This is a genomic window from Aeromicrobium jepli, from assembly GCF_047246605.1.
Lineage (GTDB): Bacteria > Actinomycetota > Actinomycetes > Propionibacteriales > Nocardioidaceae > Aeromicrobium.
On the sequence record NZ_JBFOKO010000004.1, the window covers coordinates 55,672 to 280,875 of the forward strand.

Annotated in this window: 223 protein-coding genes, 4 tRNA genes, 3 pseudogenes and 1 riboswitch (2 of these 231 cut by a window edge); of the genes and pseudogenes, 92 read left to right on the top strand and 138 right to left on the bottom strand. The window is 71.4% G+C overall.

Translation table 11 applies throughout. The features are described from left to right. The 16 genes from AB3M81_RS09440 to nagA form a co-directional block, all read right to left on the bottom strand. Positions 1-535: the beginning of an ABC transporter ATP-binding protein gene (locus AB3M81_RS09440; protein ID WP_412903653.1), read on the bottom strand. Its footprint begins 1,199 nt before the window's first position; only the first 535 of its 1,734 coding nucleotides appear in the window; it begins with the start codon at positions 533-535; its stop codon lies off the left edge, out of view. A gap of 4 nt (positions 536-539) precedes the next feature. Further along, positions 540-1,874 carry a GntP family permease gene (locus tag AB3M81_RS09445; protein WP_412903654.1) on the bottom strand — a complete coding sequence of 445 codons (1,335 nt, stop codon included), beginning with the start codon at positions 1,872-1,874 and terminating at the stop codon, positions 540-542. Continuing rightward, positions 1,871-2,380 carry a gluconokinase gene (locus tag AB3M81_RS09450; RefSeq protein WP_412903655.1) on the bottom strand — a complete coding sequence of 170 codons (510 nt, stop codon included), beginning with the start codon at positions 2,378-2,380 and terminating at the stop codon, positions 1,871-1,873. Before AB3M81_RS09450 ends, AB3M81_RS09445 begins: the two co-directional genes overlap by 4 nt. A 37-nt stretch (positions 2,381-2,417) precedes the next feature. Then, the gene (gene ffh, locus AB3M81_RS09455) at positions 2,418-4,001 is read right to left on the bottom strand and encodes a signal recognition particle protein (RefSeq protein WP_412903656.1); all 1,584 of its coding nucleotides are present in this window, start codon (positions 3,999-4,001) and stop codon (positions 2,418-2,420) included. 25 nt (positions 4,002-4,026) lie between these two features. After that, positions 4,027-6,267: a [protein-PII] uridylyltransferase gene (locus tag AB3M81_RS09460; RefSeq protein ID WP_412903657.1), complete on the bottom strand. Its 2,241-nt coding sequence runs from the start codon at positions 6,265-6,267 to the stop codon at positions 4,027-4,029. A 14-nt stretch (positions 6,268-6,281) separates the two neighbouring features. Then, positions 6,282-6,620, bottom strand: a complete 339-nt coding sequence (locus AB3M81_RS09465; protein ID WP_412903658.1) for a P-II family nitrogen regulator — start codon at positions 6,618-6,620, stop codon at positions 6,282-6,284. Positions 6,621-6,638: 18 nt separating this feature from the next. Continuing rightward, complete coding sequence (locus AB3M81_RS09470) at positions 6,639-7,898, bottom strand: ammonium transporter (protein WP_412903659.1); 1,260 nt, start codon at positions 7,896-7,898, stop codon at positions 6,639-6,641. 57 nt (positions 7,899-7,955) lie between these two features. Beyond that, on the bottom strand, positions 7,956-9,131 hold the full coding sequence (ftsY, locus tag AB3M81_RS09475) for a signal recognition particle-docking protein FtsY (RefSeq protein ID WP_412903660.1): 1,176 nt from the start codon (positions 9,129-9,131) through the stop codon (positions 7,956-7,958). A 9-nt stretch (positions 9,132-9,140) separates the two neighbouring features. Continuing rightward, positions 9,141-10,748: a thiol reductant ABC exporter subunit CydC gene (cydC, locus tag AB3M81_RS09480; RefSeq protein ID WP_412903661.1), complete on the bottom strand. Its 1,608-nt coding sequence runs from the start codon at positions 10,746-10,748 to the stop codon at positions 9,141-9,143. Then, on the bottom strand, positions 10,745-12,340 hold the full coding sequence (gene cydD, locus AB3M81_RS09485; RefSeq protein WP_412903662.1) for a thiol reductant ABC exporter subunit CydD: 1,596 nt from the start codon (positions 12,338-12,340) through the stop codon (positions 10,745-10,747). Before cydD ends, cydC begins: the two co-directional genes overlap by 4 nt. A gap of 8 nt (positions 12,341-12,348) precedes the next feature. Continuing rightward, the gene (gene cydB / locus AB3M81_RS09490) at positions 12,349-13,353 is read right to left on the bottom strand and encodes a cytochrome d ubiquinol oxidase subunit II (protein WP_412903663.1); all 1,005 of its coding nucleotides are present in this window, start codon (positions 13,351-13,353) and stop codon (positions 12,349-12,351) included. An 11-nt stretch (positions 13,354-13,364) separates the two neighbouring features. Continuing rightward, positions 13,365-14,795, bottom strand: coding sequence for a cytochrome ubiquinol oxidase subunit I (locus tag AB3M81_RS09495; RefSeq protein ID WP_412903664.1), 1,431 nt, complete (start codon positions 14,793-14,795; stop codon positions 13,365-13,367). Positions 14,796-14,876: 81 nt separating this feature from the next. Then, positions 14,877-15,311 (bottom strand): acyl-CoA thioesterase, encoded by a 435-nt coding sequence (locus tag AB3M81_RS09500; protein WP_412903665.1) that lies wholly within the window; start codon positions 15,309-15,311, stop codon positions 14,877-14,879. After that, positions 15,308-18,862 carry a chromosome segregation protein SMC gene (smc, locus tag AB3M81_RS09505; protein WP_412903666.1) on the bottom strand — a complete coding sequence of 1,185 codons (3,555 nt, stop codon included), beginning with the start codon at positions 18,860-18,862 and terminating at the stop codon, positions 15,308-15,310. The genes AB3M81_RS09500 and smc overlap by 4 nt, the downstream gene beginning before the upstream one ends. Positions 18,863-18,913: 51 nt before the next feature. Further along, positions 18,914-19,120: a hypothetical protein gene (locus tag AB3M81_RS09510; RefSeq protein ID WP_412903667.1), complete on the bottom strand. Its 207-nt coding sequence runs from the start codon at positions 19,118-19,120 to the stop codon at positions 18,914-18,916. A gap of 79 nt (positions 19,121-19,199) precedes the next feature. Continuing rightward, positions 19,200-20,348, bottom strand: coding sequence for an N-acetylglucosamine-6-phosphate deacetylase (gene nagA / locus AB3M81_RS09515; protein ID WP_412903668.1), 1,149 nt, complete (start codon positions 20,346-20,348; stop codon positions 19,200-19,202). A gap of 42 nt (positions 20,349-20,390) precedes the next feature. Between nagA and AB3M81_RS09520 the strand changes: the two genes are divergently transcribed. Beyond that, on the top strand, positions 20,391-20,897 hold the full coding sequence (locus AB3M81_RS09520) for a PH domain-containing protein (protein ID WP_412903669.1): 507 nt from the start codon (positions 20,391-20,393) through the stop codon (positions 20,895-20,897). Further along, a complete protein-coding gene (locus AB3M81_RS09525) occupies positions 20,881-22,179 on the top strand; it encodes a PH domain-containing protein (RefSeq protein ID WP_412903670.1) in 1,299 nt (432 codons plus the stop codon). The genes AB3M81_RS09520 and AB3M81_RS09525 overlap by 17 nt, the downstream gene beginning before the upstream one ends. Here the strand turns inward: AB3M81_RS09525 and dusB are convergent. From dusB to AB3M81_RS09540, 3 genes are read right to left on the bottom strand one after another with little or no spacing between them, the layout of a single operon-like run. Further along, positions 22,166-23,302 (bottom strand): tRNA dihydrouridine synthase DusB, encoded by a 1,137-nt coding sequence (gene dusB, locus AB3M81_RS09530; RefSeq protein ID WP_412903671.1) that lies wholly within the window; start codon positions 23,300-23,302, stop codon positions 22,166-22,168. The two genes, AB3M81_RS09525 and dusB, sit on opposite strands and share 14 nt — an antisense overlap. After that, on the bottom strand, positions 23,290-23,847 hold the full coding sequence (locus AB3M81_RS09535; RefSeq protein WP_412903672.1) for a hypothetical protein: 558 nt from the start codon (positions 23,845-23,847) through the stop codon (positions 23,290-23,292). Before AB3M81_RS09535 ends, dusB begins: the two co-directional genes overlap by 13 nt. Continuing rightward, positions 23,847-25,232, bottom strand: a complete 1,386-nt coding sequence (locus tag AB3M81_RS09540) for a glycine--tRNA ligase (RefSeq protein WP_412903673.1) — start codon at positions 25,230-25,232, stop codon at positions 23,847-23,849. Before AB3M81_RS09540 ends, AB3M81_RS09535 begins: the two co-directional genes overlap by 1 nt. Before the next feature lie 190 nt (positions 25,233-25,422). Here AB3M81_RS09540 and AB3M81_RS09545 point away from each other — a divergent pair, with 190 nt between their 5' ends. The 14 genes and pseudogenes from AB3M81_RS09545 to AB3M81_RS09610 all read left to right on the top strand — a co-directional run. Beyond that, positions 25,423-26,520: an ROK family transcriptional regulator gene (locus AB3M81_RS09545; RefSeq protein WP_412903674.1), complete on the top strand. Its 1,098-nt coding sequence runs from the start codon at positions 25,423-25,425 to the stop codon at positions 26,518-26,520. 48 nt (positions 26,521-26,568) lie between these two features. Beyond that, positions 26,569-27,819: an extracellular solute-binding protein gene (locus AB3M81_RS09550; RefSeq protein ID WP_412903675.1), complete on the top strand. Its 1,251-nt coding sequence runs from the start codon at positions 26,569-26,571 to the stop codon at positions 27,817-27,819. 86 nt (positions 27,820-27,905) lie between these two features. Further along, complete coding sequence (locus tag AB3M81_RS09555) at positions 27,906-28,805, top strand: carbohydrate ABC transporter permease (protein WP_412903676.1); 900 nt, start codon at positions 27,906-27,908, stop codon at positions 28,803-28,805. Continuing rightward, positions 28,802-29,629 (top strand): carbohydrate ABC transporter permease, encoded by an 828-nt coding sequence (locus AB3M81_RS09560; protein ID WP_412903677.1) that lies wholly within the window; start codon positions 28,802-28,804, stop codon positions 29,627-29,629. The genes AB3M81_RS09555 and AB3M81_RS09560 overlap by 4 nt, the downstream gene beginning before the upstream one ends. Continuing rightward, positions 29,626-31,071: a glycoside hydrolase family 3 N-terminal domain-containing protein gene (locus AB3M81_RS09565; RefSeq protein WP_412903678.1), complete on the top strand. Its 1,446-nt coding sequence runs from the start codon at positions 29,626-29,628 to the stop codon at positions 31,069-31,071. The genes AB3M81_RS09560 and AB3M81_RS09565 overlap by 4 nt, the downstream gene beginning before the upstream one ends. Beyond that, positions 31,068-31,991, top strand: coding sequence for an ROK family protein (locus tag AB3M81_RS09570; protein ID WP_412903679.1), 924 nt, complete (start codon positions 31,068-31,070; stop codon positions 31,989-31,991). Before AB3M81_RS09565 ends, AB3M81_RS09570 begins: the two co-directional genes overlap by 4 nt. Next, positions 31,991-32,749 carry a glucosamine-6-phosphate deaminase gene (gene nagB / locus AB3M81_RS09575; RefSeq protein ID WP_412903680.1) on the top strand — a complete coding sequence of 253 codons (759 nt, stop codon included), beginning with the start codon at positions 31,991-31,993 and terminating at the stop codon, positions 32,747-32,749. Before AB3M81_RS09570 ends, nagB begins: the two co-directional genes overlap by 1 nt. 28 nt (positions 32,750-32,777) lie before the next feature. Then, the gene (locus AB3M81_RS09580) at positions 32,778-33,842 is read left to right on the top strand and encodes an ABC transporter ATP-binding protein (RefSeq protein WP_412903681.1); all 1,065 of its coding nucleotides are present in this window, start codon (positions 32,778-32,780) and stop codon (positions 33,840-33,842) included. Positions 33,843-33,880: 38 nt separating this feature from the next. Beyond that, positions 33,881-34,828, top strand: coding sequence for a metal ABC transporter solute-binding protein, Zn/Mn family (locus AB3M81_RS09585; RefSeq protein ID WP_412903682.1), 948 nt, complete (start codon positions 33,881-33,883; stop codon positions 34,826-34,828). Continuing rightward, complete coding sequence (locus AB3M81_RS09590) at positions 34,825-35,610, top strand: metal ABC transporter ATP-binding protein (protein ID WP_412903683.1); 786 nt, start codon at positions 34,825-34,827, stop codon at positions 35,608-35,610. The genes AB3M81_RS09585 and AB3M81_RS09590 overlap by 4 nt, the downstream gene beginning before the upstream one ends. Beyond that, a complete protein-coding gene (locus AB3M81_RS09595) occupies positions 35,607-36,437 on the top strand; it encodes a metal ABC transporter permease (protein ID WP_412903684.1) in 831 nt (276 codons plus the stop codon). Before AB3M81_RS09590 ends, AB3M81_RS09595 begins: the two co-directional genes overlap by 4 nt. Further along, positions 36,430-36,819 carry a Fur family transcriptional regulator gene (locus AB3M81_RS09600; protein WP_412903685.1) on the top strand — a complete coding sequence of 130 codons (390 nt, stop codon included), beginning with the start codon at positions 36,430-36,432 and terminating at the stop codon, positions 36,817-36,819. Before AB3M81_RS09595 ends, AB3M81_RS09600 begins: the two co-directional genes overlap by 8 nt. Continuing rightward, positions 36,807-37,670: a 3-methyladenine DNA glycosylase gene (locus AB3M81_RS09605; RefSeq protein WP_412903686.1), complete on the top strand. Its 864-nt coding sequence runs from the start codon at positions 36,807-36,809 to the stop codon at positions 37,668-37,670. Before AB3M81_RS09600 ends, AB3M81_RS09605 begins: the two co-directional genes overlap by 13 nt. 270 nt (positions 37,671-37,940) lie before the next feature. Then, positions 37,941-38,285: pseudogene (locus tag AB3M81_RS09610) on the top strand (GNAT family N-acetyltransferase); the annotation flags it as partial. 386 nt (positions 38,286-38,671) lie between these two features. Here AB3M81_RS09610 and AB3M81_RS09615 read toward each other — a convergent pair. Both AB3M81_RS09615 and AB3M81_RS09620 read right to left on the bottom strand, forming a co-directional pair. Continuing rightward, on the bottom strand, positions 38,672-38,812 hold the full coding sequence (locus AB3M81_RS09615; RefSeq protein ID WP_412903688.1) for a hypothetical protein: 141 nt from the start codon (positions 38,810-38,812) through the stop codon (positions 38,672-38,674). Between the two features lie 12 nt (positions 38,813-38,824). Further along, complete coding sequence (locus AB3M81_RS09620; RefSeq protein ID WP_412903689.1) at positions 38,825-39,349, bottom strand: hypothetical protein; 525 nt, start codon at positions 39,347-39,349, stop codon at positions 38,825-38,827. 50 nt (positions 39,350-39,399) lie between these two features. Here AB3M81_RS09620 and AB3M81_RS09625 point away from each other — a divergent pair, with 50 nt between their 5' ends. From AB3M81_RS09625 to AB3M81_RS09640, 4 genes are all read left to right on the top strand, one after another. Next, positions 39,400-40,965, top strand: coding sequence for a Fic family protein (locus tag AB3M81_RS09625; protein WP_412903690.1), 1,566 nt, complete (start codon positions 39,400-39,402; stop codon positions 40,963-40,965). A gap of 1,183 nt (positions 40,966-42,148) precedes the next feature. Continuing rightward, positions 42,149-42,724 (top strand): tyrosine-type recombinase/integrase, encoded by a 576-nt coding sequence (locus tag AB3M81_RS09630; protein ID WP_412903903.1) that lies wholly within the window; start codon positions 42,149-42,151, stop codon positions 42,722-42,724. 132 nt (positions 42,725-42,856) lie between these two features. After that, complete coding sequence (locus tag AB3M81_RS09635) at positions 42,857-44,362, top strand: immunoglobulin domain-containing protein (protein ID WP_412903691.1); 1,506 nt, start codon at positions 42,857-42,859, stop codon at positions 44,360-44,362. Between the two features lie 374 nt (positions 44,363-44,736). Further along, the gene (locus AB3M81_RS09640; protein ID WP_412903692.1) at positions 44,737-45,792 is read left to right on the top strand and encodes a hypothetical protein; all 1,056 of its coding nucleotides are present in this window, start codon (positions 44,737-44,739) and stop codon (positions 45,790-45,792) included. A 61-nt stretch (positions 45,793-45,853) separates the two neighbouring features. Here AB3M81_RS09640 and AB3M81_RS09645 read toward each other — a convergent pair whose 3' ends face one another. Both AB3M81_RS09645 and AB3M81_RS09650 read right to left on the bottom strand, forming a co-directional pair. Continuing rightward, the gene (locus AB3M81_RS09645; RefSeq protein WP_412903693.1) at positions 45,854-47,764 is read right to left on the bottom strand and encodes a DUF8600 domain-containing protein; all 1,911 of its coding nucleotides are present in this window, start codon (positions 47,762-47,764) and stop codon (positions 45,854-45,856) included. Between the two features lie 102 nt (positions 47,765-47,866). Continuing rightward, positions 47,867-48,505, bottom strand: a complete 639-nt coding sequence (locus AB3M81_RS09650; RefSeq protein ID WP_412903694.1) for an SHOCT domain-containing protein — start codon at positions 48,503-48,505, stop codon at positions 47,867-47,869. 668 nt (positions 48,506-49,173) lie between these two features. Here AB3M81_RS09650 and AB3M81_RS09655 point away from each other — a divergent pair. After that, complete coding sequence (locus AB3M81_RS09655) at positions 49,174-49,764, top strand: hypothetical protein (protein WP_412903695.1); 591 nt, start codon at positions 49,174-49,176, stop codon at positions 49,762-49,764. 115 nt (positions 49,765-49,879) lie between these two features. Here AB3M81_RS09655 and AB3M81_RS09660 read toward each other — a convergent pair whose 3' ends face one another. Together AB3M81_RS09660 and AB3M81_RS09665 are read right to left on the bottom strand one after the other, a co-directional pair. Next, the gene (locus tag AB3M81_RS09660; protein ID WP_412903696.1) at positions 49,880-50,815 is read right to left on the bottom strand and encodes a threonine/serine dehydratase; all 936 of its coding nucleotides are present in this window, start codon (positions 50,813-50,815) and stop codon (positions 49,880-49,882) included. Between the two features lie 23 nt (positions 50,816-50,838). Next, the gene (locus tag AB3M81_RS09665) at positions 50,839-51,666 is read right to left on the bottom strand and encodes a formate/nitrite transporter family protein (protein WP_412903697.1); all 828 of its coding nucleotides are present in this window, start codon (positions 51,664-51,666) and stop codon (positions 50,839-50,841) included. Positions 51,667-51,816: 150 nt separating this feature from the next. Between AB3M81_RS09665 and AB3M81_RS09670 the strand changes: the two genes are divergently transcribed. Further along, positions 51,817-52,725, top strand: a complete 909-nt coding sequence (locus AB3M81_RS09670; RefSeq protein ID WP_412903698.1) for a carbohydrate kinase family protein — start codon at positions 51,817-51,819, stop codon at positions 52,723-52,725. A gap of 24 nt (positions 52,726-52,749) precedes the next feature. Here the strand turns inward: AB3M81_RS09670 and AB3M81_RS09675 are convergent, their stop codons facing one another. Then, the gene (locus tag AB3M81_RS09675; RefSeq protein ID WP_412903699.1) at positions 52,750-53,694 is read right to left on the bottom strand and encodes a thermonuclease family protein; all 945 of its coding nucleotides are present in this window, start codon (positions 53,692-53,694) and stop codon (positions 52,750-52,752) included. A 122-nt stretch (positions 53,695-53,816) separates the two neighbouring features. On the opposite strand from AB3M81_RS09675, the gene AB3M81_RS09680 reads away from it, so the two are divergent. Further along, on the top strand, positions 53,817-55,187 hold the full coding sequence (locus tag AB3M81_RS09680; protein ID WP_412903700.1) for a pyridoxal phosphate-dependent decarboxylase family protein: 1,371 nt from the start codon (positions 53,817-53,819) through the stop codon (positions 55,185-55,187). A 3-nt stretch (positions 55,188-55,190) separates the two neighbouring features. Here the strand turns inward: AB3M81_RS09680 and AB3M81_RS09685 are convergent, their stop codons facing one another. The 3 genes from AB3M81_RS09685 to AB3M81_RS09695 form a co-directional block, all read right to left on the bottom strand. Continuing rightward, positions 55,191-56,000, bottom strand: a complete 810-nt coding sequence (locus AB3M81_RS09685) for a methyltransferase domain-containing protein (protein ID WP_412903701.1) — start codon at positions 55,998-56,000, stop codon at positions 55,191-55,193. Further along, positions 55,990-56,841, bottom strand: a complete 852-nt coding sequence (locus AB3M81_RS09690; RefSeq protein ID WP_412903702.1) for a class I SAM-dependent methyltransferase — start codon at positions 56,839-56,841, stop codon at positions 55,990-55,992. The genes AB3M81_RS09685 and AB3M81_RS09690 overlap by 11 nt, the downstream gene beginning before the upstream one ends. Positions 56,842-56,929: 88 nt before the next feature. Beyond that, positions 56,930-57,871: a coiled-coil domain-containing protein gene (locus AB3M81_RS09695; RefSeq protein WP_412903703.1), complete on the bottom strand. Its 942-nt coding sequence runs from the start codon at positions 57,869-57,871 to the stop codon at positions 56,930-56,932. A 63-nt stretch (positions 57,872-57,934) separates the two neighbouring features. On the opposite strand from AB3M81_RS09695, the gene AB3M81_RS09700 reads away from it, so the two are divergent. From AB3M81_RS09700 to AB3M81_RS09720, 5 genes are all read left to right on the top strand, one after another. Beyond that, the gene (locus AB3M81_RS09700; RefSeq protein WP_412903704.1) at positions 57,935-59,143 is read left to right on the top strand and encodes an HNH endonuclease; all 1,209 of its coding nucleotides are present in this window, start codon (positions 57,935-57,937) and stop codon (positions 59,141-59,143) included. A gap of 127 nt (positions 59,144-59,270) precedes the next feature. Further along, entirely contained in the window at positions 59,271-60,230 is a 960-nt protein-coding gene (locus AB3M81_RS09705; protein WP_412903705.1) for a siderophore ABC transporter substrate-binding protein, read from the top strand. A gap of 2 nt (positions 60,231-60,232) precedes the next feature. Beyond that, positions 60,233-61,192, top strand: a complete 960-nt coding sequence (locus AB3M81_RS09710) for an ABC transporter permease (protein WP_412903706.1) — start codon at positions 60,233-60,235, stop codon at positions 61,190-61,192. Next, positions 61,182-62,168 (top strand): iron chelate uptake ABC transporter family permease subunit, encoded by a 987-nt coding sequence (locus tag AB3M81_RS09715; RefSeq protein ID WP_412903707.1) that lies wholly within the window; start codon positions 61,182-61,184, stop codon positions 62,166-62,168. The genes AB3M81_RS09710 and AB3M81_RS09715 overlap by 11 nt, the downstream gene beginning before the upstream one ends. Then, complete coding sequence (locus AB3M81_RS09720; protein ID WP_412903708.1) at positions 62,165-62,950, top strand: iron ABC transporter ATP-binding protein; 786 nt, start codon at positions 62,165-62,167, stop codon at positions 62,948-62,950. The genes AB3M81_RS09715 and AB3M81_RS09720 overlap by 4 nt, the downstream gene beginning before the upstream one ends. 7 nt (positions 62,951-62,957) lie before the next feature. On the opposite strand, the gene cimA is transcribed toward AB3M81_RS09720, so the two are convergent. From cimA to infC, 9 genes are all read right to left on the bottom strand, one after another. Then, entirely contained in the window at positions 62,958-64,559 is a 1,602-nt protein-coding gene (cimA, locus tag AB3M81_RS09725) for a citramalate synthase (RefSeq protein ID WP_412903709.1), read from the bottom strand. Positions 64,560-64,711: 152 nt separating this feature from the next. Further along, entirely contained in the window at positions 64,712-66,148 is a 1,437-nt protein-coding gene (locus AB3M81_RS09730) for an aspartate ammonia-lyase (protein WP_412903710.1), read from the bottom strand. Positions 66,149-66,184: 36 nt separating this feature from the next. Continuing rightward, complete coding sequence (gene pheT / locus AB3M81_RS09735; protein ID WP_412903711.1) at positions 66,185-68,686, bottom strand: phenylalanine--tRNA ligase subunit beta; 2,502 nt, start codon at positions 68,684-68,686, stop codon at positions 66,185-66,187. A gap of 1 nt (position 68,687) precedes the next feature. After that, positions 68,688-69,791 carry a phenylalanine--tRNA ligase subunit alpha gene (gene pheS, locus AB3M81_RS09740; protein ID WP_412903712.1) on the bottom strand — a complete coding sequence of 368 codons (1,104 nt, stop codon included), beginning with the start codon at positions 69,789-69,791 and terminating at the stop codon, positions 68,688-68,690. Positions 69,792-69,812: 21 nt separating this feature from the next. Beyond that, positions 69,813-70,850, bottom strand: a complete 1,038-nt coding sequence (locus AB3M81_RS09745) for a sensor histidine kinase (RefSeq protein ID WP_412903713.1) — start codon at positions 70,848-70,850, stop codon at positions 69,813-69,815. A gap of 10 nt (positions 70,851-70,860) precedes the next feature. Further along, positions 70,861-71,610: a TrmH family RNA methyltransferase gene (locus AB3M81_RS09750; RefSeq protein ID WP_412903714.1), complete on the bottom strand. Its 750-nt coding sequence runs from the start codon at positions 71,608-71,610 to the stop codon at positions 70,861-70,863. Between the two features lie 59 nt (positions 71,611-71,669). Beyond that, positions 71,670-72,062: a 50S ribosomal protein L20 gene (gene rplT, locus AB3M81_RS09755; protein ID WP_412903715.1), complete on the bottom strand. Its 393-nt coding sequence runs from the start codon at positions 72,060-72,062 to the stop codon at positions 71,670-71,672. 42 nt (positions 72,063-72,104) lie between these two features. Continuing rightward, a complete protein-coding gene (gene rpmI / locus AB3M81_RS09760) occupies positions 72,105-72,299 on the bottom strand; it encodes a 50S ribosomal protein L35 (RefSeq protein WP_412903716.1) in 195 nt (64 codons plus the stop codon). 2 nt (positions 72,300-72,301) lie between these two features. Then, positions 72,302-73,168, bottom strand: coding sequence for a translation initiation factor IF-3 (infC, locus tag AB3M81_RS09765; protein ID WP_412903717.1), 867 nt, complete (start codon positions 73,166-73,168; stop codon positions 72,302-72,304). Between the two features lie 53 nt (positions 73,169-73,221). Between infC and AB3M81_RS09770 the strand changes: the two genes are divergently transcribed. Next, a complete protein-coding gene (locus AB3M81_RS09770) occupies positions 73,222-73,938 on the top strand; it encodes an AIM24 family protein (protein WP_412903718.1) in 717 nt (238 codons plus the stop codon). Between the two features lie 51 nt (positions 73,939-73,989). Next, positions 73,990-74,979 (top strand): GNAT family N-acetyltransferase, encoded by a 990-nt coding sequence (locus tag AB3M81_RS09775; protein ID WP_412903719.1) that lies wholly within the window; start codon positions 73,990-73,992, stop codon positions 74,977-74,979. A 1-nt stretch (position 74,980) separates the two neighbouring features. Here AB3M81_RS09775 and AB3M81_RS09780 read toward each other — a convergent pair whose 3' ends face one another. From AB3M81_RS09780 to AB3M81_RS09865, 18 genes are all read right to left on the bottom strand, one after another. After that, on the bottom strand, positions 74,981-75,457 hold the full coding sequence (locus tag AB3M81_RS09780) for an SseB family protein (protein WP_412903720.1): 477 nt from the start codon (positions 75,455-75,457) through the stop codon (positions 74,981-74,983). Next, the gene (locus AB3M81_RS09785; protein ID WP_412903721.1) at positions 75,454-75,867 is read right to left on the bottom strand and encodes a PH domain-containing protein; all 414 of its coding nucleotides are present in this window, start codon (positions 75,865-75,867) and stop codon (positions 75,454-75,456) included. The genes AB3M81_RS09780 and AB3M81_RS09785 overlap by 4 nt, the downstream gene beginning before the upstream one ends. 5 nt (positions 75,868-75,872) lie before the next feature. Continuing rightward, positions 75,873-76,718 (bottom strand): ATP phosphoribosyltransferase, encoded by an 846-nt coding sequence (gene hisG, locus AB3M81_RS09790; protein WP_412903722.1) that lies wholly within the window; start codon positions 76,716-76,718, stop codon positions 75,873-75,875. Positions 76,719-76,725: 7 nt separating this feature from the next. After that, complete coding sequence (locus AB3M81_RS09795; protein ID WP_412903723.1) at positions 76,726-76,989, bottom strand: phosphoribosyl-ATP diphosphatase; 264 nt, start codon at positions 76,987-76,989, stop codon at positions 76,726-76,728. Positions 76,990-76,999: 10 nt separating this feature from the next. Next, entirely contained in the window at positions 77,000-77,479 is a 480-nt protein-coding gene (gene ribH, locus AB3M81_RS09800; RefSeq protein ID WP_412903724.1) for a 6,7-dimethyl-8-ribityllumazine synthase, read from the bottom strand. A 1-nt stretch (position 77,480) separates the two neighbouring features. Then, positions 77,481-78,722, bottom strand: a complete 1,242-nt coding sequence (locus tag AB3M81_RS09805; RefSeq protein ID WP_412903725.1) for a bifunctional 3,4-dihydroxy-2-butanone-4-phosphate synthase/GTP cyclohydrolase II — start codon at positions 78,720-78,722, stop codon at positions 77,481-77,483. Then, positions 78,719-79,318, bottom strand: coding sequence for a riboflavin synthase (locus tag AB3M81_RS09810; protein ID WP_412903726.1), 600 nt, complete (start codon positions 79,316-79,318; stop codon positions 78,719-78,721). Before AB3M81_RS09810 ends, AB3M81_RS09805 begins: the two co-directional genes overlap by 4 nt. After that, positions 79,318-80,325, bottom strand: coding sequence for a bifunctional diaminohydroxyphosphoribosylaminopyrimidine deaminase/5-amino-6-(5-phosphoribosylamino)uracil reductase RibD (ribD, locus tag AB3M81_RS09815; protein ID WP_412903904.1), 1,008 nt, complete (start codon positions 80,323-80,325; stop codon positions 79,318-79,320). The genes AB3M81_RS09810 and ribD overlap by 1 nt, the downstream gene beginning before the upstream one ends. Before the next feature lie 87 nt (positions 80,326-80,412). Further along, positions 80,413-80,552: riboswitch (FMN riboswitch) on the bottom strand. A gap of 32 nt (positions 80,553-80,584) precedes the next feature. Then, entirely contained in the window at positions 80,585-81,241 is a 657-nt protein-coding gene (rpe, locus tag AB3M81_RS09820; protein ID WP_412903727.1) for a ribulose-phosphate 3-epimerase, read from the bottom strand. Positions 81,242-81,257: 16 nt separating this feature from the next. Next, positions 81,258-82,520 (bottom strand): RsmB/NOP family class I SAM-dependent RNA methyltransferase, encoded by a 1,263-nt coding sequence (locus AB3M81_RS09825; RefSeq protein WP_412903728.1) that lies wholly within the window; start codon positions 82,518-82,520, stop codon positions 81,258-81,260. Continuing rightward, entirely contained in the window at positions 82,517-83,440 is a 924-nt protein-coding gene (gene fmt / locus AB3M81_RS09830) for a methionyl-tRNA formyltransferase (RefSeq protein ID WP_412903729.1), read from the bottom strand. Before fmt ends, AB3M81_RS09825 begins: the two co-directional genes overlap by 4 nt. A 22-nt stretch (positions 83,441-83,462) precedes the next feature. Continuing rightward, the gene (locus tag AB3M81_RS09835) at positions 83,463-85,358 is read right to left on the bottom strand and encodes a primosomal protein N' family DNA-binding protein (RefSeq protein WP_412903730.1); all 1,896 of its coding nucleotides are present in this window, start codon (positions 85,356-85,358) and stop codon (positions 83,463-83,465) included. A 5-nt stretch (positions 85,359-85,363) separates the two neighbouring features. Then, positions 85,364-86,551, bottom strand: a complete 1,188-nt coding sequence (gene metK, locus AB3M81_RS09840; RefSeq protein ID WP_412903731.1) for a methionine adenosyltransferase — start codon at positions 86,549-86,551, stop codon at positions 85,364-85,366. 79 nt (positions 86,552-86,630) lie between these two features. After that, positions 86,631-87,833, bottom strand: a complete 1,203-nt coding sequence (gene coaBC / locus AB3M81_RS09845) for a bifunctional phosphopantothenoylcysteine decarboxylase/phosphopantothenate--cysteine ligase CoaBC (RefSeq protein WP_412903732.1) — start codon at positions 87,831-87,833, stop codon at positions 86,631-86,633. Positions 87,834-87,843: 10 nt separating this feature from the next. Beyond that, positions 87,844-88,134, bottom strand: a complete 291-nt coding sequence (gene rpoZ / locus AB3M81_RS09850; RefSeq protein WP_412903733.1) for a DNA-directed RNA polymerase subunit omega — start codon at positions 88,132-88,134, stop codon at positions 87,844-87,846. 25 nt (positions 88,135-88,159) lie between these two features. Further along, positions 88,160-88,741, bottom strand: a complete 582-nt coding sequence (gmk, locus tag AB3M81_RS09855) for a guanylate kinase (RefSeq protein ID WP_412903734.1) — start codon at positions 88,739-88,741, stop codon at positions 88,160-88,162. Continuing rightward, positions 88,734-89,054: an integration host factor, actinobacterial type gene (gene mihF / locus AB3M81_RS09860; protein WP_412903735.1), complete on the bottom strand. Its 321-nt coding sequence runs from the start codon at positions 89,052-89,054 to the stop codon at positions 88,734-88,736. The genes gmk and mihF overlap by 8 nt, the downstream gene beginning before the upstream one ends. Positions 89,055-89,065: 11 nt before the next feature. Next, positions 89,066-89,497, bottom strand: a complete 432-nt coding sequence (locus AB3M81_RS09865; RefSeq protein WP_412903736.1) for a hypothetical protein — start codon at positions 89,495-89,497, stop codon at positions 89,066-89,068. 103 nt (positions 89,498-89,600) lie between these two features. Here AB3M81_RS09865 and AB3M81_RS09870 point away from each other — a divergent pair, with 103 nt between their 5' ends. From AB3M81_RS09870 to AB3M81_RS09885, 4 genes are read left to right on the top strand one after another with little or no spacing between them, the layout of a single operon-like run. After that, entirely contained in the window at positions 89,601-90,197 is a 597-nt protein-coding gene (locus AB3M81_RS09870) for an RNA polymerase sigma factor (RefSeq protein WP_412903737.1), read from the top strand. Next, positions 90,194-90,637 carry a hypothetical protein gene (locus AB3M81_RS09875; RefSeq protein WP_412903738.1) on the top strand — a complete coding sequence of 148 codons (444 nt, stop codon included), beginning with the start codon at positions 90,194-90,196 and terminating at the stop codon, positions 90,635-90,637. Before AB3M81_RS09870 ends, AB3M81_RS09875 begins: the two co-directional genes overlap by 4 nt. Positions 90,638-90,644: 7 nt before the next feature. After that, the gene (locus tag AB3M81_RS09880; protein ID WP_412903739.1) at positions 90,645-92,282 is read left to right on the top strand and encodes a S8/S53 family peptidase; all 1,638 of its coding nucleotides are present in this window, start codon (positions 90,645-90,647) and stop codon (positions 92,280-92,282) included. Positions 92,283-92,289: 7 nt separating this feature from the next. Further along, positions 92,290-94,740, top strand: coding sequence for a CHAT domain-containing protein (locus AB3M81_RS09885; RefSeq protein ID WP_412903740.1), 2,451 nt, complete (start codon positions 92,290-92,292; stop codon positions 94,738-94,740). Between the two features lie 3 nt (positions 94,741-94,743). On the opposite strand, the gene pyrF is transcribed toward AB3M81_RS09885, so the two are convergent. The 6 genes and pseudogenes from pyrF to pyrR form a co-directional block, all read right to left on the bottom strand. Continuing rightward, on the bottom strand, positions 94,744-95,565 hold the full coding sequence (gene pyrF, locus AB3M81_RS09890; protein WP_412903741.1) for an orotidine-5'-phosphate decarboxylase: 822 nt from the start codon (positions 95,563-95,565) through the stop codon (positions 94,744-94,746). After that, complete coding sequence (gene carB, locus AB3M81_RS09895; protein WP_412903742.1) at positions 95,562-98,873, bottom strand: carbamoyl-phosphate synthase large subunit; 3,312 nt, start codon at positions 98,871-98,873, stop codon at positions 95,562-95,564. Before carB ends, pyrF begins: the two co-directional genes overlap by 4 nt. Continuing rightward, positions 98,857-99,987, bottom strand: coding sequence for a glutamine-hydrolyzing carbamoyl-phosphate synthase small subunit (gene carA / locus AB3M81_RS09900; protein ID WP_412903743.1), 1,131 nt, complete (start codon positions 99,985-99,987; stop codon positions 98,857-98,859). Before carA ends, carB begins: the two co-directional genes overlap by 17 nt. A gap of 37 nt (positions 99,988-100,024) precedes the next feature. Further along, positions 100,025-101,302 (bottom strand): dihydroorotase, encoded by a 1,278-nt coding sequence (locus AB3M81_RS09905; RefSeq protein ID WP_412903744.1) that lies wholly within the window; start codon positions 101,300-101,302, stop codon positions 100,025-100,027. Then, the gene (locus tag AB3M81_RS09910; protein WP_412903745.1) at positions 101,299-102,231 is read right to left on the bottom strand and encodes an aspartate carbamoyltransferase catalytic subunit; all 933 of its coding nucleotides are present in this window, start codon (positions 102,229-102,231) and stop codon (positions 101,299-101,301) included. Before AB3M81_RS09910 ends, AB3M81_RS09905 begins: the two co-directional genes overlap by 4 nt. Next, positions 102,228-102,791, bottom strand: a pseudogene (gene pyrR / locus AB3M81_RS09915) (bifunctional pyr operon transcriptional regulator/uracil phosphoribosyltransferase PyrR); the annotation flags it as partial. The pseudogene pyrR and the gene AB3M81_RS09910, both read right to left, overlap by 4 nt. 318 nt (positions 102,792-103,109) lie before the next feature. On the opposite strand from pyrR, the gene AB3M81_RS09920 reads away from it, so the two are divergent. Then, complete coding sequence (locus AB3M81_RS09920) at positions 103,110-106,418, top strand: NACHT domain-containing protein (RefSeq protein WP_412903746.1); 3,309 nt, start codon at positions 103,110-103,112, stop codon at positions 106,416-106,418. A gap of 268 nt (positions 106,419-106,686) precedes the next feature. On the opposite strand, the gene AB3M81_RS09925 is transcribed toward AB3M81_RS09920, so the two are convergent. From AB3M81_RS09925 to AB3M81_RS09945, 5 genes and pseudogenes are all read right to left on the bottom strand, one after another. Beyond that, a complete protein-coding gene (locus AB3M81_RS09925) occupies positions 106,687-107,100 on the bottom strand; it encodes a hypothetical protein (RefSeq protein WP_412903747.1) in 414 nt (137 codons plus the stop codon). A 16-nt stretch (positions 107,101-107,116) separates the two neighbouring features. Continuing rightward, positions 107,117-107,368, bottom strand: a pseudogene (locus AB3M81_RS09930) (SRPBCC domain-containing protein); the annotation flags it as partial. A 90-nt stretch (positions 107,369-107,458) separates the two neighbouring features. After that, positions 107,459-107,587 carry an SRPBCC family protein gene (locus AB3M81_RS09935; RefSeq protein WP_412903748.1) on the bottom strand — a complete coding sequence of 43 codons (129 nt, stop codon included), beginning with the start codon at positions 107,585-107,587 and terminating at the stop codon, positions 107,459-107,461. After that, on the bottom strand, positions 107,584-108,624 hold the full coding sequence (locus AB3M81_RS09940; protein WP_412903749.1) for an alcohol dehydrogenase catalytic domain-containing protein: 1,041 nt from the start codon (positions 108,622-108,624) through the stop codon (positions 107,584-107,586). Before AB3M81_RS09940 ends, AB3M81_RS09935 begins: the two co-directional genes overlap by 4 nt. 39 nt (positions 108,625-108,663) lie before the next feature. Continuing rightward, positions 108,664-109,518, bottom strand: coding sequence for an SDR family oxidoreductase (locus tag AB3M81_RS09945; protein ID WP_412903750.1), 855 nt, complete (start codon positions 109,516-109,518; stop codon positions 108,664-108,666). Positions 109,519-109,601: 83 nt separating this feature from the next. On the opposite strand from AB3M81_RS09945, the gene AB3M81_RS09950 reads away from it, so the two are divergent. Together AB3M81_RS09950 and AB3M81_RS09955 are read left to right on the top strand one after the other, a co-directional pair. Further along, complete coding sequence (locus tag AB3M81_RS09950; RefSeq protein WP_412903751.1) at positions 109,602-110,075, top strand: Rrf2 family transcriptional regulator; 474 nt, start codon at positions 109,602-109,604, stop codon at positions 110,073-110,075. Between the two features lie 9 nt (positions 110,076-110,084). Then, on the top strand, positions 110,085-110,789 hold the full coding sequence (locus AB3M81_RS09955; RefSeq protein WP_412903752.1) for an alpha/beta fold hydrolase: 705 nt from the start codon (positions 110,085-110,087) through the stop codon (positions 110,787-110,789). Here the strand turns inward: AB3M81_RS09955 and AB3M81_RS09960 are convergent. Further along, positions 110,773-111,252, bottom strand: coding sequence for a hypothetical protein (locus tag AB3M81_RS09960; RefSeq protein ID WP_412903753.1), 480 nt, complete (start codon positions 111,250-111,252; stop codon positions 110,773-110,775). The two genes, AB3M81_RS09955 and AB3M81_RS09960, sit on opposite strands and share 17 nt — an antisense overlap. 16 nt (positions 111,253-111,268) lie before the next feature. Beyond that, a complete protein-coding gene (locus AB3M81_RS09965) occupies positions 111,269-111,703 on the bottom strand; it encodes a hypothetical protein (protein WP_412903754.1) in 435 nt (144 codons plus the stop codon). 116 nt (positions 111,704-111,819) lie between these two features. Here AB3M81_RS09965 and AB3M81_RS09970 point away from each other — a divergent pair, with 116 nt between their 5' ends. The 3 genes from AB3M81_RS09970 (at position 111,820) to AB3M81_RS09980 (ending at position 115,743) form a co-directional block, all read left to right on the top strand. Then, complete coding sequence (locus tag AB3M81_RS09970) at positions 111,820-114,348, top strand: helix-turn-helix transcriptional regulator (protein WP_412903755.1); 2,529 nt, start codon at positions 111,820-111,822, stop codon at positions 114,346-114,348. 64 nt (positions 114,349-114,412) lie between these two features. Then, entirely contained in the window at positions 114,413-114,859 is a 447-nt protein-coding gene (locus AB3M81_RS09975; RefSeq protein WP_412903756.1) for a cupin domain-containing protein, read from the top strand. After that, a complete protein-coding gene (locus tag AB3M81_RS09980) occupies positions 114,859-115,743 on the top strand; it encodes an alpha/beta fold hydrolase (protein ID WP_412903757.1) in 885 nt (294 codons plus the stop codon). The genes AB3M81_RS09975 and AB3M81_RS09980 overlap by 1 nt, the downstream gene beginning before the upstream one ends. 2 nt (positions 115,744-115,745) lie before the next feature. Here the strand turns inward: AB3M81_RS09980 and AB3M81_RS09985 are convergent, their stop codons facing one another. Both AB3M81_RS09985 and AB3M81_RS09990 read right to left on the bottom strand, forming a co-directional pair. After that, positions 115,746-116,156 (bottom strand): DUF6069 family protein, encoded by a 411-nt coding sequence (locus tag AB3M81_RS09985; RefSeq protein WP_412903758.1) that lies wholly within the window; start codon positions 116,154-116,156, stop codon positions 115,746-115,748. Continuing rightward, entirely contained in the window at positions 116,153-117,139 is a 987-nt protein-coding gene (locus AB3M81_RS09990) for an RNA polymerase subunit sigma-70 (protein WP_412903759.1), read from the bottom strand. Before AB3M81_RS09990 ends, AB3M81_RS09985 begins: the two co-directional genes overlap by 4 nt. Before the next feature lie 109 nt (positions 117,140-117,248). Here AB3M81_RS09990 and AB3M81_RS09995 point away from each other — a divergent pair, with 109 nt between their 5' ends. Then, complete coding sequence (locus tag AB3M81_RS09995) at positions 117,249-118,370, top strand: hypothetical protein (RefSeq protein ID WP_412903760.1); 1,122 nt, start codon at positions 117,249-117,251, stop codon at positions 118,368-118,370. A gap of 82 nt (positions 118,371-118,452) precedes the next feature. Beyond that, entirely contained in the window at positions 118,453-119,154 is a 702-nt protein-coding gene (locus AB3M81_RS10000) for a GAF and ANTAR domain-containing protein (RefSeq protein WP_412903761.1), read from the top strand. A gap of 2 nt (positions 119,155-119,156) precedes the next feature. On the opposite strand, the gene AB3M81_RS10005 is transcribed toward AB3M81_RS10000, so the two are convergent. From AB3M81_RS10005 to AB3M81_RS10035, 7 genes are all read right to left on the bottom strand, one after another. Continuing rightward, positions 119,157-119,624, bottom strand: coding sequence for a GNAT family N-acetyltransferase (locus AB3M81_RS10005; protein ID WP_412903762.1), 468 nt, complete (start codon positions 119,622-119,624; stop codon positions 119,157-119,159). Beyond that, positions 119,621-120,511 (bottom strand): patatin-like phospholipase family protein, encoded by an 891-nt coding sequence (locus tag AB3M81_RS10010; RefSeq protein ID WP_412903763.1) that lies wholly within the window; start codon positions 120,509-120,511, stop codon positions 119,621-119,623. The genes AB3M81_RS10005 and AB3M81_RS10010 overlap by 4 nt, the downstream gene beginning before the upstream one ends. A 216-nt stretch (positions 120,512-120,727) precedes the next feature. Next, positions 120,728-123,160: an immune inhibitor A domain-containing protein gene (locus AB3M81_RS10015; RefSeq protein WP_412903764.1), complete on the bottom strand. Its 2,433-nt coding sequence runs from the start codon at positions 123,158-123,160 to the stop codon at positions 120,728-120,730. Positions 123,161-123,306: 146 nt separating this feature from the next. Next, positions 123,307-124,467 (bottom strand): SGNH/GDSL hydrolase family protein, encoded by a 1,161-nt coding sequence (locus tag AB3M81_RS10020; protein WP_412903765.1) that lies wholly within the window; start codon positions 124,465-124,467, stop codon positions 123,307-123,309. Further along, complete coding sequence (locus AB3M81_RS10025) at positions 124,464-125,051, bottom strand: TetR/AcrR family transcriptional regulator (RefSeq protein WP_412903766.1); 588 nt, start codon at positions 125,049-125,051, stop codon at positions 124,464-124,466. The genes AB3M81_RS10020 and AB3M81_RS10025 overlap by 4 nt, the downstream gene beginning before the upstream one ends. Positions 125,052-125,086: 35 nt before the next feature. After that, positions 125,087-125,398: a YciI family protein gene (locus AB3M81_RS10030; RefSeq protein WP_412903767.1), complete on the bottom strand. Its 312-nt coding sequence runs from the start codon at positions 125,396-125,398 to the stop codon at positions 125,087-125,089. Further along, complete coding sequence (locus tag AB3M81_RS10035) at positions 125,395-126,156, bottom strand: alpha/beta fold hydrolase (protein WP_412903768.1); 762 nt, start codon at positions 126,154-126,156, stop codon at positions 125,395-125,397. Before AB3M81_RS10035 ends, AB3M81_RS10030 begins: the two co-directional genes overlap by 4 nt. A gap of 133 nt (positions 126,157-126,289) precedes the next feature. On the opposite strand from AB3M81_RS10035, the gene AB3M81_RS10040 reads away from it, so the two are divergent. The 6 genes from AB3M81_RS10040 to AB3M81_RS10065 all read left to right on the top strand — a co-directional run bounded on the left by AB3M81_RS10040 (position 126,290) and on the right by AB3M81_RS10065 (position 131,820). Next, positions 126,290-127,069: a hypothetical protein gene (locus AB3M81_RS10040; protein WP_412903769.1), complete on the top strand. Its 780-nt coding sequence runs from the start codon at positions 126,290-126,292 to the stop codon at positions 127,067-127,069. Next, on the top strand, positions 126,984-127,655 hold the full coding sequence (locus tag AB3M81_RS10045) for a DUF222 domain-containing protein (protein WP_412903905.1): 672 nt from the start codon (positions 126,984-126,986) through the stop codon (positions 127,653-127,655). The genes AB3M81_RS10040 and AB3M81_RS10045 overlap by 86 nt, the downstream gene beginning before the upstream one ends. Positions 127,656-127,766: 111 nt before the next feature. Next, complete coding sequence (efeU, locus tag AB3M81_RS10050; RefSeq protein ID WP_412903770.1) at positions 127,767-128,636, top strand: iron uptake transporter permease EfeU; 870 nt, start codon at positions 127,767-127,769, stop codon at positions 128,634-128,636. After that, complete coding sequence (efeO, locus tag AB3M81_RS10055; protein WP_412903771.1) at positions 128,633-129,844, top strand: iron uptake system protein EfeO; 1,212 nt, start codon at positions 128,633-128,635, stop codon at positions 129,842-129,844. Before efeU ends, efeO begins: the two co-directional genes overlap by 4 nt. Continuing rightward, the gene (gene efeB, locus AB3M81_RS10060) at positions 129,841-131,091 is read left to right on the top strand and encodes an iron uptake transporter deferrochelatase/peroxidase subunit (RefSeq protein ID WP_412903772.1); all 1,251 of its coding nucleotides are present in this window, start codon (positions 129,841-129,843) and stop codon (positions 131,089-131,091) included. Before efeO ends, efeB begins: the two co-directional genes overlap by 4 nt. Before the next feature lie 27 nt (positions 131,092-131,118). Then, positions 131,119-131,820, top strand: a complete 702-nt coding sequence (locus tag AB3M81_RS10065) for a class F sortase (RefSeq protein WP_412903773.1) — start codon at positions 131,119-131,121, stop codon at positions 131,818-131,820. Here the strand turns inward: AB3M81_RS10065 and nusB are convergent. The 18 genes from nusB to AB3M81_RS10155 are packed head-to-tail and all read right to left on the bottom strand — an operon-like array spanning position 131,768 to position 148,811. After that, positions 131,768-132,178 (bottom strand): transcription antitermination factor NusB, encoded by a 411-nt coding sequence (gene nusB, locus AB3M81_RS10070; RefSeq protein WP_412903774.1) that lies wholly within the window; start codon positions 132,176-132,178, stop codon positions 131,768-131,770. The two genes, AB3M81_RS10065 and nusB, sit on opposite strands and share 53 nt — an antisense overlap. Then, complete coding sequence (efp, locus tag AB3M81_RS10075; protein WP_412903775.1) at positions 132,178-132,741, bottom strand: elongation factor P; 564 nt, start codon at positions 132,739-132,741, stop codon at positions 132,178-132,180. The genes nusB and efp overlap by 1 nt, the downstream gene beginning before the upstream one ends. After that, the gene (locus AB3M81_RS10080) at positions 132,741-133,808 is read right to left on the bottom strand and encodes a M24 family metallopeptidase (RefSeq protein ID WP_412903776.1); all 1,068 of its coding nucleotides are present in this window, start codon (positions 133,806-133,808) and stop codon (positions 132,741-132,743) included. Before AB3M81_RS10080 ends, efp begins: the two co-directional genes overlap by 1 nt. Next, complete coding sequence (gene aroB, locus AB3M81_RS10085; protein WP_412903777.1) at positions 133,801-134,883, bottom strand: 3-dehydroquinate synthase; 1,083 nt, start codon at positions 134,881-134,883, stop codon at positions 133,801-133,803. The genes AB3M81_RS10080 and aroB overlap by 8 nt, the downstream gene beginning before the upstream one ends. After that, on the bottom strand, positions 134,880-135,392 hold the full coding sequence (locus AB3M81_RS10090; RefSeq protein WP_412903778.1) for a shikimate kinase: 513 nt from the start codon (positions 135,390-135,392) through the stop codon (positions 134,880-134,882). The genes aroB and AB3M81_RS10090 overlap by 4 nt, the downstream gene beginning before the upstream one ends. Further along, entirely contained in the window at positions 135,389-136,567 is a 1,179-nt protein-coding gene (aroC, locus tag AB3M81_RS10095) for a chorismate synthase (protein ID WP_412903779.1), read from the bottom strand. The genes AB3M81_RS10090 and aroC overlap by 4 nt, the downstream gene beginning before the upstream one ends. A 13-nt stretch (positions 136,568-136,580) precedes the next feature. Beyond that, entirely contained in the window at positions 136,581-137,234 is a 654-nt protein-coding gene (locus tag AB3M81_RS10100) for a prepilin peptidase (protein WP_412903906.1), read from the bottom strand. Between the two features lie 19 nt (positions 137,235-137,253). Then, positions 137,254-138,057 carry a shikimate dehydrogenase gene (locus AB3M81_RS10105; RefSeq protein WP_412903780.1) on the bottom strand — a complete coding sequence of 268 codons (804 nt, stop codon included), beginning with the start codon at positions 138,055-138,057 and terminating at the stop codon, positions 137,254-137,256. 1 nt (position 138,058) lies between these two features. After that, on the bottom strand, positions 138,059-139,198 hold the full coding sequence (gene mltG, locus AB3M81_RS10110) for an endolytic transglycosylase MltG (RefSeq protein WP_412903781.1): 1,140 nt from the start codon (positions 139,196-139,198) through the stop codon (positions 138,059-138,061). Further along, the gene (gene ruvX, locus AB3M81_RS10115) at positions 139,195-139,671 is read right to left on the bottom strand and encodes a Holliday junction resolvase RuvX (protein ID WP_412903782.1); all 477 of its coding nucleotides are present in this window, start codon (positions 139,669-139,671) and stop codon (positions 139,195-139,197) included. The genes mltG and ruvX overlap by 4 nt, the downstream gene beginning before the upstream one ends. Beyond that, on the bottom strand, positions 139,668-142,325 hold the full coding sequence (gene alaS, locus AB3M81_RS10120) for an alanine--tRNA ligase (RefSeq protein WP_412903783.1): 2,658 nt from the start codon (positions 142,323-142,325) through the stop codon (positions 139,668-139,670). The genes ruvX and alaS overlap by 4 nt, the downstream gene beginning before the upstream one ends. Then, on the bottom strand, positions 142,325-142,597 hold the full coding sequence (locus AB3M81_RS10125) for a DUF6167 family protein (RefSeq protein ID WP_412903784.1): 273 nt from the start codon (positions 142,595-142,597) through the stop codon (positions 142,325-142,327). Before AB3M81_RS10125 ends, alaS begins: the two co-directional genes overlap by 1 nt. Then, positions 142,594-143,109, bottom strand: coding sequence for a hypothetical protein (locus AB3M81_RS10130; RefSeq protein ID WP_412903785.1), 516 nt, complete (start codon positions 143,107-143,109; stop codon positions 142,594-142,596). Before AB3M81_RS10130 ends, AB3M81_RS10125 begins: the two co-directional genes overlap by 4 nt. Before the next feature lie 10 nt (positions 143,110-143,119). Continuing rightward, on the bottom strand, positions 143,120-144,481 hold the full coding sequence (locus AB3M81_RS10135; protein WP_412903786.1) for a replication-associated recombination protein A: 1,362 nt from the start codon (positions 144,479-144,481) through the stop codon (positions 143,120-143,122). 22 nt (positions 144,482-144,503) lie between these two features. Further along, positions 144,504-145,043, bottom strand: a complete 540-nt coding sequence (locus AB3M81_RS10140) for a DinB family protein (RefSeq protein ID WP_412903787.1) — start codon at positions 145,041-145,043, stop codon at positions 144,504-144,506. After that, entirely contained in the window at positions 145,040-146,800 is a 1,761-nt protein-coding gene (gene aspS / locus AB3M81_RS10145) for an aspartate--tRNA ligase (RefSeq protein ID WP_412903788.1), read from the bottom strand. Before aspS ends, AB3M81_RS10140 begins: the two co-directional genes overlap by 4 nt. Further along, positions 146,797-148,119 (bottom strand): histidine--tRNA ligase, encoded by a 1,323-nt coding sequence (gene hisS, locus AB3M81_RS10150; RefSeq protein WP_412903789.1) that lies wholly within the window; start codon positions 148,117-148,119, stop codon positions 146,797-146,799. The genes aspS and hisS overlap by 4 nt, the downstream gene beginning before the upstream one ends. Beyond that, complete coding sequence (locus tag AB3M81_RS10155) at positions 148,116-148,811, bottom strand: MBL fold metallo-hydrolase (RefSeq protein ID WP_412903790.1); 696 nt, start codon at positions 148,809-148,811, stop codon at positions 148,116-148,118. The genes hisS and AB3M81_RS10155 overlap by 4 nt, the downstream gene beginning before the upstream one ends. Positions 148,812-148,867: 56 nt before the next feature. Here AB3M81_RS10155 and AB3M81_RS10160 point away from each other — a divergent pair, with 56 nt between their 5' ends. Continuing rightward, positions 148,868-150,091, top strand: coding sequence for a DUF349 domain-containing protein (locus tag AB3M81_RS10160; RefSeq protein WP_412903791.1), 1,224 nt, complete (start codon positions 148,868-148,870; stop codon positions 150,089-150,091). Positions 150,092-150,168: 77 nt separating this feature from the next. On the opposite strand, the gene AB3M81_RS10165 is transcribed toward AB3M81_RS10160, so the two are convergent. From AB3M81_RS10165 to thrS, 21 genes are all read right to left on the bottom strand, one after another. Further along, positions 150,169-150,462 carry a GIY-YIG nuclease family protein gene (locus AB3M81_RS10165; protein ID WP_412903792.1) on the bottom strand — a complete coding sequence of 98 codons (294 nt, stop codon included), beginning with the start codon at positions 150,460-150,462 and terminating at the stop codon, positions 150,169-150,171. 167 nt (positions 150,463-150,629) lie between these two features. Then, on the bottom strand, positions 150,630-152,822 hold the full coding sequence (locus AB3M81_RS10170; RefSeq protein WP_412903793.1) for a RelA/SpoT family protein: 2,193 nt from the start codon (positions 152,820-152,822) through the stop codon (positions 150,630-150,632). A gap of 129 nt (positions 152,823-152,951) precedes the next feature. After that, positions 152,952-153,482, bottom strand: a complete 531-nt coding sequence (locus AB3M81_RS10175) for an adenine phosphoribosyltransferase (protein ID WP_412903794.1) — start codon at positions 153,480-153,482, stop codon at positions 152,952-152,954. Continuing rightward, positions 153,479-153,766, bottom strand: coding sequence for a preprotein translocase subunit YajC (yajC, locus tag AB3M81_RS10180; protein WP_412903795.1), 288 nt, complete (start codon positions 153,764-153,766; stop codon positions 153,479-153,481). The genes AB3M81_RS10175 and yajC overlap by 4 nt, the downstream gene beginning before the upstream one ends. 10 nt (positions 153,767-153,776) lie before the next feature. After that, a complete protein-coding gene (ruvB, locus tag AB3M81_RS10185) occupies positions 153,777-154,829 on the bottom strand; it encodes a Holliday junction branch migration DNA helicase RuvB (protein WP_412903796.1) in 1,053 nt (350 codons plus the stop codon). A gap of 2 nt (positions 154,830-154,831) precedes the next feature. Then, positions 154,832-155,422 carry a Holliday junction branch migration protein RuvA gene (gene ruvA, locus AB3M81_RS10190; protein ID WP_412903797.1) on the bottom strand — a complete coding sequence of 197 codons (591 nt, stop codon included), beginning with the start codon at positions 155,420-155,422 and terminating at the stop codon, positions 154,832-154,834. Beyond that, positions 155,419-155,949: a crossover junction endodeoxyribonuclease RuvC gene (gene ruvC / locus AB3M81_RS10195; protein WP_412903798.1), complete on the bottom strand. Its 531-nt coding sequence runs from the start codon at positions 155,947-155,949 to the stop codon at positions 155,419-155,421. The genes ruvA and ruvC overlap by 4 nt, the downstream gene beginning before the upstream one ends. A 57-nt stretch (positions 155,950-156,006) precedes the next feature. After that, positions 156,007-156,399, bottom strand: a complete 393-nt coding sequence (locus tag AB3M81_RS10200) for a hypothetical protein (RefSeq protein ID WP_412903799.1) — start codon at positions 156,397-156,399, stop codon at positions 156,007-156,009. A 21-nt stretch (positions 156,400-156,420) separates the two neighbouring features. Beyond that, the gene (locus AB3M81_RS10205; RefSeq protein WP_412903800.1) at positions 156,421-157,179 is read right to left on the bottom strand and encodes a YebC/PmpR family DNA-binding transcriptional regulator; all 759 of its coding nucleotides are present in this window, start codon (positions 157,177-157,179) and stop codon (positions 156,421-156,423) included. A 45-nt stretch (positions 157,180-157,224) separates the two neighbouring features. Next, positions 157,225-157,818 (bottom strand): pyridoxal 5'-phosphate synthase glutaminase subunit PdxT, encoded by a 594-nt coding sequence (gene pdxT / locus AB3M81_RS10210; protein WP_412903801.1) that lies wholly within the window; start codon positions 157,816-157,818, stop codon positions 157,225-157,227. 28 nt (positions 157,819-157,846) lie between these two features. Beyond that, on the bottom strand, positions 157,847-159,292 hold the full coding sequence (locus AB3M81_RS10215; RefSeq protein WP_412903802.1) for a signal peptidase I: 1,446 nt from the start codon (positions 159,290-159,292) through the stop codon (positions 157,847-157,849). Next, entirely contained in the window at positions 159,289-159,969 is a 681-nt protein-coding gene (locus AB3M81_RS10220) for a SipW-dependent-type signal peptide-containing protein (RefSeq protein ID WP_412903803.1), read from the bottom strand. The genes AB3M81_RS10215 and AB3M81_RS10220 overlap by 4 nt, the downstream gene beginning before the upstream one ends. A gap of 57 nt (positions 159,970-160,026) precedes the next feature. Next, positions 160,027-161,037 carry a signal peptidase I gene (locus tag AB3M81_RS10225; protein ID WP_412903804.1) on the bottom strand — a complete coding sequence of 337 codons (1,011 nt, stop codon included), beginning with the start codon at positions 161,035-161,037 and terminating at the stop codon, positions 160,027-160,029. An 8-nt stretch (positions 161,038-161,045) separates the two neighbouring features. Next, positions 161,046-161,690 (bottom strand): SipW-dependent-type signal peptide-containing protein, encoded by a 645-nt coding sequence (locus AB3M81_RS10230; protein ID WP_412903805.1) that lies wholly within the window; start codon positions 161,688-161,690, stop codon positions 161,046-161,048. After that, the gene (locus AB3M81_RS10235) at positions 161,683-162,474 is read right to left on the bottom strand and encodes a hypothetical protein (RefSeq protein ID WP_412903806.1); all 792 of its coding nucleotides are present in this window, start codon (positions 162,472-162,474) and stop codon (positions 161,683-161,685) included. Before AB3M81_RS10235 ends, AB3M81_RS10230 begins: the two co-directional genes overlap by 8 nt. Further along, on the bottom strand, positions 162,471-163,046 hold the full coding sequence (locus tag AB3M81_RS10240; protein ID WP_412903807.1) for a signal peptidase I: 576 nt from the start codon (positions 163,044-163,046) through the stop codon (positions 162,471-162,473). Before AB3M81_RS10240 ends, AB3M81_RS10235 begins: the two co-directional genes overlap by 4 nt. A 44-nt stretch (positions 163,047-163,090) precedes the next feature. Further along, on the bottom strand, positions 163,091-163,612 hold the full coding sequence (locus tag AB3M81_RS10245) for an alternate-type signal peptide domain-containing protein (RefSeq protein WP_412903808.1): 522 nt from the start codon (positions 163,610-163,612) through the stop codon (positions 163,091-163,093). 227 nt (positions 163,613-163,839) lie between these two features. Then, complete coding sequence (gene pdxS, locus AB3M81_RS10250) at positions 163,840-164,751, bottom strand: pyridoxal 5'-phosphate synthase lyase subunit PdxS (RefSeq protein ID WP_412903809.1); 912 nt, start codon at positions 164,749-164,751, stop codon at positions 163,840-163,842. A 71-nt stretch (positions 164,752-164,822) separates the two neighbouring features. Continuing rightward, positions 164,823-165,428, bottom strand: coding sequence for a phosphatidylinositol phosphate synthase (gene pgsA, locus AB3M81_RS10255; protein WP_412903810.1), 606 nt, complete (start codon positions 165,426-165,428; stop codon positions 164,823-164,825). Next, positions 165,428-165,931 (bottom strand): HIT family protein, encoded by a 504-nt coding sequence (locus AB3M81_RS10260; protein WP_412903811.1) that lies wholly within the window; start codon positions 165,929-165,931, stop codon positions 165,428-165,430. Before AB3M81_RS10260 ends, pgsA begins: the two co-directional genes overlap by 1 nt. Further along, positions 165,931-167,901, bottom strand: a complete 1,971-nt coding sequence (thrS, locus tag AB3M81_RS10265) for a threonine--tRNA ligase (RefSeq protein ID WP_412903812.1) — start codon at positions 167,899-167,901, stop codon at positions 165,931-165,933. The genes AB3M81_RS10260 and thrS overlap by 1 nt, the downstream gene beginning before the upstream one ends. A 202-nt stretch (positions 167,902-168,103) precedes the next feature. On the opposite strand from thrS, the gene AB3M81_RS10270 reads away from it, so the two are divergent. Then, positions 168,104-168,790, top strand: a complete 687-nt coding sequence (locus AB3M81_RS10270) for a hypothetical protein (protein ID WP_412903813.1) — start codon at positions 168,104-168,106, stop codon at positions 168,788-168,790. Between the two features lie 21 nt (positions 168,791-168,811). Here AB3M81_RS10270 and AB3M81_RS10275 read toward each other — a convergent pair whose 3' ends face one another. The 4 genes from AB3M81_RS10275 to AB3M81_RS10290 are packed head-to-tail and all read right to left on the bottom strand — an operon-like array spanning position 168,812 to position 174,817. Next, positions 168,812-170,107: a PucR family transcriptional regulator gene (locus AB3M81_RS10275; RefSeq protein WP_412903814.1), complete on the bottom strand. Its 1,296-nt coding sequence runs from the start codon at positions 170,105-170,107 to the stop codon at positions 168,812-168,814. Then, positions 170,104-171,537, bottom strand: a complete 1,434-nt coding sequence (locus tag AB3M81_RS10280) for a phytoene desaturase family protein (protein ID WP_412903815.1) — start codon at positions 171,535-171,537, stop codon at positions 170,104-170,106. The genes AB3M81_RS10275 and AB3M81_RS10280 overlap by 4 nt, the downstream gene beginning before the upstream one ends. After that, positions 171,534-173,330: a DUF3556 domain-containing protein gene (locus AB3M81_RS10285; protein ID WP_412903816.1), complete on the bottom strand. Its 1,797-nt coding sequence runs from the start codon at positions 173,328-173,330 to the stop codon at positions 171,534-171,536. Before AB3M81_RS10285 ends, AB3M81_RS10280 begins: the two co-directional genes overlap by 4 nt. A gap of 23 nt (positions 173,331-173,353) precedes the next feature. Then, positions 173,354-174,817 (bottom strand): class I adenylate-forming enzyme family protein, encoded by a 1,464-nt coding sequence (locus tag AB3M81_RS10290; RefSeq protein ID WP_412903817.1) that lies wholly within the window; start codon positions 174,815-174,817, stop codon positions 173,354-173,356. 214 nt (positions 174,818-175,031) lie between these two features. On the opposite strand from AB3M81_RS10290, the gene AB3M81_RS10295 reads away from it, so the two are divergent. Genes AB3M81_RS10295 through AB3M81_RS10305 form a run of 3 tightly spaced genes read left to right on the top strand, consistent with a single transcriptional unit; the run spans position 175,032 to position 178,035 of the window. Beyond that, the gene (locus AB3M81_RS10295; RefSeq protein WP_412903818.1) at positions 175,032-175,808 is read left to right on the top strand and encodes an MBL fold metallo-hydrolase; all 777 of its coding nucleotides are present in this window, start codon (positions 175,032-175,034) and stop codon (positions 175,806-175,808) included. Continuing rightward, entirely contained in the window at positions 175,805-177,853 is a 2,049-nt protein-coding gene (locus AB3M81_RS10300; RefSeq protein ID WP_412903819.1) for an alkaline phosphatase family protein, read from the top strand. Before AB3M81_RS10295 ends, AB3M81_RS10300 begins: the two co-directional genes overlap by 4 nt. Further along, positions 177,850-178,035, top strand: a complete 186-nt coding sequence (locus tag AB3M81_RS10305; protein ID WP_412903820.1) for a hypothetical protein — start codon at positions 177,850-177,852, stop codon at positions 178,033-178,035. Before AB3M81_RS10300 ends, AB3M81_RS10305 begins: the two co-directional genes overlap by 4 nt. Here AB3M81_RS10305 and AB3M81_RS10310 read toward each other — a convergent pair. Then, on the bottom strand, positions 178,032-179,036 hold the full coding sequence (locus AB3M81_RS10310; RefSeq protein WP_412903821.1) for an asparaginase: 1,005 nt from the start codon (positions 179,034-179,036) through the stop codon (positions 178,032-178,034). The two genes, AB3M81_RS10305 and AB3M81_RS10310, sit on opposite strands and share 4 nt — an antisense overlap. Positions 179,037-179,086: 50 nt before the next feature. On the opposite strand from AB3M81_RS10310, the gene AB3M81_RS10315 reads away from it, so the two are divergent. The 5 genes from AB3M81_RS10315 to AB3M81_RS10335 all read left to right on the top strand — a co-directional run bounded on the left by AB3M81_RS10315 (position 179,087) and on the right by AB3M81_RS10335 (position 183,490). Further along, positions 179,087-179,545, top strand: coding sequence for an RrF2 family transcriptional regulator (locus tag AB3M81_RS10315; RefSeq protein WP_412903822.1), 459 nt, complete (start codon positions 179,087-179,089; stop codon positions 179,543-179,545). A gap of 97 nt (positions 179,546-179,642) precedes the next feature. After that, positions 179,643-180,809 (top strand): PP2C family protein-serine/threonine phosphatase, encoded by a 1,167-nt coding sequence (locus tag AB3M81_RS10320; RefSeq protein WP_412903823.1) that lies wholly within the window; start codon positions 179,643-179,645, stop codon positions 180,807-180,809. After that, complete coding sequence (locus tag AB3M81_RS10325) at positions 180,806-182,758, top strand: glycosyltransferase family 2 protein (protein WP_412903824.1); 1,953 nt, start codon at positions 180,806-180,808, stop codon at positions 182,756-182,758. Before AB3M81_RS10320 ends, AB3M81_RS10325 begins: the two co-directional genes overlap by 4 nt. Beyond that, a complete protein-coding gene (locus AB3M81_RS10330) occupies positions 182,755-183,090 on the top strand; it encodes an STAS domain-containing protein (RefSeq protein WP_412903825.1) in 336 nt (111 codons plus the stop codon). Before AB3M81_RS10325 ends, AB3M81_RS10330 begins: the two co-directional genes overlap by 4 nt. Continuing rightward, the gene (locus AB3M81_RS10335) at positions 183,080-183,490 is read left to right on the top strand and encodes an ATP-binding protein (protein WP_412903826.1); all 411 of its coding nucleotides are present in this window, start codon (positions 183,080-183,082) and stop codon (positions 183,488-183,490) included. The genes AB3M81_RS10330 and AB3M81_RS10335 overlap by 11 nt, the downstream gene beginning before the upstream one ends. Before the next feature lie 4 nt (positions 183,491-183,494). On the opposite strand, the gene AB3M81_RS10340 is transcribed toward AB3M81_RS10335, so the two are convergent. Both AB3M81_RS10340 and trpF read right to left on the bottom strand, forming a co-directional pair. Continuing rightward, entirely contained in the window at positions 183,495-184,265 is a 771-nt protein-coding gene (locus tag AB3M81_RS10340) for an alpha/beta fold hydrolase (protein ID WP_412903827.1), read from the bottom strand. A gap of 37 nt (positions 184,266-184,302) precedes the next feature. Further along, a complete protein-coding gene (trpF, locus tag AB3M81_RS10345) occupies positions 184,303-184,908 on the bottom strand; it encodes a phosphoribosylanthranilate isomerase (RefSeq protein WP_412903828.1) in 606 nt (201 codons plus the stop codon). A 98-nt stretch (positions 184,909-185,006) separates the two neighbouring features. Between trpF and AB3M81_RS10350 the strand changes: the two genes are divergently transcribed. Then, the gene (locus AB3M81_RS10350; RefSeq protein ID WP_412903829.1) at positions 185,007-185,753 is read left to right on the top strand and encodes a phosphatase PAP2 family protein; all 747 of its coding nucleotides are present in this window, start codon (positions 185,007-185,009) and stop codon (positions 185,751-185,753) included. Here the strand turns inward: AB3M81_RS10350 and AB3M81_RS10355 are convergent. Then, a complete protein-coding gene (locus AB3M81_RS10355) occupies positions 185,750-186,076 on the bottom strand; it encodes a GNAT family N-acetyltransferase (RefSeq protein WP_412903830.1) in 327 nt (108 codons plus the stop codon). The two genes, AB3M81_RS10350 and AB3M81_RS10355, sit on opposite strands and share 4 nt — an antisense overlap. Before the next feature lie 78 nt (positions 186,077-186,154). Between AB3M81_RS10355 and AB3M81_RS10360 the strand changes: the two genes are divergently transcribed. The 3 genes from AB3M81_RS10360 to AB3M81_RS10370 all read left to right on the top strand — a co-directional run bounded on the left by AB3M81_RS10360 (position 186,155) and on the right by AB3M81_RS10370 (position 189,373). Then, positions 186,155-187,180: a pirin family protein gene (locus AB3M81_RS10360; protein ID WP_412903831.1), complete on the top strand. Its 1,026-nt coding sequence runs from the start codon at positions 186,155-186,157 to the stop codon at positions 187,178-187,180. Between the two features lie 4 nt (positions 187,181-187,184). Then, complete coding sequence (locus tag AB3M81_RS10365) at positions 187,185-187,943, top strand: M15 family metallopeptidase (RefSeq protein ID WP_412903832.1); 759 nt, start codon at positions 187,185-187,187, stop codon at positions 187,941-187,943. 65 nt (positions 187,944-188,008) lie between these two features. Continuing rightward, positions 188,009-189,373: a serine/threonine protein kinase gene (locus AB3M81_RS10370; RefSeq protein WP_412903833.1), complete on the top strand. Its 1,365-nt coding sequence runs from the start codon at positions 188,009-188,011 to the stop codon at positions 189,371-189,373. A gap of 8 nt (positions 189,374-189,381) precedes the next feature. Here AB3M81_RS10370 and AB3M81_RS10375 read toward each other — a convergent pair whose 3' ends face one another. The 4 genes from AB3M81_RS10375 to AB3M81_RS10390 form a co-directional block, all read right to left on the bottom strand. Then, entirely contained in the window at positions 189,382-189,537 is a 156-nt protein-coding gene (locus tag AB3M81_RS10375; RefSeq protein WP_412903834.1) for a hypothetical protein, read from the bottom strand. 109 nt (positions 189,538-189,646) lie between these two features. Further along, positions 189,647-189,718, bottom strand: a tRNA-Val gene (locus tag AB3M81_RS10380). A gap of 106 nt (positions 189,719-189,824) precedes the next feature. Continuing rightward, positions 189,825-190,991, bottom strand: a complete 1,167-nt coding sequence (locus AB3M81_RS10385; RefSeq protein ID WP_412903835.1) for a DUF222 domain-containing protein — start codon at positions 190,989-190,991, stop codon at positions 189,825-189,827. 45 nt (positions 190,992-191,036) lie between these two features. Next, entirely contained in the window at positions 191,037-191,870 is an 834-nt protein-coding gene (locus AB3M81_RS10390) for an aminotransferase class IV (protein WP_412903836.1), read from the bottom strand. Positions 191,871-191,951: 81 nt separating this feature from the next. Here AB3M81_RS10390 and AB3M81_RS10395 point away from each other — a divergent pair. The 6 genes from AB3M81_RS10395 to AB3M81_RS10420 all read left to right on the top strand — a co-directional run bounded on the left by AB3M81_RS10395 (position 191,952) and on the right by AB3M81_RS10420 (position 194,127). Next, a tRNA-Gly gene (locus tag AB3M81_RS10395) sits at positions 191,952-192,023 on the top strand. 28 nt (positions 192,024-192,051) lie between these two features. Continuing rightward, positions 192,052-192,122: transfer RNA gene (locus tag AB3M81_RS10400), tRNA-Cys, on the top strand. Between the two features lie 22 nt (positions 192,123-192,144). After that, a tRNA-Val gene (locus tag AB3M81_RS10405) sits at positions 192,145-192,216 on the top strand. 90 nt (positions 192,217-192,306) lie between these two features. Then, on the top strand, positions 192,307-192,570 hold the full coding sequence (locus AB3M81_RS10410) for a GlsB/YeaQ/YmgE family stress response membrane protein (RefSeq protein ID WP_412903837.1): 264 nt from the start codon (positions 192,307-192,309) through the stop codon (positions 192,568-192,570). Between the two features lie 308 nt (positions 192,571-192,878). Beyond that, on the top strand, positions 192,879-193,631 hold the full coding sequence (locus AB3M81_RS10415) for an SGNH/GDSL hydrolase family protein (RefSeq protein WP_412903838.1): 753 nt from the start codon (positions 192,879-192,881) through the stop codon (positions 193,629-193,631). A 22-nt stretch (positions 193,632-193,653) separates the two neighbouring features. Beyond that, positions 193,654-194,127: a YbaK/EbsC family protein gene (locus AB3M81_RS10420; protein ID WP_412903839.1), complete on the top strand. Its 474-nt coding sequence runs from the start codon at positions 193,654-193,656 to the stop codon at positions 194,125-194,127. On the opposite strand, the gene AB3M81_RS10425 is transcribed toward AB3M81_RS10420, so the two are convergent. Beyond that, complete coding sequence (locus AB3M81_RS10425; RefSeq protein ID WP_412903840.1) at positions 194,128-195,036, bottom strand: hypothetical protein; 909 nt, start codon at positions 195,034-195,036, stop codon at positions 194,128-194,130. It abuts the gene before it with no gap. Continuing rightward, entirely contained in the window at positions 195,036-195,287 is a 252-nt protein-coding gene (locus AB3M81_RS10430) for a helix-turn-helix domain-containing protein (protein WP_412903841.1), read from the bottom strand. The genes AB3M81_RS10425 and AB3M81_RS10430 overlap by 1 nt, the downstream gene beginning before the upstream one ends. 92 nt (positions 195,288-195,379) lie before the next feature. On the opposite strand from AB3M81_RS10430, the gene AB3M81_RS10435 reads away from it, so the two are divergent. The 4 genes from AB3M81_RS10435 to AB3M81_RS10450 all read left to right on the top strand — a co-directional run bounded on the left by AB3M81_RS10435 (position 195,380) and on the right by AB3M81_RS10450 (position 199,942). Further along, the gene (locus AB3M81_RS10435) at positions 195,380-197,023 is read left to right on the top strand and encodes an acyl-CoA dehydrogenase family protein (protein WP_412903842.1); all 1,644 of its coding nucleotides are present in this window, start codon (positions 195,380-195,382) and stop codon (positions 197,021-197,023) included. Positions 197,024-197,322: 299 nt separating this feature from the next. Then, entirely contained in the window at positions 197,323-198,999 is a 1,677-nt protein-coding gene (locus AB3M81_RS10440; protein ID WP_412903843.1) for a nitrite/sulfite reductase, read from the top strand. Beyond that, entirely contained in the window at positions 198,996-199,184 is a 189-nt protein-coding gene (locus tag AB3M81_RS10445) for a hypothetical protein (RefSeq protein ID WP_412903844.1), read from the top strand. Before AB3M81_RS10440 ends, AB3M81_RS10445 begins: the two co-directional genes overlap by 4 nt. Next, positions 199,181-199,942: a sirohydrochlorin chelatase gene (locus tag AB3M81_RS10450; RefSeq protein ID WP_412903845.1), complete on the top strand. Its 762-nt coding sequence runs from the start codon at positions 199,181-199,183 to the stop codon at positions 199,940-199,942. The genes AB3M81_RS10445 and AB3M81_RS10450 overlap by 4 nt, the downstream gene beginning before the upstream one ends. 103 nt (positions 199,943-200,045) lie before the next feature. On the opposite strand, the gene AB3M81_RS10455 is transcribed toward AB3M81_RS10450, so the two are convergent. After that, a complete protein-coding gene (locus AB3M81_RS10455) occupies positions 200,046-200,882 on the bottom strand; it encodes a PPK2 family polyphosphate kinase (protein ID WP_412903846.1) in 837 nt (278 codons plus the stop codon). A 30-nt stretch (positions 200,883-200,912) separates the two neighbouring features. Here AB3M81_RS10455 and AB3M81_RS10460 point away from each other — a divergent pair, with 30 nt between their 5' ends. The 5 genes from AB3M81_RS10460 to AB3M81_RS10480 all read left to right on the top strand — a co-directional run bounded on the left by AB3M81_RS10460 (position 200,913) and on the right by AB3M81_RS10480 (position 203,984). After that, positions 200,913-201,611, top strand: coding sequence for a pyrimidine reductase family protein (locus AB3M81_RS10460; RefSeq protein ID WP_412903847.1), 699 nt, complete (start codon positions 200,913-200,915; stop codon positions 201,609-201,611). Positions 201,612-201,620: 9 nt separating this feature from the next. After that, positions 201,621-202,118, top strand: coding sequence for a hypothetical protein (locus tag AB3M81_RS10465; protein WP_412903848.1), 498 nt, complete (start codon positions 201,621-201,623; stop codon positions 202,116-202,118). Further along, a complete protein-coding gene (gene msrB / locus AB3M81_RS10470; RefSeq protein ID WP_412903849.1) occupies positions 202,115-202,537 on the top strand; it encodes a peptide-methionine (R)-S-oxide reductase MsrB in 423 nt (140 codons plus the stop codon). The genes AB3M81_RS10465 and msrB overlap by 4 nt, the downstream gene beginning before the upstream one ends. A 200-nt stretch (positions 202,538-202,737) precedes the next feature. Next, the gene (locus AB3M81_RS10475) at positions 202,738-203,274 is read left to right on the top strand and encodes a DUF6318 family protein (protein ID WP_412903850.1); all 537 of its coding nucleotides are present in this window, start codon (positions 202,738-202,740) and stop codon (positions 203,272-203,274) included. A gap of 365 nt (positions 203,275-203,639) precedes the next feature. After that, on the top strand, positions 203,640-203,984 hold the full coding sequence (locus AB3M81_RS10480) for a hypothetical protein (RefSeq protein WP_412903851.1): 345 nt from the start codon (positions 203,640-203,642) through the stop codon (positions 203,982-203,984). A gap of 116 nt (positions 203,985-204,100) precedes the next feature. Here AB3M81_RS10480 and hemQ read toward each other — a convergent pair whose 3' ends face one another. From hemQ to hemE, 3 genes are read right to left on the bottom strand one after another with little or no spacing between them, the layout of a single operon-like run. After that, a complete protein-coding gene (gene hemQ, locus AB3M81_RS10485) occupies positions 204,101-204,793 on the bottom strand; it encodes a hydrogen peroxide-dependent heme synthase (RefSeq protein ID WP_412903852.1) in 693 nt (230 codons plus the stop codon). A 10-nt stretch (positions 204,794-204,803) separates the two neighbouring features. Next, positions 204,804-206,138 (bottom strand): protoporphyrinogen oxidase, encoded by a 1,335-nt coding sequence (gene hemG / locus AB3M81_RS10490; protein WP_412903853.1) that lies wholly within the window; start codon positions 206,136-206,138, stop codon positions 204,804-204,806. 1 nt (position 206,139) lies between these two features. Beyond that, positions 206,140-207,204: a uroporphyrinogen decarboxylase gene (gene hemE / locus AB3M81_RS10495; protein ID WP_412903854.1), complete on the bottom strand. Its 1,065-nt coding sequence runs from the start codon at positions 207,202-207,204 to the stop codon at positions 206,140-206,142. Between the two features lie 67 nt (positions 207,205-207,271). Between hemE and AB3M81_RS10500 the strand changes: the two genes are divergently transcribed. The 3 genes from AB3M81_RS10500 to AB3M81_RS10510 are packed head-to-tail and all read left to right on the top strand — an operon-like array spanning position 207,272 to position 209,718. After that, positions 207,272-207,850 carry a DUF3000 domain-containing protein gene (locus AB3M81_RS10500; RefSeq protein ID WP_412903855.1) on the top strand — a complete coding sequence of 193 codons (579 nt, stop codon included), beginning with the start codon at positions 207,272-207,274 and terminating at the stop codon, positions 207,848-207,850. Continuing rightward, positions 207,847-209,070 (top strand): ribonuclease D, encoded by a 1,224-nt coding sequence (locus tag AB3M81_RS10505; protein WP_412903856.1) that lies wholly within the window; start codon positions 207,847-207,849, stop codon positions 209,068-209,070. The genes AB3M81_RS10500 and AB3M81_RS10505 overlap by 4 nt, the downstream gene beginning before the upstream one ends. 57 nt (positions 209,071-209,127) lie before the next feature. Then, positions 209,128-209,718, top strand: a complete 591-nt coding sequence (locus tag AB3M81_RS10510) for a hypothetical protein (protein ID WP_412903857.1) — start codon at positions 209,128-209,130, stop codon at positions 209,716-209,718. A gap of 115 nt (positions 209,719-209,833) precedes the next feature. Here AB3M81_RS10510 and AB3M81_RS10515 read toward each other — a convergent pair whose 3' ends face one another. Continuing rightward, complete coding sequence (locus AB3M81_RS10515) at positions 209,834-210,787, bottom strand: aldo/keto reductase (RefSeq protein WP_412903858.1); 954 nt, start codon at positions 210,785-210,787, stop codon at positions 209,834-209,836. 50 nt (positions 210,788-210,837) lie between these two features. Here AB3M81_RS10515 and AB3M81_RS10520 point away from each other — a divergent pair, with 50 nt between their 5' ends. The 7 genes from AB3M81_RS10520 to tgt all read left to right on the top strand — a co-directional run bounded on the left by AB3M81_RS10520 (position 210,838) and on the right by tgt (position 218,689). Beyond that, entirely contained in the window at positions 210,838-211,191 is a 354-nt protein-coding gene (locus AB3M81_RS10520) for a hypothetical protein (protein ID WP_412903859.1), read from the top strand. Between the two features lie 56 nt (positions 211,192-211,247). Further along, positions 211,248-213,614 (top strand): protein translocase subunit SecD, encoded by a 2,367-nt coding sequence (gene secD, locus AB3M81_RS10525; protein WP_412903860.1) that lies wholly within the window; start codon positions 211,248-211,250, stop codon positions 213,612-213,614. A 131-nt stretch (positions 213,615-213,745) separates the two neighbouring features. After that, positions 213,746-215,119 carry a cystathionine beta-synthase gene (locus AB3M81_RS10530; RefSeq protein WP_412903861.1) on the top strand — a complete coding sequence of 458 codons (1,374 nt, stop codon included), beginning with the start codon at positions 213,746-213,748 and terminating at the stop codon, positions 215,117-215,119. Further along, positions 215,116-216,267, top strand: coding sequence for a cystathionine gamma-synthase (locus AB3M81_RS10535; protein ID WP_412903862.1), 1,152 nt, complete (start codon positions 215,116-215,118; stop codon positions 216,265-216,267). Before AB3M81_RS10530 ends, AB3M81_RS10535 begins: the two co-directional genes overlap by 4 nt. A 48-nt stretch (positions 216,268-216,315) precedes the next feature. Then, positions 216,316-216,978 (top strand): hypothetical protein, encoded by a 663-nt coding sequence (locus AB3M81_RS10540; protein WP_412903863.1) that lies wholly within the window; start codon positions 216,316-216,318, stop codon positions 216,976-216,978. Between the two features lie 55 nt (positions 216,979-217,033). Next, a complete protein-coding gene (locus tag AB3M81_RS10545; protein ID WP_412903864.1) occupies positions 217,034-217,438 on the top strand; it encodes a tetratricopeptide repeat protein in 405 nt (134 codons plus the stop codon). Between the two features lie 51 nt (positions 217,439-217,489). After that, the gene (gene tgt, locus AB3M81_RS10550) at positions 217,490-218,689 is read left to right on the top strand and encodes a tRNA guanosine(34) transglycosylase Tgt (protein WP_412903865.1); all 1,200 of its coding nucleotides are present in this window, start codon (positions 217,490-217,492) and stop codon (positions 218,687-218,689) included. Here the strand turns inward: tgt and AB3M81_RS10555 are convergent, their stop codons facing one another. After that, positions 218,690-219,409 (bottom strand): queuosine precursor transporter, encoded by a 720-nt coding sequence (locus AB3M81_RS10555; protein ID WP_412903866.1) that lies wholly within the window; start codon positions 219,407-219,409, stop codon positions 218,690-218,692. 68 nt (positions 219,410-219,477) lie between these two features. Between AB3M81_RS10555 and AB3M81_RS10560 the strand changes: the two genes are divergently transcribed. The 5 genes from AB3M81_RS10560 (at position 219,478) to AB3M81_RS10580 (ending at position 223,958) form a co-directional block, all read left to right on the top strand. Continuing rightward, positions 219,478-220,725 (top strand): geranylgeranyl reductase family protein, encoded by a 1,248-nt coding sequence (locus tag AB3M81_RS10560; protein ID WP_412903867.1) that lies wholly within the window; start codon positions 219,478-219,480, stop codon positions 220,723-220,725. Between the two features lie 118 nt (positions 220,726-220,843). After that, complete coding sequence (locus AB3M81_RS10565) at positions 220,844-221,641, top strand: exodeoxyribonuclease III (RefSeq protein ID WP_412903868.1); 798 nt, start codon at positions 220,844-220,846, stop codon at positions 221,639-221,641. Between the two features lie 33 nt (positions 221,642-221,674). Next, positions 221,675-222,097 (top strand): MarR family winged helix-turn-helix transcriptional regulator, encoded by a 423-nt coding sequence (locus AB3M81_RS10570; RefSeq protein ID WP_412903869.1) that lies wholly within the window; start codon positions 221,675-221,677, stop codon positions 222,095-222,097. Further along, entirely contained in the window at positions 222,084-223,373 is a 1,290-nt protein-coding gene (locus AB3M81_RS10575) for an MFS transporter (RefSeq protein ID WP_412903870.1), read from the top strand. The genes AB3M81_RS10570 and AB3M81_RS10575 overlap by 14 nt, the downstream gene beginning before the upstream one ends. Before the next feature lie 381 nt (positions 223,374-223,754). Beyond that, a complete protein-coding gene (locus tag AB3M81_RS10580; protein ID WP_412903871.1) occupies positions 223,755-223,958 on the top strand; it encodes a cold-shock protein in 204 nt (67 codons plus the stop codon). A 263-nt stretch (positions 223,959-224,221) separates the two neighbouring features. On the opposite strand, the gene AB3M81_RS10585 is transcribed toward AB3M81_RS10580, so the two are convergent. Continuing rightward, positions 224,222-225,204: the 3' portion of a PQQ-dependent sugar dehydrogenase gene (locus tag AB3M81_RS10585; protein WP_412903872.1), read on the bottom strand. 124 nt of this gene lie beyond the right edge of the window; 983 of the gene's 1,107 nt are visible here — the last part of the coding sequence; its start codon lies off the right edge, out of view; it ends in the stop codon at positions 224,222-224,224.

Sequence of the window (225,204 nt, forward strand, 5' to 3'; positions counted from 1 at the left end):
TCCGGCGGATGATCAGCCCGAGCGACACGACCAGCACCGGCAGCACGATCAGGAACACCCCGGACAGCGGCACGTCCTCGCGCAGCGCCATGACCAGGCCGCCGATCCCGGTGATCGGGGCGGCCACGAGCATCGTCAGGCCCATGAACAGCAGCAGCTGGACCTGCTGGACGTCGTTCGTGTTGCGGGTGATGAGCGTCGGGGCGCCGAACGTGCCCACCTCGCGGCTGCCGAAAGCCTGCACGCGCTCGAACACGGCGGCGCGCAGGTCGCGCCCCACCGCCATCGCGACCCGCGATCCGACGTAGACGGCCACGACGTTGCACACGACCTGCAGGAGCGTGACCGCGAGCATGAGCCCACCCACACGCCAGATGTGGCCGATGTCGCCCGTCGCGACGCCCTCGTCGATGAGGTCGGCGTTGAGGCCGGGCAGGAACAGCGTCGCGAGCGTCTGGACGAACTGGAAGAGGCACACCACCAGGACCGGGACCCGGTAGGGACGCAGGTGGCGGCGCAGGAGCGCGATCAGCACTGGATCAGACTACGAGCCCCAGCAAGAGCACGAAGACGAGTCCGGCGACGGACAGGACGGTCTCCATGAGCGACCACGTCTTGATGGTCTGGCCGACCGTCATGCCGAAGTACTCCTTGACGAGCCAGAAGCCGGCGTCGTTGACGTGGCTGAAGAACACCGAGCCGGCGCCGATCGCCAGCACGATGAGCGAGACCTCGGCGCTCGGCAGGCCCTCGGCGAGCGGCACCATGATGCCCGCGGCCGTCACGGTGGCGACCGTCGCCGAGCCCGTCGCGAGGCGGATCAGCACCGCCACGAGCCAGGCCACCAGCAGCACCGAGAAGTTGGAGTCCTCGACCCAGGACGCCACGACGTCGGCGATCCCCGTGTCGACGAGCGTCTGCTTGAAGCCACCGCCCGCCGCGACGATGAACACGATGCCGGCGATCGGGCCGAGCGAGGCGCCGATGCTGTCCGAGATCCGGTCCCAGCCCATGCCGCCCGCCGTGCCGAGCGTGAACAGCGCGACGAGCACCGAGATCAGCAGCGCGATGAGCGGCGTGCCGACGAAGTCGAGCGCGGAGCGGACGACGCCCTCGGCCTCGGTGATGTCCGCGATCGTCTTGGCCAGCATGAGCACGACGGGCAGCAGGACCGTCGCGAGCGTCATGGCGAAGGACGGGCGCTCGGCGCGGCGCTCGGTCTCCTCGGCCTTGAACAGGTCCGGGGCCGGGACGTCCACCCACGCCGTCGCGAACCGGGCGAACAGCGGGCCGGCCACGACGATCGTCGGGATCGCGACGAGGATGCCCAGGCCGAGGGTCAGGCCCAGGTCCGCCTCCAGCTGCCCGATGGCGGCGAGCGGTCCCGGGTGCGGCGGCACGAAGCCGTGCATCGCCGACAGGCCGGCCAGCGCCGGGATGCCGAGCGCGATGAGGGACTTCCCCGAGCGGCGGGCGACCAGGAAGATGACCGGCATCAACAGGACGAGGCCGATCTCGAAGAACATGGGCAGGCCGATGAGCGCGCCGATCGCCGCCATCGCCCACGGCAGCATCCGGTCCGAGGACCTGCCGATGATCGTGTCGACGATCTGGTCCGCGCCCCCGGAGTCCGCGAGCAGCTTGCCGAACATCGCGCCCAGGGCGATCAGCATGCCCACGCTCGCGACCGTCGAGCCGACGCCCTCACTGAAGCTGGCGACCGTGTCCTCCATCGACATCCCGGCGATCGCGCCGACCGTGAGCGAGCCCAGCGTGAGGCTCAGGAACGGGTGCAGCTTGACGACCGTGATGAGCACGACGATGACGGCGATGCCGATCAGGGCCGCGAGCAGCAGCTGGGTGGACTCGCTCATGCGTTCTCCTGGGCGGTGCGGAGCCAGCCGAGGAAGTCGGCGGCGATGTCGTCGGGCGTCTCGACGATGTCGAAGACGGCGCCGAACTCGTCCGGCTCGAGCGGCTCGAGCGTCCTCTCCTGCGACTCGAGCAGCGAGACGGGCATGAAGTGGTCGCGCCCCTCCATGCGGGAGCGGATCAGCTCGTGGTCGCCCTGCAGGTGCAGGAACGCGACCCGGGGCGCGTGGCGGGTGAGGACGTCGCGGTAGACGCGGCGCAGGGCCGAGCAGCTGATGACGCCGCCGCCCTCGTCGTGCTCGGCGAGCCAGCCGCCGATGAGCTCGAGCCACGGCCAGCGGTCCTCGTCGGTGAGGGCCTGGCCGGCCGACATCTTCTCGATGTTGGCGCGGGGATGGAAGTCGTCCCCGTCCACGTAGGGGACGCCGACGCGGTCGGCGACGGCGTGCCCGACCGCCGACTTGCCGACCCCCGAGATCCCCATGACCACGACCAGCGGCGGACTCATGGCCCACACGCTACGCCCGGTCGGCGAAGCTGGCGCGTCAGAGCAGGTCGCGCAGCTCCTTGGGCAGCTCGAAGTCGTCGGCGCTCGCGCCTTGGTCGAAGCCGAAGGCACCCGCGCCCGCGGGCTTGGCCGGCTCGGCCTTCGCGGCGGCCGCGCGCTTGGCCGGGTTGCCCGACACGCGCTTGCCCTTCTTCTTGCTCTGCTTGGGCTGCTTGGCGCCGGCGCGCTTGCCGCCGCCCATGCCGGGCATCCCCATCCCGGGCATGCCGCCCATGCCGGGCATGCCGCCGCCCTTCGCCATGCGCTGCATCATCTTGGCCGCCTCGAAGAAGCGGGTGACGAGCTGGTTGACGTCGCTGACCTGCGTGCCCGAGCCGCGGGCGATGCGGGCGCGGCGCGAGCCGTCGATGATCTTGGGGTTGTCGCGCTCGGCGGGCGTCATCGAGCGGATGATCGCCTTGATCTTGTCGATGTCCTTCTCGTCGAAGTTGGCCAGCTGGTCCTTGAACTGGCCCATGCCCGGCAGCATGCCGAGCATCTTCGTCATCGACCCCATCTTCGACAGGGCCTCCATCTGCTGGAGGAAGTCCGCGAGCGTGAACGAGCCGCCGGCGACCTTCTCGGCGGCCTGCGCGGCCTGCTCGGCGTCGAAGACCTTCTCGGCCTGCTCGATGAGCGTCATGACGTCGCCCATGTCGAGGATGCGCGAGGCCATGCGGTCGGGGTGGAAGACGTCGAAGTCGTCCAACTTCTCGCCCGTGGAGGCGAACATGATCGGGCGGCCCGTGACCGAGCGGACCGAGAGGGCGGCACCGCCGCGCGCGTCGCCGTCGAGCTTCGACAGCACGACGCCGGTGAAGTCGACGCCCTCGGCGAACGCCTCGGCGGTGCCGACGGCGTCCTGGCCGATCATCGCGTCGATGACGAACAGCACCTCGTCGGGCTGCGTGGCGTCGCGGATGTCGCGCGCCTGCTTCATCAGCTCGGCGTCGATCGCGAGGCGGCCCGCGGTGTCGATGATGACGACGTCGTGCAGCGTGCGCCTGGCCTCGGCCACGGCGTCGCGCGCGACCTGCACGGGGTCGCCGATGCTCTGGGTGCCCGAGCCGGTCTGCGCCGCGCCGACGTTGCCGGCCTCGGGCGCGAAGACGGTGACGCCGGCCTGCTCGCCGACGACCTTGAGCTGCGTGACGGCGTTGGGGCGCTGGAGGTCCGCCGCGACGAGCATGGGCGAGTTCCCTTGCTCCTTGAGCCAGCGGCCGAGCTTGCCCGCGAGGGTCGTCTTGCCCGCGCCCTGCAGGCCGGCGAGCATGATGACGGTCGGCGGGTTCTTGGCGAACCGGATGCGCCGCGTCTCGCCGCCGAGGATGCGCACGAGCTCGTCGTTGACGATCTTGATGACCTGCTGCGCGGGGTTCAGCGCCTGGCTGACCTCGGCGCCGCGGGCGCGCTCCTTGACGTTGCCGATGAACTCGCGCACGACCGGCACCGCGACGTCGGCGTCGAGCAGCGCGACGCGGATCTCGCGGGCCACCGCGTCGATGTCGGCGTCGGACAGCTTGCCCTTGCCGCGAAGTCCCTTGAATGCCGACTGGAGCCGGTCCTGCAGCGAATCGAACATAGGCCCCCAGCCTAGCCGAGGCCCGTCACGCCAGGGCGTCGCGGACCGCGCGCCGCAGCACCTCCGCCGTGCCGTCCGCCAGCGCCCGGTCGTGCTCGTCGGTCACGTAGAACACGTCGCGCGCCTCGTCGCCGTATGTGGACAGGTGCGCGGAGCGGATGTGGTGGCCCAGTCCCGCGATCGTCTGGCACACCGTCCAGACCAGCCCGCGACGGTCGAGCGAGCGCACCTCGAGCAGCGTCGCGGTCTGCTCCATCGCGTCGAGGACGGTGATGCGCGGCTCGAGCTCGTCCGGTGCGAGCGAGTACGCCAGGCGCGCGGCCAGGTCGAGGCGGCCGTCGAGGGCGGGCCGGATCCGCTCGGCCAGCGCGACGGGATCGATCCCGTGACGGGTCACCTCCCAGAGGGAGCCGGCCGTGGTGCCGATCGTGACGGTGCGGCACGACCGGACGTTGAGGCCGGCGACCGTGAGCGCCCCGGCGAGGTCGGCGAGCAGGCCCTGCCGGTCGCGGCCGACGAAGCGCAGCAGCGAGCCGTCGTGGTGCGGCTGCGACTCCAGCACGAAGTCCCGCTGCCCCAGCTCGGCCGGGTCGGGCAGCGGCAGGTGCGCGGGCCAGCCGACGTACTCGTCGGGGTCCTCGGGCGCCTCACCGCGCAGGTGCTGGCGGGTCTTGGCGACGAGCCCCTCGATGAGCCCTCGCCGCCAGCCGCTCCACGCCGTGGGGCTCGTGGCGGCCGCGTCGCACGCGGTCAGGGCGGCGAGCAGGTCCAGGAACGGCTCGGTCCCGACGATCTCGGCGATGTTCGCCGCCGTGACCGGGTCCTCGATGTCGCGCCGGGTCGCGACCGTCGGCAGCAGCAGGTGCCACTTCACGAGCCGCGCGATCGTGTCGGCGTCGCCGTCCTCGAAGCCCCATCGCAGCGCGATCTCGCGGGCCATCGGCGCGCCGACGTCGCTGTGGTCGCCGGGCCGCCCCTTGCCGATGTCGTGCAGCAGCGCGGCGGCCGCGAGCAGGTCGGGACGCGTGACGTCGCGGTTGAGCTCGTCGGCGTTCACGCACGCCTCGATGCTGTGCCGGTCGACGGTGAAGCGGTGGATCGGCGAGGACGACCCGCGCAGGCGGATGCCCGACCACTCCGCCACGAACCGGTCCACGAGCCCGGCGAAGTCCAGCTGCAGCCAGACCGGGACCAGGCGACGGCCGGTCGAGAGCAGCTCGACGAGCCAGCGGTGCGCGGGCAGCGGCAACGGGCCGTCGAGTGCCGGGGTCTCGCGGGCCAGGCGGGCGAGCGAGGCCTCGTTGACCGGCAGGGCACGGCGCGCCGCGGTCGTCGCCACCCGGAACAGCAGCTCGAGCTCGCCCGTGTCGGCGTCGGCCGTCAGCACGACCTCGCCGTCGAGCACGCCGACGCCGGGGACGACCCGCTCGATGACGGGTCCGCGGCTGCCGAGCCGGCGGTGCGGATCGCGCTCGATCACGTCGATGCGGCGCCAGGCACGGGCGACGAGGTGGTCGATGCGACGGCCGAGGTCACGCACGCGGAGGTCGAGGTCGACGCGGCTCTCCCCCAGCCGCTCGGCGACGTCGGGCACGAGGTCGGGCACGAGCTTGTCCGTGCGCTTGCCCGCGACGTCGTGGAGGGCGTCGCGGACGGCGAGCAGCTCGTCGCCCAGCTCGGCGACCTCCGCGGACGGGACGTCGACGAGCCACGTCGCGGCGATCGCTCGCAGCAGCACGAGGTCGCGCAGGCCGCCGCCGGCGTTCTTCAGGTCGGGGACGGCCTCGTAGGCCAGCTGCCCCGACCGCTCGAGCCGCGCGTCGCGGTCTGCCCGCACCGCGGGCAGCTGGGCCCGTGCCTCGCGGCGCCACGTCGCGAGGATCGTGGAGCGCAGGGCTACCACCACTCCCCCGTCGCCCGCGACGAGCCGGGCGTCGATCGCGCCCAGCGCGACCCGGAAGTCCTCGCCGGCAAGCCCGGTCATCTCCTCGACGGAGCGCACGGACTGGTCGATCGGGACCTTCGCGTCCCACAGCGCGGTCCACAGCATCGAGGCGACGCCGTCCATCTCGCGCGGGTCGAGGTGGTCCGCGTGCACGAGCACGACGTCGACGTCGCTGTGCGGCGACAGCTCCCCTCGGCCGTACCCGCCGATCGCGACGAGGGCCACCCCGGTGGCGTACGCGCCGGCGACGCGCTCGAACGCCTCGCGCAGGACGACGTCGGTGGACCCGGCCCGCGCGGCGCGCTCGCGGGCCAGGTCCACCTGGAGGTCGTGGTTCAGAGGGCGGCCTCGTCCGTCTCGCCCGTGCGTACGCGCACGACCGAGTCCACCGGGATCACCCACACCTTGCCGTCGCCGATCTTGCCCGTCTGCGCCGCCGACGTGATCGTGGCCACGACGCCCTCGACGTCGGCGTCGTCGACGACGACCTCGAGACGGATCTTCGGCACGAGCGAGACGTCGTACTCCGCGCCGCGGTAGACCTCGGTGTGGCCCTTCTGCTGGCCGTAGCCGCTGGCCTCGGTGACGGTCATGCCTGCGACGCCCGAGGCGGCGAGGGCCTCGCGGACCTCTTCCCACTTGTGCGGCTTGATGACTGCGGTGACGAGCTTCATGCGTTCATTCTCCCGTTCTCAGAGGATGGTGCCGGAGGAGCCGGCGATGTCGTAGGCGGATTCCCCGTGCTCGGCGAAGTCGATGCCGTTCGTGACCTCGTCCTCGTCGTCCACGCGCCAGCCGATCGTCTTGGCGATGCCGAACGCGATGAGGGTGGTGAACACGGCGGTCCAGGCGATCGCGATGAGCGCCGCCATGAACTGGTTCCACAGCGAGTCCAGGCCGCCGCCGTAGAACAGGCCGTCGATCCCGCCCGGGGCGGACGCGGTCGAGAACAGGCCGATCAGCAGCGTGCCGACGAGACCGCCGACGAGGTGGACGCCCACGACGTCGAGCGAGTCGTCGAGGCCCCACCTGAACTTGAGGCCGACGGCCCACGCGCACAGGGCGCCGGAGATCGCGCCGATCGCGATGGCGCCGACGACGCTGACCGCACCCGCCGCCGGGGTGATCGCGACGAGGCCGGCGACGATGCCCGAGGCGGCGCCGAGCGAGGTGGCCTTGCCGTGCAGCAAGCGCTCGACCAGCAGCCAGGCCAGGATCGCGGCCATCGTGGCCACGGTCGTGTTCATGAAGGTCACGCCGGTCTCGGTCATGAACTGCGCCGTGTCCTTCTCTGCGCCGTCGCCCGCGGTGAAGACGATCGAGCCGACGTTGAAGCCGTACCAGCCGAACCACAGCATCGCCGCGCCCATCATCGTGAGCGGCAGGTTGTGCGGACGCATCTGCTCGCGCGGCCAGCCGATGCGCTTGCCGATGATCAGCGCCAGGATGCCGCCCGCGATGCCCGCGTTGATGTGCACCACGGTGCCGCCGGCGTAGTCCTGCGCCGGGAAGTGCTCGTGGATGAAGCCGCCGTTCCAGACCATGTTCGCGATCGGGAAGTACGAGAAGGTGACCCACAGCGGCAGGAACACGAGCCAGGCAGAGAACTTCACGCGGTCCGCGACGGCGCCGGAGATGAGCGCCGCGGTGATGATCGCGAAGGTCATCTGGAACGCGACGGCGATGTAGTCGCCCCACTCGACCCCGTTGAGGCCGAAGAGCTCGAACGGGTTCGTGAAGAAGCCGCCGACGCTCTGGCTGCCGAACGACATCGACCAGCCCCACAGGACGTAGACGAGTCCGACGACCGCGGCAGCGGCGTACGACATCATCATCATGTTCAGCACGGATCGGGCACGGGTCATGCCGCCGTAGAACAGGGCGAGTGCGGGCACGGTCATGAAGAGGACCATGGCCGTGGCCATGAGCATCCAGGCGTAGTAACCATCCATGGCGCCCACTGTGTCGGGCGCGGATTTCGCGTCGGGACGCTCGGTGTTACGTCTGTGTTACGCCTCCAGGAGCGCGTCCACGAACTCCTCCGGGTCGAACGGGGCGAGGTCGTCGGGGCCCTCGCCCAGGCCCACGTACTTCACGGGAACGCCGAGCTCACGCTGCACCGCGATGACGATGCCGCCCTTGGCGGTGCCGTCGAGCTTCGTCAGGACGATGCCGGTCACGTCGACGACCTCGCCGAAGACGCGCGCCTGCGTGAGGCCGTTCTGGCCCGTCGTGGCGTCGATCACGAGCAGCACCTCGGTGACGGGGGCCTGCTTCTCGACGACGCGCTTCACCTTGCCGAGCTCGTCCATGAGGCCCGACTTGGTGTGCAGGCGGCCGGCGGTGTCGATCAGGACGACGTCGACGCCGTCGGCGATGCCCTGCTTGACGGCCTCGAAGCCCACGCTGGCGGGATCGGCGCCCTCGTGGCTGCGGACGGTCGGCACGCCCACGCGGGCGCCCCACGTCTCGAGCTGGTCGGCCGCGGCGGCGCGGAAGGTGTCGGCGGCGCCCAGCAGGACCGAGCGCTCCTCCGCGACCAGCACGCGGGCGAGGCGGCCGACGGTGGTGGTCTTGCCGGTGCCGTTGACGCCGACCACGAGGACGACGCCGGGGACGCCGTCGTCGCCGGTGGTGCGGGTCGTGCGGTCCAGTGAGGGACCGACGAGGCCCAGCAGCTCCTCGCGCAGGACGGCCTTCGCGCGCTCGGGGTCCTTGACGCCCTCGGCGGCGAGGCGGGCCCGCAGGTTGCCGACGAGCTCGGTGGTCGGGCCGACGCCCACGTCGGCGGCCAGCAGGGTGTCCTCGATCTCCTCCCACTGGTCCTCGGTGAGGTCGCCGCCGCCGAGCAGGGCCAGCAGGCCACGGCCGAGGCTCGACTGGGAGCGCGAGAGCCGCGAGCGCAGCCGTGAGAGGCGGCCGCGCGGCGCCTCCGGACGCTCGATCGTCGGGGTGGGCGCGGTGTCCGGGACCTGGTGGTCCTCGACGACGCCGGCCTCGAGCTCCTCCACCTCCTCGAGGTCGACCGGAGCCAGCTCCGGGTGCTCGATCTCGCGCTCGGTCAGCTCGTCCGCCACATCCGGCGGCGGCAGCTCGCGCTGGCGGTTGGCGACGAGGTACGCGATGCCGCCGCCGAGGACGACGATGGCGAGCGCGATCAGGGCGACGAGGAGCTCCGTGTTCACGGGACCACCCTAGACAACGGCGGGCGTCGCGCCGCGAGGCGTCACGTGCACCACCTGCCCGAACCGCGCGAGGACCGACGGGCTGTGGCTGATGACCAGCACGCTGCGGTCCTCGAGCGCGAGCACGTCGTCCATGAGCGCCTCGGCCGTCGGGGCGTCGAGGTGCTCGGTCGGCTCGTCGAGGACGAGGACGCGGTGGTCGGCCAGCAGCAGCCGCGCGAGACACAGCCTCTGGCGCTCGCCGCCCGACAGCCGGCCGCCGCGCTCGCCGACGGGCGTGTCGAGGCCGTCCGGCATCGCGTCGACCGCGTCCAGCAGCCCGGCCGCCGCGAGTGCCGCGCGCAGGCGGGTGTCGTCGGCCGCGGGGTCCGCGACGCGCAGGTTCTCGCGGATGCTCGTGTCGAACACGACGTCGTCCTGGCCGAGGTAGCCGACCACGCGGCGCACGTCGGCCGCGGCGAGCGCGGTGGTCGGGACGCCGCCCAGCCGGACCTCCCCCTGCCACGTGGGCAGCAGCCGCAGCAGCGCGTAGGCCAGCGTCGACTTGCCGACGCCGCTCGGACCGGTGACGGCGAGCTTCGCGCCCTCGGGCAGGTCGAACGAGACCGGCTCCGTGACGGGACCGTCCCAGCCGACCACGGCGCCGTCGACCTCGAGGTCGTGACGGCCGGGAAGCTGCTGCGGGTGTCGCGGATCCTGCACGGGACTGGACAGGGCGGCGATGTCGGCGAGCCGGCCGGCGGCCGCCTCCACCTCGGGCCGGACGCGCTCCGCCTCGGCCCAGCCGGTGACGGGCTCGACGAGCGCGATCGGCGCGAGCAGGATCACGCCGACCACGACGGGGTCCACTCCCCCGCTCCACGCCGCCAGCACCGCGACCACGAGACCCGTGACGGCGAGCACGACGGCGGAGCCGACGCCTCCCACCCGGGCGCCGCCGACCTGCGCGGCGCGGGCGTCGCGCGTGGCATCGTCCGCGCGCGCCAGGGCGTCCTCCGCGGCACCGAACGCGACGAGCTCGCGCGCGGCCACGGCGGACGCGGCGACCTCGGCGGCGAGCCGGCCCTGCGCCTCGGCACGCGCGCCGCGCCCGGCCCCGACCCGCGCCACGAGCGTGCGCAGGCCCAGCGCGCTGAGCGCCACGCCCGCCAGGATCACCAAGCCCGATCGTGTGTCGATCGCACCGACGACACCCACGACGACGGCGCACGCGGCGATGCCGACCCACCACGGCACGCGCACGCGCAGCAGGCGGTCCTGCAGCGTCGCGACGTCCGCGACGACGCGGCTCACCAGGTCGCCCCGGCGCAGGTCGCCGAGGCCCGCGGGGGCGGCACGGTCGAGGTCGGCGTAGGTCGCGACCCGCTGCTCGACGGCGTCGGCGAGCGCCACGTCGTGCGTGGCGAGACGCTCCGCGTAGCGCAGGACGGACCGCGCGATCCCGAAGAAGCGGACCGAGACGATCGCGACCATGAGGTACAGCACGGGCGGCTGCTCGGCCGCGCGGACGATGAGCCAGGCGGCGGCCAGGAGCAGGCCGACCGACGCGAGCTGGGCCAGCACGCCCATCGTGACCCCGAACGCGAGCCGCGTCCGGCGCGGGTACGCCGCGGTCATGCCGCCACCTCCACGACCCGGTCGGCGACGGCCACCGAGTCCGGCCGGTGCGTCACCACGAGGACCGTGGCGCCGCACGAGCGCAGCGTCCGCATGACCGTCGCCTCGTGCTCGGCGTCGAGGCCGGCCGTCGGCTCGTCGAGCAGGACGAGCCATGCGCCGCCGACCCGGATGCGCAGCAGCGCCCGCGCGACCGCGAGGCGCCGGCGCTCGCCGGCCGAGAGGTCGGTCGTGCCCTCGCGCACGACCCGGTCGAGGCCGACGTCCAGCCCGGCGTCCCGTGCCGCGGCGGCGACGTCGTCGGCGCTCGCGGCCGGCTGGCCGAGCGCGACGTTCCGCGCCACCGTGCCGGCGACCAGCTGCGGCGTCTGCGGGACCCACGCGACCGACTCGCGCCAGGCGACGACGTCGAGCTCGCGCAGCGGAGTGCCGCCGACCACGACCTCGCCCTCGTCGAGCTGCTCGAAGCCCAGCAGGACGTCGAGCAGCGTGGACTTGCCGCCGCCGGACGGGCCGACGACCGCGACGAACTCACCGGGCTCGACGCTGAGGTCGTCGAGCCGCAGCGAGACCGTCGTGCGGCCGGGGTGGGTCAGTCGCGCCCCGCGGACGGCCACCGCCGCCGGGCCCGCAGGCGGCGGGACCGTGCCGGTGTGCCGGTCGTGCTCGAGCAGGTCGAGCAGGTCGGCCGTGGCCGTGGCGCCCTCGGTGCTGTCGTGGAACATCGTGCCGACCTGCCGCACGGGCAGGTATGCCTCGGGCGCGAGCAGCAGCACGAACATCGCCGGCAGCAGCGCCAGGTCGCCCTCGACGACCCGCAGTCCCACGCTCACGGCGACGAGCGCGGTCGAGATCGTCGAGATCAGCTCCAGCACGAGCGACGACAGGAACGCCAGCCGCAGGGCGCGCAGGGACTCCTCGCGGTGCCGCGTGCCGACCTCGCGCAGGCCGCGCTCCTGGCGCCGGCCGAAGACCTTCAGCACGACGAGGCCGTCGAGCACGTCGCCGAAGTGGCGCGCCAGGCGCTCCATCGCGGCCCACCGCCGCTCGACCCTGTCGCGCGTCAGCAGCCCGACGAGCGCCATGAACACGCCGATCAGCGGCAGGGTGACGGCGATGATCACGGCGGACATCAGGTCCGCCCACGCGATGACGACGATCACCGTCGCCGGCACGATCGCGGCGAGCGCCAGCTGCGGCAGGAACCGGCCGACGTAGCCGTCGAACGCGTCCATTCCCGGGCCCAGCAGCGCCACGAGCCGGCTGCTGGACGGGCGCGGGCCGACCCGGCGCGGGTCGAGCAGGTCCGCCGCGACCTCGGCGCGCAGCTCGGCCTTGACGCGGATCGCGGCCCGCTCGCTGACGACGCCGTGGGCCCACGCCGCGACCGCGCGCAGCGCGAACGCGCCCGCGACGGCCGCCGGGAACAGCAGCACCTCGTCCCCGTCGAAGCGACGCGAGACGACGACCGCGACGCACCAGGCGACCACGATGACGAGCACGGCCGTGACCACGCCGAGGAGCACCGACCACACCAGGTGGGTGCGGACGGTGCTCGATCGGCGGACCAGGCGCGGGTCCAGCGGCTTCACGGCGCTCCTCAGTGCAGGGAGGCCGGGATGTGGTGCACGCCGATGCGCTTGCGGAACACCCAGTACGACCACGCCTGGTACAGGACCACGATCGGGGTGAAGAACACCGCGACCCACGTCATGATCTTGAGCGTGTACGGCGTCGAGGACGCGTTCTCGGTCGTGAGGTTGAACAGCTCGCTCGTGCTGGAGGGCATCACGTTCGGGAACAGCGCCAGGAACAGCATCGCCACGACGGCGGCGATGGCGACGGCCGTGCCGAGGAAGGCCCAGCCGTCGCGGCCGCGCAGGCTGGCGGCCAGGCCGCCGAGCAGTGCCACGCCGGCGATCGCGCCGGCCACCCAGACCGAGAGCTTGCCCGCGTCGACCGCCGTCCAGGCGATGAACAGCACGGCCAGCACGGCGGCCAGGCCACCGACGCGCTGCGCGAAGGCGTGCGCGCGGTCGCGGATGTCGCCGACGGTCTTGAGCGCGACGAACACCGCACCGTGGACGAGGAAGACGGTCAGCGTCACCAGGCCGCCCAGCAGCGCGTACGGGTTGAGCAGGTTGAAGAACCCGCCCGTGTACTCGTGGGCCTCGTTGATCGGCACGCCGCGCACGATGTTGGCGAACGCGACGCCCCACAGCAGCGCGGGCAGGAACGAGCCGACGATGATCGCCCAGTCCCAGCGGTCGCGCCAAGCCTGGTCGTCGCGCTTGCCTCGGTACTCGAAGGCGACTCCGCGGATGATGAGGGCGACCAGGATCATGAACAGCGGCAGGTAGAACCCGCTGAACAACGTGGCGTACCACTCGGGGAACGCGGCGAACATCGCGCCGCCGCCGACGAGCAGCCAGACCTCGTTGCCGTCCCAGACCGGGCCGATCGTGTTGATGAGGACGCGACGCTCGCGGTCGTCCTTGGCCATGAGGCCGACGAGCATGCCGACGCCGAAGTCGAAGCCCTCCAGGACGAAGTAGCCGACGAACAGGACGGCGATCAGGATGAACCAGACGGTGGTGAGTTCCATGGCGAGCCCCCTCAGTACGCGAACGCCAGCGGGCGGTCGGAGTCGTCGTCCTGCACGGGCGGGTTCGCGTCCGGCAGTCCCTTGCGGATGAAGTGCAGCAGCAGCTTGACCTCGATGACGGCCAGGACGCCGTACAGCAGCGTGAAGCCCAGCATCGACGTCCAGACCTGCGCCGAGGACACGGACGGCGAGACGCCGGCGGCCGTCGGCATCAGGCCGAAGACCACCCAGGGCTGACGGCCCATCTCGGTGAAGATCCAGCCGAACGAGTTCGCGAACAGCGGCAGCAGCGGCAGCACGAGCGCGGCCCGCAGCAGCCAGCGCGTCGTGAGGGTGCTCGGTGCGGGCAGCCCGCCCCGTCGCAGCGTCCACAGGATCCAGGCGGCGATGCCCATGGCGGCGAAGCCCAGGCCCATCATGAGGCGGAAGCTCCAGTACGTGACGGGGATGTTCGGCGCGAAGTCGTCCATGCCGGACTCGGCGTAGGTCTTCGCGTACTCCTCGTTGAGCGAGTTGATGCCGCGGACCTTGCCGTCGAACCCGCCCGTCGCCAGCTGCGACAGCAGGCCCGGGATCTCAACGCTGAACACCGACTCGCTGCCGTCCAGCGTGCCGATCGTCAGCACCGAGAACGGCGCGTTGCCGTCGGCGTCCTCGTAGAGCCCCTCGGCCGCGGCCATCTTCATGGGCTGGACCTCGGTCATGATCTTGCCCTGGATGTCACCGGTGATGACGACGCCGAGGCCGGCGACCAGCAGCGTCACGGCGCCGAGGCGGGCGGCCTTGCGGAACGCCTGCGCGTCCTCGTCGGGACGCCGGACCAGGAACCAGATCGCGATGGCCGCGACGAAGCCGCCGCCGACCATGAACGCCGCGAAGAGCGTGTGCGGGACGGTGATCAGCGCGACCTTGTTGGTCAGGACCGCCACGAAGTCGGTGAGCTCGGCGCGGCCGCGCTCCTCGTTCATCGTGAAGCCGACGGGGTTCTGCATGAACGAGTTGGCGGCGAGGATGAAGTAGGCCGACAGGGCCGTGCCGATCGCGGCGATCCAGATCGTCATGAGGTGCAGGCCGGGCTTGAGCCGGTCCCAGCCGAAGATCCACAGGCCCAGGAACGTGGACTCCAGGAAGAACGCGAGCAGGCCCTCGATCGCCAGCGGCGCGCCGAAGATGTCACCGACGAAGCGCGAGTAGTCGCTCCAGTTCATCCCGAACTGGAACTCCTGCACGATGCCGGTCACGACGCCCATCGCGAAGTTGATCAGGAAGAGCTTGCCGAACAGTCGCGTGAGGCGGAGCCATCGCTCGTCGTTCGTGCGCCACCAGAAGGTCTGCATGATCGCCACGAGGAACGCCATGGAGATCGTCATGGGGACGAACAGGAAGTGATAGACGGTCGTGATGCCGAACTGCCATCGCGCGAGGTCGAGTGCTGTGTCCACTCTGGTCCTTCCGACTTCAGGTCACTCCGTTGTGACCTGCCTGCCGAGAGGCTAGACAGCCAGAGGGTCAGGAATTCCGGTTCAGACCGAGCTTGTGACAGATGTCACGAGCGGTGCGAGGACCGCCCGGATGACCTCGGGGACGGGCGTGACCTTGCGGTCCTGGCCCGTCACGTAGACGTGCACGAAGCGGCCGATCGCGGCCGGCTCGGGGTCGTCGCCCTGGTACAGCCCGATCTCGTAGACGACGCTGCTGGTGCCCAGCTTCGTGACCGAGAGCCCGGCCGTGACGTCGAGCGGGAACCGCAGCTCGCGCTTGAACTGGCACGAGGTCTCGGCGACGATCCCGTACGCGTCGAGCGTGCGGATGTCGGTGCCCGTGGCGCGCATGAGGAAGCCGTTCACGGCCGTGTCGAAGTACGAGTAGTACTTGACGTTGTTGACGTGGCCGTAGACGTCCTCGTCCTCCCAGCGCGTCGTGATCGTGTACGTCGCGCCGTGCTGGTCGATCCTCACGAGGCCTCTTCCTCTCGCAGTCGCTGGCTGATGACGGCCGAGACGCCGTCGCCGCGCATCGTGACGCCGTACAGGGCGTCGGCGCCCTCCATCGTGCGCTTCTGGTGGGTGATGACGATGAGCTGGCTGTTCGCGCGCAGCTCCTCGTAGATCTCGAGCAGGCGGCCGAGGTTGGTGTCGTCGAGCGCCGCCTCGACCTCGTCGAGGATGTAGAACGGGCTGGGCCGCGCCTTGAACAGCGAGACGAGGAAGGCCACGGCCACGAGCGAGCGCTCGCCGCCGGACAGCAGCGACAGCCGCTTGACCTTCTTGCCCGGCGGGCGCGCCTCGACGTCGATGCCGGTCGTGAGCATGTTGGACGGGTCGGTCAGCACGAGTCGCCCCTCGCCGCCGGGGAACAGCCGCGCGAACACGTGGTTGAACTCGCGCTCGACGTCCTGCCAGGCCTCGGCGAAGACCTGCTCGACCTTGGTGTCGACGTCGGCGACGATCTCGAGCAGGTCCTCGCGGGTCTTCTTGAGGTCGTCCAGCTGCTCGGACAGGAACTGGTGCCGCTCCTCCAGTGCCGAGAACTCCTCGAGGGCCAGCGGGTTGACCTTGCCCAGCATGGCCAGCTCGCGCTCGGCCGTCTTGAGCCGCTTGGCCTGCTCGGCGCGGTCGAACGGGATGGGCTCGATCTCGCCGGACTCGTCGGTCTGGCCCTCCAGCCCGATCGGGATGACCATCTGGTCGGGGCCGTACTCGGCGACGAGCGTCTCGGGCTCGATGCCGAGCTCCTCCAGCGCGCGCTCCTCGAGGCCCTCGAGCCGCAGCCGCAGCTGGGCGCGCGCCATCTCGTCCTTGTGCACCGACTGGGTCAGGCCCTCGAGGTCGGCGGTGAGCTGGCGCACCGTGCTGCGGCCCTGCTTGAGGCGCTCCTCGCGCTCGGCGCGCGAGCGCTCGATCCCGATGCGCGTCCCGGTGGCCGCGTCGTAGGACTGCTCGAGCCGGGCGAGCGTCGCCTCGGCGGCCTGCAGGACGGCGGTGGCGGTCTCGGCCTCGCGGCGGCGGCGCTCGGCGCGCAGCCGGGCGCGCTCGCGGGCCTCGCGCTCGTCCTCGGCGGCCTTGAGCAGGGAGGCGACCTGGGCGCTGAGCGCCTTGGCGCGCTCCTCGGCCGTGCGCAGCGCGAGCCGGGCGTCGGTCTCGGCACGGCGGGCGGCGGAGGCGGCCTCGGCGAGACGCTCCATCTCGGTGGTGTCGGGCTCGACGTCGGGCGCCTCCTCGGCGGCCGCGAGGCGCTCCTCCAGCTCGGCGAGGCCGGCGACGTCGCGGTCGCGGGCCTCCTCGGCGGCGGCGATCGCGGTCTGCAGGCGCTCGGCCTCCGCGGAGGCGGACCGGCTGGTGGTGCCCAGCTGCGCCAGCTTCTCGGCGACGGCGGACATCGAGGCGTCGGACTCGTGCAGCCGCTTGAGCGCGAGGTCGACGCGCTCCTGCGCGGCGTCGACCTCGGCCGTGGCGGCCTCGGTCCGGAAGCGCAGCGACTCCAGCTCGTGGGTGGCGCTCTCGATCGTCTCGATGGCCTCGTCGACCGCGGCCTGCACCTCGATGAGGCTCGGCGCGGACGTGGAGCCGCCCTCCGCGAAGTGCGCGCCGATGCGGTCGCCCTCGGCCGTGACGGCCGTGACGTCGGGCAGGTCGGCGACGAGGCGCTTCGCGGCCGCGAGGTCCTCGACCACGGCGACCTTGTGCAGCAGGCGGCGCAGCGAGCCGCGCAACTCGGCCGGGGCGTCGACGAGGGACTCGGCGTACACCGCTCCCCCGGGCAGCGCCGGCCAGTCGTCCGTCGACACGTCGCCCGAGCCGAGCAGCAGGCCGGCTCGACCGAGGTCCTCCTCGCGCAGCAGGTGCAGGGCGTCGATCGCGGAGTCGACCCGCTCGACGGCGACGGCGTCGGCGGCCGAGCCCAGCGCGGCGCCGACGGCGGCCTCGTGACCGCCGCGCACCGTGACGAGCGCCGCGACGGAGCCGAGCAGGCCGTTGAGCCGGTCGGAGGCGGCGAGCAGCGCGCCGGAGCCGTCCTTGCGGTGGAGGCCGAGCTCGAGGGCCTCCTTGCGGGCGGTGGCCGTGGCGACCTGCCGCTCCAGCTCCTGACGACGCGTGGTGAGGGTCTGGGCGGCGGCCTCGGCCTGCGCCAGCTGCTCCTCGGCGGCGTCCAGCTCCTCGTCGAGTCCGGACTCGCCGGCGCTCAGGCCCGCGATCGTGCTCTCGAGCGCGCTGAACTCGCGCTGCGACGCCTCGGCGCGCTCGCGGGCGTCGGCCTGCGCGGCGGTGAGGCGGCCGATCTCCTGCTCGGCGGCGGCCGCGCGGCTCTTGAGGCCGTTGACCTGGCCGTGCAGGCGCGCGAGCCCCTCGCGGCGGTCGGCGGCGGCGCGCAGCAGGCCGGCGATGCGGCGCTCCTCGGTGGAGTACGCCTCCTCCGCCTCGCCGCGCTCGGCGATCGTGGCCTGCAGCGCCTCGGCCGAGCGGGCGACGTCGGCCTCGAGCTCGACGAGCCGCTCCTGCGCCCGGCGGGCATCGGCCTCGAGCTCCTCGGGGTCGCGGCCGGCGACGCGGTCGTCGGAGGCGTCGGCCGCGAGGCGGATGCGGTCGCGGGCCAGGTTGGCGGTGCCGTGGAAGCGCTCGCGCAGGCTGCCCAGCGCGTAGACGGTCTCCTGCGCGCGGGTCAGCAGCGGCGCGTCGGCCGCGAGCGCCTGCTCGAGCTCGGCCTCGACGCGGCGGGCCTCCCCGAGCGCCTGCTCGACCTCCTCGCGGCGGGCGCGCAGCGCGTTCTCGTCGGCGAGCTCGGTCTCGATCGTGGTGCGGGCCGCGACGATGTCGTCGGCCAGCAGGCGGGCGCGCGCGTCGCGGACGGTGGCCTGGATGCCGGCGGCGCGGCGCGCGACCTCGGCCTGGCGGCCCAGCGGCTTGAGCTGGCGGCGCAGCTCGGTCAGGACGTCGTTGAGGCGCGTGAGGTTGTCCTGCGTCGCGTCGAGCTTGCGCAGCGCCTTCTCCTTGCGCTTGCGGTGCTTGAGGACGCCCGCGGCCTCCTCGACGAAGCCGCGGCGCTCCTCGGGCGTGGCTCGCAGGACGGAGTCGAGCTGGCCCTGGCCGACGATGACGTGCATCTCGCGTCCGATGCCGGAGTCGCTCAGCAGCTCCTGGACGTCGAGCAGCCGGCACGTGTTGCCGTTGATGGCGTACTCGGAGCCGCCGCTGCGGAACATCGTGCGGCTGATCGTGACCTCGGAGTACTCGATCGGCAGCGCGCCGTCGGAGTTGTCGATCGTCAGGACGACCTCGGCGCGGCCGAGCGGCGCGCGGCCGGCGGTGCCGGCGAAGATGACGTCCTCCATCTTGCCGCCGCGCAGCGTCTTGGCGCCCTGCTCGCCCATGACCCACGACAGGGCGTCCACGACGTTCGACTTGCCCGAGCCGTTGGGGCCGACGACGGCGGTGATGCCCGGCTCGAGGGCGAGGGTCGTGGACGACGCGAAGGACTTGAATCCCCGCAGCGTCAGGGTCTTCAGATACACGCGGTCAGCCTAGTGCCTGCGGTGTGCGCCACCGCAGGGGAAACGCCGCGATCAGCTGGCAGCGGACTCGAGCAGCTCGGCCAGGTCGCCGTCGTGCGCGGACTCGGCGAGGCGGGCGAGCAGGCCGTCGTTCTCGGCCTTGAGTCGCAGGACCTCGTTCTCGAGGTCGCGGATGCGGCGCCGCAGGATGGCGACATCGTGAGCATGCTCCGGGGAGGGGCCACCGACGTAGCCGTACAGCGCTTTGGCCATGGTCATCCTGTTCAGGAGAGGCGGAGGTCGAGCGGCAGCGTGGACGCTGCGCGTCTACCAGTGTCCCACCGTCCGGCCGGTCGGGTCAACCGGCCCGTCGTCCGCCGATCCACGTCGCGCGCACGCGCAGCTCGTCGGGGTCCAGCACGACGAGGTCGGCCGGGGTGCCGGGAGCGAGCGTCCCGAGCTCGGGGACGCCGAGGGCGACGGCGGGCACGGTCGTCGCAGCGCGGACCGCGGTCGCGACGTCGACACCCGCGACGCGGACGACGTTCGCGAGGCACGCGTCGAGCCGCACGGCCGCGCCCGCGATCGTGCCGTCCTCGCGTCGCGCGGGCTCACCGTCGGCCAGCACGACGGGCGCGCCGCCGAGCTCGTAGCGGCCCGGCGGCATCCCGAACGTGGACAGGTTGTCGGTGACGAGCATGATGCGGCCCCCGGCGCTCGCGAACGCGACCTGCAGGGCGATCGGGTCGACGTGATGCAGGTCCGCGATCAGCCCGACGGAGAGTCGTGGGTCGGTCAGGGCCACGCCGACGACGCCACCGTCGCGATGGCGCAGGCCGCGCTGGGCGTTGTAGAGGTGCGTGACGAGGGTGGCCCCGGCGTCCACCGCCCGCGTGGCGGTCGCGTCGTCGGCGTCGCTGTGCCCGATGCTGACCCGGACGCCGGCGGCGGCCATTCGGGCGATCGCGTCGAGCGCGCCCGCCCGCTCGGGCGCGAGGGTCACGTACCCGAGGTCCGCTCCCCCGGCCTCGACCAGGGCGTCCACCCGCTCCGGCGTCGGGTCCACGAGGAAGGCCTCGTCGTGCGCGCCCTTGCAGGCGGCCGAGATGAACGGGCCCTCGACGTGGGCGCCCAGCAGCCGGGTCGCGCCCGGACGGCCGGACAGCCGCTCACGATGACCGCGGAAGGCGCGGAGCTGCTCGACGAGGTCGTCGACGGGCGCGGTGATGAAGGTCGGCGCGATCGCCGTGACCCCGCTGTCCGGCAGGCCGTCGACGATCCGGTCCCACTGGTCGCTCGTCGCCGCGGCGAAGTCCGCGCCGTACGCGCCGTTGACCTGCGCGTCGATGAGGCCGGGCGCCAGGATGCCGTCGTGGTGCTCGTCGGGACGGCGCGGCGGCGCCCCCGTCCCGGACGCCACGATCGTCCCGTCGCGGACCTCGACCCAGCCCGGCTCGAGGTCCACGTCGACGTCGACGACGGCGGCGGCGCTGATCAGGTGACCCACGAGATCGGACCGTACACGGTCACCCCCCCTAGGGTGGGGCTCATGCGTCACGACCTGTTCACCAGTCCCGCGGGCGAGTGGACCCCGGTGTCGCCGAAGCTCGCCACGGCGCGCATCCTGCTCGGCGCCCTGACCGGCCTGGTCCTCGTCCTCGTCGGGCTGGTCCTGTGGCTCCTGTGGGGCGACGACCTCGGCGACTGGGGCTGGCTCCTGTGGCTGCCTGTCGCCGCCGGAGTCGCGCTCGCCGCCTGGGTCGCCTGGTGGGCTCCGCGCAATCGCCGCAGCTGGGGCTACAGCGAGGCCGAGGACGACTTCCTCGTGCGTGGCGGCATCATGTTCCGCCGCCTCGTCGTGGTCCCGTACGGTCGCATGCAGTTCGTGGACGTCCAGTCCGGCCCGCTCGCGCGCGCCCTCGGCTTCGGCACCGTCACGCTGCACACCGCCTCGACCGCGACCGCCTCGGCGATCCCGGGCGTGCCGCTCGCCGAGGCCGCCCGCCTGCGCAATCGCCTGACCGAGCTCGGGGAGGGTCATGGCGCCGGCGTCTGAGGCGCACCGCACGCACCCGCTCACCGGACTGCTCCAGGGGCTCATCTGGGGTGCCGGCGTCGTGGTCGCGATCTCGTGGCAGGTGTTCGACCTCGACGACCCCAACTGGTGGGTCGCGCTGGCGATCCCCGGGGGCTTCGTGCTCGGCGTGGTCGCGGGCTACGCGGGCTGGTACTTCACGCGGTACGTGATCGACGACGAGGAGATCCGCGTCGAGCGCGGCGTGCTGTTCAAGACCTCGCGCCGCATCCCGTTCGAGCGCCTGCAGTCGGTCGACATCAACGAGCCGCTCGTGGCGCGGCTCGTCGGGCTGTCCGAGCTGACGATCGAGATGGCGGGCGGCTCGGAGTCGCGGACCCGGCTGCGGTTCCTCACGCTGGCCGAGTCCCGCCGGCTGCGCCGCCTCCTCCTGGCGCGGGCGCACGGCACGAGCGCCGAGGAGCACCCCGTCGACGCTCCAGAGCCGCGCGCGATCCTGCACGTCGTGCCGCCGGACCAGATCATCATCGGCACGCTGCTGTCGCTCGACTTCATCGGCACGGTCCTGGTGGCGGTGGCCTCGATCGTGGCGGGCGTGTTCACCGAGGGCGGCTGGGCGTTCCTCGCGGTGCTGTTCCCCGCGATCTGGGGCGTCACGCAGATGATCAGCTCGCGGATCATCGGCCAGTGGAACTTCACGGTCTCGCGGAACGAGCGCGGCCTGCGCATCGAGCGGGGGCTGCTGAGCCGCAGCTCCCAGACCATCCCCTACGACCGCGTCCAGGGCATCGCCGTCATCGAGCCCGTCGTGTGGCGCCGGTACGGCTGGGCGCGGCTCGAGGTCGACGTCGCGGGCTATGGCGTCGTCTCGTCCGAGAACGCGGGCGTGTCGTCCACGACGCTGCTGCCCATCTCCCCCGTCGAGGTGGGCCGCCTCCTCGTCGACGAGCTCATCCCGGACCCGGAGCGCGGCACCGGCGAGCAGGTGTCGGCCTCGCGCCGTTCCTGGCCCTTCGCGCCGATCGGCTGGCGCTACCGCTGGCTGTCGGCCACGTCGTTCACGGTCACCTCGGCCACGGGCTGGATCACGCGCAAGCGCTCGATCGTCCCGCACCACAAGGTGCAGTCGGTCCAGTTCTCGCAAGGCCCGCTGCAGCGCCGCCTCGGCGTCGCCTCGGTCGCGGTGCACACGCCGGACGGGCCGGTCGACGCCGGCGTGGCGCACCTCGACGCCGACACGGCGCGCGCGGTGACGTTCGACGAGGTCGAGCGGGCCCGGCTGGCGCGGCTCAGCCGCCGCTGACGTCGCTCTCGGCGTCGGCGTCCATGGCGCCGACCATCTCGCGCGAGTCGAGCCAGCCCTCGGGCAGCACGACCTTGCGCGGCGAGCCCTGGCGGCCGCGCGGCGTGCCGAGCTCGGCGACGGGGAACGGCTCGGTCGGGTCGAGCTCGTCGAGCAGGCTGTCGAGCGACGCGTACGAGCTCACGTGACCGAGGCTCTCGCGGACGCGCGAGCCCGCCGGGAAGCCCTTGAGGTACCAGGCGACGTGCTTGCGGAACTCGATGCAGCCGCGCTCCTCGCCGAGCCACTCCCCCAGCAGCTGGGCGTGGCGGCGCATGACCGTGGTGACCTCGCCCAGGTTGGGCAGCGTCGCGACCGTCTCGCCGCGGAACGCGGCGGCCAGGTCGCGGAACAGCCACGGGCGGCCGAGGCAGCCGCGGCCGACCACGACGCCGTCGCAGCCCGTCTGCTCGACCATCGCCAGGGCGTCGGACGCCTCCCAGATGTCGCCGTTGCCCAGCACCGGGATGTCGACGGCGGCCTTGAGCTCGCCGATCGAGTCCCAGTCCGCGCGGCCGCTGTAGTGCTGTGCGGCGGTGCGCCCGTGCAGCGCGATCGCGGCGCAGCCGGTGTCCTGCGCGATGCGGCCCGCGTCGAGGAACGTCAGGTGGTCGTCGTCGATGCCCTTGCGGGTCTTCATCGTGACCGGGACCCCGAACGGCTCGGCGGCACGGACCGCCTCGGTGAGGATCTGGCCCAGCAGCGTGGCCTTCCACGGCAGCGCCGAACCGCCGCCCTTGCGGGTGATCTTGGGAACCGGGCAGCCGAAGTTGAGGTCGACGTGGTCGACCCCGTGCTCCTCGCACAGGATCTTCACGGCCTGGCCGATGGTCTGGGGGTCGATGCCGTAGAGCTGCACCGAGCGCACGCTCTCGCCCTCGGCGAACGTCAGCATCGACAGGCTGATCCGGTCGCGCTCGACGAGGCCGCGGCTGGTGATCATCTCGCACACGTAGAGGCCGGCGCCCTGCTCGGCGCACAGCCGGCGGAACGCCACGTTCGTGACGCCCGCCATGGGCGCGAGGACGACCGGCACGTCGACGTGGACGTTGCCGAGGTCGAGTCCGGTGGTCAGGGTGTCCATCGCACCGCCGTGGTCACGTCGCCGGGCTGGAAGTCGACCGACTGCACCGCCGTGCCCCTCGGCACGAGGAAGAGCACGCAGCCCTTGACCGTCCGGCCGGCCGGCAGCGGCTCGGGCAGCGCGATGCCGGGACACTTCGCGAGCGCCGCGGACGGGCTCGGCGGCAGCAGGGTGTCGCCCGCCAGGTGCAGCCACCACGGCGCGCCGTCGGGGAACGACGCCGGCGCGGGGCCGCGGTTGGCCACCATGACGCTCACGTAGTACGGCTCCATGCCGTCCGGGATCGCGAACAGGCCGAGATCGCGACGGGGCGCCTTCGTGACCGTGCCGACGCCGAGCGCGAGCGCCGTGCCCGCCTCGTCCTGCGCGTCGGGGTAGGCCACGGTGGCGCTCGTGCCGACCTTCCGCGGGTCGCCGGGCTCGGACAGCGTGATGCCCGCGGGCACCTCGAACCCGGGCTCGGGGTCGCCCTGCGCCGCCTGCTCCCCTCCGGAGCAGGCGGTCAGGGCGGCCAGCAGCGCCACCGCGGCGAGCGAGCGCTTCATCAGCAGCCGACGAGGCGCGCCGCGAGGTAGGAGGTGACCTGGTCCAGCGCGATGCGCTCCTGCGACATCGAGTCGCGCTCGCGGATCGTCACGGCGTCGTCCTCGAGGGTGTCGAAGTCGACCGTGATGCAGAACGGCGTGCCGATCTCGTCCTGGCGGCGGTAGCGCTTGCCGATGGCCTGGGCGTCGTCGAACTCGACGTTCCAGTTCCGGCGCAGCTCGTCGGCCAGGCCGCGGGCCTTGGGCGACAGGTCGGCGTTGCGCGACAGCGGCAGGACCGCGGCCTTGACCGGCGACAGGCGCGGGTCGAGGCGCAGCACCGTGCGCTTGTCGACGCCGCCCTTGGCGTTGGGGGCCTCGTCCTCGGTGTACGCGTCCACCAGGAACGCCATGAGCGAGCGGTTGACGCCCGCTGCGGGCTCGATGACGTACGGGGTCCAGCGCTCGTTGTTGGCCTGGTCGAAGTACGACAGGTCCTGGCCCGAGTGCTTGGCGTGCGTCGACAGGTCGAAGTCGGTGCGGTTGGCGACGCCCTCGAGCTCACCGAACTCCGAGCCGGCGAAGCCGAAGCGGTACTCGATGTCGACCGTGCGCTTGGAGTAGTGCGAGAGCTTCTCGGCCGGGTGCTCGTAGAGGCGCAGGTTGTCGGGGTTCACGCCGAGGTCGGTGTACCACTTCAGGCGCGTGTCGATCCAGTACTGGTGCCACTGCTCGTCCTCGCCGGGCTTGACGAAGAACTCCATCTCCATCTGCTCGAACTCGCGCGTGCGGAAGATGAAGTTGCCCGGCGTGATCTCGTTGCGGAAGCTCTTGCCGATCTGGCCGATGCCGAACGGGGGCTTCTTGCGCGAGGACGTCATGACCTGCGCGAAGTTCACGAAGATGCCCTGGGCGGTCTCGGGGCGCAGGTAGTGCAGGCCCTCCTCGGACTCGACCGGGCCGAGGAACGTCTTGAGCAGGCCGTTGAACATGCGCGGCTCGGTCCACTCGCCCCGCGTGCCGCAGTTGGCGCACACGAGGGTCGACATCTCGACGGTGTCGGGGTCGTCGATGCCGTGCTTCTCGGCGTACGCCTCCTGCAGGTGGTCCTGGCGGTAGCGCTTGTGGCACTGGAGGCACTCGACGAGCGGGTCGACGAACGCGGCGAGGTGGCCCGAGGCCTCCCACACCGGCGTGGGCAGGATCACCGAGGAGTCGAGGCCGACGACGTCGTCGCGGCCCTGGACCATCGAGCGCCACCACTGGCGCTTGACGTTCTCCTTGAGCTCGACGCCCAGCGGACCGTAGTCCCAGGCGGAGCGCGTGCCTCCGTAGATCTCGCCGCACTGGTAGACGAATCCGCGACGCTTGCAGAGGCTGATGACGGTGTCGATGACTGAGGCCATGGGAAGTTTCCTGTCCGGCTGGATGTCGGCGGGCCGATGCGCGTCGTCGTGACAACGCGCGCCCGAGATCAGCGACCCACGATACCCGCAGGCCCCGACGCCGGTCCCCACCGGCCGTGCGGCGCGCCCGCCCCGAGGAATGTGGCGGAAGTGCTTGACGCCGACTTAGTTAGTTTGGTGTATTAACTCTGTGACGACCACCACATCCCCGCGCCGCGCCACCGCGAAGGTCCGTCCCGCCGACACCCGGCGGCACCATCGCACGCTGCTGCTGCAGCACCTCGTGGACGAGGGGCCCACCACGCGCGCGGACCTCTCCCGCGCGACGGGCCTGACCCGGGTGACGGTCTCGGACCTCGTGGCCGAGATGGTGCAGGAGTCGCTCGTCGAGGACATCGGCGCCCGCCCGGGCACGCACCTGGGTAAGCCGGCCACGCTCGTCGCCGTCTCGGACGCCGCCCCCGTGATCGTCGCGGTCGACCTCTCGGACGACTCGGGCTTCGACGGCGCGGTCGTCGACCTGCACGGCCGCGTCCTCGTGCGCGAGCGCGCTCCCTTCAGCCGTGGCGCCGAGGCCGTCGACGGCGTCTCCCGCCTCGTCGAGCGCCTCGTCGAGGCCGCCCCGCGCCGGGTGCTGGGCATCGGCGTCGGCACCCCAGGCATCGTCGACGACTCCGGGGTCGTCATCCAGGCACCGAACCTGGCCTGGGACGCGGTCCCCCTCGCGGCGACGCTGGCCGAGCGCCACGGCCTGCCGACCTCCGTCGGGAACGACGCCAACATCGCCGCGGTCGCCGAGGGCGCCTTCGGCGACGGCGACGACGCCGGCCTGCTCATGGTCACGATCGGCCAGGGCGTCGGCGGCGGCATCCTCGTCGACGGACACCCCGTGGCCGGTCCCCTGCGCTCGGCCGGCGAGATCGGCCACGTCGTCGTGGACCCCGACGGCAGCGCGTGCGCGTGCGGGAACCGCGGCTGCCTCGAGACCGTCCTCAGCGCGCCGGCGCTGCGGGCCGCCGCGTCCGACGACGCGCGCCGTCACGCCGGCGACCTCCTCGGCTCGGTGCTGACACCGATCGTCACGACGCTCGGCATCGCCGACGTCGTGCTGCACGGCCCCACCGACCTGCTCGACGGACCCGTGCTCGAGGCAGCACGCGCGGCCGTCGCGCGCCAGAGTCTCCCCTTCGTCGCCCAGCGCATCAGGATCCGCCTGGTCGCCCACGACGAGCTCGTCCTGACCGGGGCGGCGGCGCTGGTGCGCCACCGCGAGCTGGGAGTCGTGTGAGGTGCGCCGCGCCGAACACTCCACCACCACACCTCATGGAGGCACATCATGAAGCTCCGCACGTTCATGGCGAGCGCGGCCGTGACCGGACTCGCCCTCACCGCACTCGCCGCGTGTGGCAGCGGCGGGGACGACGACTCCTCGGACTCGGGATCCGACACCGTCACCCTGTGGCTCGCCGGCAAGGAGGACACCCCGCAGGAGGCCACCGACTGGCTCACCGAGGAGTTCGCCGCGAAGCACGACGGCAAGACCCTCAAGATCGAGCGCATCGACTGGGGCGAGCTGCTCACCCGGCTCAACACCGCGCTGCCGAGCGACAAGTCCCCCGACGTGGTGGAGGTCGGCAACACGCAGGCCGCCTCGTTCACCAGCATCGGCGCCTTCACGGACCTGACGGACAAGGCCGATGAGCTCGGCCCGATGGGACCGGAGTCGTTCGTCGAGGCCGGCACGTGGGAGGGCAAGCTCTACGCCGTCCCGTACTACTGGGGCTCGCGCTACGTCTTCTACAGCAAGAAGGCCTTCAAGGACGCGGGCCTCGACGTGCCCACGAGCCTCGCGGACTTCAGCACGGCGGCCGAGAAGCTCGCCACGCAGGGCGACGACAAGTACAGCGGCTTCTGGGTGCCCGGCCAGGACTGGCGCAACGGCATCAGCTGGATCTTCGCGCACGGCGGCGACATCGCGGTCCAGGAGGGCGACCAGTGGGTCGGCAAGCTGTCCAGCCCCGAATCGGTGAAGGGCCTGCAGCAGTGGCAGAAGCTCGCCCAGGACGCCACCTCGGCGCCCAAGGACGGCAAGGACGAGGAGGCGTGGACGCCGTTCAACAACGGCGAGGCGGCCATGTTCATGGCGCCCGGCTGGGCCCGCTGGTCCGTCGCCGAGGACAAGGCCGACGACCTGGGCGCCTTCGCGCTGCCCGGCGTCGGCGGTGACGCGGCCCCGGTCTTCGCCGGCGGCTCGAACATCGCCGTCTCGGCGAAGTCCAAGAACCAGGACCTGGGCTTCGAGGTGCTCAAGCTGATCTACAGCGACGACTACCAGAAGCTCCTGGCCAAGAACGGCCTCGGCCCGGCCAACGACGAGTTCACCTCGCTCATGGGCGACGACGAGTTCGCGAAGGCGGCCATCGCGTCGGCCAGCAACTCCAAGCTGACCCCGACCTCGCCGAACTGGGCGGCGGTCGAGACCTCGAGCGTCATGGAGGAGTTCTTCGGCGCCATCGCGAGCGGCGAGGACGTCGCCGCCACCGCGAAGGCGACCGACGCCAAGCTGGAGGCAGAGCTCAACAAGTGACCGTCACCCACATGCCGGAGGGACCCGGCCGCGAGGCCGGGTCCCGTCGGCTGCCCACACCGTCTCGGCGTCCGGAGGGAGGAACGATGAGCACGCAGACGATCGCGCGACGACTGGGTCCGTACACCCTGCTCGTGCCCGCGCTCCTCGTCCTCGGGATCGCGATGGGCTACCCCCTCGTGCGCCAGGTGGTGATGTCGTTCCAGGAGTACGGCCGCGCCCAGCAGTTCGGCCAGCCGGCGCCCTTCGTGGGCCTGGACAACTACGTCCGGCTCTTCACGGACGCCCAGATGTGGGCGGTCATCGGGCGGTCGCTGGCGTTCTGCGCGGTCAACGTGCTGGTGACGATGCTCGTCGGCGTCGCGCTGGCGCTGTTGCTGCGGCGCGTGTCACGGGCGTGCCGGCTGATCCTGCAGATCGCGATGCTGCTGGCCTGGGCGATGCCGGTGATCGCGGCCATGACGTCGTGGCAGTGGCTCTTCGACACCCGCTACGGCGTCATCAACTGGCTCCTGGTCCGGCTCGGCTTCGAGTCCTTCGACGGGCACAACTGGCTGACCAACCCCCTGTCCTTCTACTTCGTCGCGACGGTCGTCGTGGTCTGGATGAGCGTGCCGTTCGTGATGTTCACGGTCTACGCCGCGCTGACGCAGGTCTCGGAGGAGGCGCTCGAGGCCGGCCAGCTCGACGGCGCCAGCGCGTGGCAGCGGTTCCGCCACATCGTCTACCCCACGATCCGTCCCGTCCTGACGATCACGCTGCTGCTGCAGGTCGTGTGGGACCTGCGGGTCTTCGCGCAGATCTACTACCTCCAGGGCGTCGGCGGGACGCCGAGCAAGACGCACCTGCTCGGCACGTACATCTACACGCTCGGCATCGGCCAGAGCGACTACGGCATGGCCTCCGCCCTGGCCATGTTCGTGCTGGTCCTGACCCTCGTCCTCACCGCGGGCTACGTCCGCGCCCTGCTCAAGGAGTCCCGATGAGCCGCACGCTGGCCCGCCGCCTGTGGGGCGCGCTCGCGGTCCTGATCGCGCTGGTGTGGGTGTTCCCCGTCTACTGGATCCTCAACAGCGCGTTCCAGCCGGCCGACCGCCTGCGCTCCCCCGAGCCCGCGTGGTTCCCGCGGGACCTCACCGGCTCGGGCTTCGCGCGGGTCTTCGACGAGGCGTTCCTCGACTCGTTCCGGCTGAGCATCACCGTGACGCTCATCGCCGTGGTCGGCTCGGCGCTGTGCGCGTTCCTCGCGGCCGTCGCGATCTCCCGCTTCCGGTTCCGCGGCCGCACCCAGTTCGTCCTGATCGTGCTGGCGGTCCAGATGATCCCGCCGGAGGCGCTATTCATCAGCCAGTACCGGATGCTCGGCGACGCCGGGCTCTACAACACGGTCGGCGGCCTGAGCCTGCTGTACGTGGCGCTCATCCTGCCGTTCACGATCTGGATGCTGCGCGGGTTCGCCGACGGCGTCCCGATCGAGCTCGAGGAGGCCGCGATGGTCGACGGCTGCAGCCGCACGCGGGCGTTCTTCCTCATCACGCTCCCCCTGCTGGCACCGGGGCTGATCGCCGCGAGCGTCTACGGCTTCCTGCAGGCGTGGAACGAGTTCACCCTCGCCGTCGTGGTGATGGACCCGTCGAACCGCACGCTGCCACTGTGGCTGCGCGGGCTGTCCGACGTGTCGAACGACGCGATCGACTGGCCCGGCGTGATGGCCGGCGCCAGCCTCGTCGCCGTCCCCGTCATCGTGTTCTTCATGATCGTCCAGGGCCGCATGACGTCCGGCCTCGTCTCCGGGGCGGTGAAGGGATGACCGCCTCCGTGCGTGAGGACGCCCACGGCGTCATGCTCGCCGCGTTCCACGGTCCCGAGGTCCCGTCGTGGCTGGCGGCGGCGTTCGCGGACGGCCTCGCGGGCCTCTGCCTCTACGGCGACAACCTCCCGGCCGACGGCGACGTGCGGCCGCTCGCCCGCGCCGTCTCGGCGCTCGACCCGACGCGGGTCCTGGCGCTCGACGAGGAGGGCGGGGACGTGACGCGCCTGCACATGGCGACCGGCAGCCCGCACCCCGGCAACGCCGCGCTGGGCCTCGTGGACGACGTGGACCTGACGCGCACCGTCGCGGCCGGGATCGGCGCCGAGCTGCGCGCGGCCGGCGTCTGGCTGGACCTCGCGCCCTGCGCCGACGCGAACAGCAACCCCCGCAACCCCGTCATCGGCACGCGCAGCTTCGGGGCCGACCCCGCCCTGGTGGCCCGCCACGTCACCGCTTACGTCGAGGGACTCGCGCTCTCCGGCGTCGCCGCGAGCGTCAAGCACTTCCCGGGCCACGGCGACACGAGCGCGGACTCGCACGTGGACCTGCCGCGCGTCGATGCGGACGCGGGCGTGCTCCGCGAGCGCGAGCTGGTCCCCTTCCGGGCCGCGATCGCCGCGGGCGCCGCGTCGATCATGACGTCCCACGTGGTGCTGTCCGCGTTCGACGCGGAGCGACCCGCCACCCTGAGCCCGGCGGTCCTCACGGGCCTGCTGCGGTCCGAGCTGCAGTACGACGGAGTGATCGTGAGCGACGCCCTCGACATGGCCGGCGCGAGCCGCACCCTCGGCATCGGCGGCGCCGCGGTCGCGTCGCTGGCGGCCGGAGCGGACCTGCTGTGCCTGGGGCCCGAGCCGTCGCCGGGGCCGGAGGTGCTGAGGACGGCCGTCGACGCCGTCGTGCGAGCCGTCGAGGCCGGCGAGCTGGACCGCGACCGGCTGCGTGACGCGGCCTCGCGGGTCGAGCGCCTGCGGGACCACTGGGCACGCCGTCCCCAGCCCGACGCCACGGCCGTGAAGGCCGGGCGCGCCGCCGCGGAGCAGGTCGCGGCCGAGGTCGTGCGCCGGCTCGACGTCACGCCTCTGCGCGGGCGGGCCACCGTGGTGCGCATCGACACCGGGACCAACCCGGCGGTGGGTTGGACGGCGTGGGGCCGCCTCGACGTGGACGCGGAGGTCGTCGACCTCACGGCACGCGACCTCGCGGGCGTGGAGCCCTTCGGCGGCGAGGTCCTCGTGGTCACGCGCCGTGCCACGGCGCACCCGGAGGTGTGGGCGTGGGTCTCGGAGCAGCTCGCGGCGAACCCACGCGCTCGCCTCGTCGAGCTCGGCTGGCCGGACCCGGCGCTCGAAGGGCGGCCCGACGTGCTGTGCACGATGGGCTCCTCGGCCGTCCTGCTCACCGCGCTGTCGCGCGCGCTGCGGGGCGAGGCGTCATGAGCGGCTCGATCCTCGTCGGCCTCGACATCGGCGGGACGTCGGTGAAGGCGATGGCCGTCTCCCCCGGCGACCCCACAGGACCCGCCCTGGCCGAGGTCCGCCACCGGACGGAGCCCGGCCGGGAGGGCATCCGCGACGGCATCACCACCGCCGTCCGCGCGCTCGTGGAGGCCGTCGGCCCGGCGACGGACGTCGCCGGCATCGGCGTCGGCATCCCGGGCTTCGTGAGCCGCGGCGCCGTCTCCCACGCGGTGAACCTCGGACTCGGCGCCGAGCCGCTGGACCTGCTGCCCACCCTGCGCGGCCTCACCTCGGGACCCGTCGGCGTGGAGAACGACGTCAAGACGGCGGCGCTCGGCGCGCGCGGCTGGCTCGCCCGGCACGACGCCGGGATCGACGACTACGCCCTGCTCAACGTCGGCACCGGGCTGGCCGCGGGGATGGTGCTGGGCGGGCGGCTGCGTGCCGGCGCCACCGGGATGGCCGGCGAGATCGGTCACCTCGTGTTCGACCGGAGCGGTCCCGTGTGCCCGTGCGGGCAGACCGGCTGCCTCGAGCTGTACGCCTCGGGCAGCGGCATGCGGCGCAGCTGGTCCGGCACCGCGCGCCAGCTGTTCGCGGCCGCGGAGGCCGGTGACGCGTCGGCCGTGCGGACCGCGGCGGACCTCACCGACGGGATCGCCCACGCGATCACGCTGCTGGCGCACGCGCCGGACGTCGCACTGATCCTCGTGACCGGCGGCATGGCCGCGCGCAACCCCGCGCTGCGGGCCGCCGTCTCGGCCAGGCTGCAGCACGACGATCGCACCCTGGTGGGGCGGGCCGTGCCCGTCGCGCCACGCGTCCGCTGGCTGCCCGACGACGTCGCCGTGGGCACGCGGGGCGCCGCGCTGCTCGTCGCCGAGGAGGTGCGGGTCTGATGGAGGTCGTCGTGACGCCGGACCCCGGCGAGGTCGCCGCCGACGCGATCGCGGGCCACGTCCGTCCCGGCGCGGTGCTCGGCCTGGCGACCGGGTCGTCGCCGCTTCCGGTGTACGCGGCGCTGCTGCGCCGGCGCGACGCCGGGGCGATCTCGTTCGACGGCGTGCGGGCCTTCACGCTCGACGAGTACCTGGAGCTGCCGCGCTCGCACCCGCAGAGCTACCACTCGGTGATCCGCCGCGAGTTCACGGACGCCGCCGGCATCGAGGTCGACGGGCCGGACGGCGAGGCGCACGACGTGCCCGCCGAGGCCGAGCGCTACGAGGCGGCCATCGCCGCCGCCGGCGGGATCGACGTGCAGCTCCTGGGCATCGGTGTCGACGGCCACCTGGGCTTCAACGAGCCGGGGTCGTCGCTCGCCTCCCGCACCCGGACGAAGACGCTCACGCCGCAGACCCGTGCCGACAACGCGCGCTTCTTCGCGTCCCCCGACGAGGTGCCCGTGCACGTCCTGACGCAGGGCCTGGGCACGATCCTCGAGGCGCGTCACCTCGTCCTCGTCGCCACGGGCGCGAGCAAGGCGTCCGCCGTGGCGGCCGCGGTCGAGGGCCCCGTGAGCGCGTTCTGCCCGGCCTCGGTGCTGCAGCTGCACCCGCACGTGACCGTCGTGCTCGACGAGGACGCGGCGTCGCAGCTCAGGCTGCTCGACTACTACCGATTCACCGCCGCGAACAAGCCGGACTGGCAGCCGTGGTGACCATGAACCCTGCGAGGGAAGGAGCACCGTGGCCTCGGTGACTTTCGACAAGGCGACCCGGATCTTCGACGGGCAGGACCGCCCCACGGTGGATGCCATCGACCTGCGGATCGAGGACGGAGAGTTCCTCGTGCTCGTCGGCCCGTCGGGGTGTGGCAAGTCCACGACGCTGCGGATGCTGGCGGGACTGGAGGACGTCGACTCCGGCCGCATCCTCATCGGCGACCGCGACGTGACGCAGCTGCCGCCCAAGGACCGCGACATCGCGATGGTGTTCCAGAACTACGCGCTCTACCCGCACATGACGGTGGCCGAGAACATGGGCTTCGCCCTGCGGATCGCCAAGGCCTCCAAGGCCGACATCGCCGCCCGGGTCGCCGAGGCCGCCGAGCTGCTGGGCCTGACCGACTTCCTCGACCGCAAGCCCAAGGCCCTGTCCGGCGGACAGCGCCAGCGCGTCGCGATGGGCCGCGCGATCGTCCGCTCGCCACAGGTGTTCCTGATGGACGAGCCGCTGTCCAACCTCGACGCCAAGCTGCGCGTGCAGACCCGCACCCAGATCGCCGCGCTCCAGCGCCGGCTCGGCACCACCACCGTCTACGTCACCCACGACCAGGTCGAGGCCATGACCATGGGCGACCGCGTCGCGGTGATGGACGCGGGCGTCGTGCAGCAGGTCGCGACCCCGCGGGAGATCTACGACCACCCCGTCAACGTCTTCGTGGCGGGGTTCCTCGGCTCCCCCGCGATGAACCTGCTCGACCTTCCCGTCGTGGACGGCGGGGTGCGGCTCGGCGACAGCGTCGTCCCGGTCGAGCGGTCGGTGCTCGCGGAGGCGGGGCCGGTCGTGACGGTGGGCGTCCGCCCCGAGAACCTCGGCATCGCCCCGCAGGGCCTGCCCGTCACGGTCTCCGTCGTGGAGGAGACGGGCGCGGACGCGTACCTCTACGGGCACACCGAGAATCTGACAGACAACATCGTCGCGCGGACGGACTGGCGTCACCCGCCGGAGAAGGGCAGCGTGATCCACCTAGCGCCGCTGGACCACACGCAGGTCCACGTGTTCCACGCCGACACGGGTCGCCGACTGTGATTTGACAACCGTTCTCAACTGAGTTGAGAATGGTTGTCATGAAGCTGCTCGCCGGTGCCGCATGCGCCGCCCTCCTCGCCGGAACCCTCACCGCCTGCTCCGCGTCCGGCGACGACGGACGCACCTCGGTGGTCGCGTCCTTCTACCCCGCCCAGTTCCTGGCGGAGCGCATCGGCGGTGACGAGGTCTCGGTCGAGACGCTCACGTCCCCCGGCACCGAGGCCCACGACCTCGAGCTCACCGCCAAGCAGGTCGTCGCGGTCAACGAGGCCGACGTCCTCGTGTACCTCACGAACTTCCAGGAGGCCGTCGACCACGCGGTCGACGACGCTGACCGTGACGCCGCCACCACGGTCGACATGGCCGAGGGTGTCGAGGAGCTGGCCGGCGAGGAGGGTCACGACCACGACCACGATCACGGCGAGGACGGCCACGACCACGAGGGTCACGACCACGACCACGGCGGCATCGACCCGCACGTGTGGCTGGACCCCGCCAACATGGTGACGGCCGCCGGTCACGTGCGCGACGCCCTCGTCGAGGCCGACCCCGACCACGCCGAGACCTTCGAGGCGAACGCCGACGAGCTCATCACCGAGCTCGAGGCCCTCGACGCCGACTTCACGCAGGGCCTGGCCTCGTGCGAGCGCACCGAGTTCGTGACCTCGCACGCGGCCTTCGGGCACCTGGCGCACGCGTACGACCTCACGCAGGTGCCGATCAGCGGTCTCGACCCGCAGTCCGAACCCACCACGGCCGCGCTCGCCGAGGTCACCGAGCAGGTGAAGGAGCACGGCCTGACCACCGTCTTCACCGAACGACTGGCGTCCTCGGCGCTCGCCGAGACGGTGGCCCGCGAGACCGGCGCGGCCACGGCGGTGCTCGACCCGATCGAGGGCCTGTCGGACGAGACGAGCGACGAGGACTACGTTTCCCTCATGAGGCAGAACCTCGACGCACTCACGAAGGCGAACGGCTGCCGGTGACCGATCCCTCCACTCCTGTCATCGACGCCACGGACGTCCGGGTCGACCTCGGCGGCACCCCGGTGCTGCGCGGGGTCGACCTGCGCGTCATGCCCGGCGAGTTCGTGACGATCCTGGGCGCCAACGGCTCGGGCAAGTCCACCCTCGTCCGTGCCCTCGTCGGGCTGCTGCCGCATCGCGGCTCGATCCAGCTGTTCGGCACGCCCCTCGACGAGTTCCACGACCACCACCGTGTGGGCTACATGGCCCAGCGCCCCGAGGTGCTCTCGGGCGTCCCCGCCACGGTGACCGAGGTCGTCGTCAGTGGCGCGGTCTCGCGCCGTCCCCGCTTCGGGTGGCCCACGCGCGCCGACCGCAGGGCCGCCGCCGAGCTCATCGAGCGCGTCGGCCTGGCCCGGCTCGCGAAGCGGCCGATCACGCACCTGTCCGGCGGCCAGCAGCAGCGCGCGCACATCGCGCGCGCCCTCGTCGCCGATCCGGACCTCGTCGTCATGGACGAGCCGATGGCGGGCATCGACGCGCACAGCGCCGAGGTCTTCGCCGACCTGCTCCGCGACCTGGACGACCGCGGCACGGCGATCGTCATGGTCGCCCACGAGCTCGGCCCGCTGGCGCCTCTCGTCGACCGTGCGGTGCACCTGGACGCCGGGCTCGTCGAGTACGAGGGGCCCGCGCAGGGGCCCGGGACGCACGACCACGCGCACGACCACGCGCACAGCAGCCAGCCCACGGTGACACGGCCGGTCCCGGCCGAGGGCCCGCTCCCGGGAGGCGCGGCATGAGCATCCTGTCCTACTCCTTCATGCAGTACGCCCTCGTGGCGGCGGTCGTCACCGGGCTGTCGGCGCCGGCGGTCGGCACGTTCGTCGTGCAGCGGCGCATGGCGCTCCTCGGCGACGGGCTCGGTCACGTGGCGCTCACGGGCGTCGCGCTCGGCCTGCTGACGGGCGTCGCCCCGCTCGGCACGGCGATCATCGTGGCGGTCGGCGGCGCGGTCCTGCTGGAGGTGCTGCGCAGCGTCGGGCGCACCAGCGGTGACCTGGCCCTGGCGATGCTCTTCTACGGAGGCCTGGCCGGCGGCGTGCTGCTGACCAACCTCGCCGACGAGTCCGCCGCGAAGCTCAACCAGTACCTGTTCGGCTCGATCATCACGATGAGCCGCACGGACCTGGCGATCGTCGTGGTGCTCGCGCTCGTCGTCATCGCGACGACGATCGCGTTGCGGCCGCAGCTGTTCGCCGTGTGCCAGGACGAGTCCCAGGCGCAGGTCATGGGCGTCCCCGTGCGGCTGTACGGGATGCTGATCGCGGTCCTGGCCGCCGTCACGATCACGGTCGCGATGCGCACGGTGGGGCTGCTGCTCGTCTCGGCGCTGATGGTGGTGCCGGTCGCGGCGTCGCAGCAGGTCACGCGCAGCTTCCGGGCCACCCACCTCGCGGCGATGGCGATCGGCCTGTTCTCGGCGGTCGCCGGCCTGCTCGTGAGCTACCAGATCGACACCCAGCCCGGGCCCACGATCGTCGTCATCGCGCTCGCGGTGTTCGTGATCGCGTCGCTCGCCCGGGGCGTCCTGCACGCCCGTCCCCGACAGGAGGCCGTCCATGGTTGAGGCACCCCGCAACACGCGCCAGCGCCGCGCCGTCGCCGACCTCATGGAGGACCTCGACGGCTTCCGCTCGGCGCAGCAGATCCACGCGCTGCTGGAGGACCGCGGCCAGAACGTCGGCCTGTCCACGGTCTACCGGACGCTGCAGGCGCTCGCCGAGGCCGACGAGGTCGACGCGCTGCGCTCCGACGACGGCGAGACGCTGTACCGGCGGTGCAGCCGCGGTCACCACCACCACCTCGTGTGCCGCGACTGCGGCCGCACGGTGGAGGTCGAGGGCCCCACGGTCGAGCGCTGGGCCGACCGCGTCGCCGGCGAGAACGGCTTCGCGGACGTCTCGCACACGCTCGAGATCTTCGGCACGTGCGGGTCATGCAGGTCCTGAGCCGGACCGAGTGGGAGCCGCTGGCCGAGGCGCACCGTGCGCGGGCCCAGCGGTACACGCAGCCGCACCTGGAGCGGAGGCTGCGCGGCGAGAAGCACCCCGTGCACGACTTCCTGTTCGAGTACTACAACCTCTCCCCCAGCCAGCTCGAGCGCTGGCACCCGGGGCTCGGCGTCGGCCTGCTCGATGCGCCCGAGTACGCCGCACTGGGCGCGTACGTGTCGGACGACGGTGTCGTGTCGGTCGACGAGTCGCGGCTGGAGAAGCGGCTGAACGGCCTGCGGTGGACGCGTGAGCTGCTGTCGCGCACGGCGTCGCGGCCCGCGCGGACGGGGTGCTTCGGCCTGCACGAGTGGGCGATGGTCTACCGCGACGCCGACGACCGCCGCCACCCCGCTCCCCTGCGCCTCGGCGCCGCCGGGACCGACGAGGTCGTCGAGTCGCACAAGCTGGTCTGCACCCACGTCGACGCGTTCCGCTTCTTCACCGACCCGGCGCGACCGCTCAACATCGAGGAACTCGGCCGCGAGCACCAGCTCGACCGCGAGCAGCCCGGCTGCCTCCACGCGACCATGGACCTCTACCGGATCGCCTTCCGGCTCCTACCGTTCGTCGAGGCGACGATCGTCCTCGACACTTTTGAGCTGGCGCTCGCCGTCCGCGAGGTCGACATGATGGCCTCGCCGTACGACCTGTCCTCGCTGGGCTACGAGCCCATCGCGATCGAGACCCCCGAGGGCAAGGCCGAGTACGTCCGCCGCCAGCGCGCCTTCACCGAAGCCGCCACGCCCCTGCGCGCGCAGCTCCTCGAGAAGATCGACCAGTTGCTGGCAGCGCACGCTCCGGGCTGAGCCCGCTGGTCGAGTGCCGGCGCCCCCGGTGGTCGAGTAGCCGGCGAGCGAAGCGAGACGGCGTATCGAGACCACGTCCCGTTTTCCGCCACCCCGGTGGTCGAGTAGCCGGCGAGCGAAGCGAGACGGCGTATCGAGACCACGTCACTCTCACCACCCGACTAACCTCAACCCGTGCCCAAGATCACCGTCCGCAACGCCCCCGACCTCACCGCCCGCGAGGTCTACGAGATCTGGCGCATCCGCGACGTCGTCTTCGCCGTCGAGCAGCAGTGCGACGAGCCCGACGTCGACGGCGTCGACCTCCGCGACGACTGCACCCACCTCTGGATCGCGGACGACGACGGCATCATCCAGTCCTACCTGCGCACCTACCTCGACCACGGCGCCCGCAAGATCGGCCGAGTCGCCACCCTCAAGGACGCCCGCGGCCAGGGGCTGTCCGGCTCCCTCCTCCGCGAGGTCATCAACCGCTGGGGCAACCAGGAACTCAAGCTCGGCGCCCAGGCCTACCTCGAGGACTGGTACGCCTCCTTCGGCTTCGTCACCACGGGCCCCCAATTCATGGAGGCCGGCATCGACCACGTCCCGATGACCCGCAACGCGACGGCCTGAACTCCCGAGCGCGTCATATCGCCCAGAATGAAGCGGATCGGGCCGTCCCTAGTGGGGCCCGAGTCCCTAAGCCGTCGAAGTGGCCGCGTGGATAGTCACTTCATATCGTCAGCGACTTCCTCAGAGTTCGGGGCTCCACTACCAAGCACACTGTCGTAGATGACCGGATCCAGCTCAATAGGTTCTGGGTCCTGATCACCATTCTCAGACGCATCCTTCGTGGTTTCCTTGCCCATCAAGGCCCCTATCCCTCGGTCTCGGTAGCCGTCGTGTGCTGGCCGAGACCTTGGTCACTGAACTGCACAAAATCGTGCTCGGGCGGATCGAATGCTAGACCTGTGACCTCAACGCTCGCGTCCGCGATCCCGTCGAGTTCTGGATCGTCTTCATTCATCGTCGTCCTCCGGCGTCGGTGTACGGGTTTCAAGATCCTCTGGTCGCAGTTGCTTCGCCACGTAGTCATAAACCGGAGCGTCGAACTTCAAGGGCTTAGTGTCAGGGCTCTTCTCAGGCACGTCTTCAGTCATGATTCTCCTTAGTTACCAAGCTTGATTGAGAATGTTGCAGAGAAGCAGGGAGAGCGCAAGGAAGGCGGCGACTAACGTCCCGATTGCGACGCTGAAGCTATTGGCACGGCGGTCCGCATCATCCTTTGCTGCGGAGACGGCAGAAACCTCTGAGAGGTCCTTGCTGTTCAAGAAGCTTTCGGCGATCTGGGGCGCGGAGTCGCCCTTGACTGGGCGAGCGGCATGACGCCTCCACCAGTGCCGGAGTTGCGCGACGCTCGGCACGGCGATGGGTTGCGGTGCGATCGTCAAGACGGCAAAGAGACCCGAAAGCAGGAGGGCAACCAGAGACGCCGCGAGAAATCCCCAAGTCCAAGAACTAGCTCGAACGCCGTCCAGCCCAGCCCCTTGGAGGAGTAAAGCGAGCACTACTCCGACGAATCCCAGTAGCGCAACCGCGCGCGTCGTGAATGCCTCTGATCGCCGGTTGTGCCATTCCAGTAACCATCTTGCTTGCTCTATAAAGACCTCGCTGTCATCACCGGATGGATGCGCCATGTTCGGACCTTTCATTCAAGCTCATCCCGATTGCGTATGAACCTACCGCTGTGACCGACAATTTCTTGGCGGAGGACCGGAGCGGGCTCTCCAACGTCTGTCGCATGGCCACATCGAATCCGCTCAGGTCCGGTCGTCTGTCGGCGGCAGCATCTAGAGTCACGGTCACCGATCTGGAGGAGTGTCTTGTGACCGCATCGACTGTGTTGAAGGGCACCCCGTACTCGCTTCCACCTGAGGCCGACGAATCGTTGGAGGAAATGCGAGTTCGTCTTCGCCGAGTCCGGAAGGGGCTCCAAGACGCCCTCGCGGAGGCCGGGCGCATCGGACTCGTTCGCGAGATGGACCGCGCCCACGCTTACTGGACCGTGTTCGAAAGCAACAGCATCGAGTTCGAGGGCCCCGACCTTAGCGGAACCGTCGATGCAATTGAGTCATCCGCTGGACAGAAGGTCCTTCGAGATCTCAACGTGACATTGCTCCCCGAAGTTCTGCGCCAGGACAAGCGCGCGTTCGCTGCCATCGGTCTGGAGACGGCGCGGCTTCTTGGTATGAGATACATCGGTAACGGAAACGCTGGGATGTCTCAGATGGACCTGCGGGCGCTGCACTCAGTCATCATGGCTGGTTCATGGTTTGCCGGGGACTACCGAAAGTTCGCGGCAGGGATCGAGGAGGCAGAGCACGTTCCCTTTCCGACGTACGAGATCGACTACGCGATGCAGCAGTTTGCGGACTGGACTCGCCGCCCGGGCGAGGATGACGATTCGGTACTCCGGGCGGCGGTTGGCCACGCATGGTTCGCTCACGTCCACCCTTTCCAAGATGGCAACGGGCGAGTAGCTCGGCTACTCACTAACGTGCTCCTGGGGCAGGAGGGTCTGCCGCCCGCGATCGTCAAAGCCAAGTCACAAAGGGCCCGATACATCGCGGCGCTCGCCCACAGCGACGAGGGTGGCGACATCATGCCGCTCACTGGCCTCTTCTTGGAGACCATCGAGCGTTACGTCGCTGAGCTTCGCGATCCTCGCACGTTCAAGCGACTGTTCGACCAACTCGTTGCTCGCAGAGGTGACAACTACTTCGACTGGTATGTGAACTGCGCCTCAGAGTTCTACAACCGTTTCGCCTCTGAACTGGAGCTCGTCGGTCTGCGCGTCTGGTCCCTGGACGAACTGACTAGTGATGTCTTCCAGCAGATTCGCACGGGACGGAGGCAAAATGTGATCGCCTCGGTTGTCGTTGATGATCGGCGAAAGCAAGAGATCGCCCTCTATTACCGTCAGCCGTCCGCTGCGGCCAGGCTCGCCGTTCAACGAGACGAGCTCGTTCCCGCGCTGGCGTTCGCCCTTCCGAATCAACCTTGGCAATTGAACCCGTACCGCCGTACATCCCGAGCCGACCTTGATGGCCTTTCTGAGATCTGGACTCAACCAGACCGTCCGACGAAGGTTTTCATGAGCGATGCAGACGGGCTGCGGAGCCTCGGGGTGAACGAGGCTGCCGCTGCGGTTGCAGAACGCCTTCGGGCCGGATTCGCACGACACTTTCGTACTCCTGACAACTACTTCGGATCCGCGCGGTGGCTCCCGAAAATCAACGGCGGGCCCGGCTGACGAGTCGTCTCTTACTGGGCGCCTAGCCACACGACGAACGGAGCAGAGAGTCAGGTACGGAGAGGATCGAAGTATTGCGTCTTTTTCGCCGCGATTCATGTGCCGCTGCCACGGGGATCCCACTGCGGCAAACCCCTCTCCCGGTGGCACCGCCAAGACCTTCCGAGCGGCTCAGCGAACCCTGTTCCCAACTTCGTCGAATAGTGCCTTGAGAAGGTCATTCGCTCGACGATCGAGACCAACGTCGTGTCCGCAATGCTCACATTCGTCGAGACTCGCTGGAACGGAAAGGTTGCACTGCCTGCAAATCTCCAAGGTTGCCTGGATTGGCCTTAGCGTCTGGCTGCCCTCCCGCGCATTTCGACCGTGTGACTTCGACAGCTCGATCCGTACGTCCCCGCCAACATCCGCATTGTTCGGCCACGCCCAAACGAATGTTGCGTGCATGAGGAGACCATTGATCGGCATGTCTCGGAACGAACTCCGATTCGGCCCGCCATGCCCAGCGACGTATCCACCCGAGGGGGGCGCGTAGAACTCGGTTACGCCAGTCTTCTCGATCCACGTTCGCGCGATCGATCGATCTGCAGCGGACCAATGGGAAAAGTACTCGAGAGCTTCTTCGCGCGTGAGAATCAGCGCGTCAACCGGGATGGAGGCCACGGCTTATTGTCTCAAGGTCGGATGCCGATTCACCGGCGATGTGCGCGGCGAGCCGAGCGCGAATCACGCGTCCTTCCGCCGCGGAGGCGCTGAGCGCGGCGCCGGACTACCGTCGCGGGCCCAGGAGTTCGGCGCGTTGGCGGCGGGCGGGCTGAGCGAAACCAGCCGCCGCGTGGAGCGTTCTATGTCCGACTCGACTGTCTTCTCGTTCCAGCCCATCACGATGACCCCTGCGCAGCTCGCAGCCGTCTCCTACCTCGCCCGATACTCGGGACGCACGTACAAGCTCTACCCTTCCAGCTTCGGCGCTGGTTCACGTGGTGCGAGAACAACGGACTGGATCCACTCCTCGGGATTCAGCGTGCCCACGTCGAGCTATACATCCACCAGCTCGGCGAAACCGGCCTGATGGACTCTTCAATCGTCACGATGATGCACGGCATCCGCGGCTTCTTCCGGTTCGCACACATCGACGGCCTGATCGCCGCCGACCCCCGCCGTCTACGCGCGCCTTCCCAAGATCCAGCACGACGAGTCCCGCACCCAAGGACTCGACCGGCTAGAGCTCGTCCGCTTCCTCCAAGTCGCCCAGACCCTCACGGTGCACCACGGGGCGCTCGCATTCTTTCTCGGCATCAACGCCCTGCGCGCATCCGAAGCGGCCGCAGTGCGCGTCGAGGATTACGCCGACACGCTGCGCGGTCACCGAGTCCTGCGCTTGGTCGGCAAAGGCAACAAGGCCGCCACCATGCCGATCACGATCCCAGTGCTGCGTGTCCTTGAGGCCTGCCGGGGACAGCGATCCGAGGGGCCGCTCATCCTGAGACCCACCTCGGGGAGGCCGGTCGACCGACGAGACGTCTACCGGATGGTTGTGAGGATCGCCAAGGTCGCGGGCATCCCGCGACACATCAGCCCGCACTCGCTACGTCACGCCGCCATCACCAACGCCCTCGATGCCGGCGTCCCGCTCCGCGACGCACAGATCCTGGCGCGCCACGCCGACCCACGCACGACCGAACACTATGACCGCGCCCGTGGAAACCTCGACCGACACGGTGTCCACTTCCTCACCGCCTATGTCGCTGGAGTGTGAACGTCCTGCATTCCTTGCACCCAAAGAGGATGCCCGTACCATCACCTGTCCCCGGAACTGCAGCGCGCGCGTCGTTCGCGTTCCGCTGGTGTCGCCCATACGATCTCCCCACGACGCATCGAAAGGCTGCGCATGCCCGGACCCCGCACCCGTAACGCCAGAGGCTCCGGCTTCAAGGCTCTCTTTACGCACTTCGACCGAGATCACCATGAATTGTCGGGTGTCTTGGGGCGGTACGCGGTCCCGTTGCTGGAGGAAGTTCGTCGAACGCAGACCGTCGCCGAACTGGATGAGCTCGAGAAGTTTGGCGTCACGGCCCTCGTCGACACGGTCCGTGTGCAAGCGCCGGTAGTCGGACGATCATTCCGGCCGGGCAGCACGGGTGAAGGTCGACCTCGTTGGGACGCCAGCCAGTCTCAAGGTGCTCCCACGACGCGCCACTGGGTTCCGTTCGCCGTGTCGGGTGAGCAGGAATTGCTCCGCCGATGGCCCGACGACCCGCCTATCGATGTCGAACCGGTCGACAAATGGTGGGACGCGGGCGAGGTATTCAGACGCGTCGAGTACGCAGTGACTGAGAATCAGGCGTACACCGACGACAACACGCCGACCTGGTGTCTCGAAGCTGTCGAGGAGCGCGAGGACGGGCGGATGGTCTGGGCCCTTTACACCCACGTCGACCTCTCACTGGAGGAAGAAGAAGCGGTCGCGCAGGGCAAACTCGACCTTCGCGCGATCGTCCGGGCGCGGCGTGACTACATCGAACCGATCGTGAGCGCCATCGCGGCGCAGACGGATTACTTCTTCAAGACGAAGCTTCCCGCGGTGTTGAAGGAGCAACTCGCGGATCATCGCACGGTTCTCACCAACAGGGAGGCGGTCACAGCGGCGCTTACGGTGCCGGGCCCGGGATTTGCGCCGTTGCCCAGAGTCGCGGTGACGAAACGGCGAGACGAGGTTGACCGATCATCGCAGGAACAATCGGGCGAGAACGAAGCAGTTCCGGAGGAACTTGGGGTCGCCGAAGCAGAGTTTGGCTCGGAGGAGGTTCCAGGTCCCAGTCTCGTGAAGTTCAGCACTCGGGCCTCGCTCGCCCCGGTGTCTTTCGAGGACGTTCAACGGACCATTCGCAGGTGGGCGAACGCGGTCGAGCGCTACCCGGGCACATTCGAGCAGTTGGGTGAGGAGCGCATCAGCGACCTTCTCGCGGCGACCTTGAACGCAACCGTTCCTGACGTGGGTCGGGAAGTGTTTACCCAGAACGGGAGGTCTGACATCTTCATCAAAGCAGATGCGCTGGACGCCGACCTTGGGCCGGCAACGGTGTTCATCTGCGAGGCGAAAAAGGCCACGGGCCGCAAGGCCGTTCGCGAAGCCCTCGACCCCCAACTGTTCAGTTACTTGAACGTGCACGACACATCTGCAGTCTTGCTCCTGCTACTAAACCAGAACCAGTTCCACCGATCGCGGAAGCTCTACTTGGAGGTACTCGAGTCGATAGCCGGCTACAAGGGGACTGAAGTTGAGTTCATCAAAGGTTGGCCCATCCTGAAGTTCGAACGCGACGGCCGGTACGTCAACGTGTGTGCCGCGTTCGTCCATGTTCGACCGCCGGACAAACCGCGCGCGAAGAATTAGATGCGCCTTGCGATTCAGTGGCGTTCCTACCCGGGACATTCCGAGCACCCTCAATCTCTCGGTCGCGCGGATACGTGGGATCCACGCTGTGGAGTCAACGATCGCCGTCAGTCGGGTCCCAATCAGCTGAGGCCACCACCGGCTCGTACTCCACCACGCCCCTCCCGAGCAGTACTGACGGCTCAGCCGGAGCCATGGCTAATTTGGAACTGAGGGGACCGCGAGAGGTGCGACCCCAGATCGCAGGACGGACGGCGGACAGCAGATTGGAGACTCGCCCGACAAGCGAGAGTTCGCTGCCAGGAAGTATCGGTCTCGATGAGAGAAGCCATCAGAATCCCGCGGGCACTTCCCCCTCACCCCATACTCAGAGGGTGCCCCAGATCCGCGCCATCGTGCTGGACTCGAACGTGTTCGGCAAGAGCGCCCTTCCCAACGCCAAAACGATCTCCCAATGGGCAGAGGCGTGCTGGCAGCATGACGCTGAGCTCTGGATTTCCGAGGTCGTCGTCCACGAACTCGCTCAACATGCCGTAGAGGCGCACGAGAGGGCTAGGGACGCCTACGACGCACACCGACGTGCCATGGAGAAGTGGGGTATTAAGGCAGACGGTCCCATGTCGACTATCACTACGCATGATGTCTCGTCGGCGATTAAGGCTGCGGGGGCTGTAGTCGTTGCCCTTGAAGGTGAGGACGCTCGGGACGCCCTGCTTGACCAGGTGCTCGTTAGAGGCGCTGGTCAGCGGAAATCGGGCGTGAAAACAGGCGCGGCTGACAGTGCTTGGGTGCGTTCCGTGGTCGCCCGCAACGACGGCGACACCGACGGACTGATTGTCGTAACCGGAGACATCCACGCATTGGAGGGGACTTGCGCGGAGTTGGGCGTCGAATTGCCAAGACATGCTAGGAACCTTGGCAAACTCCGGCATCTTCTCGAGGAGTCGGAGGTTGCTACAGAACCGTGGCTTTCGCTCTTCGCCGGCTGGGTTCAGGACTACTTCGTGAACTCCCCACACGGGCGGAGCAGCGGCACGCCCGGCGAAGACTTGGAGTCGCTTGCAGATCTTGGATACTCCAACTGGTGGGATCTACCAGGTTTGCCTGAGGATGACTATGAGCCGTGGGAGCAGCAGGCGGTCACCGTCAGCAATGTTCAGTCAGCCGAGATCCTCGACGACGTCGAACACGATCACTGGTCAGAAAGCTTGAACGCTCGTATCGAACTGCAGGTTGAAGTCGAGGAGCAGTACGCCCGACAAGATCCGTCCGGCCATTCTGTCGAGTACACCGTGCGTACCTACCCAGCCCGCGTTCGCGGAACAGTTCAAGCCTTCGTTGACGGCGAATCGATAGACTTCGATGGACTGTTGGAAGACATCGAGTTCTTAGACGTTGACTCGGCCGATGTCGACTTTCGTCCACTCTAGGAGCCCCTAGCCCACGACCCCAGCCTGTGCGGAGCGAGCCAATGCCTGCGTCTAACCGCCGTCAGTGGTGCGGTCGCGTGACGTCCCGTCGCTTTCGCGGCCCTGTGCCGGATGCTCGATCCAAGGTCTCCCAGACACCGTCGATTCCGACGACGCCCACAAGCCACCAACGTGCACCTGAGAGTTTCTGCGAAGCTGGGACATCAATGGAGTTTCCGTCAGGACTGCAGATGTGGACCGTGGCGTCCATATCTACAAAATGATCACCGCCGCTATAGCAGTGGACCCAAACTTCAACAGGGCCAGCCCCCTCCGAAATCCAAGCGATCTCGACACCTTGGGCCGCCTGGTCGTCGTTCAGCAGAAGTACGAGATCTCCAGCCGTGGCGTCCGGCAATGACAGGTAGTTCGTCGTCGTTCCAGAATCAGTGGCGACAAGGTGAAGATCCAGATCTAAACCCACGGACCAATGCAGCACGACTCCCGTCCCGACATTAGGTCGGGGAGTTGGTCGCAGAACCCCGGCGGACTCACTGGCCGTCGGCATTGGCGGCGGAGGGACCGCAGTTCGGATATGGCCCACAAACGACGCCACCTCAGCATCGTGGCCAGGGCGAACGTAGCCGACCGCTCTACATCGTTCCGGCGGCGATGTGAGGAGACTCGGTGCCATCGGACCGTAGTTGGCGAGCACCACGAGTGCACTCACATGTGCCCCCGCGTAGTCCACCAATGCCCCGTAGAAGTTCTTACGACTGGGTCGGGCGTACTGCTTGGCCTCGACTGCAAGAACAGCACTAGTGGCTGCGCCAATGGGAGGCCGCGTCACCGTGTAATCAGGCTGAACTGCCCGCTTGCGACCCTTGCCTATTGGCGTCGCGTAGGGATGCCGGAGCTCGGCCCAGAGTTCGAGTTGACCCGCCGCGGTGTCGATCGACGCGAGGTGCGAGCCCCGGAAGGAGAACGAAAGCACGCCGCCTACGACGTGAAACCGACAATTCTCCCGACCGAGCGCCTCAACGATAAGCGTAAGCAGCCACGCACTGTAGAGCTCGTAACGTTTCCCCCAGACCGGCAGACTCAAGACATCAAGAACGTCGTCGATGAGTTGTTGCTGGGAAACCTCGACGCGGGGTATGAGTGCGAGCGCTTCTTCGAGGCCGCGGATGAAGTCCGCTCGCTCTTGTTCATCTTTCCATTGGTACGAAACAGCGTTCCGAGCTCGTTCTTCAATGATCGCAAGCCAGTGGTCATTGTGTATTCCCAGCAGCGTTCGACCTGTGGGGCCCGCGTCGTTACCCTCGTCCATTTCCCGCGAGCGGGTCATTAGTTCTTGCGGTCCGGATGAGTGCGCACGGGACTGAGCGAGGACCTCTGACGCCACTTCGAAGACCTCAGCGAGTACACCGCGCACGGCAGGGTCGCTGCTGGTTGGCAGTTCGGGGAATTGCTCCGGCCAAGTCCCGCCGTATTTGTATAGGCGACGGAGGGAGGGCTCAGCCGCTTGATCGACCTTATCGGTTGGTATGTCGCCCAAGGCTCTTGAGAGGTCCCACAGGGCGCCGGGGCCGATACTCAGATCAGCCGCTAGGCGAGTCGCAGAAACCCATCGCTCCTCGTGCTCTCGAAAGGACTCGAGATCGAATGAGTAACGATCTCCTGCGCTGGCATCAAAGTCGTATGTGATTCGGAGATTCGGGTCGTCAGCGGCTGTAGCCCCCACCCACTCATACAACGCGAGCAGATCGCTCAACATGCGACTGAACGGACGCAGGGCATCGAGTACTGCATGAAGCAGGTTCTCGACCGATTCCTCGCGAAGCGCTGTCGCCAAGTCGTCGGTCTGCGGCACGCCCAAGCTGGCTTTGACGTCATTTAGGAGGTCCGCGTCGTACCCACGCTCCTGCAATCCAGCTCGGTCAGATATCGCCGTCCATAGTTCGATCGCGCTTGTAATTGCCTGTCCGGACACAGGGGCACAGTAGCTCCCGGATGGCGCGCTTATTGCCCCTTCGGCGAGCAAGTCACCCGCGTCCTACCGCCGCGTCTGAGGCGCGGGTTGCCGTACTTCGCGTCAAAGGCGGCTGAGTAGCTCTGCCTTCTTTGCCGCGAACTCGGCGTTGGTCAAAATTCCCTCTGCGTGAAGGGCGGCGAGCCGCGCGATCTGCTCGGTCACATCCTGAACCGGCGCAGGTTCCGGCGCGGGCGACGACTGCATACCTCTCCCGAACGCGGTAGAGGCCCGGGCGAGCAATGCTCCCCTCGCGCTGGCCTGCGCCGACGGCTCAGGGTTCTGTGGCCGCTCCGGAACGATCTGGCGATCCGACAGCATCACGGAAAGCACCATGTACTGCTTCTGGGGCAACTCGATAATGGACTCCTTGCCGTCCGCCCAGTTGAGTCGAACTGTGTGCCCCATGTTCATGGCTGCCCCGAGGCCCGCCCCCAGCGACTTACCCACAATGCCGGGCAAAGCGGCCTTCGCTGCTGCTTGCCCGATGGCCCCGGCGACACCGTCCTTGGTGTCAAGCTCTTCCCACTGGCGGACAGTCTCAGCGTTAATCCTGTGCCTCTTGAAGGGGTTGGACGGATGCTGAATCGTGAGGTCACCGTGCTTGGAGAAGCCGGTTGCCCCGCCCAGGTGAACGGCGCCGTTCGAGAGATGTCCTCCAACTACGCGTCCCTGACCCAGAAGCTCCTGGAAGAGTGCCATGAAGAGACCCTAAGGCAGGCATCCGACTGAACCTGGCGATTCGGCGATCTCGGCTGGCGTCTTTCATCGGCGGTAGGACCCAGAGCGATCTCGTCCAGCACCCACGGCGGCGTTCACAGTTTCACCGTCTATCTAGTTGTCCGCCACCGCACGTCAAACCGCCGATTATCCGTACGTTCCGTCACCCGATACGTCGATCGGCAGCCGTCAGCGCACTGGGACGAGGGCCTCGATCACGACCGCGTATCCGACCTTGCGCGACCCCTCGAACATGCCGAGTACCAGTCCTTCGGAGACCCGTGGCCAATTGCTCCGGGAACAACGGATGACTCCGGACGATCGCGACATCCCCAGGCGCCGAGTCTTCCTGATCCTCAATCAGTAGCGGTCCGTCGTGCACGTCTCCGTGCAGCTCGGGCGGAAAAGCCCAGCACGATTTGTAGCCCGAGACAATCGGCGTTCGGCGTCCACCCTATTCGGTCGACAGAACGCGCAGCCTCGCACGAACGTAACCGTGCTCGCGGCCCCGCTCCTGCCAACGAGCTAAGTCTCGGTCGTCCACGCCAACACACTCTCACAAGCCGCGACCTTCTCTGCGGTGATTCGAACGTAGGCAGCTGCGTCATTCCGTCGCCTGTCGGCTATGCACCTCGTCTAGATTCACGGACATGACGCCAACCTACGACCGCTGCCCGTACTGCGGCCGCGAAGGCCGAACCATGGTCAAGCCGGACTCCATCACCAACCTCGTCGGGTCCGGCAATCGCGCACTTCCGCTACGAGGATTGGAGTTGGAGATCGCAACGCACGTTGGAGCTGCGACACTGAAGGCGGGGGAACTCGACGCCGCGATGGGCGGCCTAAGTGCTGTGGCTGGCCCACCCGACGCAGAGGCATTTCGCGCGACGTGGGGCCGCTCAGGCACCGAGCTGACTACCGCCTTACGCAAGATTGCGGCAAGTGCCGACGTGGACGCAGACGTCCGACAAGAAGTCGACCGCCTGTGTGCGCGGTACGACGCCCTGTACGGGAGCCGAAATGACCTCATTCATTCGTTCCGGACCGGCCACGGATCCGACCGATTAGAAGTCATTCGGGCCATCCGAATCAAGAAGTCTCAGCCACTACCAGACGCGAGCGACATGAGTGACCGGCGGCGACTTGGGATGAGTGAAATCGTCGACCTGTACTACGACACCAACGACCTCTTTCACGATGTGCGCGACCTCTTCTTTCGCGTCATCGGTGCCGTCCGATGAGTTGGTGCGTCAGGGATGCAAAACTGGGCTAGCTCACGTCGGCACCAGCGCGCGACAGGGACGATCCAGCCCGCGTCACTCCGCCGCAAAAAACGTTACGGACCGCCGCGTCCCGTTACGAGCGGATGGCCAGCGTGCCCGGGTCCGTGTTGGCGCCGCACACCAACACCGCGACGCGCTCCGCCGGCTCGGGGACGTACCGGCCTGACGTGAGCGCCGCGTACGCGGCGGCGGCGCCGGACTCGGACGGGACGCGGTACTCCGACCAGAGCCGAGTCCGCGCCTCGACGATCTCTTCGTCGGTGACGAGGACCGACACCGGAGGCTCGGCCGCCTGTGCCGCGAAGGCGAGGTCGCCGATGCGGCGGGCTCCGAGCGAGTCGGCTGCGACACCCGAGACGGGGACGTCCACGGGCTCCCCCGCAGCCATGGCGCTGTGGAGCGTCGGGCACCGCTCGGGCTCGACCGCAACGATGCGAGCCCGGCCGAAGGCGGCGGCGGCGATGCCGGCGTAGAGGCCGCCGCCTCCGACGGCGAGGACGATGGTGTCGATCGAGGGCTCGTCGTCAAGGATCTCGGCACCGATCGTGCCCGCTCCGGCCACCACCTCCGGCTGGTCGTACGCGTGCGCGAACGCGGCCCCGGTCTGCTCGCCGAAGGTGACGGCCGCTTGGTACGCCTCGGCGTACTCGGCTCCGACCTGCTGCACCTCGGCACCGAAGCTCCTGATCCGCTCGACCTTGACGGCCGGCGCAGCCTCGGGGACGAATACGGTGGCGCGGACGCCGAGCTCGCGCGCGACGAAGGCCTGCGCCAGGCCGGCGTTTCCGCCAGAGGCGACGACGATGCCCGCCGGGCCGATCTCGCCCGACTCGAGCGCCGCGAGCTGCCGGTTGAACGCACCCCGCGTCTTGAACACGCCGCAGTGCTGCAGGAACTCGCACTTGAGCCACACACCGTCCTCGCCGGACGGCGGCAGCAGCGGCGTCCTGCGCACGCGTCCGGCGATCCGTCGAGCCGCTGCCGAGACGTCCTCGCTGGTCACTCTCACTCGCGCCACTGTATCCGCGCGGATCAGCCCGTCTGACCCTGCGCCCGACTCTCGGCGACGCGATGCGGGATGCGCAGCAGGCGGATGCCCGTGACCAGGACGAGCCCGCCGACGAGGTTGCCGAACGCCGACCAGCCGAGCGCGCCCAGCCAGTCGAACCAGCCGTAATCGGCGTCACCGGTCAGCAGTCCGGCGAACATCAAGATGGAGTCCAGCACCGAGTGGAACAGCTGCGCTCCCACGAGGACGAACGCCATCGTCACCGCCGGCACCAGCTTGACCCCGAGGCTGTCGGTCGCGTGCTGCATCCTCGTCAACAGGGTGATGACCGCCCCCGCCAGCACGGCCAGGAAGAACGACCGCCACGAGACCCCGAGGTGCGCGTAGAGCGAACCCGCCTCGACCGCCGCGGCGTGCACGTCGGGCAGCGCCACGACGATCATCCCCGCCATCACGAACCCGCCCACCAGGTTCGCCACGAGCGTGACCACCCACAGGCGCAGCAGCTGGACGACCGTCCCCTCCTTCGCCACCACGGAGATCACCGGCAGCAGGAAGTTTTCGGTGAAGAGCTCGCTGTTCGCCAGCAGGAGCGCCACGAAGCCCACCGTGAACGCGAGCGACGCCAGGAGGTGGTTGCCGGTCTCGGTCTGCACCACGAGGTAGGCGAGCACGCCGACGCCGACGTCGACACCGCCGAGAAGCCCGGTCGACACCAAGGGCAACAGCGGCCTGTCCAGCCGTTCGTGGCCCTCCCCGACCAGGCGGTCGTAGGTCTCCTCCAGCTCCGGCTCCTCGCGAGACCCGGTCGGCGCGACGACGTCGCCGCTGCCACCACCGGGCTCGCTCACGAGCGGGACCGGTCTCGGCGGGTGGATGTGCGCATGTCCTCACGCTAGGCGCGGGTTCGACAGCCCGCGACAGGTGAGGCGGCGCGAGGGGTGAGCCCTCGACCGACGGCTGGCATAGCATCGAGGCACCCCGGCGGAAGGCACCCTCGCATGAGCGACGCACGGACCCCCCGCGCCCTCGTCATCGGCGAGGCGCTCGTGGACGTCACGCGCCGCGCCGACGGCACGGTGGCCGAGCACCCCGGCGGCTCGCCGCTCAACGTCGCCGTGACCATGGCGCGTCAGGGCATCGGCGTCACGCTCGCCACGCACCTCGGCGACGACCACTTCGGCGACCTCGTCCGTGCCCATCTCAGCGAGTCGGGAGTGACCCTGCACGAGACCGGTCCGGCGTCACCCACCGCCTCGGCCACGGCGACGATCGGCGCGGACGGCGCCGCCACCTACGAGTTCGACCTGCGCTGGGAGCCCGAGCAGCTGCCCGATCCCGACGGCTTCGACCTCGTCCACGTCGGCTCGATCGGCGCCTGGATGCCGCCCGGTGCCGAGGCGGTCACCGATCTCGTCCGTCGCGCGCACGCGCTCGGCGTGCCGGTCGGGTTCGATCCGAACGTCCGCCCCGCGCTCGCGCCGGCCCCCGACGAGCTCCGCCGTCGTGTGCGCGAGTTGGCCTCGCTCAGCCGCATCCTGAAGCTGAGCGACGAGGACGCCGAGGCGCTGACGGACACCGATCCCGTGACGGTCCTGAGCGAGCTCGCCGGCGACGGTCCGACGCTCGCCGCCCTGACTCGGGGCGGCCAGTCGGTCACCCTGCGAAGCGGCGACACACGGATCGACGTGCCGGTGCCCCGCGTCGGGGTCGCCGACACGATCGGCGCCGGCGACACCTGGATGGGCACACTGCTCGCCGAGCTCCTCCGCCGAGATTGGCAGAGCCGCACGGCGTTCACCTCGGACGAACTCCGCGAGCTCGGTGAGGCCGCCGCCGCGGCTGCGGCCATCAACGTCTCCCGCCCCGGCGCCGATCCGCCGTGGCGCCACGAGCTCATCGCCTACTGAACCGTCCTCCGTTCGTAAGAGCGGCTAATCGCATCCGATCCCGTCACCGTCGGCATCCAGGCGGTACGGGTCACTGCCAGTCACCGTCACGGGATGACCGATCTCCCCACAATCGAGGTCGCCGACGATGGGCAGGCAAGGCGAGTAGCCGCTCATGCAGTTGCTTGAGGGGGCCTTTGTCTTTCGAGGCTTGGGAGCGAGCGGGACAGGCTTGGCGGCGGGCTTCCGACAGGCCGGCCGAGAGGCCGACGCGAAAGCGCGATCGAGCCGACGCCCGAGGTCCGCGTTCTCGTGGCGGAACTCCTCGAGGTAGCGAGCATCTCCGAGCCCGTTCTTCGCAAGGCTGACGTTGAGCGACCTGCCTCGCTTGTCCCGCACTTCGGCGACCACTCTGCCGTGCGTATCGCTGGAGTAGGCATCAGCGGTGAACCCCTTGCTGAGGAACTTGCGTGTGAAGGTGGCGGCTTCGGGACCGCACTGTTCGTTCATCTCGGGCGTGTTCACCAGTCCGAGGCGATACTCCTTCCCATCCGATGCCACCCAGGAGTCGCCGTCCTTCTGGTCCGTCATGAACAAGACGGTGACTTTCGCGGCGGTCGGCTTGGTCTCCGGCGTCTGAGTCGGTTCGTCAGTCGGTTCCGTGTGGTCAGCGGGCTGCGTGGGGTCCACCGCCGCAGCGGTCTGAGCGGTGCCGTCGTCGTTCGTCGTCGGCGATGCGGCCATGTCGATCGCGTTGAGTCCCAGCGCCACCGCGCACGCCGCGACGAGCCAGAACTCCCATCGCCGTGACCAACGCTTGCGGCTTCGGGCGCCCGGGGCACTGATCCGCGATCCGGAGGCGTGGCCACCTGTCGAGGGATACGGGTAGTTCCGCGCGGTGTAGTCGGTCCATGTGGCACCGTCCCAGTAGCGCAGCTCGCCTCGCGCGTCCGGGTACCAGCCTGGAGGTGTCTGGGGGCGTTCGGTCATCGACCGAGCGTCGCATGTGATGAGCTGATTGTTCGCGGAATCCGTACGTTCCTTCCGTCGGGCACCTGGACCGCTCTGATCTCCGTCGGTCATCCTGACCAGAGTGGAAGGCGGTGGACCGGATGGACCGTTCGGCCGAGGCAGCCCCGGCACTGGACCGGGCTCACGAGCACGCACTGGCGTGGCTGGGAGGCCTCGACGAGCGCGCCGTGCCACCCGAGGCGTCCGTCGCGGACGTCATCTCGGCGCTCGGCACCGACCTGCCGGAAGGTCCCACCGACCCGGCCGAGGTCGTGGACCTGCTGGCGCGCGCCGCGGATCCCGGCCTGACCGCGATGCCGTCGGGCCGGTTCTTCGGCTTCGTCATCGGTGGCACGCATCCCGCGGCCATGGCGGCGGACTGGCTGACGTCGGCGTGGGACCAGAACGCCGGCCTGCGGACCGTCACGCCGGCCGCGACGGCGATCGAGGACGTCGCCGAGGCCTGGGTGCTCGACCTCCTCGGCCTCCCCGCAGACAGCGCGGTCGGGTTCGTGACCGGCGGGACGATGGCGAACTTCACGTGCCTCGCCGCCGGCCGCGATGCCGTGCTCAGCCGCGTCGGATGGGACGTCGGCGAAAAGGGCCTCGTCGGCTCGCCCGGCGTGCGCGTCCTGGCGGGCGCCGAGCGGCACGACTCGGTCGACCTCGTGCTGCGCTACCTCGGGCTCGGCGCACCCGAGCTCGTCCCCGTGGACGCCGAGGGACGCATCGACCCGGCAGCCCTGCGCGAGCGGCTCGAGGACGGCGACGACCGGCCGACCGTCGTCGCGCTCCAAGCGGGCAACGTTCACTCCGGCGCCTTCGACCCGTTCGACGAGGCGATCGCCGCCGCGCACGAGCACGGCGCCTGGGTGCACGTCGACGGCGCGTTCGGCCTCTTCGCCGCCGCCTCCCCCGCCCACCGGGACCTCACGCGCGGCTTCGAGGCCGCCGACTCGTGGGCGACCGACGCCCACAAGACGCTCAACGTCCCCTACGACTGCGGGCTCGCGATCGTGCGCGACCCGACCGCCCTCCGCGCGGCCATGTCGATGCACGGCGACTACCTGATCCAGGACGAGGCCGGCGACCCGTTCGAGAAGGTGCCCGAGCTGTCCCGCCGCGCCCGGGCCGTCACGGTCTGGGCGGTGCTCCGCTCGCTCGGCCGCAGCGGAGTGGCCGAGCTCGTGGAACGTCTCGCCCGCCACGCCCGCGCGTTCGCCGACGGCATCGCCGGCATCGACGGGGCCGAGGTGCTCAACGACGTCGTCTTCACGCAGGTCTGCGCCGCGTTCGGGGACGACGCCCGCACCCTGGACGTGGTGCGCCGGATGATGGAGGACGGCACCGCCTGGACCAGCGGATCGCGCTGGCACGACCGGGCCGTGCTGCGGATCTCGGTCAGCAACTGGTCGACGACCGATGAGGACGTCGCCCGCGCCCTCGAGGCGCTCCGTGCCGCCGCGACGTGACGCTCACCCGCGCGTCGCGACGACTCCGTAGAGCGTGACGGCGAAGACGAACGAGCCCCGCGCCGCGCTCTCCTCGAGCGACTGCCGCCACGCGTCGCTCTCCCCCGCGGCCTCGGCACGAGCAGCCGCACGCTCCAACACGAACGAGACCGGCGGCCGGTCCAGCACGCGCGGGCGCAGCATGAGCACCTCGGTGGTCACCCGGGCATCGGTGAACCCGTGACCCAGGACGAGATCGAGCAGCTGCGCCCCGGCCGCCGGGGACGGGACGCCCGCCCAGTCCTCGCGCCACGCCGTCGTCAGGTACGGGTCGCCGGGCCACGTCGCGAGGGTGCGCCAGTCCGTGTCGATCAGGCCGATCCGCCCGCCGGGCCTGAGGACACGAGCCATCTCCTCGACCGCGGCGACCGGGTCGGTGAGGTGCTGCAGCACGCGCTCGGACCGCACGAGGTCGAGCGAGGCGTCGTCCGCCGGCAGCTGGTCGGCCGACCCCCGGACGTACCGCGCGGGGTTGCGCGCGGCCTCCCCGCGGCGACGGGCCTCGGCCAGCATGGTCTCGCTCGGGTCCACCCCTGTCGCGGTCCCGGTGGGAGCGACGGACACCGCGAGCCCGCGCACGTCCTCGCCGGTGCCGCAGCCGACGTCCATCACGTGCATCCCCGGCAGCGGGTCCAGCTGCTCGATGAGCCAGGCGTGCAGCCGTTGGATCGGCGGCAGCTGGGCCTGGACGTCGAGCGCCGCGAGCGCCGCCGCCCTGCCCTCGTCGGAGGACGAGTCCACGTCGTGGAACGTGGGTGCGTCGTCAGTGCTCATCGTGGGCCTCCCTGCGTCCGGTGACCAGCCACGCCGCCGAGCCGAACTCCACCCCGTTCGGCCCCGTGTGGGCCCGCAGGCTCTCGCGGAGCCGCGCTTCGGCGGCCTCGCGCTCGTCCGTCGACAGCCCCTCCAAGAGCCACGCGAAGAGTCCCCGCAGGAACTCCATCGCGTCGTTCACGTCCTCACCGAACCACTCGGTCCGCTCGACGCTGTCGACCTCGACCGCGGCCCAGCCGGCGGCCTCGAGGACCTCGCGGATCCGCGCCGGCCTCGACAGCGCGAACATGCCCGGTGCATCCAGGTCCGCCGTCGGGCCGGGTGCTGCCCCGAGCACGCCGAGCGTCCCGCGGATCCACTCGTTCCGGTCCGGTCCCTGCCACGTCAGCAGCACCATCCGGCCGCCGGGTCGCGTCGCTGACAGCAGGTTGGCGAACGCGGCCACGGGGTCGCCGAAGAACATCGAGCCGGTGCGCGAGATGACCACGTCGACGTGTTCGCGCTCGAACGGGTGCACCTGTGCGTCGCCCTGGACGAACCCCACGTTGTCGAGTCCCTCCTCCTTCGCCCGCCGCTCGGCCACCTCGAGCAGCCGGCTCGACAGGTCGATGCCGAGCACCTCGCCGTCCACGGAGGCGCGCGCCGCCCAGCGCGTGGTCAGCCCACCACCACACCCGACGTCGAGCACACGCTCCCCGCGCCTGACGGCGGCCGCCTCCTCGAAGCGCTCCTGGTAGCCCGCGACGGCTCGGTCGAATCTGTCCGCATGCACGGCCCAGTACGCACCACCCGGGCCGTCCCACGACTCCGCCTGCATCCTGTTGCTCTCGTGGACGTCCATCCGCCACCTCCGCGTCTCTTCCAGTGACCGCCCGCGGTGGGGGTCCCGTCAAGGGAGAGGCGGGAGGTCGCTCAGTCCGGACGCGTGCTCACGCGGTCAGCACCTCACGGCGCGAGGCCTCCAGGTCACGCAGGGCGGTCTCGACTCCGCCCAGCCGCCGCATGAGCTCGTCCGCGACGCGGTCGACCGCGTGGAGCAGGCCGTCGACGCGCGCAGCGGCATCCCGGATCCGCTCGCGCACCTGGTAGTCGCTGAAGATGTTGTCGAACCAGATGTCGAAGGCACGAGCGAGCTCCGTGATGCCGATCTCGCCCACGGCGTCGATGTCCACGTCGGCCAGCTCGGTGGCGAGGTGGCCGAGCGCCGCGTCCGCCCGCCGCATGAGCTCGCCGGCCTGGTCGAGCCGGTTGTGCTTCATGAGGTCACTCACGAGGCCGCCGCCGAAGAAGGTGTCGTACGTGGCCCAGCCGCTCGCGCTCCCGAGGTGCTGCGAGGCCTCCCCGAGTGCCGCACGGGCGTCGCGCGCGGCGGCCTGCGCCTCCCGGAGCTGCACGGCCTCGGCCTCGAGCGTGCCCTGCCGCTCGGCGATCTCGGTCAGCCGCGTCCAGGCTTCCGACGAGGCGGGATCGGCGGCGATCTCGCGCTCCCGCAGCGCGAGCAGTTCGGCGCGCCTGGCCTCGAGTCCGTCGAGGGCGGCCAGCCGCTCGGTGCGATCGTCGATCTCTCGCTGGGCCGTCCGGCGCCGCGCCTCGGCCTCGTCCACGGCGTACTGCGCCGCGAGCCTCTCGGCCTGCTCGCGGGACAGGTCCGTGTCGCGCGTGCCCCGCAGGCCCGCGAGGATCCGCGTCATCGAGAGCGACTCGAGCCGCCGGACGTCGGCGGCTTCGGCGTCGAGTCGCTGAACCGCCTCGCGGTGGCGCTCTTCGGCATGCTCGTGGTGGCGCCGAGCGGCGTCGAGCTGCCGTTGCAATCCCTCGCGTTCCGCCTCGAGTCGTGCGATCTCGGCCAGGCCCTGCATTGCCTCAGACATGGCAGGAGGCTAGCGGTCGCGAGCCGTGAAGAAGTGTCAGTGGGGCCCACTACGTTGGCCCGTATGAACTTCGACTCCACGGCGCGCGCGTTCGACGCGGTCCGGCGCGCCCGCGCGGTGGCGGAGTTCGAGGAGTGGGACCTCATCGCCGGGCACCACCGTCGGCGCATCGCCGAGATCGACCGCTCCGACCAGATGCCCCTGTCGAAGGAGCTCGCCAGGCGCGAGGTCACGCTCGAGATCGCGCAGGCCCTCCACGTCACCGAGCGGCGGGTGTGGGCGATCGTGTCCGAGGCCGAGACCCTGCGCGAGCGCACGCCTGCCGTGTGGTCGGCGTTCCGGCTCGGGGACCTCGATGCCGACCGGGCCAGCGCCATCGCCGACACGGCGGAGCGACTGACCGACCCCGCCAGCTGGCTCAAGCTCGAGCACTCCGCCGTCGAGTACGCGGCCACGCACACCATCGCCGAGCTGCGCGCCTGGCTGCGCCGACTGCGTGCGCGGCTCGAGCCCGAGCAGACCGCCGACGAGCGCGCCAAGGCGGTCGAGGAGCGACGCGTGTCGATCACGCACAACGACGACGGCACGTCGTGGCTGAACGCGCTCCTGCCGACGGGCGTGGCCATCGCCGTCGGCGACCGCCTGCGCCGCGCCGCGAAGGCACTGCCCTCCGCCGATCCCGAGACCGGCGAGAAGGACACCCGCACCCGTGAGCAGAAGCAGGCCGACCTGCTCGCCCACTGGCTCACGTGCTCCGAGGGCACGCAGACCGACATCCGTGCCGAGATCGCGATCAGCGTCGCCGCCACCGACCTCATCGGCCTCACCGACGGCCCCGGCCTCACCCTCGACGGTGAGCCCGTCGGCAGCGAATGGGTACGCGAGCTGGCCCAGTCCGAGCACACCGTCTTCCGCCGACTCGTCCTCGACCCCCTCGGGCACGTGCTCGACACCAGCGTCCTGCGATATCGGCCCGGCGAGAGTCTGCGCGACGCGATCCGATGGCGGGACGGGACCTGTCGAGTCATGGGGTGCCGGGCACCCGCCACCGAGGCCGACCAGGACCACGCCCTCGCCTACGACTCCGGCGGTGAGACCACCGGCTCGAACCTGCGGTGCCTGTGCCGCAGGCACCACAACATGAAGTCGCACGGTCACCTCGACGACCGCCACCTCGACACGCCCGCTCGCTGGAGCGAGCGGTACGTGGCGACCGCGCCGCCGCTTCTGAGCCGCCTCGACCTGGACGATCCGGACCTGCTCGTGGCCTGACGGGCGTTGTCGCCTGCGTTTCCGTGTACCACCTAGTCCGATCGGGCCATGGCTACACCCCCGGTACGGCCATCCGTGACCTTCGGGTTACCTTAGGCTCGCCTAACCCCGACTGAACGGATGAACCGTGACCCTGAACCGTCGCCTCACGGCAGCCCTGGCCCTTCCCCTTCTCGGCCTCGCTCTCAGCGCCTGCGCCAGCGAGGACACCGCCGGCGGTGGTGACACCGAGACCATCACCGTCACGGACGCGCTGGGCGAGGAGGAGGTCCCGCTCAACCCCGAGAGCGTCGTCGTGTTCGACATGGGCGTGCTCGACACCCTCGACACACTCGGCGTCGACGCGATCACGGGCGTAGCCAAGGGTGGCGCCGTCCCGTCGTACCTGGAGAAGTACGCCTCGGACGACTACGTCACGGTCGGCGACCTCTTCGAGCCGGACCTCGAGGCCATCCCGCGCGCCGAGCCCGACCTGATCATCGTCGGCGGCCGCTCGGCAGCCATGCACGACACGCTCGAGAAGACGTTCGAGGACGTCCCCGTCCTGGACATGTCCGTCGACGAGACCTCGTACCTGGAGAGCTCGCGCAAGAACATCGAGACCCTCGCCTCGATCTTCGAGAAGGAGCAGCAGGCCCGGGACAAGCTCGCCGAGTACGACGACCGCATCGCCGCGCTGCGCACGAAGGCCGCCGACGCCGGTGAGGGTCTCGTGCTGCTCACCAGCGGCGGCGAGGTGACGGCGTACTCGCTCAACTCGCGCTTCGGCTTCCTGCACCAGGACTTCGGCGTCCGCCCCGCCACCGAGCAGCTCGGTGACACGGAGTCGCGCCACGGCGAGGCCGTGTCGTTCGAGTTCATCCGCGAGGCCGACCCCGACCTGCTGTACGTCGTCGACCGCGACGCCGCCATCGGTGAGGAGGGCAAGTCCGCCGAGGAGATCCTTGACAACGCTCTCGTGAAGAAGACCTCGGCCTGGAAGAACGACAAGGTCACGTACGTCGACGCCGAGGCCTGGTACATCGTCGTCGGCGGCCTGACCAGCCTGGGCACGCTGCTCGACGACGTCGAGACGAGCCTCGCCTGACCATGTCGGTCACCACCCGCAGCACCCGCACCACCCCGCCGGCCGCCCTGGCCGGCGGGGTGGTCGGGCTCCTCCTCCTGGCCGGCGCCAGCGTCATGATCGGCGTCGCCGACGTGTCGTGGGAGGTGCTGTGGGTCTCGCGCATCCCGCGCACCGTCGCGCTCGTGCTGGCCGGCGCGGCGTTGGCGGTCTGCGGACTGCTGATGCAGCTGCTGGTGCGCAACCGCTTCGTCGAGCCCTCCACCGTCGGCACCACCGAGGCCGCCGGACTCGGCCTCGTGGCGGTCACGCTGCTCGCGCCGGGCGCTCCGCTGATGGTGAAGATGGCCGTCGCCGCGCTGTTCGCGCTGGCGGGCACCTGGCTGTTCCTGCGGGTCGTGCGGCTGATGCCGGTGCGCGAGACGATCCTGGTGCCGCTCATCGGGCTGATGCTCGGCGGAGTGATCGGCGCGCTCACCACGTTCCTGGCGTTCCACCACGACCTGCTGCAGACGCTCAACAGCTGGATGACGGGCGACTTCTCCGGGATCCTCGCCGGGCGCTACGAGCTGCTGTGGCTCGTCGCCGGCCTGGTCGTCGTCGCGTTCCTGGCCGCCGACCGGTTCACCGTCGCAGGGATGGGCGAGTCGTTCTCCGTCAACGCCGGCCTCGACCACCGCGCCGTCGTCGCCGTGGGACTGACGATCGTCTCGGTCGTCAGCGCCGTCGTCGTGGTCACGGTCGGCGTCATCCCGTTCCTGGGCCTGGTGGTCCCGAACCTCGTCAGCATGCTGCTCGGCGACAACGCCCGCCGCGGGCTGCCGTGGGTCGCCGTCCTCGGCGCCGGCCTCGTGCTGGCCTGCGACATCATCGGGCGCCTGGTCCGCTACCCCTACGAGATCCCCGTGGGCACCGTCATGGGCGTCCTCGGCGCGGCGTTCTTCCTGTACGTGCTGCTGAAGCGAGCGCCGCGTGCTGACTGACACCCGACGGGCACCGCGCCTGGCCCCCGCGCACCGCCTCACCATCGCCGCCGCGATCGCCGTCGCCGTGATCGCGGGCTTCCTGCTGGCCGACACCCACGGGTACGCCGACTTCGTCGTGCCGCTGCGCATCCGGCGCCTCGTCGCCCTCGTGCTGGTCGGCTGGGCGATCGCCATGTCCACCGTGCTGTTCCAGACCATCACCGGCAACCGGATCCTGACCCCCGCGCTGATGGGCTTCGACGCGCTGTACGTCCTGATCCAGACGGTCGTCGTGTTCGTCTTCTCGGCCTCGCTGATCAACCAGACGGACTCGCGTGTGCAGTTCGTCGTCGAGACGCTGCTGATGCTGGTGTTCGCGCTGACCCTGTTCCGGTGGCTGTTCTCCTCGGGACGCTACGAGCTGCACGTGCTGATCCTCGTCGGACTGGTCTTCGCGACCCTGTTCCGCAGCATCTCGGCGTTCCTGCAGCGGCTCATCGACCCCAGCGAGTTCCAGTCCCTGCAGAACCTCATGTTCGCGTCGTTCACCACGGTCGACGAGGACCTCGTGTGGGTCACCGCCGCGGTCGTCGCCGTCGCCACCGTGCTGGTCGTGCGGCGCCTACGGGTCTACGACGTGCTCGCCCTCGGGTCCGGACCGGCCACCACCCTCGGCGTCGACCACCGCCGCGAGACGAGCCGGGTCCTGGCCCTGGTGGCCGTGCTCGTCTCGGTCTCCACGGCACTGGTCGGGCCCATCACGTTCTTCGGGCTGCTCGTCGCCCACCTCGGATACCAGCTGGCCGGCACCCACCGTCACGCCGTCGTGCTGCCGATGGCCGGGCTCTCGGCCGTGATCTGCCTCGTCGGAGGCCAGTTCGTGCTCGAGCGCCTGCTCGAGGTCACCACCACGCTGTCCGTCGTCATCGAGCTGGTCGGCGGCCTCACCTTCATCGCCCTGCTGATCCGCCGCGCCAGGAGGAACCTCGCATGACCGTCACCACCACCGAGCTGACCGGCATCCGGGCCGAGGGCGTCACCAAGCGCTACGGCCGCAGCCTCGTCGTCGACGACGTCAGCCTCGACCTCCCGCTGGGCGGCGTCACGGCGCTGATCGGGCCGAACGGCGCCGGGAAGTCCACGCTGCTGGCGATCATCGGGCGCCTGCTCGCCGCCGACGGCGGACGTGTCAGCGTGGCGGGCCTCGACGTGTCGGACACCCCCAGTGACGAGCTGGCCCGTCGGATGGCGGTGCTGCGCCAGGAGAACCACCTCGACATCCGGCTCACCGTGCGCGAGCTGGTGACGTTCGGCCGCTACCCGCACAGCAAGGGCCGGCCCACGGCCGACGACCTCGTGCACGTCGAGCGGGCGCTGGACTACCTCGACCTGGGCGACCTGGCCGACCGCTACCTCGACCAGCTCTCCGGCGGGCAGCGCCAGAGGGCCTTCGTGGCGATGGTGCTGTGCCAGGACACCGACGTCGTGCTGCTGGACGAGCCGCTCAACAACCTCGACCTGTGCCACGCCGTCTCGATGATGGGCCGGCTGCGCGACGCCGCCAGCGAGCTGGGCCGCACGGTCGTCGTGGTGGTCCACGACCTCAACGTCGCGTCCTGCTACGCCGACACGATCGTCGCGATGCGCGACGGCCGCGTCGCCGCGTGCGGCTCCCCCGCCGAGATCATGCAGCCCCGGCTGCTCGAGGACATCTACGGCCTCCCCGTGCGCGTGCACGAGATCGACGGCCAGCTGATCGCCACGTATTACGGCTGAGCCGGGCCTACGGCGTCTCGACCCCGTGGGCGCGCAGGCCGTACGTCAGGGCGTCGACGAGCGCCTCGAACGAGGCCTCGATCATGTTCGGGCCCACGCCGACCGTGACCCAGGAGCTCTTGCCGTCGGTCGTCTCGATGAGCACGCGCGTCACCGCGTCCGTGCCGTGGCCCTGGTCGAGGATGCGCACGCGGAAGTCGATGAGGTGGAACTGCGCGACGTCCGGGTACATCTGCTCGATCGCCGAGCGCAGCGCGTGGTCGAGGGCGTTGACCGGGCCGTTGCCCTCCCCCACGACCGCGGTGCGGCGGCCGCCGGCGACGACCTTGACGATCGCCTCCGCGCCGCCGTCGCCCGCCGAGCCGGCGATGACGCGCCACGCCTCGACGTCGAAGTAGGCCGGACGCGTGCCCGTGACCGCCTCGGTCAGCAGCAGCTCGAACGAGGCGTCGGCCGCCTCGAACGTGTAGCCCTCCTGCTCCATCCGCTTCACGCGGTCGGTGATGGAGGTCAGAAGCTCGGCGTCGCCCGAGAGGTCGAAGCCGAGCTCGCGGCCCTTGAGCTCGATCGTCGCGCGGCCGGCCATCTCGGAGACCAGCAGGCGCATGTCGTTGCCGACCAGCGCGGGATCCATGTGCTGGTACAGGTCGGGGTCGACGCGGATCGCGCTGGCGTGCAGGCCGGCCTTGTGCGCGAACGCCGAGACGCCCGTGTACGGCTGGCGCGCCACCGGCGGGTAGTTCGTGATCTCGCTGATCGCGTGCGAGATGCGCGTGGCGTCCGCGAGCGCGCCCTCGGGCATGACGTCCATGCCCAGCTTGAACTCGAGGTTCGCGACCGAGGTGACGAGGTCGGCGTTGCCGGTGCGCTCGCCGTAGCCGTTGATGCAGCCCTGCAGGTGCGTGGCGCCCGCCCGGACGGCCTCGATCGAGTTCGCGACCGCGCAGCCGGTGTCGTTGTGGGCGTGGATGCCCAGGCGCGCGCCGGTCGAGGCGAGCACGTCGGCGACGATCTCGCCGACCTGGTGCGGGAGCATGCCGCCGTTCGTGTCGCACAGGACCGCGACCTCGGCGCCGGCCTCGGTGGCGACGCGGACGACCTCGAGCGCGTAGTCGCGGTTGTCGAGGTAACCGTTGAAGAAGTGCTCGCAGTCGAGGAAGACGCGCCGGCCCTCGCTGCGCAGGTGCGCCACCGAGTCGCGCACCATCGCGAGGTTCTCGTCGAGCGTCGTGCGCAGCGCCCGCAGCACGTGCTGGTCGTGGCTCTTGGCGACGAGCGTCACGACCGAGGCTCCCGAGTCGCGCAGCGCGCCGACCTGCGGGTCGTCCGCGGCGACCGTGCCGGCGCGACGCGTGGAGCCGAACGCCGCGAGCGTCGCGTGCTTGAGGTCCAGCTCCTTGGCGGCGAGCGCGAAGAACTCGGTGTCCTTCGGGTTCGAGCCGGGCCAGCCGCCCTCGATGTAGCCCACGCCGAGCTCGTCGAGGTGCTGCGCGATCGCCAGCTTGTCCTGCACGGAGAGGTTGAGGCCCTCCTGCTGGGCGCCGTCGCGCATCGTCGTGTCGTAGACGTGGAAGTCCGCCGGATCGTGCTTCCCGAAGCTCGTGCTCATGATCGTCCTGTGTGTCGCGTGCCGTGGTCATGCATGAAAAAAGCCCCCCGGGTACGGGAGGCGGCGCGTCTGAGGGTGGTTCAGACGCGCTGTCAAATGATGATCACGAAGGTGGTCATGGCGAACAGGTTACACCTCCCCCGTGTGGGGGCTCACACACCTCCGGAACGGTCGGCCGGCTTGGGCCCGAGATGGGCCAGCGTCTCGGGGCGCAGGATCCGCTCCAGCTCGTCCTTCGGCATGAGCCCACGGGCCAGCACGATCTCGGCGACGCCCCGGCCGGTCGTGAGCGCCTCCTGCGCCAGCTCGGTCGCCACCTGGTAGCCGACGTACGGGTTCAGAGCCGTGACGAGGCCGATCGAGTTGGCCACCTCCGCCGCCAGGTGCTCGGTGTTCGCGGTGATGCCGCGGACGCAGTTCTCGGTGAGCGACTCGATCGCGGTCCGCAGCCGCCACAGCCCCGACGACAGCGAGTAGCAGATGACCGGCTCGAACGCGTTGAGCTGCAGCTGGCCCGCCTCGGCCGCCATCGAGACCGTCACGTCGTGGCCGATGATCTGGAACGCGACCTGGTTGACGACCTCGGGGATCACGGGGTTCACCTTGCCGGGCATGATGCTCGACCCGGCCTGGCGCGCGGGCAGGTTGATCTCGCCGAGCCCGGCGCGCGGGCCCGACGACAGCAGCCGCAGGTCGTTGCAGATCTTCGACAGCTTCACCGCGACGCGCTTGAGCACGCCCGACATCTGCACGAACGAGCCGCAGTCCTGCGTCGCCTCGATGAGGTCGACGGCCGTGCGCAGCGGCAGGCCGGTGATCCGCGAGAGGTGCTCGCGCGCGAGGGGCACGTAGCCCTGGGGCGCGTTGAGCTGCGTGCCGATCGCCGTGGCGCCGAGGTTGATCTCGTGCAGCAGCATGACCGCCTCGCGCAGCCGGGCGCGGTCCTCGGCGATCATGAGCGCGTACGTGCCGAACTCCTGGCCCAGCGTCATCGGCACGGCGTCCTGCAGCTGCGTACGGCCCATCTTCAGCACGTCGTGGAACTCGACCGCCTTCTCGGCGAACGCGTCCTCCAGCGCCTGCATGGCCGTGCCGAGGTCGTACGTCGCATTGATGACGGCGATCTTCACCGCGGTCGGGTAGACGTCGTTCGTCGACTGGCTGAGGTTCACCTGCTCGTTCGGGTGCAGGTACTCGTACTGGCCCTTCTGGTGCCCGAGGATCTCCAGCGCGCGGTTCGCGATGACCTCGTTCGCGTTCATGTTGGTCGAGGTGCCCGCGCCGCCCTGGATGACGTCCACGACGAACTGGTCGTGCAGCGCGCCCGCGCGGATCTCGCGGCACGCCTGGACGATCGCGGCGTGGCGCTCGTCGTCGAGCAGCCCGAGGTCGTGGTTCGTCTCGGCGGCGGCCTCCTTGACCGCGGCGAGCGCCTCGGGCAGGTAGGGACTGATCGCGATCGGCACGCCCGTGATCGGGAAGTTCTCCTGGGCGCGCAGGGTGTGCACCCCCCAGTAGACGTCGGCCGGGATCTCCCGGTCACCCAGCAGGTCGTGCTCGATCCGGACGGCAGGTGCTCCCTCGGTCATGGAGCCATGTAACCACCGAGGGAGCATCCGTGCCGGTCAGCGCAGCTCCGCTCCGAGTGTCGCGGCGGCGGCGACGATCTGCTCGCGGGCGGCCTTGATCTCGGCCTCCTTGAGCGTGTGGTCCCGAGCCCGCAGGCGGACCTTGAAGGCGAGGGACTTGCGGCCCTTCCCCACCTGGTCGCCGGTGTAGACGTCGAACAGCCGCGCCGACTCGATGAGGTCCGACGCGCCCGCCACGAGGGCCTGCAGGTCGCCCGCCGCCACGTCGGCGTCGACGATGAACGCGAAGTCCTCCTTGGCCACGGGGAACGCCGAGAACTCGGGCTTGGGACCGATCGCCGGGGCCAGCTCGATGAGCAGGTCGAGGTTCAGCTCGCCCACCGCGACGCGGCCGGGCAGCCCGTACGCCTCAGCGACCTTGGGGTGCAGCTCACCGGCCGTGCCGACGAGCCGCTCCCCCACGTAGAGCTCGGCGCAGCGTCCCGGGTGGAACGGCGCGAGCGACGCGGGGGCGACCTCGAGGTCGACGTGCAGGTTCTGCGCGACGAGGCGGGCGACCGACAGCGCATCGCTCCAGTCCACGGGGCGACCGGCGCCGGCCCAGCCCGAGCGCGTGCGCTCGCCCGCCAGCACGAAGCCGATGTGGCGAGGCTGGTCGGGCAGCGCGGCGTCGAGCGCGGCCAGCTCGTCGTCGGTGGGACGGCGGTCGACGCCGAGGATCGGCGCGGCCGGGTTCCCGGGACGGGGCCGGAACACGCGCCCGATCTCGCTGATCTGGACGGCGTCGTGGCCGCGGCCGATGTTGAGCGAGGCGGCGCGCAGCAGCCCGATCAGCAGCGTGGGCGTGAGCGCCGGCTCCTCGGCCGACAGCGGGTTGGCGAGGGTGACGAGGTCGCGGCGCGGGTCGTCCTGCGGCACGCCGAGGCGGTCCAGGTCGGCCGGTCCGACGAACGGCAGCGTCGTGACCTCGACGAGGCCGGCGCCGGCGAGCACGTGGCCGACCCGGCGGCGCAGCTCCTGGCCGCGCGTGAGTCCGCGACCGCCCGTGGGCGTCGGCAGCACCGACGGCACGTTCTCGTAGCCGGCGGTGCGCAGGGCCTCCTCGACGAAGTCGTACGGGTCGTTGAGGTCGAAGCGCCACGACGGCGGCGTCACGGTGAACGCGCCCTCGCTGACGATGACCTCGCAGCCGTTGCGCTCGTACGTGTCCTGCGCCTGCTGCGGCGTGATCTCCAGGCCGCTGATCTTCGACGGCAGGTCGGCGGGGAACGTCACGGCGGTGCGCTTCGGCGCCTCGCCCACGACGGTGGCGCCCGGCGCGAGCGTGCCGCCGGCCAGCTCGACGAGCAGCTCGGCGACGCGCGTGGCACCGCGCAGCGGCAGCTCGGGGTCGACGCCGCGCTCGTAGCGCTTGGCGGCCTCCGAGGGCAGCTTGTGGCGCTTGACGGCACGGAAGATCGTCACCGGGTCCCAGTAGGCGGCCTCGACGACGACGTCGGTCGTGGTGGCGTCGATCTCGGTGTGGTCGCCGCCCATGACGCCGGCGAGGCCGATCGGCCCGGAGGCGTCGGTGACGAGCAGGTCGTCGGGCGTGAGCGCGCGGTCGACGCCGTCGAGCGTCGTCAGCCGCTCGCCCTCGCGCGCCCGGCGCACCACGATGTCGCCGTCGATCTTGGCGCGGTCGTAGCAGTGGTTGGGCTGGCCCAGCTCGAGCATCACGTAGTTGGAGATGTCGACGGTCAGCGAGATCGGCCGCATCCCAGCGTCCGTGATCCGCTTGGCCATCCACGCCGGCGTCTGCGCCTCGGGGTCGATGCCCTCGACGACGAGCGTCGTGAAGACGGGGCAGCCCTCGGGATCCTCGACCCGGACGGGGTACGCCGGCTGCTCGGCGGACGGCACGGCGATGTCGGCCGGGTCGTTGAACGGCACGCCGAAGGCGAGCGCCGCGTCGCGGCCGACGCCGCGCAGGCTGAGCGCGTACGCGCGGTCGGGGTTGACCTCGAGGTCGAGCGTCTGGTCGCCCAGGCCCAGGACCTGGACCGCGTCGTCGCCGGGCTCGGCGGTGCCCGGCTCGAGGACGAGGATGCCCGAGGCGTCGCCGGGGATGCCCAGCTCGGCCGTGGAGCAGATCATGCCGTCCGAGACGTGGCCGTACGTCTTGCGCGAGCCGATCTCGAAGCCCATCGCCGGCAGGAACGTGCCGGGCAGCGACACGACGACGAGGTCGCCGACGCCGAAGTTGTGCGCACCGCAGACGATGCCGCGCGACGGCACGTCCTCGCCGGGCGCGTCGGGCACGGACGGCTCGTTCTGTGCGCCGACGTCGACGCGGCACCAGTTGATCGTCTTGCCGTTCTTCTGCTCCTCGGGGTTGATCGCGAGCACGCGACCGACCGTCAGCGGACCGCTGATGCCGCCGCCGAGGATCTCCTCGAGCTTGAGGTCGTACATCGTCAGGCGCTCGGCCAGCTGCTCGGTGGTGACACCGCTGGGAAGCTCGACGAGTGACCGCAGCCACTCCACAGGCACTCGCATGTCAGAGACCAACTCCGAAGGGCTCGGTGAAACGGACGTCGCCGTCCCACAGGTCGCGCAGGTCCGCGATGTCGTAACGGCTGGTGATGGTGCGGTCGAGGCCCATGCCGAACGCGAAGCCGGAGTACTCCTCCGGGTCCACGCCGCAGGCCACGAGGACGCGCGGGTTGACGACGCCGCAGCCGCCCCACTCGACCCACCCCTCGCCGCCGCACGTGCGGCAGGACGAGACCTCGGCCGGATCGTTGTGGCAGACGTAGCAGAGCAGGTCGACCTCGGCGCTGGGCTCGGTGAACGGGAAGTACGACGGGCGGAAGCGCGTCGTGATCTCGGTGCCGTAGATCGCGCGGGCGAAGTGGTCGAGCGTGCCCTTCAGGTGGGCCATCGACAGTCCGCGGTCGATCGCCAGGCCCTCGACCTGGTGGAAGACCGGCATGTGCGTCGCGTCGGCCTCGTCGGTGCGGTAGACGCGGCCGGGGCAGACGACGTAGATCGGGGGCTCGTTCGTGAGCATCGTGCGGGCCTGCACGGGCGAGGTGTGCGTGCGCAGCACCATCGCGGCGGACTCCGGCGAGAGCCAGAACGTGTCCTGCATCGTGCGGGCCGGGTGGTCGGGGCCCAGGTTGAGCGCGTCGAAGTTGAGCCACTCGGCCTCGACCTCGGGACCCTCGGCGACCTCCCAGCCCATCGCGACGAAGATGTCCGCGACGTGCTCCTGGATCGTGGTGATCGGGTGGCGGGCGCCGACCGGCTCGCGGTCGGTGGGCAGCGTGACGTCGACGGCCTCGGCGGCGAGGCGCTGCTCGAACTCGACGGCCTCGACCTCGGCGGTGCGCGCGGCGAGCGCCTGGTTGACGGCGCCGCGGGCCTGGCCGACGCGCTGGCCGGCGTCCTTGCGGGCCGCGGGCGGCAGGGCGCCGATCTCGCGGTTGGCCAGCGCCAGCGGCGAGCGATCGCCCGCGTGGTCGATGCGGACCTGCTTCAGCGCGTCGAGGGAGTCGGCCGCGGCGATGGCCGCGAGGGCCTCGTCGCGCATGCGGGCGACCTCGTCGGCACGCAGCGGCGTGACCTCGACCGGGTCGTAGTCGGAATTGGGCGCAGACACGCCCTGCAGTCTATCGGCGGGTCAGGACGTCATCGTGTCCGGCTCGTTGACCGGCAGCCACACCCGGATGCACGCTCCGCGGCCCTCGGCGTCGGCGATCGCGATGGTGCCGCCGTGCTGGTCGACGACGCCGCGCACGATGAACATGCCCAGCCCGCTGCCGGCGCCGGGGCCCGACCGCCAGAAGCGGCTGAAGATGCGCATCCGCGACTCCTCGGGGATGCCCGGGCCGTTGTCGACGACCTCGACCAGGACGCCGGGGACGCCGGCGTTCTCGTGCGGCGAGACGACGACCTCGCGCAGTCCCTCGCCGTGGCGGATCGCGTTCTCCACGAGATTCGTGAAGACCTGCGTGATGCGGTCGGCGTCGCCCCACACGACCGGGACCTCGCCCTCGACCCGCGGCAGCGGGGGCTGCTCGGCCGTGGAGAACACCGACGCCAGCACCCGCTCGGTGAGCTGGTCGAGGCGCACGGGCTCGGTCCGCAGGGACAGCCGGCCGGCGTCGATGCGCGCGGCGTCGAGCAGCTCGGTGATGAGGCGGCTCAGCCGGTCGGCGTCGGCGTCGATCGTCTGCAGCATGAAGACGCGCTGCTCCTCGGTGAACGCCTCCCAGCGGCTCAGCAGCGTCGCGCTGAACCCCTTGATGCCGGTCAGCGGCGAGCGCAGCTCGTGGGCGACGGTGGCGACCATGTCCGACTTCTCACGGTCGCGCTGCAGGCGCACGCGAGCGTTGCGGATGCTGACGATGACCTGCTCGACCTTGCCCGCAGGGCGCTCGCGCACGAGCGAGGCGGTGATGAGGTACTCGCTGCCGCGCGGCGAGTACCAGGAGGACTCGCTGATGCGGGTGCGGATGTTCAGCCCGTCGTACGGGTGCACGCAGTCGAACCAGCTGTTGCCGTTCAGGTCGTCGAACGGCAGCGCGTCGTTGAGGTGCATGCCGATGAGCTCGTCGCCCTCGGCGCGGGCCCAGTAGTTCACCCAGCGGTTCACGTACGTGACACGACCGTCCGCGTCGGCGACGACGATGCCGTCGGGGAACTGGTCGAAGGGCACGGCCCCGAGCCTAGCCCTGCTCACGGGCCGATGCGTAGAGACAGACGGCGGCCGCCGTGGCGAGATTCAGGCTCTCCGCCCGGCCCAGGATCGGCACGTGGACGCCACGGTCGGCCAGGGCGACCCAGGCGTCGGGCAGGCCGTGCGCCTCGTTGCCCATGAGCCACGCGGTCGGGGCGGCCAGGTCGAGGTCGGCGTCGAACAGGCCGGTCTCTCCCCCGCCGTCGGCGGCCAGCACCTGCACGCCTCGCTCCTGCAGGGCGGCGATGACCGCCTCGACGTCATCCTCGACGGCGATCGGCAGGTGGAACAGCGAGCCCGCCGTGGCGCGGACGACCTTGGGATTGAGCGGATCGACGCTCTCGCCCGCGACGACGACGGCCGCGGCGCCGGCGGCGTCCGCGCAGCGGATCACCGCGCCCAGGTTGCCCGGGTCGCGGATCTCGGCGCACACGACGACGAGGCGGGCGTCCGCCGGCACGTCCTCGAGGGTCGTGAGGACCGAGTGGCAGCGCGCCACGAGCCCCTGCGGCGTCACCGAGTCGGCGATCGCCTCGACGACGTCGTCGGTGACGACGTGCCAGGTCTCGGCCTGCGCGACGAGCTCGGGATGCCGGTCGGTGGCGTCGACGGTCGCGAAGACCTCGATGACGACGCCACGCTCGGCGAGGGCCTCACGGACGGCCTGGGGTCCTTCGGCGAGGAACTCGCCGGTCCGGACCCGGAACGCACGCGTGGCGAGCCGCCGAGCGGTCTTCACGCGTCCTGAACGGACGGTGAGATCGCCGGGGCTCGCCACGAGTGGAGGTGAGCTGGTGCTCAGGCGACGGTGTCGGCCTTGGGCGCGTTGACGTCCTCGGGGAGGTTCGCCTTGGCGACCTCGACGAGGGCGTTGAACGCGGCGGGGTCGTTGACGGCCAGATCCGCGAGGATCTTGCGGTCGACCTCGACCTCGGCGGCCTTGAGGCCCTGGATGAAGCGGTTGTACGTCATGCCCTGCGCGCGGACCGCGGCGTTGATGCGCTGGATCCAGAGACGACGGAAGTCGCCCTTCTTGGCCTTGCGGTCGTTGTAGCTGTAGACCAGCGAGTGGGTGACCTGCTCCTTGGCCTTGCGGTACAGGCGCGAGCGCTGGCCCCGGTAACCGGACGCCCGCTCGAGGACTTCGCGGCGCTTCTTCTGCGCGTTCACCGAACGCTTGACGCGTGCCACAGTGTTACTCCTTCAGATACTTCGAAAACTAGGGGTGGGCGCTCAGAGACCGAGCAGCTTCTTGACCTGCTTGGTGTCGGCCTTCGACACGTCGGCCGTGCCGGCGAGGCGGCGCTTCCGGGTCGAGGACTTGACCTCCAAGAGGTGGCGGCGGTTGGTCTGCTCACGGCGGAGCTTGCCCTTGCCGGTGATCTTGACGCGCTTCTTCATGCCCGAGTGGGGCTTGAACTTCGGCACGGTTATGCCTCCATGTCTGGGTCGAGGTTCTCGGAGCGTCGGCGAGGCTTCTTCTCCGTCTGGTTCTTCTGCTGTTCTTCGCGATGCGCCTTCTCGGCCTGGGCCTCGGCTTCACGCTCTGCCTGGCGCGCGGCAGTGGTCTCGGCCTTGGCGGCCTTGACCTCGGCCTGCGCCTCGGACTTCTTCTTGTGAGGAGCGAGCACCATCGTCATGTTGCGACCGTCCTGGCGGGCGTTCGACTCGATGAAGCCGAGATCCTCGACGTCGGCGGCCAGCTTCTGCAGCAGGCGGAACCCGAGCTCGGGTCGGTGCTGCTCGCGGCCGCGGAACATGATCGTGATCTTGACCTTGTCGCCCGCCTTCAGGAACCGCACGACGTGACCCTTCTTGGTGTCGTAGTCGTGCTGGTCGATCTTCGGGCGGAGCTTCATCTCCTTGATGATCGTGTTCGTCTGGTTGCGACGAGATTCGCGGGCCTTCTGGGCGGCCTCGTACTTGAACTTGCCGAAGTCCATGAGACGGCACACCGGGGGGCGGGCCTGCGGGGCCACCTCGACGAGGTCGAGATCGGCCTCGGCGGCCAGACGCAGGGCATCTTCGATACGGACGATGCCGACCTGTTCACCAGAGGGTCCGACGAGACGGACCTCGGGTACGCGAATGCGCTCGTTGACGCGCAGATCAGTGCTGATGGATCCTCCTGAGATCGGGTTTGGAGGACACGAAAAAGGTGGCCTCCGTCGAAGCGAAAGCCACCCGTTCACACATGCACCGCCCATGGCGGCGCTCGCCGAGAGAACATCCTCGGCGGGTGACCCCCGGATCCGTGAACCCGGCAGGTGGGAGTGACCTCCACTTCGATCAACCATGCTAGCAGCCGATTCCTTCCCGGGCGAAATCCGGGTCCCCTACCCTGTGGCCCATGCACAGCGACCTCTTCGCCCAGGCCAACCTCGAGAAGCAGACCGACGAGCGGTTCGTCGTCCAGAACCCGCAGATGCTGCGGGTGTCCCTCGGCGCGGACGTGCTGGCCGTGAAGGGGGCGATGGTCGCCTACCAGGGCGACGTCGCGTTCCACCACGAGAGCGCCGGGTCGATGGGGCGCCTGCTGAAGAAGGCCGTCAGCGGCGACGACGTGCCGCTCATGCGCGTCTCGGGCAACGGCGAGGTGTTCTTCGCCGACACCGCCGGCTTCGTCTTCCTCGTGCACCTCGACGGCGACGCCCTCAGCGTGAGCGGCCACAACCTGCTCGCGTTCGACGCGTCGCTGTCGTGGGACATCAAGCGCCTGCGGGGCGCGAACATGATGGCCGGCGGGCTGTTCAACATGGAGCTCTCGGGCACCGGGACCGTCGCGCTGCACGCGGTCGGGCAGCCGGTCGTCCTGGACTGCACGCAGCAGCCGACGCACGTCGACGTCAACGCCGCCGTCGCGTGGTCGGCGACCCTGCAGCCCCAGGTCGTCAGCTCGATGAACATGAGGTCCATGCTGCGCGGCGGGTCGGGCGAGGCCTTCCAGTACCGGTACCACGGCGCCGGCTTCGTCGTGGTCCAGCCGAGCGAGTGGGACAGCGGCGTGAGCGGCTCGTCCGGCGGCTCCTCGGGCGGCGGCGGACTCTTCGGCGACCTGTTCAGCTGAGGAAACCTCCGCGAAATCTCGGGCGTCCACACTGGCCGCATGATGTGGCGCGTGCGGACGACTCTGGAGGACCGGCCGGGGATCCTGGCCGAGATCGCACAGGCGTGCGGCAAGGCCGAGGTGAACATCGAGAGCATGCAGGTGTTCCCCGGCGACCCGACCGTGATCGACGAGTTCGTCGTCACCGCGCCGGAGGGCTTCACCGACGTGCAGCTGGCGCGCGTGTTCGAGGACGCCGGCGGTGGTGGTGTCGTCGTGACGCGGACCGATCCGGTCGAGGTCGTGGACGAGCCGACCAAGTGGCTCGTCGGGGTGCACCGCATCCTCGAGGAGGGACGCGACATCGAGGAGGTGCTGCGCGAGCTGCTCGGCACCACTCCCCCGGACGTCGCCGACTACGCCGGTCACGACGTGCTCGACCTCGAGCGGCGCAACGGCACCAGCCTGCGCATCAGCCGTGCCGTCCCGTTCACCCCGATCGAGCGCGCCCGCGCGCAGGCGCTGCTGTCCCTCGTCAGCGACGCCGGCGCCGACGTCCCGCTGCTGCAGCCGGCGACGCTGCACCCGCTGCCGATGGTGCGCCGGGCGACGCTCGCCGACATCGACGCCGTGGCCGCCCTGCACCAGCGCTGCAGCGCCGAGACGCTCTACCACCGCTACCAGGTGCCGCTGCGGATGCCGATGACGACGCGGCTAGCCCGGCGCCTCGTCATGCCGGAGTCCGGTGTCGCCCTGGTCGTGCAGTCCGGGCTGGACGTCGTCGGCCACGGCGTCATCGAGCAGCTCGACGGCCAGTGGCTGTTCCACGTGCTCGTCGAGGACGCCTGGCAGGGCCGCGGGGTCGGCTCGCTCCTCGTGCGTCAGGGCGCGGGTCGCGCGAAGGCGCTCGGCGCCCAGCGGCTCACGTTCGTCACGGCGGGCTCGAACGACAAGCTGCTGCGCACCGTGGGCAGCGCCGGGTTCGCGGCGCGGGTGGAGCGCCACGACGGCAACATCCACATCAGCGTGCCGCTCACGACGGTCACGCCGATCGAGGACTGAGTCAGGCCGGCTCGACCCAGGCGGTGCCGCCCTGGGTGCGCACCAGGACGTGCTCGGCGGCGACGTGCTCGAGGTCCTCGGTCTCGACGACCTGGAACGTCGGCTGCCCGAGGTCGAGCAGCAGCGCCGAGGCGCCGTCGGCCAGGGCCGCGCGTGCGGCGTCCCGACCGTAGACCGGGACCGGGCGTGAGGTCGGGTTCCAGCGGCTCATCGTCTCGAGCGAGCTGAAGGCCAGCAGCGCCGTCCGCCCGTCGGCGCCCGTCATGAGCACCGCGGCCATGTCGGAGTTCTTGTCGCTGCCGTCCGTGGCGCGCGCGCCGAGCACCGCCACGACCGGCACGAACACGCGGGCCGTCCCGATCGTGGCCAGCATCGTGGCCTCGTCGGCGAGGTCGAGTGTGGGGTCGATCCTGCCGTCGTCGTCGGGGAACGCCGGCTCGGCGAGCGATCGCCCGCCGCCGAAGCTGTCGTCGCTCACTCGACGTGTCCCGCGAGCCAGCGGACGGCGTTGCGGGCGGACTCGCCCTCGCTGCCCTGGATGCCGAACAGCGGGAACCGGCGGTCGTCGCGCGTCACGAGCGTGGGCCACGGCGCGCCGTCGCGCATCGAGATGTTGCGCACCTCGTCCCACCGGAAGACGCGCCGGCGGAACGCGTTGACGAACGTCAGGTGCTCCTCGTCGGCGCTCACGCGACTCGTCGACACCGCCGCGGCGAGCACGGCCACGACGCCGATGAGCGCCCAGATGGTGATGCTCTGCGACGTCGTGAAGCGGTAGTCCTCCGGGAGCCGGGTGCCGATGGCGACCGTCAGCACCACGAGCACGGCGACGACCGCCCACATGACGACGATGACGCCGGTGGGCCGGAACGTGCGACGGGCGCTCATCGCGATCAGATCCGGCACGACAGGATGTCGGTCACGAGGATGCCGCGACCGCCCAGGGCGAACAGGTCGTCCATGACACGCTGGCTGGCGTCGCGCGGGACCATCGCCCGCACCGCGACCCAGCCCTCGCGATGAAGGGGCGAGACCGTCGGCGACTCGATGCCGGGCGTCAGGGCGACGGCCGCCTCGACGTTCTCGACGCGGATGTCGTAGTCCATCATCACGTAGGTCCGCGCGACGATGACGCTCTCGAGGCGGCGCTGGAACACGTCCAGGCCGGCCGGGCGCTCGGCGCCCGAGCGCGTGATGAGCAGCGCCTCGGACTCCAGGATCGGGTCGCCGAAGACCTCGAGCCCGGCCTGGCGCAGCGTCGTGCCGGTCTCGACGACGTCCGCGATGGCGTCGGCCACGCCGAGGCGGATCGAGGTCTCGACGGCGCCGTCGAGGCGCACGACCTCGGCGTCGATGCCGAGTCGCTCGAGGTGGGCGCGGACGATGCCCGGGTAGGACGTGGCGATGCGGCCGCCGGCCAGCTGGGACTCGCCCGTCATGGCGCCGGCGGGAGCCGCGAACCGGAACGTGGAGCCGGCGAAGCCGAGCCGCATCGACTCGTCGGCCTTGGCGCCGGAGTCGAGCAGCAGGTCACGGCCGGTGATGCCGGCGTCGAGCGTGCCCTCGCCGACGTAGATGGCAATGTCGCGCGGGCGCAGGTAGAAGAACTCGACGTCGTTGTCGGCGTCGACGCAGACGAGGTCCTTGGCGTTGCGGCGCTGGCGGTAGCCGGCCTCGGCCAGCATCTCGGCAGCGGCCTCGGACAGGGCCCCCTTGTTGGGGACGGCGACCTTGAGCATGGGATTCCTAGAGGTGTGAGTAGACGTCATCGAGGGAGATGCCAGCGGCGATCATCATCACCTGCGCGTGGTACAGCAGCTGGCTGAGCTCCTCGGCCGCACGCGCAGGTCCCTCATGCTCGGCGGCCATCCACGACTCGGCGGCCTCCTCCACGAGCTTCTTGCCGATCGCGTGCACGCCACCGTCGAGCTCCGCGACCGTGCGGGAGCCCTCGGGGCGGGAGGCGGCCTTCTCGGAGAGCTCCGCGAACAGGCCTTCGAACGTCTTCATCGGGTCGATCCTATCGGCGGGCCGTGAGGTCCCGGAGGGTCACCCACGTGGAGAGGGCGGCCTCGGCCGCCTCGCGGCCCTTGTCCTCGCGCGATCCGGGCAGTCCGGCACGGTCCAGGGCCTGCTCGTCGTCGTCGCACGTGAGCAGTCCGAAGCCGACCGGGACGCCGGTGTCGAGCGCGACGCGCGACAGGCCGTCGGTCGCGGCGGCGGAGACGTACTCGAAGTGCGGCGTGCCGCCGCGGATGATGACGCCGAGGGCCACCACGACGTCGTAGCCCGCCTGCGCGCACGCCTGCGAGACCAGCGGCAGCTCGAACGAGCCCGCGGCGCGGATGAGCGTGGGCTCGGTGACGCCGGCGGCCTTGAGGGCGCGCTCGGCGCCGGCGATGAGGCCGTCCATGACCTCGGTGTGCCAGCTGCTGGCGACGATCGCGACGCGTGCGCCGGAGGCGTCGACGCTCAGCTCCGGGGCTCCGTGTCCGGCCATGTCAGTTCTCCTCGTCGAGCTGCAGCTGGGGCAGGTCGTGGCCCATGCGAGCGGCCTTGGTCTGCAGGTAGCGCAGGTTGTCGGGCGTGGGCGCGATGACGACGGGCAGCCGCTCGGCCACCTTGACGCCGTACTGCTCCAGCTGGGTGGACTTGTCGGGGTTGTTGGTCAGCAGGCGCACCGACGTGATGCCCAGGTCGCGCAGGATCTGCGCGCCGGCGGCGTAGTCGCGCTCGTCCTCGCCGAACCCCAGCGAGAGATTGGCGTCGACCGTGTCCTGGCCCTCGTCCTGCAGGCCGTACGCCTGCAGCTTGTGCAGCAGGCCGATGCCGCGGCCCTCGTGGCCGCGCAGATAGACCACGACCCCCGCGCCCTCGGCGACGACCGAGGCCATCGCGGACTCGAACTGCGGGCCGCAGTCGCAGCGGCGCGAGCCGAAGACGTCGCCCGTGAGGCACTCGGAGTGCAGGCGCACGAGGACGTCCTCGGTGCCGGGCTCGCCGTGGACCAGGGCGACGTGCTCGGAGCCGTCGATGCGGTCGCGGTAACCGAGCGCGCGGAACTCGCCGAACTCGGTGGGCAGGCGCGTCGTGGCGAGCCGCTGAACCTGGGACTCGTGCAGGCGCAGGTACACCTGCAGGTCCTCGATCGAGACGAGCGCGAGGTCGTGCTCGTCGGCGAACTCGCGCAGCTCGGGCGCGCGCTTGAGGGTGCCGTCGTCGTTCATGACCTCGCCGATGACGCCGGCGGGCGTGAGCCCCGCGAGGCGCGCGAAGTCGACCGCGGCCTCGGTGTGGCCGGGACGCTCCAGCACTCCCCCGGGCTTCGCGCGCAGCGGCACGATGTGCCCCGGCTGGGTGATCTCGAACGGCTCGGTGGCCGAGTCCGCGAGGACACGGCACGTGCGGGCGCGGTCGGCCGCCGAGATGCCGGTCGTGACGCCGTCACGGGCGTCGATCGACACCGTGTAGGCCGTCCGGAGGCGGTCGCGGTTGTGCGGCGTCATGAGCGGGATCGCGAGACGGTCGAGGATCTCGCCCGTGACCGGCGCGCACACCAGCCCGCTGGAGTAGCGGACCAGGAACGCCATCAGATCGGGCGTCGCCTTCGACGCGGCGAAGATGATGTCGCCCTCGTTCTCGCGGCCCTCGTCGTCGACGACGACGATGGCCTTGCCCTCGCGGATGTCGTTGATCGCGCGCTCGATGCTGTCGAGGCGGACCCCGCTGTGCTGCTCACTCATGCGTGAGCTCCCTTCTCGAGCAGTCGCTCGACGTACTTGGCGATGACGTCCACCTCGAGGTTGACGCGGTCGCCGGGCTGACGGGTGCCGAGCACGGTGTCGGCGAGAGTGGTGGGGATGAGCGAGACGCTGAACCAGTCGTCGGCGGCCTCGACGACCGTGAGCGACGTGCCGTCGACCGTGATCGAGCCCTTCTCGACGAGGTAGCGCGACAGGTCTTGGGGCAGCGAGAAGCGCACGACCTCCCAGTGCTCGCTCGGCGTGCGGTCGAGCACGGTGGCCGTGCCGTCGACGTGGCCCTGGACGATGTGGCCGCCCATCCGGGCGCCCGCCTGCATCGCGCGCTCGAGGTTGACGACGGAGCCGGGCTCCAGGTCGCCCAGGCTCGTGCGGTCGAGCGACTCGCGCATGACGTCGGCGCTGAACGTGTCCTCGGTGGGCTCGATGACCGTCAGGCAGCAGCCGTTGACCGCGATCGAGTCGCCGTGCTTGGCGTCCGAGGTCACGACCGGCCCGCGGATCGTGATCCGCACGGAGTCGCCGAGGTCGTCGAGGGCCACGACCGTGCCCTTCTCCTCCACCAGTCCGGTGAACATCAGTCCATGTCCTCTCTGGGCATCCGGCCGGGGGTGCCGATGATGCGGATGTCGGGGCCGACCATGGTCAGGTCGCTGATCTCGATGGGCCGGATGTCGGCCAGCGTGGTCGCCTCGCCCTCGAGCGCGGCGCGGCCGGAGCCGAGCATCGCCGGGGCGAGGTAGCCGATCACGCGGTCGATGAGGCCCTCGCCCCAGAACGCGCCGGCCAGGCGGGGGCCGCCCTCGAGCCACACGTGGTGGATGCCGGCCTCGTGCAGCTCGGCGAGCACCTCGTGCGGGTCGCGCGAGGCGATCTGGCGCGTGGGGGCGACGCGGTCGAACACGCGGTAGTACTGGGGGATCTTGGACTCGCCGACGATGACGCGCAGCGGCTGGCGGTCGTACGGCAGCGGCAGGTCGGCGTCGTCGCGGACGGTCAGGCGCGGATCGTCGGTCAGCACCGAGTTGGTGCCCGCCATGATCGCGTCGCACTCGCCGCGGAACCGCTGGACGTCGCGGCGCGCCGTCTCGCTCGTGATCCACTTGCTGGAGCCGTCCGGCGCGGCGCTGAGGCCGTCGAGCGTCGCGGCGTACTTCCACGTGACGAACGGGCGGCCGTTCGCGTACCGGAAGGCCCAGAAGCGCACGAGCTCGTCGGTCTCGTCGGCCAGCACGCCGCCCTCGACGTCGAGCCCGGCGTCGATGAGCGCCTTCGCACCGCCGGCGCCCTCCGCGGGATCCGTGGTGCCGTAGACGACGCGCGTGACGCCCGCCGCGAGCAGCGCTTGGGTGCACGGGCCGGTCCGGCCCGTGTGGTCGCACGGCTCGAGGGTCACGACGGCGGTGGCGCCGCGGGCCCGGTCGCCCGCCTGCGTCAGCGCGTCGACCTCGGCGTGCGGCGTCCCGGCGCCGCGGTGGACGCCCACCGCGATCTCGCGGCCGTCCGCGTCGAGCAGGACGCAACCGACGGGCGGGTTGGGCAGCGTGCGGCCGACGGTGCGAGCCGCGCCGATCGCGCGACGCATCGCGTCGATCTCGGTCTGACTGGCCACGGTGCTCCCGGGTTCGGGCTCGCGACACACCGGGGTCCGCCCGGACGCGTCGCGACCGGGCTGCGTGCGCCTTCCATCCGGACTTTCACCGTCGGTACCGGAATTCCACCGGTTCAACCTCGGCCCTGCTCGGGAGCGTGGGCCTCGGGTCGCGGACTGTCACCGCCGGTTCGGACTTTCACCGACCCCGGAGCACGCGAGCGATTGCTCGTACGGGTGCCACTCTACCGGCTCAGTGGCAGGCGCCGACGGCCGTCTCACGCAGGCGCTCCACAATGTCGCCCGGATCGTCGGCGCTGTAGACCGCCGAGCCGGCCACGAAGGTGTCCGCGCCGGCCTCGGCGCAGCGCTCGATCGTCTCGAGCGAGACCCCGCCGTCGACCTGCAGCCAGATGTCGCCGCCGACCCGGTCGAGCAGGGCACGCGTGCGCCGGATCTTGGGCAGGCACAGGTCCAGGAACCTCTGGCCACCGAACCCGGGCTCGACGGTCATGATGAGCACCATGTCCAGCTCGGGCAACAGGTCCTCGTAGGGCTCGATCGGCGTGGCGGGCTTGAGCGCCATCGACGCGCGGGCGCCCTTCGCGCGGATCTCGCGGGCGAGCCGGACCGGGGCCTTGGCGGCCTCGACGTGGAACGTGACGCTCGAGGCACCGGCCTCGACGTACTGCGGCGCCCAGCGGTCGGGATCCTCGATCATCAGGTGCGCGTCGATCGGCTGCGGCGCGGCCTTCGCGAGCGCCTCGATCACGGGCGCGCCCAGCGTGAGGTTGGGGACGAAGTGGTTGTCCATGACGTCCATGTGCAGGAAGTCGGCCGTCGGGATGCGGGCCGCCTCCCCCGCCAGGTTCGCGAAGTCGGCGTTGAGCAGGCTCGGCGTGATGCGCATGGGGCGAGCGTAGCGATCAGCGGCGGCGCAGGACCGCGAGGTACATCGCGTCGGTGCCGTCGGTGTGCGGCCACCAGTGGTGCTCGGACTCGACCTCGGCGTCGTGGCGCTCCGCGAGGACCGCGTCGACGACCGCGCGCGTCTCGGCGGGCAGCGGCGAGCACGTCGCGTAGCCCACCACTCCCCCGGGCCGGACGAGGTCGATCGCGTGCGCCAGGAGCTGCTGCTGCAGCGCGACCAGCTCGCCGACGTCCTCGGGGCGGCGCCGCCAGCGCGCCTCGGGCCGGCGGCGCAGGGCGCCCAGGCCCGTGCACGGCGCGTCGAGCAGGACGCGATCGAAGGACTCCTCCTCCCACGGGCCCTGACGGCCGTCGTGGACGGTGACCTCGACGTTCTTGAGGGCGCGCACCGACTGCCGGACGAGATCCGCGCGGTGCGGCTGGACCTCGTTCGCGACGAGGCTGGCACCGCGCTGGGCGGCGAGGGCGCCGAGCAGGGCCGCCTTGCCGCCGGGCCCGGCCGCGAGGTCGAGCCAGTGCGTGTCGTAACCCTCGATCGGCGCCTCGGCGGTGGTGATCGCCACCAGCTGGGAGCCCTCGTCCTGCACGCCCGCGCGGCCGAGCCGGACCGCCCCGATGTGGCCCGGGTCGCCCCCGCCCGTGAGCACCTTCGCGTACGGGCTGTGACGGCCGGGCTCTCCGGGCAGCTCGTCGGGATCGACGAGGCCGGGACGAGCGACGAGGGTGACGTGCGGCGGGACGTTGTCGGCCTCGAGGAGCGCCTCGAGCTGGTCGGCACCGACGGCCTGCTCGAGCGCCTCGACCACCCAGCGCGGGTGCGAGTACCGGATCGCGAGGGCGTCGTACCGGTCCCGGCCCGCCGTGAGCTCGTCGAGCCACGTCTCGAGGTCCTTGGCCGCGATCTTGCGCAGCACGGCGTTCGTGAAGCCGACCGGCTTGTGCCCGACCTTGCGCCGCACGAGGCGGACGGTCGTGTCGACGGCGGCGTGGGCGGGAATGCGCATCGCGAGCAGCTGGTGCGTGCCCAGGCGCAGCGCGTCGCGGACCGCAGGGTCGACCTTGCCCGTCGCGACGGAGTCGATGATCGCGTCGTACGTCCCCTGCCGGCGGATCGTGTGCGAGGTCAGCTCGGTGGCCAGCGCCGCGTCGCGCTGGGACAGGTCCTTGAGCAGGGTCGGCAGCAGCAGGTTGACGTAGGCGTCGCGCTCGCGGACGGCCGTCATGACGTCGTACGCGACCTCGCGGGGATCGGCGCTCATGCGAACACGACCTCGGTGGCGCCGCCCAGGCCGCGGCCCCAGTCGGCGGCGGGCATCGCCTTCTTGCCGTGCGGCTGGACCTCGCCGAGCACGACGTCGGTCGTCGCCGTGCCGACGCGGACCTCGCGCTTGCCGATGGCGGCGACGCCGGGCTCGAGCGTGGACTCCTCGGCGATCGTCAGCGGGCCGACCTTGAGCCGCAGGCCGTCCGCCTCGGTCCAGGCGCCCGGCGCGGGCGTGCAGCCGCGGATCTGGCGGTCGATCGCGAATGCGGGGCGCCGCCAGTCGATGCGCGCGTCCTCGGTGGTGAGCTTGTGCGCGTACGAGACGCCGTCCTCGGGCTGCGAGACCGCGCCGATGTCGCCGTCCTCGATGTGGTCGACGACGTCGGCGACGAGCTTGGCGCCCTCGTCAGAGAGCCGGTCCAGCAGCGCGCCCGCGGTGTCGTCCTCGCGGATGCGCTCGGTGATCGTGCCGAGCACCGGCCCGGCGTCGAGCGCCTCGACGAGGCTGAAGACGGTCGCGCCCGTCACCTCGTCGCCGGCCATGATCGAGCGCTGGACCGGGGCGGCGCCGCGCCACGCCGGCAGCACCGAGTAGTGCAGGTTGATCCAGCCGAGCTCGAGGGCGTCGAGCACGTCGCGGCGCAGCAGCGCGCCGTACGCGACGATCACCCCGAGGCGCGCCTGCGTGGCGGCGAGCGCCTCGAGGAACTCCGGGTCGGAGGTGGACGTGGGCTTGAGGACGGCGATGCCGTGGGCCTGCGCGGCGACGGCGACCGGCGACGGCTGCAGCGACCGCCCCCGGCCGACGCGGGCGTCGGGGCGGGTGATGACGGCGGCGACCTCGTGGCGGCTGGCGACGAGCGCCTCGAGCGTCGGGACTGCGGTGGCCGGGGTGCCGGCGAAGACGATCCTCACCCGCAGGAGTCTAGGTGGGGCCTCAGAAGGCCACGGGATCGATCTGGATGCGCACGGGCGGCTCCTTGGCCGCGCTGCGCTCGGCGGCGACCCGCTTGAGCACGCGCGCGAGCGCCAGCCCCTCGCGACGCGGCACGCGCAGGATCAGCCGGTCGCGTCCCGGCTCGACCGGCACCGGGCCGAGGACGTCCACGAACGCCGGCCACGTCCTCGCCGCGAGGGAGGTGATGACCGCTTCGGGCCCGTCGACCGTCGCGAGGCGCCCGACCGGCGGGAGGTGCGTCTGGGCGCGGTCGGCGAGCTCGCGGGCGGCGAGCCCGGCGGGATCGGCGCGCACGAGCGCCTGCAGCACCGTCGCGTCGCCCACGGCGACCGCCTTCGCCCCGAAGGCCGCCAGGGCGAGGGCGTTGAACCAGCGGCGGTGCGACTCCTCCACCACGCGGACGTCGTCGCGCGCCAGCATGAGCCACGTGTCGAGCAGGACGACGACGGCGTAGCCGTGGTCGACGTGGGGCTCGGCTCCCGGCGTCGCGAGCACGAGCGGCGCGCCCTCCCGCTCGACCGAGCCGAGGACCCCGTCGCCGCCGGACGTGACGATCGTCCGGTCCGGGAACGCGGCGGCGAACTCCTCGGCCGTGCGCAGCTGGCCCACGACGGGCGCGCGCAGGCGCGTGCCGCCGCACTCGCCGCAGCGCCATTGCGCGACGGTCGTGGCGCACCACCGGCACACGAGCGGCGCGTCGGCGCGGTGCTGGACCAGCGGGCCCTGGCAGGCGGGGCACGAGGCCGGCGTGCGGCACTGCGCGCACGCCAGCGAGGTCCGGTAGCCGCGCCGCGGCACCTGGACCAGGACGGGACCGTCGGCGCCGCGGATCGCCTCGAACACGGCGGTGGGCAGCCGGGCCGGGGTGGCGCCGTGCTCGCTGCCGTCGGTGACGTCGACGATCGGCCACTCGCGGCGCCGCGACGGCTGGTCGGCGACGATCTCGGCGCACCAGCGCTGGTCGACGAGCGACTGGGCCTCGGCGGTGCGTGCGTGACCGGCGATCAGGACGCCCGCGTCCGCCTGCACGGCACGCGTCAGCAGCACCTCGCGCGTGTGCGGGTACGGCGCCCGCGGCTCGGCGTGCAGGTCGTCGCCGTCGTCCCAGATCGCGACGAGGCCGAGGTCGCGCACGGGCGCGTACGCTGCACCGCGCGTGCCGAGGACGACCTTCACCTCGCCGCGCGAGACGCGCAGGAAGTTCCGGTACCGCGCCGGCGGCTTGTCGGCGGCGGTGAGGGTGACGTGGACGCCCGGCCCGAGGGACTCGGTGAGCACGCGGTCCCAGCGCTCGACGTCCCGCACGTCCGGGACGCACACGACGGCCCCGCGGCCCGATCGGACGGTGGCCGAGACGGCCTCGGCGACGGCGCGCTCGGGCTCGTGCCGGGGCAGCACGTTGAGGACGGCCCGCGGCGACTCCCCCGCGCCCAGCGCCTGGACGAACGCGGCACCGTGGACGTAGGCGTGCCACGAGGCGTCACCGATCGACGGCGGCTCGGGCGCCGGGTCGCCCGCGGGACGAGCCTCGGCGCGCGCGTGCCGCGGTGGGATCGCGAGGCGCAGCACGTCGGCGACGGTGCCGGCGTAGCGGTCGGCGAGCGCACGGGCGAGCGCCGCGACCTCGGGCGTCAGGACCGGCTCGGACGAGACGACCTTCGCGACCGGGGCGAGGCTCCCCTCGTGAGCGCTGTCGGCGGCGAGCTCGAGCACGTAGCCGTCGACGAGGCGGCCGGCGAAGCGCACCTTGACCCGGCAGCCCGGGACGACGCCCTCGGCGAGGTCCTCGGGGACCGCGTAGTCGAACGGGCGGTCCAGATGCGACAGCGGCGTGTCGACGAGGACTCTCGCGACACGCCGCTGTGCGGCACTCACTTCGGTCAGAGACCGGCAGCCGCGCGCAGCGCGTCGGCGCGGTCGGTGCTCTCCCACGGCAGGCCCGGGCGGCCGAAGTGGCCGTAGGCGGCCGTCTCGGCGTAGATCGGGCGCAGCAGGTCGAGGTCGCGCACGATCGCGGCGGGGCGCAGGTCGAAGACCTCGAGCACGGCGTCGCGGATCGTGTCGACGGGGACGACCTCGGTGCCGAACGTGTCGACGTAGAAGCCGACCGGGCGGGCCACGCCGATCGCGTACGCGACCTGGACCTCGGCCTTGCGGGCCAGGCCCGCGGCGACGATGTTCTTGGCGACCCAGCGCATCGCGTACGCGGCGGAGCGGTCGACCTTGCTCGGGTCCTTGCCGCTGAACGCGCCGCCGCCGTGACGGGCGTAGCCGCCGTACGTGTCGACGATGATCTTGCGGCCGGTCAGGCCGGCGTCGCCCATGGGGCCGCCGATGACGAACTTGCCGGTCGGGTTGATGTGCGACTTGTAGTTCGACGAGTCGATGTCGTACTGGCTCAGGACCTCGTCGATGACGTGCTTCTTGAGGTCGGCCGGCAGCTGGGTCTCGAGGTCGACGCCCTCCTCGTGCTGCGTGGAGATGACGATGGCCTCGACGCGCACCGGCTTGTCCTGGTCGTCGTACTCGATGGTGACCTGGGTCTTGCCGTCGGGACGCAGGTACGGCAGCGTGCCGTCCTTGCGGACGCGGGTCAGCTGCTCGGACAGGCGGTGCGCGATCGTGATCGGCAGCGGCATGAGCTCGGGCGTCTCGTCGCACGCGAAGCCGAACATGAGGCCCTGGTCGCCGGCGCCCTGCAGGTCGAGCGGGTCGGTGGCGCCGCCGAGGCGGGCCTCCTCGGCCGTGTCGACGCCCTGGGCGATGTCGGGCGACTGCGCGTCGAGGGTGACCTGGACGGCGCAGGACTCGCCGTCGAAGCCCTTCGTGGAGGAGTCGTAGCCGATCTCGAGGACGCGGTCGCGCGCGATGCGGGCGATGTCGGCGTAGGCCTCGGTGGTGACCTCGCCGCCGACCAGCACGAGGCCGGTGGTCACGAAGGTCTCCGCGGCGACACGGCTCTTCGGGTCCTGCGCGAGCAGGGCGTCGAGAATGCTGTCGCTGATCTGGTCGGCGATCTTGTCCGGGTGACCCTCGGTCACGGACTCGGACGTGAAGAGTCGGCTCACGGCTACCTCTCTGATGGGGGATCGTGCGACGCGTCGTGCGTCGTCTTGACTGTAGTGGGGCGGATGCGGGTCGGCCCGCTCATTCCATGCGTTGGACGAGCACGTCCCAGATGGCATGGGCGATCTCGCCCTTGTCGGCGCGGGCGACGGGCACCTCGGCGCCGTCGGCCGTCAGAATCGTGACCTCGTTGTCGGGCTGGCCGAAGACGCGCTCGGAGCCGACGTCGTTGACCACGAGGACGTCGCAGCCCTTGCGGCCCAGCTTGGCGCGGCCGTGGTCGAGGACCGAGCCGTTCGCGTCGCCGGTCTCGGCGGCGAACCCGGCCACGAGCGGCACGCGGCCGGCGCGGCTGCGCACGAGCTCGACGAGGATGTCGGGGTTCTGGACCAGCTCGATGCCCGGAGCGCCGCCGTCCTCGGCCTTCTTGATCTTCGACTCCGCGTAGGCGGCGGGGCGGAAGTCGGCCGGCGCGGCGGCCATGACGACCGCGTCCGCTGTGGGGGCGGCCTTGAGCATCGCGTCGCGCAGCTCGGCCGTGGTGGTGACGCGCACGACCTCGGCGCCGGCGGGCATGTCGATCGAGACGTTCGCGGCGACGAGCGTCACGGAGGCGCCCCGCGCGAGCGCGGCCTCGGCCAGCGCGATGCCCTGGCGGCCGGACGAGCGGTTGCCCAGGAAGCGGACCGGGTCGAGGAACTCGCGCGTGCCGCCGGCGGAGATGGCCACATGGCGGCCGGCGAGGTCGCGGGGGCGACCGGCCAGCGCCTGCAGCGCGATCCGGTGGATCGCCTCGGGCTCGGGCAGGCGGCCGGGGCCGGTGTCGGAGCCCGTGAGCCGGCCGGAGTCGGGCTCGATGACCAGGACGCCGCGCTCGCGCAGCGTCGCGACGTTGGCGACGGTGGCGGGGTGCTCCCACATCTCGGTGTGCATCGCGGGCGCCATCACGACGGGACAGCGCGCCGTCAGCAGCGTGTTGGTCAGCAGGTCGTCGGCCAGGCCGTGCGCCGCGCGCGCCAGCGTGTTGGCCGTGGCGGGCGCGACGACGACGAGGTCGGCGGTCTTGCCCAGCATGACGTGCGGGACGTGCTCGACGTTGTCGAAGACGCCGGTCTGGACGGGGTGCCCCGAGAGGGCCTCCCACGTCGCGGCGCCGACGAACTCGAGCGCGGACTCGGTGGGCACGACCTGGACGTCGTGCCCTCCCTCGGTGAACAGCCGCAGCAGCAGCGCCGCCTTGTACGCGGCGACGCCGCCGGTGACGCCGAGGACGATGCGGCTCATCGCGGCAGGCTCAGGCCTCGTCGGTGGCCGGCGCGGCGTCGGGATCGATGTCCTCGGCCGTCAGCAGCTCGGCGTTGATCTCGCGCAGCGCGATCGACAGCGGCTTCTCCTGGACCTCGGTCTCGAGCAGCGGGCCGACGTACTCGAGCAAGCCCTCGCCCAGCTGCGAGTAGTACGCGTTGATCTGGCGGGCGCGCTTGGCGCTGTACAGGACCAGCTTGTACTTGGAGTCCGCCTTCTCGAGCAGATCGTCGATCGGCGGGTTGGTGATGCCTTCGGCAACGGATCGCGTCGTGGACACTCAGAATCTCCAGAAGATCGGTGGATTACCCGGCAGGGTCGGCCGCCGGGCCGTATCTGAACAAGTCTACCAACTCGCGCCCGGCTTCCTCGACCTCGGTGTTGACGATCGTGGCGTCGAACTCCTCCACGGCCGCCAGCTCCTCGCGGGCCGTGGCGAGGCGGCGCTCGCGCTCGGCCTCGCTCTCGGTGCCGCGGCCGACGAGGCGCCGCACGAGCTCGTCCCAGCTGGGCGGGGCGAGGAACACCAGGAACGCCTCGGGCAGGTGGCGGCGCACCTGGCGCGCGCCCTGCAGGTCGATCTCGAGCAGGACGGACTCGCCCTGCGCGAGCCTCTCCTCGACGGCGGCGCGCGGCGTGCCGTAGCGGTTCACGCCGTGGACCGTGGCCCACTCCAGCAGCCCGTCGGTGGCGATGAGCCGGTCGAACTCCTCGGGGCTGACGAAGTGGTAGTGCTTGCCGTCGACCTCGCCCGGCCGCGGCGGGCGCGTCGTCGCCGAGACCGACATGTAGATCTCGGGGTGGTGCTCACGGACCCAGGCCGCGACCGTGCCCTTGCCGACCGCGGTGGGGCCGGCCAGCACGATGAGCCGGCCGCGCTCAGCCACGGCGCGAGATCTCGGCGATCAGGCCCTTGGCCTGGTTGCTGCCCAGGCCGCGCAGGCGGCGGCTCTCGGCGATGTTGAGGTCGGCCATGATCTGCTGGGCCGTCAGCTTGCCGATGCCGGGGATGCTCTGGAGCAGGTCCATCACCTTGATCTTCGCGATCGCCTCGTTGCGCTTGGCCTCGGCGAGCACCTCCGCCACGCTGGCGCCGGAGTGCCGCAGGCGGTTCTTCACCTCGGCGCGCACCTGGCGGGCGGCGGCCGCCTTCGCGAGGGCCTCGCGTCGCTGTTCGTCGGTCAGTTCGGGCAGAGCCACAGGTCAGTTCCTCACTCGTCGGACAGGTCGGTGCCGCACTCGTCGTGCATGTGCTGGGCCAGCTCCTTGCGTTGGCTGGCCGTGTCGTTGAACGCCTCGTTGGCGGCCTGGATGCGCTCGAGGTCCTCCCGCGAGAGCGCGTTGACCTTCTCCTCGTCCTTCATGTCCTGGATGCGGATGTCGGCCTTGCGGTGGGCGGCCACGACCGCGCGGGTCGCCTTCGCGACCGCCTGCCACTGCTCCTTGACGTCCGCCGGAGCGGTCTTGGCGACGTCGCGCGTGACGTCGGCGTAGTCGGCGTAGGCGGCGCTGGTCTGGCGGCCGAAGGACTTCAGCACGTCCTCCCCGTCGCCCACGGCGTCGCAGTACGGGCCCCCACCCGAGCACCCCGTGAGCAGGCCGAGACCGAGGACCACGGAGGGCAGCCAGGTGGAGCGTCGCACCCCGACAGGCTACCGGCGACGGCCCGCGCTCCCGTGCTCACGGGGCCGCGTGTATCAGGCAGAACCCTTCCCGCTCCCGGTCGATGTGAGCAGAATGACAACCGTGACCACCGAGAAGTCACGAGAGTCCGCGGCCGACGACGGCCCCTGGGTCCGCTCCGGCGAGGCGTTCGCCCGCTGGCGCGGCGGGGACCGTGGCGCGATCGACGACCTCGTGCGAGAGATGACCCCCGTCCTGTGGCACGTCGTGCGCGCCTACCGGCTGGAGGAGGACGTCTGCGAGGACGTCATCCAGTTCACGTGGCTGACCCTCGTGCGCAAGGCCGACTCCGTCGAGAACCCGCGCGCCGTCGCGTCGTGGCTCATCATCACGGCCCGCCGCCAGGCGTGGCGCGTGGCGTCGCGCAACCGGCGCGAGGACGTCACCGACGACGAGGTGCTCGCCCCGATCCTGCCGTCGTCGCGGGCCGCCGAGTCCGAGGCCCTCGAGGCGGACGAGAGCCACCGCCTGTGGGCCGCCGTCGCCCGCCTCAACGAGCGCTGCCAGCGACTGCTGCGCGTCATCGCGTTCGACGACAAGCCCGACTACAAGCACATCTCCGACGACCTCGGGATGCCCGTCGGCAGCATCGGCCCCACCCGGCGCCGGTGCCTCGAGAAGCTCAAGTCCGTCATCAGCGGCGAGGAGGCCACGTCATGACCGAGCGCGATCCCGTCTTCGACGACCTGAAGGCCATGTACGAGGTCCTCGACCCGCCGCCGCCGCACCTGGTCGACGCCATGATCGCGGCCGTCGCTGCCGAGGACCTCGACGCCGACTACGAGCTGCTGACGCTCGTCAGCCGGCAGACCGAGCTGGCGGGCACGCGCGGCGCTGCCCCGCTCACGATCGAGTTCAGCTACGAGGACGTCACGGTCCTGCTCCGCGTCGTGGACGGGAGCGAGGGCGTCCGCCGCCTCGACGGCTGGATCACGCCCGCGGCCGACGGCACCGTCCGCGTCGTCCGCGACGGGCGTGAGCTCACCACCGACCTGGCCGCCGGGCGGTTCGAGATCGCCGAGGTCCCGTCGGGACTCGTGCGCATCTGGTTCGACATCGACGGCCGCGACGAGCTCGCCACCCCCACCTTCGAGATCTGAGGACCCCATGGCCCCTGAGGAGAACGACGGCGCGCGCGCCGTCCCCCGCCTGGAGACGTTCGACGAGTGGACCCGGCACCGATCGGTCGCCGAGGAGCAGGGCCGCCTGCTCAGCGGCGACTCCGGCGCCCACGTCGACGGCGTGCGCGCGAACGCCACGGCTTACCTGAGCACGCGCCTGCTCGTGTCGACCCTGGTCGAGGTCGACCAGGCGATCGACCTGCTGCGTGAGGCGGCGCAGCCCTTCGACTGGACGGTCGAGGAGGACCCGGACTATCCCCGGATCACGCTGGACGAGTCGGACGAGGAGCGCCGCCAGCGCGCCGAGCGGTACCCGTGGGCGACGGGCTCGCTGGGCCTGGCCCGCGTCGTCATCTCGGCGACGCAGGACTCCCCCACCCGGCCGCCGGACGCCTGGACGCTGCTGCAGGCGGCCCGCGCCGGTGACCCGCGCGGCGCCCTGCTGCGCGGCATCGGCCTCGACCACGTCCTGTCGACGGCACCGCTGACCCGTGGGAACCCGCTCACCCGCGGCAACCCCCTGACGCGCGGGAACCCGCTCACCCGCGGCAACCCCCTGACCCGTGGGAACTCCGCGCTGCTCGAGACGTATGCGGACCAGGGCAGCGGCGGCCGTCAGCCGGTCACGTTCGTGGGCCCCGCCCCCGAGCGCCGTCCCGACGATCCGGACGCACCGCGCCGGGCCAGAATCGGCGTCGTCGACACCGGCTGCGGCGAGCACACGTGGTTCGCCACGGGCGTCGTCCAGGGCAGCGGGCTCCCCTCGGGCCCGGCGATCGGGCACGCGGACACGGCCACCGACCCCGAGCGCGTCGGCGACGTCTCGGGACCGCTCGACGGCTCGATCGACGAGGCGTCGGGACACGGCACGTTCATCGTGGGCCTGCTGCGCCAGGGCGCCCCGGACGCCGACGTCCACTGGTGGCGGCTGCTGGACTCCGACGGCACCACGCCCGAGTCCGATCTCGCGACCGTCCTCATGCAGATCGCCCGGCTCGTCCGCCTCGGCGACGAGGACGGCGGCCTCGATCTCGACGTCCTCAACCTCTCGTTCGGGTACTACCACGAGACGCCGGTCGACGAGCTGTTCGACCCGACCCTCTACGAGATCCTCGCGGCGATCGGCCGGACGGGGACGGTCGTCGTGTGCTCGGCAGGCAACGACGCCACGACGCGCCCGCTGTTCCCGGCCGCCTTCGCGCCGTGGGCCGGCGCGGACGACGTGGTGAGGCGCGACCCGCGCAGCACGCCCATCGTCGCGGTCGGCGCGCTGAACCCGAACCTCGTGACCGATGCGCTCTTCTCGAACGCCGGCCCGTGGGTCAGCGCCTACCGGCCCGGCTCGTCGCTCGTGAGCACGATCCCCGCGTTCCAAGGCGGACTCGAGCCCGTGGCGCGTGTCCGCAGTGGCGGCCGCCTGCGCGAGGCGATCGATCCGGACGACTACCGCGGCGGGTTCGCGGTCTGGAGCGGCACGTCCTTCGCCGCCCCCGTCTTCGCGGCGCAGCTCGCGCGGCGCATCGCGGACGGACTCCCCCGCCCGGACGCCGCGCGCCCCGACGCGGGCGACGTCGTCATCCGGAACAGCGAGATCGTGGCGAAGCTGGTGGACGCTCGACCATGATGGGCACATGCTCGCGGCTCAGGAACTGCACCGGCGTGGGCTTGAGCACCTCCACCAGTGGCGGTACGCGTCGGCCCGCCGGGAGCTGCAGCGGGCGCTGACGCGCGACCCGTCCGACGAGCTGCGGGCGCGGATCCTGGTGAGCCTGGCGCTCGCCGTGGCCGAGCTGGGCGAGCCGGACGCCGGCCTCGATCTGTGCGCACAGGCGCATGCCCTGCCGATCACGTCCCGGGACATCTCGGCGCTGATCACGACCCAGGAGGCGGCCCTGCACCAGCGCCGCGGCGAGTACGAGACGGCGCTGGAGCTCTACGAGCGGTCGATCGACGACCTTTCGCCCGGCTCGATCGAGCAGGCCAACGGGCTGAACGACCTCGGCGTGCTGCGCCTGCGGCTGGGCGACTTCGTCGCGGCGGACGTCGACCTGGCCCGCGCGGCCGAGGCGTTCGACCGGCTCGGCGACCCCGTCGGTCGCGCCACCGCGATGCACAACCGCGGGTACGCGGCGATGCGGCGGTGGGACCTGGCCGCCGCCCTCGAGCTCATGGAGTCGGCGCGCCCCGTGCTCGCGCGAGGATCCCAGGTGGCCCTCGCACTCGTGGACCAGGACCGCGCCGAGGCCCTGCTCAACGCCGGGATGGCAAGCGACGCCATCGCGCTGCTGCGGTCGAGCGCCGCGACGCTCGGCCGTCACCGGCACCACCAGATGCGCGCCGAGTGCGAGTTCGTCGCCGCTCGCGCGCTGCTGGCGACCGACCCGCACCAAGCCCGGCGGCTCGCGCGGCGCACGGCGCAGCGACTGCGGCGGATCGGCAGCGAGTCCTGGGCGCTGCGTACGGAGGTGATCGAGGCGGTCGCCGAGATCCGCACCGGCACGGCGAGCCCGGCCTGGCTCGAGTGGACGGACCGGCTCGCCGCCGCCCTGCGCGGGCGCCTGCTCGAGCACGAGGCCCAGCTGCTGGACCTCAACGCGGCGCGGGCGGCCACGCGGATCGGGCGCCTGGACGACGCCGAGCGGCGCCTCGACCGCGGCCACACCACCGAGACCGATTCGCTCACCGAGAGGCTGCTGGAGAGGGCGGCTCTCGCGGACCTCGCGGCGGCCCGGGGTGAGCGCGTCGCCGCGCTGGGCCACCTGCGCACGGGCCTCGACCTGCTCCACGACTGGCAGTCGTCGTTCGGCAGCCTCGACATGATGTCGTCGGTCGTCGGGCACGGGCGCGGCCTCGCGACGACCGGCATCCAGCTCGCGCTCGCGGATGGGTCGCCGGATCTCGTCTTCGAGTGGTCCGAGCGCACCCGCGCGCTCACCACCCGCGTCGTTCCCGTGAGACCGCCGCAGGATCCCGGCACGGCCGCGGACCTGATCGAGATCCGCTCGCTGACGGTCACCGAGCCGGAGGCCGGGACGCCGGAGGCGGCGCGCCTCGCCACCCTGCGCGACCGTGTGCGCCATCGCTCGTGGCTGGACGCAGGCTCCGGCGAGGTGGGCGCCATCGCGGACGTCGACACGGTCGCCCGTGCCCTCGGCGAGGAGGCGGCGCTCGTGAGCTTCCTGTGGGACGGCGCCGACCGTCTGGAAGCCCTCGTCGTGACCGACGAGACGCGGCGTGTGATCGACCTCGGGCCCTCGGCGCCCATCACCGGCCTGCTCGAGGGGCTGCGTGCCGACCTGGACGTCACCGCGAGCCGGCTCGGGCCGGCGCTCGCCCGCGTCGTGCACGAAGGCCTGCAGCGGCGACTGGACGCGGTCGCCGAGGTGCTGGTCGCGCCGCTGCTGGACGAGCTCGGCTCACGGCACGTGGTGCTCACCCAGGCCGGGATCCTGGCGGGAATCCCGTGGTCGATGCTGCCGGGGCTCGTCGGGCGGCCGCTGACCGTGGCCCCCACGGCGACCCGGTGGCTCACGGCGCGTGGACTGGCTCCGGTACGCGCCGTAGGCCTCGTCGCGGGGCCGGGCGTGCCGCGGGCCGTCGAGGAGGTGCGCCAGGCGGCGTCCGGCTGGGACAGCGCCTCCTGCCTCACCGACGGCGACGCCACCGTGGGCGCGGCCCTCGCGCTCGGCTCGGAGGTCGACCTGCTGCACCTGTCCGCCCATGGGCGCCACGCCGTGGAGAACCCGCTGTTCTCCGCGGTGCTGCTGGCCGACGGCCCCCTGTTCGGCTACGACCTCGACCGGATCTCGCGCGTGCCGCAGACCGTGATCCTCTCCGCGTGCGAGGTCGGCCGCTCCACCCAACGCTGGGCCGAGGAGTCGCTCGGGATGGTCAACGCCTGGCTGCACGCCGGCGCGCGCTGCGTCATCGCGTCCCCGGCGGCCGTCGCCGACGACGAGGCCTGCGAGGTGCTCCAGGACGTCCACCGGCTCATGGCCGCCGGCTCTCCCCCGGGCGTCGCTCTGGCCGAGGCCACGGCCGACCGACCGACGTCGTTCGTGTGCTTCGGCGCAGGCTGGTGAGCGTCAGAGCAGGGACAGCGAGTCGTTGACCGCGGCGGCCGCGGCGCGCAGCGACGTCACGTCGGGGCCCTTGTCGAGGACGTCGCGCGAGGTGCTCGGGACGAGGAAGTCCGTCACCGTGCCGAACAGCCGGCGCAGGTCGTCGACCGTGCCGCCCTGGGCGCCGAACCCGGGCACCAGGAGCGGACCGTTGATCTCGAGGCGCTGCGTGTCGAGGTGCGGCACGGTGGCGCCGACGACGGCACCGAACGGCCCCATCGGCGAGGCACCCTCGTTGGCTCGGGCGAGCTCGGTCAGGATCTCGTCGCCGATCGACATGCCCGACGAGGCCGTCGAGGACTGCAGGTGCACCGCCTCGGGGTTCGAGGTGAACGCCAGCACGAAGACGCCCGCGTCGTTGTGCTCGGCCGCCGCGAAGAACGGCGCCAGCGAGCCGAAGCCCAGGTACGGGCTCACGGTGATCGCGTCCGCCGCCATCGGCGCGTCGTCGTCGAGGTAGGCGTCGGCGTAGGCCTGCGCCGTCGACCCGATGTCGCCGCGCTTGACGTCGAGGATCGTCAGCGAGCCGGTGTGCCGCAGGTCCTGCAGCGTGCGCTCGAGGATCGCGACGCCGGCCGCGCCGAAGCGCTCGAAGAACGCCGACTGCGGCTTGACGAACGCCACCTTGCCGGCGAACGCCTCGACGCACGTGGCGGCGAAGCGGTCGAGGCCGTCGATCGAGTCCTCGAGCCCCCACCGCTCCAGCAGGTGCGGGTGGGGGTCGATGCCGACGCACAGCGGACCGTACGCCTGCATCGCCACCGAGGCGCGGCTCCCGAAGCTCACCGGACCTCGTCCGCCCAGGACTGCAGGGCGCGCACGCCGATGCTGCCGGCGATCTCGGCCTCGATGCCCTGCACGGCCGCCGCGAGCGCCTGCACCGTGGTGAGGCAGGGGATGCCCTCGCCCACCGCCGCGGTGCGGATCTCGTAGCCGTCGACGCGCGCGTTGACGCCGCTCGACAGGCCGTGCGGGGTGTTGACGATCAGCTGGACGTCGCGCTCGTGGATCTTGTCCACGACCGTGCTGCCCTCGCCGCCCTCCTCGTGGAGCTTGCGCAGGACCGTCGCCTTGACGCCGTTGCGCTGCAGGACGTCGGCCGTGCCGCTCGTGGCGAGGATCTCGAAGCCGAGGTCCGCCAGGCGCTTGATCGGGAAGATCATGTGGCGCTTGTCGCGGTTGGCGACCGACACGAAGACCTTGCCCGAGGTCGGCAGGCCGTTCTGCGGGCCCGACGCGGACTGGCTCTTGGCGAACGCCGAGCCGAACGTGGCGTCGATGCCCATGACCTCGCCCGTGGAGCGCATCTCGGGACCGAGCAGCGTGTCGACATAGCGACCGTCGTAGGTCCGGAAGCGGCTGAACGGCATGACCGCCTCCTTGACCGCGATGGGCGCGGTGGCCGGCAGGCGGCCTCCGTCGCCCTCGGCGGGCAGGACGCCGGCGGCGCGCAGCTCGGCGATGGACTCGCCGAGCATGAGCCGGGCGGCGGCCTTGGCCAGCGGCGTCGCCGTGGCCTTGGACACGAACGGCACCGTGCGCGACGCGCGCGGGTTGGCCTCGAGCACGTAGACCGTGTCCGAGCTCAGCGCGAACTGGATGTTGATGAGGCCGTGGACGCCGACGCCGCGGGCGATCGCCTCGGTGGAGGCGCGGATCTTCTCGATCTCGAGGTTGCCCAGGGTGATGGGCGGCAGCGCGCAGGCGGAGTCGCCCGAGTGCACGCCGGCCTCCTCGATGTGCTCCATCACGCCGCCGAGGAAGAGCTCCTCGCCGTCGAACAGGGCGTCGACGTCGATCTCGACCGCGTCGTCGAGGAAGCGGTCGACCAGCACGGGCCGGTCGGGCGAGATCTCGGTGGCGTTCTCGATGTAGGTCGAGAGCGACTCCTCGTCGTAGACGATCTCCATGCCACGGCCGCCGAGGACGTACGACGGGCGCACGAGCACGGGGTACCCGATCTCGTCGGCGATGCGCTTGGCGCCCTCGAACGTGGTGGCCGTGCCGTGCTTCGGCGCGGGCAGGCCGGCCTCGGCCAGGACGCGGCCGAAGGCGCCGCGCTCCTCGGCGAGGTCGATCGCCTCGGGCTGGGTGCCGACGATCGGCACGCCAGCGGCCTTGAGGCCCGCGGCCAGGCCGAGCGGCGTCTGGCCGCCGAGCTGGACGACGACGCCCGCGACGGGACCGGCGGCCTGCTCGGCGTGGACGACCTCGAGGACGTCCTCGAGCGTCAGCGGCTCGAAGTACAGGCGGTCGCTGGTGTCGTAGTCGGTCGAGACCGTCTCGGGGTTGCAGTTGACCATGACGGTCTCGTAGCCGGCCTCGGACAGCGCGAGCGACGCGTGCACGCACGAGTAGTCGAACTCGATGCCCTGGCCGATCCGGTTGGGGCCCGAGCCGAGGATGATGACGGCCTCGCGCTCGCGCGGCTCGACCTCGGTCTCCTCGTCGTAGGACGAGTAGTGGTACGGCGTCTTGGCCGAGAACTCCGCGGCGCACGTGTCGACCGTCTTGTAGACCGGGCGAACCCCGAGCGCGTGGCGGACGCCGCGGACGACGTCCTCGGACAGCCCGCGGATACGGCCGATCTGCGCGTCGCTGAAGCCGTGGCGCTTGGCGTGCTGGAGCAGCTCGGGCGTGAGGCGCTCGGCCTCGGTCAGCTCGGCCGCGACCTCGTTGAGCAGCGCGAGCTGGTCCACGAACCACGGGTCGATGCTGGTGGCGGCGAAGACCTCCTCGGGAGTGGCACCGGCGCGCAGGGCGTCCATGACCAGCTTGAGGCGGCCGTCGTGCGGCGTGGCGGCCCGCTGCAGCAGGTCGTCCTTGTCGAGGTCGACCCACTCGCGCTCCCACGAGAACACCGCGCCGGGGCGCTCGAGCGAGCGCAGCGCCTTCTGCAGGGCCTCGGTGAAGTTGCGGCCGATCGCCATGGCCTCGCCGACGGACTTCATGTGCGTCGTCAGCGTGGGGTCGGCGGCCGGGAACTTCTCGAACGCGAAGCGCGGGACCTTGACGACGACGTAGTCGAGCGTCGGCTCGAAGCTGGCCGGCGTCTCCTTCGTGATGTCGTTGGGGATCTCGTCGAGCGTGTAGCCGATGGCGACCTTGGCGGCGATCTTGGCGATCGGGAAGCCGGTGGCCTTCGAGGCCAGCGCCGACGAGCGCGAGACGCGCGGGTTCATCTCGATGACGACGATGCGGCCGTTCTCGGGGTTGACCGAGAACTGGATGTTGCAGCCGCCGGTGTCGACGCCGACCTCGCGGATGACGCCGATCGCGATGTCCCGCAGGCGCTGGTACTCGACGTCCGTCAGCGTCATGGCGGGCGCGACGGTGATCGAGTCGCCCGTGTGGACGCCCATGGGGTCGAGGTTCTCGATCGAGCACACGATCACGACGTTGTCGGCCGTGTCGCGCATGACCTCGAGCTCGTACTCCTTCCAGCCGAGGATCGACTCCTCCAGGAGGACCTCGGTGGTGGGGCTCAGCGCCAGGCCGGTGCCGGCAATGCGCAGCAGGTCGTCGTGGTCGTACGCCAGGCCCGAGCCCGCGCCGCCCATCGTGAAGGAGGGACGCACGACGACCGGGTAGCCGCCGAGCTCCTCGACGCCGGCCTCGCACTCGGCCATCGTGTGGCAGATGACCGAGCGGGCCACCTCGGCGCCCCACTCCTTCGGCAGGCCCTCGACGATGCGCTTGAAGGACTCGCGGTTCTCGCCCTTCTCGATCGCGTCGATGGACGCGCCGATGAGCTCCACGCCGTACTTCTCGAGCACGCCGGACTTGTCCAGCGCGATCGCGGTGTTGAGGGCCGTCTGGCCGCCGAGGGTGGCCAGCAGGGCGTCGGGACGCTCCGCGGCGATGACCTTCTCGACGTACTCGGGCGTGATGGGCTCGACGTACGTGGCGTCGGCGAACTCGGGGTCCGTCATGATCGTGGCCGGGTTCGAGTTCACCAGGATGACCCGCAGGCCCTCCTCGCGCAGCACGCGGCAGGCCTGGGTGCCCGAGTAGTCGAACTCGGCGGCCTGGCCGATGACGATCGGGCCGGAGCCGATGACCAGGACGGATTCGATGTCAGTGCGCTTCGGCACCAGTGGCCTCCTTGGTGTTCGCCATCAGGTCGACGAAACGGTCGAAGAGGTAGCCGGCGTCGTGCGGACCGGCGGCGGCCTCGGGGTGGTACTGGACGCTGAAGCCGGGGCGCTCCAGCAGGGCGATGCCCTCGACGACGTCGTCGTTGAGGCCCACGTGCGTGACCCGCGCGGGGCCGAAGGGGGTCTCGAAGTCCTCGTCGATGGGCGCGTCCACGGCGAAGCCGTGGTTGTGCGCGGTGATCTCGACCTTGCCGGTCGTGCGGTCCTGGACCGGCTGGTTCACGCCGCGGTGGCCGTACTTGAGCTTGTAGGTGCCCCGGCCGAGCGCGCGGCCGAAGATCTGGTTGCCCAGGCAGATGCCGAAGTACGGGGTGCCGCGGTGGAGGACGCCCTGGACGACCTCGACCTGGTGGTCGGCCGTCGCCGGGTCGCCGGGGCCGTTCGACATGAAGACGCCGTCGGGCTGGACCTCGAGGACCTCCTCGAGCGACGCCGTGGCGGGCAGGACGTGCACCTCGATGCCGCGCTTGGCCATGAGCTTGGGGGTCATGCCCTTGATGCCCAGGTCCAGCGCGACGACGGTGTACTTCTTCTCGCCCTCGGCCGGGACGACGTACGCCTCGTCGGCGGTGACGTCGGCGAGGTAGTTCGAGCCGGTCATGCTCGGGGCGGCCTTGACCTGCTCGAGCAGCTGCTCGGGGTCGAGGACCTCGGTGCTGATGCCGGCGCGCATGGAGCCGAGCTCGCGCAGGTGGCGGGTCAGCGCACGCGTGTCGACGCCGCTGATGCCGACGACGCCCTGCTCGGCGAGCAGCTCGTCGAGGCTGCGGTTCGAGCGCCAGTTGGAGCGGCGGCGGGCGGGGTCGCGGACGACGTAGCCGTCGACCCACACGCGACCGGACTCGAAGTCCTCGTCGTTGGCGCCCGTGTTGCCGATGTGCGGCGACGTCATGACGACGATCTGGCCGCGGTACGACGGATCGGTGAGCGTCTCCTGGTAGCCGGTCATGCCCGTGTTGAACACGATCTCGGCGATCGTGGTGCCGGTCGCCCCGTAGGAGCGGCCGCGGAACGTGCGCCCGTCCTCGAGGACCAAGATGGCGTCAGTCACTGCGTGTACTCCTTCGTCGTGTCGGTGTCACAGTTTTTCATTGGAGCTTCCCCTCCAGCACCGTGGCCCTGCCCGCCAGGAACGTCGCGACCACGCGGCCGGGCAGCTCCAGTCCGGCGTAGGGCGTGTTGCGCGAGAGGGAGGCGGTGTCGGCCGGCTCGATCGTGCGCGTGGCCTCGGGGTCGTACAGGACGACGTGCGCCGGCTCCCCCGCCGCGAGCGGGCGGCCGTGGGCCTCGACGCGGCCGATGCGCGCGGGGTTGGCGCTCATCCTCTCGGCGACCTGCGCCCACGTGAGGGCGCCGGTGTCCACCATCGTCTTCTGCACGATGGACAGCGCGGTCTCGAGGCCGATCATGCCGAAGGCCGCGGCCTGCCACTCGCACTCCTTGTCCTCCATGGGGTGCGGGGCGTGGTCGGTGGCGACGATGTCGATCGTGCCGTCGGCCAGGCCCTCGCGGACGGCGAGGACGTCGTCCTTGCTGCGCAGCGGCGGGTTGACCTTGTAGATCGGGTCGTACGTGCGCACGAGTTCGTCGTCGAGCAGCAGGTGGTGCGGCGTGACCTCGGCCGTGACGTCGATGCCGCGGCTCTTGGCCCAGCGCACGATCTCGACCGAGCCGCGCGTGGACAGGTGGCACACGTGCAGGCGGCTGCCGACGTGCTCGGCGAGCAGGACGTCGCGGGCGATGATCGCCTCCTCCGCGACGGCGGGCCAGCCGGTGAGGCCGAGCTCGCCCGACAGCGGGCCCTCGTTCATCTGGGCGCCCTCGGTGAGGCGCGGCTCCTGCGCATGCTGGGCGATGACGCCGTCGAACGCCTTGACGTACTCCAGCGCGCGGCGCATGAGGACGGCGTCGCTGACGCACTTGCCGTCGTCACTGAAGACGCGGACCCGCGCGGCCGAGTCGGCCATGGCGCCGAGCTCGGAGAGCCGCTCCCCCGCCAGGCCGACGGTGACGGCGCCGATGGGCTGGACGTCGGCGTAGCCGTGCTCGCGGCCGAGGCGGTAGACCTGCTCGACGACGCCGGCGGTGTCGGCGACGGGCTCGGTGTTGGCCATCGCGAAGACGCACGTGAAGCCGCCGCGGGCGGCGGCCTGCGTGCCGGTCAGGACGGTCTCCGCGTCCTCGCGGCCGGGCTCGCGCAGGTGGGTGTGCAGGTCGACGAGGCCTGGCAGCGCGACCAGGCCGGTGGCGTCGACCGTCTCGTCCCCGGTGAGGTCGGTGCCGATCTCGCGGATCACACCGTCCTCGATGACGATGTCGGCGACCTCGTCGCCGAGGATCCGGGCGCCCTTGATGACGGTGCTCATGCGTTCTCCCCTTCGGTGGCTCCACCCAGCAGCAGGTAGAGCACGGCCATGCGGACGGCGACGCCGTTCGTGACCTGCTCGACGATGACCGAGCGCTCGCTGTCGGCGACGTCGGCGTTGATCTCCATGCCGCGGTTCATCGGGCCGGGGTGCATGACGATGGCGTGGTCGGGCAGCCGGTTCATGCGGGCGACGTCGAGGCCGTAGCGGCGGCTGTACTCGCGGGCGCTGGGGAAGAACGAGGCGTTCATCCGCTCGCGCTGGACGCGCAGCATCATGACGGCGTCGGCCTTCTCCAGGCTCGCGTCGAGGTCGTACGACGTCTGGACGGGCCAGGTCTCGACGCCGACAGGCAGCAGCGTGGGCGGCGCGACGAGCGTGACGTTCGCGCCGAGCGTGTCGAGCAGCAGCGCGTTCGAGCGGGCGACGCGGCTGTGCAGGACGTCGCCGACGATCGTGACGTTCCTGCCCTCGAGGTCGCCCAGGCGGCTGCGCATCGTGAACGCGTCGAGCAGCGCCTGCGTGGGGTGCTCGTGGGTGCCGTCGCCGGCGTTGACGACGGCGCCCTGCGTCCAGCGCGAGTTCGCGAGGCGGTGCGGCGCGCCCGAGGCGTGGTGGCGGATGACGACCGCGTCGGCGCCCATCGCCTGCAGCGTGAGCGCGGTGTCCTTCAGGCTCTCGCCCTTGCTGACGCTGGAGCCCTTGGCGCTGAAGTTGATGACGTCGGCCGAGAGGCGCTTCGCGGCGGCCTCGAAGCTGATGCGCGTGCGAGTCGAGTCCTCGAAGAAGAGGTTGACGATCGTGCGGCCGCGCAGGGTGGGCAGCTTCTTGATGGGGCGCTTGGCGACGCCGAGCAGCTCCTCGGCCGTGTCGAGGATGCGGACGGCCTCGTCGCGGGTCAGGTCGCCGGCGCTGAGCAGGTGCTTCACGAGGCGCTCCCCTCGATCGTCACCGAGTCGTTCTCGCCGTCGGTCTCGGCGAGCCGGACGCGGACCTTCTCGGACTTCGACGTGGGCAGGTTCTTGCCCACGAAATCGGCACGGATCGGCAGCTCGCGGTGGCCGCGGTCGACGAGGACGGCGAGCTGCACGGCCTTGGGCCGGCCGAGGTCGCTCAGCGCGTCGAGCGCGGCGCGGATCGTGCGGCCGCTCATGAGGACGTCGTCGACGAGGACGACGACGCGGTCGTCGATGTCCTCGGGGACCTTGGTGTGCTCCAGCGCGCGAGGAGCCTTCAGGCGCAGGTCGTCGCGGTACATCGTGACGTCCAGGGCGCCCGGCGTAATGGCGGTCCCCTCGACCTCGGCCATCTTCGCGGCGATCCGCTCGGCGAGCTCGACGCCGCGGGTGGGGATCCCGAGGATGACGACGCCTTCGGCATCGCGATTGCGCTCGAGGATCTCGTGGGTGATGCGTGTCAGCGCACGCGAGACATCGGTGGCATCCATGACGGTGCTCAAGCCGACCTCCTTCTCCGCCTCACGGGACGGTGGTTAAAGGATGGTTCGGGTCGAGGCTATCAGCGGGCGACAGAAGCCTGGGTCGCGGGCAACATAACGGGCTTACAGATCGCAGACAGGCAGACGCGCCCCAGACAGGGCGATGGCACTCGCGATGGCGGCCCGTCGATGTAGGGTCCGCTAAGAGTCCCGCTCTCGCGGCCACAGCCACCGGAGGCAGTAATGGGCATTTCCGTCGCAGTCCGTAAGCACCTTTGGGGTCGCGCGAGAAACCTCTGCGCATTCCCTACGTGCAATCAGGTGCTGAGTGACGACGTTGCAAGCTCAGGGACAGGCACCATTGCCCCGATGCTAATCGGCGAAGAGGCGCACATCAGGTCGGGACGCGTCAACGGCCCGCGGCATGACCCGGACTATCCTGAAAGCCAAATCGACAGCTACGAGAATTTGATCCTCCTATGCGGCACGCACCACACGGTCGTCGACAAGCAGGACGGTCGGGCTTTCTCCGTTGCCGAACTCGAGCAGATGAAGGCCCGCCACGAAGATGGAGGCGCTGCACGGGACCGCCTCGTCGGCCTCATGCGCGAATACGTCGCCGACCGCTTTCTGGCAGATGACCGGATTCAGTTCGAGCAGGTCGATCTCAGCGGTCCGACGGTCGACTCGATGTTCGTCGACGTCCCCTTCGCCGCGCACGTTGATGCGCCAGCCGGTCAGTTACTCGACACGCTTCTCTTCGGAGAAGTTGACGAGTCGTCAGCCGCCGATCGGGACGAGTACGTTCAGATCGGTGCAGCACAAGCCATACTGCACCCAAACTGGACTGGCAATGCACTACTGGTTGGCGGCCCGGGACAGGGAAAATCAACTGTCCTCCAGTACGTTTGCCAGTATCACAGGGCGCTTCTCCTGAACGACCCGCGGTATCGGCTCGAAGTAGAGTCACTGCGACGTTCCACAGCAGCGGCACGCATGCCGTTCCGAATTGACTTGAGGGCTTACGCCGGGTGGATCCGCCAACGCATCGAACGCGCCGAAAGAAAGTCAAAAAGGCCGAAGCTCCAGCTCGAGGTCTTCATCGCAGAGGAAGTCAGCGCTCATACCGCGACCCGCTTCTCAGTCGAGGACTTCCTGAGCACAGTGGCTTCCTCGCCAGTTCTCGTCGCTCTCGATGGCCTCGACGAAGTCGCCAATCTGAAGGACCGCGACTTGGTCGCGAGCGAGATCCTTGCCGCAGCGGCGCGGCTTGCCGCGAATGCCAACGACCTCTCATTACTTGTGGCGTCCAGACCCGGAGCCACGTCAGCAGGAATCTGGTCTGCTGACAATTTCCCTCAGTTCTTCTTCCGTCCCCTCACCCCCGGATTGAAGTACCTCTACCTCGAGAAATGGTCAAGGCACGCTGGACTAGACCGGCATCGTGCTTCCAGACTCAAGAGTCTTCTAGGCGAGAACGAGGATGTACCTCACATCCGCGAACTGTCGTCGAATCCGATGCAACTAGCCATCCTTCTCCACCTCCTATACAGGCGAGGTCTCCTGCCTCAACAGAGGACCGACTTGTACGTTGACTATGTTCAAACGTTCTTCGACAGGGAGTCTGAGGGTAAAGAGCCACTCGCTGATAGCGAGCGTAGAACAATCGAGGACGTGCACGCTTTCCTGGGGTGGCATATCCAATCCCGGTCTGAAGCCGGCCTTAGCACGGGATCGATTTCCCGCGAGGATATCTCGGTGCTGCTAGAGGAATTCCTCTCAGGTCGAGAGGGCGGGCCGGAGTTAGCCGGCCGGCTGTTTGATGCGCTAACATCGCGCGTCATCTGTCTAGTCGAGCGTCGCAAGGGTTTCTTCGAGTTCGAAGTTCAATCGCTACAAGAGTACTTCGCTGCTCGACACATATTTGACAACGCTCCGTCCCGTGGAGTCGGCAACACGAAGGACGACTGCGTGGAGGCGCTCATGCAGCGCCCGTACTGGTTCAACGTGCTTCGGTTCTTCGCAGGGATGCTCAGCAAGGGCGAGGTCAAGTCGCTCGTAACCACGCTCGAGATGCTCCAGGCGCTCCCTGATCTGAAGGCCCACCCCATGTTGCGGTGGGTAGCTGTCCAGTTGCTGGATGACCGCGTGTTCCAAGCTCAGGGGTCGGCAGTAATCCAACGAGTTGTCGATTTTGCACTCGACGGTCCTGGGTTGTTACTCGCTGAGGACGGCTTCCTCAACGGCACGCGAACCCCCGCGGTCTTCAGCGAAGGCGCAGGCCGTCGTCAAGCGGCTGAACATGCTCGTCTGCGACTTCAATCCGCATGCGGGCGCCATTTCCGCAGGGCGGCAGCCGGCATTCTTCTGCGGCACGAGTCACAGGATCAGATCCACGCATGGTGGTGGTCGGACGAGCAGAGGACAGTGTCAGCCGACTGGATGAAGTCTGCGGCGGATTTGCGGGTCTTGGAGGGCTTGGATGCGACCCAGGAAGAGCACCTCGAGAAGTGTGCTCAACTGCTGGATGGCGAGCCTCTATCCGAGGTATTACTTCGGGGTTCCTACGACGGAGCCTCCGATGTCCTGATCGAAACGTGTCGAGCGGAGATCGCGGACGGAGTCGCCGACTCGCTTGTCGTAGAAATTGATGCGGGCCGTACAACACTCGGCCTCCTCCTTTCGGCAGGACTTGAAACTCATCCACTCTCGCGCGCGTTCGAAAACGGAAGATCGGCATCCGTCGTCGAGAAAAGGTTGCGACGCCGGGTGCGAAACCGGCCAGGAAGGGCAGAAGCGCGACATCTGATAGCGACCTTGAACAGCTTCCCCAGCAGGACGTCCGACTGGACTTCGTCCCAAGTTTGGCTTAACGCTCTGGATGTGCTCTGTCGCGCGTGGGGCGATTCATGGCTACTACGCATGAGCTGTGTCGCTTGGCCGGTTGACGTCCCGTCAAGGGCCGTAGCGCGGCCTTCGATTACTTCGGATGCACCGATCACGCATCTCGTAGCTTGGACCTCTGCCGCGAGGGAGCACCGCGCGGATCCCGCCTGGTGGAGCGAAGGGTTTGAGCGGAGCTCCAGCACTTTGGAAGCAAGGCACTGGCTGCTCGGCCTCCTAGTCTTCGCACACACGAATGTCATCGTCGATGTTCTTCCCGCGATGGAAGCACACGTCGCGTCGCTTTCAGACGAACAACTCGCCAGCCTGCAAATGTTCCTTTGGCATCACTTGCGGACCCCGACTGCTCGACGGATCAATCCTTCCGAATCGATTCGGCTGGGTCGCTTCAAGCCCTCAGGGAAGTCATCAGTGCTCTTGCAGAACATCGTGACAGAGGGCGCTCGCGATGACCTCGCCAAGTTCCTACTGGCCGACATCAACGCCGTCCTCAGGCCGAAAGGCCGGATCACGAGGCACCTTCAGAACACCGTCACGCGCTCGGAGTCGATCAATGTCGAGGGATTCGTCGGTCTCCGTTCTTCGCTCCCAAGGACTTGGTCCCTGGGTGGCGTGCTTACAGGAATGACCAAGTCCAAGAGCCGAGACATTCTCTCGAATCCTGATAGATGGCCTACGGCAATCGTCTATGAGGCCGTCTCGAGACTAGACAACGATAGAACCGACATCTTGCCATTGCTTGACCAGGCAAGTAGCGACAACTGGGTCGTGTAGGCCCGCGATGGAAGGTCCTCCATAATCGCAAGTGTGCCGAGCCTAGGCCAATGCGCCGGTTCGGCGACTGGATTGCAGCCCGTAGGAACGAAGTGGACGCCTGCCAGACCCCTATCAAACGAGTAAGCCCAACGTGACCAGCAACTTCTTCCAGAACGAGCGCCAGCGCTCGCGCTTCTCGGCGGAAGCCAGCTTCGGCATGCTGGACCGCCACCCGGTCCGCGGAGACGTCGACGTTGACCGACGAGCCGTCGGCGAGCTTCGCGCGCTAGTAGCGCCACTTCTCGGTGGGCCTGACCCGCGGCTCAGCCGCGAGGGCCACCCCGTCGAACTCGTCACGGCCGGAGACGACCGCGAGCCACATCTCACGCAGCTCGTCGAGCGAGCCGACGACCTTCCTCGACGCCGAGACGGCGTGGTCGCCACCGGACAGCTGACCGTTCTGGCGCAGTCCGTGCTGCTGCCTGAACTCGATCGCGATGGTCTGTGCCCACCAGCCGTCGTTGAACGCCTTGCCGTTCGCAGCGTGGGTGGTGATGCCGAGTTCGTGCACCCACACCAGCGCGAGCTTCGCGATCTCGGCGTGCGGCAGATCGCGGGCGCCCTGCGAGATCAGCCAGGCGTCCCACGCGCTCCATGCGGTGCCGGTCGCGTTCGTGATACTCGCCGCGTTCGATGCCATGGGGTGAAGCCGCGCATCAACTGCGGCCGCGCGTGACGTGAGCGCCCAGCTGAGCGAGCGTGGAGGCGGACGCCGCGGCGTGATCCTCGCTGAACACGCCGTCGGGGACGCCGGTGGCGGTGTTGACGACGCGGGTGCCGCGGCCGAGCAGGGGCTCGAGCGTCCAGGTCATCGTCATCGTGCCGGCGAAGTCGGGGTCGTCCGACACGAACTCGGCCTCCTTGACCACTCGGCGGGGCGCGTCGATGCTGGCGAAACCCACTTCGACCGCGTCGGTGTTCGCGCCGGACTTGCCCGGTGTCGTCTCGTCGTCGTACGTCTACGTCATGCGGTAGCCGCCGCCCGGCGTGGCGTCGAATCAGCTGAAGCGGCCGGTCATCCCGGACGGAGGCAGCCATGCCGTGCGCGCCGCCTCGTCGACGAGCGCGGGGAACACCTTTTCGGGTGTCGCGTCGAGGACCGCCTCGCCTACGTCGGTGTGGCTCATCGGCTCGGATCGATGATCGTCATGCCGGCCAACCGCGCCGTGTCGAATACCGGCAGCAGCTCGCCGGCCTCGGCGAGGCCGATGGTGCGCTCGATCAGGCGCTGGGGCTGGAGCGAGCCGTCCTCGATGAGGGCCATCATCCCCGGGTAGTCGACGGCGGCCATGCCGTGGCTGCCGAGGACGTCGAGCTCCCAGCCGATGACGCGGGCCATCGGCACGCGCGGATGACCGTCGACCGGAGGCAGCAGGCCGATCTGCGCGAGGCGGCCTCGGCGGCGGAGGCTGAGCAGCGCGTCGGCGCAGGTCTGCTCGCTGCCGACCGCGTCGACGGAGACGTGGCTGCCGCCGCCGGTCAGCTCGGCGACGGCGGCGGGGATGTCGCGGCCGTCGGCGAGCAGCGTGTGCTCGGCGCCCAGGTCGGCGGCGACGGCGAGGGCCTCGGTGTTGCGGTCGACGGCGATCACGCGGGCGCCCAGGGCGCGGGCGATCATGACGGCGCTCAGGCCGACTCCCCCGGCGCCGACCACCGTGACCCACTCGCCCTCGGCGACGCGCGCCCGGCCGACGAGCGCGCGGTACGCCGTCGCGAAGCGGCAGCCGAGGCTCGCCGCGGTGGCGAAGTCGACCGACGCGGGGATCGCGACGAGGTTCGTGTCGGCGGCGTGGATGGCGACGTACTCGGCGAACGAGCCCCAGTACGTGAAGCCGGGCTGCTCCTGGTCCGGGCAGACCTGCGCGTCCCCGGCGAGGCACCACTCGCACGTGCCACAGCCCGCCACGAACGGGACCGTCACGCGGTCTCCGACCTTCCAGCGCGTCACGCCCGGGCCGATCGACGAGATCTCGCCGGCCAGCTCGTGGCCCGGCACGTGCGGGAACGCGACGTCGTCGTCGTGGCCGGCCCACGCGTGCCAGTCACTGCGGCACAGGCCCGTCGCGACGACCCGGACGACGACACCGCCGTCGGGCGCAGTGGGCTCCGGTACGTCACGAACCTCGGGCCGGGCCCGGGCTGCATCGAGGACTAGCGCGCGCATCCGCACATCCTCGCAGGATGCGCGCGCCGCCCGTGGGATTCAGCCCTCGGAACCCACGAGGTCCGCGAGAGGCGTCGGCGTCCGGCCGCCGACGCGCTCGACGACGTCGGTCACGCGCGACAGCTTGCCCAGGCGGATCGACGTGCCGAACGAGACGAGCAGCGGCGCGAACTCCGCCGGGACGCCCGCGGCGACGAGGCCGTCCCGGTAGACCTCGTCGTCGACGTTGAGCACCTCGATCGGACGGCCCGCGACCTGCTCGGCGAGGGCGGCGAAGTCCTTCGCGGTGATCGCGGCCGGGCCGGTCACGTCGTACACCTGGCCCTCGTGGCCGTCGCCCGTCAGCACGGCCGCAGCCACGGCGGCGCAGTCCGCGCGGGTGACGTAGGCCGCGCCACCGTCGCCGGTGTTGGTGAACAGCCGGCCGCTCGCGGCGGCTTGGTTGATCGTGTCGACCTGCATGTCGGCGTAGAGGTTGTTGCGCAGCATCGTCCACGCGAGGCCGCTGGCACGCAGCGCGTCCTCCGTGGCGGCGTGATCGGGAACCACGCCGGACGGGTTGTCCGGCGTCGGCTCCGGGATCGACGTGTAGGCGACGTGGCGGACGCCCGCACGGGACGCGGCGTCGATCGCGGCCAGGTGGCCCTCGAGTCGCGCGCCGACGATGTCGGTCGAGATCAGGAGCATCCGGTCGACACCGGCAAGCGCCTCGGCGAGGGCCTCCGGCTCCGCGAAGTCCGCCTCGCGGACCGTGGCACCGCGCTCGGCGTAGGCGGCGAGCTTGGACGGGTCGCGCGTGAGCAGCACGACCTCGGAGGGATCGACGGTGGCGAGGAGCTGGTCGGCGACGAGGCGGCCGAGCTGGCCGGAGGCACCGGTGACGGCGATGGTCATGAGGAGTCCTGATCTGTAGTCATGATGATGGCGGTTCCTTCGCAACTGTAGTCATCCCGATGGCAATAGGGCAAGATGGGTACGTGGCCCGATCGACCAACACCCAGTTCGCGGTGGCAGTGCACGTCCTGACGTACCTCGCCGCCAGCGCCGCCGCGGGGCGCACCGCGCCCGTCGGCTCCGAGGAGCTGGCCGGCAGCACGGCCGTGAACCCCGTGCACGTCCGCAAGGTGCTCGGTCCGCTGCGCGACGGCGGGCTCACCCGCTCGCGCCCGGGCGCCCACGGCGGCTGGGAGCTGGCCGTCGACCCCGCCGATGTCACCCTCGCGCAGGTGTGGCGGCTGCTCCAGGGCGATGACCCCGTGCTCGGCCTCCATGGACCGAACCCCGCCTGCGCCGTCGGCAGCAGCATCCAGGGCGTGCTCGTCGGGCTCGACCGTCGCGTGGCCGAGGCGATCGTGGCCGAGCTCGACGCGATCACGCTCAGCGACGTGATGGAGGACGGCGGGTTCGACGCGGCCGACTTCGCGGCCCTGGCCGCCATGGCGTCGGCCTAGTCTGGCCGGGTGGCGGAGCTCGACGGCATCTGGTGGACGGCCTCCGGTGACGGGCCGGCCGTCGTCGTGCCGCGGTTGAACGTCGACTGGACCGCGATCGACCTCTCTGCGCTGAGCGATCACTTCCGCGTCGTGGTCGTGTCGCCGCGCGGCTTCGGCCCGAGCACGCGACCGGGCTCCTACGACCTCGACGGCTTCGTCGGTGACGTCGAGCGCGTGCTCGATCACCTGGGGATCGACGCCCACGCCACCTTCGGGTACTCGATGAACGGCGTCATGGCCGCGCAGCTGGCCCGGCGATCGTCACGCGTCACGGCGGTCGCGTGCGGGGGGTTCCCCCTGACCGCCGACCTGTCCGGCATGGGTGAGCGCGCTCGCCGGCGCAACGAGACCGCACGGCAGGACCCGCACGCGTGGTCCGAGGTCGTCGCCACGTACGACCCGCTCGCGGCCGAGGCCTTCTGGGACGGGGTCGCCGCGCTCCCGACCGGGACGCTCGCGGACCCCGGCGTGCCGCTGTTCGCGTGGTGGGGCGCCAAGGACGCCGTCGTCGCATCGCTGCGCTCCCCCAGCGATCTCGCCCGGGACCTCGACACCCGCGGCATCCCCTTCGAGGTCGTCCCGGGCCTCGACCACGACGGGATGCTGCGCCGGCTCGACCTGGTCCTGCCCAGGGTCGCCGACTGGCTCGCGACGGTCAGCGCGCGTCCGTGACGGTCTCGTGCACGAGGTGGTGCCACACCAGCGCGTGCCCGAGCGCCACGAGCAGGACGAGCAGCAGAGCCTCGACCTGGATCGGTCGCAGTCCGACCGGCTCGGCGAGCCCGGGGAACGAGCCGACGAGCGCCACGAGCACGTACGCCGCGGCGGTCCCGGCCCGCACCGCTCGCACGGCGGGCACGGCGTCCGTCGACAGCAGGCGCAGCGTCGACGCGAGCCCGGCGAGCGCGATGACGATGAAGCTCAGCCGCCACACGAGCGGCTGCTCCACCCCGCCGACCTGCGCGAACAGCCCCATCAGGGCCGGCAGCAGGAAGGCGAGGTAGACGCCGCCGATGGCGCGCCGCCGGACCGGGTCAGCCACCCACGCGGTGTCGCGCAGCGTCACGCCCCACCACAGCCCCACAAGCGTGAAGCAGGTCGCCGAGAAGACGGCGTAGAAGGTCGTGACGTCCATCGTGACTCCGGCGGGATCAGACCACGGTGATGACCTGCACCGGGCTCTCAGCGGTCGCCGGCGGCGTGCTCAGGCCGACGTAGGCGACCTCGACCCGCGCGAACAGCTGGTCCGGGTTCGGCGTCGTGGGGAACGACTGCCCGGGGATCGTCGAGCGTCCGCCCGGATCCTCGTTGAGCGAGCTGCGCGGCACCGTGATCTGCCGGGACCGCGTGGCCACCAGCTCGCCCGGCGCGAACGCGATCAGCTGCGTCGGGAACGTCTGCATGACCTGGTCCGTGGCCTCCCCCGGGTCGTCGCCGATGATCCGGATGCGCTCCTCGAAGCCGAGGCCGTGGTCGCCGAGGAACCGCTCGAGGTCAGTGCGCTGGACAGTGTAGGCGACGTCGAGGGTCACGGTCGAGAAGTCCCGCGAGGAGATCGCGAACGTCAGGTGGGAGATGCTGGGCATGTCTGCTCCTTCGTGAGTGCCGTGCCCCCACCGAGAGCACGCGCGCCCCGTCCCGATACACCGACTGGCCCGTTCGGCCGATTCCGCGTCCCGATCCGCGCGGCTAGCCTGACGGCATGGAGCGGTCGTGGCCGCTGACCGGCCGGGACGACGACGTGCGCAGGATCGCGGCGGCGATCCGGCCGGGCCACGCCGGGATCCTCGTCGCCGGGCCCGCGGGCGTCGGCAAGACCCGCCTGGCGCGCGAGGCACTGGGCGCCACGCCGGCCGTCTGGGCCCACGGCAGCACGGCCGCCAGACCCGTCCCGCTCGGCGCCTTCGCGGGCCTGGTCGACCTGCCCGCGGGTGACCCGCTCGAGACCATCGCGCGGGCCCTGGACCAGATCGGGCGGCGCCCGGGCGTGCTCGTCGTGGACGACGCGCACCAGCTCGACGAGCACTCGGCGATCGTCCTGCACCGGGTCGTGGTCCGGCGGTCGGCACCCGTCCTGGTCACGCTCCGCACGGGCGAGCCGGCGCCGGACACCGTGACGGCGCTGTGGAAGGACGACCTCGTCCCGCGCTTGGACCTCGCGCCCCTGGACGCCGCCGAGACCACCTCGCTCGTGGCCCGCGTGCTGCGTGGGCCGGTCGACTCGTCCGCCGCCCGGCGGCTGTGGCGGTTGACCGAGGGAAGTCCCCTGTTCCTGCGCCACCTGCTGACGGGCGAGGTCACCGCAGGACGGCTCACGGCCGCCTCGGGCATGTGGCGGTGGGACAGCGATCCCGAGCTCTCCGCCGAGCTGACCGACCTGCTGGAGCACCAGATCGGCGAGCTCCCCGCCGAGGTGCGCGACGTCGTCGACCTCGTGGCGCTCGCCGAGCCCGTCACCGTCGCGACGCTCGCGGCGCTGACCTCACCCGCTGCCGTCGAGGAGGCCGAGACGCGAGGGCTCGTCCGGACCGACGGGCGGGTGGGTCGCCTCGCGCACCCGCTGTACGGCGAGGTCCGCCGCGCCGCGATGGGCACCCTGCGCGCACGGCGCCTGCGCGGCGAGGTCGCTCGCACGCTCGACCCGGACACGAGTCTCATCCCACGCGCCGTCCTGACGCTCGACTCGGACCTGGAGCCGGACCACGAGCTGTTCCTGCGGGCCGCCGAGTCCGCCACGCGGATGTACGACCTGCCCTTGGCCGAGCGCCTCGGGCGGGCCGCCTCGGCGTCCGGCGACCCGCGTGCGCGGATCGTCCACGCGGCGGCGCTGTCGTGGCTGAGCCGCGGCGAGGAGGCCGAGGCGATCCTCGCCGAGCTCGGCGCCACCGCCACCGATCCGACCCTGCGCTCCCTCGTGCACCTGCACCGGACCGGGAACCTGCTGTTCACGATGGCCCGCCCGGGCGCCGCTCGCGAAGCGCTCGAGGCCGCCGAGTCGACCGGGGCGCTGCCACTCCACGTCGCGTCCATGGCCATCGCGCTCGCCGCCGGAGCGGGCGACCTCGGCTCCGTGCTGACGCGTGGACCCGCCCTGCTGAGGTCGGACCTGCCCGACGACCTGGCGCGCATCCTCACCGCGTCCGGCGTCTCGGCGGCCGCCGCCGTGACGGGGCGAATCGAGCTGCTCGACGAGGCCGCGACCATCGGCGGCCTCACCTCCGACCGCGTTCCCACGGTCATCCCCGGCTTCGGCCTGGCGGACTATCAGGTGCTCGGGCACCGGCTCGCCGGGACGCCCGCCCGAGGCGCCGGCCTGGCGCGCAGGATGCGCGACGCGTCCGCCGACCTGCCGGGTCCGGCCCGGCTGATGGGCCTCGTCGTCGCCGGGCACGCGGCCCTCGGCCGGGGCTGCGTGCGTCAGGCGATCGCGCTGCTGAGCGAAGCATCGGCGGGCCTCGACGGCTCCGGCCACGAGTTCCGGTTCCGGTGCCGCACGCTGCTCGCGATCGCCCTCGCGCAGGCCGGACGGGTCACGGAGGTGTCGCCGTTGCTGCACGCCCTCGTCGAGGAGCAGCACCCGGCCTACCGGCTGTTCGTGCCGGACGATCTGCTCGCTCGCGCGTGGGGCGCGGCCGCCTCCGGGTCCACGACCGAGGCCGTCGGACTCGCGCTCGCCGCGGTGGACCTGGCCCGCGACTCGGGGTCCCCCGCCTACGAGGTGCTGGCCGCGCAGACCGCGGTCCAGCTCGGCGACCTCTCGGTGCTGCCCCGGCTCGAGTCCCTCGTGTCTCTGAGTCCGCGGGCGCGCACCGCCACCGCGCACGCCCGGGCGCTGGAAGCCGGGGACGGTGAGGCCCTGCTGCGCGCGGCCGAGGCGTGGCGGGCGCTCGGCGACCTGGTCGCCGCCGGAGACGCCGCCGCCCAGGCCGCGGCGGTCCACCGCGGGGGCGGCCGCACCGGGTCGGCCCGTGCCGCCACCGAGCACGCGCGCCGCCTGGCCGACGAGTCCGGGGCCCGCACCCCCGCCCTCGAGAAGGCGGTCCGACCACTCCCCCTGACGTCCCGCGAGCGCGAGATCGTGACCCTCGCGGCACGCGGTCGCTCGAACCGGGAGATCGCGGCGAGCCTCACCCTCTCGGTCCGCACCGTCGAGGGCCACCTCTACCGCGCCGGCCACAAGCTCGGCGTCACGGATCGCGCGGACTTCGCCGGCGTCCTCGGAATCGAGTAGCGGACTACTCGCGCTCCTCGACCCGCGCGTGACCGATCGTGGCGGCATCGACCGAGGAGGAGCCATGACCACCATCCACGTCCGTCCCGGCGAGGGCCGGCACTACCCCATGATCGACGGCGACCACGTCGCCAAGGCGGCCGTCGAGGGCGACGGCGGCGCGTTCGAGGTCTTCGAGGTCGTCGCCCCCGCACGCGAGACCGCGCCGCCGCACGTCTCGCCCTGGGCCGGCGTCCTCTACCTGCTGGAGGGCCGGCTGCGGGCCTTCGTCGACGGCACGCCCCACGAGGTCGAGCCCGGCGGACTCGTCGTCGCCCCCGCCGGCACCCCCGTCACGTTCGAGGTCGTCGGCGACACGGCGCGGTTCCTCGCGATCACGACGGGCCTCGGCGCGGGACGCTTCTTCGCGGACTTCTCCGAGTCCGTCCGGGCCGACCTGCCGCCGGAGCAGTCGATGGACTCGATCCTGTCCGTGACCCGGCGGCACGGCGTGGCGCTGGCAGGTGCGTGATGTCCACGCCCACGGCCACCCGGCCACCCGCGATGCCCGAGGCCGAAGGGTTCGAGCACCTGATCGTCGAGACGCCCGGGCTGCGGTCGCACGTCGCCGCGATCGGCGAGGGCGACCCGGTCCTCATGCTGCACGGCTTCCCCCAGCACTGGTGGCAGTGGGCGCAGATCGCCCCTGCGGTCGCGGCGCGCGGCCACCGCGTCTACTGCCCCGACCTGCGTGGCGCCGGCTGGACGGTCGCGGACGATCCGCGCATCGACCGTGAGACGCGCCTGCACGACGTGCTCGCCCTGATGGACCAACTCGGGATCGAGCGGGCCCACGTCGTCTCGCACGACATGGGCACCGTGACGGTGTGGCAGCTGGTCTACGACCATCCCGAGCGCGTGCGCACGTCGGTCCAGCTCGCCGTGCCGCCGCCGTACCTGCGGTTCGACCCGCGGGTCATGCCCGGCTTCCGTCACATGCCCGCGTTCATCTGGCACCGCCCGGGGGCGTCGCTGCAGCCGATCTTCTCGCCCGCCTACCTCGCCCATCCGCTGTCCGAGGAGGTCATGGCGGCGCACCTCGCGCCGATGGCCGTCCCCGAGGTCGACGCCGCCGTCCGTCCACTCACCCGCCGGTTCGTCATCCCCGAGGCGCTCCGGATGATGCGCGGCGTCTACCGGCGCCGCCGGCTGACCGTCCCCACGCTCGTCGTCTTCGGGCGGAAGGACTGGCCGTGGACCGAGGCCGTCCTGACGCGGGCATGCCGCGACCCGGAGCACCGCTACGCCGACCGGGTCGAGTTCGCCTACGTCGACGACGCCGCGCACTACGTCACCGACGACGCGCCCGAGGAGGTCACCGCCCTCGTCCTCGACTGGTTCGAGCGCGCCGGGTGACGTCAGCCGCGCAGCCGCCGGGCGAGCACCGGGATCATGACGGCCGCGGCCAGCAGGTGCAGCGCCACGAGCGCGATCGACGTGCCGAGGCTCGCGCCGACGACGAACGGCGGCACCAGCGAGACCGCCAGCAGCGGGACGGTGACCGCCACGAACCGCTGCGCAGGCCGGTTGCTCCACCGCGCCAGTCCCAGCGCGAGGCCCACGCCGACGAGCGAGAAGAACCCGGTCACGGTCGCGAACGCGCCTGTCGGGATGGCCTCGCCGCCGTCCGGGATCTCGAACCGGACGCAGGCGGCCCTGGCGATCGCGCCCGCCGCCGTGGTCGACGTCGCGGCGACGACCGCGGCGATCACGCCCGTCACGGCGACCGCTCCGAGCCGAACGCGCGGGCGGCCCTCGACGGCGCTCATGCCCCGGCCTCGAGACGCGCGTGCAGGGCGAAGCGCTCGAAGTGCTCGCTGCCGAAGGTGACGATCTCGGCGATGCGGCCGCCCTCGATGCGCAGCACGTCGATCGCCAGCGGGAGATACGCGTTCGCGTCCCCGGACCACAGGTACGCGGCGACACCGGGCTGACGGTTCGCCTCGACCGGCACGATCCGCAGGCCCTCCATGCTGTCGAAGCCGCCCTCGACCCACTCGCGGACGACGTCGTCGCGTCCCACGTGCACGCCCGGGACGGGAGGCATCGAGCTGATGACGTCCTCGCGCAGCATCGCGGCGAGCGTGTCGACGTCGGTCGCCACCGAGGCCTCCGCATACCGGCGCACCAGGTCGCGCGTCTCGGTGTCGCTCTGCGAGCCCGTCCAGTCCTGGCGCTCGGCCGGCAGGTGCTCGCGCATCCCCGCCCGCGCCCGCTGCAGCGCGCTGTTGACCGAGTTCACCGAGTCGCCCAGCAGCTCGGCCACCTGCTTCGCCGGCCAGCCGATCACGTCTCGCAGGATCAGCACGGCCCGCGGTCGCGGAGCCAGGTGCTGCAGGGCCACCACGTAGGCGAGCTCGATCGTCTCGCGCGCCATCGCCGCCGACTCGGGCTCGTCGACCTCGTCGGCGCGCAGCTCGTCCAGCAGCCGGTCGGGGTACGGCTGCAGCCACAGCACCTCGCCCCCGGTCGCCGGCTCGGGCCGGCGCCGGCCCAGCAGGTCGAGGCAGGCGTTCGTGGCGATCCGGTAGAGCCACGCCCGGAACGTCGATCGCCCCTCGAACGACTCGCGCCCGCGCCACGCCCGCAGGAACGTCTCCTGCACCGTGTCCTCGGCGTCCTCGAAGGAGCCGAGCATCCGGTAGCAGTGCACGTGCAGCTCCCTGCGGTGCCGCTCGGCCATCGCGGAGAACGTCGACTCGTCGACCTCGGTCATGTCGCCCCGCTCCCCCACTCGCGTCTCCACCCTCATGGTCATCCTCTTCCGGCTCGTCGTGTCCTGTCACACGTATGACGGCGCCGGGCGCGAGAACTCATCACCGCGTGAGCCAACCGAATCGGCGGCCCAGCGCGTCTGGGGTGTGTCAGCGTCCGACGACAGGAGCACGCGCGTCCGCGCCGCGGGCCGCCGCACCGTCGCCACGCTGGCGGTCGGCGCCGTCCTCGGCACCGCGTTCCTCGTCACGGACCGGGACCGGGACGCACGGCTCGAGGTCAGCACGAGCATCGTCGCGTCGGACGTCCAGCGCGTCTCGGCGGCCTACCGGACCGGCGGGGCGTTCTCACGCGGCGACACGCTGTGGTTCAGCGACCCCGAGTACGCCGTCGACCTCGGCGTGACCGTCCAGCTCATGTACTACACGGCCGACGGCGTCGTGGCCGGCGTGACGAACGACGACGCCGGCGACGCCGCACGCGACTACGTCTACGTCGGCACGGACGGCACCGTGCGCGAGCTCGACCTGCCGGGCTACGTCGTGCCCGGGACGGACGCCCAGGCCGACCGGCTCGCCTACCTGACGCAGCGCCCCGGCGGCTGGACCGTCCACGTGGTCGAGGCGTCCACCGGACGAGAGCTCGCGACCCGGCCCGTGGAGGCGCCGTACACGTGGGCCGGCTGGGACCTCCCGCCGATCGGCCTGAGCGGCGACCACGTCGTGATCGGCGTCGACCGCGCGCAGTACGTCCTCGACTGGCGCACCGGTGAGCGCGTCGCCGACGTGCCGGGCGAGCGGCTGCCCTCGACCGGTGGCGGCCGGGCCCTCGGCGGGCCGCTGGGCGCGAGGACCTACGCACTCGGCGACTCGACGGAGCTGCGCTCGACCACCGACCTCGCCGCCCGCGACGAGACCGGCGGACACCCCTGGGCCAGCAACGAGCTCTCGCCGGACGGCCGCTTCGTCCTGACCGTCACCACGATGGTTGGCCTGGACGAGGACGGGAACGTCACCGAGGTCCAGGACGGGGCTGGCGGCGACGTCGTCGACCGTCCCGTCGTCCACGTGACCGAGGTCGACACGGGACGCCGCATCACGCTCCCGGGGCACGGACGCACGTACGGCTGGACCCCGGACGGCCGACTCATGCGCGTCGACGGCACGACCGTCACGACGTGCGACGGGGCCACCGGCGAGTGCTCCCAGCGCTCGGTTCCGGCCGGCACCGGGACGATCCGGCTGGCGGGCCGTTACTTCGGCTCCTGAAGCGACGGGCCGCCATCCGCGGGACGTGGGACGTCTGCCTAGGATCAGAGGCGATTCTCTACTGCCTCGGGAGGTGGACGTCGTGGTGTCCAATCACAGCGACATCGGCGAGCGCATGGCGGCCGCCGCGCGGGAGCTGCAGGACCAGCACGACGCTCAGGCCACCGTGAAGAGCGCGGTGGAGCTGCTGGTGCGCAACGTCGCCGGCTGCACGTCGGCCAGCATCTCCCTGGTGTACGCCAAGCGGCGGGTCGAGACCCCCGCCGCCAGCGACGAGCTCGCCGCCACCGGTGACCGCCTGCAGGAGGAGCTCGGCGAGGGTCCCGCGCTCGACACGCTGTGGGACGAGGAGACCGTCTACGTCCCGGACCTGGCCTCGACCGATCAGTGGCCGCACTGGGGCCCGCGACTCGTCGAGGCCACGGGCGCGCGCAGCGTCCTGACGTTCCGCCTGTTCACGCTGTCGAACGTCATCGGCGCCCTGAGCATGTACTCCACGGACGTCGATGCGTTCGACGCCGAGGACAAGGCCGAGGGCTCCGCGCTCGCCGCCCACATCGCCATCGCGGTGCTGGCCGCCCAGCAGCTCGACCAGTTCGAGACCGCCCTGGACTCGCGGACGACCATCTCCCAGGCGTGCGGCCTGCTGATGGAGCGCTACGGCATGGACTCCGCCGCCGCCTTCGCGGTGCTCACGCGGGTCTCCTCGACGCAGAACATCAAGCTGCGCGAGGTCGCCGCCGAGCTCATCCGCACCCGCAGGCTGCCCACCACCAACGGCTGAGGTCACCCGCGCGCCCGGCGCAGCACGATCTCGTCGTCCTCGACCTCGCCCGTCTCGAGGAAGCCCAGCGAGCGGTACAGCCCGAGGGCGACCTCGTTGTCCGGTGACACCGACAGGGCCGCCTCGCGGAAGGGCGTCCCCGAGAGCGACGGCTCCTCCCGCTCCCACAGGTCCAGCAGCGCCAGGACGGTCCCCCGGCCGATCCCGTGGCCCTGGCGCCCTGCGTCGACCAGCAGGCCGCCGATCCAGTGACTGCCCTCGTCCGGATCGACGGCCCACATGACGTGGCCGACCGTCTCGCCGTCCGCCACGATCGCGCACGAGCGCCACAGGTCCCCGTACGCGGAGAGGCACAGGTAGTACGTGGCGTCCGCCACCCAGTCCCGCTGTCGGCCGGCCGGCCGGACCCGCGCGATGTCGCGCCAGTTCTGCTCCGTCGCCGGCACGACCGTCACCGCGGGGGCGCTCATCTCGCACCCCAGAACGTCGTGAGCCGGCCGGCGAGCGCCGACCCCTGCTCGTGACCGGTCCGGGCTGCCACCGGCCGCAGGCCCGGATCCATCGCATCGACGCCGAACAGGTGCTCGGCCTCCGGCGGCGGGACGACGAGCTCGACGGCGCTGCCGGCCGACCGCAGCTCCTCGAGCTGCGTCGACAGGTGCAGCCCCCAGTCCACGGGCGTCCATGAGCGTCCGCCGAGTGGGCTGAGGACCAGCACGCGCGCGCAACCGGCGGCGACGTCCGCGTTCTCCGCGTTCGTGCGGTGCCCGCCGTCGATGTAGTGCCCGCCGCCGAGGGCGTACGCGAACCCGCCGGCGCAGCTCGCCGCCACGGCATCCACGAGATCGACGCCGCTGTCGCGGTCGAAGACCACGGGCTCGGCGGTCTCGGCGTCGACGGCCGTGATCCGAAGGTCGTGCCGCGGCCACGTGGCGCCGCTCAGGCGGGCGGCCACGGTCTCGCGCCAGCGCGCCGAGGCCTCGTCGCCGAGGTCGGTGGCCCGCGCCAGGGCCGTCGCGGCCGTCCGCCGGCGCAGGTCGTCGGCACTGGCGGCCTCCGCGACGCGCCTGCGTGCGCGCTCGAGGTGCTCCGCGACCTGACGCCGGCTGCCGCGGCGTGGCGACCCCGGCGGCGCGACGAGCGATGCGGCGTGGAGCCGGCGGGGATCGCCGTTCGTGATCTGGGCCGCCACGGTCGAGCCGGACGAGGTGCCGACGACGCGGTCGGCCGTCGTCACGTCGAGCCCGCCGTCGAGGAGCCCGGCGACGACGCCGACGACCCAGGCATGGCCGGTGGAACCGCCTCCGCCGAGCACGAGGGCACGGCCGGACGGGATGGATGAGGAGGTGGTGTTCATGGGATTCGCCCTTTGCGAGGTGGGGCGCTCCCGGTGACGCCTGACTCAGGCGTGGGATCGGGACTGCACGGGAGCACCCATGTCGGTCACTGCGGTCACGGGTCTCACCTCCTGCCGTCCTCGTCGCTGTCTCGTCACACCCTAGACCACGCCGACGCGCGACGGCCGGCGACGGGAAGATCCCCCGTCACCGGCCGCCACGTGGTCGGACTCAGGTCACTGGACCCGGATCCGCATCGAGGTGCCGTTCTGCTTGAGCACCCGGATCTTCACCCCCGCTCCGGCGACCTTCACGCCCGTGCGCGGCTGACCCGCGTCCGCGAACGGCTTGAAGTAGCGGTCGGGGTTCGAGTCGTCGAACACCGGCTTCGCCGCCGCACCGCGGATGTAGCTCTTGCGGCCACCCGCCGTGAGGTAGAACGAGTCCGACCTCTCCAGCCCGAACGGGGCGTCGTACGTCTGGATGCGGCCGCGCCACGCCTGGCCCTGCAGGTTGTAGATCACCTGCGGGTTGGCGTCGACGGGCAGCACCAGGCCTCGCCCGGGATGCTGGCTGGTGTTGTTGTCGGTGTACGACGTGTCCCAGTAGTTCACCAGCAGCCCGTTCTGGTACGGGAAGTGCTCCACGAAGTCCGGTCGGTCCGGGAAGCTGAAGTTGTACGGTCCCGTGCGCAGGTAGCGGTCGTACGAGACGTACGCCCGGTTGCTGGCGAGGTAGAACTGGTCCGACAGCGTGGTGAAGGACGCGGCCACCGAGGTGAACCCGTCCAGCGTCCACCCGTTCGGCGGGTTCTCGGCGCCGTCGGCGAACACCGTCGTGCCACTGGTGGTCACCTTGATGTCGTCGACGAAGATGCCCGACCAGCCGAGGTCGGGGTCCTGGCCCTGCACCGCACCGTCGGTGCGGTACCGGGCGCGGAAGCCGATCGTCTGGCCCGCGTACGCCCCGAGGTCGTACGTCACCTGCTGGTACCCGTCGCTGACGCCGTCGATGCCGACCTCGTCCGCGACGTCGTCGCCGGTGTCGGGATCGAACGAGGCGGTCGGCAGCGCCACCCAGTTGCCGCTGCCCGCGGGGACCTCGGCCTCGAACCACGCGTAGTCGTAGTCCTCCTCGATGTTGTACTGCGTCTTCAGGCTCAGGGTCGCGCCGCCGGCCGGCACCGCGATGTCCGCACGGGACATCGACGACTCGTAGTCGTCGCCCTGGCCGGACCACCACTGCTTCGTGCCCTCGGGGGGCGTCGGCAGGACCGTCCGGGTCTCCTTGTCGGGCAGGACGACGGCGACGCCCTGGGCCTTCTTCGAGTTGTACTCGTGGGGGCCGAGGTCGATCGTCCGGCGCTGGCCCGCCACGACCGTCTCGTAGTCGAGCCAGCCCAGCTGCAGCTTGTCCCACACGCCGAGGTCGGCGGGCCGGGTGCCGATGCCGCGGTCGCCCGGAGCGGAGACGCGGCTCTGCGCCATGAGCGTCCACCAGTTCACCGGGTTGTCGCCCGACGCCGCGGTGTCGTAGTGGTCCGGCAGGCCGAGGTCGTGACCGTACTCGTGGGCGACGACCGACAGACCGCCGTTCTCGGGCTGGATCGTGTAGTCCGCCGCCCAGATGCCGGTGTTGCCGACCTGGGTGCCGCCGTCGAGGTTGCCCGCGGGACCGGCGGTGCCGTCGAACTGCTGGAACGCCTTCCAGCGATGGCTCCAGATCGCGTCCTCGCCGTACAGCGGGTCGGCGTCGGCCTGGTCGCCCCCGGCGTGGATGATCTGCAGCCGGTCGATGTAGCCGTCGGGCTCGTCGAAGTTGCCGTCGCCGTCGTAGTCGTACCGGTCTCGCAGGTCGAAGCGCGCGATCGTCTGCTTGATCTGCGCATCGGTCTGGCCGGCCGCCCGCTGGTCGGCGACCCACTGGTTCATGCCGTCCTGCACGAGGTTCCACGTGTTGGAGCAGACGTTGGACCCGCAGGGGTAGCCGTCGCTGCGTCCGTAGCGAGCCTGGTTGTAGGGCACCCGCGTGACGTTCGTGACGATCCCGTCGACGCTGTAGCGACCCGACGACTGACGCTCGTAGTACGTCTTGAGGGACTCGACGCCGGCGCCCTCACCGAAGTAGAGCTGCTGGTAGTAGGCCCGGTCGTAGTTCGGGCGCCACTGGGTCGAGTTGTCGTTCGGGCCGGGCTCGGGGATCTGGTTGAACAGCGGCCCGTCGAACCGCGCCGGTCCCTGCGTGTCGGGGTCGGTGTCCTGGTCCGGGTAGCTCGGGTGACGCTGGTTGCCGAACTCGACGAGCAGCACGAAGACCTGGTCGGTGCGCTCGTTGGAGAGCTCGACGTACTGGTCCTGGGTCGCTTGCGCCGCCTGGCGGCCGCGCGCGTTCGCCCGCGCCCGCGCGGGCTCGCGCCCGAGCTTGAGCACCTGGTTGCCGGCGATCGTCCTCGGCTTCGCCTCACCACTGAGGACCTGCGCCCACGCCTCCTGGCGCAGCGCCTCCTGCTTCTCTGCCTTCGGGTTGGGAAGGACGTGGGCCGAGTTGGCCTGCTGGGCCTCGCTCGTGCCGCCCGCGGGGCCGGATGGGGCCCCCACGGCGGTCGGGCCGACCATGAGGCCGGCCCCTGCCATCAACGCCAGGCTGAGCCCGGCATGCGTGATTCTCACGTGGATGTTCCTTTCGTACAGAAAGGGGAATCCGGCCGGGGGGTCTCGCGGGCTCTCCTGTGTGCCCTGCCGACGTTATGCCTGTGAGGACGGTTTGCCCAGACCGGCGACGGGGAAAATGTTGCTCCCGTTGCGGATGATCCGGGTCAGGCCAGGGCGCCGCCCGCGGCGAACGCGATCTTCGCGAATCGCTCCCCCATGAGCGCGTGCGTGGCGGCGTCCGGGTGCAGCGCGTCGGGCAGCGGGTGGACCGCCTCGTCCGCCGCGCCGTGGAGCTCCAGCCCGTCGAGGTGGTGCAGGTGCGGGTCGTCCACGCGGCGGGCCTCGACGATCCGCCGGAGCTCGTCGCGGATCACGCGCAGGGTCAGCTTGCCCTGCGCGACCTCCGCCGGGTCCCCGCCGGCGATGAACCGCACGGCGTCCGTCCCGAGCGTCGCCGGGTCCGGCCGGCCCGGGCCGGGGGTGTCCTCGTGGATCGGGCACAGGATCGGCGAGACCACGAGCAACGGCGTCCGCGGATGGCCCTCGCGGATGGTGTCGAGGAAGCCGTGCATCGCCGCGACGAAGCCGCGCACGCGCATGAGGTCGGCGTTCACCAGGTTGATGCCGATCTTGACGCTGATGACGTCGGCCGGCAGGTCGCGCATCGTGCGGGCCGTGGCAGGATCGAGCAGCGCGCTGCCGCCGAAGCCCAGGTTCACGAGGTCGACGCCGGCCACCGCAGCAGCGATCGCCGGCCACGTGCCAGTCGGCGTGAGCGCGTTGGACCCGTGACTGATCGAGCTGCCGTGGTGCAGCCAGACGCGCCGGTCCCCGGCCGGGACGGCCTCGACCGGCGCGTCGGCGCGGAGCGAGACCACCTCGGTGAGCTCGTTGTGCGGCAGCCAGAGCTCGACCAGCTTGTCCGTCGCGGGGAGGCCGCCGAAGGCGACGACGCCGGGGTCGCCGTGCGTGACCTCGCGGCCGCCCGTGGTCATGTCGATCGTCAGCACGTCCCCGCCGTCGACGGTCCCGCGACCGGCCGGGCGACCGTCCACGAGCAGCTCGTAGACGCCGAGCGGCCGCGGCGGAGCCCCGACGTACGCCACCCGCGTCGGGCGCGTCTCCAGCTCGATCGCGGTCGCCGCGCTGCGGAACACGAGGCGCACCCCGGACGGCTGCGCCTGCGCCATCAGCAGCTGCGGGTCCGGCAGCTGGCGCCGTGCCCACCCGGGCAGTCGGTGCGGCTGGACGCCGGTCGCGGTGTGCTCGATCTCGACGGCGCCGCGGAACAGCGCCTCGGTCAGCGGGACGTCGGTCATGGTCATGTGGTCGGTTCCTGTCCGGCGGTGGGCCAGTGGGTCAGTGCGGTGTCGAGGGCCTGCGTCATGCGGCTCCACGACTCCTCGGGATCGGGGTCGGAGCGGTCGAAGCCTCCGGTGACGTGCAGGCGGACGAAGCCGTTGACGGTGCTGCCGATGAGTCGCACCACGTGCGTCTGCTCGGACTCGGGCAGGCCGTAGCCCCGCACGACGGCGAGCATCAGCGCTCCGACGCGCGCTCCCGCCGGCTCGGCCTCGGGCGCCGTGATCCGCACCTGCGTCGACTCCCAGCGGCCGGGGTGCTCGGTGGCGAACGTCCGGACGGCGTCGACGAGGGCCGCGAGGGCGTCCCGGCCGGCGCGGCCCGCCAGCGCGAGGCCCAGCCGCTCCCCCAGCTCGGTCAGCGCGAGCGCGCTGATCCGGCCGCGGAGGTCGTCCGTGCCGGCGAGGTGGAAGTACACGCTCGCGGGCTTGACGCCGACGCGTCGCGCGACGGCCGAGACCGTCACGGCCTCGAAGCCGACCTCGTCCGCGAGGTCGGCGGCCGTGCGCGTCAGCGACTCCGGGGTGAGCGCCGGTCGGTCCGACATGCTGCCTACTTCACATAGATGAGCACCTACAGACATTAGGTTACGCCATGTCGCCCACCGATCGCCTCTCTCCCACCGGTCGGCCGGACCGCGGGAACCTCGCGGGACAGGCGCGCCGCCTCGGCGGAGTCGCACGCGAAGATCGACATGCCGCGGTACGAGTCGTCGTCCTGCTCCAGGAAGGGGCCGTTCACGACGAGGACGCCCTGCCGCGCGAGCTCCGCCCGGTACGCCAGGTGCTCCGCCTGGAGCGCGTCGAGGGCCGCCTCGTCCAGGTCGGGCGGGTCGGCGGCGCGGCGCAGGATCACCACCGTGTAGGCGTCGAACTCGTCGTGGACGTCCTTCACCGCGGCGCCTCCGTGCGCTCCAGCCAGTGGTCCACGAGGGCGGCGAGCAGGGCGGGCTGCTCGTGCGGCAGCGCATGGCCGGCGTCGTCGACCACGGCGACGGTCGCGCGCGGGTGGACGTCGACGAGGTCCGCCGCGGCCCGGTAGCCGACGCTCGAGTCGAGCCGGCCGGCCACGACCAGCGTCGGCCCCGGGTACGGCTCGGCGACGAGCGAGAGGCCCCAGCTCCCGCCGATGCGCTCGAGCGCCTCCTCGTCGACGAGGTGCGCGGACGGCGCCACGAACCGCTCGTACCGCTCGAGCATCTCGGGGGTCTGGACGACGAAGTAGCTGCGGAACACCTCGTCGCCCAGGGCGCCGTCGCCCTCCACGACGCGGTGCTCGGGGACGTCGTCGTCGAGGCCGAGCAGCGGGCACACGAGCGCGAGCCCGGCCACCTGGTCCGGCAGCCGCGCGGCGATGCCTCGCGCGACGTACGCGCCCCAGGAGTGCCCGATGAGCAGGAACGGCTCGTCGCCGCACTCCTCGCGGACGAACTCGAGCAGCACGTGGAGGACGTCGTCGGTGGAGCGGATCGAGGGCGGCGCCGGCGACCGGCCCATCCCGGGGAGGTCGGGATACACGCGCCGGAGTCCGGGCCGGTCCAGGGTCGGCTCGAAGCACGCCTCGGGCTCGCGGTGGTCCACGCCGGCACCGTGCAGCACCAGCACCGGGCGACCGTCCCCGTGCCGGACCGCGTGCAGAGCGCCGCGCTCCATGGGGGCACCGTAACCCCGACGGCGCGCCGGGTCACGGCTCCGGCCGTATCGCTTGACCCGCGACCGGGCTCACCTCACCCTGAGAGAGCATGCTGCTCCGCGCGGAGGAACCTCCGGGACGAGGAGGACGACCATGGGCTGGACGGACGATCTCAGGCGCTGGCGCCTCGAGCGTGACCGGAGGCCGGGCGCGCGCACGCAGCGGGGCGTCGCCTACGCCACGGCGGGCATCGTCCTGGCGATGCTGCTGCTGAGCTGGATCTGGGCCGCCTCCCACCCCAAGCCCGATCCCGGCGAGACGGGACGCTTCGTCTACGGCGTCACCCTGTTCGTCGTGTTCGCCGCAGCCGGCGCGATCGGCGCCGCCCTGGGCTTCCTGTTCGGCCTTCCCCGTGCGCGGGTCTCCGAGCCGCTGACCCAGACGAGCGGCGAGGGCGCTCCGACCGGCGTCACGCGGGTCGTCGGGCGGAACTACCTGGCCAACTCGAACCTCATCAAGGTGTCGGACTGGCTGACGACCATCGTCATCGGCCTGACCCTCGTGAACCTCGGCAAGATCGCCCCGGCCGCCAGGCGACTCAGCAGCCGGCTCGAGGAGCCGCTCGGCGGGTCCTCCGGCGCCGCCACGCTGGGTCTGGCCGTGATCATCTTCGGCGCCGTGTGCGGCTTCATCCTGATGTACCTCTACGTCAGCATCCGGATCCGCGAGCTGCTCGAGGACGCCGAGGACTCCGAGGTCGCCGTCCCCGAGTTCGTCGACCTGGACGTCGCCACGGCGAAGCGGCTCGCGAGCGGGCTGTCGATCACGCTGACCGTGCCCGACGGCACTGCGGACACGGCGACCATCACGGGGCAGTGGCCCGACGCGGGCACGGTCATCGGCGGCGACAGGAACGTCTACACCGCGGTCTAGCGTTCGGCCGAGTTCTGGCAGAGGTGCCCACTATGTTGGGTGCCATGGACCCGGCACCTCGTGGCTGAACGCGCTCCTGCCGACGGGCGTGGCGATCGCCGTCGGCGACCGCTTGGGGCGGGCCGCGAAGGCACTGCCCTCCACCGATCACGAGACAGGCGAGAAGGACTCCCGCACCCGTGAGCAGAAGCAGGCCGACCTGCTCGCCCACTGGCTCACGTCCTCCGAGGGCACGCAGACCGACATCCGTGCCGAGGTCGCCATCGGCATCACCGCCACCGACCTCATCGGCCTCACCGACGGCCCCGGGCTGACACTCGACGGCGAGCCCGTCGGCAGCGCATGGGTACGCGAGCTGGCCCAGTCCGAGCACACCGTCTTCCGCCGACTCGTCCTCGACCGCCTCGGGCGAGTGCTCGACACCGAGGTGATCGGCTACCGGCCGACCGCGGCACTGAGACAGGCGCTGCGATGGCGGGACGGCACCTGCCGGGTCGCCGGCTGCCGGGCCCCGGCGCATCAGTCGGACCAGGACCACGCGCTCACCCTGTCCGCGCGGTGGGCCGAGCGGTACCGCTCGGCCTGAGCCGGCACGTTGCGCACGTCACGAGAACCGGTGTCGACCACGACCTCCCCAACGCGTACATTGGTGAGGCTGACCTAAGGTGGTCCGCCCTGCTTCCCGAAGGTGAGCTGCATGCTCGGCACGTTCCTGATCGGCCTGCGCGAGGGCCTCGAGGCCTCGCTCGTCGTGGGCATCCTCATCGCCTACGTCCGCAAGATCGGGCGCGACGACGTGCGCCCGCGCATCTGGACCGGCGTCGGCGCGGCGGTCGTGCTGTCGCTCGGACTCGGCGCGCTGCTGACGTACGGCACCTACGGACTGACCTTCGAGGCGCAGGAGATCATCGGCGGCAGCCTGTCGATCCTGGCCGTCGGCCTCGTCACGTGGATGATCTTCTGGATGGCACGCACGGCGCGCGGCCTCAAGCGCGAGCTCGAGCACCAGGTCGACTCTCGCCTGGACGGTCCCGGCTGGGGACTCGTCGCGATCGGCTTCCTCGCCGTCGCCCGCGAAGGGCTCGAGACCGCGCTGTTCCTGTGGAGCGCCGTGAACGCCGCGGGCGACGGCGGCGACGGGCGCCTCGCCTGGCTCGGCGCCGTGCTGGGACTGCTCACCGCCGTGGCCATCGGCTGGGCGATCTACCGGGGCGTCGTCCGCATCAACCTCGGCACGTTCTTCACCTGGACGGGCGCGCTGCTGATCGTCGTGGCCGCCGGCATCCTCGCCTACGGCGTCCACGACCTGCAGGAGGCCGGCGTCCTGCCCGGCCCGTGGACCCAGGGCGCATCGGCGTGGGCGTTCCAGCTCAGCGACACGATCGACCCGTCCGGGCTGCCCGCCGCCCTGCTCAAGGGCACGATCGGCTTCTCCCCCGACATGACCAAGCTCGAGCTCGCCGTCTGGGCCGTCTACCTGGCCGTCGTCGGCACCCTCTACTGGCGCGCCACGCGGCGCACCCGCCCGGCGGTCAAGGCCGCCCCGACCGAAGGAACCCGTGCATGAACCGTCGCACCCGCCCCATCGCGCTCGCCGTCGCCGTCACGGCGTCGCTCGCGCTGAGCGCCTGCGTCAAGAACTCCGACTCCGACGACGCCGGCATCGAGGTGACCAGCACGGCCGACTCCTGCGAGGTCTCGGCCGCGAAGGCCGAGAGCGGGACGCTGACGTTCGACGTGACCAACGACGGCTCCAAGGTGACCGAGTTCTACCTGCTCGACAGCGACCAGCTCCGCATCGTCGGCGAGGTCGAGAACATCGCGCCCGGCACGTCGCGCACGCTCACGGTCCAGGCGCAGCCCGGTGAGTACTACACCGAGTGCAAGCCCGGCATGGTCGGCGACGGCGTCGGCAACGCGAAGTTCACCGTCACCGGCGACGAGGTCGCTCTCGACCAGGACGAGCAGCAGGCGTTCGACGCCGCCGTGGACTCCTACACCGCCTACACGAAGGACCAGGTCGGCACGCTCGTCACGCAGGTCCGCAAGTTCGTCGACGCGTACGTCGCCGGCGACGACGAGAAGGCGCGGGCGCTGTTCCCCATCGCGCGCATCAACTACGAGCGCATCGAGCCGACCGCCGAGCAGTTCGGCGACCTCGACCCCAAGATCGACTATCGCAAGCCCGGCGCCGAGGCCGAGAACCTGCCGTTCACCGGCTTCCACCGCATCGAGATGGACCTGTGGCTCGACGAGGCGCGCAAGAACTACCCCGGCGAGAAGCTGACGGCGCTCGAGGAGGCCGGCCGCCGCCAGGTCGGCGAGCAGCTCGTCACCGACATCGAGGCGCTCTACGACAAGGTCCACTCCGACGCGTTCGTGCTCGAGATCGGCAACATCACGAACGGCGCCATCGGCCTGCTCGACGAGGTCGCCTCCCCCGACGGCAAGCTCCCCGGCGAGGAGGACGAGTTCAGCCACACGGACCTGTACGACTTCTACGCCAACGTCGAGGGCTCCAAGGTCGCCTACGAGTCCGTCCGCGACATCGCCGAGGCCAAGGGCGCCGAGGGTAAGCAGCTGGTCGAGCAGCTCGACGAGCAGTTCGCCGCGATGTTCGCGCTGCTGGAGAAGTACGGCAGCTACGAGGACGACTTCGTCTCCTACGACACCGTGAAGCAGCCGCAGCGCAACGAGCTCGGCGCCCAGCTGAACGCGCTGAGCGAGCCGCTGTCGCAGCTGACCGACGCGGTCCTGGGCGGCTCGGCGTCATGACCGGTCCCCGGCTCTCCCGTCGCTCCGCCCTCGGCCTGCTCGGGGCCGCGGGCGCGGCCGGGGCCGTCGGGGCGGCCGGCGGGTTTGCGGCCGGACACGCGCAGGACGAGGCCCCGAGCGCGAGCGACCTCGTCGTGCCGTTCCACGGGGCGCACCAGGCGGGCATCACCACGGCCGTGCAGCAGCACCTGTACTTCGCGACGTTCGACATGACCAGCACGGCCACGCGTGAGGACCTCGAGTCCCTGCTCGCCGACTGGACCGACGCCGCGGCGCGGATGACCCGCGGCCAGGAGGTCTCGCCCGAGGGCGCGGTCGGCGGCGGCCCGTACAAGCCGCCGGAGGACACCGGCGAGGCGCTCGGCCTGCAGGCCAACGCCCTGACGATCACGTTCGGCTTCGGCCCGACGCTGTTCGCCCGGAAGCGTTTCGGCATCGCCGACCGCCGCCCGGCCGAGCTGGTCGAGCTGCCGTCGTTCGCGTTCGACCTGCTCGAGGACCGGTTCAGCGGCGGTGACCTGTGCATCCAGGCGTGCGCCAACGACCCGCAGGTCGCGGTCCACGCGATCCGGAACCTCTCACGCATCGCGTTCGGCCGGGCCCAGGTCCGCTGGACCCAGCTCGGCTACGGCCGCACGTCCACCACCTCGAAGGCGCAGTCCACGCCGCGCAACCTGTTCGGGTTCAAGGACGGCACCGCCAACATCTTCAGCAACGACGACCGGGACCTGGCGACGTGGGTCTGGTCCGACGGCGCCGACCAGCCGTGGATGGAGGGCGGCACGTTCCTCGTGGCGCGCAAGATCCAGATGCTCATCGAGTCCTGGGACCGCGTCCGGCTCGAGGAGCAGGAGGCGATCGTGGGCCGCGACAAGGGCGAGGGCGCTCCCCTGTCCGGCGGCACCGAGTTCACCGAGCCCGACTTCTCCGTGTTCTCCACGAAGGCGGCCGGGCCGGCGATCCCGATGGACTCGCACGTGCGGCTCGCGCACCCGGAGAACAACGGCGGGGCCCGCCTGCTGCGCCGCGGCTACAACTACGTCGAGGGCAACAACGACCTGGGCCAGCTCAACGCGGGGCTGTTCTTCCTGGCGTTCGGCCGATCGCCGCAGCAGTTCATCGACATCCAGCGCTCGCTCGCCGGCGACGCGCTCAACGAGTACATCCGGCACATCGGGTCGGCGATCTTCGCGATCCCGCGCGGAGTCCGCCCCGGCGAGTCGATCGGCGCCGGCCTGTTCGCGTAGTCGCCGCGGCGAACCTACGCTGCTGGTGTGACAGCAGTGACTCGGCAGGGTCTCGTCACCGGGGCCGTCGTGCTGGCCCTCGTGGCAGCGGTCGCCGCTGCGCTGCTGCTCTCACGCCCGCCCGAGGACCGCTTCGTGGCCGGCCCGCAGCCCACCCTGCCGATCCCCACGCGGTCGGCCGCGCCCACCCCCACGCCGGAGCCCGACCCCTGCCGCGGCGGCGCCGACCGTCCCTTCACGCCGGCGTCCATCGAGGTGGCCGGGCAGGCCCATCCGGTCATGGAGCTGCCGCGGGATGCGCGCGGCGTGCCGGGCGTCCCGCCGCTGACCGACGAGGGCAAGTGGACGTGGGGCTGGGACGGCGCCCCCAGTCCGCTGCCCGGGGCCCGGCGCGGCCACGTCCTGGTGAACGCGCACACGTACCCGGACGGCTCCGCGCTGGGCAACCTGCTGCTCGACCGCCTCGAGGACGGCGACGTGCTCGTCGTCCGGGGCGAGGGGCAGGTGCAGTGCTACGCGGTCGAGCGCGAGCTCGAGGTCCCGGCCGACAGCCGCGACAGCGGCTACGAGAACCCGCGGGGCCCGGCACGCCTGGCCATCCTGGCGTGCTCGGGCACCCGCACGGGTCCGGGCGAGTGGTCGCACCGGACGATCTGGTTCGCGAAGGCGGTGGACGCTACTCCGCGGAGCGCGGCGCGACATGCGCCACCGTCGACAGCAGCCCGTTGACGAACTTCGGCGACTCGTCCGTGGACAGCTCGGTCGCCAGCTCGACGGCCTCGCTGATCGCCACGGCGTCCGGCACGTCGTCGACGTGCAGGATCTCGAACACGGCGATGCGCAGCAGGTTGCGGTCGACCGCGGGCATGCGGTCGAGCGGCCACGCGTGCGAGTGCTCCTCGAGCAGGGCGTCGATCTGCGTGGCGTTGGCGGCCACGCCCTCGACGAGGCTCACCGTGTACGGGTTGACCGGCGGGTCGTTCAGCTCGAGCCGCTCGGCCAGCGTGCCGTCCGCGGGCAGTCCGCGGGACTCGGACTCGAACAGGATGTCCAGGGCCCGCTTGCGGTACTTGGTGCGTGCAGCCATCAGGCCTTCACGCGACCGAGGTAGCTGCCGTCACGCGTGTCGACCTTGATCTTCTCGCCGGACTCCAGGAACAGCGGGACCTGGATCTCCTTGCCGGTCTCGAGGCGCGCGGGCTTCGTGCCGCCCGAGGAGCGGTCGCCCTGCAGGCCCGGGTCGGTGTGCTCGACGACGAGCTCGACCGAGGCCGGCAGCTCGACGTAGAGGACGCGGCCCTCGTTGGTCGCCACGACGGCGTCCTGGTTCTCCAGCAGGTAGTCGACGGTGCTGCCCATGACCTCGGGCGTGACCTCGATCTGGTCGTACGTGGAGGTGTCCATGAACACGTAGTTCGTGCCGTCGTTGTACAGGTACTGCATGTCGCGCTTGTCGACCGTGGCGGTCTCGACCTTCGTGCCGGCGTTGAAGGTCTTGTCGAGGACCTTGCCCGACTCGACGTCCTTGAGCTTGGTGCGGACGAAGGCGGGGCCCTTGCCCGGCTTCACGTGCTGGAACTCGATGACGGCGAGGAGCTTGCCGTCGATCTTGAGGACCATGCCGTTCTTGAGGTCGTTCGTGGTTGCCATCAGTGGATCTCCAGGAGTTCTTTCGTCGTCTCGGTGAGCACGTCGGGCTCACCGCCGTGGTCGGGGTCGGTGACGAGGACGGTGTCCTCGATGCGCACGCCCCCACGGCCCGGCAGGTAGATCCCCGGCTCCATCGTCAGGACGGTGCGACTGGCCAGTCTACCGGGGTGCGCGGAGCCGATGAACGGGTCCTCGTGGATCTGCAGCCCGACGCCGTGGCCCAGGCCCGTCGTGAAGGCGTCGATCCAGCCGGACTCCTCCAATGAGCCGCGGGCCGCGGTGTTCGCGTCGGCCACCGGGACGCCGGGCCGCAGCCGGTCCAGCCCGGCCGCCTGGGACGCCTTCACGGCCGCGTGGATCTCGCGCTGCCAGTCGGCCGCGGGACCGAGGACGACGGTGCGCGTGCAGTCGGCGTGGTACCCGTCGACGCGGGCGCCGAAGTCGATCTTGAGCAGGTCGCCGCGTCGCAGCTCGCGGTCGGTGGGCTCGTGGTGCGGGATCGCGCTGTTCTCCCCCGCCGCGAGGATCGTGTCGAACGCCTTGTCCTCGGCGCCGAGCTCGAGCATCCGCCACTCGAGGTCGCGGGCGACCTCGCGCTCGGTGCGGCCGAGCAGCGGCCCGGCCAGCAGCGCCTCCAGCGCCTGCACCGAGATCTCGCAGGCGCGGCGCAGCGCGTCGACCTCGGCGTCGTCCTTGACCTCGCGCAGCCGCTCGATCAGTCGCCCGGACGGCTCGGGGCGACCGAGCTTCTCCCACGAGTCGACGTCGATCAGGTGGGTCTCGGCGACGAGGTCGGCCGGAGCGCGGCCGGCTGCGACGCCGATGATGTCGCGGGTCACGACGACCTCGAGCTCGAGCCCGGCCGCGGCGAGCTGCTCGGCGGCCTGGTCGCGGTACCGGCCGTCCGTGAGGAACACCGGGTCGCCGTGGGTCGGCACCAGCAGCGCGCCGTTGGAGCCCGTGAACCCCGTCAGGTACCGCACGTTGACCAGGTCCGAGACGTACATGGCCGCGTGGCCCGCCTCGGTGAGCAGGTCGCGCAGGCGGGTCAGTCGCTGCTCAGTCACGGACGGCCTCCCAGCACTCGCGCAGCAGGTCCTCGGACGGGCCGGCGAGGATCCGCGGGCTCGCCAGCGCGTCCAGGACGACGAAGCGCAGCTGGTCGCCGCGGGTCTTCTTGTCCAGCCGCATGCCGCTCAGCAGGTCCTCGAACGAGGCGCCGCCGTAGGTCGTGGGCAGGCCGGCCAGGCCGAGCGTCGCGCGGTGACGGGCGAGCAGGTCGGCGTCGATGAGGCCGCTGCGGTGCGCGAGCTCGGCCACGAACACCATGCCGACGCTGATCGCCTCGCCATGGCGGATCGTGTACCTCTCGTGGCGCTCGATCGCGTGCCCCAGCGTGTGGCCGTAGTTGAGCGCCTCGCGGCCGATGGAGCCGTCGGCGCCGGTCTCGCGCAGGTCGCCGGCGACGGTGCGCGCCTTGACGGCGATGCCCCGGGCGACGAGGTCGGCGAGCAGGTCGTCGGCCGGGTCGAGCGCCCGCTCGGGCGTGGCCTCGACGTCGGCGAGGATGGTGGGGTCGGCGATGAAGCCGCACTTGACGACCTCGGCCAGTCCGCCGCGCAGCTCGCGCTCGGGCAGCTCGGCGAGCGTGCTGAGCTCGCACAGCACGCCGATCGGCTCGTGGAACGCGCCGACCAGGTTCTTGCCGGCCGCGACGTTGATGCCGGTCTTGCCGCCGACGGCGGCGTCGACCATGCCGAGCACCGTGGTGGGCACCGTCACGCACCGCACGCCGCGCAGCCAGCTCGCGGCGACGAAGCCGGCCAGGTCCGTGGTGGCCCCTCCCCCGACGCCGACGACCAGGTCGGAGCGGGTGAAGCCGTGCAGGCCGAGCTGGTCCCAGCAGTGCGCGAGGAACTCGACGGTCTTGGCCTGCTCGCCGTCGGGCGCCTCGATGAGCAGGACCTGCCGGCCGGGCAGGTGGCGCGCGAGGCCCTCCGCGACGCCCAGCACCGGTCCGGCGTGGATGATCGCGACGCGCACGGCGTCCTCGGGCACGAGGGTCTCGAGCTCGCCGAGCACGTGGTGGCCGACGACGACCTCGTACGGCTGGGCCGTGGAGACGGCGACGCGGCGGGTCATCGGCCGAGCTCCGCCAGGACGCGCTCGACGACCTCGTCGGGGCTGAGCTCGTTCGTGTCGATCGTGAAGGTGGCGACCTCGGCGTACAGCGGCCGGCGCGCGTCCATGAGCTGCTTGAGCTGGCTGCGGACGTTGCCCAGCAGCAGCGGCCGTCCCGAGTTCATCCCGACGCGCGTCGCGGCCTGCGCGAGGCCGACGTCGAGGTGGAGGACCGTCTGGTCCGCGAGGAGCCGTCGGGTCCCGGGGTCCATCACCGCTCCTCCGCCCAGCGCGAGCACGCCGTCGTGGGTGCGCAGGGCCTCGGCGACCGCAGCCGCCTCGAGGGCACGGAACGCGGGCTCGCCGCGGCCGACGAAGATGTCCTGGATCGACTCGCCCTCGGCGGCCTCGACGTCCTGGTCGGTGTCGCGCACGGCGACGCCGAGCCGCTCGGCGAGCAGCTCGGCGACCGTGGTCTTGCCCGCACCCGGCGGGCCCACCACGACGACGACCGGGCGGGTGCCGGTCACCGGTACCTCAGGTTCTCGAGGTAGGTCCGCACGTTGCGGCGCGTCTCGCCGACCGAGTCGCCGCCGAACTTCTCCAGCAGCGCGTCGGCCACGACGAGCGCGACCATCGCCTCGGCGACGATGCCCGCCGCGGGCACGGCGCAGACGTCCGAGCGCTGGTGGTGCGCCCGGGTCTCCTCGCCGGTATGGACGTCGACCGTGCGCAGCGCGCGCGGGACCGTGGCGATGGGCTTCATCGCCGCGCGGACGCGCAGCAGCTCGCCCGTCGTCATGCCGCCCTCGGTGCCGCCGGAGCGGCCCGAGACGCGGCGGATGCCGTCCGCCGTGGGGACGATCTCGTCGTGGGCGGCCGAGCCGCGCGTGCGCGCGAGCTCGAAGCCGTCGCCCAGCTCGACGCCCTTGATCGCCTGGATGCCCATGAGGGCGGCGGCCAGGCGGGCGTCGAGGCGGCGGTCCCACTGCGTGTGCGAGCCCAGGCCCGGCGGCAGGCCCTCGACGAGCACCTCGACGACGCCGCCGAGCGTGTCGCCGTCCTTGTGCGCGGCGTCGACCTCGGCGACCATCGCGAGCGACGTCTCGGGGTCGGCGCAGCGCAGCGGGTCGGCGTCGAGGCGGTCGACGTCGTCGTGCGTGGGCAGCACGCCTGCAGGCGCCTTGACGGTGCCGAGCTCGACGACGTGGCTGACGATCGTGGCGCCGGTGGTCTGCGCGATGAACTGCGCGGCGATCTCGCCGAGCGCGACGCGGGCCGCGGTCTCGCGGGCGCTGGCGCGCTCGAGGATCGGGCGGGCCTCGTCGAAGTCGAACTTCTGCATGCCGGCCAGGTCGGCGTGGCCGGGACGCGGCCGGGTCAGCGGCGCGTTGCGCTTGAGGCCCGCGAGGGTCTCGGGGTCGACCGGGTCGGCCGCCATGACCTGCTCCCACTTGGGCCACTCGCTGTTGCCGATGCGCATCGCGATGGGGCTGCCGAGCGTGCGGCCGTGGCGGATGCCGCCGATGATCTCGAGCTCGTCGGCCTCGAACGCCATGCGGGCGCCGCGGCCGTAGCCGAGACGGCGTCGCGCGAGTGCGGCCTGGATCTCCTTGCTCGTCACCTCGACGCCGGCCGGCAGGCCGTCGAGCGTGGCAACGAGAGCGGGGCCGTGGGATTCCCCGGCAGTCAACCAACGAAGCATGGGGCCGATTCTCTCAGACCCACAGCGCGGCGAACGCACCGAGCAGCAGGTATGGACCGAACGCGATCGGCGTGTGCGTCCCGAGGCGTCCGCGCGCCAGCACCAGGCCCACGACCGCGCCGATCACGAGGCCGAAGAACACCCCGTAGAACGTGGCCAGGTAGCCCAGCGGGCCGAGCGCCACGCCGATCACGGCGGACAGCCGGATGTCGCCGTAGCCCATGGGCCCGAGCAGCCCCAGCACGAAGTAGCCGCCGAACACCGCGACGTTCCCGATCAGCGCGTGCAGCAGGACCCACGGGTCCTCCAGCAGCCACGCGCTGAGACCCACGAGCAGCCAGCTGACGACGTACAGCGGCGCGACGATGAGGTACGGCAGCAGGTGCACCTTCCAGTCGACCCAGGCCAGGACGGGGGTCGCCGCCGCGATCGGGATCCACACCGGCAGCAGCCTCGGCTCGGTGATCGTGGCCGCCGCGATCCCGGCGAGCGCGATGGCCGGCAGCATGAGCCACACGCCCAGGCGCGGGGTGCTCGCGAGGACCGCGTACTCGATCTTCTCGGGCATGTCCGGGTCGGGCTCGCTCTGCGGCTCCGGCAGCCGGGCGAGCAGGAGCGGCGAGAGCGCGGCCAGCAGGCCGGCCAGCACCATGGCGAGGATCGTCATGACGGGCACGAGTGGCACCCTAACGGCTGGCGAGCGCCTCCAGTGCCGCGTCGCGCAGGACCTGTGGATCGACGACCTCGCCGGTCATCAGGTCGACCTGCAGGACGGCCTGGTGGGCCAGCAGGTCGAGTCCGCTGACCAGCGGCGTGCCGTCGGACTGCGCCGACCGCATGAGCACGGTCGGCCACGGGTCGTAGACCACGTCGAAGACGGCGTCGGCCGCGCCGACCCACGCGTGCTCGTGGCCGGCGACGGCGGAGCCCGGGACGGTGGAGACGAGCAGGTCGTCGGTCTCGGCGACGTCCACGTGCAGCCCCACGATCGAGACCGCGAGGCCGAGCGACTCGATGGCGCGCGCCGTCGTGGCCGCGCGGGCCTCCTCGCGCACGCGCAGCTCGACGCGGGCGGCGCCGAGGCGCTTCGCCGCCAGGGCGAGCGACGCCGCCGTGGCGCCGGCGCCGAGGATCCGGACGGACTCCACGGCGTCGATGCCGACCTCGCGCAGGGCGTTGATCGCGCCGGGCACGTCGGTGTTGTGCGCGGCCCAGCCGCCGTCGTGCGCCACGAGCGTGTTGGCGACCCCGAGCGCCTGGACGTCGGCGTCGCGGGTCACCCCGAGCGCGGCCGCCTCGCGCTTGAGCGGCGCCGTGACGGAGTAGCCGCGCCAGCCCTCCCGGTGCTCCGAGACGAACTCGCGCAGCTCGCCCTCGGCCACGTCGAACGCGCCGTAGCTCCACTCGAGCCCGAGCGTCGCGTAGGCGGCCCGGTGCATCGCCGGCGAGAGCGAGTGCGCGATCGGTGAGCCGAGGACGGCGCACCTCATGTCAGCCACCGCACGAACCGGCGCCGTACTCGGCCTGGCAGTCGCGGGTGTGCTGGCCGAAGTCCTCGTTGTAGACGACCGACCCGTCCTTCTTGGCGAAGAAGAACAGCCACGGGCCCTCGGCCGGGTTCAGCGCCGCCTCGATCGTCGCCTGGCCGGGCGAGCCGATCGGTCCCGGCGGCAGGCCCGCGTGCTGGTACGTGTTGTACAGCGACGGGTTGGCGCGCTCCTCGGGCGTGGTCCACACGTCGCCCTTGCGCTCGCTGACGTACGAGACCGTCGAGTCCAGCTGCAGCGGCATGCCCTGCTCGATGCGGTTGTAGAGCACGCGGGCGATCTTGGCGTAGTCCTCGGGCTTCTGGCCCTCGTACTCCAGGATGCTGGCGAGCGTCAGGATCTGCTCGCCGTTCATGCCCAGCGCCGGGGCGCGCGTGCCGATGTCGAGGTCCTTGGCGACCTTGAGCGTCTGGTCGACCATGCGCTTGAGCACGGTCTTGGCGTCGTCGCCCGGCTCGACGAAGTAGGTCTCGGGGTACAGGTAGCCCTCGGGGTTGCCCTTCGCGAAGTCGGGCAGGCCGATCGAGGACGGGTCGTCGAGCGCCGCCTCGAGGTCCTCGGCCTTGATGTCGGTGTTCTTGGCGATGACCTCGACGATCTGGCCCACCCGGGCCCCCTCGGGCACCGTGAACTTGGTCTGGACGCGCGCGGAGGGGTCGACGAGGGCGGCCATCGCCGCCTCGGAGGACATCTTCTCGCGCAGCTGGTACGTGCCGGGCTGGATCTGCGAGGCCCTCTGGTCGGTCAGGCTGAGCTGGTAGAACGCTTCGGACGACTTCACGACGTCCTTCTCGGCGAGCAGGCGCGCGATCTGCAGGCCGTTCGCCCCGGCCGGGATCGTGACCTCGACCGAGCCGGAGCCGCTGCCGCTGTAGTCGTCGGCGCCGCCGAGGCGGTCCATCGCCTTCGTCACCACGACGTACCCGCCGATGAGCACGGCGATGACGGCGAGCAGCGCCAGGACCTTGCCGACGCCGCTCTTGCGCTTCGCGGGCTCCGCGCGGCGGCGCGAGCCGGGACGGCGCTCGGGCTCGGGACCCGGCTCCCCCGCGAGGAGGTCGAGTCCGTTGTCGTTGTCGCTCATGCGTCGTTCCCTTCCGTCACCGTGACGAGCTCGCCCGGGGCGGTCCCTCGCGTCTTCTCGGCATCGATGGCCGACTGCAGGATGACCACCGCAGCGGCCTGGTCGATCACCGATCGCGACGACTTCGTCGTGCGGCCACTGGCGTGCAGCTGCGCCTGTCCCGCGACGGTCGAGAGCCGTTCGTCGACCAACCGTACCGAAACGCCCGGGACGGCAGTGGCGAGTTCCCCCGCGAACGCCCGCACCTTGACGGCGGCCGGGCCCTCACGGCCCGACAGGCCCAGCGGCAGGCCGACGACCACCTCGAGCGCCTCGTACTCCTCGACGAGGGCGACGAGTCGCGTGACCGCCTGCGGGCCGGCCGTGACGGTCTCGACGGGGGTGGCGATGAGCCCGTCCGGGTCGCACGAGGCGACCCCGATGCGAGCGTCACCGACGTCCACGCCGAGCCGCCGGCCCCTGCGCCAGGTCATCCGAGCAGCGTCTCCCGGACGGCGGCGAACGCCGCGTCGATCCCGCCGAGGTCCGTGCCGCCACCCTGCGCGACGTCGGCCTTGCCGCCACCGCGGCCGCCGATCCTGTCGCCCACCACCGCGATGACGTCCTTGGCCGACAGGCCCCGGTCGATCGCGGCCGGGTTCAGCGCGACGACGGCGGACGGCTTGTCGCCGCCCGTGCCGATGACCACGACGACCGCCGGGCGGTCCTGGATCCGGCCGCGGATGTCGAGCGCGAGCTGGCGCACGTCGCCGCCGCCGACGCCCTCGGCGCGGTGCGCGACGAACGCGACGCCGTCGACGTCCTGCGCGGCGGCCGCGATGTCGCCGGCCGCACCCTGCAGCTGTGCCGTGCGGATCTTCTCGAGCTCCTTCTCGGTCGCCTTGAGGCGCGAGACGAGGTCCTGGACCTTCGCGGGCACGTCGTCCGGCTTGGCCTTGAGCATGTCCGTCAGCTGCAGCACGAGGTCGCGCTCACGGGCGAGGTACTCGAAGCCCTCGATGCCGACGAGCGCCTCGATGCGGCGGTTGCCCGCGCCCACCGAGGAGTCCGAGGTCAGCACGACCGTGCCGATCTGGCTGGAGCGCTCGACGTGCGTGCCGCCGCACAGCTCGCGCGACCAGGGGCCGCCGATCTCGATGACGCGGACCTCCTCGCCGTACGTCTCGCCGAACAGCGCCAGCGCGCCGAACTCCTTGGCCTCGGGCAGCGTCATGTAGTGCTGGGAGACCTGCAGGTCCTCGCGCAGCGCGCGGTTCGAGACGTGCTCGACGCGGTGGAACTGCTCGGGGTCGAGCGCGCCGTTCCAGCCGAAGTCCAGGCGCAGGTAGCCCGGCCGGTTGTACGAGCCGGACTGCAGCGCCGTCGGGCCGAGCACCTCGCGCAGCGCGGCGTGCACGACGTGCGTGCCCGAGTGCGCCTGGCGGGCGCCGACGCGCCACTCGTGGTCGACCTCGGCCGACAGCTCGCGGTCGAGGGTCAGCTCGCCCTCGAGGACGCGCACCTGGTGCACGACGAGGCCGCGGATGGGCCGCTGCACGTCGAGCACCTCGGCCGAGCCGCCGTCCCAGCGCAGGACGCCGGCGTCGGCGGCCTGGCCGCCGGACTCGGCGTAGAAGCCCGTGCGATCGAGGACGACCTCGCCGACCTGGCCCTGCGACAGGACCGGGACGGACTCGCCGCCGGCCAGGAGCGCGAGCACCTTCGACTCGGTGATGAGATTCGTGTACGCGACCCAGTCGGTGGGACCGAAGGTGTCGATCGTCTCGCGGTAGACCGTGGTGTCGGCGTGGACGCCCTTCTTGGCCTTCGCGTCCGCCTTGGCGCGCGCCTTCTGCTCGGCCATGAGGGCGCGGAAGCCCTCCTGGTCGACCGAGAGGCCCTGCTCCTGCGCCATCTCCAGCGTCAGGTCGATCGGGAAGCCGTACGTGTCGTGCAGCTGGAACGCCTTGTCGCCCGCGAGGACCGTGCCGCCGGACTGCTTCGTCTCCCCCGCCGCGACGTCGAAGATCTGCGTGCCCTTGCCGAGCGTCTGGCGGAACGCCTCCTCCTCGGCGTACGCGACCTGGCTGATGCGCGCGAAGTCGGTCTCCAGCTCGGGGTACGACGCCTTCATGCGCTCGAGGCTCACGGGGAGCAGCTCGGGCAGCGCCGGGTCCTCGAAGCCGAGCAGGCGCATCGAGCGCACCGCGCGACGCAGCAGGCGGCGCAGGACATAGCCGCGCGACTCGTTGCCCGGGGTGACGCCGTCGCCGATCAGCATGAGGCCGCTGCGGACGTGGTCGGCGATGACGCGGAAGCGGACGTCGTCGACGTGGTCCTTGCCGTACGCGCGGCCGCTCAGCTCGGCGGCCTTCGCGATCACGGGGTAGACCTCGTCGATCTCGTACATGTTCTCCTTGCCCTGCAGGAGGTACGCGACGCGCTCGAGGCCCATGCCGGTGTCGATGTTCTTCTTCGGCAGGGGCGCGATCACGTCGAACTTGTCCTTGGCGGACACGTTCGCGATCTCCTCCTGCATGAAGACGAGGTTCCAGATCTCCAGGAAGCGATCCTCGTCGGCCTCGGGGCCGCCGTCGGGGCCGTACTGCGGGCCGCGGTCGACGTAGATCTCCGAGCAGGGGCCGCCCGGGCCCTCGACGCCCATGTGCCAGTAGTTGTCCAGCAGGCCGCGGTTCTGGATGCGCTCGTCGGGCAGGCCGGCGATGCGCTTCCACAGCTCGCGCGCCTCGGTGTCGGTGTGCAGCACCGTCACCCAGATCTTGTCGGGATCGAAGCCCAGGCCGCCGTCGTCGACGGACTTCGTGATCAGCTCCCACGCGTGGGTGATGGCGCCTTCCTTGAAGTAGTCGCCGAAGCTGAAGTTGCCGTTCATCTGGAAGAACGTGCCGTGACGCGTGGTCTTGCCGACCTCCTCGATGTCGAGGGTGCGCACACACTTCTGCACGCTCGTGGCGCGGTCGAACGGCGGCGTCTCCTGGCCGAGGAAGTACGGCTTGAACGGCACCATGCCGGCGTTGACGAACAACAGGTTCGGGTCGTCGAACAGCAGCGGGGCGGAGGGCACGACCGTGTGGCCGGCGTTCTCGAAGTGGGAGAGGAATCGGCGCCGGATCTCAGCGGTTTCCATCAGTCGGAGTCCTTCTGTTGGGGGGAAGTGTCGGAGTGCTCGGGCAGGGCGAGCCGGTGGTCGTGGTCGAGCAGGTGGGCGCGCAGGTGCTGCTCCTGGGCGCTCATGCCCTCCGCCATCTCGGCGCGGAAGGCACGGACACCCGAGCCGAGTGCCGCGGCCTGGTCGATCAGGCCCGGCATCGAGAGCCGGTAGGCGGCGCGCTTGGCCTTGACGCTGGAGTACACGCCGGCGGCGGCGCCGGCGACGAACCAGACGAGGCGGGCGCTCACGAGCCCACCCAGCCTCGGCCGCTCGACGGGGGCGGGTCGTTGGTGGCGCGGGCCGCGGCGCGGGCGGCCCGCTGGCGAGCTCGCTTCCGGGCGCGGTACTCGCGGCGCATCAGGCCGATGATCCGGTCGCGGCTCTCGGGGCGCAGCGCGTGCGCGAGGCCCGCGGCGACGATGTTGAGGCGCACCGCCGGGCGCGTCATCGAGGCGGCGACGATCTGGTCGTTCGTGGGCTTCACGATCACACGGCCCTCGACGACGCGGACGACCTCGGCTTCTCGGTGATCGAGTGCCTGCGAGGAACGAGCAGGTGTATCGAGATCACGCTCTTCGTCGGCGTGATCTCGATACGCCGCGACTTCGTCGCGAGCTACTCGATCACCGGATTCCGCTCGACTGACCTCGTGCGCGAGTGTCCTCGCCTTGCGCAGCGCCACGACCGCGACGACCGCAGCGGCGACCGCGACCACCGCCAGCACGGCGGAGGCGACGAGCATCGCGAGCTGCACGGACATGGGAACGAGGTTACCGGTCTCGGACGATCGCGCGGATTCGGGCGAGTCGCTCGGCGATCGCCCCTTCCGCCCCGTGCGGCCCCGGTCGGTAGTAGTCCGACCCGTCGACGTCGTCGGGTGCGTACTGCTGCGGGACGACGCCGCGCGGGTCGTCGTGCGCGTACACGTAGTCGTGTCCGTGGCCCAGCTTCTTGGCGCCGGAGTAGTGCGCGTCGCGCAGCGCGGGCGGCACCGCGCCCACCTTGCCGGCGCGGACGTCGGCCATCGCGGCGTCGATCGCGCGGATCACGGAGTTCGACTTGGGCGCGGTCGCGAGGTGGATGACGGTCTGCGCGAGCGGGATGCGGGCCTCCGGGAAGCCGATCATCGCGACGGCCTGCGCGGTCGCGGTCGCCAGCGGCAGCGCGGTCGGGTCGGCCATGCCGATGTCCTCGCTCGCGTGGATCATGAGGCGGCGCGCGATGAAGCGCGGGTCCTCCCCCGCCTCGATCATGCGCGCCAGGTAGTGCAGCGCGGCGTCGACGTCGGAGCCGCGGATCGACTTGATGAACGCGCTCGTGACGTCGTAGTGCTGGTCGCCCTGGCGGTCGTAGCGCACGGCCGCCTTGTCCACGGCGAGCGCCGCGTCGTCGAGCGTGATCTCGTCGTGGCCCTGATGGGCGGCGGCGCCGGCCGCGGCCTCGAGGTACGTCAGCACACGGCGGCCGTCTCCCCCGGCGAGCCGCACGAGGTGGTCGCGCGCCTCCTCGCTGATCGCGATCGCTCCGCCGAAGCCCCGCTCGTCCTCGATGGCCCGGTCGACCAGGACGGCGATGTCGTCGTCGGTCAGCGGCTGCAGGGTGAGCAGGAGGGAGCGGCTCAGCAGCGGCGAGATCACGCTGAAGTGCGGGTTCTCGGTCGTCGCCGCGACGAGGCTGACCCAGCGGTTCTCGACGCCCGGCAGGAGGGCGTCCTGCTGCGCCTTGCTGAACCGGTGGACCTCGTCCACGAACAGGACGGTCTCCTTGCCGCGCGACAGCGCCTGGCGCGCGCCGGCGATGACCTCGCGGACCTCCTTGACCCCGGCGCTGACGGCCGAGACCTCGACGAAGCGGCGGTCGGTCTGGCGGCTGATCAGGCTGGCGAGCGTCGTCTTGCCCGTGCCGGGCGGTCCCCACAGCAGGACGGTCAGCGGGGCGTTGCCCTCGATCATGCGGCGCAGCGGCGAGCCCGGCGCGAGCAGGTGCTGCTGGCCCACCAGCTCGTCGAGCGACTGCGGCCGCATCCGGACCGCGAGCGGCGCGCTCGAGTGCGCGTTGCCGGCCAGGGTGCCGCCCGAGTCGCGACGGCCGGAGTCGGGCGCCTCGGGGAGGTCGAAGAGTCCGTCGGTCACCGTACGAGCCTACGGCGTGGGGTCACTCCCCCGTGCGTCCGTCGATGCACTCGCGCAGCAGGTCGGCGTGGCCGTTGTGCCGCGCGTACTCCTCGATCATGTGCACCACGAGCTCGCGGATCGAGATCGTGCCGCCGTGCGGGTGCGGCAGCTCGCGGTCGAGGTCGGCCTCGTCGACGCCGTCGAGCCACTCCTCGGCCCGGGCGACCTGCGTGCGCAGCGCGGCGAACGCCTCGTCCACGCACTCCTGCGTGCCGACCGCGCCGGTGAAGTCGGCGTCGCGGTCCTCGGCCTTGAGGAAGAGCGCCGGCTCGTCCGAGCCCTGGGCGACGCGCACGAACCAGTGGTGCTCGACGAACGCCAGGTGGCGCACCAGACCGAGCAGCGACAGCGTGCTGGGCGGCACGCTGCGCCGCGCCAGCTGCTCCGGAGTGAGGCCCTCGCACTTGAGCTGCAGCGTCTGGCGGTGGAAGCCCAGGTACTCCAGGTACGTGGCCTTCTCACCCACCGGGTCGCCGTGCGGGCGCGGGTCCTCCTCCGGAGGCAGCCAGGAGCCGCTCACGACTCGTCGTCGTCCTCGTCGGGCTCGGCGTCGACGCCGGCCTCGGCGCGCTGCTCGGGCGTGATCGGCGCGGGCGCGGCCGTCAGCGGGTCGTAGCCTCCGCCGGACTTCGGGAACGCGATGACCTCGCGGATCGAGTCGGCGCCGGCGAGCAGCGCGACCGTGCGGTCCCAGCCGAACGCGATGCCGCCGTGCGGCGGGGCGCCGTACTTGAAGGCGTCGAGCAGGAAGCCGAACTTCTCCTGCGCCTCCTCGTTGCCGATGCCCATGATCTCGAAGACACGCTTCTGCACGTCCTCGCGGTGGATGCGGATGGAGCCGCCACCGACCTCGTTGCCGTTGCAGACGATGTCGTAGGCCTGCGCCAGGGACTCGCCCGGCGTGGCCAGCGTGGCCGGGTCCTGCGGCGCCGTGAACGCGTGGTGCACCGCGGTCCACTCGCCGCCACCGACCGCGACGTCGCCTGAGTCGAGCTCGCTCACGGGCTCGAACATCGGCCAGTCGACGACGAAGGCGAAGGCCCACGCCGACTCGTCGATGAGGTTCTCGCGCTTCGCGATCTCGATGCGCGCGGCACCGAGCAGCTGGCGCGAGCTCTTGACCGGGCCGGCCGAGAAGTACACGGCGTCGCCCGGCTCGGCGCCGACGGCCGCGACGAGGCCCTCGCGCTCGGACTCGGACAGGTTCTTGGCGACCGGCCCGGTGAGCGAGCCGTCCTCCTGGACCAGCACGTAGGCCAGGCCCTTCGCGCCGCGCTGCTTGGCCCACTCCTGCCAGCCGTCGAGGGTGCGGCGGGCCTGCGAGGCGCCGCCGGGGTGCACGACCGCACCGACGTAGGGGGCCTGGAACACGCGGAACGGCGTGTCCTTGAAGTAGTCGGTCAGCTCGACCAGCTCGAGGTCGAAGCGCAGGTCGGGCTTGTCCGAGCCGTACTTGCTCATCGCGTCCGCGTACGTGATGCGCGGGAACGGCGTGGGCAGGTCGACGTCGATCAGCTTCCACAGCGCGACGTAGATCTCCTCGGCCAGCGCCATGACGTCGTCGGCCTCGACGAAGCTCATCTCGATGTCGAGCTGGGTGAACTCGGGCTGGCGGTCGGCGCGGAAGTCCTCGTCGCGGTAGCAGCGCGCGATCTGGTAGTACCGCTCGAGGCCGCCGACCATGAGCAGCTGCTTGAACAGCTGCGGGCTCTGCGGCAGCGCGTACCAGCTGCCCGGGCGCAGGCGCGCCGGCACGAGGAAGTCGCGGGCGCCCTCGGGCGTGGAGCGAGTCAGCGTGGGCGTCTCGACCTCGACGAAGTCGTGGCGCTCGAGCACGGCGCGGGCGGCCGCGTTGACCTTGGAGCGCAGGCGCATCGCGTACGCCGGCGCCGGGCGGCGCAGGTCGAGGTAGCGGTGCTTCAGGCGCGCCTCCTCGCCGACCTCCACGTGCTCGTCGATGGGGAACGGCAGCGGGTCCGACGTGGACAGGATCTCGACCTCGTCGGCGATGACCTCGATCTCGCCCGTGGCGATCGCGGCGTTCTCGTTGCCCTCGGGACGCTTCTGGACGGTGCCGGTGACCTTGAGGCAGTACTCGTTGCGCAGCTGGTGCGCGACGTCCTCGCGGACGACGACCTGGGCGACGCCGCTGGCCTCGCGCAGATCGATGAAGGCGACGCCGCCGTGGTCGCGACGACGCGCGACCCAGCCGGCGAGAGTGACGGTCTCGCCGATGTTCGCGGTCGTCAGGGTTCCGGCGTCATGGGTGCGGATCACGCTGTCGTCTCCTTCTGGGTCACCTGCGGTCGCAGGTCGGTCTCGGGGGGCGTCCACGCGTCGGGGTCGGCCGACTGCTGGTCACCGGTGCGGATGTCCTTCACCTGCGGGCCGTCGTCGGTGACGAACCAGACGAAGGGGATCCCGCGGCGCTCGGCGAAGCGGATCTGCTTGCCGAACTTCTGGGCGTTGGGGGCGACCTCGCACGCGATGCCGCGGACGCGCAGGCGCTGGGCGATCGCGTCGCTCTCGGCCCGCGAGTCCTCGTGGTTCACCGCGACGAGGACGGCCGACGGGACGGCGCGCGTGGCGGTGATCCCGCTGGTGGTCAGGGTCGACAGCAGGCGCGAGACGCCGATCGACAGGCCGACGCCGGGATACGTGCGCTTGCCGTCGGAGGCGAGCTGGTCGTAGCGGCCGCCGGAGCAGATCGAGCCGAGCGACGGGTGCTCGGCGACGCGCGTCTCGAAGACCGTGCCCGTGTAGTAGTCCAGGCCGCGCGCGATGCGCAGGTCGGCCGTCACCGTGACGCCCTCGATGCCCGCGCAGCCCGCGACGACGGCCTCGAGCTCGGTCAGGCCCTCATCGAGCATCGGGTGCTCCACGCCCAGGTCGCGCACGCGCTGCACGAACGACGTGTCGGTGGTGACGATCTCGGCGAGCGCGAGGCACGCGGCGGCCTGCTGGTCGGTCAGGCCCTGCTCGGTCAGCAGCGCGGCGATCTTCTCGGCCGGCAGCTTGTCGAGCTTGTCGATGACCTGCATGACGGCCGTGGGCTCGGCGACGCCCAGGCCCAGGTAGAAGCCCTCGAGGACCTTGCGGTTGCTGACCTGCAGCGTGAGCGACAGGCCCGGGATGGGCAGGCCCGCGAGCGCCTCGGCCATGACGCGGGCGACCTCGACGTCGAAGTGGAACGCCAGCGAGCCGTCGCCGACGATGTCGATGTCGGCCTGGGTGAACTCACGGAACCGGCCCGCCTGCGGGCGCTCGCCGCGCCAGACCTTCTGGATCTGGTAGCGGCGGAACGGGAACTGCAGGTGGCCGGCGTTCTCGACGACGTAGCGCGCGAACGGCACCGTCAGGTCGAAGTGCAGCGCCAGCTCGGAGGCGTCGGACTCGTCGGCGTGCAGGCGACGGACCTCGTACACCTCCTTGTCGATCTCGCCCTTGCGCAGCAGCGTCTCGAGCGGCTCGACGGCGCGCGTCTCGATGTTGGCGAAGCCGTGCAGCTCGAAGACGCGGCGCAGGTGGTCCAGCACCGCCAGCTCGACGCTGCGCTCGGCCGGCAGGAACTCGGGGAAGCCCGACAGCCGGCTCATGCCATCAGCTCCGCGAGGAACGGGTTGGTCTGCTTCTCGCGGCCGATCGAGGACTGCTGGCCGTGGCCGGGCAGCACCACGACGTCGTCGGGCAGCGTGAGCACCTTGGACTGCAGGCTGCGCAGCATCTCGGCGTGGTCGCCGCCGACGAGGTCGGTGCGGCCGATCGAGCCGAAGAACAGGAAGTCGCCCGAGAACATGATCTGCGAGACCGGCTCGGGGCCGGTGTAGTCGAGGCGGTAGGCCACGGTGCCGGGCGTGTGACCCGGACAGTGGTCCACGGTCAGGCGCAGGTCGCCCACCTCGATGACGGCGCCGTCGACGGCGTCGCGCACGTCGGCCGGCTCGGAGAACTGCGACTCGTCGATGTCGCCGAGCTGCTGGCGCAGCATCGCGGCGGACTCGTTGGAGATCGCGGCCATCGGGTCGTTCAGCAGGTGGCGGTCGGCCGGGTGGATCCACAGCGGCGCGCCGAACTCGTCGGCGACCTTGGCCGCGTCCCACATGTGGTCGAAGTGCCCGTGCGTCACCAGGACGGCCGCGGGGGTCAGGTCGTGCTCGGCCACCACGGCGCGCACGCCCTCCAGCGACTGCATGCCCGGGTCGACGATCGCGCACGGCGAGCCGGGTCCGGAAGCGACGAAATAGCAGTTCGCCTGCAGCGGTCCGGCGGGGAAGGCGGTGAGAAGCACGTCCGTCAGGGTACGCGAGGACGACGACGTGCCGCGAACCTCCTAGACTGACCGGCATGAGTGATTGGGGCCGCGTCGACGCGGACGGCAACGTCTACGTCAAAGAGGGCGACGGCGAACGGTTGATCGGGCAATGGGTGACCGGAGGCGACGCCGACGAGGCGATCGCGTTCTACACCCGACGGTTCGAGAACCTCGAGACCGAGGTCGACCTGCTGGAGAAGCGGGTCGCCGCCGGCACCGTGTCGCCCGACGACGCGACGAAGGCGATCGCCACCGTGCGCGAGCAGCTCGTGGACGCGCAGGCGATCGGCGACCTCGCGTCGCTCTCGTCGCGCCTCGACGCCCTCGAGCCGCGCCTGGCCGAGCTGCGGGCTCAGCGCAAGGTCGAGCGCGAGCAGCGTACGGCCGAGGCGACCGCGGCCAAGACGCGCATCGTCGAGGCGGCCGAGAAGATCGCCGCGGGCCAGGACTGGCGCAACGGCGCCGACAAGCTGCGGGCGCTGCTCGACGAGTGGAAGGCCCTCCCCCGGCTCAGCAAGTCCGCCGACGACGAGCTGTGGCACCGCTTCTCGACCGCGCGCACCGCGTACACGAAGAAGCGCAAGGCCCACTTCGGCGAGCAGAGCGTCAAGCGCGACCAAGCCCAGAAGATCAAGGAGCGCCTGATCGTCGAGGCCGAGGCGCTCTCGGGATCCACCGACTGGGGTGCGACGTCCGCCGCCTACCGCGACCTCATGCAGCAGTGGAAGGCCGCCGGCTCCGCGCCGCGCAACGTCGAGGACAAGCTCTGGAAGCGGTTCCGCGCCGCGCAGGACGTGTTCTTCTCCGCCCGCGAGGCCGCCAACGCCGCGCAGGACACCGAGTACGCGCAGAACGCCGAGGTCAAGCGCCAGATCCTCGAGGAGGCGGAGGCGCTCGTCCCGGTCAAGGACCTCGAGGCCACCCGCAAGGCATGGCACGACATCGCCGACCGCTGGGAGGCCGCCGGCAAGGTGCCGCGCGACCAGATCAAGGAGCTCGAGGGCCGCATCCGCGCCGTCGAGCGCGCCATCCGCGAGGCCGGCGAGCAGGAGTGGAAGCGCACCGACCCCGAGAAGTCCGCGCGCGCCGACGACATGATCACCAAGCTCGAGGACGCCATCTCCGCGATCGAGGCCGACATCGCCAAGGCCGAGGCCGCCAGCGACACGAAGAAGGTCGCCAAGCTCCGCGAGAACCTCGAGTCCCGCCAGGCCTTCCTCGAGATCGCCCGCCGTACCGCCTCCGACTTCAGCTGATCGCTCGCCGAAGCACTCGATCGGCGGGGCTCCCGCTGATCGAGTAGCTCGCGAGCGCAGCGAGCGGCGTATCGAGATCACCAGTTCCTGCTCCGTGTCCTCTTCTTCGCGAGGTCCGGCAGGAGCTCGTACTCGCCACGCATCAACGCCTCGCGCTTCGCCCTCGACCAGCCCTGGATCCGCTTCTCCGCGGCGAAGGCGTCCGTGACCCGCTCGAACTCGTACGACCAGGCGAGCTCGACGGGAAGCCGGTGTTTCGTGTACTCGGATCCGTTCCCCGTGCGGTGCTGGTGGAGCCGAGCGGCGAGGTTCCGGGTGCTGCCGACGTAGTAGGAGCCGTCGGCGCACGTGAGGATGTAGACGTGGGCCATCGGCCCAGCGTGCTCGAGATCCGGCAGCCGAGGCCGCCCGTCCACAGGTGATCTCGATACGCCGGGAGCTCGCTGCGCTCGCCCCGGCTACTCGATCACCGGCTCCGGTGATCGAGTAGCTCGCGAGCGCAGCGAGCGGCGTATCGAGATCACTTCACGGTCTTCGCCTACTGCGTGACGCGGTAGGCGTCGAAGACGCCCTGGACGTTGCCGACGGCCTTGAGGACGGCGCCGAGGTGCTTGGCGTCGCCCATCTCGAAGGTGAAGCGGCTCTTGGCGACCCGGTCGCGCCCCGTGCTGAGCGTGGCCGACAGGATGTTGACGTGCTGGTCCGAGATGACCTTCGTGATGTCGGACAGCAGGTGCGGGCGGTCGAGCGCCTCGACCTGCATCGCCACGAGGAACGTCGTCTTCGCGTCCGCGATCCAGCGGACGTCGACGATGCGCTCGGTCAGGTCGGCCAGCTCGGCGAAGTTCGCGCAGTCGGCGCGGTGCACCGAGATGCCCGAGCCGCGCGTGACGAAGCCCTTGATCCGGTCCCCCGGCACCGGCGTGCAGCAGCGTGCGAGCTTGACCATGACGTCGCCGGAGACGCCCACGACCTCGACGCCCGCGTCGTTGCGGCTGCCGGACTGGCTGCGGCGGGCGCGAGACGGCGGCAGCAGCGTCGCCTCGGCGAGCTCCTCCTCCGCGCCCTCGCGGCCGCCGGCGAGGTCGATGACCCGCTCGACGACGTTCTGCGCACCGACGTTGTTCTCGCCGACCGCCGCGTACAGCGACGCGATGTCGGGGTGGCCGAGGTCCTTCGCCACCGTGTCGAGGTTCGCCTGCCGGAACAGGCGATGCATCGGCAGGCCCTCCTTGCGCATCTGCTTGGCGATGAGGTCCTTGCCGTGGTCGATGGCCTCCTCGCGGCGCTCCTTCGTGAACCACTGGCGGATCTTGTTGCGCGCGCGGGGGCTCTTGACGAAGTCCAGCCAGTCGCGGCTGGGACCGGCCGTCGGCGACTTCGACGTGAAGATCTCGACGACGTCGCCGGACTCGAGCTTGGACTCCAGTGAGACCAGGCGTCCGTTGACGCGCGCGCCGACGCACGTGTGGCCGACCTCGGTGTGGACGGCGTAGGCGAAGTCGACCGGGGTCGCCTCGGCCGGCAGCTGCACGAGGTCGCCGCGCGGGGTGTACGCGTAGACGCCCGCGTTCTGCATCTCGAAGCGCAGCGAGTCCAGGAAGTCGGTCGAGTCCTCGGTCTCGGACTGCCAGTCGACGAGCTCGCGCAGCCACACCATCTCATTGCCGCCGGGGCCGGCCTTGGAGGCCTTGCCGCCCACGGCGGACAGCGACTCCTCCTTGTACTTCCAGTGCGCGGCGACGCCGAACTCGGCGCGGCGGTGCATCGCGAAGGTGCGGATCTGCAGCTCCACCGGCTTGCCCTGCGGGCCGATCACGGTGGTGTGCAGCGACTGGTACATGTTGAACTTCGGGACGCTGATGTAGTCCTTGAAGCGTCCCGGGATCGGGTTCCAGCGCGCGTGCAGGACGCCCAGCACGGCGTAGCAGTCGGCGACGTCGTCGACGAGGATGCGCACGCCGACGAGGTCGAAGATGTCGGAGAACTCGCGGCCGCGCACGAGCATCTTCTGGTAGATCGAGAAGTAGTGCTTCGGCCGGCCCGTGACCTTGGCCTTGATCTTCGCGTGGCCGAGGTCGGAGTTGACGTCGCGGATGACGCGCTCGAGGAAGGCCTCGCGCGACGGGGCCCGCTCGGCGACGAGGCGGACGATCTCGTCGTAGACCTTGGGGTGCAGCGTGGCGAACGCCAGGTCCTCCAGCTCCCACTTGATCGTGTTCATGCCCAGGCGGTGGGCCAGGGGCGCGAAGATCTCGATGGTCTCGGACTGCGCGGAGTCGCCGTACTTGACCTTGTCGAGCTTGGTGACACCGTCGACGAGGTGGACGACCTCGTCACCGAAGTCCTTGCGCAGCTGCTCGATCGTGTACGGGGTGTCCTCGACGGTGTCGTGCAGCAGCGCCGCGCACAGCGTGGGCGCGGTCATGCCGAGCTCGGCGAGGATCGTGGCGACGGCCAGCGGGTGGGTGATGTACGGGTCGCCGCTCTTGCGCTTCTGGCCCTCGTGCATCGCCGCGGCGACCTGGTAGGCCTTCTGGATCGACGCGATGTCGCCCTTGGGATGGGTGTCGCGGTAGATCTTCAGCAGCGGGTCGAGCACCGGGTTGCCCGCGGCGGTCTTGCCGCCGATGCGAGCGAGACGGCTGCGCACGCGCGCGGAGGCACGCGCCGAGTCCTGGGTCTTGGGCTCGGCCGTCTTCGACACCGGGTTCTCGGTTCGCTCAGCCACGCGTTCCCCTCCTTCGTCCCATCCTACGGAAGGCAGCTCAGCCGAGGGTGGTGATCACCGAGGCGACGGTGCCCAGGACGAGCGCGGCGATGGCCACGATCGCGACGATGCGGACGGTGCGCTGGCTCATCAGTACTCCAGGAGGGCGGTCAGCGGGACGTCGCCGAGGACGGCGCGGCCGCCCAGCGCGGGCAGCTCGATCAGCACGAGCGACCCGGCCACCTCGGCGCCGGCGCGCTCGAACAGGCGGGCGGCGGCGCGCAGCGTGCCACCGGTGGCCAGGACGTCGTCGAGCAGCAGGACGCGCGCGCCCGGCCGGACGGCGTCGGCGTGGATCTCGATCGTGGCCTCGCCGTACTCGAGCGAGTACTGCTCGCCGATCGTGGCGGCGGGCAGCTTGCCGGCCTTGCGGACCGGCACGAGGCCGATGCCGAGCGCCTCCGCGACGAGCGGCGCCAGCAGGAAGCCGCGGGCCTCGATGCCGGCGACGACGTCGAGCGGGGCGAACGCGCGCGCCGCGTCGACGAGCGCGGTCACGGTGGCGGCGAGGCCGTCGGGGTCGGCGAGCAGCGGCGTGATGTCGCGGAACGTGACGCCCGGCTCGGGCCAGTCCTCGATCGCGCGGACGAGCCGCCCGGCGACCTCGGTGAAGTCGCTCATGCCTGCGGGTCCTCCGTGCCGGTGCCCTCGGCCTCGGCGATGGCGGCGCGGGCCACCTCGATGACGACGCCGGGCGCGACCTCGAGGCCGACGGTCTCCTCGTCGACGTGGTGGACGGTGCCGTGGATGCCGCTGCTGGTCATGACACGCGTGCCGGGCCGCAGGGACTCCTGCATCGCGCGGAGCGCGGCGAACTGCTTCTGACGCTCGCGGGTCGGTCGCAGGATGAACAGGTAGAGGACCAGGGCCATGACGGCCAGGAACCCGATGTCGATGAACGTCACCGGAGGAAGTCTAGTCGGCGTCGTCCAGCGGCAGCTGCGCGGCGTCGGCGCCCGCGGGCGGCACGAGGCCGAGGTGGCGCCAGGCCGCCGCGGTGGCGATCCGGCCGCGCGGCGTCCGGGCCAGGAAGCCCAGCCGGACGAGGAACGGCTCGGCCAGCTCCTCGACCGTCTCGCGCTCCTCGGAGACGGCGACGGCGAGCGTGGCGACGCCCACCGGTCCCCCGCCGAAGTTGCGGCACAGCACCTCGAGGACGGCCCGGTCGAGGCGGTCGAGGCCGAGGTCGTCGACCTCGTACAGGTCCAGCGCCGCCCGCGCGACGTCATGGTCGACCGAGCCGTCGGCGCGCACCTCGGCGTAGTCGCGGACGCGCCGCAGCAGCCGGTTCGCGATGCGCGGGGTGCCGCGTGAACGCGAGCCGATCTCGGCGGACGCCTCGGGGCTGATCCGCAGGTTCAGCAGGTCCGCCGAGCGGCGCACGATGCGGTCGAGATCGGCGGGCTCGTAGTAGTCGAGCTGGGCGGTGAAGCCGAAGCGGTCGCGCAGCGGGCCCGGCAGGAGCCCGGCCCGCGTCGTGGCGCCCACGACCGTGAACGGCGGGATCTCGAGCGGGATCGCGGTGGCGCCGGGGCCCTTGCCGACGACGACGTCGACGCGGAAGTCCTCCATCGCCATGTACAGCAGCTCCTCGGCGGGCCGTGACATGCGGTGGATCTCGTCGATGAACAGCACGTCGCCCTCGTTGACGCCCGAGAGGATCGCCGCGAGGTCGCCGGCGTGCTGGATCGCGGGGCCGCTGGTGAGCCGCAGGGGCGCCGAGAGCTGGTGGGCGATGATCATCGCGATCGTCGTCTTGCCCAGGCCGGGCGGGCCCGAGAGCAGCACGTGGTCGGGGGTGCGCTCGCGCGCGACGGCCGCGTCGAGCACGAGGGACAGCTGCTCGCGCACGCGCTCCTGGCCGATCAGCTCGTCGAGCGTGCGCGGGCGCAGCGCCTGCTCGAACGCGCTCTCGTGCGGCTGGGCCGCCTCGGCGACGATCGACTCGAAGTCGTCGAAGTCCTCCATGGTCAGCGCCCCCGGTCCATCGATCGCAGGGCGTCGCGCAGGACGGCCGAGATGTCCGGCTGGTCGCCCACGCCGTCGGCGACCCGGTCGATCGCGGCGTCGGCGTCCTTGGCCGACCAGCCCAGCCCGACGAGCGCCTCGTGGACCTGGTCGCGCCACCCGGCGGCGGCCGGCGCGGCCGAGGCCGTCGCGGCGGCGCCGACGCGGTCCTTGAGCTCGACGACGATCCGCTCGGCGCCCTTGCGGCCGATGCCCGGGACCTTGGTCAGCGTGGCGTGGTCGGACGAGGCGATCGCGACGCGCAGCCGCTCGGGCGGGAGCACCGCGAGCATCGCCTGGGCGACCTTGGGTCCCACGCCGCTGGCGGTCTGGACGAGCTCGAACATGTCGCGCTCCTCGGCGTCGGCGAAGCCGTACAGCGTCATCGAGTCCTCGCGCACCACCATCGAGGTCCACAGCGTGGCCTCCTGGTGCAGGCGCAGGCCGGCGATCGTGGAGGGCGTGCACATCACGTGATAGCCGACGCCGCCGAGGTCGAGGACGGCCGAGTTGAGCGAGAGCGCGGCGACCGTGCCGCGCAGGTGGGCGATCATGCGCGGCCCCCGGCCGCGGCGACGGCCTCGGCGAGCCGGTTGCGCGCTCCCCCGCGCCACACGTGGCAGATCGCCAGCGCGAGCGCGTCGGCCGCGTCGGCCGGCTTGGGCGGCGCCTCGAGCCGCAGGACGCGGGTGACCATGGCGGCCACCTGCTCCTTGTCGGCCCGGCCGCTGCCGGTGACGGCGGCCTTCACCTCGGACGGCGTGTGCAGGTGGACCTCGATGCCGTGGCGCGCGGCGACGAGCATCGCGATCCCGCTGGCCTGCGCGGTCCCCATGACGGTGCGGACGTTGTGCTGGCTGAACACGCGCTCGACCGCGACGACGTCGGGACGCAGCCGCACGACGAGGTCGTCCAGGGCGCGCTCGAGCCGCAGCAGCCGTCGCGCGAGGTCGAGATCGGAGGGCGTGCGCACCACGCCGACGTCCACGAGCGACAGCGGGCGGCCGACGGATCCCTCGACCACGCCGACGCCGCAGCGGGTCAGCCCGGGGTCGACGCCGAGCACGCGAACAGAACGCATGTTCGACACCTTAGACGCCCGGACGGACGGTCCCGCGGCCGCCACGCCGTGCCCGGCTCAGCCGGTCAGCTTCGCGTCCGGGGTGCGGGCGATCTCGTCGGCCAGCTCCCCCGCGACGCGCCTCGCGCGCGAGCGCCCGGCGACGAGCGTGCGATACGTCGGCGCGGCGGAGCCGTCACGACACAGCTCGACCGGGTACCGCGCGAGCAGGATCCAGCTCACGCCCAGCAGCACGGGCACGAGCGTGAGCGCCCACGCACGGTCGGTCTTGACCAGCACCGGCGCCAGGAGCACGAGCAGCACGAGGCCGGCCACGACCAGCAGGGGGCCGAAGCCCGTGCTGTCGTCGGACTCGCCCACCACCAGGTCGCCGCCGAGGTCGCGCACCACCGGACGCCGGACCGAGACCGTCCACCCCACGCCGTCGGGGGTCAGGACACGACGCTGCATGGCCACATCATGGCCCGCGGCTCAGAGCTCGGCCATGACCTCGTCGGGCGCGTCGAAGTTCGCGTAGACGTTCTGCACGTCGTCGCAGTCCTCGAGGGCGTCGATGAGCCGGACCACCTTGGCCGCGCCCTCGGCGTCGACCTCGACGTTCACGCTGGGCACGAACGAGGCGTCGGCCGAGTCGTAGTCGAGTCCGGCCTCCTGCAGCGCGGTGCGCACGGCGACCAGGTCGCCGGGCTCGCACAGCACCTCGAAGCTGTCGCCGAGGTCGTTGACCTCGTCGGCGCCGGCGTCGAGGACGGCCAAGAGGATGTCGTCCTCGTTCGTGCGGCCGCTCTCCTGCTCGGCCGGGACGATGATGACGCCGCGGCGGCCGAACATGTAGGCCACCGAGCCCGGGTCGGCCATCGTGCCGCCGTTGCGCGTCATGGCGGTGCGGACCTCCATGGCGGCGCGGTTCTTGTTGTCCGTGAGGCACTCGATCAGGAACGCCACGCCGCTGGGACCGTAGCCCTCGTACATGATCGTCGTGTAGTCGGCGCCGCCGCCCTCGGCACCACCGCCGCGCTTGACGGCGCGGTCGATGTTGTCGTTCGGGACGGACTGCTTCTTGGCCTTCTGGATCGCGTCGTAGAGCGTCGGGTTGCCGTCGGGGTCGGCACCGCCCGTGCGCGCGGCGACCTCGATGTTCTTGATCAGCTTGGCGAACAGCTTGCCGCGCTTGGCGTCGATCGCGGCCTTCTTGTGCTTGGTGGTCGCCCACTTGGAGTGGCCTGACATGGCGTTCTCCCTCTTCCCTGACGGCGCCCCGTCACGACCGGTGGGTCACGACTGGGCGGTGATCTCGACGAACCTGCGATGGAGGCGGTCGTCTCCGGACACCTCCGGGTGGAACGACGTCGCCATGATGTTGCGCTGCCGGACCGCGACGATTCTACCGTCGGCCTCCCCACCGTGGACGCGCGCGAGGACCTCGACGTCGTCACCGGCCTCCTCGACCCACGGCGCGCGGATGAAGACGGCGTGCACCGAGTCCTCGAGGCCGGCGAAGTCCAGCTCGGTCTCGAAGGAGTCGACCTGCCGGCCGAAGGCGTTGCGGCGCACCGTGATGTCGAGGCCGCCGACCGTCTCCTGGCCCTCGATGCCGTCCCGGATCCGGTCGGCGAGCATGATCATCCCGGCGCACGTGCCGAACGTGGGCATGCCCTCGTGGACGCGCTTGCGCAGCGGCTCGAGCAGGTCGAACGTGCGCGCCAGCTTGTACATCGTGGTGGACTCGCCGCCGGGCAGGATCAGGCCGTCGCACCGGTCGAGCTCCTCGGGGCGACGGACGCCGAACGCGTCGACGCCGAGCCGGGTGAGGGCCTGCAGGTGCTCGCGCACGTCGCCCTGGAGCGCGAAGACGCCGATGGAAGTCACCCCGGGAGTGTAGTCGGCGCCCCCGGCGTCACCGCACGGTGAACCGGATGACGCGCTCGCTGACGATGCGGTCCGGCGAGTTGTCCGTGACGCGCAGGTACAGCGTGTACTCGCCCGACTGGCTGAAGGTCGTGCCCGGTCCCCCGCTGCCGAGCGGGACGTGCCACGTGACGGGCTGGGTGCTCGTGTTCGGCGAGGCGGGCGACGTGGTGGCGGGACGGAACGAGCCGCAGCTGGACAGGTAGAAGCCCGGACCGAACAGTGCGTCGGGGTTCCAGCACTGCGTGCCGAGCCAGTTGACGCGCTGGAGCCGGTACTCGACCGTGCGGATGCCGTCCGCGTCCGTCGCCGTGCCGCACGGGGCGCGGCGCAGGCCGCACTGCGCGGCGACGATGCCGTCCACGAGCTCGGTCGACAGGTACGTGATCCCGTCCTGCGGGGACGTGAACGCGATCGTCGGGGCGAGGTTCACGTTGCCGCACCGCACGGTGCTGGAGTCCGTGACGGTGATGTCCGCCGCGCGCGTCGCGGAGGACAGCCACGGCGTGGTGGCCGCGCCCTTGAGCTCGGAGCGCCCGGCGAGCCGGTACAGGCCGGTGTCGCCCGCACCGATCCCGAGCATCGCCCGGGTCACGCGGGTCTCCACGACGGAGTCGACCGCACCGGTGGGCGTCACCCTCAGGAAGGGCGTGGACGGTGTCGCGGCGCCGGATCGCGCCACGAACCAGACCTGGTGGTAGCGCGGCGACGCGACGAGCGTGCGCAGCGTGATCGACCTGTCCGCGTTGTCGGTGCAGACCGGGCTCCCCCAGTCGAAGATGCGCACCTGGTGGGCCTGGATCGTCCCGGCCTCGAACGTGGCCTGGTCCGTGAAGTAGGCCTCCGTGGTGGGCACCGGTCGCACGCTCGCCGCCGCCAGGCCGAGTACGGCGACCGCCGCCGCGGCCCGGCCGGCGGTGGAGGGGCCGCTGCCGCTGCCGCCGCCACGCCGCCACAGGCTCGCGAGCACGAGCGCCACGACGATGCCGCTGAGGAACATGGCCCACGGGCTCGCCATCCAGCTTGCGAGGTGGCCCAGCCACGGCACGTCGAGGAAGACGCGGTCGACCTCCTCGGCGACGTAGGGGCGCGCGTCCGGCTCGCGGTTCGTGTCGCCCTTGAGGGTCAGGCTCACCGAGCCGCCGCCCGCCGGCTCGGCCTCCACGACACGGTGGGTGACCCGCACGCCGTTCGCGTCGGTGACCGACACGACGTCGCCGACGGACACGGCGGTCGCGTCGACGGTCCGCGCGAGGCCCAGGGACCCGGCGGGGATCTCCGGTCCCATCGAGCCGGAGCGGAAGATGAGCGGCTGCACGCCCGCCACGACCGTGGCCAGCGCGAGCAGCAGCGACACGGTCCCGAGCGCCGCCGTGACCCACAGGGCGACGTCGCCGGCGGCTGCGAGGCGACGCCGCAGGGCAGGCGCGCTCACGGGGCACCCGCCTGCTTGGCCCGGAACACGACGCGGATCTCGGTCTCGGTGCCCTGCGCGGACCCGGGGGCGCCTGCCGCCAGCCCGGCGAGCATGCACACGCGGATCTGGGCGCCCGGCCCGAGCGAGACGGGAGCGTCGCCGGGGGTGACGGGGACCGGGGTCGTCGACAGGACGTGGCCGGTCCACCACGGCGTCCCGGCGGTGCAGCTGCCGGCCCGGTCGACGGCCTCGCGCGTCCCGGTGTTCCGCGCCTCGCCGCCCAGCACGGTCGAGGCGGTCAGGTGCGGGTTCATCAGCATCGTGGTGGACATGCCCGTCGCCGTGAACGTCAGCGGCGCCGATCCCGCGTTGCGCAGGAAGAGGTCCATCGCGACCGACTCACCGGGCGCGACGTTGTCGAGCTCCTTGACGGAGTAACCCCACAGCTCGCTCGCGCCGACCGCCTGCCACGCGACCCGGCCGGTCTCGGGGTCGAGACCGCCGATCTGCAGGTCGAGGCTGCCCGAGGTGATCGTGCCGGTGCTCAGCGAGGCGGAGTCGGACCAGTACGCCACCGTCCCGATCGCACCGAAGCCCAGGACGAGGCCCAGCGACAGCAGGAGGCGGCCGGGAACGGTCCGCACCATCTGCCACACCCGCCTCACCGGCGAGTGGCGCTCCCCCGAGAAGGCCATACCGCAGATGGTAGATCGGCGGCGCCCCGGGCGCGCTCGGGGAGCGCCGGCGTGGGATCAGGCGACGCCGCAGTACACGCGGTACGAGAACTCGAACAGGCCGCGCGTCTCGTAGAGCTTCACGGTGGCCGTCGTCGACGTCCACGTGGGCGTGCCCTTGAGCCGGCTCGACACCCGCGCGGTGTACTGGACCGCCCCCGCGCCGAAGAACGTCCAGTCGGTGAAGTTGCGCGCGACGCCGAGCGTCTGGATCGCGCCGGCGGCGCCCGTGCCCGTGACGGTCCCGCCCCGGCTGGGCTCGACCGCGCCCGAGCTGTCCTGCACGAGGGTCACGACGTAGTCGTAGCGCGGGTCGCGGTGCGCCCACGACAGGTTCACCGAGCCGCCGCTCGTGCCGACGTTCTGGCACGAGACGCTGGCCGGCGGCAGGACCGAGGCCGACCCGATGGCGTCGCCCAGCACGGCCGAGTCCGAGAAGGCCGCCGAGGTCGGCTGCACCGCCGTGACCCCGCCCGCGAGCGCGACCGCCGCGATGCCGACGCCGGCCGCCAGCACGCGGCCGCCGGACTCGCCCGGACCGGACCCGCGATCGTCCCCGCCACCGCGCTGGCCGAAGGCGATGAACAGCGCCGCCGCGGCCAGCAGGCCGCCGACGAACATGCCCACGGACGAGCTCACGGCCTGGACGACGTAGCCGGCCTTCGGCACGTCGAAGCTGACGCGCTCGACGGAGGTCACGTCGTACGGCTCGGTGTCGGGCTCGCTGTTGGCGTCGCCCTTCAGGGTCAGCACGGCGCCGTCGGCCGTCGGGTCGGTCCGCACCACACGGTGCGTGATCCGGACGCCCTTCGCGTTCAGCACGCTGACGACGTCCCCGACCTCGACCTCGGACGCGTCGACTTTGCGCGAGAACGCGAGGTCGCCCGCCTTGATCTCGGGTGACATCGAGCCGGTCGTGAACACCAGCGGCGTCAGCCCGAACGCGAACATGACCACGGTCCACACGATCGACAGCAGGCCCAGCACGGCCCCCGTCCACAGGACGGTCTCGCGGATCCGGCTCCTCATGGCGTGCCTCAGCTCAGCTGCGTGGCGTTGAACGTGAAGTTCACCGAGGCCGTCCTGCCCTGGGCGCCGTTGTCCGTCGCGCCGGGCAGGATCGCCTGGACGCACAGGTTGTCCGTCAGGTCGGTGGACTGCAGCGCCAGCGGCGTGGCCAGGGCCGTGCGGCCGGTGAACAGGCTCGTGGCGGCGGTGGTCAGCTTGGCGCCGTCCGCGCCGCCGAAGACCTGCGTGCCGGTGCACGCCTGCGTGCGGATGCCGTTGGCGTTCACGGCCTGCGCGGCGGCGGTGCCGGCGAAGACCTTGAAGCGCAGCGCCTCGGTCAGCTCGTTGCCCGACGCGACCGCGGCCGACGCCGAGTAGGTGAAGGCGATCGTGTTGGCGGCGCGCTGGACCGCGACGGTCGCCGCGACGCTCTCGCCCGGCACCATCGCCGAGATGGCGAGCTTGCCGGACGCGGGCTGGCTGTCCTGGCCGTCGAGCTTGAGGTCGAGGCGCGCGGTCTGGATCGTGCCGCTCGCCATCGTGGACGAGTCGGTCCAGAACGCCAGCGTGCTGACGCTGGTCAGGCCGAGCACGATGCCCAGGCTCAGCACCGCACGCGTCCGCGTCGACTTCACGGACGCGACGAGGCGCGAGAACAGGGTGGGCTCACTCATCGGAGGTCTTTCCTTCCTCGGGTCGGCGGCGGGCGACGAGCGCCATCCACAGACCGGTGATCAGGGCGCCGGCGCCCAGCGGGACGAGCCACGCGGGCTGGTCGGCGCCCGTGCCCGGCAGCCAGCCGTCGCGCGTGCCGGCCACGTCGGTGTCCTCGATCGCGATCGCGGCGGCATCGTCCGTGGCGGGGTCCTGCGGGTCGCTCGCGCCGTCGCCGTCGCCGGCTCCGGGGTCGGCGGGCGCGGCGGTCGGCGTGGGCGTCGGCCGCGGGCTCGGCGGGACGACCGGCCCCTGGTAGGTCAGGCGGGTGCGCAGGTCGAACGCGAACGCGAGCCGCTGCGTGGCGTTGGCGGCCGTGTCGTGCAGGGTCGCGCGGATCTGGATGTTCATCCTCTCGCCCGCCGCGAGCGGCCGCGGAGCGGTCCACGCCGAGCGGACCGGCTGCCACGTGTCGCCCTCGCCGGCGCGGACCCGGACCTCGAAGTCCTTCGAGGACAGCAGGGACTGCACCTGCGGCAGCAGGGTGATGCGGAACTCGGTGGAGTCGCTCGAGCGGTTCATCGCCCAGAAGCCCGCCGTCACGCTGTCCCCGGGGACCCACCGCGCGTCGGGATCGAACAGCGGCGACCCGAGCGACGTCGTCCAGGGCCCCTCCTCGTGGAGGCTGAGGCCGAGGTTGCTGCCCGGGGTCGTGGGATCGGCCGCGAGGGCCGGGGCGGGGACGGCGGCGAGCAGCACGAGGACGGCGAGGGCGCGCACGGCGGCGACGAGGACCTTGGTCATGCGTCACCCGCCGTCCGGACGCGGCGACGCGCGAGGTCGCGCAGGCTGCCGGCGAACATGCTCACGGCGTACAGGCCGAGTCCGCCGGCGACGGCGTACACGGCCGCGTTGCGCTGGTCCTGGTCGACGGCGGTGCTCGCCCAACCGAGCTTGGGCACGGCGTACCAGAGGGCGCCGCGCACCTGGACGGGCTTGACGGGCTCGAGGTCGGCGGCGTCGTTCGCGTCGCCCTGCGTGATGAACTCGGGCTCGCCGTTCGCGGCGTAGCTGACACCGACCACCCGGTGGGTGACGACGGTCGGCTCACCCGAGCGGAGCTGGTACGTGATGACCGTGCCGACGCCGATCGCACTCGCGTCGACGGGCTTGACCACGACGAGCGTGCCCGGGGCGTACTTGGGCTGCATCGAGCCGGTGAGGATCGTGTAGGGCGTCGCCCCGCCGATCCGGGGGATGAGGACCGCGACCGCGATGACGAAGACGGCCACGAGGATGACGGCCCAGGCCAGGGCCTGGCCCACCCACCGCAGCGCCGGGCGGCGCGTGCGGTCAGCGGGGGCGATCGCCGTCATCCTCGTGAGCCTCTCTGTTCGATGGTCGATGGGTCCTCAGCGGGTCACTGCGCGGTCTGCGTCAGGGTGACCTTGACGGCCGAGAGGTTGACCGTCTTGTTCTGCGACGTGTTGTCGGCGGTGCTGCCGAAGGGGAAGTCGAGCTTGATCTCGGCGGCGACGTCCTTGCCGTTCTGGGCCGAGGTGATCGGCGTGGCGCCGGTGACGGTGGTGCCGTCGAGCTTGAACGTCGACGTCAGCGTCGAGCCCGAGAACGCCGTGCCGGTGCCGCCCGTGACGCCGAGGCTGCCCTTGAGGTTGTTGCCGGACGCGCCGATCGTGTACGAGCCGGTGTAGACCAGCGTGTCGCCGGGGACGACCTTGACGCTCGAGATGGACGAGGTCACGTCCGTGCCGTTCAGCTTCCAGGTGCCGCTGTCCTTCGCGGTCAGCTTCAGCTCGCCGGACGTGATGCTGCCACCGGCGATGTCGCCCTCCGCGTTCCAGTACGCGAGCGAGCCGGCACCACCGAGGAGGAGGGCGGCGGCGGCGCTGGCGGCGATGGCGCCCTTGGTGGACTTGTTCATGTTCTGCTCCTTCGTGATTCCCGATCGACCATCGATCAGTTGCTACATCCATATAACGACGGATTGAGCGACCTGTGATGCCAAATCGCGAAGGAATCTTGAATTCATGACGCACGTCACGACCGATCCGTGACTGAAGTCCTAGTTCTTTGGAACCATGCCCATGACACGAAAGGGCGCCTCCGGTCGAAACCGGAGGCGCCCTGGCGCTGAGGTGTGTTAGTGACTCACCAGCCGCGAGTCTCGAGCCGGTGCGGCTCGGGGATCTCGTCGACGTTGATGCCGACCATGGCCTCGCCAAGGCCGCGCGAGACCTTGGCGATGACGTCGGGGTCGTCGAAGAACGTCGTGGCCTTGACGATCGCGGCGGCGCGCTCGGCCGGGTTGCCGGACTTGAAGATGCCCGAGCCGACGAAGACGCCCTCGGCGCCCAGCTGCATCATCATCGCGGCGTCCGCGGGGGTCGCGATGCCGCCGGCGGTGAACAGCACGACGGGAAGCTTGCCGGCGCGGGCGACCTCGGCGACGAGCTCGTACGGCGCCTGCAGCTCCTTCGCCGCGACGTACAGCTCGTCCTCGGGCAGCGACTGGAGGCGGCGGATCTCGGCGCGGATCTTGCGCATGTGGCCCGTGGCGTTGGAGACGTCGCCCGTGCCGGCCTCGCCCTTGGAGCGGATCATGGCCGCGCCCTCGGTGATGCGGCGCAGCGCCTCGCCCAGGTTGGTGGCACCGCACACGAACGGGACGGTGAACGCCCACTTGTCGATGTGGTTCTCGTAGTCCGACGGGGTCAGCACCTCGGACTCGTCGACGTAGTCGACGCCCAGGCTCTGCAGGACCTGCGCCTCGACGAAGTGGCCGATGCGGGCCTTGGCCATGACGGGGATCGAGACGGCCTCGATGATGCCGTCGATCAGGTCGGGGTCGCTCATGCGCGCGACGCCGCCCTGGGCGCGGATGTCGGCGGGGACCCGCTCGAGCGCCATGACGGCGACGGCGCCGGCGTCCTCGGCGATCTTGGCCTGTTCCGCGTTGACGACGTCCATGATGACGCCGCCCTTCAGCATCTCGGCCATGCCGCGCTTGACGCGTGCGCTGCCGGTCGTTCCCGGCTCGGTGGTGGTGTTCTCGGTGCTCACCCCGCAAGTCTACGAGGCGCCGTCACCCGTCCCGTCACTGTCCATGCGCACGAGACGGGCGCGGCCTCGGCTCAGGCCGCCTCGGCCTGGCGCTTCACCATCGCCATGCGCTGGGCGACGGTCACCAGGCTGGCGAACGCCAGGAGCCACAGCGTCGCCTCGCGCAGGATCGGCAGGTCGAACAGCCCCGACAGGCCGGTCATGACCAGGATCGACACGAGCCGGTCCGAGCGCTCGGCGATGCCGCCCTTGGCCTCCATGCCGAGCGACTCGGCGCGGGCGCGGGCGTACGACGTCAGGCTGCCCAGCACGAGGCAGGCCAGCGAGAGGCACAGGTAGGTCGGCGAGTCGCCCTCCCACGCGTACCAGAGCGCGAGGCCGCCGAAGACGGCCGCGTCGCCGACCCGGTCGAGCGTCGAGTCCAGGAACGCGCCGTACCGCGACGAGCGGCCCAGCTTGCGGGCCATCGTGCCGTCGACGATGTCGCTGAACACGAACGCCGTGATGAACAGCGTCCCCCAGAAGAAGATCCCCTGCGGGAAGAAGAACAGCGCACCGAACGACACGCCGATCGTGCCGACCCACGTCACCATGTCGGGCGAGACGCCCATCTTGATCAGGCCGTCGGCGACGGGCGAGAACAGCCTGTTCCAGAACGCGCGGAACCGCTCCAGCATCAGGCCACCTTCTCCCAGACCGACCGCAGCAGGTGGGCCGACTCCTCGATCGTCTGCGGCAGGGTCTTGGTGCGCCCCACCACCGTCATGAAGTTCGCGTCGCCGCCCCAGCGCGGCACCACGTGCTGGTGCAGGTGCGCCGAGATCGAGCCGCCCGCCGCCGAGCCCAGGTTGAGCCCGACGTTGAAGCCGTGCGGCGTGCTGATCTCGCGCGTGGCGCGGATGGCCTGCTGCGTCAGCGCCGTGAGCTCGGCGGACTCCCCCGGCGTCAGCTCGGTCAGGTCCGAGACGTGCCGGTGCGGCAGCACCATGAGGTGCCCCGGGTTGTACGGGAACAGGTTCATCGCCACGAAGCAGTGGTCCGCGCGCACGACGAGCAGCTCGTCCCCACGCTCGCCGCGCACCATGGCGCAGAACGGGCAGCCCTCGCTGGTGCCCGCCTCGCGCACGTAGGCCATGCGGTACGGCGCCCAGAGGCGCTCGAGGCCGTCGGGATCGGTCATCAGACCTGCACCCGGTCGCGCACCGCCGTCACGATCTTGTCGATCGCGTCGTCGAGGGACACGCCGTTCTCCTGCTCGCCGTTGCGGTAGCGGAACGACACCGCGTTGGCCTCGACGTCCTTGTCGCCCACGAGCACCATGAACGGCACCTTCTGGGTCTGCGCGTTGCGGATCTTCTTCTGCATGCGCTCGTCGGAGTCGTCCACCTCGAAGCGGATGCCCTCGGCGCGCAGCCGGACGGCGAGCCGCTCGAGGTACTCCACGTGGCGCTCGGCCACCGGGATCCCGACGGCCTGCACCGGGGCGAGCCACGGAGGGAAGGCGCCGGCGTAGTGCTCCACCAGGACGCCCATGAACCGCTCGATCGAGCCGAACTTCGCCGAGTGGATCATGACGGGCTGCTGGCGCGTGCCGTCGGCGGCGACGTACTCGAGGTTGAACCGGTCCGGCGACGGCTGGTTGAAGTCGTACTGGACCGTGCCCATCTGCCACGTGCGGCCGATCGCGTCGCGCGCCTGCACCGAGATCTTCGGACCGTAGTAGGCCGCGCCGCCCGGGTCGGGCACGAGCTCGAGGCCGGTCGCGGTGGCGACCTCCTCGAGGACCTTGGTCGCGGTCTCCCAGTCCTCGTCCGAGCCGATGAACTTGTCCTTCGAGGCGTCGCGCGTGGACAGCTCGAGGTAGTAGTCGTCCATGCCGAAGTCGTCGAGCAGGCTCAGCATGAAGTTCAGCAGGTGCGCGACCTCGGCGGGCGCCTGCTCGGGCGTGACGTAGGAGTGCGAGTCGTCCTGGGCGAACCCGCGCACGCGGGTGAGGCCGTGGATGACGCCGGACTTCTCGTTGCGGTACACGTGCCCGAACTCGAACAGGCGCAGCGGCAGCTCGCGGTACGAGCGCTGGCGCGACCGGAAGATCAGGTTGTGCATCGGGCAGTTCATCGCCTTGAGGCGGTAGTCGCCGCCGTCGACCTCGAGTGCGGGGAACATGCCCTCGCCGTAGTACGGCAGGTGGCCCGACGTGTGGAACAGGCCCTCCTTGGCGATGTGCGGCGTGCCGACGTACTCGAAGCCCTCCTCGATGTGCCGGCGTCGGACGTAGTCCTCCATCTCGCGCTTGATGACGCCGCCCTTGGGGTGGAAGACGGGCAGGCCGGAGCCGATCTCGTCGGGGAAGCTGTAGAGGTCCAGCTCGGTGCCCAGGCGGCGGTGGTCGCGGCGCTGGGCCTCCTCGATGCGGTGCAGGTGCGCCTCGAGGTCCTCCTTGGTCGCCCAGGCGGTGCCGTAGATGCGCTGCAGCTGCTTGTTCTTCTCGTCGCCGCGCCAGTAGGCGGCGGCGGAGCGCATGAGCTTGAACGCGGGGATCCGCTTGGTGGTGGGCAGGTGCGGCCCGCGGCACAGGTCCTTCCACGCCAGCGAGCCGTCGCGCTTGAGGTTGTCGTAGATGCTCAGGCCGCCCTCGCCTACCTCGACGCTCGCGCCCTCGGCGGCGTCCCCGGCGGTGGACTTGAGGCCGATCAGCTCGAGCTTGTACGGCTCGTCGGCCAGCTCGGCGCGGGCCTCGTCGTCGCTGATCTCGCGGCGGGAGAACTTCTGGCCCTCCTTGACGATCTTCCTCATCCGCGACTCGATCCTGTCGAGGTCCTCGGGGGTGAAGGGCGTCTCGACGTCGAAGTCGTAGTAGAAGCCGTCGGTGATCGGCGGGCCGATGCCGAGCTTGGCGTCGGGGAAGATCTCCTGGACGGCCTGCGCCATGACGTGCGCCGTCGAGTGGCGCAGGATGTCGAGGCCGTCGGGCGAGGTCATCTCGACCGGCTCGACCTCGTCGCCCTCGACGAGCTCGCGCGACAGGTCGACCAGCGTCCCGCCGACACGGGCGGCGATCACCTGCGGGTCGTCCGCGAACAGCTGCCACGCCCGGGTTCCGGGCTCGACCTCCTGCTGCGCTCCGGCGACGGTGACGGTCAGACTCATGTGAACCCCTCTGCGACGTGGCGACCCCTACGGCTGGGCAGCGCTCTTGGGCTCACACTACCGAGGTCCGTCGCTCGGCCCCGCCTGCCCCGCGCACTCCGACGAGGCGCTCGCGCTCGGCTGATCCTGTCGTTCCGGCCCGGCGCGGGCCTCTGCCGGACTACGATCAGGAGGCTTTGCCCTCTTCTCCGAAAGAACTCGCATGCGTCGCACCCTCCTCGGCCTCCTGGCCGCCGTCCTGATCGCCTCCGGCTCCACGCTCGTCGCCACGCCCGCCCAGGCGGCGACCAAGCCGGTCACGATCAAGAAGCTCTCCACCCAGTGGATCGGCTGGGACGGCGCCGCCGTCGTCAAGCCCAACGTCAAGAAGGCCAAGAAGGTCAAGATCGTCCGCAAGGCGATGACCGTCCAGCAGGGCTCGCGCGTCGTCCGCCGCAACAAGACGGCCGTCAAGCTCCGCCCCGGCACGTACCGCCTGACCACGAAGGTCACCTACAAGCACAAGGGCAAGAAGCGCACCGCCGTCGCGCGCCAGAAGCTCGTCGTCCGCCAGGGTCGCTGCGCCACGCGCGCCGACTACGCCGCCATCAAGGTCAGCATGACCGCCGGCGCCGGCGACGCGGTCGCCACCGTCGCCCGGACCGTCCACAACTCCGGCTTCCTGGCCAGCGACATGCTCGGCGAGATGACCCTGGGCGAGTGGCGTGACGTCATCGCCGACATCGATCCCGAGGCCGCGGCCGCCTTCCAGGAGATGATCAACCTGTACGGCGAGGACGCCGTCATGGACATCGGCTCGTACACGATCTGCCAGAACAAGAGGAAGACCGTCGACGTGCTGTACATCGACGGCCACGCGATCGACAAGGCCATCGAGGACGCGGTCTGATCCGTCCGTCCGGGCCGGTGCTCAGCGCCGGCCCGGACGGGGCGCGGCCAGGAGGTCGTCGCCCAGCAGACGGCACGCCAGCAGCGCCAGCTCGAGGTCGACGCGCCGCTCCCCCAGCCGCTCGTCGAGCTCGGCGCCGATGCGCTCGATCCGGTACTTGACCGTGTTGCGGTGCACCTGCAGCGCCTCGGCGGTGGCCTGGAAGTTGCGGTCGTGGTCCAGCCACGTGCCCAGCGTCTCGCGCGCCCGGGCGGCCGCCGGGGACACCGCCCCGAGCGGACCCAGCACGTCGCGCACCCAGCGCTGCAGCGCTCCGGGCTGCCGCAGCAGCATCGAGATCAGCGCGATCCCGCGGTCCCCGAAGGCCGTCACCTGGCCGATGCGGTCGCCGGCCTCGAGCGCGAGCTCGAACGTGTCCCGCGCCTGCGCGTGCGTCCGGCGGAAGCCCTCGATGCCGAACTCGGGCAGGCCCACCGCGGCGCCCAGCTCGGGGAACTTGGCCAGGACGTCGGCCACCTCGCGGTCGATCGGCTCGGCGCTCGCGCCGCGACCGATCCACAGCCACGCCGTCGTGCGGTCGATCGCCGAGAACAGCGGCGGCGTGCCGGCGCCCACGCGCGACTCCAGCTCGCGGCTGATGCGCTCCATCGCGACGAGCGCGTCCGTGATGCCGTCCTGGTCGCGCGACCACAGCACGAGCCCGACGTGGTGCTGGTCGAACCGGTATCCCGTCTCGGCCTCGAGGTCGTGCTCGGAGGAGTCGTCACCGCGCAGCAGCCCCTGCAGCATCGCCGACGCGACGTTGCCCGACGTGGTGGCCCACCGCCCGCGCTCGTCCTCGTAGCGGTCGAGCAGGTGCAGGCAGATCCAGTCGATGTACTGGTAGACGGCGTCCGCGATGGCCCGCACGGCGCGCAGCGTGGGGACGCGGCCGGCGTCGATCCGCTCGGCCTCGTCCAGCACGACCGTCATGAGGAACTCCTGCCCGAGCTGGTAGGCCCGGACGAGGGAGTACGAGGGCACGCCACGCTGGGCGAGCCGCAGGGCGTACTCGACCGCCGCGGTGGGCGCCTGGATGCGGTCCACCGGGATCGCGTTGATGAGCAGGTGGACGATCGTGTTGATGTTGCTGTCGACGCTCGCGTCGAGCAGGTCGATGAGCGGCTGGTCGAGGTCGAGGTCGCTGATCGAGCGGATCTTGTCGGTGAGCACGCGCGTCAGGTGGGGCTGCTCCTCGGACAGCCGCTGGCCCAGCGCGGCGACGAGCCGGCGCACGTCCGCGGCGTCGACTCCCTCCGCCGCGGCCTGCTCGCTCATGCGCCGATGGTCCCGACGATCCCCGCGTGACGCAAGGCCCTTCGCGCAGCGAGGTGACCGCACATCCCGTGCGCGCCCGCGCCCGGGGGCGTGGCCGCCGAGCACAGGTACGTCCCCGGCACCCCCGTCGAGTACGGGTCCAGGCCGATGCGCGGCCGGAAGATCAGCTGGCGAGGCGTGTTGGCGCCGGTGACGATGTCGCCGCCCACGTAGTTCTCGTTGTCGCGGACGATCTGCTCGGTCGAGCGCACGGACATGCCGACGATCCGGTCGCGCACGCCCGGCGCGAAGCGCTCGATCTGGCGCAGGATCGCCTCGGTCGCGTCGCCGGTGAAGCCCTGCGGCACGTGCGCGTACGCGTCGATCGGGTGGACGTCCCCGGCGCGCCGGCCGGGATCGGCCTGGGACTGCTGGCCCAGCAGGACGTAGGGCCGCTCGGGCATCCGGCCGTGCCAGATCTGCCGCTCGGCCGAGGCGATCTCGCGCATCGAGCCGCCCAGGTGGACGGTGCCGGCGTGGCGGGTCGGCTCGTGCTGCCACGGGACGCCGCCCTCGACCGCGAGCGCGATCTGGAACGCGCCGGGCCCGAAGCGGTAGCGGCGGTAGGCGGCCGCGACGCGCGACGGCAGGGCGTCGCCGAGGATGTCGACCGCGCTCCCGGGGGTCGTGTCGAGCATGACGATGTCGGCGCCGCCGAGCTGCTCGCGGCTCGTCACCCGGACGCCCGTCGTGACGGTTCCGCCGAGGGCCTCGAGCCGCCGCACGAGGACGTCGGTGATCGCGCCCGTGCCACCCTGCGCGACCGGCCAGCCGTAGCGGTGCGCGGCCGTGCCCAGCGCGACGCCGATGGCCGCGGAGACCGGGCTGCCGAGTGGGCGGAACGCGTGCGCCGCGACACCCGCGAACAGCGCCGAGGCCTCCTCCGAGCGGAGCATCCGACCGAGCCAGGTGGCCGGCAGCAGGCTCGCCATGCCGAAGCCCGCGAGCGCGAACGGGTGCCGCGGCACGTGCAGCATCGGCTGGAGGAACTCGTTCGCGATGCGGTCGAACCGGTCGGTCAGCGCACCGAAGACGCGCCGGTAGGTGGCGCCCGACTCGCCCAGCCCGGCGGCGGTCCGGTCGACGTCGCGCCACACCGCGGCCCCGCGGCCCCCGTCGAGCGGGTGCGCGTACTGGACCTCTGGCCAGCGCCACGTCAGGCCGTCGGCCGTCAGGTCGAAGCGCCGGCTGAACGCCGTGTCGACGGCCAGCGGGTGGAAGCCCGAGCACTCGTCGTGGAGCACGCCCTCGACCGTGTAGTGGCCGCTGCGGGCTCCACCGCCGACCTGGTCGGCCGCCTCCAGCACCTCCACCTCGACGCCGGCCTGCGCGAGGGTGAGGGCGGCAGCGAGCCCGTTGGGGCCGCTGCCGACCACCACCGCTCTCGTCACGTCGCCACCCTCTCCTCACCCGACAGGTCGCCCGCCGGACGGTACCCCGGACGCTGCCACGTAATCGTGTGCCGGATCGGTCCGTTGGGGATCCACGGCTGCTCACTGACAGCATCGCGCACGTCGTACCACCCGCGCTCGACGACGCCCAGGGCCGCGTCGATGACCTTGTACTGCACCTGCGTGCGGTGGATGGGCTGCGACTCGGTGAACGTCGTGACCCACTCCCCCGGCTCGAAGTGGCATCGCTCCTGCACCGCCGCGATCGTGCGCTCGTCGAACAGGTGACCGTCGCCGAACTGCCAGCCCAGCAGGACCGTGCAGACGACCTCGCCCTCGCGCAGGCGGTAGTTCTCGAGCCGGTCCAGGTGGCGCTGCATGAGCGACAGCTGGGCACGGCCGTGGCTGTGCATGCTGCGGAAGGCGACGCACTTCTGCAGGAAGATCTCGGCGACGTCGTAGCCGTACAGCGCGGCCAGCTGCTCGCGCTGGATCCGCATCCCCTTCACCAGGCCCGTGTCGAGCTTGTCCTCGGCGCCGTTCATCCGGAACGCCATCGTCGCGGAGGCCCAGTTGCCGGCGTACTGGCGCATCGAGATGAGGAACGAGACCCACTCGGGCTTGAGGTTGCCCAGGATCGGGCCCGTCAGGAAGCCGACGAGCGCGGCGACCAGCAGCCACGGGCTGGAGAAGTCGCCCAGGCCGTAGCCGTCGCCGGCCATGAAGCCGCCGAACAGGAACGGCGTGACGAAGATGAAGAAGATGTTCCACTCCAGCGGGACCGCGAGCGGGTACGTGGAGTAGATGAACAGGTGGAACGCCATCATGCCCGCGATCGCGAGCCACGTGATCGTCCCGTTCGTGGAGAACAGCAGCACCAGCGGCAGGACCAGCTCGACGACGGTGCCGCCGACGTGGGCCCACGTGAACGCCATCCTCGTCGGCATGAGGTCCTCGCCGTCGACGTCGCGGTAGAGCGTGCGCTTGAACCGCCTCGACGTGAGCCACGGCGTGTTGCTCATCATCGCCTGCACGACGAACGTCAGGTGGTGGCCGAACTTCGAGACGCCCGCGCCGAGCCAGATCGTGACCATCGCGATCTTCGCGACCAGCACCATGTCCACGTGCGACGCGAGCGTCGCGAACGCCAGCAGGCACAGCGCGTACTGCTCGGGCCGCGACGCCAGGAACACGACCTTGTCCCGGAAGGCCATGACCACCAGGCCGGCGAAGTACGCGATGAGCGGCCACGAGGCGATCAGTCCGGCCTCGGAGTAGGCCGCCTCGCTCTGCCGGCCGGGCAGCACCAGGGCGATCGCCAGCAGCACCACGAGGGCGACGTACAGCGCGACGTCGAAGGCCGTGCGGGCCGCTCCCCCGGTGCCCGGGATCCGGTCGCCGTACGGCGGGCACCGGAGCGTGCCGACCCGCGTCCAGTACTTCCAGCCTCCGGTGAACGGACCGAACTTGAACGACAGCGGCCCCCACGAGGCCGCGTGTCCCGTGATCTCCCACAGGACGATCCAGACCATGAGCTTCTGGTAGACGATCAGCTCGCCCCACCAGCCGCCGAGGTCGAACAGGCCCAGGCCGGGCGTCGTCAGGCCGACGACCAGCCAGCCCCCGGCGATGAAGGCGACCGTCTTGACCAGGTAGAGCACGTGCATCTGCTTGGGGCCGCCGAAGCCGTAGTCGGCCCAGTGCAGGGCCAGCACCCGCATCCGGTCCATGACCGGCATCTGCTCGAACCGCTCCGGGTCGACCGGAGGCATGTCCGCCGTCGTGAATCCCATGTGTCTCGACCTCTCTCGATGTGTCAGGCGCTGCGCACGAGCCGGCGCAGGGTGGGCTTGTCGATCTTTCCGACCGGGTTCTTCGGCAGCGCCTCGACGATGTCGACGGCGGCCGGGACCTTGACGCGGGTCAGCTCGCGGCGGCAGTGCTCGAGCACGTCCTCCTGCGTCAGCACCGCGCCGGGGTAGGCGACGACGAACGCGACCGGGACCTCGCCGAGCACGTCGTCGTGGCGCCCGACGACGGCGACCTCGAGCACGCCCTCGATGCGGGCGATCGCGTTCTCGATCTCCTTGGGATACAGGTTCTCGCCGCCGCGGATGATCATGTCCTTGATCCGGTCGACTAGCTGCAGGTAGCCGTCCTCGTCCAGGCGCCCCACGTCGCCCGTGTGCAGCCAGCCGTCGACGACCGTCTCGGCGGTGGCCTCGGGCCGGTTGAGGTAGCCGCGCATGACCGTGGGCCCGCTGATGAGCACCTCGCCGATCTCACCCGGCGGCAGGTGCTCGCCATCGGGTCCGCCGATCGCGATGCGCTGGCCCGGCAGGGCGGGTCCGACGGTGCCGAGCTTGCGCACCGCGTCCGGACCGACGGGGTTGCACGCGGAGGCGCACGTGCCCTCGGTGAGCCCGTAGCCCTCGACCATGACGAAGCCGAAGCGCCGCTCGCACGCCGAGAGCAGCTCGCGCGAGACCGGTGCCGCGCCGCACACCACGAACCGCAGGGACGAGGTGTCCGGACGGACGTCCTCCGGGAGCGCCGCCAGCAGCGCATAGATCGTGGGCACGGCCGAGAAGTAGGTCGGCCGGATCCGCTCGACCTCGCCGAAGAAGGTCTGCGGGCTGAAGCGCCCGACGATCGTGAGCCGTCCGCCGACGCGCAACGGGGCGAGCAGGGACACCATGACGGCGTTGACGTGGAACAGCGGCAGAATCAGCAGGCAGTGGTCCCGGGCCGTGAGCTCCATGTGGCGCGCCATCGTGCCCGACATCGCCTCGACGTTCGCGTGGTCGAGCATGACGCCCTTCGGGCGTCCGGTGGAGCCGCTCGTGTAGACGAGCAGCGCGAGGTCGTCCGGGCGGACCTCGACCGGGGCGGCGCCCGTGGGAAGGGCCGTGGCGAGGGAGTCCACGGGGATGGGGCGGGCGCCGCCGGTCGGGGCGTCGTCGCTCTCGACGACGATGAGGCGGGCCCCGGAGTCGCCCACCTGGTGCGCGGCCTCCACCTCGGTGAACGCCGGGTTCACGGGCGTGGCCGTGCCGCCGAGTCGCCATGCTGCGAACAGGCAGACCACGAGCTCCACGCGGTTCGTCAGCATGACCGCCAGCACGTCGCCGCGCCCGAATCCCTCCTGCGCGAGGCGGCCGGCGACGGCGTCCGCGCGCTCGTCTAGCTCGGCGAAGGTCAGCGAGGTGCGGTCGTCCGCGACGGCCGGGGCGTCGCCGTACCGGGCCGCCAGGATGTCGCTCAGGTACGCCAGGGTCATGCCCGCCGCCTTCCGCTCAAGAATGTGATGTGGCACACATCCCGGACGCTAGGGCAGTGACCGGTGCCCAAGACATCTGCGTTCCGGCAGAACTTTCGCCGCGAGATTGTGCACGGCGGCCAATTCACGCCGGACGGACCGGGCGACTTGTCTCGCGTGCACAAATTGCCCGCGGCCCTTGTCAACCGGCCCGGTCCGGCCCCCAGACTGGGGAGTGCTGTCGTTGACGTGGTGGGGTCACTCGTTCGCCACGGTCGAGCTGCCCGGCGCGACCGTGGTCACCGACCCGCTCATGGTCCGGCGGCTCCTCCACCTGCGCCGCGCCTCGCCGCCCCCGCCCGGGACCGCCACACGTGCCGACCTCGTGCTCGTCTCGCACCTGCACCACGACCACCTGCACGTGCCGACGCTGCGCCGGTTCGACGACGCCGTGCCGATCGTCGTGCCCCGCGGAGCCGTGCGGGCCGTGCGTCCCCTGGGCCGCCTGAACGTCATCGAGGTCGTGCCGGGCGACCGCCTCACCGTGGCCGGAGTCGACGTCGAGGTGCTGCCCGCGCGGCACGACGGCCGCCGGGACAGGCGGCCGGGCGCGGCGGTCGCGCCCGCCCTCGGGTTCCGGTTCGGGTCCGGCGGCGCGACGTGCTGGTACCCCGGCGACACCGGCCCCATGGACTTCGCGCCCGTGCCCGAGGTCGACCTGGCGCTCGTGCCCATCGGCGGGTGGGGGCCGACGCTCGGCGACGGGCACCTCGACCCGGCGCAGGCCGTCGAGGCGGTCCGGTCCGTGGGCGCGCGCTGGATCGTGCCGGTCCACTTCGGCACGTACTGGCCGGTCGTGCTGTCGTCCTCGGGCTCGACGCACCACCTGCGCTTCGTCCAGCCGGGGCCGACGTTCCGCGCAGCGGCGGACGAGGCGGGCCTGGGCGACCGCGTCGTCATCCCGCCGATGGGTGTCCGCACGACACTGCCGCGTGGCACCATGCCCCTGTGAGCCAGACCACCCCGGCCGGGTGGGCTGCGTCGACCGTCGTCGCCCCGCGACGAGCCCTGCGGTTCCCGCGGCTGCCCGACATCCTCCAGGCGCTGTGGAGCGTCGCGGTGACCGCGCTCGGCGTGTGGCTCGGCCTCCTGGTCCTCGACAAGACCGTCGACGACTGGGTCCTGCTGCTCGGCGTCGTGGTCGTGGCCGTCTTCCTCGTGGACGTGGTCCTGGCCGGCCCGCTGCGGCTGCTGGCCTCGCGCGGCAGCGTCCTGCTCGCCATGGCCCTCGGCCTCGGTGTCCAGGTGGTGGTCCTGGGCGCTGCCATCAGCGTCGGCGCCAGCGCGGACCTCACGTTCGGCGACACGGTCGTCGTGCTGCTCGTCGCCTCCACGGTCATGGCCGTCGGCCGCTGGTTCTCGGGAGCGACGGACAGCGGCTACGTCGTCGGCGCCGCGACGGCGCGCACGTCCCGGGCGCTCGCCCGCGCCCGCTCGCACCGCGAGCGGGACCGGGGCCTGCTCGTCGTCCAGCTGGACGGACTCGCGCTGCCGGTGCTGCGGCGCGCCCTCGCCGGTGGACAGGCCCCGAACATCGCGCGCTGGATCGGCTCGAGCCACACGCTCACGGGGTGGTGGGCGACCATCCCGTGCACCACGCCGGCAAGCATGGCGGGGTTCCTGCACGGCTCGCCCGACATCCCCGCGTTCCGCTGGTGGGACCGCCGTTCGGGGCGGCTGCTCGCCGCCGGCAACCCGGCCGACTCCCGGCTCGTGGAGTCGCGCTTCGACCCGGCGTCCGGGCTGCTGATCGAGGGCAGCGCCGTCAGCACCACGTACACCGGCGGGTCGTCGCGCGCCTACCTCACGATCAGCAAGGCGACCCGCGCGCGGGACCTCGGCTCGGGCTCGGCCTACCTGGCGTTCTTCATCCGCCCGTTCCTGCTGCCCGGCGCGCTCGTGATGACGGTGGGCGAGGTCCTCAAGGAGCTGCACCAGGGTCATCGTCAGCGGGCGCGCGACGTGCAGCCGCGCATCCCGCGCAAGGGCGGCTACGTGCTGCTGCGCGGCATCACGAACGTCCTGCTGCGCAAGCTCAACCTGTCGCTCGTCGCGGAGGAGATGGCCAGCGGCTCGCCGCTGATCTTCGTGGACTTCGTCGACTACGACGAGATCGCGCACCACGCCGGACCCGAGCGGCCGGAGTCGATGCGCGCGATCGAGGGCCTCGACGGGGTGCTGGGGGCGCTCGAGGACGTGGCCCGCTCGGTCCGCACGCGGTACGACCTCGTCCTGCTGTCCGACCACGGGCAGAGCCTGGGCGCGCCGTTCTCGCAGCTGGCGGGCTGCTCGTTCCCCGACCACGTCTCGGCGCTCATGCGCTCGGACGGGTCCGAGGCCGCGGTGCTCACCACGACCGGCGGCGGCGAGGAGCGCGCTCCCGTCAACGCGCTCGTGTCCTCCGTCGTCGGCGAGGGACAGCGCCGGCCGGAGCGGGTCGTCGCGGAGTCACCCCACCCCGAGGTGGTCGTCACGGGCGGCGGCAACCTCGGCATGGTGTGGTTCCCGCGGCTCGGCGCGCGGCCCACGCGCGACGAGATCGACGCGCGCTGGCCGGGACTCGTGCCGGGGCTGCTGGCCAGTCCCGGCGTCGGGCTCGTGCTGGCGACCGGCGGCGACGGGACGCCCGTCGTGGCCGGCCCCGGCGGCACCCGCGAGCTGCGGGCCGGCGGCGCCGTCACCGGCAGCGACCCGCTGGCGGGCTACCCCTCCCGGACGGCCAGCGACCTCGAGCGCCTCCACGGCCTGCCCGACGCCGGCGACCTCGTCGTGATCTCCACGGTCGACGAGCTCGGCGGCATCCACGCCTTCGAGGACCAGGTCGGCTCGCACGGCGGGATCGGCGGACCGCAGAACCAGGCGGTCCTCGTGCACCCCCGCGCGTGGACGCTCGACCCCGCGCTCACCGAGCACGTGCCCGAGCTGGGCGACTCCCCCGTGCTGGTCGGCGCCTGGAACGTCCACCGCCAGCTGCGCGCTTGGGCGGGCCTGCCATGACGACCGAGCTCGAGCGCCTGGAGCGATGGCTCGCGCACGGCGGCACGTGCCGGATCGCGGGGTCCGTCGCCGGCCGGTGGGACATCGCGCTGTGCCGCTGCGACGGCGGCGAGGAGGTGGAGCGCCTCACGACGACCGATCCCGCCGTGGCCGCGTGGGTCCGCGCGAACGGGACCGACTAGAAGGCGGCGCGGATCGCCCCGACGGGACGCCCGGCGCCCAGCACGTCCCGCTCGCGCAGCGACGAGATCGCGTCGTGGTCGACGCCCTCCGCGTCGAACGCGCCCAGCTCGTCCAGGGCCCGCACCATCACCGGTGCGAGCGGGCGCTCGGCGCCGTCCAGCACCTTGAAGGCGACCGCACGGCCGTCGGGCAGCCCGGCGGCGAAGACGCCGTCCGCGCCGTCCTTGGCCACGAGGCCCGGCACCGCGCGCATGAGCGTCGTGGGCGGGCGACGGCCGCCGGCGACCATCTCGGGGTGGGCCGACATCGCCCGGGCGACGCGCGCCTCGGCCGACTCCGGATCGCGCGTGGGTGCCGAGGCCACGCGGCCGAAGCCGCGGGCCAGGCCCGTCACGGTCGTCGCGAACAGCGGCGCGCCGCAGCCGTCCGTCGTGGCGGTGGCGACGGGCACGCCGGTGAGCTCGGCGATCGTCTCGCGGATCGCGACCTGCAGGGGGTGACCGGGATCGAGGTACGTGCGCGTGTCCCATCCGGCGGTGACGCAGGTCAGCAGCATCGCGGCGTGCTTGCCCGAGCAGTTCTGCGTGATCCGCTCGGGGCCGTGGCCCGCGGCGAGCCACTCGCGCTGCGCGCTGCTGCCCCACGGCAGGTCCGGCGTGTTGAGCAGCGCCTGCTCGTCGAGGCCCGCGATCGCGAGGATCTCGCGGGCGCCGGCCAGGTGCTGGGCCTCGCCGTTGTGACTCGCGGCGGCGAGCGCCATGAGCCGCTCGGGCAGGTCGAGGCCGTGCCGCACCATGGCGACGGCCTGCAGCGGCTTGACGCACGAGCGCGGCCACATCGTGACCTCGGGATCGCCCAGCGTCAGCACCGGCGCGCCGTCCGCACCGAGCGCGACGAGGTGGCCGGCGTGCACGGACTCGACGAGGTCGCCGCGCACGACGTGCGCCAGCGGGGCCGAGGGCAGGGCGGAGACGTCGTCGGTCCGGGGTGCAGTCGTCATTCGGGGAGGATATCCGCGACCGCGCGGATCGGCTTTGGGACACTGGTCCGGTGAGAGTCTCGACGAAGTCCGACTACGCGCTGCGCGCCCTGATCGAGCTGGCCGCCGAACCCGGCGACCGGGCGATCACCGCCGACGAGCTCGGACGGCGCCAGGACATCCCGCACACGTTCCTCCAGTCCATCCTCGGGGACCTGCGCAAGGCGGGCGTCCTGTTCGCCCAGCGCGGCCAGTCCGGCGGCTGGCGGCTCGCCCGACCCGCCGAGGAGGTCACGATCGCGGACGTCATCCGCGCGGTCGACGGGCCCCTCGTGTCCGTCTACGGGGTCCGCCCCGAGTCCGTCTCGTACAACGGCCGGGCCGAGGTGCTCAAGCCGGTCTGGGTCGCCGCCCGCGACGCGCTGCGCGAGGTCCTCGAGACGGTCACGATCGCGCAGCTGGCCAGCGGCGAGCTGCCGCCGGCCGTCGTGAAGCGGACCGAGGACGACGACGCCTGGCGTCCTCACTGAGGCTCGGACACACCCGTCACGCGCTCCACTCGCGCAACATGCCTCGCGGCTCCTAGCATGGCGATGTTGCTGCAAGCCTCGTAGAAGGCGGTCCCGTGTGATCCCCTCCCCCGAAGACGCACGGCTCCGTGCGCTGCACGACCTCGGCGTGCTCGACACCCCGCCCGAGGAGCGCTTCGACCAGGTCGTGCGGCTCGCGCAGCGGATCTTCGACGTTCCCAAGGTCGCGGTGAACCTCATCGACGCCGACCGGCAGTTCACGAAGGCGGCGGTCGGCATCCCGCTCGGCGACCGGCCGCGCGCCGAGTCCTTCTGCACCCACACGGTGGCGGCGCAGGACACGATGATCGTGCGGGACGCGCAGCTGGACGAGCGCTTCGCCCGGCACCCGGACGTCGTGGACGACGGCGAGCTGCGCTTCTACGTCGGCCAGCCCCTCGCCGCGCCCACCGGCGAGACCGTCGGCGCCCTGTGCCTCGTCGACGACCACCCGCGCGACCTCAGCGAGGCCGAGCTGGGACTGCTCGCCGACCTCGGACGCTGGGTCGAGCGCGAGCTGGCGGCCGACGACGACGAGCTCCAGGCCCGCGAGGTGCAGCGCCGCCTGCTGCCCTACCGGCCGATCGAGCTGGACGGCTACGCGATGGCCGGCTGCTGCCTGCCCGCCCGTCACGTCGGCGGCGACTACTTCGACTGGTCGATGGTCGACGACCGGCTGCAGGTGGTGGTCGCGGACGTCATGGGCAAGGGCATGACGGCCGCCGTCCTCACCGCCGGCATCCGGGCCATGATGCGCGGCGCCGCGCCCTTCAACCCGCTCGAGCGGGCCGTCTACCGCACGGCCGTCGGCATGGCGGACGACTTCACCGAGACGGGCACGTTCGCCACGCTGTTCGCCTGCCGGATCGAGCCGGCGTCCGGCGAGCTGGACTTCGTCGACGCCGGCCACGGCCTGGCCCTCGTCGTGCCGCCGCAGGGCGAGCCCCGGCGGCTGCAGTCGCGCGACCTGCCGCTCGGCGCGCTGCCCGACGACACGTGGACCGTGCAGCGCGAGCGGCTCGCGCCCGACGAGACGCTCATCCTCGTCAGCGACGGGATCTTCGACATCGTCGAGGACGAGGCCGCGGCCGTCGACACGGCGGCGCACATCGTGCGTGACGGCAAGGACCCGGCGTCGACGATCGCGCGCATCGAGGAGTACGCGCGGACCCACGACCTCGACGACGACCTCACCGCCGTCGTGATCAGGAGGCTGCCCGCATGATGCGCCAGCTGGCCGTCCGGATCCTCGTCGTCCTGACGCTGCTCACCGGCACCTCCTACGTCGTGTGGCGCTGGGGCTGGTCGGTCAACTGGGACAACTGGTGGATCGCCGTGCCGCTCGTGGTCGCCGAGACGTACGCGCTCGTCGACGCCTACCTGTTCGGCCTCACGGTGTGGCGGATCAAGCAGCGCGGCGAGGCCCCTCCCCCGCCCGAGGACGCGACGGTCGACGTCTTCATCACGACCTACAACGAGCCCGTCGAGATGGTCATGGCGACGGCGCAGGGCGCGCAGCGGATCGCGTTCCCGCACCGCACGTGGATCCTCGACGACGGCAACCGCCCCGAGCTGGCTGCGGCGGCCGCCGAGCTGGGCGTCGGCTACCTCGTGCGCAGCGACGACTGGACCGACCGGCCCCGGCACGCCAAGGCCGGCAACCTCAACAACGCGCTGTTCGCCACCGACGGCGAGTTCATGCTCATCCTCGACGCCGACCAGGTGCCCGACCCGGCGATCCTCGACCGGACGCTGGGCTGGTTCCGCGACCCCGAGGTCGCCCTCGTGCAGACCCCGCAGTGGTTCACGAACGTGACCGACGCCGATCCGCTCGGCAGCCAGGCGCCGCTGTTCTACGGGCCCATCCAGCAGGGCAAGGACGGCTGGAACGCGGCGTTCTTCTGCGGCTCGAACGCCGTCCTGCGCCGCGAGGCCCTCATGCAGCTGGGCATCGTCGGCTACGTCCGCGAGGTCGAGACGGCGGTCGCGGACGCCCTCAAGGCGTCGCAGCGGATCCTCGGCGGCGCGGCCCGTCGCGCACGGCGCACGCACCCGGAGCTGGCGGGCGACTTGGAGGAGCTGCGCGCGGCCGCGCAGCGCTCCCTCAAGGACCTGCGCTCCGGCGCCCTGATCGCCGAGGTCACCTACGGCTTCCAGCAGGCCGTCGACCGGGCGAGCCGCGGCGCCGTCGAGCGCGACCTCGCCGGGATCGCCGAGGACCTCGAGCTCATCGCGGCCCTGCCCGTGGCGGTCGACCAGGAGGCCGGCGCCCTCGTCGTGGACGACGTCGCCCTGGACCGGCTGGCCGACCGCGAGTGGAGCCCACTCGGCGCCATCGAGTCCGTTCGGTCGCTCATCCGGGCGGTCGACGTGGACCGGTCCGACGAGGCGCAGCCGATGATGCCGCTCGCGACCGTGTCGGTGACCGAGGACATGGCCACGTGCATGCGGCTGCACGCGCTGGGCTGGAAGTCGGTCTACCACCACGAGATCCTCGCCCACGGCCTCGCGCCGGAGGACCTGCGGACGATGCTGCAGCAGCGCCTGCGCTGGGCCCAGGGGACGCTGCAGGTCCTGCTGCGCGAGAACCCGCTCGTGCAGCGCGGGCTCACCGTCGCCCAGCGGCTCATGTACTTCGGCACGATGTGGAGCTACCTGTCGGGCTTCGCCGCCGTGATCTTCATGGCCGCCCCGGTGTTCTACCTCTGCTTCGGCGTGCTGCCCGTGCACGCGTACGGTCTGGAGTTCCTCGAGCGCTTCCTCCCCTACGTCGTGCTCAACCAGCTGCTGTTCTTCGTCGTGGGCTACGGCGTCAAGACGTGGCGCGGGCACCAGTACAGCCTCGCGCTGTTCCCGCTGTGGATCCGCGCGTGCACCACCGCCGCCGCCAACGTCTTCCTCAAGCGGCCGCTGGGCTTCGTCGTCACGCCGAAGACCCGGCAGGCCGGCGGCGGCTTCCCGTGGCGACTCGTGTGGCCCCAGCTCGCGGCCACCGTCATCCTCGTCGCGGCGTGCGTCATCGGCGTGGTGCGGTTGTGGACCGGCGCCGCGGACAGCACGATCGGTACGGTCGTCAACGTCGTCTGGGTCGCCTACGACCTGCTCGTCATGAGCATCATCTACCGCGCGGCGCTCTACCGGCCCGCCGATCCCGCAGAGGAGCCCGCATCGTGATCGACATCGCCAGGACCACCGGGGACGGCGTGACCGTGCTGCAGTGCGACGGCCGGCTGACCATGGTGGCGGCCCCGCGGCTGCGGACCGTCCTCGACGAGACCGTCGCCGACGGCGGCCACCGCATCGTGGTCGACCTCTCCGCGACGACGTTCGTCGACTCCTCCGGCCTCGGCGCACTGGTCCACGGCCTCAAGGCGACGCGCCTCGCCGGCGGCGACCTGCGGATCGCCGGGGCTCCCGACCAGGTGCTCTCGGTCCTGCGGCTGACCAACCTCGATCGCGTCCTGCGGCCGTACGCCGACGTGGCGGAGGCTCGCCGTGAGTGGTGACACGCTGCGCCTCGACGGATGGGCCGTCCCGGCCGAGCTGGAGGCCCTGCACGAGCTCGTGGAGCAGGGACGCGAGGCCTGGCCCTCGGTGTCGGCCGAGGCGTTCATGATGCTGGAGACCGCCGTCATCGAGATCGCCGGCAACGTCGTCGAGCACGGCCGGCCCGTCGGCGAGGTGCGCTGGACGTTCAGCCTCCGCGTGCGCGACGACGTGCTGGAGGGCGTGCTGACGGACGACGGCCACGAGTACGAGGGCGACCTGAGCACCTACATGCCCGACCCGCTGTCGGAGTCCGGACGCGGGATCGCGCTGGCGCAGGCCGCGCTCGACGAGCTCGTGTACGCCCGCGAGGACGGCCGCAACGTCTGGACGATGCGGCGCGCGGCGCAGGCGGCCTGAGGCGTCAGCGGCCCAGGAACTCCACGATCGACGGGCCGAACTCCGGCGCGACGACCGCTCCGAGGTGGTCGCCGTCGACGAGCACGAGCGTGCCGTCGGGCAGCGCGTCCGCCAGCACCTCGGGGCGCACCGCGAGGGGGTCGTCGCGGCCGGCGAGCAGCAGGGTCGGGACGGTGACCCGCTCGAGCTCGGCCGAGCCGCTGTGCACCACGCGCGCCTGCGCTGCGAGCGACGGCCGGTCCGAGCCGAGGTGGTCGGCAAACTGGCGGAAGGCGAGCACCTCCGTCGGGTAGCCGCTCAGGTCGCCCTCGTCGAGCAGCGCCTCGGCCAGCACGCCGCGGTCGAGCGCGCGCGTGTCGACGCCGCCGACCTCGACGACACCAGCGCCGACCCCACCGATCACGAGCCGCGAGACGCGCTCGTCCCGGCCCGCGGCCAGCAGCGAGATGACGGCACCCATCGAGTACCCGACGAGGTGGTACTCGTCGAGACCGAGCGCGTCGGCGACGGCGGAGACGTCAGCGGACATCGTGCGCTCGCCGTACAACGCGCTGTCCGGGGAGGTACCCGACCGGCCGTGCCCGCGCGCATCGACGCCGACGACGCGCCGGCCGGCCGCGACGAGCGCGTCAACGACGCCCGTCGCCACCCAGTTGATCTCGGTGTCGGCGACGTAGCCGTGCTGCAGGACGACCGGCGTCCCGGGCGCGTCGGCGCTCCACTCGTGGAACGCGATGGTCATGCCGTCGGGCCGGGCCAGCTCATGGGTCTGCACGGGACGTGAGTCTGGCACGCGCCCGCCGCCGGAGTCGTCAGGCGGCGCGCGCGGCGGCGAGGAAGGCGCGGATCAGGTCCGCCGACTTCTCGCCGGGCGCGACCTCGACGCCGCTCGACACGTCCACGCCCCACGGCGCGACGGCCGCCACGGCCTCGGCGACGTTCGCCGGCGACAGTCCCCCGGCGACGAGCCAGCGCCCGTCCGGTGCCCGGTCCGCCAGTCCGGAGAGGTCCCATCGCTCCCCCGAGCCCGGCTTCGGCGCGTCGAGCAGGAGCACCTCCTCGCCCCAGGCGCCGACCTCGAGCGGCGGGTCGAGGTCGAGCGACGTCGCCCGCCACACCCGCGGGACGACCGCCTGGGCGGCGTCGAAGTCCTCGCGCCCGTACGCACGGCCGTGCAGCTGCAGCACGTCGAAGCCCAGCCGGGCCGCCGTGAGGGCAGCGTCGGCTGCCGACATGTCGTTGACGACGAGGACGGAGTCGGCCCGACCCCGCGCGGTCTCGACGACGACACGGGCCTCGTCCTCGGTGGCGCGACGGCTGCTGGTGCGGTTCATGACGACGCCGACCGCGTCCGCCCCGGCCCCGATCGCGGCCTCGGCGTGCGCAGCGGTGCGCAGCCCGCAGATCTTCACGTACACGCCGAACATCCTCTCAGGGTTGCCACAAGGGCCGAGATCGGCGCTAGCCTGACCGGCAGGGGCGCTCGGGGCCACGGTCGGACGGACCGAGGAGACAGATGGCGAACGACGACACGAGGACCAGCCCGGCGACGGTGATCCGCGAGTTCGCCCTCGCCGGCGCACTGTTCGGTGCCTACAAGCTGGGACGGCTGCTCGCGCTGGGCCACGAGGGACTCGCCACCGAGCACGCCCAGCTCGTCCACCGCATCGAGGGCTGGCTGTGGCTGCCGTCCGAGGCGGCGATCCAGGCCGCCGTCCACTCCGAGACGCTCTTCCGCGCCGCCAACCTCTATTACACGTACGTGCACTTCCCGCTCATCGCCGTGTTCCTGCTGTGGGGGCTGCTGCGCCGGCCCTTGGCGGAGTACCGCTGGGCGCGGAACCTGTGGATCCTGCAGACCTCGGCCGCCCTCGTGCTGCACGTCGGCTTCCCCCTCGCGCCGCCGCGGATGTTCCCGCAGTGGGGCTTCACGGACACGATGACGCGCTACGGCCCCTCGCCGTACGACGGCGCGAGCGGGGTCCTCGCGAACCAGTTCGCGGCAATGCCCAGCCTGCACGTCGGCTGGGCGGTGCTCATCGCGTACGTCGTGGTCCGCACCGGCCCGCGCTGGCTCGGATGCGTCGCGGTCGGTCACGCGACGCTGACCGTCGCGATCGTCATCGTCACGGCCAACCACTGGTGGGTCGACGCCGCCGCCGGGATCGCGTTGCTCGTGCTCGCCGAGGGGTTCCTTCGCGCGATCGGCGCCGGCCTGCCGCGCTCCGCGCCCGTCGAGTCCGCGCTCGAGCTCGGCGCCTAGCGGGCGGCGCGCCGGGCCAGCCGGCGGGACTCGTCCGTCGGCTCGTCGACGATGTCGGCGAACTCGTCGGTCTTCGGGAGGAACCTCGCCACGTAGGGGCACACGGGCACGATGCGCACGCCGTCGGCGCGCGTCCGCTCCAGCGCCTCCTGCACGAGCGACGCCGCGAGTCCCTGTCCGCCGAACTCGTCCTCGATCACGGTGTGGAAGAAGATGCGCTGCCCGTCGTGGTCGACGAACTGCGTGAAGCCCGCCGTGCGGTCGTCCACCGCGATCTCGAAGCGGTCCGGATCCTGGGCTCGGGTCACGGTCTGGTGAGTCATGGCGGCGTCCTGTCCACGGGGCGGAGCCCGGCCGACTGGAAGGCCGCCGGGGCGTCGTCTCGTGCGACCATACGACACATGAGCAATCCCGAGCGGGATCCCCAGGAGCAGGTCCTCGCCGAGCGCGGGTACTCCCGCGACGGGCTGAGTCCGGGCATCCGCGCCGGCTCCGACGGCGTGACGCTGCTCGAGCCTCGCGAGGTGCCGCTCGGCGGGCCACGCGCCATGACCGTCCGGCGCACCCTGCCGCAGCGCGCCCGCTCGCTCGTCGGCGCGTGGTGCTTCCTCGACTTCTACGGGCCGGACCCGGTGAGCGCCACGGGCGGCATGCGCGTCGCGCGCCACCCGCACACCGGCCTGGCCACCGTGTCCTGGCTGTTCGAGGGCCGGATCGACCACATCGACTCCGCCGGCCACTGGGCGACCGTCCGTCCCGGCGACGCGGTGTTCATGAATGCCGGACGGGGCATCACGCACTCGGAGCACTCCTCGGCCGACACGACGGTCCTGCACGGCGCCCAGCTCTGGTACGCCTTCCCCGAGGACCAGCGCTTCGGCGAGCCCTCCCTCGACGTCCACCGCCCCGAGGCCGTTCACGGCGACGGCTGGCAGGCGCGCGTGTTCGCCGGGACCCTGCTGGGCGTCACGTCACCGCTGCGGACGCGCGCCCCGATCAGCGGTGCCGAGCTGCGGCTCGACCCGGGCACCCGCCTCGAGCTCGAAGTGCCCGAGGGCCACGAGCACGCCCTGCTGCGCGTCGAGGGCGACGTGAGCCTGAACGCGAACCCCGTGCCGTCCGACCACCTCGCGGTCGTCGAGACGGGTCACCGGACCCTGACCGTCGAGGCCGGGCCCGAGCCCGTGTTGGCGCTGCTCATCGGCGGCGAGCCGTTCGGCGAGCAGATCGTCATGTGGTGGAACTTCATCGGCCGCTCGCACGAGGAGATCGAGGCCTTCCGCGCCACGTACCAGGCAGAGATGGGCTTCGACGGCTCCCCCGGCGACGACGTCGCCGACCTGCAGTTCGGGACGTTCCCACCGCACCAGCCGGCCCCGATCCCGGCCCCCGCCCTGCCGACGACGCGCCTGCGTCCACGAGGTTGAGCGGGTGACCCTGCTGCGACGTGCGGTCCCGGCGATCCTCCTGCTGACCCTGCTCGCCGCGTGCGACGGCGGCGGTGAGCAGGCCGACACCACGCCGAGCCCGAGCACGACCGCGCCCACGACGGCGCCCACCACCGCGCCGCCCACGACGCCCGCTCCCCCGCCCGCCTCACGCGTCCGCGAGGTCCCGCCGTCCCAATGGGACGCGATGGTCGAGGCCGGCATGGTCCGGCCCGAGTGCCCCGTCCAGCGGCGCGAGCAGCTGCGCCGCGTCGACCTCAACTTCGTGGACTTCCAGGGCCGCACCCGTCGTGGTCACCTCATCGTCAACGCGGACGTCGCACAGAGCATCCGCCGCATCTTCGACCGGCTGTTCGCCGAGGAGTTCCCGATCCGCCGCATGAGAGGCGTGGAGAGCTATGGCGGCGACGTGGCCAGGAGCCTCGCCGCCGACAACACCTCGGCGTTCAACTGCCGTCGCGCCGACCAGATCAACGCGCCCTTCACGGACTCGCCGCACGCGAACGGTCGCGCCGTCGACATCAACCCGGTCGAGAACCCGTGGGTGGACCTGCGCTGCGACTGCTGGACGCCGTCGGGTCGCCACCGGGCGCGCACGCCCGGCCCCGGCAAGATCCTCGAGAAGGGCCTGGTCTGGCGACTGTTCGACCGCGAGGGCTGGATCTGGCAGAACATCGACGTGCCCGACTACATGCACTTCGACACGGGCTACCCGTCGAGGCCGTTCCGCCCCGGAGTGTGACCTACGTCACCACAAAGTGAGACCAGCCCTGTCACTCCCAGTTACATCAGGTGCATGATCACCCCATGCCCCTGCTCCACTGCCTGCTGCGTGCCGGCTCCGTGCTTGCCGCCGGCGTCGCCGCCGCCGCCCTGATCCCGTCCGCGACCGCCTCGGGCGTCACCACCGACCCGGAGCTGCGCGACGTGATGTTCGTCGGCAACAACTGGGCCGGCACCGCCTCGATCGTGGACGCCCGCGACCCGGCGATCCTCAAGTCCGGCATCGACCTGATCCCGGACAAGGAGCAGGAGATGCGCGACATCACGCGCAACCCCCTGCGGCTGATCACGTTCACCGCCGTGCGCGTCGGCCCCGGACAGGGTCATGACCAGTTCGTCGACGACATGTTCAGCACGAAGGACGGCCGGTTCCTGGCGGTGTCGCGTCCGAGCTTCGCCGACGTCGTGTGGATCGACATCGCGAAGGCCGTCGCCGGGCGCAGAGACTCGATCGTCGCCGAGCAGCCGATGGACGGCTACCGCAGCGACCATGCCGGCCTCTCCCCCGACGGCAGGAGGCTCCTCGTCAGCGACTCCGTCGAGCGCCAGGTGATCGAGTTCGCGATGGTCGACCAGACGCTGCCCGACGGGCGGTCGGTCAAGATGGGCGACCGCCTGCGCACGTTCGAGTCCGGTGACACCCCGCACGAGAACAACTACACGCCCGACGGCCGGCGCATCTTCCACGCGTCCATCGGCTCGGCGTACACGCCCTTCGACGGCCCTGCGGGCGACTGGACCAAGGGCGACCGCTGGTTCGAGATCGTGCGCAACGACGACTTCGGCATCGACCAGCGCTGGGACATGGGCAAGGAGCTGGCCGAGGCCGGGTACCCCCGGATGAGCGCTGCCGTGCGCCCCATGGCGATCGCCCCGGGCGAGCGATTCGTGTACTTCCAGGTCTCGTTCCTCCACGGCTTCGTCGAGTTCGACACACAGGCCGCGGACCTCAACGGCAAGGTCGACTACTCGACGGGCAAGGTCGCCGAGCCCCGCACCGGCGCCGTGACGCGGCTCGTGCCGCTGCCCAACCGGGTGCCGAAGATGCCGATCACCGAGTACGTCAACGACTCGGCGCATCACGGCCTGTCGATCGACGACGACGGCACCACGCTGTGCGTCGCCGGGACGATGGACGACTACGCCGCGCTCGTCGACCGCGCGACCGGCGCGCCGACGTTCTTCGACGAGGCGACGACGGGGCACGGCTACCTCAAGCCGTACTGGACGACTGAGGGCCTGGACGACACGTGCTGGATCTCGCTGTCGGACTCCGACGCCGTCGCGGTGCTCGACGTCGACGCGAAGAAGGAGATCGCGTACCTGCCGGTCGGCGACCATCCTCAGCGCGTGCGACTGGGCACCGTGCCCCGCAGCCTCTTCGGCTGATCCTCCCGTCAGAAGTCGCCCACCCAGAGGCAGCCCTTGACGTGCCCACGGCCGGGCGGCGAGTACCGCGCGTCACCGCCGCAGCCCGGCGCGCCGCACGCGAGTGCGTCGTCCTCCGCGCTCCCGGCGACCCACCCCAGGAGTCGCTCGACCAGGCCGTTCACGGATGGATGCTCCCACCGGGACCGGCACCGTGGTGGCGCTTCTGCGAAAGTCGAGGCGCCGGGAAGGCGAAAGCCCCGGGACCGTTGCAGTTCCGGGGCTTTTCTCGGGTGGGCGATACTGGGTTCGAACCAGTGACCTCTTCGGTGTGAACGAAGCGCGCTACCACTGCGCCAATCGCCCGAGTGCGACGACCACATTAACGCACTCGCTCCCGCGATTCACGCCAGGGGTGCTTCCGGGCAGGACTAGGCCCCGATCCGGGGTCCCGGATCGGTCACGTCGCCACTCACGCCACGGAGCGGATCGTCCCGTCGCGAGCGTGGATCCGCGTGTGGCAGGCCGCGCAGCGTCCCGTCATGGCGCCGAGGTCGGTCGGTCCTCCCAGCGACCAGGCGATCTCGTGGTGGATGTGGTCGATCGGGTTGCGGCAGCCGTCGCTGGCGCACTCGCCGCCTTGCCGGAGCCAGATCGCGTGACGTTGTCGCCTGGTGGCATACCGCTCGGCTCGCCCGATGTCGAGGATCCTCAGGTTCGGCTCGATCCGCTCGACCAGGATCGGCGTGAGTGTCGCTCCGCACGTGAGGTGGCGCAGCAGGCCGGAGCCGATCATCCCGAAGCCGACGAGCGTGGCGGGCTCGCCGCCCTCGAAGACTGATGGCGCCCCCGGCGCCAGTGCCGCCCGCAACGTGCCCGCCTCGACCAGCACGTGCAGCTGAGGAGCGACCGTGCCGTCCGTCGGCAGCCCCTCGGCCAGCACGCGCTCGAGCAGGGTGTCGAGGGCGTCGACGCGACGTTGGGCGGCGGTGCGCTCGTCGCCCTCCGCGACGGGGACGGACGAGGAGGTGAGGAAGGCCTGGAGACGGGCACCGACCTGGATGGGCAGGAATCCACTGACGTGCCAGCCGTCGCCGCACCGGTGCACCTGCAGGTCGCGCCGTTCCATCCCCCGCACCCACGCCTCGTCCAGCGCTTCGGGGTGCTCGACGTCCTTGAACCGGCGCACGACCCGCTTGAGCTCGGCCGGCTCGGCCACGAGTGCGACCTCGAGCAGTGCCGCCTCGAGCTCGCGCGTCTGGGACTCGCCCACGTGCCGCAGCGAGAAGTCGAACAGGACGACGTGCTGGGCCGAGATTCGGCCTTCGCGGTGAAGCCGCGCCATGGCCGGAAGCTCACGCATGGCGCGCGCCGACCGCAGCCGCGCCCGGGTCTCGGAGGCGTCCAGCCTGACCTCGCGCCGCGCCCAGGTCTGGACCGAGGACGCACCCTCGGCCTCGTGCGCGGCCGTCTCGTCGATCCGGAGCAGGCCCTCGCTGATCGCCGCGTCTAGCGCGTCTCGCGCGGCGACGAGCGCGCGGACCTCGTCGGTGGCGCCCACCGCGACCGACCGCAACGCGTGAGAAGCGTCACGCAACACATCGAGCACGGGGCGGTCCGCGGCGGTTGTCGATGTCATGGAGCCGACACTAGGGACGACCTCCGACACCCGTTCAGGAGTCGGTCACGGGTCCATGTCCTCGGCCTCGCGGGCACGCCAGATCTCCTGCGCTCGCAGCGTGATCGGGCCCGGCGCCGGCACCTCGCGGTCGTCGACGCGACCGATCGCCTGGATGGTCCGGGTCGTGCCGACGAGCATGACCTCGTCGGCCTCGAACAGCACCTCCAGCGGAGCGTCGCGCTCGAGGACGTCCAGCTCGTCCGCGAGCCACTCCAGCGCCAGCGCGCGCGTGATGCCGGCGAGGCAGCCGGAGGCCAACGTCGGCGTCACGATCTGCCCGTCCACCACGTACATCACGTTCGATCCCGTGCCCTCGCACAGCTGGCCGAGGGTGTTCGCCATGACCGCCTCCGAGGCGCCTCGGGCCCGGGCGTACTCGACCATCTTCGCGTTCTCCGCGTACGAGGTCGTCTTGAGCCCGGCGAGTGGTCCGCGCTCGTTTCGGGTCCACGGCACGGTCACGATCGAGCTGACGGCCGGCGGTCGCTCCGCCGGCTCGGTCACGACGATGTGGGTGAGACCGGAATCACCCCGCGGCGACCCCAACGGGCCCGCACCCGACGTCACGGTGATGCGGACGCGGCCGAACGGCAGCTCCTGGCCCGCCAGCGTCGCCTCGACCCCCTCGCGGACGAGGTCCAGGTCGGGGCGATCGATCCCCAGGCCCTCCGCGGACGTCGCCAAGCGCTCCAAGTGACGCGTGAGGGCGAAGGGACGACCGTCGACGACAGCCGCCGTCTCGAACACTCCGTCGCCCACCACGATGCCGTGGTCGAGGACGCTCACCGCCGGATCGTGCGGGGATTCCAGCAACTCGCCGTTGAGCCAAGCCTTCATGTCTCGACCTTAGGGGGACCCCGTTTTGGATGCTCGGAAGGTATCGGCTAATGTTTCTTCTCGGCCGGTCAAGCGGCCAGCGCGGATGTGGCTCAGTGGTAGAGCATCACCTTGCCAAGGTGAGGGTCGCGGGTTCGAATCCCGTCATCCGCTCGGAGAGGGTCTCGCCGGACCCATCTGCGGTGGGTTGGCCGAGAGGCGAGGCAACGGACTGCAAATCCGTTTACACGGGTTCAAATCCCGTACCCACCTCGCTGAAAAAATGAATAACCACGGGCGATTGGCGCAGCGGTAGCGCGCTTCCCTGACACGGAAGAGGTCACTGGTTCAAACCCAGTATCGCCCACACTGAACGAGAGGCAGCCGAGATCGGCTGCCTCTTGTCGTATCCGCCGCTCGAGGTGCCGACTCCCCCGATCGCCGATAGACATGACCCATGATCGGATTCCTCGTCGCCGGCCTCATCATCGGTGCGCTCGCGCGCCTCATCAAGCCCGGCAAGCAGAACCTCGGCATCCTGGCCACCCTCGCGCTGGGCCTCGTCGGCTCGCTGATCGGCGGCCTCATCGCGCAGGCCTTCGGCACGGGTGACATCTGGGAGCTCAACGTCCTGGGCTTCGTCCTCGCCGTGATCGCGGCCGTCCTGCTCATCGGCGTCGCCGAGGGTCTGGCCGGCAAGCGCACGACCCGTCGCGCCTGACCTCACACCTACCCCGTCACAGCGGGTGGCCCGAGACATCGGGCCACCCGCTGTCGTGTGTCCGGGGTCCGCGCACGGATGCGGCCGGCCCGGGAGATGGGCCGGCCGCACTCATCACGCTAGGCAGGGTCATGTGGGGGCGCTCTGAGAACGCCGGTTCAACTGGCATTTGCGGCGAGCAGGCGGGATTCTCCAGCGCTCGTGTGACGCATTCGAATCGCCGGAACGGCACCGAAACGTGACAGCGGCGGTGTCGGCGGGGAAGAATACCGACGGCACTTCGACCCGCAGCTCCTGGAGGACACCGCGTGACCAGACGCGTGCAGACGCCTGTCCGGCGCCTCGCCTTCGTCGGCGTCACCGTCGTCTCCACCCTCAGCGCGCTCGTCGCGAGCACCACGGCCGCCACGCCGGCCACGTCGGACGACACCGCAGCCGAGCGGCGGGTCGTCGCCCAGCCGCGCGAGACGATGGTCGTGATCGGCGACTCCTACTCCTCGTACTACGGAGATCGCCACAGCCCGTACCCCGGCTGGTGGGCGACTCTCGCGACCGACCTCGCGCTCGACCCGGTGGTCGACGCCACGGGCGGCACCGGCTTTCTCATGCGCAACAGTGACTGCGCGCAGACCCGCTTCCGCGCCCGCATGGACACGATCCGTCAGGCCGATCCGCGCCTGCTCTTAGTCGAGGGCGGCCGCAACGACTGGCGCCGCTGCGACGCGAACGGCGTCCCGGTCGAGTCCACGCGGACCCAGATCGAGGCGGCGGCGAACGAGTACTTCGCCGAGCTCGCGGTCGTGTGGGACCAGCTCGGGCGCCCGCGCTCGGACGTCTACGTCGTGAGCCCCTGGGGCACGTCAAAGCCGCGCAAGGCGCGCGTCATCCGTCCCATCATCGAGGCGGCCGCCGAGGCGCACGGCTTCACGTACGTGCCCACGCGCCCGCTGACGCTCGCCCAGGCGCCCGACGGCGTCCACCCCAACAACGAGGGCAGCCGCTTCCTGCGCGACCAGATCCTCGCGAACTCGGACCTGCTCGACCGCTTCTCGCGCATCTGAGCCCGTCGGGCAGGATCGACCCATGCCGATCGACACCGTCCGGGACCACCTCGCCCGCCACGGCCGCGAGGACGCCATCGTCCGCACCTCCGGCTCGAGCGCCACGGTCACCGAGGCCGCGGAGGCCTTCGGCGTGGAGCCCGCCCGCATCGCCAAGACGCTGTCGTTCCGCACCGAGGACCCGGACTCGTGCGTACTCGTGGTCATGGCAGGCGACGCGCGCACCGACAACGCCGCGTTCAAGGCGACGTTCGGCTTCAAGGCACGGATGCTGGGCGCCGACGAGGTCGAGCGCCTCACCGGTCACCCCGTGGGCGGCGTGTGCCCGTTCGCGAACCCCGAGTCGGCCACGGTCCACCTCGACACGTCGCTGCAGCGCTTCACAACGGTCTTCCCCGCGGCGGGCAGTCCCGACTCGGCGGTCGAGGTCTCCCCCACCGAGCTCGAGGCGCTGTCCGGTGCCGCCGGCTGGGTCACCGTCAGCAAGCTGGGCTGATCACGCCCGGCCGCACGAGGTGCAGTGCGACGAGCCCACGCGCCGGGGAGCGTCGCAGGACGCGCACGGCGCGACCACGTCGCGGCCGCAGCCCGCGCAGTGCGGACCGTGCTCCAAGCCGGCCTCGCGCAGCGGGAAGCCGCAGAACGGGCACTCCCCCTTGCGCACCCGCCGGCCCGGCAGCCGGGCGGCCAGGTACCGCTGCAGGACACGGAAGGCGACGATCGTCGCCGCGACGCCGAGCAGCGACAGGACGAACGGGCCGAGGTCGAGCGGGTCGATGTAGTCGGTGACGTAATCCACGGCGAAGACGAGGGCCATGATCGCGCCGACCGCGGCACCGGCGAACCCGAGGGCCAGGTAGCGCGACTCGCGGCGACGCATCCGGGCGATCGCCCGGTACGCCACGGCCGTCCAGCCGGCGACGAAGAGCAGGCGCACGACCGCGACGATCCACGCCTGCGTCCCGCCTCGGCTGTCCCGCGCGTATTCGTCCTGCGCGCGCTGGAGGGCGTCCTGCGCCTCCTCGGCGTCCTGCGCGACCTCGCGGAGCTCGGCCTGGGCGCTGTCGTACGCGGTCTGCGCGTCGTCGTACGCCTGCTTCGCGACTGTCGTGTCGCGTCCTTCCTGCAGGGCGACCTTGTACTCCTCGCGCGCGACGTCGAGCTCCTCGCGCCGCTCGTCCCGTGCGGTCTCGGCGGACCATCGATCCTCCTCCGCCCGGACCTGGTCGCGCATCGCGGACTGGACGGTCGCGTCGCCGGTGCCCGGGACGACCGCGTCGACCCAGGCCGGCACCTGCACGTAGAACCAGATCGTCCCCACGAGCATGAACACGCCCAGCAGCACCGCCAGCAGCTTCTCGCTGCGCGTGGCCTCGATCTCCTCGGTGTCGACTCGGGTGCTCATCAGGACTCCTTCTGGGGGCGCGTCCGCGGGCGGAACGTGACGTCGAGCTCGCAGTCCAGAGCCGCGGCGATCCGCAGCAGGGTGTCGAGCTTCGGGGGACGGGAGCCGGACTCGAACCGAGCGATCGCCGACTGCGTGGTGCCGCACAGGTCGGCCAGCTCCCGCTGCGAGAGACGTCTGGCCGTGCGCTGCTCGACCACCTGCCGGGCGATGCCCGCGTAGAAGTCGTCGTGCTCGACCGGTCCTCGCATGACCGCGACCGTATCGCACGCATGCTATGCGTGTCCATAGCACGCGTGCGATGCCTGACCCATTGTCCGCGTCACGTTCTACGGTGGGGCCCATGGATCCCGTGCAGCGCATCCCCGCCAACCAGGCCGTGCCGTTCGACGACGTCAACATCGCCCTCGCCGACACTCCCCTGCAGGACGCGATCACGGCGCTCGCGGGCGATCACGCGGCGGACGTGCGCGACTACCTGACGCCGATGGGCGAGATCGCGGGCTCCGCCGAGGCGCGCGAGCACTGGCACCTCGCCAACGAGAACCCGCCCGTCCACCAGCCGGTCGATCGCTTCGGCCGCCGCATCGACGAGATCCGCTTCCACCCCTCCTGGCACTGGCTCATGGAGCGTGGCGTCGGCTTCGGCCTCACCGCGCAGCCGTGGACCTCGGACCACCCGGTGGCCCACCTGCGGCGGGCGGCCGGCTTCTACACGTGGGGCCAGGTCGAGCAGGGCCACATGTGCCCCATCACGATGACGTACGCCGTGCTGCCGGCCCTGCGGAACGATCCCGCCCTCGCCGAGCAGTGGACGCCCGGGCTGGCGTCCACCACGTACGACTTCGGCCTGCGGGCACCTCAGGAGAAGCGCGGCCTGCTCGCCGGCATGGGCATGACCGAGAAGCAGGGCGGCTCGGACCTGCGCGTCAACAGCACGATCGCCAAGTCGACCGACATCGCGGGCGAGTACCGCCTCACGGGCCACAAGTGGTTCACGTCGGCCGCGATGAACGACGTCTTCCTCGTGCTCGCCCAGACCGACGCCGGGTCCACGTGCTTCGTCGTCCCCCGCGTGCTGCCGGACGGCTCGCGCAACCCGCTGACGATCGTGCGGCTGAAGGACAAGCTGGGCAACAAGTCCAACGCGTCCAGCGAGCTCGAGTTCGACGACACGTGGGCCGTGCGACTCGGACCCGAGGGCCGCGGCATCCGCACCATCATCGACATGGTGTCCGCGACGCGGATGGACTGCATCCTCGGCTCGGCCTCCATCATGCGCAAGGCGTTCGCGGAGGCCACATGGCACGCGCGCCACCGCTCGGCCTTCGGCGCCCGCCTGATCGACCAGCCCGCCATGGTCGGCGTGCTCGCCGACCTCGCGATCGAGTCCGAGGCAGGCATGCTGGCCGGGCTGCGGCTCGCCGCCGCGGTCGACCGGCCCGACGACGAGCACGAGCAGGCGCTGCGCCGCATCGGCCTGGCCCTGGAGAAGTACTGGGTGTGCAAGCGCACGCCGATGATGGTGGGCGAGGCGCTCGAGTGCCTCGGCGGCAACGGCTACGCCGAGGAGTCCGGCATGCCGCTGCTGTTCCGTGAGTCGCCCCTGAACTCGATCTGGGAGGGCAGCGGCAACGTCAACGCCCTGGACGTCCTGCGCGCGCTCTCGCGCGAGCCGGGCACCCTCGAGGCGTGGCGCACCGAGGTCGGCACCGTCGGCGGCGAGGACGCCCGGCTGGACGCCGCCGTCGACGACGTGCTGCGCCGCCTCGCCGACCCGTCCGACGCCGAGGCGTCCGCGCGCTGGATCGCCTCCCGCATGGCGGCGATCCTGCAGGGCTCGCTGCTGATCCGCTACTCCACGCCTGCCGTGGCCGACGCGTTCTGCGCCTCACGGCTCGGTGGCGAGTGGGCCGGCACGTTCGGCACGCTGCCCGCGGGCCTGCCGTTGCGCGAGATCGTCGACCGGGCGCAGCCCGCGGTCTGAGACGTCGTCGCCGAACGGCCATTTTCGACGTCGCGACTTTTCCTTGGAACCACGGCGGGGCGCTCCTGTCGATCTCGCAATATGGACAGGATTCCCACATGTCGAGATGTCCAGTTGTTGGACCGCCATCCCACTGGACAGACTGACGTCATGCTCATCGCCCAGACCGTGTGGCTCGTGGAACGTCTCCACGTCGACCTCGGTCGTGCGCGCTCGATGATGTGTCACTGATCTCTCCCCCCACGCAGATGCGCTGAGGCAACGACGCCTCGCGCCCCCGATCGCGACCAGAGAGCACCATGACGATTTCCCCCGCCGCACCTGCCCGCCCGCGCCGACGCAAGGGTGAGGGCCAGTGGGCGCTCGGCTACCGCGAGCCGCTCAACGCCAACGAGCAGTCCAAGAAGGACGACAACCCGCTCAACGTCCGCGCCCGCATCGAGAACATCTACGCCCACCGCGGCTTCGAGAGCATCGACGGAGGCGACCTGCGCGGCCGCTTCCGCTGGTGGGGCCTGTACACGCAGCGCAAGGCCGGCATCGACGGCGGCAAGACCGCCACGCTCGAGCCCGAGGAGCTGGACGACAACCACTTCATGATGCGCGTGCGCATCGACGGCGGCCAGCTCTCGCTCGAGCAGCTGCGCGCGATCGCGGACGTCTCGGTCGACTTCGGCCGCGGCACCGCGGACGTCACCGACCGCCAGAACATCCAGTACCACTGGATCGACGTGCGCGACGTCCCCACGATCTGGAACCGTCTCGAGTCGGTCGGCCTGTCCACGCAGGAGGCGTGCGGTGACTGCCCCCGCGTCATCATGGGCAGCCCGGTCGCCGGCGTCTCCGCCGACGAGATCATCGACGGCCGTCCCGCGATCGACGCGATCGAGAGCCGCTACATCGGCGACAAGGCCTTCTCGAACCTGCCGCGCAAGTTCAAGACCGCGATCAGCGGCCACCCCGGTCACGACGTGGTCCCCCAGATCAACGACGTCGCCTTCATCGGCGCCGTCCACCCCGAGCACGGCCCCGGCTTCGACGTGTGGGTCGGCGGCGGCCTGTCGACCAACCCGCACCTGGCACTGCGCCTCGGCGCGTGGGTCCCGCTCGACGAGGTCCCGCAGGTCTGGGAAGGCGTCGTCAGCATCTTCCGCGACTACGGGTACCGCCGACTGCGCTCGCGCGCCCGCCTGAAGTTCCTCGTCGCGGACTGGGGCATCGAGAAGTTCCGCGAGGTGCTCGAGACCGAGTACCTCGAGCGCAAGCTCGTCGACCTCGACGCTCCCCCGGTGCCGGACACGCCGGTCGACCACGTCGGCGTGCACCGGCAGGTCGACGGCAGGTTCTACGTCGGCGCCGCCACGACCGTCGGCCGGATTTCGGGCCCGCTGCTGCAGCAGCTCGCGGACGTCGTCGAGGCGCACGGCTCGCAGCGTGTGGCGCTGACGCCGATGCAGAAGATCATCGTGCTGGACGTCGAGGAGGACCGGGTCGAGTCGCTCGTCGCCGCCCTCGTCGGGCTCGGCCTGCACGCCCGCCCGTCGCAGTGGCGCCAGCACACGATGGCCTGCACCGGCATCGAGTACTGCAAGCTCGCGATCGTCAACACCAAGGACCGCGCGGCCAACCTGATCGACGAGCTCGAGCAGCGCGTCTCCGAGCTGGACACGCCCATCACCGTCAACGTGAACGGCTGCCCCAACTCGTGCGCCCGCATCCAGACCGCCGACATCGGCCTCAAGGGCCAGCTCGTGATGGACGAGGCCGGCAACCAGGTGGAGGGCTTCCAGGTCCACCTGGGCGGCGCCCTCGGCATGGACGCCGGGTTCGGCCGCAAGCTGCGGGCCCACAAGGTCACCGGCGACGAGCTGCCCGACTACGTCGAGAAGCTCTCGCGCACCTACCTCGCCCACCGCGAGGACGGCGAGTCGTTCGCGGCCTGGGTCGCCCGCGCCGACGAGGAGCTGCTGCGATGAGCGAGCGCCTCGTGCCCTACTCGTGCCCGTACTGCGCCGACGAGGACCTGCGTCCCCACGGCGAGACGCACGGGACGTGGGAGTGCCGCAGCTGCCTGCGCGCCTTCAGCCTCAAGTTCCTGGGCCACCTGGCCCCGACCGACACCACCACCGCATCACCGCAGGAAGGGAGGAATGCACGATGACCGCACCCGCACTGGTCGCGCTCGCCCACGGCAGCCGCGACCCCCGTTCGGCCCAGACCATCAAGGCCCTCACGGAGGTGGTGGCGTGCATGCGCCCCGACCTGCGTGTGGAAGCCGCGTTCCTGGACCTGTGCGGCCCGAGCTTCGACGAGGTCGTCGAACGCCTGGCCGCCGAGGGCTTCGGCGAGATCGTCGTCGTCCCGCTGCTGCTGACCGAGGCGTACCACGCCAAGGTCGACGTGCCCGAGGCCGCGAAGGCCGCGGCCGCCAAGCACGACGTCCGCATCGAGGTCACGAAAGTCCTCGGCATCGAGGGCACGTTCCTCAACGTCCTCGACCGCCGCCTGCGCGAGGCCCTGAGCCGCAACCGGGTGCGCGAGCTCGATGCGCTCGTCCTGGCCGGCGCCGGCTCGTCGGACCCGCTCGCCAACGCGATGATCGCCCGCGCCGCCCGCGCGTGGGGCGCCCACCACAAGCTGCCCACGATCGCGGCGTTCGCCTCGGCCGCGCCGCCGGCCGCCAGCGAGGCCGTGCGCACGCACCGGGCCGACGGCCGTCGCCACATCGCGGTGGGCATGCTGTTCCTGGCCCCGGGCGTCCTGCCCGACCGGGTGACCGAGCTCGCCCTCGAGGCCGGCGCCGTGGCGGTCGCCGAGCCGCTGGGCGTCGCCGACGAGGTGGCCGAGGTCATCCTCGCCCGCTACGCCGTCGGCGCGGTCGACCTCGTGCCGATGGACGCGCTGTTCGCGGACGTCTGAGCACTCACGAGGGGGCGCCTGGTCACATCGTGGCCAGGCGCCTCTTCTGCTCCCCGACCCGCTGATCGAGTGCCGGCGAGCGCAGCGAGACGGTGTATCGAGATCACATCGTGGCCAGGCGCCTCTTCTGCTCCTCGACGTCGAAGTCGGCCTCCGGCCACTTCAGGTCGAGCTCGTCGAGCGTCTCGCCGAGCATCGTCGCGATCGCCCAGTTGCGGTACCACTTGCGTCCGGCGGGGACGACGTACCACGGCGCGCTCGGGGTGGAGCAGCGCTCCAGGACGACCTCGTAGGCGCGCTGGTACTCGTCCCACAGCTCGCGCTCGTCGAGGTCGCCGGGGTTGTACTTCCAGTACTTCGTCGGGTCGTCGAGGCGCTCGGCGAGCCGCTCCTTCTGGTCGTCGGGGCTGATGTGCAGGAAGCACTTGAGCAGCACTCCCCCGCCGTCGACGAACCGCTGCTCGAAGTCGTTGATGGCGTCGTAGCGGCGCTCGATCTCGTCGGAATCGGCCAGCGACCGCACCCGGCCGATCAGCACGTCCTCGTAGTGCGAGCGGTCGAAGACGCCGATCATGCCCGCGGGCGGGAGCCGGCGCTCGACCCGCCACAGGAAGTCGTGCGAGCGCTCCTCTTCGGTGGGCGCCTTGAACGCGGTGATCACGAGGCCCTGCGGGTCGACGAGCCCCGCCACGTGCCGCAGGGTGCCCCCCTTGCCGGACGTGTCCATGCCCTGCAGCAGCATGAGCACCTTGCGGTCGGTCGTGCCGGCGCGACCGTTCGCGAACAGCAGCTCCTGGCTGGCCATGAGCCGCTTGCCGATCTCGGGCAGCAGGCGCCGTGCGTCCCGCTTCGTGCCGTCGAACTGCGGCGTCGCGTCCGTGGCGATCGTCGTGAGGTCGACCGGGCCCTGGGCGGCCAGGCTGGAGCGCAGATCCGTCATGTTCGGGAGTATGCCCCTACCGTGGAGGTCATGCCGGATCTGAGCGAGCTCGCTGACCTGTACGCCTACCCCGACAAGCCCCTGCCGTGGGTGCGGACCAACTTCGTCGCCTCCGTCGACGGCGCCGTCCAGGACTCCCGCGGTGTCTCGGGCGACCTCGGCGGAGCGCCCGACCTGGCCGTCTTCCGCGTGCTGCGCAGCCTCGCCGACGTCGTGATCGTGGGGGCAGGGACGGCGCGAGCCGAGGGGTACAAGCCGATCCAGGCAGACGCCGTCCACGAGGCCTTGCGCACCGGCCGCCAGCGCGTGCCGCTGCTCGCCGTCGTGACGCGCAGCCTCGAGATCCCCGAGGACCTGCTGGCGCCCGGGACGATGGTCATCACGACCGTCACGTCGCCCGCCGAGGCCCGTGAGCGGCTCGCCCAGATGGTCGACGTGGTCGTCGCGGGCGACGACGAGATCGACTGGGCCGCCGTCCTGGACTCCTTCGCCGCCCGTGGGCTGCACCGGATCCTGTGCGAGGGCGGCCCCGAGCTGCACGGCGCCCTCGTGGAGCGCGACCTCGTCGACGAGGTGTGCGTGACCATCGGTCCGCACCTCGTCGGCGGACCGATGAAGCGCATCACGGAGGGCTCGTCCCCCGTGGAGCGGCCCATGCGGCTGGGCCACGTGTTCGAGCAGGACGACGTGCTGCTCACGCGGTGGGTCCGCGACCGCCGCTCGTCCTAGGCTGTGACCATGTACAACGTGGCCCTGCTGGTCGAGCGCCAGCTGATCGACCTCGACGCCGACCAGATCCTCGCCCTCCACGAGGGTGTCGACGACGAGGTGACCTACCACATGCTGCTGCCGGTGGACGCGTCCCCGGCGGCGCTCAGCGCCTCGATGACGGCGTTCGGTGGAGCGCAGTTCGTGCCGCTCGAGGAGCCCGCGTCCTACGTCCGCATCGAGGACGAGCTGCGGGCCGAGAGCCAGCGCGAGCTGGACGCCTCCGCGGCGCTGCTGACCTCCCGCGGCCAGCACGTGACCGCCAAGCTCGTCGAGTACGACCCGATCGACGCGCTGGTCGACCTCGTGCGCGAGCAGTCGTGCGACGAGGTCATCATCCTGACCGAGTCGCACGTGGTGCGTGAGTTCCTTCACGTCGACTGGACGTCCCGCGCGAGAAGAAAACTGGACGTCCCGACGTTGCACCTTCTGGAACACCTGACCTTCGAAGAACAGGCGGAGATGTGAGCGACAAGACGAGCGACAAGACGTACCAGGTCGACAAGTCCGACGACCAGTGGCGTGACGAGCTCAGCGCTGCCGAGTACCACGTGCTGCGCCAGGCCGGCACCGAGCGACCCTTCAGCAGCGAGTACGAGCACGACCAGACCGTCGGCGTCTACCGCTGCCGCGCCTGCCAGGCCGAGCTCTTCCGCAGCGAGACCAAGTTCGACGCCCAGTGCGGCTGGCCGTCGTTCTACACCCCCCTGGCCGAGGACCGTGTCGAGTACATCGAGGACACCTCGCTGGGCATGAAGCGCACCGAGGTCCGCTGCGCGAACTGCGGCTCCCACCTGGGCCACGTGTTCGCCGGCGAGGGCTTCGACACCCCCACCGACCTGCGCTACTGCATCAACGGCATCGCCCTCTCCCTCGACGCCGACTGACCCCCGCGCGTCCCGCGCGCGAGATGTGTAGCAATGCGCACCCCTTTCGGTCCCCAATCGACCGAAACGGGTGCGCATTGCTACATATCTCAGCTTTCCACAGGACGTGAGACGACGGGCTGACCGGCGGCCCGGGTCGTCGCTAGAGTGCGTAACTCGAAGTCACGTCGCAGTTCGGGGGAACGATGCGGTCTTGGGTCATGAGCGCCTGCGTTGGCGCGCTGTTGCTGGGCTTGTCGGCGTGCAGTGAGGACGAGGCGAGGCCGGCGGAGCCCACGAGCTCGGCGACTACGACATCTGCGAGCCCGCCGCCGTCTGTGCCCTCACAAGCGACGGAGTTCAGCCCAGAGGGTGCGGCTGCATTCGTGACTCACTACGTTGCAGTCATCGATCACGCCTCGAAGACGGGAGATGTGGACGAGCTCGGGCGCTTGTCAGATCCGGAGTGCGGCGGATGCAACGACTACATCGCGTTTTACGAGCGCGTCTACGCGGAGGGCGGTTGGCTCCGCAACCGCAACTGGACCAACGGCGAGACGGACCTCTGGTTCTCATCCAAGCCGGGTGCTGAGGTACGCGCTCGGACCTCCCTGCGCGTGACGAGAGGCGAGGTTAAGACCGGAGCCGATGCGACCGCGTCTACCGCCCCGGCCTCTTCCGAGGTCGTCACACTAGGCCTGCGATTCGAGTCCGGCTCTTGGATCGTCTCGCAACTGGTTCCCGGAGATGTCGAATGATCACCGCCGTCCTGCTGGCTGCCGCATTGGCGCAAGGCGATACGACCGGCCTCAGCCCGGCTCCTGACATGCCGGGAAGCATCGCACATGGACGTTCGTGGGACGGATCTCAGTCCGACACAAAAGTGTGGCGATCCAGCTCGAATCGCGGTCCTCGAGAGGTACAACTCCAACCCTCCGAGTTCTACCGCTTCCGCTGCCGTCCCAATGCGCCGTATCCCGGCACCGACATTTCGTGCGATCCACCCTCGGAACCGGCTGCAGCACCCAAGCCGTCAATAACGCCGGGCGATGTAGAGGCGGAGGCCAAACTGATTCGGTTCCCGTCCCTCCGCGTCAGCGTCCAGCCGGCCGGGTCCACGCTGGTGAACCTCGAGACGATCTTCCACACCACTGTGACGCCGTTCGCCCGCAGCGTCGACATCCTCGACTCGACCGTCGCGCTGCGCGCCACGCCCGTCGCCTACACGTGGCATCACGGCGACGGCACCACCCAAACCACCACCAGTCCTGGCCGCCCGTACCCGGCGATGGACGTCGTCCACCGGTACCGCAAGCCCGGCCACGTCCGCCCGAGCGTCGACGTCACCTATCGCGTCACCTACCGGATCGACGACGGCGACTGGGAGAGCCTCGACACGACCATCACCGCACCCGGTCCCGGCACCGCGCTCCTGGTCCGCGAGGCCCGGCCCGTCCTGACCGACTGACCGCCTGACCGTCGAGCGGCGCAAAGCGGGGTCGCGACTGGCGCAGAAACGCCCGCCACTCGGCGAGTGGCGGGCGTTTCTGCGCCACTCGCCGAACCGGGAGCGGCGGAGGCGGGTCAGGGCCAGAGGGCGGTGAGCTCGGCGACCGAGAGCAGGCGGCCCGTGTAGAACGGGAGCTCCTCGCGGACGTGGCGGCGGGCCGTGGTGGCGCGCAGCTCGCGCATCAGGTCGACGATGCGGTGCAGCTCGTCGGCCTCGAAGGCGAGCAGCCACTCGTAGTCGCCGAGCGCGAACGAGGCGATCGTGTTGGCGCGGACGTCGGCGTAGTCGTGCGCGGCCTCGCCGTGCTCGCGCAGCATCTGGCTGCGCTCGTCCTGCGGCAGGATGTACCACTCGTACGACCGCACGAACGGGTACACGCACACGTACCGATAGGTCCGGTCGTCGGCCATGAAGTTCGGGACGTGCGAGCGGTTGAACTCGGCCGGGCGGTGCAGGCCGGCGTTCGACCACACGGGCGTCAGGTGCGAGCCGAGCTCGGTGCGTCGGAAGGCGTTGTACGCGTCCTGCAGCGCGTCGGCGCTGGGCGCGTGCCACCAGACCATGAGGTCGGCCTCGGCGCGCATGCCGCTGAGGTCGTACGTGCCGCGCACCACGACGTCGTCGAAGGACGCGAACAGCGACTCCACCTCGGCGGCGAGCGCCGCGCGGTCCGCGCCGGCCAGGGGCCGCTCGATTCGGAAGACCGAGTACATCGCGTACCGGATGCTGGCGTTGATCTGCTCGGGGTCGACCTCGTGGGAACTCATGCGTCCATTCTCACCCGGCCAGGGTTCGCTCCGCCGCGGCCCTCCCCGTCGCGACGACGGCGGCGATCCCGACGCCCTCGTACGCCGCTCCGCACACCTCGAGCCCGGGCACCGTGGCGACGTCGTCCGTCACGGTGCGGACGAGGTCGCGGTGGCCCACCTCGTACTGCGGCAGTCCCCCGCCCCACCGCTGCACGACCGTCGCCGAGACCGAGCCGACTGTGCCCGCGGGCTCGACGATCGAGCGCAGGTCCGACAGCGCCAGGTCCACGAGCGTGGCGTCGTCGCGCTGCAGCGTGGCCGTCTCGCCCACCCGGCCCAGCGAGGTGCGCACGACCGTGGCCCCACCGGCGGACTCCGCCAGCCACCGCCACTTGCGGGACGAGAACGTCGCCGCCTTGATCTGCGTCGACTCGACCGGCGGGACGAGGAAGCCCGTCCCGGACGGCAGGTCGGCGCCCTCCAGCAGGAAGCCGACGACGACCATCGAGGCGTAGTCCAGGCCCGCGAGCGCGAACGCGGCACGCGGGGCGGCCTCGGCCAGCAGGCGCGACGCCGCGGGCGCGGGCGCCGCCATGACGACGGCGTCGAACCGCTCGCGCGTGGCGGCCGTGGTCGGTCCGACGACGAGCTCCCACCCGGAGCCGTCACGCCGGATGCCGCGGACCGTCGCGCCGGTGCGGACCTCGAACCCGCCCACATCGACCACGGCCTGCGGCAGCCTCCCGATGCCGCCGCGCAGGCCGACGAGCGCGGGCCCCGGAGGCTTCGGCTCGCTCGCGCGCTGCCGGGCGCCCGCGAGCAGGTCCGGGCCCAGCGAGGCGATCACCGGCGCGGCCGCCTGCAGGGACAGGCGATCGGCGTACCCGGCGTACACGCCGCCGAGGAGCGGCTCGACGAGCCGGTCCACGACCTCACGACCGAGCCGGTCGGCCACGAACTGCGCCACGGAGACGTCCTCGTCGGGGACCGGCGCCGCGTGCGACGCCAGGGGGCGCTGCAGGAGACCGGACGACGCGAGCGCGCCGAGGTCGGACGGGACGCCCATGATCGTGGGCGGCAGCGCCCGGAGCTGGCCGCGGCTCCACACCAGGGACGGGATCGGCTCGGGCGCGACGATGTCGTCGCCGAGGCCGACGGCGTGTGTGAGGTCCGTGGCCTCGGGACGGCGGGCCAGCATGCCCTCGGCGCCCACGTCGATCGTCAGGTCGCCGAGCCGCTCGCGGCGCAGCTTGCCGCCCACCTGCGGCGAGCCCTCGAGCACGACGGGCTCGGCCCCGCCCTGCGCGAGGTGGAACGCGGCGGACAGCCCGGCGATGCCGCCGCCGACGACCGCGACCCGCACGTCAGGCGGTCCGCTCGTACGTGTGGATGAACTCGACGAGGCGCGTCAGCGCGTCGGGGTCGGTCGCCGGCAGGACGCCGTGGCCGAGGTTGAAGACATGTCCCTTGGCGGCGCGACCGGCCTCGATGACCTCGGCGGCTCGACGGTGGACCAGGTCGGTGGGCGCGAACAGCAGCGTCGGGTCGAGGTTGCCCTGCACGGCCTTGTCCGGGCCGAGACGGCGGATCGCGTCGTCGAGCGGCACGCGCCAGTCGACGCCCACCACGTCGGCGCCCACGTCGCCCATCCGGGTGAGCAGCTCGCCCGTGCCCACGCCGAAGTGGATGCGCGGGACGTCGAGGTCGGCGACCGACTCGAGCACGGCGGCCGAGTGCGGGCGCACGTACGTGTCGTAGTCGGCCGGCGACAGCGCCCCCGCCCACGAGTCGAACAGCTGGATGGCGGACGCGCCCGCCTCGACCTGCAGGCGCAGGAACTGCCCGGCGATCGCGGCGATGCGGCCCAGCAGCGCGTGCCACAGGTCGGGCTGGCCGTACATCAGCTCCTTGGTGCGGCGGTGGTCGCGCGACGGCCCGCCCTCGACCAGGTACGACGCGAGCGTGAACGGGGCACCCGCGAAGCCGATGAGCGGGGTGGAGCCGAGCTCCTGGACCAGCCCGCGCACGGCGTCGGTGATGCTCGTCACGTCGTCGGGCTCGAGGTCGCGCAGCGACGCGAGCTGGCCCTCCGAGCGGATCGGGTCGGCGACGACCGGGCCGGTTCCCGGCACGATGTCGAGGTCGACGCCGATCGCCTTGAGCGGCACGACGATGTCGGAGAAGAAGATGGCCGCGTCGACCCCGTGACGGCGCACCGGCTGCATCGTGATCTCCACGACCATGTCGGTGCGGAAGCACGACTCCAGCATGGGCACGCCCTCGCGGATCGCGAGGTACTCGGGCAGCGATCGTCCCGCCTGGCGCATGAACCACACGGGCGTGTGGGAGGGCTCCAGCCCGCGGCAGGCGCGCAGGAACGGGCTCGTGGTGGCGAGGTCGGGGGCGGTCGCGTGAGCGTCGGTGGTCACCCCTCGAGTCTGTCACGCTCTGCGTGTCTAGCCCCCGGCCCCCGCTGCTCGTGCCTAAGATCACGGTGTGGGCGCCCGAAACAAGCTTGATGGCATCCCGGCCCCCTTCACGCGGGCGGTCGAGGAGGTCAAGCGTGCTGCCGCGCGCCCGGAGCTCGAGATCGGCGAGATGCCGCCTCCGCAGCGCATCGCGCCGTGGGCGCACGCCATGACCGCGGACGTGGTCGTCGGCGAGGCCGAGCTGGGCACCGGGCGCTTCATCCTCCTGCACGACCCCGCCGGCCACGACGCCTGGAACGGCACGTTCCGCTGCGTGACGTTCGCGCGCGCCGAGATCGAGCAGGAGATGGCCACGGACCCGCTCATCACGCAGGTGGGCTGGAGCTGGCTCACCGACGCGCTCGGCGACGCCTCGGCCGAGTACGCGAACGCCGCCGGCAGCATCACCGTGGTCCGGTCCGAGGGCTTCGGCGCGATGGCCGACGACGAGGGCGACGCCCAGATCGAGGTGCGCGCCTCCTGGACCCCGCACGGCGACCTGGAACCGCACGCCACCGCCTGGATGGAGCTGCTCGGCAAGCTGGCCGGCCTGCCCCCGCTGGCGCCCGGCGTCGTGCCCCTCACCCGCAGGCGCGCCATCCGGTGAGCACCGCACCCGACGAGACCCCCTCTGCGCCCCTGCCGCGGCTCGGGCTCCGTGAGCCCCTGACGCCCGTCGTCGACACCGACGACGCGCTCGCCCGCGCGTGCGCCGAGATCGCGCTCGGCGAGGGACCCATCGCCCTCGACGCCGAGCGGGCGTCCGGCTACCGCTACTCCCAGCGGGCGTACCTCGTGCAGGTCCGCCGCCAAGGCTCGGGCACGTGGCTCATCGACCCCATCGCCTTCGACGACCTGAGCGAGCTGAACGACGCCTTCGGCGACGCCGAGTGGATCCTGCACGCCGCCACCCAGGACCTGCCGTGCCTGGCCGAGGTCGGCCTGTACCCCGCGTCGCTGTTCGACACCGAGCTCGCCGGCCGCCTGCTGAACCTGCCGCGCGTCGGCCTCGCCGCCCTCGTCGAGCACTACCTCGGCATGAGCCTGGCCAAGGAGTACTCCGCGGCCGACTGGTCCACGCGCCCGCTGCCCGAGCCGTGGCTCGAGTACGCCGCCCTCGACGTCGAGGTCCTGCTCGAGCTGCGCCGTGCCGTCATCGACGACCTCGTGGCGGCCGGGAAGGACGGCTGGGCGCGCGAGGAGTTCGACGCGCTGCTGTCGTTCACCGGCCCGCCGGCGCGCCAGGACCCGTGGCGCCGCACCTCGGGCATCCACAAGCTGCGCAGTCGCCGTGCGCTCGCGATCGTGCGCGAGCTGTGGCAGGCGCGCGACGCGATCGCGGCCGACCGCGACGTCACGCCCGGCCGCGTCCTGCCGGACGCGTCGATCGTCGCGCTGGCCACGCATCCGCCGGGCTCGCTGACGGCCCTCAAGGACGACCCCACGATGCGCCGCCGCGGGCCCCGCCGCTTCGTCGAGCAGTGGCACGAGGCCATCGAGGCCGCCGCCGCGCTGCCCGAGGACCAGCTGCCCACCTCCGGGCAGCGCTCCGACGGCCCGCCTCCCCCGCGGGCCTGGGCCGACAAGGACCCCGTAGCGGCCGACCGGCTCGCCCGGGTGCGCGGCGTGGTGGCGCAGATCGCCGAGGACCACGACCTTCCGGCCGAGAACCTGGTGGGGCCGGCGTTCGTCCGCGCCCTGGCCTGGCAGCCGCCGGCGCAGATCGACGCGGACTCCATCGCCGCCGAGCTCCGCTCCAAGGGCTCGCGCGAGTGGCAGATCGGACTCGTCGCCGCACCGATCGCCGCGGCGCTCGTCGATCCCTGATCGCCTCACCCGGGCAAGAGCGCGTCTCGCGACCACCGCGGGTCTACCCTCGAACGCATGCCCGAGTTCCACAAGCCGTCGCTCCCGGGATCCGCGCTGTTCGAGTCGATCGCGGGCGAGGACGATCCCGCCGAGCGCTCCGCGGCCGGCCACCGGATCGCGAACCTGCTGGTGCGCGGGGCCCACGACCCCGCCGACCAGCAGCTGGTGGAGCGCGTGCTGCACCTGGCCGACTCCGAGGGCCTGGGCACGATCGCCGAGCTCTGGTCGCGCGCGCCGGCCGAGACCGTGGCGGGTGCGCTGTGGCGGCTGTACGCCCTGCGCACGTGGGTCTACCGCAATCCACTCCAGGCGGCGCGTGAGTTCGCGACCGGCAAGGCGTACGCCCCCGTCCAGGAGGTGCTGGCCGGCGTCGTCGACCCGCCCGGCCCGGACGAGGTCATCACGCTCGTGGACACGGTCGTGCGCGGCATCCTGGCGCCCGACTTCGACGTCGCGCTCGACCGCGCCGCCGCCTTCGCGCACATCGTCGGCGTGGGCCGCGGCCAGCTGGACGACGTCGACCCGGCCAGCGGCGCGCGCCTCGTGGACACGGCCCGCCAGCTGCGCGCGGCGGCCGAGGCCGAGCGCCGGGGGAACCTGCACTGAGTTGGCTCCGTCGTTAGACTGGAGGTGCGCCGGGCCGCGGTAGCCCCGGGTCCCAACATCAGCCGCTACGAGCGGCCACGCGCCGTGAGGCGCTCCCGGCCCGGCGCATCCAACCTCAGCCGCGCGGCGCGAACGTCGTGTACGAGTGCGCCGGCGCGAGCAGCTCGTCGAGCGCCTCGGTGTCCTCCGCCGTGGGGGTCCACGCCGCGGCCGCCGCGTTCGACGCCACCTGCTCCGGGCCCGAGACGCCCGCGATCACCGAGGCCACCGCGGGACGCGACGCCAGGCCGCCCATCGCCAGCTCGAGCAGCGTGAGGCCGCGCTCGTCGGCGAACGCCTGCAGCGCGTCGATGCGGTCCCAGTCCGCGTCCTGCCAGCGCGCCCGCTGCTGCGCGAGCCGTGTGCCCTCGGCCGGGTCGGCGTCGCGCGAGTACTTGCCGGTCAGCAGGCCGTACGCGAGCGGGAAGTACGGCAGGATGCCGACGCCCAGCTCGAGGCAGGCCGGCACGAGCTCCACCTCGGCGGCGGGGTTGTAGAGCGAGTACTCGTTCTGGGCCGTCGCGAAGTGCGCGAGCCCGGCGGTGCGGGACACCCAGTCCGCGTCGACCAGCTGCCACGCCGTGAAGTTGGAGCACCCGATCGCGCGGACCTTGCCCTCGTCGACCAGCTCGGTCATCGCGCCCAGGGTCTCCTCGATCGGCGTGGCCGGGTCGGGCGTGTGCAGCTGGTACAGGTCGATGACGTCCGTGCCGAGGCGGCGCAGGCTGGCCTCGACGGCCGTGCGGACGTACGCCGCGCTCCCCCGCCGCCCGCCGTCGTCGCCGTTGCGTCCCTGCATGTCCATGCCGAACTTGGTCGCGATGACGACCTCGTCCCGCCGGCCCTTCAGCGCGGCGCCGAGCAGGGACTCGCTCTCGCCGAGCGCGTAGGTGTCCGCCGTGTCGAAGAAGCGGACCCCGTGCTCGAAGGCGGCGTCCACCACCTCGACCACGCGATCGGCGTCGATCCGCGCGCCGAACGCGTTGCAGCCGATGCCCACGGGGCCGACCTCGATGCCACTGGTTCCCAAGACGTGTTGTGTGCTCACACGACCCACCGTAGGACGGCTAGACTCTCCGGGTGATCCGGACCACCCGCGGTGCGCGACAGCTCGTCGCCGCCCTCGTCGCCGTGCTGCTCGCCGGCGTCGTCGGCCTCGTCGCGGCCGCGTCCTTCACCCGGTCCGACGCCGAGCGCACCACGAGCTCGCTCACCGACCCCGACGGCACGTCCGGCCAGCACCGCGCCACCGTCGTGTCGGCGCAGGACGACGATCACCACGTCGTCGTGGACCTGCCGGCCACGACGCTGGCCCCCGGGCTGAGCCTGCTGGCGGCCGTCGTCACGGCGATCGCGGCCGCCCGCCTGGCCTCCGGGCACGGCACCCTCGCGACCATCGCCAACGGGCGGGCGCCTCCCGCGCGGCTGCTCTGACCCAGCCCGCTCGCCCGCATTCCCGGACGCCCACGTCCGACCACCGAGAGACCACCATGGCCCTGAACACCTCCAACAGACCTGCCAAGCCCGCGAAGCCCAAGCGGCCCAAGCCCCCGCGCGGCCCCCGCACCAACCTCGTCCGCGGCCTCGTCTGCCTCACCGTCATCGCGATCGCCGCGATCGTCACGTTCCAGATGAAGCCCAACCTCGGCCTGGACCTGCGCGGCGGCACGCAGATCACGCTCGAGGCGAAGTCCACCGACCGCGTGGAGGCCGACGCCGAGGCCACCGACCGCGCCCTCGAGGTGCTGCGCGGCCGCGTCGACGCCCTGGGCGTCTCCGAGCCCACGCTCGCCCGCTCCGGCGAGAACCGCATCATCGTCGAGCTGCCCAACGTCCAGGACCCGGCGAAGGCGGCCGAGGTCATCGGCCAGACCGCGACGCTCGAGTTCCGCGAGGTCAAGAGCCCCGCCACCGAGGACACCAAGCCCGCCAAGGGCGAGTCCGTCCTGCCCGACGAGTCGGGCCAGCCGCTGCTGCTGGGCCCCGTCGCGTTCGACGGCAACGGCATCGGCGACGCCAACGCGGGCATGCAGCAGCAGGGCCTGAACCAGTGGGTCGTCAACGTCGAGTTCAACAAGACCGGCCGCCAGCCCTGGCGCGACCTCGTCACGTCCGCCTGCGCCAACACCGCCGCCGGCAACCGCATCGCGATCGTCCTCGACGACAAGGTGATCTCCTCGCCCGGCATCGTGCCCGAGCTGTGCCAGTCCGGCGGCGGCAGCTCGACCAGCATCACCGGCGACTTCACGCAGACCACGGCCAACGACCTCGCCGCGCTGATCAAGGGCGGCGCGCTGCCGGTCCCGGTCGAGATCATCGACCAGCGCACCGTCGGCCCCACGCTGGGCAAGGCCGCCATCGACGACTCCGTCCAGGCCTCGATCATCGGCCTCGCGCTGACCGGCCTGTTCATCATCTTCATCTACCGCCTGACCGGCGTCATGGCCACGATCGCGCTGTGCGTCTACGCACTCGTCTCCTACGGAGCGCTCGTGCTGATGGGGGCGACCCTGACCCTGCCGGGCCTGGCGGGCTTCGTGCTCGCGATCGGCCTGGCCATCGACGCCAACGTCCTCGTCTACGAGAGAGCGCGTGAGGAGTACCACGAGAATCCGAAGGCCGGCCTGCTGTCGGCGCTGACGACGGGCTTCTCGAAGGCCTGGTCCGCGATCATCGACTCCAACGTCACGACGATCCTGGCCGCGCTGCTGCTGTTCTTCCTGTCCGCCGGCCCGGTCAAGGGCTTCGGCGTCACGCTGACCATCGGTGTCATCGCGTCGATGTTCTCCGCCCTGGTCGTGGCGCGCTGGCTGACCGAGTGGCTGGTCAAGCGCGGCTGGATCCGCCACCACCCTCAGGCCTCCGGCATCGCGGGCATCTCCAGCGTCCGCCGCTGGCTCAACGAGCACGGTCCCTACCTGGTTCGTCGCGCCGGCATGTGGGTCGCGGTCTCGCTCGGCATCGCGGTCGTCGCGATCGGCGGCATCGTGGTCCGCGACCTCAACCTCGGCGTCGAGTTCGCCGGCGGCCGCCAGCTGGAGTACTCCACGGCCAAGGTCGTCACGCCCGACCAGGCGCGCGACGCCGTCGCCGACGCCGGCTTCCCCGAGGCGGTCGTCCAGGCCTCCTCGAGCGACGGCTCGGAGAACATCTCGGTGCGCCTGCCCAAGATCAGCGACGCCGAGGCCGAGGAGGTCCGCACCTCGATCGAGAAGGTCGGCGGCGCGACCGAGCAGATCCGCTCCGACACGATCGACCCGACCCTGGGCAAGGAGCTGCGCAACAAGGCGATCCTGGCGTTCCTCATCGCCGTGGCCGCGCAGATGATCTACCTGGCCTGGCGCTTCCGCTGGACGTGGGCCGCGGCCGCCATCGTCTCGATGGCCTCGGTCGTGCTCGCGGTCGTGGGCGTCTTCGCCTGGTGGGGCAAGCCGATCGACGGCGTGTTCCTGGCGGCGATCCTGTCCATCATCGGCCTGGCCGTGAACGACTCGATCGTCGTGCTCGACCGCATCCGAGAACGCACCAGGAACGCCGACATCCCGCTGCGCGAGATGGTCAACGAGGCGATCCTGTCGACGATCCCGCGCACGATCAACACCGCGAGCGGCGCCACGTTCATCCTCGCGGCGCTGGCGATCCTGGGCGGCGACTCGCTGCGCGACTTCTCGATCGCGGTGCTGCTGGGCCTGCTGTTCGGCCACCTGTCCACCGTCTTCACGGCGGCGACGCTCGGCCTGCTGCTCGAGGAGCGCTGGCCGTACAACCCGGACAAGGACAAGCGCAAGTACGCCGACCCGTACTCGCACATCGGCGACGGGCGCGGCCTGCCCGAGGACGGCGGCGCGGTCGTCTGACCCGCGTCGTCACCTCGGCACACCGTCGGTGCGGCCCCGCGAGCAACCGCTCGCGGGGCCGTACTGCTGTGACCGCTGGGGCCCACGAGTCCCGTCCGGTCGGCTCGGGAGTGCGGTGACATGATGGGGGCATGGCCATCGCGAACCACGTGGTCGACCTCATCGGCGACACTCCCCTAGTCCGGCTGAACTCCGTCGTACCCGAAGGTGGCGCCACCGTCGTCGCCAAGCTCGAGTACCTGAACCCCGGCGGCAGCTCCAAGGACCGCATCGCGGTCAAGATGGTCGACGAGGCCGAGGCCTCCGGCGCCCTCAAGCCGGGCGGCACGATCGTCGAGCCCACCTCGGGCAACACCGGCGTCGGCCTGGCCCTGGTGGCCCAGCAGCGCGGCTACAAGTGCGTGTTCGTGTGCCCCGACAAGGTCAGCGAGGACAAGCGCAACACCCTCAAGGCGTACGGTGCGCGCGTCGTCGTGTGCCCCACCGCCGTCCCGCCGGACCACCCGGACTCCTACTACTCCGTCTCGGACCGCCTCGTGCGCGAGATCGAGGGCGCGTGGAAGCCCGACCAGTACTCCAACCCCGCCGGCCCGGCCAGCCACTTCGAGAGCACCGGCCCCGAGATCTGGAAGGCCACCGACGGCCGGGTGACGCACTTCGTCGCCGGTGTCGGCACGGGCGGCACGATCACGGGCGCCGGCCGCTACCTCAAGCAGCAGAACCCCGACATCAAGGTCATCGGCGCCGACCCGGAGGGCTCGGTGTACTCCGGCGGCACAGGTCGCCCGTACCTCGTCGAGGGCGTGGGCGAGGACTTCTGGCCGAGCGCCTACGACCCCCAGATCTCCGACGAGATCATCGCCGTGTCGGACGCCGACTCGTTCGACATGACCCGCCGCCTCGCCCGCGAGGAGGGCCTGCTGGTCGGCGGCTCGTGCGGCATGGCGGTCGTGGCCGCCGTCCGCGTGGCCGAGCGACTCACGCCGGACGACCTCGTGGTCGTGCTGCTGCCCGACGGCGGCCGCGGCTACCTGTCGAAGATCTTCAACGACGACTGGATGGCCTCGTACGGCTTCCTGCGCACGCCGCTGTCCGGCACGGCGAACGACATCCACGTCATCGACATCCTGCGACGCAAGAGCGGCGACCTGCCGGCGCTCGTGCACACGCACCCGTCCGAGACCGTGCGCGACGCGATCGAGATCCTGCGCGAGTACAACGTCTCGCAGATGCCGGTCGTGGGCGCCGAGCCGCCCGTCGTGATCGGCGAGGTGGCCGGCAGCGTGAGCGAGCGCGAGCTCGTGAGCGCGGTCTTCGAGGGCCGCGCCAAGCTGACCGACGCCGTCGCCGACCACATGGAGCCCTCGCTGCCGATCATCGGCTCGGGCGAGGGCCTCGAGGACGCCATGGCCGCCCTGAAGGACAACGACGCCCTGATGGTCGTCGACGAGGGCAAGCCGCTCGGCGTCCTGACCCGCCACGACCTGTTGGGAGTCCACGTATGAGCGACGACACGCAGCAGGGCTTCTCTACCCGGGCGATCCACGCCGGGCAGATGCCCGACCCGCGCACCGGCGCGGTCAACATCCCGATCTACGCCAGCTCGACGTTCGCCCAGGACGGCGTGGGCGGCATGCGCGAGGGCTTCGAGTACGCCCGGACGGGCAATCCGACGCGCCGGGCGCTCGAGGCGAACCTGGCCGCGCTCGACGGCGGCACGTACGGCCGGGCGTTCTCGTCCGGCATGGCGGCGACCGACACGGCGCTGCGCGCGATCCTGCGCCCCGGCGACCACCTGGTCATCCCCGACGACGCGTACGGCGGCACGTTCCGGCTCATCGACAAGGTCTTCTCGCAGTGGGGCATCGACCACACCCCCGCGCCCGTGAACGACCCCGAGGCGATCGCCGCGGCCATCAACGAGCGCACGAAGCTCGTGTGGCTCGAGACGCCGACCAACCCGCTGCTCAACATCGCCGACATCGCCGGTGCCGCCGAAGCCGCGCACGCGGCCGGCGCGAAGCTGCTGGTCGACAGCACGTTCGCCTCGCCGTACCTGCAGCAGCCGCTCGCGCTCGGCGCGGACATCGTCCTGCACTCCTCGACGAAGTACCTCGGCGGCCACAGCGACGTCGTCGGCGGCGCTCTCGTCACGGACGACGAGGAGCTGGACGCCGCGTTCGCGTTCCTGCAGAACGGCGCCGGCGGCGTGCCGGGGCCGTTCGACGCGTACCTGGTGATGCGCGGCATCAAGACCCTCGCCGTGCGCATGGAGCGCCACTGCGACAACGCCGAGGCCGTCGTCGAGCTGCTGCAGGAGCACCCGGCCGTCAGCGAGGTCCGCTACCCCGGCCTCGTCGACCACCCCGGCCACGACGTCGCCGCGAAGCAGATGCGCCGGTTCGGCGGCATGATCTCGCTGCGACTCGCGGGTGGCCGCCAGGCGGCGCTCGACCTGTGCGCGCGCACGAAGGTCTTCACCCTCGCCGAGAGCCTCGGCGGCATCGAGTCGCTCATCGAGCACCCGGGCGCGATGACGCACGCCTCGACCGCCGGCTCGCAGCTCGAGGTGCCCGAGGACCTCGTCCGCCTGTCGGTCGGCATCGAGGACATCGAGGACCTGCTGGCGGACCTGGAGCAGGCGCTGGCGTGACGCGCTCGGGCCGGCGGCCGTTCCACTGCGGTCGCTAGGCTCGAAAGCATGCGCAAGAGCCCTCTCGGCGGCCTGTCCTGGCCGCAGTTGATCGCCGGTGCGCTCGCGGCGATGACCTCGGCGTGGGTCGCGTCGTACCTCGGCGTGGCCGGCACGATCATCGGTGCGGCAGTCGGCAGCCTCGTCGCCTCGATCGCCTCGGCGATGTACGCCCGCGGCATCGATCGGGGCACCACCCTGATCACCGAGAGCGGCAGCGTGATCACGCGCTCGCGGCCCGCGGACGCGTCCGGCGCCGAGGACGAGGAGGTCGTCGTCGCCGAGGGCGAGGTGCTCACGATCGAGGAGCCCGACCGCGCCTTCCCGTGGAAGCGCACCCTCGTGTGGGCCGGGGCCGCTCTGGCCACCGCGCTGCTGCTGATCGGCGGCTACGAGCTGGCGACCGGATCGGCCTTCGGCAAGGCGGACAACCCCTCGATCGGCCGTCCGTGGACCGGTGGCGGCGACAGCGGGTCGGACCGTCGCGACGCCCCCGCCGACGAGACCGAGCCGACCGCCGAGCCGACGGACGACGCGCCCCGGACGCCGGCGCCCACCACCCCCGCGCCGACGACCGCCCCGACGCCGGCTCCCGAGACGGCACCGACCGTGGAGCCCTCCCCCGAGGCGTCGCCGGACGCTCCCCAGGCACCCCTCGACGGCGGAGAGTGAGCCGGGAACAACCGGCGCACCCGCGTCGTTGTGCCTCTTCGGTGAAAGGAGCCCGATGACGATCTGGATGAAGCCCACGCTGACCGAGGAGTCGATCCGGGCGATGACGCCCTTCGACGCCTTCCGCTACGCCGAGGACCTGCTGGAGTCGCGCTACCCGCGCGAGGCCGCCCGTGTCCTGGGCCCGGTCACCGAGGCCGAGCCGCGCAACGCCGCGGTGTGGGAGCTGCTGGGCCGGGCGCACTTCGCCGCGGCGCACCTCGGCCCCGCCGAGCAGGCGTTCCGCACGCTGATCGAGCTGGAGCCCACGAGCGCCTGGGCGCAGACCGCCCTCGGCCTCGCGCTCGACCGGCAGAGCCGCCACCGTGAGGGTGCCGTGCACCACCGGCTCGCGGCGGCGATGGGCGCGAGCGAGCGCGACGCCACCCGCGTCGAGCTCGTCGACCGCCCCGCCGAGTGACGTGCGGCCGCCGGGGATCGCTCCCCGGCGGCCGTCTGTTTGGATGGTGAGGTGTTCACCCTCGGAAGCACCCTGCCGGACGCCCCGGGACGATCGGGCACGATCACGACACCGCACGGCGAGATCCGCACGCCCGCGTTCATCCCCGTCGGCACGAAGGCCACCGTCAAGGCGGTCCTGCCCGAGTCGATCGCCCAGCTCGGCGGCCAGGCGATCCTGTCGAACGCCTACCACCTGTACCTGCAGCCCGGCGCCGACATCGTCGAGGAGGCCGGCGGCCTCGGCGCGTTCATGAACTGGCCCGGCCCGACGTTCACCGACTCGGGCGGCTTCCAGGTGCTGAGCCTGGGCGCCGGCTTCCAGAAGACCCTCGCGATGGACTCGGTCGGCACCACCGCCGACGACGTCATCGCCCCGGGCAAGGACCGCCTCGCGCACGTCGACGACGACGGCGTGACCTTCAAGAGCCACCTCGACGGCAGCAGGCACCGCTTCACGCCCGAGGTGTCGATGCGCATCCAGCACCAGCTCGGCGCCGACATCATCTTCGCGTTCGACGAGCTGACGACGCTGATGAACACGTACGAGTACCAGGCCGAGTCCCTCGAGCGGACCCAGGCGTGGGCGCAGCGGTGCCTGGCCGAGATCGAGCGGCTGCGCGCCGAGCACCCCGACCGTCCGCGCCAGGCGCTGTACGGCGTCGTGCAGGGCGCGCAGCACGAGGACCTGCGCCGGCGCGCGGCCCGCGGCCTCGGCGAGCTGGACTTCGACGGGTACGGCGTCGGCGGCGCGATCGAGAAGGAGAGCCTCGGCACGATCGTGCGCTGGGTGACCGACGAGCTGCCCGACGACCGCCCGCGCCACCTGCTCGGCATCGGCGAGCCCGAGGACCTCTTCGAGGGCGTCGAGGCCGGCTGCGACACGTTCGACTGCGTGACGCCCACCCGCGTCGCGCGCTCCTCGCGCGTCTACAGCGCGAGCGGCCGCTACAACCTCATGGTGGCCGCGTCACGACGGGACTTCGGTCCGATCGAGGACGGCTGCGACTGCTACACGTGCACGCACTACACGAAGGCGTACCTGCACCACCTGTTCAAGGCGAACGAGTACAACGCCGCCACGCTGTGCTCGATCCACAACGAGCGCTTCTTCGTGCGGCTCGTGGACTCGATGCGCGCGGCGATCGAGGCCGGCGAGTTCGCCGACCTCAAGCGCGAGTGGCTCGGCCGCTACCTCGCCGGCCGTCGCTGATCAGGCGTAGTAGCTGGGCTCGCGCCGCTTGAGGGCCGCGATCACGCGGACGGTCACCGGCATGACGGCGAGCTCGACCGCGACCTTCATGATCACGCCCATGACGAAGTAGTTGACGAAGGCGCCACCCGTGGTGATGCCGATCGCCGAGGCGGCGATCGAGCAGAAGATGAGCGTGTCGGCGACCTCGCCCACGCCCGTGGAGCCGACGAGTCGCGCGACGAGCCGGCGCTCGGCCCAGCGCTGCTTCATCCGCACCAGCACCCACGAGTTCAGGAACTGGCCCGCGAGGTAGCCGGCCAGGCTCGCCAGGACGATCTGCGAGACCGGGCCGAGGACCGCCTCGTACGCGTCCTGGTTCTCGTACCAGGACGCCGTCGGCAGCAGCTGCACCACGGCGAACGTCACGGTGGCCAGCAGCGCCATCGCGAAGCCGGTCCAGATCGCACGGCGGGCCGCCTTCAGCCCGTAGACCTCGGAGATGACGTCGCCCAGCACGTACGCCAGCGGGAACAGCACGACGCCGCCGTCCAGCACGAGCGGCCACAGCTGCACGGGCCCGAGGGTCACCAAGCCGGAGCCGACCTCGACCGCCTTGGTCGCGACCACGTTGGACACGACGATGACGACGCAGAACATGGCGAGCAGGACGTCGAAGTGGCTCGAGCCGCGGGCGGCGAACCGGACGCGGTCGGGGCTTGGCGAGGGGGCGGTGGACATGGCCGCCATCCTCCCACGCGCGGCACCCGGTCCCGGATCCTGCTTCCCCCGAATGGGAGAATCGCCACATGCGCGAGAGCCTGCCCACCAGCACCGACGTCCTCGTCGTCGGGGCCGGTCCCGCCGGCTCGTCCGCCGCCGCCTGGGCGGCGCGCCACGGGCTCGACGTCGTGCTGCTCGACGCGGCCACGTTCCCGCGCGACAAGACGTGCGGTGACGGCCTCACCCCGCGCGCGATCGCCGAGCTCGACCGCCTCGACCTGGGCGACTGGGCCCGCAGCCACACGGTCAACCGGGGCCTGCGCGCGGCCGGCTTCGGCCAGGAGCTGCTGCTGCCGTGGCCCGGCGGCTCGTTGCCCGACCACGGATCGGCCGTCCCGCGCACCGAGCTCGACGACCGCATCCGGCAGGCCGCGCTCGACGCCGGCGCGATCGGCGTGGAGGGCGCGCGCGCCGTCGACGTCGAGCGCGCCACGGACGGCTCCGTCACGGGCGTCGTGGTCGACACTCCCGACGGCCGCCACACCATCGCGTGCCGCCGCGTCGTGGTCGCCGACGGCGTGCGCTCCACGCTCGGCCGGGTGCTGGGCCGCGAGTGGCACCGCGAGACCGCGTACGGCGTCGCCGGCCGCAGCTACGTGAAGTCGGGCCGCGGCGACGACCCGTGGATCTCCTCGCACCTCGAGCTGCGCGGCCCCGACGGCGAGCTGCTGCCCGGGTACGGCTGGATCTTCCCCCTCGGCGCGGGCGAGGTGAACCTCGGCGTCGGCGCGCTGGCCACGGCGAAGCGCCCCGCGAAGATCCAGATCCGTCCGCTCATGGAGTTCTACGCCACGCTGCGCCGCGAGGACTGGGACCTGGCCGGGGACCTGCGCATGCCGACCTCGGCGCTGCTGCCGATGGGTGGTGCCGTGTCGGGCGTCGCGGGGCCGAACTGGATCCTCGTCGGCGACGCCGCCGGCTGCGTCAACCCGCTCAACGGCGAGGGCATCGACTACGGCCTCGAGACGGGCCGCCTCGGCGCCGAGCTGCTCGCGCTGGGCGACTCCCCCGCCGAGTCGTGGCCCGCCCTGCTGACCGCGCACTACGGTCCCGCGTTCTCGATCGCGCGGCGCCTCGCGGGCCTGCTCACCGTGCCGCACCTGCTGCCCACGGCCGGCCCGGTCGGCATGCGCTCGCACGCCCTGATGACGATCGCGCTGCGGGTCATGGGCAACCTCGTCACGGACGAGGACCGCGACCTCACGGCCCGCGTCTGGCGCTGGGCCGGGCGCCGCTCGATCCGCCTCGACGAGCGCCCGCCCTTCTCCGGCTGACGGGGCGAGCGACCTCCGCCGGCCGCTCGCGACTTTCGGAACGCGTTGCACGTTCGCCCGGCCGCAGACGGTGGATCCCGTTCCAGAAGTTGTCGGGGCCGGCCGGTAGCCTCGTCCGGTGCTGAGGATCGCAACCGTCAACGTCAATGGCATCCGCGCCGCGTGGCGCAAGGGCATGCAGGACTGGCTGTCGGCGCGTGACGCCGACGTCGTCACGCTGCAGGAGGTCCGGGCGCCCGACGAGGTCGTGCACGAGCTCCTCGAGGGCAGCGGCTACCACGTCGTGCACACCGAGGCCGCGGCCAAGGGCCGCGCCGGCGTCGCGGTCATCAGCCGCCTCGAGCCCACCAGCCACCGCGTCGGCAACGGCGACGAGTACTTCGACGACGCCGGCCGCTGGATCGAGTCCGACCTCACGCTCGCCGACGGCTCGGTGCTCACGGTCGTCAGCGTCTACGTCCACTCCGGCGAGGCCGGCACCCCGAAGCAGGACGACAAGTACCGCTTCCTCGACGCGATGACCGAGCGCATGGCCGAGCTCGGCGGCATGGACGGCCACGCGCTCGTCACGGGCGACCTCAACGTCGGCCACACCGAGCTCGACATCCGCAACTGGAAGGGCAACGTCAAGAAGTCCGGCTTCCTGCCCGAGGAGCGCGCGTACTTCGACCGCTTCTTCGGCGACCTGGGCTGGTACGACGTGCACCGCCAGCTGGCCGGGCCGGTCGACGGCCCGTACACGTGGTGGTCGATGCGCGGGCAGGCGTTCGACAACGACACGGGCTGGCGCATCGACTACCAGATCGCGACGCCCGAGCTGGCCAAGGCGGCGGTCGAGGCGACCGTCGACCGCGCCGCCAGCTGGGGCGAGCGCTGGTCCGACCACGCCCCGCTCACGATCGACTACGACCTCTGAGCCAGATGCATAACCTCGTGATATAATGAGGTTATGCATTCGGACGACCTCCTCGCGCCCACGCTGCGCGAGCTCGCCGCCGCGATCGCCCGGCACCTGCCCCAGGGCACGGTCAGCCGTGCCGCGGCCAGCACCCTGAGCGTGCTGCGCCTCGAGGGCGCCCAGCGGATCACGGTCCTGGCCGAGCGCGAGGCCGTGTCGCAGCCCGCGATGACCAACCTCGTCCAGCGCCTCGAGGCGCAGGGCCTGGTCACCCGCGCGGCCGACCCCGCCGACGCGCGCGCCACGCTGATCTCGGTCACCGAGGCGGGCGTGCGCGTCATCGACGAGCGCCGCCGACTGCAGGACGACGCGCTGCGCGCCACCCTGGCGCGCCTGTCCCCCGAGGACCACGACGCGCTCGTCGCCGCCCTGCCCGCCCTCGCCCACGTCACGGAGCTGCATGAGTCACGCTGAGCCCACCCACCTGTTCCGCCAGCCCAAGGCCGTCTACGCGGTCGCCTTCGCCTGCGTCATCTCCTTCATGGGAATCGGCCTGGTCGACCCGATCCTGCCCGCGCTCGCCGAGGAGCTCGACGCCACGCCGAGCCAGGCGACGCTGCTGTTCACCAGCTACCTCGTCGTCACGGCCGTCATGATGCTGGTCTCGAACTGGGTCTCCAGCCGCATCGGCGCCAAGCGCACCCTGATCGTCGGTCTCGCCGTCATCGTCGTGTTCGCGGCGCTCGCGGGGTCGGCCACGAGCATCAGCGGCATCGTCGCGTTCCGCGCGGGCTGGGGCCTGGGCAACGCGCTGTTCATCGCCACGAGCCTCGCCGCGATCGTCTCGAGCGCGCGCGGCGGGTTCGCCGGCGCGATCATCCTCTACGAGGCGGCCCTCGGCCTCGGCATCGCCGCCGGTCCGGTCGTCGGCGGCGTGCTGGGCGACATCAGCTGGCGTGGTCCGTTCTACGGCGTGGCCGTGCTCATGTTCGTCGCGCTCGTCGCCACCGCGCTGCTGCTGCCGGCCACTCCCCTGCCCGAGCGGCGCACGTCCCTGCGCGCCCCGCTCGCGGCCCTGCGCCACCGCGGGCTGTTCCTCATGAGCCTGGCGGCCCTGCTCTACAACTGGTCGTTCTTCACGATGCTGGGCTACGCGCCGTTCCCGATGGAGCTCGAGCCGCTCCAGCTGGGCTGGGTGTTCTTCGGCTGGGGCATCTTCGTGGCGATCTTCTCGGTGCTGGGCGCTCCGCGGCTGCAGGCCCGGTTCGGCACGGCGCGCTCGCTGTACGGCGCGCTGACCGGCTTCGCGATCGTCCTCGCGTTCATCGCCGCCTTCCCCGAGCACCGCACGGTGCTCGTCGTCGCGGTGATCGTCTCGGGCGTCTTCATCGGCATCAACAACACCCTCACGACGCAGGCCGTCATGATGATCTCGCCCGTCGAGCGCCCCGTGGCGTCGGCCGCGTACGGGTTCGTCCGCTTCATCGGCGGTGGCCTGGCCCCGTTCGCGGCGGGCAAGCTGGTCGAGGTCTCCAACCTGCACGTGCCGTTCGCGCTCGCGGTCGTGACCGCACTGGGCGCCGTCGGCGTGCTGGCGACGAACCATCGCGCCCTCGCCGCGGCGGACGCCGGGATGGACGAGGACGGCCACGCGGCGCAGGACGTCGAGGACGTGGCCGGCCAGGTCGCCGACGAGTTCGGCGGCGCCCCCGGTGCGATCGACGAGGTGGAGGCCGTGCGGGGCCGCTGACCCGCAAAGGCGCGGGGGACGCGCCGTCCCCCCGGATGCACGCCCCCCGCATGGCCGGCACGAGTCGGCCGGCTGACCACAGCGCTTGCGCGTGGTTCTTCCTGACTATACCGGCGTAGTCATTCCGATGTCGCCGACGCGCGACGGTTCACCGGATATTCGCGCCACGGTTCATCAGATATTTACGGCCACGCCTTCTCAAGGGGTGGACCCCGGGGGCTCGTGGTGCCGTAGGGTGGTGCCCAGTTGCACGACGTTGGACAGCAAAAGGATGCAGTACCCCTCGGGGCGTGGTTCCTCTCGCGTGTTGGATGTGCGTCGCGACCGTCGGCCGTGAAGATCGCGACCGACTCTCGCCAGGAGAATCAGAGGAGAAAGACCATGGCCACCGGAACCGTCAAGTGGTTCAACGCCGACAAGGGCTTCGGCTTCATCGCCCCCGACGACGGCGGCGAGGACGTGTTCGCGCACTACACCGCGATCCAGTCCAGCGGCTACCGCTCGCTGAACGAGAACCAGAAGGTCGAGTTCGACGTCGAGCAGGGCCAGAAGGGCCTGCAGGCGGCGAACATCCGCCCGCTCTGAGCGAGGTCGTTCGCACCACGTCAAGAACCCCACCACCTCGCGGTGGTGGGGTTCTTGCTGTCAGTGCCGGGAGGGAGCCGGACTCACAGTTGCGGCGATGCCGCGGCCGGTCCCGTGTTCCGAAGCGGACACGAGCGGCCGGGGAGGAACCGGACGGACGCGGGTGCGAGACCCCGAGGCGCTGCATTCCTCTGACGCCGATGTCCGGGCCGTTCCCTGTCCTCGACCATAACCTCCGACCTGCCCGGAAATCCAGAGGTTTCTCACGCGGAGATTGCTACACGCAGCAGTCGATCGTCACCGCGCCGCGGGGTCGCGCGGCCGTCCGTGTTGGACGTCCCGAGCCACAGCGATCCGTCCGGTGCGACGGCCACGGAGCGCAGCCGGCCGTGCTCCTGCGTGAGGAAGGCGCGGGGCTCGCCGCCGTCCAGCGGCACCTGCCACAGCCGCTGCCCGCGCAACGCGGCGACGAACGCTCGATCGCCGCTGATCGCGATCCCGGCCGGTGACGCCTCGGCCACGTCCCACGTCGCGAGCGGCTGCCGGACGCCCTCGCCACCGCCCCGGCCCTCGACGTCGGGCCAGCCGTAGTTGCCGCCCTTGACGATGCGGTTGACCTCGTCCGCGGACTTGTCGCCGAACTCGCTGGCCCAGAGTCGTCCGGACCCGTCCCAGGCCAGCCCCTCGACGTTGCGGTGCCCGTAGGACCAGACCTCGTTCCCGAACGGATTGCCGTCGACCGGACGGCCCTGCGTGTCGATGCGCAGGATCTTGCCGTTCAGCGGGTCGCGGTCCTGCGCCGTGCCCGGATCGGCCGCGTCGCCGACGGCCACGAACAGGTGGCCCGCGCGGTCGAACGTGAGCGCGCCGCCCTGGTGGTTGAACGCCTTGCGCAGCCCCGTGAGGATCGGCTCGGCGCGGCCCAGTCGCTCGCCGTCGAACTCCAGGCGCACGACCCGGTTGTCCTCCTCGCTCGTGAGGTACGCGTACAGGGCCGACTCGTCGCCGGGGGCGACCGCCAGTCCCTGCAGGCCGCCCTCTCCCCCGGGCGCGACGCCGGGCACGTCACCGACCTTCGTGACGTCGCCGTCCGCCGTCACCCGCACGATCGAGCCCTCGTCCCGCTGCGTCACGAGCGCCGTCCCGTCGGACAGGAACACGATCGCCCACGGCACGTTGAGGCCCGTCGCGATCGTGCCCTCGACGCGAGGCTCGATCGGCCGCGGGGCGGCCGACGTCGGCGACG

Coding starts and splice junctions, on each gene's coding strand:
- AB3M81_RS09445 (WP_412903654.1), bottom strand. CDS start 1,874: ATGAGCGAGTCCACCCAGCTGCTGCTCGCGGCCCTGATCGGCATCGCC.
- AB3M81_RS09450 (WP_412903655.1), bottom strand. CDS start 2,380: ATGAGTCCGCCGCTGGTCGTGGTCATGGGGATCTCGGGGGTCGGCAAG.
- ffh (WP_412903656.1), bottom strand. CDS start 4,001: ATGTTCGATTCGCTGCAGGACCGGCTCCAGTCGGCATTCAAGGGACTT.
- AB3M81_RS09465 (WP_412903658.1), bottom strand. CDS start 6,620: ATGAAGCTCGTCACCGCAGTCATCAAGCCGCACAAGTGGGAAGAGGTC.
- AB3M81_RS09470 (WP_412903659.1), bottom strand. CDS start 7,898: ATGGATGGTTACTACGCCTGGATGCTCATGGCCACGGCCATGGTCCTC.
- cydC (WP_412903661.1), bottom strand. CDS start 10,748: ATGACCGCGGCGTACCCGCGCCGGACGCGGCTCGCGTTCGGGGTCACG.
- cydB (WP_412903663.1), bottom strand. CDS start 13,353: ATGGAACTCACCACCGTCTGGTTCATCCTGATCGCCGTCCTGTTCGTC.
- AB3M81_RS09510 (WP_412903667.1), bottom strand. CDS start 19,120: ATGACCATGGCCAAAGCGCTGTACGGCTACGTCGGTGGCCCCTCCCCG.
- AB3M81_RS09520 (WP_412903669.1), top strand. CDS start 20,391: ATGCGTCACGACCTGTTCACCAGTCCCGCGGGCGAGTGGACCCCGGTG.
- AB3M81_RS09525 (WP_412903670.1), top strand. CDS start 20,881: ATGGCGCCGGCGTCTGAGGCGCACCGCACGCACCCGCTCACCGGACTG.
- dusB (WP_412903671.1), bottom strand. CDS start 23,302: ATGGACACCCTGACCACCGGACTCGACCTCGGCAACGTCCACGTCGAC.
- AB3M81_RS09535 (WP_412903672.1), bottom strand. CDS start 23,847: ATGAAGCGCTCGCTCGCCGCGGTGGCGCTGCTGGCCGCCCTGACCGCC.
- AB3M81_RS09540 (WP_412903673.1), bottom strand. CDS start 25,232: ATGGCCTCAGTCATCGACACCGTCATCAGCCTCTGCAAGCGTCGCGGA.
- AB3M81_RS09550 (WP_412903675.1), top strand. CDS start 26,569: ATGAAGCTCCGCACGTTCATGGCGAGCGCGGCCGTGACCGGACTCGCC.
- AB3M81_RS09555 (WP_412903676.1), top strand. CDS start 27,906: ATGAGCACGCAGACGATCGCGCGACGACTGGGTCCGTACACCCTGCTC.
- AB3M81_RS09560 (WP_412903677.1), top strand. CDS start 28,802: ATGAGCCGCACGCTGGCCCGCCGCCTGTGGGGCGCGCTCGCGGTCCTG.
- AB3M81_RS09565 (WP_412903678.1), top strand. CDS start 29,626: ATGACCGCCTCCGTGCGTGAGGACGCCCACGGCGTCATGCTCGCCGCG.
- AB3M81_RS09570 (WP_412903679.1), top strand. CDS start 31,068: ATGAGCGGCTCGATCCTCGTCGGCCTCGACATCGGCGGGACGTCGGTG.
- nagB (WP_412903680.1), top strand. CDS start 31,991: ATGGAGGTCGTCGTGACGCCGGACCCCGGCGAGGTCGCCGCCGACGCG.
- AB3M81_RS09585 (WP_412903682.1), top strand. CDS start 33,881: ATGAAGCTGCTCGCCGGTGCCGCATGCGCCGCCCTCCTCGCCGGAACC.
- AB3M81_RS09595 (WP_412903684.1), top strand. CDS start 35,607: ATGAGCATCCTGTCCTACTCCTTCATGCAGTACGCCCTCGTGGCGGCG.
- AB3M81_RS09600 (WP_412903685.1), top strand. CDS start 36,430: ATGGTTGAGGCACCCCGCAACACGCGCCAGCGCCGCGCCGTCGCCGAC.
- AB3M81_RS09605 (WP_412903686.1), top strand. CDS start 36,807: ATGCAGGTCCTGAGCCGGACCGAGTGGGAGCCGCTGGCCGAGGCGCAC.
- AB3M81_RS09615 (WP_412903688.1), bottom strand. CDS start 38,812: ATGACTGAAGACGTGCCTGAGAAGAGCCCTGACACTAAGCCCTTGAAG.
- AB3M81_RS09620 (WP_412903689.1), bottom strand. CDS start 39,349: ATGGCGCATCCATCCGGTGATGACAGCGAGGTCTTTATAGAGCAAGCA.
- AB3M81_RS09635 (WP_412903691.1), top strand. CDS start 42,857: ATGCCCGGACCCCGCACCCGTAACGCCAGAGGCTCCGGCTTCAAGGCT.
- AB3M81_RS09650 (WP_412903694.1), bottom strand. CDS start 48,505: ATGGCACTCTTCCAGGAGCTTCTGGGTCAGGGACGCGTAGTTGGAGGA.
- AB3M81_RS09655 (WP_412903695.1), top strand. CDS start 49,174: ATGACGCCAACCTACGACCGCTGCCCGTACTGCGGCCGCGAAGGCCGA.
- AB3M81_RS09670 (WP_412903698.1), top strand. CDS start 51,817: ATGAGCGACGCACGGACCCCCCGCGCCCTCGTCATCGGCGAGGCGCTC.
- AB3M81_RS09675 (WP_412903699.1), bottom strand. CDS start 53,694: ATGACCGAACGCCCCCAGACACCTCCAGGCTGGTACCCGGACGCGCGA.
- AB3M81_RS09680 (WP_412903700.1), top strand. CDS start 53,817: ATGGACCGTTCGGCCGAGGCAGCCCCGGCACTGGACCGGGCTCACGAG.
- AB3M81_RS09685 (WP_412903701.1), bottom strand. CDS start 56,000: ATGAGCACTGACGACGCACCCACGTTCCACGACGTGGACTCGTCCTCC.
- AB3M81_RS09690 (WP_412903702.1), bottom strand. CDS start 56,841: ATGGACGTCCACGAGAGCAACAGGATGCAGGCGGAGTCGTGGGACGGC.
- AB3M81_RS09695 (WP_412903703.1), bottom strand. CDS start 57,871: ATGTCTGAGGCAATGCAGGGCCTGGCCGAGATCGCACGACTCGAGGCG.
- AB3M81_RS09700 (WP_412903704.1), top strand. CDS start 57,935: ATGAACTTCGACTCCACGGCGCGCGCGTTCGACGCGGTCCGGCGCGCC.
- AB3M81_RS09710 (WP_412903706.1), top strand. CDS start 60,233: ATGTCGGTCACCACCCGCAGCACCCGCACCACCCCGCCGGCCGCCCTG.
- AB3M81_RS09720 (WP_412903708.1), top strand. CDS start 62,165: ATGACCGTCACCACCACCGAGCTGACCGGCATCCGGGCCGAGGGCGTC.
- cimA (WP_412903709.1), bottom strand. CDS start 64,559: ATGAGCACGAGCTTCGGGAAGCACGATCCGGCGGACTTCCACGTCTAC.
- AB3M81_RS09730 (WP_412903710.1), bottom strand. CDS start 66,148: ATGACCGAGGGAGCACCTGCCGTCCGGATCGAGCACGACCTGCTGGGT.
- pheT (WP_412903711.1), bottom strand. CDS start 68,686: ATGCGAGTGCCTGTGGAGTGGCTGCGGTCACTCGTCGAGCTTCCCAGC.
- infC (WP_412903717.1), bottom strand. CDS start 73,168: ATGGTTGATCGAAGTGGAGGTCACTCCCACCTGCCGGGTTCACGGATC.
- AB3M81_RS09770 (WP_412903718.1), top strand. CDS start 73,222: ATGCACAGCGACCTCTTCGCCCAGGCCAACCTCGAGAAGCAGACCGAC.
- AB3M81_RS09785 (WP_412903721.1), bottom strand. CDS start 75,867: ATGAGCGCCCGTCGCACGTTCCGGCCCACCGGCGTCATCGTCGTCATG.
- hisG (WP_412903722.1), bottom strand. CDS start 76,718: ATGCTCAAGGTCGCCGTCCCCAACAAGGGGGCCCTGTCCGAGGCCGCT.
- AB3M81_RS09795 (WP_412903723.1), bottom strand. CDS start 76,989: ATGAAGACGTTCGAAGGCCTGTTCGCGGAGCTCTCCGAGAAGGCCGCC.
- ribH (WP_412903724.1), bottom strand. CDS start 77,479: ATGGCCGGACACGGAGCCCCGGAGCTGAGCGTCGACGCCTCCGGCGCA.
- AB3M81_RS09805 (WP_412903725.1), bottom strand. CDS start 78,722: ATGAGTGAGCAGCACAGCGGGGTCCGCCTCGACAGCATCGAGCGCGCG.
- AB3M81_RS09810 (WP_412903726.1), bottom strand. CDS start 79,318: ATGTTCACCGGACTGGTGGAGGAGAAGGGCACGGTCGTGGCCCTCGAC.
- ribD (WP_412903904.1), bottom strand. CDS start 80,325: ATGCGTCGCGCGATCGGCGCGGCTCGCACCGTCGGCCGCACGCTGCCC.
- rpe (WP_412903727.1), bottom strand. CDS start 81,241: ATGCGCATCACGCCGAGCCTGCTCAACGCCGACTTCGCGAACCTGGCG.
- AB3M81_RS09825 (WP_412903728.1), bottom strand. CDS start 82,520: ATGAGCGCCGATCCCCGCGAGGTCGCGTACGACGTCATGACGGCCGTC.
- coaBC (WP_412903732.1), bottom strand. CDS start 87,833: ATGAGCCGCATCGTCCTCGGCGTCACCGGCGGCGTCGCCGCGTACAAG.
- AB3M81_RS09875 (WP_412903738.1), top strand. CDS start 90,194: ATGACCGAGCGCGATCCCGTCTTCGACGACCTGAAGGCCATGTACGAG.
- AB3M81_RS09880 (WP_412903739.1), top strand. CDS start 90,645: ATGGCCCCTGAGGAGAACGACGGCGCGCGCGCCGTCCCCCGCCTGGAG.
- AB3M81_RS09885 (WP_412903740.1), top strand. CDS start 92,290: ATGCTCGCGGCTCAGGAACTGCACCGGCGTGGGCTTGAGCACCTCCAC.
- AB3M81_RS09905 (WP_412903744.1), bottom strand. CDS start 101,302: ATGAGCACCGTCATCAAGGGCGCCCGGATCCTCGGCGACGAGGTCGCC.
- AB3M81_RS09920 (WP_412903746.1), top strand. CDS start 103,110: ATGCTAATCGGCGAAGAGGCGCACATCAGGTCGGGACGCGTCAACGGC.
- AB3M81_RS09925 (WP_412903747.1), bottom strand. CDS start 107,100: ATGGCATCGAACGCGGCGAGTATCACGAACGCGACCGGCACCGCATGG.
- AB3M81_RS09935 (WP_412903748.1), bottom strand. CDS start 107,587: ATGAGCCACACCGACGTAGGCGAGGCGGTCCTCGACGCGACACCCGAA.
- AB3M81_RS09940 (WP_412903749.1), bottom strand. CDS start 108,624: ATGCGCGCGCTAGTCCTCGATGCAGCCCGGGCCCGGCCCGAGGTTCGT.
- AB3M81_RS09945 (WP_412903750.1), bottom strand. CDS start 109,518: ATGACCATCGCCGTCACCGGTGCCTCCGGCCAGCTCGGCCGCCTCGTC.
- AB3M81_RS09960 (WP_412903753.1), bottom strand. CDS start 111,252: ATGGACGTCACGACCTTCTACGCCGTCTTCTCGGCGACCTGCTTCACG.
- AB3M81_RS09965 (WP_412903754.1), bottom strand. CDS start 111,703: ATGCCCAGCATCTCCCACCTGACGTTCGCGATCTCCTCGCGGGACTTC.
- AB3M81_RS09970 (WP_412903755.1), top strand. CDS start 111,820: ATGGAGCGGTCGTGGCCGCTGACCGGCCGGGACGACGACGTGCGCAGG.
- AB3M81_RS09975 (WP_412903756.1), top strand. CDS start 114,413: ATGACCACCATCCACGTCCGTCCCGGCGAGGGCCGGCACTACCCCATG.
- AB3M81_RS09980 (WP_412903757.1), top strand. CDS start 114,859: ATGTCCACGCCCACGGCCACCCGGCCACCCGCGATGCCCGAGGCCGAA.
- AB3M81_RS09985 (WP_412903758.1), bottom strand. CDS start 116,156: ATGAGCGCCGTCGAGGGCCGCCCGCGCGTTCGGCTCGGAGCGGTCGCC.
- AB3M81_RS09990 (WP_412903759.1), bottom strand. CDS start 117,139: ATGAGGGTGGAGACGCGAGTGGGGGAGCGGGGCGACATGACCGAGGTC.
- AB3M81_RS10005 (WP_412903762.1), bottom strand. CDS start 119,624: ATGAGCGCCCCCGCGGTGACGGTCGTGCCGGCGACGGAGCAGAACTGG.
- AB3M81_RS10010 (WP_412903763.1), bottom strand. CDS start 120,511: ATGAACACCACCTCCTCATCCATCCCGTCCGGCCGTGCCCTCGTGCTC.
- AB3M81_RS10020 (WP_412903765.1), bottom strand. CDS start 124,467: ATGACCATGACCGACGTCCCGCTGACCGAGGCGCTGTTCCGCGGCGCC.
- AB3M81_RS10025 (WP_412903766.1), bottom strand. CDS start 125,051: ATGTCGGACCGACCGGCGCTCACCCCGGAGTCGCTGACGCGCACGGCC.
- AB3M81_RS10035 (WP_412903768.1), bottom strand. CDS start 126,156: ATGGAGCGCGGCGCTCTGCACGCGGTCCGGCACGGGGACGGTCGCCCG.
- AB3M81_RS10040 (WP_412903769.1), top strand. CDS start 126,290: ATGGGCTGGACGGACGATCTCAGGCGCTGGCGCCTCGAGCGTGACCGG.
- efeU (WP_412903770.1), top strand. CDS start 127,767: ATGCTCGGCACGTTCCTGATCGGCCTGCGCGAGGGCCTCGAGGCCTCG.
- efeO (WP_412903771.1), top strand. CDS start 128,633: ATGAACCGTCGCACCCGCCCCATCGCGCTCGCCGTCGCCGTCACGGCG.
- efeB (WP_412903772.1), top strand. CDS start 129,841: ATGACCGGTCCCCGGCTCTCCCGTCGCTCCGCCCTCGGCCTGCTCGGG.
- nusB (WP_412903774.1), bottom strand. CDS start 132,178: ATGGCTGCACGCACCAAGTACCGCAAGCGGGCCCTGGACATCCTGTTC.
- efp (WP_412903775.1), bottom strand. CDS start 132,741: ATGGCAACCACGAACGACCTCAAGAACGGCATGGTCCTCAAGATCGAC.
- aroB (WP_412903777.1), bottom strand. CDS start 134,883: ATGACCCGCCGCGTCGCCGTCTCCACGGCCCAGCCGTACGAGGTCGTC.
- aroC (WP_412903779.1), bottom strand. CDS start 136,567: ATGCTTCGTTGGTTGACTGCCGGGGAATCCCACGGCCCCGCTCTCGTT.
- AB3M81_RS10100 (WP_412903906.1), bottom strand. CDS start 137,234: ATGACGATCCTCGCCATGGTGCTGGCCGGCCTGCTGGCCGCGCTCTCG.
- AB3M81_RS10105 (WP_412903780.1), bottom strand. CDS start 138,057: ATGAGGTGCGCCGTCCTCGGCTCACCGATCGCGCACTCGCTCTCGCCG.
- mltG (WP_412903781.1), bottom strand. CDS start 139,198: ATGAGCGACAACGACAACGGACTCGACCTCCTCGCGGGGGAGCCGGGT.
- ruvX (WP_412903782.1), bottom strand. CDS start 139,671: ATGACCTGGCGCAGGGGCCGGCGGCTCGGCGTGGACGTCGGTGACGCT.
- alaS (WP_412903783.1), bottom strand. CDS start 142,325: ATGGAAACCGCTGAGATCCGGCGCCGATTCCTCTCCCACTTCGAGAAC.
- AB3M81_RS10130 (WP_412903785.1), bottom strand. CDS start 143,109: ATGTCCGTGCAGCTCGCGATGCTCGTCGCCTCCGCCGTGCTGGCGGTG.
- hisS (WP_412903789.1), bottom strand. CDS start 148,119: ATGAGCCGGCTGTCGGGCTTCCCCGAGTTCCTGCCGGCCGAGCGCAGC.
- AB3M81_RS10160 (WP_412903791.1), top strand. CDS start 148,868: ATGAGTGATTGGGGCCGCGTCGACGCGGACGGCAACGTCTACGTCAAA.
- AB3M81_RS10165 (WP_412903792.1), bottom strand. CDS start 150,462: ATGGCCCACGTCTACATCCTCACGTGCGCCGACGGCTCCTACTACGTC.
- AB3M81_RS10175 (WP_412903794.1), bottom strand. CDS start 153,482: ATGAGCGACTTCACCGAGGTCGCCGGGCGGCTCGTCCGCGCGATCGAG.
- ruvB (WP_412903796.1), bottom strand. CDS start 154,829: ATGGAGGACTTCGACGACTTCGAGTCGATCGTCGCCGAGGCGGCCCAG.
- ruvA (WP_412903797.1), bottom strand. CDS start 155,422: ATGATCGCCCACCTGCGCGGCACGGTCGCCGCGCTCTCGCTCAACTCG.
- ruvC (WP_412903798.1), bottom strand. CDS start 155,949: ATGCGTTCTGTTCGCGTGCTCGGCGTCGACCCCGGGCTGACCCGCTGC.
- AB3M81_RS10200 (WP_412903799.1), bottom strand. CDS start 156,399: ATGCAGCGTCGTGTCCTGACCCCCGACGGCGTGGGGTGGACGGTCTCG.
- AB3M81_RS10205 (WP_412903800.1), bottom strand. CDS start 157,179: ATGTCAGGCCACTCCAAGTGGGCGACCACCAAGCACAAGAAGGCCGCG.
- AB3M81_RS10220 (WP_412903803.1), bottom strand. CDS start 159,969: ATGGCCTTCTCGGGGGAGCGCCACTCGCCGGTGAGGCGGGTGTGGCAG.
- AB3M81_RS10225 (WP_412903804.1), bottom strand. CDS start 161,037: ATGAGGAGCCGGATCCGCGAGACCGTCCTGTGGACGGGGGCCGTGCTG.
- AB3M81_RS10230 (WP_412903805.1), bottom strand. CDS start 161,690: ATGAGTGAGCCCACCCTGTTCTCGCGCCTCGTCGCGTCCGTGAAGTCG.
- AB3M81_RS10235 (WP_412903806.1), bottom strand. CDS start 162,474: ATGACCAAGGTCCTCGTCGCCGCCGTGCGCGCCCTCGCCGTCCTCGTG.
- AB3M81_RS10240 (WP_412903807.1), bottom strand. CDS start 163,046: ATGACGGCGATCGCCCCCGCTGACCGCACGCGCCGCCCGGCGCTGCGG.
- AB3M81_RS10245 (WP_412903808.1), bottom strand. CDS start 163,612: ATGAACAAGTCCACCAAGGGCGCCATCGCCGCCAGCGCCGCCGCCGCC.
- pgsA (WP_412903810.1), bottom strand. CDS start 165,428: ATGCTGGAGCGGTTCCGCGCGTTCTGGAACAGGCTGTTCTCGCCCGTC.
- AB3M81_RS10260 (WP_412903811.1), bottom strand. CDS start 165,931: ATGACCGATCCCGACGGCCTCGAGCGCCTCTGGGCGCCGTACCGCATG.
- thrS (WP_412903812.1), bottom strand. CDS start 167,901: ATGAGTCTGACCGTCACCGTCGCCGGAGCGCAGCAGGAGGTCGAGCCC.
- AB3M81_RS10270 (WP_412903813.1), top strand. CDS start 168,104: ATGCGTCGCACCCTCCTCGGCCTCCTGGCCGCCGTCCTGATCGCCTCC.
- AB3M81_RS10275 (WP_412903814.1), bottom strand. CDS start 170,107: ATGAGCGAGCAGGCCGCGGCGGAGGGAGTCGACGCCGCGGACGTGCGC.
- AB3M81_RS10285 (WP_412903816.1), bottom strand. CDS start 173,330: ATGGGATTCACGACGGCGGACATGCCTCCGGTCGACCCGGAGCGGTTC.
- AB3M81_RS10290 (WP_412903817.1), bottom strand. CDS start 174,817: ATGACCCTGGCGTACCTGAGCGACATCCTGGCGGCCCGGTACGGCGAC.
- AB3M81_RS10305 (WP_412903820.1), top strand. CDS start 177,850: ATGACGACCGAGCTCGAGCGCCTGGAGCGATGGCTCGCGCACGGCGGC.
- AB3M81_RS10310 (WP_412903821.1), bottom strand. CDS start 179,036: ATGACGACTGCACCCCGGACCGACGACGTCTCCGCCCTGCCCTCGGCC.
- AB3M81_RS10325 (WP_412903824.1), top strand. CDS start 180,806: ATGATGCGCCAGCTGGCCGTCCGGATCCTCGTCGTCCTGACGCTGCTC.
- AB3M81_RS10350 (WP_412903829.1), top strand. CDS start 185,007: ATGGCGAACGACGACACGAGGACCAGCCCGGCGACGGTGATCCGCGAG.
- AB3M81_RS10355 (WP_412903830.1), bottom strand. CDS start 186,076: ATGACTCACCAGACCGTGACCCGAGCCCAGGATCCGGACCGCTTCGAG.
- AB3M81_RS10360 (WP_412903831.1), top strand. CDS start 186,155: ATGAGCAATCCCGAGCGGGATCCCCAGGAGCAGGTCCTCGCCGAGCGC.
- AB3M81_RS10370 (WP_412903833.1), top strand. CDS start 188,009: ATGCCCCTGCTCCACTGCCTGCTGCGTGCCGGCTCCGTGCTTGCCGCC.
- AB3M81_RS10385 (WP_412903835.1), bottom strand. CDS start 190,991: ATGACATCGACAACCGCCGCGGACCGCCCCGTGCTCGATGTGTTGCGT.
- AB3M81_RS10390 (WP_412903836.1), bottom strand. CDS start 191,870: ATGAAGGCTTGGCTCAACGGCGAGTTGCTGGAATCCCCGCACGATCCG.
- AB3M81_RS10410 (WP_412903837.1), top strand. CDS start 192,307: ATGATCGGATTCCTCGTCGCCGGCCTCATCATCGGTGCGCTCGCGCGC.
- AB3M81_RS10420 (WP_412903839.1), top strand. CDS start 193,654: ATGCCGATCGACACCGTCCGGGACCACCTCGCCCGCCACGGCCGCGAG.
- AB3M81_RS10425 (WP_412903840.1), bottom strand. CDS start 195,036: ATGAGCACCCGAGTCGACACCGAGGAGATCGAGGCCACGCGCAGCGAG.
- AB3M81_RS10430 (WP_412903841.1), bottom strand. CDS start 195,287: ATGCGAGGACCGGTCGAGCACGACGACTTCTACGCGGGCATCGCCCGG.
- AB3M81_RS10435 (WP_412903842.1), top strand. CDS start 195,380: ATGGATCCCGTGCAGCGCATCCCCGCCAACCAGGCCGTGCCGTTCGAC.
- AB3M81_RS10440 (WP_412903843.1), top strand. CDS start 197,323: ATGACGATTTCCCCCGCCGCACCTGCCCGCCCGCGCCGACGCAAGGGT.
- AB3M81_RS10445 (WP_412903844.1), top strand. CDS start 198,996: ATGAGCGAGCGCCTCGTGCCCTACTCGTGCCCGTACTGCGCCGACGAG.
- AB3M81_RS10450 (WP_412903845.1), top strand. CDS start 199,181: ATGACCGCACCCGCACTGGTCGCGCTCGCCCACGGCAGCCGCGACCCC.
- AB3M81_RS10455 (WP_412903846.1), bottom strand. CDS start 200,882: ATGACGGATCTGCGCTCCAGCCTGGCCGCCCAGGGCCCGGTCGACCTC.
- AB3M81_RS10460 (WP_412903847.1), top strand. CDS start 200,913: ATGCCGGATCTGAGCGAGCTCGCTGACCTGTACGCCTACCCCGACAAG.
- AB3M81_RS10465 (WP_412903848.1), top strand. CDS start 201,621: ATGTACAACGTGGCCCTGCTGGTCGAGCGCCAGCTGATCGACCTCGAC.
- AB3M81_RS10475 (WP_412903850.1), top strand. CDS start 202,738: ATGAGCGCCTGCGTTGGCGCGCTGTTGCTGGGCTTGTCGGCGTGCAGT.
- hemQ (WP_412903852.1), bottom strand. CDS start 204,793: ATGAGTTCCCACGAGGTCGACCCCGAGCAGATCAACGCCAGCATCCGG.
- AB3M81_RS10510 (WP_412903857.1), top strand. CDS start 209,128: ATGCCCGAGTTCCACAAGCCGTCGCTCCCGGGATCCGCGCTGTTCGAG.
- secD (WP_412903860.1), top strand. CDS start 211,248: ATGGCCCTGAACACCTCCAACAGACCTGCCAAGCCCGCGAAGCCCAAG.
- AB3M81_RS10530 (WP_412903861.1), top strand. CDS start 213,746: ATGGCCATCGCGAACCACGTGGTCGACCTCATCGGCGACACTCCCCTA.
- AB3M81_RS10535 (WP_412903862.1), top strand. CDS start 215,116: ATGAGCGACGACACGCAGCAGGGCTTCTCTACCCGGGCGATCCACGCC.
- AB3M81_RS10540 (WP_412903863.1), top strand. CDS start 216,316: ATGCGCAAGAGCCCTCTCGGCGGCCTGTCCTGGCCGCAGTTGATCGCC.
- AB3M81_RS10545 (WP_412903864.1), top strand. CDS start 217,034: ATGACGATCTGGATGAAGCCCACGCTGACCGAGGAGTCGATCCGGGCG.
- AB3M81_RS10555 (WP_412903866.1), bottom strand. CDS start 219,409: ATGTCCACCGCCCCCTCGCCAAGCCCCGACCGCGTCCGGTTCGCCGCC.
- AB3M81_RS10560 (WP_412903867.1), top strand. CDS start 219,478: ATGCGCGAGAGCCTGCCCACCAGCACCGACGTCCTCGTCGTCGGGGCC.
- AB3M81_RS10570 (WP_412903869.1), top strand. CDS start 221,675: ATGCATTCGGACGACCTCCTCGCGCCCACGCTGCGCGAGCTCGCCGCC.
- AB3M81_RS10575 (WP_412903870.1), top strand. CDS start 222,084: ATGAGTCACGCTGAGCCCACCCACCTGTTCCGCCAGCCCAAGGCCGTC.
- AB3M81_RS10580 (WP_412903871.1), top strand. CDS start 223,755: ATGGCCACCGGAACCGTCAAGTGGTTCAACGCCGACAAGGGCTTCGGC.